Below are 224,758 nucleotides of genomic sequence, written 5' to 3'. Positions count from 1 at the left end.
AGAGCTCCTGATGATGGCGTGGAAACGAAAAAACCCGGGGGACTTCAGGGCTGCACGGTGTCGCGGCACAGCGCCACGAGCGCGTCCGGGTGCAAGGCCCCGAAGTCGGCGATGATACGGTCCGGCTGGCTGTCGGCCACCGGGTGGCCGGCGTTGTAGCCGTAAGGCACACACCACACCGGCACGCCGGCGGCGCGCGCGGTGGCCACGTCGATGGCCGAGTCGCCGACGAACAGCGTGCGCGCGGCCGCCACCGCAAACCGCAACTGGCAGTCGTGCACCGCCAGCGGGTTGGGCTTCTTGACCGGCAACGTATCGCCACTGATGACGCGGTCGAACGCGTCGTCCAGCCCGTGCGCGGCCAGCACACGCGCGGTGTAGGCACCTTCCTTGTTGGTGACGACGGCGAGCCGCACGCCCGCCGCGCGCAACGCCGCGAGCGACTCGCGCACGTGCGGGTACAGGCGCGAGCGGGTGCCACAACGCTGGCCGTAATGCACGCCGAAGCGGGTTTCGATGTGGGCGAAGTCGGGCGACTGCCGCACCGCCTCGGCGCTGGCGCCGCGCCGGTGCGCCAGCGCCTGGATCAGCAGCTCGCGCGTGCCGTGGCCGATCCAGCGCGTCACCTGCGCCTCGTCCACCGGCGCGAACTGCAGCTCGCGCAGCGTGTCGTTGACGGCGTCGGCGATCTCCGGGCCGGTTTCGATCAGCGTGCCGTCGAGGTCGAACAGGATGAGGTCGAACGGCAGCGCCGCCCGCGTGCCCGCCGTCATGCCAGCAGCTCCTGCACCGCGGCGCAGACGTTGTCCACCGTGAACCCGAAGTAGGCGAACAGCGCAGCAGCCGGGGCCGATTCGCCGAAGCGCGCCAGGCCGATGATGCGACCCTCGCGACCCACGTACTTGTACCAGCCGTCCGGGTGCCCGGCCTCGACAGCCACCGCGGGCAGCGCGGGGGGCAGCACCTCGTCGCGGTACGCGCGCGGCTGGCGGTCGAACACGGTGGTGCTGGGCATCGACACGACGCGCACCGGGATGCCGGCTTCGGCCAGCCGCTGCTGCGCCTGCAGCGCGAGCGTCACCTCCGAGCCGGTGGCGATGATGACCGCGCGCGCCCCCGGCGCGTCGCTGAGCACGTAGCCCCCGCGCGCGATGTCGCTGGCGCGGGCCTGGGACGCGACCACCGGCAGGTTCTGGCGGCTGAGCACCAGCGCCGTCGGGCCGTCCGCGCGCTCCACGGCCGCGCACCACGCGACCGCCGTCTCGGCGGTGTCGGCCGGCCGCCACACGTCCAGGTTCGGGATCAGGCGCAGGCTCGCCGTGTGCTCCACCGGCTGGTGGGTGGGTCCATCTTCGCCGAGGCCGATCGAGTCGTGCGTGAAGACGTGCACGACGCGCTGCTTCATCAGCGCGGCCATGCGCACGGCGTTGCGCGAGTAGTCACTGAACGTCAGGAACGTCCCGCCATACGGCAGATAGCCGCCGTGCAGCGCGATGCCGTTCATGATCGCGGCCATGCCGAACTCGCGCACGCCGTAGCTCCAGTGGTTGCCCCAGCGGTCGCGACCGCCCGGCACGCAGCCCTTGAAGTTGGTGAGGTTGGAGCCGGTCAGGTCCGCCGAGCCACCGAGGAATTCCGGCAGCAGCGGCGCCAGCGCGTCGAGCGCGAGCTGGCTGGCCTTGCGGGTGGCCACGGTCTTGGCCTCGGCCGCCAGCTTTTGCAGCACGGCGTCACGCTCGGCGTGGTAGCGCGGCGACAGCTCACCGCGCATGCGGCGCTCGAATTCCGCGGCCAGCTCGGGGTACGCTGCGCGGTACGCGGCAAAGCGCTGCGTCCACTCGGCTTCGGCCTGGGCGCCGCGCGCGCGCGCGTCCCACGCGGCGCGCACGTCGGCCGGCACCTCGAATGGCGCATGGGGCCAGCCCAGCGCCTCGCGCGCGGCGGCGATTTCGGCGTCGCCGAGCGGCGCGCCGTGCACGTCGTGCGTGCCGGCCTTGGACGGCGCGCCCTGGCCGATCACGGTCTTGCAGCAGATCAGCGTCGGCTTGCCGTCCGGCCGCGTGGCCTGGGCCTTCGCAGCGGCAATGGCGGCGCTCACCGCCTCCACGTCGTGTCCGTTGACGTCACGGATCACGTGCCAGCCATAGGCCTCGAAGCGCTTGGGCGTGTCGTCGGCAAACCAGCCCTCGACGTGGCCGTCGATCGAGATGCCGTTGTCGTCGTACAGCGCGATGAGTTTCGACAAGCGCCACGTGCCCGCCAGCGAACACACCTCGTGGCTGATGCCCTCCATCATGCAGCCGTCACCCAGGAACACGTAGGTGTAGTGGTCGACGATGGTGTGGCCGTCGCGGTTGAACTCGGCGGCGAGCAGCTTTTCCGCCATCGCCATGCCGACGGCGTTGGCGATGCCCTGCCCCAGCGGGCCGGTGGTCGTCTCCACGCCCGGCGTCATGCCGACTTCCGGGTGCCCCGGGGTCTTGCTGTGCAGCTGGCGGAACGCCTGCAGCTCCTCGATCGGCAGATCGTAGCCCGTCAGGTGCAGCAGCGCGTAGATGAGCATCGAGCCGTGCCCGTTGGAGAGCACGAAGCGGTCGCGGTCGGGCCACGCCGGGTTGGTGGGGTTGTGCCGCAGGTGCCGGCCCCAGAGGGCGACGGCCATTTCGGCCATGCCCATTGGGGCGCCGGGGTGGCCGCTGTTGGCTTTCTGCACGGCGTCCATGGCCAGGAAGCGGATCGCGTTGGCCATCTGCCGTTCGATGGGGGAAGAGGTCGGCACGGTCGAAAGGGAGGTCATGACGTTGTCGGACGGGTTTGGTCGGGAAAAGGGCTCAGGCCAGCCCCAGTGCACGCTTGCGCCGCTCCATCATGCGCCAGATGAACGGGGTGAAGATGAGCTGCATCGCCAGCTCCATCTTGCCGCCGGGGACGACGATGGTGTTGGCGCGGCTCATCCACGAGCCGTCGATCATCGACAGCAGGTACGGGAAGTCGATGCCCTTGGGCTTGGCGAAGCGGATCACACAGACGCTCTCGTCGGCGGTGGGAATGTCGCGCGCGATGAACGGGTTGGACGTGTCCACCACCGGCACGCGCTGGAAGTTGACGTGGGTGACCGCAAACTGCGGGCAGATGTAGTTGACATAGTCGGGCATGCGACGCAGGATGGTGTCCACCACCGCCTCCTGGCTGTAGCGGCGCTGCGTCTTGTCGCGGATGAGCTTTTGGATCCACTCCAGGTTGATCGACGGGGCGACGCCGATCAGCAGGTCCGGGTATTGTGCAACATTGACCTTGTCGGTCACCACCGCGCCGTGCAGCCCCTCGTAGAACAGCATGTCGGTGTCGGCGGGCAGATCCTCCCACGGGGTGAAGGTCCCGGGCTCCTGGCCATACGGGGCCGCTTCCTCCTCGTTGTGCAGGTATTTGCGGCTGCGCCCGCGTCCGGTCTCGGCATAGGTGCGAAACAGCGCCTCCAGCTCCTCGAACAGGTTGGCCTCCGGCCCGAAGTGGCTGAAGTGCCGGTTGCCGCGCGCCTCCTCCTCGGCCATCTTGACGCGCATCTCCTTGCGGTCGTAGCGGTGGAAGCTGTCGCCTTCGATGATCGCGGCTTTAACGCCTTCGCGCCGGAAGATGTTCTGGAACGTGCGCGTGACGGTCGACGTGCCGGCGCCGGACGACCCGGTGATGGCGATGATGGGGTGCTTCTCAGACATGGAACCTGACTCCTCGGATCAATGCGAATCGGAATGGCAAACCGCGGCGGGTCACCGTCAATCGCGAAACAGCGTGCGTTCGGCAAACAGGGGGATGTCGTCGCGCACCCGCGCGGGCTCGCGGTGGTACTGCTCGATGCGCTCCACCTCCTCGCGCGAGCCGAAGACCAGCCCGATGCGCTGGTGCAACGACGTTGGCTGCACCTGCAGCATCGGCTCGCGCCCCGTGCTGGCGCGCCCGCCCGCCTGTTCCATCAGGTAGCCGATCGGGTTGGCCTCGTACAGCAGGCGCAGCCGCCCCGGCTTGCTCGGGTCCTTGGTGTCGCGCGGATAGAGGAACACCCCGCCGCGCATGAAGATGCGGTGCGCCTCGGCGACCATCGACGCGATCCAGCGCATGTTGAAGTCCTTGCCGCGCGGGCCGGTCTTGCCGGCCAGGCACTCGTCGACGTAGCGCTTGACCGGCGGCTCCCAGAACCGGCTGTTGGAGGCGTTGATCGCGAACTCCTGGGTCTTCTCCGGCACGCGGATATCCGGATGCGACAGGAAAAACTCGCCCAGCTGCGGGTCGAGCGTGAAGCCGTGCACCCCCGTGCCGACGCTGAGCACCAGCATCGTCGACGGGCCGTAGAGTGCATAGCCGGCGGCCACCTGCCGTTCGCCCGGCTGCAGGAAGTCCTGCGCCTGCAGCGGGCGCTCACCGTCGACCACGGCCTGCGGTGCGCGCAGCACCGAAAAGATGCTGCCCACCGATACGTTGACGTCGATGTTGCTGGAGCCGTCCAGCGGGTCGAAGACGAGCAGGTACTTGCCGCGCGGGTAGTGCGGCGGGATCGCATACGGCTCGTCCATCTCCTCGGACGCCATGCCGGCCAGGTGACCGCCCCATTCGCAGGCGCGGATGAACAGCTCGTTGCTAATGACATCGAGCTTCTTCTGCTCCTCGCCCTGGACGTTGATGGAGCCGGCCTGCGCCCCCAGCACGCCCCCCAACGCCCCGTACGCCACGCTGCCCGCGATGGCCTTGCACGCGAGGGCGATGTCCAGGATCAGCGCGTTGAAGTCGCCGCTGGCCTGGGGAAAGCGGCGGCGCTGCTCGATCAGAAACTGCGTGAGCGTCGTGCGTTGCGACAGGGGCATGAAACGATCTCCTCGGGTCTGTTTATCGGGGAAATGGCGCTGGTGCAAAGGCGTCGATGCGTGGGGGCCGCGGGCCACTCAGCCGGCACGCGCGGCTGAAGCCACGCTCACCTCGGCGTGCCACGCGCGCAGCGTGTCGAGCGTGACGCCCTCCAGCGTGGAGAGCACGCGCAGCGCACCGGTGAAGTCGTGGTGGGCCGTGAAATCGTTGGGCGTGACGATGGTGGCGAGCCCCGCGCCGGTGGCCGCCTGCAGGCCGTTGGCCGAGTCCTCGAACGCCAGACACTGTGCTGCCGGCAGCGCGAGCCGCTGCAGCGTCTGCCGATACACCTGCGGGTTCGGCTTCTTGCGTGGGGCGGTGGAGGCGTCTTCGATCACCGCGAAGGCGCGGCGCCAGTCGGGCCCCAGCGCCTGGCGCAGCAGCGCCGCGATGTTGACGGGTGAGGTGGTGGTGGCGATGGCCAGCGTGATGCCGGCGCGGCGGGCCTCGTCGATCAGCTCCAGCACGCCCGGGCGCAGGCGCACCGCACCGTCGAGTACCGCCTGCTCGTAGGCAGCGGTCTTGACCTCGTGCAGGTGGTCGATCAGCACGTCCAGCGCCGTGCCGTCGATGTCGCGCACACCCGCGTTGACGCGCTCCCAGTAGTGGCGGATGCGCTCCTTGCCGCCGGAGATGGTCAGCAGCTCGGTGTAGAGCGGCACGTCCCAGCGCCAGTCCAACCCCTCCGCCGCGAAGGCGGCGTTGAACGCGGCCAGGTGCGCATGTTCGGTGTCGGCGAGCGTCCCGTCGACGTCGAAAATCAGAGCGGACAACATGGGCATCACCTCGTCGGTCGGCGCCGCGGCGGGGGCCGGCAGCGCGTCGAATGCCCACTATAAGTAAGCAATGAAATAAGGTAAATTCACGATTCGTTATCCTTTGATTCAGCCTAAGCTGAACGTTTCGATGCGCAACGCCACCTTTCGCCAGCTCCGGGTCTTCGCTGAGGTCGCCCGCCACCTCAGCTTCGCGCGCGCGGCCGAGGCGCTGCACCTGACGCCGCCGGCGGTGACGATGCAGATCAAGGAACTGGAGGGGCACGTGGGCCTGCCGCTGTTCGAGCGGCAGGGCCGGCGGGTGGCGCTCACCACCGCCGGTGAGTACATGCTCGTCTACGCGCGCAAGGTGCTCGCGACGCTCAAGGACGCCGAGGACACCGCGGCGCGGCTGCAGCGGCTGGAGACGGGCTCGCTCACGATCGGGCTGCTGAGCACGGCGCAGTATTTCGTGCCGGCGCTGTTGGCCGAGTTCACGCGCGAACACACCGGGCTGGACGTACGGCTGGCGATCGGCAACCGCCACCAGCTGGTGCAGATGCTGCACAACAACGAGGTCGACGTGGCCATCATGGGCCGGCCGCCCACCGAGCTCAACGTGCGCGCGGAACCGTTCGGCGCGCACCCGCACGTCTTCGTCGCGCCCGTCGATCACCCGCTGCTGCGCATCGGCCACCCGACGGTGGCGTCGCTACTGCCCTATGCGTTCGTCGTTCGCGAGCACGGCTCGGGCACGCGCGCCGTGTTCGACGACTTTTTTCAGCGCCAGCGCGCCGAGCCTCACCTGGCCATGGAATTGCCCAGCAACGAGGCCGTCAAACAGGCCGTGATGGCCGGGCTGGGGTTGGGGCTGCTGTCGCTGCACACGCTGGGTCTGGAACTCGAGCACGGCCTGATCGCCCGGCTGGACGTCGAGGGCACGCCGATCGTGCGCGCGTGGCACGTCGTGCACACGCTGGCCAAGCTGCTCTCGCCCGCCGCGGAGGCCTTTCGCTACTTCGTGCTGGAGCACGGCGAAGCGTTTCTCGCCAAGCGCTACGGTGCGCTGCTGCCGCTGGCGCCGGCCGGCTGAAGCCGCCCGCGCACCGGCAGCCACCCGCGGCGCCCCCACGCCAGCAGGGCCGGCCCGTACGCGATCAGTGCCAACCCGGCGAGGATCAGCGGCATCGCGACGAATACCCAGCCGGTCAGCCGCTCACCGCCCAGCCCCACGCCCACCGCCAGCGCCACCAGCGGGTTGACAAACGAGTAGCTGCCCGCCAGCGCCACCGACGTGTGCTGCAGCAGCCACAGGTAGCAGTTGAGCGTCACCAGCGTCCCCATCACGACCAGATAGCCCCAGGCCCACCACGATGCGGCGCTGACCGCCGACACGTCCACCGTGCGCGCGCCCGGCTCCACCGACCACGCAACGGCCAGCCCGACGGCACCGCCGATCAGCCACTGTGCACCGGCGGCCATCGCCGGGGCCGGCAGCGCGACGCGGCGCGACGCGTACGACCCGAGGCTCCAGCACAGCGGTGCGGCAAAGGCGCATAACGCGCCGAGCGGCGTGGCGCCGAAATCCCCCTCCAGCGCCAGCAGCGCCGCCCCCGCGGCCCCCAACACCAGCCCGGCCCAGCTCGTCGCGGGCACGCGCTCGCCGCCCAACCGGGTCCACAGCGCCAGCCACATCGGCATCGTGGTGACGACCGTCGCCATCAGACCGGAACCGATGCCCAGCCGCTGCGCAAGCACGACCAGCGCCATCGCGGCGAAGGCCATCAGGGTGCCGATCAGCGCGCACCCCCACCACTCGCGCCGCGTGGGCCACGCCTGGCCACGCCACTGCGCCCACATCAGCATCACCGCCCCGGCAACGAGAAAGCGCACCCCGTTCATCAGCACCGGCGGCAGCGTGCGCATCGCCACGCCGAGCGCGTAGTAGGTCGTGCCCCAGACGACGTAGACGATTGCGAGAGCACCGACGAATCGCCAGCGGGGAACGGCAGCAGTGGAAAAAGTTTGCATGATGAGGGGTCCGATCGGATAATTTCCGGCCATCGGCGGCCTGGCCGTATTTTGACCGAGAACCGCGCCCAATGCAAGCAAATATTCAGCTCGACGAGATTGACATCGGAATTCTTACGGCGCTGAGCGCCGACAGCCGGCGTTCTTACGCCGACGTCGCCAGCGAAGTGGGGCTCTCCACCGCCGCCGTGCACGAGCGCGTGCGCAAGATGGTCGAGCGCGGCGTGATCGAGCGCTTTTCGCTGCGCATCGACCCGCAGCGGCTCGGTCTGCACTTCACCGCCTTCGTCGCGATCCGCAACGACGGCGGCGTGCACTGCCGCGAGGTCGCGCCGCGCCTGCGCGAGATGCCGGAGGTGCTGGAGCTGCACAGCGTCGCCGGCGAATACGACTTCCTGGCCAAGATCCGCACCACCCACGCGCGCGCGCTGGAAGACGTGCTGTACCAGATCAAGGCCATCCCCGGTGTGGCGCGCACGACCAGCACCGTCGTGCTCAACACCGAGTTCGAGGACCGGCCGCTGCGCTGGCCGCCCTCGTCCGGGGCGCGGCCGCCGGACGGTACCGGAAGCTGACGCGGACTACGCGGCCGCGCCCTGCGCCTGCCGCCACGCCGCCACTTGAGCGCTGACGTCGGTGACGCGCGCGAACACCCGCACGCCCGCCGGCGGGTGCCGCAGCGGGCGCTGCGCGCCGGCACCGCCCACCCACAGCGCCACCCGCTCGGGCAGGCGCTGGCGCAGTTGCGTGACGGCGTCGATGACCTCGCGCCGGCGCGCCTGGAGGCTGAAGCTCAGCGCCACCACATCCGCCTGACTGGCGGCGGCCGCTTCCACAATGTCCATCAACGGCGTCGACACCCCAAGCAATACCCGCTCGCACCCCGCCAACGCCAGCATGCATTCGGCCATCAGCAACCCCAGCGCGTGCTGCTCACCGGGCGCGGTGGTCAGGAGCACGCGCGGCGGCCGCATGCCCGCGGCGTGGCCGGCGTCCACCGCCGCGATCGCCTCGCGCAGCACGGCTTGCACGGCCTCGGTGAACAGGTGTTCGTGGTAGACACCGATCTCCCCCCGCATCCACGCGTCCCCCACCGCGACGCACAGCGGCGCAACGGTGCGCTCCAGCACGGCCGCCAACCCATGCACATCGATCGCCGCGCGCAACAACTCCCGCAGCCGCTGCGGTTGCGCCGTGCGGATGGCTGCCCACGCGTCATCCCCGTCGGGCACCTCGGCGAACAAAAGCGCTGGATAGACACTGGCCGCAAGCGCTTCCCGCCTCTGGGGTTGCCGCCGCCGATCCCGAACCGGTGGGGGCAAACCACCGTCGCCAAGCGGCACCACCTGGCCCGGCCGATGGCCTGCATCCAACAGCCGCTTGATCGCGTATAGGCGTTGTAGCTGCGCACCGTCGTACCACCGCTCACCTCGATCGTCGCGACACGGGCGCGGGAAACCGTAGCGCTTCTCCCATATGCGCAGGGTGTCTTTGCCGATCCCTGTTTGACGCTCGACGTCGGCGATATGCCACCACCCGTCTTGCACAAAAACGGCTCGATCGGGTGCAGGTCGCGGCGGTGACACGGGATCGGTTGGCAAGTTGGAAGCTCTTTTTGCCGGTTGAGTGGAACCAAGCATACAATGGTTTTGTCTAGGACAAAACACGTTGCCATGTCGGCACGGGTCCCAGACAGGAGGTCGCACGATGAAAGTCGCCGTCATCGGCTCGGGCATCGCGGGGCTGGCAGCCGCCCACCGCCTGCGCCCACACGCGCACGTCGTCCTGTTCGAGGCGAACGACTATTTCGGCGGCCACACGCACACGGTGGACGTGACGCTGTCGGACGCGAGCGGGCGCCCGGTCACGCACGGCGTCGACACAGGGTTTCTCGTCTTCAACGAACGCACCTACCCGCGGCTGATCGCGCTGTTTGCCGAGCTCGGGGTGCCGACGGCGCCGTCGGACATGTCGTTCTCGGTGCAGGTGCCGGGCGCGGGCGGCAGGGTCGGCCTCGAATGGAGCGGCTCGTCGCTCGGTACGGTGTTCGCGCAACGGCGCAACCTGGCGCGGCCGCGTTTCTGGGGGATGCTGGCCGACCTGCTGCGCTTCAACCGCCTGTGCACGCGCCTGGCGCACGAGGGACGCGAGGCTGCGCTGCAGCAGCCGCTGGGCGATTTTCTCGACGCGCACGGATTCGGGCGCGCGTTTCGCGACTGGTATTTCCTGCCGATGATCGGCAGCATCTGGAGCTGCCCCACCGACCAGATGCTGCGCTTTCCGGTGGCGACGATGATCCGCTTCTGCCACAACCACGGCCTGCTGCAGGTCAACGACCGGCCGCAGTGGTACACGGTGGCCGGTGGTGCGCGGCGATACGTGCAGCGCATCGTCGCCCGGTTGGCAGACGCGCGGCTGCGCACGCCGGTGCGGCGCCTCGAGCGCGACGTCGCCGGCGTCACGGTTTTCACGGACGGCGGTGCCGAGCGTTTCGACGAGGTCGTGCTCGCGACGCACAGCGACCAGGCGCTCGCGCTGCTGGCGCGGCCGACAGAAGCGGAGCAAGCCGTGCTGGGCGCGATCCGCTACCAGCCCAACCGCGCGGTGCTGCACACCGACACCTCGGTGATGCCGCGCCTGCGGCGCGCCTGGGCGGCGTGGAACTACGAGCGCGCCGCCGACGCGGCGCAGGAGTCGGCGCGCGTGTGCCTGCACTACTGGCTCAACGTGCTGCAGCCGCTGCCGTTCGCGCAGCCGGTCATCGAGTCGCTCAACCCCGTGCGGCCGATCGATCCGGCGCGCGTGCTCGGCACGTATGAATACGCCCACCCGGTCTTCGACGCGGCGGCCATCGCCGCCCAGCAGCGGCTGCCGGATCTGCAGGGACGCCAGCACACCTGGTTCTGCGGCGCGTGGGCCGGCTACGGGTTCCACGAGGATGGTCTGACGGCCGGGTACGCCGTGGCCGACGCGCTGGCCGCCCGCTTGCAGCAACGCCGCGCCGCCGCCTGAACCCGCCACCGACGCGATGGACACGCCCCGTCCCGCCCCCCGCGACGCCGTGCTGATCGGCCAAGGGCTGGTGCGCCACCAGCGGCTGCGCCCGCGCGCGCACGCGTTCGCGCATCCGACGTGGTTCCTGCTGCTGCCGATGCACCGTTTGGCCGATGCTGCGGCCGAGGCGGGGCTCGCGCTGAACCGCCCCGGGCTGATCGCGTTTCACGACCGCGACCACGGCGACGGACGCGGGCCCGAGGCGGGCGGGGCGCTGGGCTGGATGCGCGAGTTGCTGCGAGCGCAGGGCATCACGGACGCCGACGGCCCGGTGTGGCTGCACACCTATGCGCGCGTGCTCGGCTACGCGTTCAAACCGGTGAGCTTCTGGTACTGCCACCGGGCGGACGGGTCGCTGCGCGCGATCGTCGCGGAAGTGAACAACACCTTTGGCGAACGCCACTGCTACCTGCTCGACGAGCCGGCCTGGGGCCGGACGCTACAGGCGTGCAAGCGGTTTCACGTGTCGCCGTTCTGCCGCGTCGAGGGCGGCTACCGCTTCCGCTTCCTGCGCACCGCGGGCGACGCCGCATCGCGCACGGTGGTGCGCATCGAGTACGGCGACGCCGCGGGCCCGCTGCTGCTGACCAGCGTCAGCGGCACGCTCTCGCCCGCGACGCCGCGCGACTGGCCGCGCCTGCTGTGGCGCTACCGCTGGCACAGCGCGATGGTGATCGCGCGCATCCATTGGCACGCCTTGCAGCTCTGGCGCAAGGGTGTGGGCTGGTACGCCAAGCCCGCGCCACCCGCCGACCCCGTGACCCCGCAGGAGGCCCCCCGCCCCCCTGCCGCCTGATCGAAAGGAGCGTCTCCCGTGTCGTCCCTCATCGCCCCTCCGCTGCCGCCGCGCGGTTCCGACGGCGCCACGGTCCTGCCGCGGCGCGTGCCGGCGTCCGCGCGTGCCGTGCTGCGCCTGCTGCAGCGGCTGCCGCACGGCCATCTGGAACTCGTCACACCCGATGGGCAAGCGCTGCACTTCGGTGCCGGTACCGCGCCGCACGCCCGGCTGGAACTGCACGACTGGTCCGCCGCCACCGCGGCGCTGCGCAGCGGGGACATCGGCTTTGCCGAGGCGTACCTGGACGGGCTGTGGAGCACGCCGGACCTGCCGGCGTTGCTGCGCCTGATGCTGGCCAACCGTCACGCGCTGGAAGACGTCATCCACGGCTCGTGGGCCGGGCGGCTGCTGTACCGCCTGCGCCACCGGCTGCGGCGCAACACGCGCAGCGGCAGCCGGCGCAACATCCACGCGCACTACGACCTGGGCAACGCGTTTTACCGGCTGTGGCTGGACGAGACGATGACCTACTCGGCCGCGTGGTTCGACGGCGACCCGCAGCGCGATCTGGCCAGCGCGCAGCGCGCCAAGATCGGGCGGGCGCTGCGCATGGCCGGCGTCGGCCCGGATGCCCGCCTGCTCGAAATCGGCTGCGGCTGGGGGGCACTGGCGGAAACGGCGGCGCGCGACTTCGGCGCACGCGTGACGGGCGTCACGCTGTCGACCGAGCAGCTGACGCACGGCTGCGCGCGCATCGCCGCGGCGGGCCTGAGCGACCGCGTGACGCTGCGGCTGCAGGACTACCGCGACATCGCCGACGGGCCGTACGACGCGATCGTCTCGATCGAGATGATCGAGGCCGTCGGCCGCGAATACTGGCCCGACTATTTCGGCGCCGTGCAGCGGTTGCTGCGCCCGGGCGGCCGCGCGTGCATCCAGGCCATCGTCATCCGCGACGCCCTCTTCGAGCGCTACCTGCGCTCGACGGATTTCATCCAGCAATATATCTTTCCCGGCGGATGCCTGCTGAGCCCGTCGGCGTTCCAGCAGCAGGCGCAGCGCGCGGGGTTGCGCATCGTCGACACGCACGCATTCGGCCGTGACTACGCCGAAACGTGCCGGCGCTGGCGGCAGGCCTTCCTCGCCCGCCGCGACGAGGTGCTGGCGCTGGGGTTCGACGAGCGCTTCGTGCGGCTGTGGTCGTTCTACCTGGCGTATTGCGAGGCCGGCTTCGATGCCGGGGATATCGATGTGGTGCAGTACACGCTGCAGCGGCCGTGAGACCGGGCGGAGGTGCGCCGGGTTAGTGCTGCTGACGCTCGCGATCGGCTGGGGGCCTGCCGCGGACGCGCACGCCAACGTCGAGCCGCCACCCCCCGCGGTGGCACCGGCCGACGCGGCCGCCGCCCTGCTGCCCGGGGCGACGATCGTCGGCACGGGCACGCTGCGCTTTCTGGGGATGGCGGTGTACGACGCCCGGCTGCTGGCCGCGCCCGGCTGGCACGCGGGCGCGCTCGGGCGGCAGCCCGTGGTGCTGGAGCTGACCTACCAGCGACGCTTTCGCGGCGCCGACATCGCGCGCCGCTCGCTGTAGGAAATGCGCCGCCCGGGGCCGCTGCCCGCAGCAGCCGAGACCGCCTGGCTGTCGGCGATGCAGCGGCTGTTTCCGGATGTGCAGCCGGGTGACCGCATCGCGGGGCTGTGGCAGCCCGGGGTGGGCGCACGCTTCGTGCTCACGCGTGCCGACGGCCGCGTCCAGCCACTGGGGGCGATCGACGACGCCGCGTTCGCCGAGCGCTTCTTCGGCATCTGGCTGGCACCGACGACCTCCGAACCCGGATTGCGGCAGGCGCTGCTCGGCACCTCGGCCGGGGCGTCGGTGCCATGACCCCGCCCGCCGCCCCGCCCCGATCGGCCTGGCGCTACGGCCTGCCCGGCTTGCCGCTGGCGTTCGCCGCGCTGCCGCTGTACGTGCACCTGCCGCACCATTACGCGACGCTGGGCGTGCCACTGGGCGCGCTGGGCGGGGTGCTGCTGCTCGCGCGGGTGTTCGACGCGCTCACCGACCCGCTGCTCGGGCGCTGGCTGGACGGGGTGTACCGGCGCGGTGCCGAGGCGGTGTGGCGGTGGGCGTGGGTCGCGGCGCTCGTGCTGTGGGTGGGCATGCTCGCGCTGCTGTTTCCGCCGGCCGGCGTCTCGGGCGCGCTGCCCGCGTGGGCACTGGGCGGGCTGGTGGTCACGACGCTCGCGTACAGCGCGCTGGCCATCGCGCACCAGAGCTGGGGCGCGCGGCTGGGCGGTGACGCGCCGACGCAGGCGCGGCTGGTGGCGTGGCGCGAAGGCTGGACGCTCGCCGGCGTGATCACCGCGTCCGTATTGCCGGCGGTGGCGGGCTGGTCGGTGACGCTCGCCGTGCTGGCGGTGGCGCTACCGCTAGCGCTCTTTGCCTGGGGCCGGGGCCCGCACCCGACAGCGGTGGCGAACGCACCCGCCACATCCACACCCGCCACATCCGCGCCTGCCACACCGGTGTCCGCCACCCCCCTCATCCCATCCGATCTGCGGCTGCCGTGGCGACGCCCGGCGTTTCGCCGCCTGATGGCGGTGTTCGTGTTGAGCGGTCTCGCCAGCGCGATCCCGGCGACACTGGTGCTGTTCTTCATCGCCGACCGGCTGCAGGCACCGCAGTGGGAGGCGCTGTTTCTGTCGATCTACTTCCTCGCCGCCGCGGCGGGCATGCCCATGTGGCTGGCAGCGGTGCGGCGCGTCGGCCTCGCCCGGGCGTGGCTGCTCGGCATGGGGCTGTCGATCGCCATGTTCGTCTGGGCGGCAGGGCTGGACGCCGGCGACACCGTGGCGTACGCGCTGGTGTGCGGGCTGTCGGGGCTGGCGTTGGGGGCAGACCTCGCGCTGCCCGCCGCGCTGCTCGCCGGCGTCATCGACGAAACCGGCGACCGCGGCCGCCACGAAGGTGCTTACTTCGGCTGGTGGAACCTCGCGGCCAAGGGCAATCTGGCGCTGGCCGCGGGGCTCGCGCTGCCGGTGCTGGCGCTGCTGGGCTACACCCCCGGCACGCGCGACACCGCCGGGCTGCAGGCCCTCACCGTCGCCTACGCGGTGCTGCCCTGCTTCTTCAAGGCGCTGGCCGCCGCGCTGCTGTGGCACGGCTTCGTGCGCCGCCGGCCCGCGATGCCGCTCACCCAACCCATCGCCGAAAGCATCGTCCCTCCGCGATGACACGCCCCTCCCTGTCCCGAAGCGTTGTCCCCCCGCAATGACGCACCTCCTCCCCGACCCGACTGGAGACCGACCATGGCACTGATCCTGTCCCATCCGCTGCAGCACCGGATCCGGTGGCGGCGGCTGCTGCTCGTCAGCGGTGTGGCGTGGCTGTTAGGGGGCTGCGCGTCGCAGCAGCTCGCCTCCTACGCGGCAGAACGCCCGGCGCTGGACCTCAAAACCTATTTCAACGGTCGCCTGATCGCCCACGGCATGTTCCAGGACCGCAGCGGCCAGGTGGTGCGCCGCTTCGTGGTCGAGATGACCGGCACGTGGAACGGCAACCAGGGGGTGCTCGACGAGCGCTTTACCTACAGCGACGGCAAGACCGAGCGGCGCGTGTGGCGGCTGATCGACGACGGCAACGGCCGCTACCGTGGCACCGCCGACGACGTGGTCGGCGAAGCCAGCGGGCAGGTCAGCGGCAACGCCTTCCAGTGGCGCTACACGCTGCGCCTGCCCGTCGACGGGCGCGTGTACGAGGTGCAGTTCGACGACTGGATGTACCTCATCGACGAGCGCGTGATGCTCAACCGCGCCGAGATGCGCAAATTCGGCATCCGGCTCGGCGAAGTCACCCTGTCGTTCACGAAGCTCGACCGATGAGTGCCAACCCGCCATTTCGCGACTGGCGCGGTAAACGCGCTTGGATCGTTGGTGCCTCCTCGGGCATCGGCCTCGCGGTGGCCGAGGCGCTGCACGCGCGCGGTGCCACCGTCATCGTCTCCGCGCGCAGCGCCGCGCCGCTGCAGGCGTTTGCCGACGCGGCCCCGGGGCGGCTGGCGCTGCCGCTGGATGTGACCGACCGCGCCGCGGTGGCGCGCGCCGCCGCCGAGGCGTTTGCGCACGGGCCGCTGGACCTGATCCTCTTTTGCGCCGGGCACTACCGACCGCAGCGCGCCACCGCCATCGACGCCGAGGAGCTGCTGCGGCACCAGCGCATCAACGTCGAGGGGGCCCTGCACCTCGTGGCCACGTGCGTGCCGCGGCTGCTCGCGCAGCGCAGCGGCCACCTGAGCCTCGTGGCCAGCGTCGCGGGCTACCGCGGCCTGCCGCAGGCGCTGGCGTACGGCCCGACGAAAGCCGCGCTGATCAACCTGGCGGAGACGCTCTACCTCGACCTGCGCCCGCACGGCATCGGGGTGAGCGTCGTGTGCCCCGGCTTCGTGGCCACGCCGCTGACCGCGCAAAACCCCTTCCGCATGCCGGCCCTGATCACCCCCGAGCAGGCGGCGACAGCGATGCTGCGCGGCTGGGCGCGGGGAGTGTTTCACCTGCACTTTCCGCGGCGCTTTACGCTGTGGCTGCGGCTGCTGCGCTGCCTGCCGGATCGCTGGTATTTCGCGCTCGTGCGCCGCGCCACCGGCTTGTGACCCTCCGCAGCACCATGACGCAGCGCACGCCCCATCCTTCCCCGGCCCCTTGGGCCGCCACGCACGACGGAACAGCGTCGCCACCCGCGGCGCGTGCCCACGGCGCACCCACTGCGGCGGCGATCCTCGATGCGCCCCTTGCCAGCTCCGCCGCATCTCCGCTGGAGCGGGTGGTGAACTTTTACGAAACGCTCACCCCCGAGTCCTTGCGTGAGCTCCCGACGGTATACACCGAGGATGCGCGCTTTCGTGACCCGTTCAACGACGTGCAGGGGGTCGAGGCGATCCGCCGCATCTTCGCGCACATGTACCGGCAGCTCGACGACCCGCGCTTTATCGTGCGCGAGCGGCTGGGCGACGCGCAACAGGCCTTTCTGACCTGGGACTTCGTCTTTCGCTTCCGTGGCGAGGCGCGCGAGCGCCGCATCCGCGGCTGCACCCACCTGTGCTTTGCCGCGGACGCTCGCGTGCGCGAGCACCGCGACTACTGGGACGCGGCCGAGGAGCTGTACGCGCAGCTACCGCTGATCGGCGCGCTGATGCGCTGGCTGCAGCGGCGGCTGGCGGCGCGCGATTGAGTCTGTGCGGCGGAATCAACGGAACGGAAGACCTGCCATGCCGGTGCAGCTCGTCTGGTTCAAACGCGACCTGCGCGTGCACGACCATGCACCGCTCGTCGCAGCGGCGCGCGCGGGTGCGGTGCTGCCCGTTTATATCGTCGAACCGAGCCTGTGGCGGCAGCCCGACGCCGCCGCACAGCACTGGGGCTTCATCCGCGAGAGCCTGTGCGAACTCGACGCCGCGCTGCGGGCCGCGGGCGGCCCGCGTGCGGCGCTTCGCGTCATCGTGGGCGAGGCGGTGCCGGTGCTCGCCCTGCTGCATCAGCGGCTGGGACTGGCCGCCATCCACGCACACGAGGAAACCGGCAACGCCCACACCTACGCCCGCGACCAGGCGGTGCGCCGCTGGGCGCGCGCGCACGGCGTCGCGGTACACGAAACCCCGGGCTTTGCCGTCATCCGCGGGCTGCGTGACCGCGACCGGTGGCTCACGGCGCGCGAGCGCTTCGTCGCCGCCCCACCGGCCCCGTGGCCGCCGCCCGTGCTCGTGCCGGCCCCGTGGCCGTGGTCAGCGCCGCCGGGCCTTTCGTCCCCCGCATGGTGGTTGAACGGCGACGAGCTCGCACCCGGCCCATGGCCGGACGCCGCCGCGCTCGGATTGGACCCGGCCGAGCCGCCCGAGCGCCAGCGCGGCGGACGCGCGCGGGGCGAGGTGACCTTGCACGACTTCCTGACCGAGCGGGCCGTGCGCTACCGCGGCGGCATCTCCTCCCCCCTGACCGCCCCCACCGCGTGCTCGCGGCTGTCGCCCTACCTCGCCTACGGGGTGCTGAGCCTGCGCGAAGTGGTGCAGGCCACGCGCGCGCGGCTGGCCGCGCTGGCCGACGCCCCCGCTGCGCCCGCGGACGCGGCACGCTGGCGCGCCGGGTTGCGCGCCTTTGAGAGCCGCCTCTACTGGCACTGCCATTTCATCCAGAAGCTCGAGAGCGAACCCGAGCTCGAGTGGCGCAACCTGCACCGCGGCTACGACGGCCTGCGCGAGGATGACTGGAATCCAGCCCTTTTCGAGGCGTTGCAGCAGGGGCGCACCGGCTGGCCGCTGGTCGACGCCTGCGTCGCGATGCTGCGCGCCACCGGGTGGCTGAACTTTCGCATGCGGGCGATGCTGGTGTCGGTGGCCGCCTACCCCTTGTGGCTGCACTGGCACCCCGTGGGGCAGTGGCTCGCGCGGTGGTTCTTGGACTACGAACCTGGCATCCACTGGCCGCAGATGCAGATGCAGGCTGGCACCACCGGCATCAACGCCACGCGCGTGTACAACCCGCTGAAGCAGGCGCGCGACCACGACCCCCACGGCGTGTTCGTGCGCCGCTGGCTGCCCGCGCTGCGGCGCGTGCCGGACGCCTGGCTGTTCGAGCCGTGGCGCATGCCCGCCGACGTGCAGCGGCGCTGTGGGGTGCGCGTCGGCGACGACATCCCCGTGCCACCGGTCGAGCTGGAGGCCGCGCTGCGCGCGGCCAAAGCGCGGTTGCACGCGCGCCGGCGCGACCCGGCCGTGCAGGCCGCCGCCACCGACGTCGTGCGCCGTCACGGCTCGCGCCGCGGCATGCCGGCGGGCCGCGACGCCACCGGGCGCGAGCCGGTCGCGCGCCGCCGCGTGGCCACGCCGGCCACCCAGCTAACACTCTTTTGACGCCATGCACCGCAAACCCCACCTGCCCACCAAGATCTGCGCCGTCTGCGGCCTGCCTTTCACGTGGCGGCGCAAATGGGCGCGCGATTGGGAACAGGTGCGCTATTGTTCCGAGCGCTGCCGCCGCCAGCGCGGTGACGCCCGCACGGCGACGGACGCGCCCACGCCCGCCGCGCGCCCCACAGGGAGCCGTCGCCGATGAGTCGATCCCTGCCGCTGGGGGCTCCGGTGGTTCACCTGTTCATCGCCGACCTGCGCCTGCACGACCACGCCGCGCTGCACGCGGGCCTGGCGCAGGCGCTGGCGGAGGGGCGCCCGTGGCTGGCGCTGTGGCTGCCACCACCCGCGCAGCCGACGCCGTGGGGCTGGCCGCGCACCGGCGCGCGGCGGCTCGCGTGGTGGCACAGCGCCGCGCACGGCTTGGCGCAGGGGTTGGCGCGCCACGGCCACCCGCTGTGGTGCCTGCCGGATGGCACCACGGCCACGCTGCAGGCGTGGATCAGCGCCTGCTCGCCCGCGGCCGTGCACGTGCTGGAGGTTCCGGCACCGGAAGAGCGGGCCGTCCTGCAGACGCTGGTGGCGTGGGGCATCCCGGTGCACCGGCACGGCATCGGTACCCTGCACGAGGCGGCCGACCTGCCGTTCACGCCGGAGGCGGTGCCCACGGTGTTCACCGCGTTCCGGCAGGCGGTGGAGCGCGCCCACACCCCCGTGCCCGGCCCGCTGCCGGTGCCCACCCGCTGGCCCGCGGCGTGGCAGCCTGCTGAGAACATCGCCGACCGGCTGGGCTGGCGGTGCCTCGACCCCCAGGCGCCCGACGACACCGCGCTGCTGGCAGGGGACGCACGCCACGCGCTGCCGTGGCCGCCCGCCGACGAAGCCCCTTGGGGCGGCGAGGCCGCGGCGCTGCGCCACCTGCAACGCTACCTCGACGGCGGTCATGCGCGGCGCTACAAGGCGACGCGCAACCACCTCGCCGACCCGTGGGGATCGAGCCACTGGTCGCTGTGGCTGGCCACCGGCGCTCTGTCGCCGCGGCAGGCGCTGGCGGCGCTGCGCGCGCACGAAGCGGCGCACGGCGCAACGGACGGCACATACTGGCTGTGGTTCGAGCTGCTGTGGCGCGACCACTTCCGCTGGCTGCACCGCCGCTTTGGTGCCGCGCTGTACCGGGCCCGCGGGCTCGCCCCGCACGCGCCGCCGCGCCCCCTGGATCCACAACGGCTGGCGCGCTGGATGCAGGGTGAAACCGGCTGCGACATCGTCGACGCCGGGATGCGCGAACTCGCCGCCTCCGGCTACCTGAGCAACCGTATGCGCCAGATCGTGGCCAGCTATTGGCTGCACGAGCTGCAGGGCGACTGGCGTGTCGGGGCCGCCTGGTTCGAGGCGCAGTTGCTCGACCACGACCCCTGCAGCAACACCGGCAACTGGCTCTACATCGCGGGGCTGGGCACCGACCCGCGCGGCGGCCGCCGCTTCGACCCCCGCAAACAGGCCGCGCAGCACGACCCCGACGGGGCCTACCGCCGGCGCTGGCTCGCCCCGGACACTCGGCCATGAACACCGCGACCGACGCCCCACCCGCCCGCGACGGCCCGACGCTGCGGCTGCTGCTGGGCGACCAGCTCGACCCGCTGCACCCCTGGTTTGGCGAGCGGCGCGCGGACGTCGTGTACGTGCTGATGGAAGTTCGGCAGGAGACGGACTACGTGCGCCACCACGCGCAAAAGGTGCTCGCCATCTTTGCCGCGATGCGCGCGCTGGCGCAGCAGCTCAGGGCCAATGGCCACCGCGTGCGCTATGTGACCATCGACGACCCGAGCAGCCGCCAGACGCTCACCGGCAACCTCGACGCGCTCACCCGCCACTACCGCGCCGCGGCGGTGGAATACCAACACCCGGACGAATGGCGGCTGGACGCGCTGCTGCGCGAGTGGGGCGCGGACGCGCCGGTGCCGGTGCGGGCGGTGGACAGCGCGCACTTTCTGGCCCCGCGCGACGGCGTGACGCGCGCGCTGGCGGGCCACCGCCAGTGGGTGATGGAGCACTTCTACCGCCGCATGCGGCGGCAGCACCGCGTGCTGATGGACGGCGACGCGCCGGCCGGCGGCCAGTGGAACTTCGACGCCGACAACCGCCAGCCGTGGCGCGGCGAGCCACCGGAACCCCCCGACCCCCGCCCCTGCCACGACCAGCAGGCGCTGTGGCGCACGATCGAAGCGGCGGGCGTGGCCACCATCGGCGACCCACAGGCCGACACGCTGCGCTGGCCGCTGACCCGCGCCGAGGCGCTGGCGCAGCTCGACGCCTTCGTCGCGCACGCCCTGCCCCACTTCGGCCCGTATCAGGATGCGCTGAGCCACACGCACACGCGGCTCTTTCACTCGCAGCTGTCGTTCGCCCTCAACGTCAAGCTGCTGCACCCGCGCGAGGTGATCGCACGCGCCGAGGCCGCGTGGCGCAGCGGGGACGCGCCGCTGGCTTCCGTCGAGGGCTTCGTCCGCCAGATTCTGGGCTGGCGCGAGTATGTGCGCGGCGTCTACTGGGCGCACATGCCCGGTTACACGGCGCGCAACGCGCTGGGGCACCAGCGGCCGCTGCCGCGCTGGTACTGGGACGGCCAAACCCGCATGGCGTGCCTGCGCGCCGCCATCGGCCAGACACTGGCCGGTGCCTACGCCCACCACATCCAGCGGCTGATGGTCACCGGCAACTTTGCGCTGCTGCTCGGCTGCGACCCCGCCGAGGTGCACCGCTGGTACCTGGGCGTCTACATCGACGCCTTCGAGTGGGTCGAGGCCCCCAACACGCTGGGCATGAGCCAGTGGGCCGACGGCGGCCTGATGGCCACCAAACCCTACGTCAGCAGCGCCTCGTACCTGCAGCGCATGGGCGACCACTGCCGCGCCTGCCCCTACGACCCGCGGCAGCGCGTGGGCGAGCGCGCCTGTCCGTTCAACGCGCTGTACTGGGACTTTCTGGCGCGCCAGCGCGAGCGGCTCGCCGCCAATCCCCGCATGGCGATGATGCTGCGCCAGCTCGACCGCATGGAACCGGAAACGCTGGCTGCCACGCGCCAGCACGCCGAAGCGCTGCGGCAGCGGGCGGATGCGCTGTAGCCATCGCCCACTGGGGCAGCGGTGCCGCAACACCCCGCTTTCCATCGAAGCAGTCCATCAACGAGGGACGGGCTTGCGATGTCCCCCATTTCGGGCATGATTGCACCATCGGGACCGACTTTCGATGGGATCACGAGCGCATGGCCACCCTCATTCCGGCATTGAGCAGTTGCGTCGGGCGCATGACCTCTGGCGAACGCCGCACGGCAGAGCGACTGGAAGAAAAGCTCGACGACGATTATCTGTTGTGGTACGACGTCGCCGTCGGGCCCAAAAGCCTTCACCCCGACTTCGTCATTTTGCACCCCCGCCGAGGCATTTTGATCCTCGAGGTCAAAGACTATCGCCTCTCCTCGATCATCCAGGTTGACAAGCAAAACTGGTGCATACACGGGGATTTGGGCCCCAAAACCGTCATCAATCCGCTCGAACAAGCCCGACAATACGCGCACCAGGTGGTGGCCGCACTGGAAAGAGATCCCCATTTGGTGCACTCGGACGGCCCGCAAAAAGGTCGGCTCATTTTTCCCTGGGGATATGGCGTGGTGCTGCCCAACATCTCTCGAGAGCAATTCAACAAAGCAGGGCTGAATCATGCCATCGAACCGCGTCGCGTCATTTGTCAGGACGAAATCGGCAAGGAGGTCGATCCCGAGCGGCTGCAAAGCCAATTGTGGGACATGTTTCCCTACCGAATGAGGGGCGTACTGTCGGTACCGCAAATCGACCGGGTGCGCTGGATCATGTTCCCGGACGTGCGTGTACCCGTCAACGGTCAACTCTTTGACAGCACGGACGAAATGGCCGAGTGGCCCGACATCATGCGCGTGATGGATTTGCAGCAGGAGCAGCTCGCGCGCAGCCTCGGCCAAGGTCACCGTGTCATCCACGGCGTGGCAGGTTCGGGTAAGACGATGCTGCTCGGCTACCGTGCCGAGCATTTGACAAAACTCGAATCAGCAGGCTGCGACAAGCCGATTCTGGTGCTGTGCTACAACGAGCCATTGGCGCGACAACTCGCCTACATCATGTCGGTCAAGGGTATTGCCGACCGTGTGCACGCCGTGCATTTTCACAAGTGGTGCCGTGACCAGCTCGTCATCTACGGACAAGCGCTACCGCCACGACATCTGCCAACGGAAGAATTTCTCGCTGAATTGGTGCAACGCGTTATCAATGGAGTCAACCGCCGACAAATTCCCAGTGGGCAGTACCGCGCCGTTTTGATCGACGAAGGACACGATTTTGCACCCGAGTGGCTCAAGCTCATCGTTCAGATGGTCGACCCGACGACCAATAGCTTGCTCGTGCTTTACGACGATGCGCAAAGCATCTATGAGCGCGCGCGCAAAAGAAACTTCAGCTTCAAGAGCGTCGGCATTCAAGCCCAGGGACGAACCACCATCCTCAAGATCAACTACCGCAATACCAGACAAATCCTGCGCACGGCCAGCTTGCTGGCAGCCGACTTGCTGACCCCGGAAGAACGTGATGAAGATGGTGTACCACTGCTCAAGCCCATCAGCTGCGGAAGGGATGGCGAGGAGCCCGTGATCATCCGCCTGCCGACGCTGGAAGAGGAGGTAAACCACGTGGCCGAACTGCTGGAGCGCGCGCATCGGGAAGGCTACGCCTGGGCCGACATGGCCGTGCTGTGTCCAACCCATCACATCCGCGACCTTTGCGCGAAAACATTGGCGCAACGGCGCCGCCTGCCGGTACAAAACCGCATCCGGGCGGGCGATTATGAACCGCACAGCAACAAAATCACCCTGATGACCCTGCATGCCAGCAAGGGTTTGGAATTCCCGCTCGTGGCGCTCGTGGGGGCAGGACAAATGCCGATGTCCGGTGAGGACGAAAAGGAAGCGGCCAGACTGCTCTACGTCGGGGCCACGCGCGCAAAACAACGCCTCATCATCGGCACCAGTGGCAACGGACCGTTCGCTGCGCGCCTACAGCAATTGTCGGCGACGCCTGACATGGCATAACTGTCGCATCCCGGATGATTGAATAGCGCGCATCGCGCCACGCGTACCTGCTGGCGGTGTGCGTCCTGCGCGAGCTGCCGGGCTGTTGTGCTCGCTCAACCGGCGTCGCCACCTGCGGCGCATACCAATGGCTCGTGGCTCAGCTGCCCGGCTTTGATTCGGGCCAGATAACCCAGAATCAGGTCGCGCGTGCGGAAGGTGCCATACGTTTGCTCGTCCTGCTCGCGCACGATGGGAAAGGTGGAGAGAACATAGTCGGTATCGGCTTCGTCGAGACCGTAGAGGTGGAAAAACAGCGCATCGAGCCGGGCCATGCGCTGCGCCCGGTCGTCCGGGTCCCAGACAAAGGGGGGTTTTACGCTGCCGTCCGGATTCACGTAGCCGAGGTCACGGGCGAAGGGCGCGAGGTCGTGCGCGGTGTAAGAGAGCGCCAGAACCTCCGCGCGGATGAAGTCGGCAACGCGCACCCCGCCGATGGTTTGCTCGTAGGCCGAGGGGGCGATGACGGGGAGTTGCTCGACGATGTACCAGTTGAGGTGCTGGCCCTGCACCTTCTGTCGTGCCAGAAAATCGAACACAAAACTGTTGAGGTTGGCGACCAGCAAGGCGGCGTCGGCCACCGGCATGAGCAGCACCGGCAGCGTATTGCCCAACGCACTGGCGGGTAACAACGCCGCGATCATGGTGCGCGCATTGGTCGGTGCCGTGACATCTTTGAAAGCAAGCACGGTGTCAGGCAAACCAAACGCGGTCACTGCCGCGCGCCTCACCCAAAACTGCGGCTCCGGATACCGGTCCGGTTGCCGCTTCTCGGCATCCGGAATCGCCTGCGGTTGCGCAGCGCGGTGCAGGTTGTAGGGGTTGACCACCACGTCGGCCGCGCGGTGGTCGTACATCTGCACCATCTTGCCTTCGTAGAGCGGCAACGCCACCTCCCCGTCCCGCTCCCACCGGTTGAGCGGGGCCGGCCGCCAGCCCGCTTTTTCCAGCTCGGCGCGGGTGAGAAACTTGTCCGAGTCGTTGGTCATGTCGAACATACGGACATACTTCACCGGCCACGCTCTATGCTCCGTGTCGCCCTCGCGGCGCACGAGCACCGGGTGGACGCGGTAGAGGCGCATCGTGAGGTCGGCGTCCCGCGCCGTCCTGAAAATGGGGGCAGCGCCGGTATTGGGGTTGACGAGGCGGAAGTCAGCGGCGTTGAGCGCGAGCACACGGTCCGGGCTGGCAAGCTCCGCAACATCGTGCAGATAGAAGGCGCAGCGGCTCTGGGCAAAGCGGCGCTGCGGGCCGCCGAAGACAAGGGCGCAGAATTTGAAGCTGGCGTGGATGTCGGGGAAGAAGACCTTCCGGTTTTCAAAGTCGTAGAGCGCCGCGAGCCGCGCGCCGTCTTCGGTGGCCTCGGTCAATGTGCGGAAAAAGGCCGACGCCCCCTTGTCGGCAGCGATGCCGGAGGGGGTGAGCAGGCCGACGATGCCGTCGGGTTTGATGAGGCTTTGCGCGCGCTCGACAAAGAGGCTGTAGAGGTTGACGTCGCCGCCCGAGAGCAGCGGGTAGTCGCCACACTCCCGCGCCACGCGCGCGGTGGTCTCTGCCGCGTCGCGGGCAGCGACGTACTCGCGCCACAACGGGGTATTGCGCGCCTTTTCCTGCGCGATGAGGCGTTTGCGGTCGGCGGCGCGCGCCTGCCGGGCGATTTCGGGCCGGCGTTCGGCAAACCACTCCACCTCCTGCAACTTGATCCGGTCCCACGGCGGGTTGCCGATGACGGCGTCAAAACCGCCCACGCCCTCTTTCCACACGGTGGGAAAGGCGACCTCCCAGTGGAAGAAGTGTTCGCGCCGCGCCAGCGTGCCCAGCGCCGCGAGCAGTTCGTTGGCGGCTTGCACCGCCTCCCCGTGTCCGCCCACGTTCCCCTGAGCCGCAACACCGACCAGGTTATAGCGGTCAGAAAAGAGCTCCGCAAGCGCGCTTCGCAAACGGTCGTCCTGGATCTTGTCGCGCTTGACGGCGGGCCAGCCTGGGACTGTCCAGCGCAACCCCCGCCACAGGTTCAGGAGGGCAATGATCGGGGCCACCTGCTGACGGGCTTCGTCGGCCAGGTGTTTCGATTCGTGCGCCTCGGCGATGCTGGTGTCGGTGAGGTCCGCCACCGCCGCCAGGCTGCGCGCGGCGATGCGCAGCCGGTCCAGTTCTCCTTCCTGGAACAGCGCCCCCATCGCCCGGATGCCGTCGCGCACGGCATCGAGCCGTTCGCCGTGCAGCGAATCGCCGCATTGCAGATGGTGATCGAGGAAGGACAGCGGCGCGCCAACGGTGAACGTATGCAGCCACAGCCCCACTTTGGCGAGCTCGACCGCCATCGGGTTTTTGTCCACACCGAAGACGACGCGCTTGAGGATCATGCGGCGCACGATGTGGCGGTCGTCGAGTTGCCGCTCGTCCACGGCCCAGCCGTGTTCTTTCGCGGCCTTGAGGATGCGGCGGCGGATGTCGGCGATGCGTGCGGCGATCGGCGAGGCCCAGGGGCGGTTCTGTTCCACCAGGTGCGCGGCAAAGGGGCAGTCGTTGACGGCTTCGGCGCTGGTTTGCGCGGCTTCCAGCACGCGGTCTGCCAGCCAGTCCACGAGCGCCACCAGAAAATGGCCGCTGCCCATCGCGGGGTCGCAGATTTTCAGTTCCAGAAACTGGCTCGCCGGATCGGCCCTGTCGAGTGCCTCCCAGTCCGCGGGGTTGAGGTGGGCCTTTTTGCGCCATCGCGCGAGCAGACAATCGAACTTCTGTTGGCGTTGTGCGACCAGCCGGCCGACGGTTTCGTCGAGAATCAGCCGCACCAGCGCATCATGGGTGTAGTAGCTGCCCGACCCCTTGCGCGCAAAACCCGCTTTTTTGACTGCGAGGGTGCCGCCCTCCTCCTCCAGACGGTATTCGAGCAGGCGCTCGTAGATGCTGCCCAGGTGGGCAACGGAGAGGTCACGATAGTTGATGCGGGGCTTGAGGATATCCTCGACCCGGCGCGACAGCGCGTCGATCACCGGGGCGAGCTGGGCATCGGGCACCCGGACGCGCGCCAGCAGCGGCGCGCGGGCACGCTCGAACAGCCCGCCGTTGTAGGCAGGCATCCCGACCGTGTCGTCCCCTTCGGCGATCAGGGTGAAGAGGTTGTCCAGCACCGCCCAGTAGTTGGCCACGCGTCGGGACAGCGCTTTGCCGGCGTCACGGTCGGCAGCCACTTGGTCGCGCAAGGCCGAGAGACTGTAGGGCGCGTAGCGGCTGTCCATCACGGGCAGCAAGCGCCGATCTTCGGCGTAAAACAGGAACAACAGGCGATAGAGCAGCACCAGCGCGGCTTCGCGCAGCTCTTCCAGATAGTCTTCGGTGTACGCCCCCTTGGCGGTCTTGCGGGCTTGCAAGTCGCCTGCCGCCAGCGCTGCACAGAGGCTCGGGAAAACCTCGGCAAATACGCGTTTGCCCAACTGGTCGGAAACGGTTTCTTCGTAGAGCCGCGCCTCGGACAGCGCGATGGCGTGAAAGGTGCGGCGCTGGCTGTCCCACGACTGCGGCAAAAAAGCTGCGCGCCCAAACAGGAGCCAGAACAACTTGATGCCGTGGCGCGGGGCGTAGCCGTCAAACTCCGACTGGCTGCCGGGCACACCCAACAACGCGGCCAAGTCGATTTCGAAAAAATCCTCGGCGCGCGAGCGGGCGTCTTGCCAATACAGCCGCCAGATGGCCCCGTTGGTGAGGATGCCCCACTTGACCGCGCGGTCGCTGATGACGTCGGCACGCGAGAGATATCGCAGCATCTGCGATGACGGCGCACCAAAATCGCGGCGTTTTCGGTTGTTGCCCGCGCCGCTGTCGTCGCTGCGATCGAGCGGCCGCAGCCAGCGCTTGGCCTCCAGCAGCGCCACGCCGTGGCGGGCGCGGCGATCATCTGCGGGTTCCGCCATCGCGCGCTGTTTGGCGGCGGCGTCGGCAAACAGCAAAAAGTCCGGCACGTCTTCGCGCCCGGACTGGGAGAGGTTGACCTGTGAAGTCCAGCAATCCCGCCAGCCCAATAAGTCCAGCACCGGCTCGATCAGTTCGTCTTCGGTCTGGGCTTCGTTGAGGGCGGAGCCGGCGGAAAAGCCGGCGTAGCGCTCCCGCAGTCGGGCTGTAAAGTCATCGAGGTCAGCATCGGAGAGGGCTTTCCACGCCTCGGTGTCCTGGATGCCACGAAGCAGGAAGTCTTGGGAAAAGAGGCGGCCTTGCATGGGGATGGCGGTGAACGCAATCGCACTAGGATACCCGAGCGACTACGCCCCGTCTCAGGCGCACGGCGCCGTGGTCGACGGCCGCACCGGCCCCGCCCGGACCGCTGCCCCTCACCCCGTCAGTTCAACACTTCGACGTCGCTGCGCACGACCAGCAGCCCGTAATCGCGGTCGTAGGGCATCAGCGCCTCGTTGAGCCGGTCGCTGGTGTCCACATCGCACATGACCTCGATGCGCACGTTGGCGCTCATGCGCCAGTTGCCGCTGCGCACGCCGTGCGTGCCACGGCCGCGGCACTCGGTCACCGTGTAGCCGACGATGCCCAGCCGGTCGAACACTTCGATGACCCGCGACTCCAGCACCGCCTCGCAGTAAATGGTGACCAGCTTGAAGGTTTTGGCTGTCATGTCCCGTCCTTCGCGGCTTCAATGCCCGATCCAGCGCTGAGCCATCCACACGTACAGCGGAATGCCCACGAACACGTTGAACGGGAATGTTACGCCAAGCGAGGCGCCGATCGACAGGGCCGGGTTCGCCTGCGGGACGGCGATGCGCATCGCCGCCGGCGCGGCGATGTAGGAAGCGCTGGCGAACAACGTCGCCAGCAGGATGGCGTTACCGAGCGTAAAGCCGAGCCACTGCGCCACCACCAGCCCCCAAGCGGCCGCCGCGACCGGCATCACCACCGCGAAAACCACCAGAAACGCCCCGTAGGTGCGAAACGCCGCCACCCGCGACGCAGCGACCAGCCCCATCTCCAGCAGGAACAGCGCCAGTACCCCCTTGAACAGGTCGCGAAACAGGGGGGCCATCGGCGCGTAGGCGTCCATGCGGCCCGCGACGTAGCCGATGATCAGGCCGCCGATCAGCAGCACGATGCTCTTGCCCGCGAGCACCTCGTGCAGCAGCCGCCCCCAGTCCACCGACGCCAGCCCGCTCTTGCCGTTCTGCGTGGCGTCGCCCAGGCGCGCCAGCACCACGCCCAGCAGCAGCGCGGGAAACTCCAGCAGCGCCAGGAACACCGCCATGTAGCCGTCGTGGTCGATCGCCTGCTGCCCGATCGCCGCCACCGCCACCGAATACGTCACCACGCTGACCGAACCGTAGTGGGCCGCGATCGAGGCCGCATCGGGCTGCGCCATGCGCCCGACGAAGCGCAGGACGGGATAGCCCACGAGCGGGATGGCCATCGCCGCCGCCACCGCGATCATCGCATCGCCCGCGAGGTCCAGCAGTGGGTATTTGGCCAGCTCGACACCCCCTTTGAGGCCGATGGCCAGCAGCAGGTAGATGGACAGCGCTTCGTAAATGGCGGCCGGGATCTTGAGGTCGGACTTGACCAGTCCGGATACGACGCCGAGCAGAAAAAACAGCACGATGGGGTCGAAGGTCATGAATCGGGCTCCTCTCGGATCGGCGGATACGTGGGGTCGGTGATACGCACGGTCCCGGGGCGGGGGGGCGGTCAGGCGCGCCAGCGCCGCAGGTAGTCCTGCAGCGCCTCGCGCACCGCCTGGGCCTTGATCACCAGGCCCAGGTCGATCATTTCGGCACCCGTCGCCTGCAGGCCGGTCGACGCGGGGACTGGCGCGGGCGACAGCTGCAGCGACTCCTCGCGGAAGAATACCGCGGCCACGACCCCCGCCAGCCACAGCCCGCTGCCGTCGGCCGCGCGCACGAAGACGGGCGACCCGCTGGAGCCGGGGTAGACGGCCGCGTCGATGAGAAACTGCGGCTGTCCCTCGAAGTCCACCGCCGGCGGGGTGGCGGTCGTGCCCCGGCGCAGGATGGGCAGCGCGTTGACGCCGTCCCACACGCCGCTGGGGTAGCCGACGAACCACACCTCCTCCAGCGCGTCCAGGCGCGCGAGCGCCGGCGCGTCGGCGATGCGATCGCTGGCGATCGGCTCGACGTAGAGCGTCGCGCCCTGCTGCTGCGCCGCCACCAGCAGCGGCTCGAGCGGCAGCACCGCCAGGTCCACCGTGTCGTCCGGGTGGCGGTGCCACGCATCGCCGAACTCGTCGATGCGCACCTCGAAGCGGCTGCCCAGCACCGGCTGGCCGTCGGCGCCGGCGAGCGGAAAGACCAGCGCCCCCTGCACCACGTCGTCGACGAGGTGGCGGTTGGTCACGACGAAGCGCGTGCGCCCGCGCGCGTGCACGTGCTCGACGACGAATGCGGTGCCGGTGCCCGCGCCGCCATCGGCCATCTGCGTCTCCACCCGCACGGTGTGGAACAGCAGCCGCTTGGCGGGGGTATCGACGGCGAAAGGCGTCGGGTTCATCGCGTCGGGTCTCCTTCGACGGCGCGCGCGCGCCGGTTCAGTTGCGCCACTGCGCGCTCGGCCGCGGCGAGCGCCTCGGCCGCCTCCGCTTCGCTGCCCATCATCATCAGGCGTCCGAAATTGCCAAAGGGCTTGACGTCCACCAGCGTCACGTTGGCGGCCTTCTCGGCCTCGTTGGCGGCGTAGATGGCGTACCCCGCCGGCTCGCACTCGAAGATGAAGAGCGTCTTGCCCGGCAGCAACATCGAGCCGCGGCGCAGTTGGCGGTTGATCAGCGTCGCGTGATCCGGGGTCACGGCGCGGATATTCTCCGCCCACGCGATGCGGCACGGCAGCCGGTCCTCCAGCCGCGCGCCGAGCTGCTCCAGGATGATCTCCCTCGCCGCCAGCACCTCGCTCTGGCTGCGGTAGTGGATCTCCATCGAGCCGAACGCCCGCTCGACCACCTGTTCGCCCATGCGCACGTTGGTGGCCTTGAGCGCGATGTCGGAGAGCCGGTGCACGGCCATGCCGGGCGCCACCTCGATCCACAGGCACGCATCCCCCGGCACCGGCAAAAACCCCTGCGACGACGTCCCGAGGTAGGAGGCGAGCTGCGGCTGCAGCGCGTCGATGAAGACGAAGGTGCGCAACTGCACGCGCGCGCGGTCGGCGAGCCGGCTCATCGCGTCAACCCCAGGTAGAGCGACGGCAACACCTCGGGCAGGCGCTGCACGCGCTCGAGCACCGTGTAGTGGCGCGCGCCGAAGATGCGCTCGACGTAGGCGTCCGCGCGCGGATCGAGCGTCAGGCAGTAGCTGATGATGCCGTCGCACCGCAGCTCCTGCACCGCGTGCTGCGCGTCCACGCGCAAGTATTGCGGGTCGCGCACGTCCACGTCGGCCGGTTCCCCGTCGGTGAGCACGAAGACGATGCGCTTGCGCTGCGGCTGGCGCTTGAGCTCGGCACCGGCGTGGCGCAGTGCCGCGCCGAGCCGCGTGGAAAACGCCCCTTCGAGCCCGGCAAGGCGCGCCTTGGCCGCCTCTCCCCACCCCTGGCGGAAATCCTTGACGCGCAGGTAGTGCACGTCGTGCCGCCCGTCGGAGCGAAAGCCATGGATCGCGAAACGGTCGCCGATGCGTTGCAGTGCCTCGGCCATCAATGCGGCGGCTGCGCGCGTGAGGTCGAGCACCGTCTGGTCGGTGCCGCGCACCGGGTCGTTCGCGGACGCCGACAGGTCGAGCAACAGCAACACCGCCACGTCGCGCGTGTGGATGCGGTGTTGCATCATGATGCGGGTGTCGGGCTGCTGGCCGCTGCGCCAATCGATCCACGCGCGCACCGCCGCGTCCAGGTCGAGTTCGTCGCCGTCCTCGAGCTTGCGGATGCGCTGCACGCCCTGCGGCGCCATCGCCTCGATGAGGTGGCGCAGGCGCTGCACCACCGGCCGCTGTTCAGCCAACAGCGCCTCGATACGCGCCGGGTCCCCGGCCGCGGCGTGGCGCTCCAACACCGTCACCCAGTCCGGGCGGAGGAGCTGGATTTGATAATCCCACTCGGGATAGTGAACGGGGTCGGCCAGCGGCGGACGGCCCAGCAGCGAGTTGATCGTCACCCCCTCCTGATCGAGCCAGAACTCGGTGGGCAGGATCCAGACCTCCTGCGCGTCGTCGCCGGCAAACTCGACGTCGACCTCGTTGACCATCTCGATGACGTTCACTTTGCGCCGCACCTGCTGCTGGCGCTCCCAGGTGGCGATGAGCGCTTCGGTCTCGTCGTAGGTGCCGCTGACCCAGATCGCGCGGTTGTCGTCGCGGTAGATCGCCCGCTGCCCGTCGAGCCGCGCCGAGAAGGCGGGCCACCCTTCTGCGGCGATACGCGCGCGCAGCGACTCCGCCAGCCGCCGCCCCGTCTCGAGGCTCGCCTGCGGATCGTCCCAATCGGTCCACGCGGCGAGCGCCGCCACCCCTTCGCGCACCCAGGGGTCGGGGTCGCGCTCGGCTGCCGCTTCGTCGAGCCAGGCGAGCGCCAAGCGGTTGATCAGATCCCCCGCGCGGGTCGGCGGGTCGACGGGCAGCGGGTGGAGCGCGCGCCACTGCTGCCGCAGGCGCGGAAAGCGCCGGCACGCGAGCGTCTCCACCCGCGCGTCCTCGACCAGCTCGACCACCGCCTTGGTCAGCGCATCCAGCCCTTCGTCCGAGAGCGGCGCGCGCGCGAACATCAGGTGCGCGGCGCAGTGGTTGGCCGCCGCGCGGTACACCTCCAGCGCGGGAACGGGGCCGCCGTCGGGTTCGGTGCCCGGCACATCGTCGTAGGCGTCGGCAATGTGGATCACGTGGCGCTCGATGTAGGGGCGCAAGCCCTCGCGCGATTCGAAGTCCCCTGCGGTTGGCCGCAGGAAAAAATCGCGCCCCCACAGCGCGCGCAGATAGAGGTTGAGCCGCCGCTGCACGTCGACGAACAGCGTGCCGCGCCGCTCCTGCTGCAGCACGGCGAGCGCGTCGGCGCTTTGCAGCCCGAAATAGCGCCGCTGCCCGTCCACGTCGGCCCGGTACGCCTGCGCGCCCCACTGTACCCAGCGCCGCAGACCGCCGAGCGTCAGTTGCGCGAGCAGCCGCTCGAGGTTCTCGAGCATCGGGCGCAGCCCCTGCGGTGCCTGCGCCAGCACCAGCCCCAGCACCGAGAGGTACTGCCGAAACAGCTCGGCGTCGCCCAGCCGCAGCGCCGCGGTCGGTGCCGTCTGCGCCATCAGCGTGAGCACCTGCCCCGAGGTCTTGGACGCCATCGAGAGCAGAAAATTGACCAGGTCCGGCAGCACGTCCTCGCCGATGGCGCGCGCCAGCGCCGGCATCTGCTGCAGAAAGCTGACCACCACCTCCTCGCCGCGGCCCAGGTGGTGCAGCGCCAGCGCACCCTTGAGGTAGTTGTCGAGCCCCCGCGCGGACAACGCCCGCGCCGCCTCCTGCCACGCGCCGCGCAGCACCTCCTGCGCGCCGTGCGGCAGCTCCTGCAACAGCTCGGCGTGGTCGTCCAGGTGGATGCTCATGGCGGGCGCGGGCGGCGGTCGGATCGCTCGGCGGGGTTCAGAAATACGTCGTCACCGCCGCGTCGAGCGCGTCGCGCATGTCGGCGTCGTCGGTGATCGGGCGCACCAGCGCCACGCGGCACGCCGCGAGCGGCGCCACCCCCTGCGCGATCAGGCTCGCCGCGTGGATCAGCATCCGCGTGGACAAGCCTTCGTCCAGCCCGTGGCCCTTGAGGTTGCGCGAACGCTCGGCGATGTGCACGAGCTTCTTCGCGGTCTCGAGGTCGACGCCGGACTCGTGCGCGACGATCTCCGCCTCCACTTCGTGCTCGGGGTAGTCGAAGTCCAGCGCCCCGAAGCGCTGCTTGGTCGATTGCTTCAGGTCCTTCATCAGGCTCTGGTAGCCCGGGTTGAAAGAGATGACGAGCTGGAAGTCCGGGTGGGCCTCGATCACCTCGCCCTTCTTCTCCAGCGGCAGCATGCGCCGCTTGTCGGTCAGCGGGTGGATCACGACGGTCGTGTCCTGCCGCGCCTCCACGACCTCGTCCAGATAACAGATCGCGCCGTAGCGCGCCGCCAGCGCCAGCGGCCCGTCCTGCCAGCGCGTGCCATTGGCGTCCAGCAGAAACCGCCCCACGAGGTCGGAGGCGGTCATGTCCTCGTGGCAGGCCACCGTGATCAGCGGCTTGCCCAGCTTCCACGCCATGTATTCGACGAAGCGCGTCTTGCCGCAGCCCGTGGGGCCCTTGAGCATCATCGGCATGCGCACCGAGTAGGCGGCCTCGTACAGCGCCACCTCGTCCCCCACGGCGCGCCAGTAGGGCTCGCGCGTCACGCGGTACGCCGCCAGCGGGTGTTCACCGGCCGGCGCGGCGGTGGCCGCGGCAGTGGCGGGCGTGGTGGCGGCCGTGGGCATCCGCCCGGTGGTGGCGCCCAGCGGTGCCGCGGCCTGCTGGGCACGGGCCGCGTAGAGTCGTCGGGTCAGGGTGTTCATGGCGTCAGCGTCTTCGGCAGGGCCCCGCACGTCGCGGGGCCCGGTGGATCGGTCGGGCGATCAATCGGGCCAGATACGGCGGGGAAAGCGCTCCCCGGCACTCGACGGCGGCACGCCGCCATCGGTGCGCACCGCTGTCGAGGCGGCGGCACGGTTCGCAGGCACGGATGCCACCTCGGCGACAGCGGCGCTCGCCGCGGGGCCGTCCGCGGCGGCGGCGATCTTCGCGCGCGTGCGCCGGGGCGCGGTCGGGGCCGCGGGCGTGGCAGGGCGCGCGCTGCGCACGCTCGCCGCCAGGCGTTCGGCGGTGGTACGGGTCATGTCTGCATCTCCTCGATCAAGGCCTCGATGTCGGCCACGGCGGGCGCGGCCCGCGCACCCATCTGATAGGCGGTTTTTCCCTGCAACGCCGCGCTGCGATAGATGGCGCGCCGGCGCACCACGGCCCGCAGCGCCGGCAGGCCGAATTCGCGCAGCGCCTCGTGCATCGCGCCGGACAAGACGCTGCCGGGTTCGACCTGGTTGACCACGAGCCAGGCCCGCAAGCCGGGGCGGCGGGCTTGCTCGGCCGCGATTGCCTCCACCAGGCGCCAGCTCGCCCACAGGTCCAGCGGCGACGGCAGCACCGGCACGACGACGATGTCCGCGCGCGCCAGCGCGCGCCGCGCCGCCGGGTGCTCGACGCTGGGCGGACAATCCCACACCAACCGCTGCACGCCCGCCGGCGCCGCCCAGGCGTCCCCATCCGACAGGACGGTCAAGCCCGCGCGCGTCGCCCACTGCGTGGCCGATCCCTGCGGGTCGAGGTCGCCGATCGCGGTCGGCACGCGCCGCGACCAGCCCGCCGCCAGGTGCACCGCCAGCGTCGTCTTGCCGGTGCCCCCTTTGCTGTTGAGCACCACCACGCAGCGCGGCGCGTCGCCCATCATGCGCGGGCTTCCCCGGTGGCCGCCGCGGCGATGCGCCGCGCCAGCTCGCGCTCGCCCTCGCCCAGCGCCCCGTCGCTCGCGGCGATCGTGACGTTGACGTAGGTCGTGCCGAAGCTGATGTTCTGCGGCGCGAGCCCCAACTCGTCCTGCACCTGCGCAAGGCGGTCCAGAAACGCCCGCGTCTGCGCGTAACTGTCAAACGCGAAGCGCCTGAAGAGCGCAGGGGGGCGCGCCTGTTCGCTCCATTCCCCCAGGGCATCGTTGCGTTCCATCGTTCGTCCTCCTTCGCTTCGCTGCAAAAACCGTCATGGCGCGCTGCCCAGCCACTGGCGCAGGTGTTGCGCCTCCTCGGCCGCCAGCTCACGCAGCAGCGCCTCGGTGCCGGTGTCGCGGACGCGCCGCGTGTGGTCGGCGGCATCCTGGTACAGCACCACCGCGTTCTGCTCCAGCTGGCGGTTGAGCGCGCCGAAATCCACCACGCCCCGCCCCAGCCGCGCCGGCGCCAGCGTGCCCGCGTTGGGCGCAACACCCAGCTCGATCAGCCGCGCCATCAGCCGCTCGGCGTGTCCGAGCTCCTCCAGCGCCTCGTCGCGCAGGCGCTGGGCCAGCGCCTCGTCGCCGGTCAGGCGCGCCAGCGTCGCCTGCGCCAGGTACTGCTGCAGCGCCGAGAACTCGTGCTGCAGCGCGCGCGTGAGCCAACCGAGCGTTCGCGTATCGGCCGTCATGGGGTGCTCCCAGTCACCACCGTCAGCTGCGCGTCGAGGTCACTTCCGCGTCGCGCCCGCCGCCGTCCGCGTCCGGACGCGTGGGCAGGATGCCCTCGACCTCGCTGTGCACGCGCGCGATGATGTGCGCCGCCACCAGCCCGTCGCCGACGCGCTCGCAGGCGTCCGCCCCCGCACGCACCGCCGCGTTGACCGCGCCGGTCTCGCCACGCACCATCACCGTCACGTACCCGCCGCCGACGAACTGCCGCCCGATCAGCCGCACCTCCGCCGCTTTGGTCATCGCGTCTGCCGCCTCGATCGCCGGCACCAGCCCGCGCGTCTCGATCATGCCCAGGGCTATGCCCGTCATCGTCGCCATCGCCACACTCCTCGTTCGCTCGTCAGGGGCGCCGCCCGGGGGCGGCGCCGGGTTGCGCGGACCGCGTCAAACGCTCGGCGCCGTGGGCAGGATGCCCTCGACCTCGCTGTGCACGCGCGCGATGATGTGCGCCGCCACCAGCCCGTCGCCGACGCGCTCGCAGGCATCCGCCCCCGCACGCACCGCCGCGTTGACCGCGCCGGTCTCGCCACGCACCATCACCGTCACGTACCCGCCGCCGACGAACTGCCGCCCGATCAGCCGCACCTCCGCCGCCTTGGTCATCGCATCCGCCGCCTCGATCGCCGGCACCAGCCCGCGCGTCTCGATCATGCCCAGGGCGATTCCTGTCGTGTTTGCCATGTTTGCTCTCCTCGTGGTCACCATTGCGTTGAAAACACCTGAGCCGATCGGCTCACCCCTTGCTCACCGCGGCCCCTGCGGCCGCCGTGTGTTGCCCCGATCCACCGCCGTCGCCCGGCGATGGCGTTTCATCCCATTGATCCAGAATCCCGCAGATGGTCAGGTCGGTCAGGCAGCCCTTGTCCGGCATCGCGAGCCGCGCCGCCGTGCCGGTCGTGGCGAACACCCACTTGCCCACGGGCACGCCGACCGGATCGGTCGCCACCGACATCACCCCCTGCGCGCTGCGCACCACACGCAGCGATGCCTGGCCCAGCCCCGGCACGCGGCGCGTGCACACCAGCTCGTCGATCACCCGCACGATGTCCATCGGCCTCACCCCTCGGGATTCCAGTGATCGATGATGCCGACGATGGTCAGGTCGGACGGGAAGTCCTTCGCCCCCGCCGCCTCGCGCGCCGCCGACGAGCCGACACAGATCACCCAGTCGCCCGGCACACAGCCCACGGCGTCCACCGCCACGCTGCGCGCGCCCCCCGGCTTTTCCTGCACGACCAGCAGCGGCCGGTGCCCGAATGCCTCGATGCGATTGGTCGACACCAGCGTCTTTTCGACCCGCATGATCTTCATCGTCGCCTCCTCGCCTCAGTGCCCGGCCGGTGCCGCCACCGCCTCGTCGACGAACGCCACGCGCTCGCGCCCGTAACGGTCGCTGACCGCGACGCGGGCGTGCAGCCGCCCCCGCTCGTCCCAGTGGGCGTAGCGCGCGCGGATCGCCGCCACGACCCGGTGGCCGCGCTCGATGGCGCGCTGGCGCGCCCCCGGCACACGCGACGAGTACGTGAAGTGCACCAGCATCGGCAGCGCGAGCCCCCGCCGCAGGTTGAGCGCCGTGAAGATCTTGACCCCGACGTCGAGGTCGGCCGCGCCCTCCTCAACCGTGTCGAGGTGCGCGTGGTAATACTGGTTGCGCAGCTGCAGCGACGGCAGCGCGTCGCCGACGCAGATGAAATGCTCGTCGTGTCCGATGACGGCGTAGCGGCCGGCGTGGTGCTGGATCACGTATTCGATCTGCGACAGGTTCGCGGTGATCCACCGTTGCGCCAGCCGCGCCAACCCCTCGTCCCCGGGCTGGCGGGTCAGCACGCCGCCCAGGTCCTGCACATGCGCCACGACCGCGGTCTCGATGTGGCGGTGCGCGGCGTCCGCGCTCATGCCGAGCGTTTCGCGGTACAGCGTCGCCGCGTCCAGAAAACGGTCGGCGTGCAGCCGCCCGCAGGCATCCGGCAGGTGCACGCGCAGCGCGTCCAGGTCGGTGTCCACGCCCAGCAGCATCACCAGCGGGGCCGCACCCTCGCCGTAGGTGTTGTTGACCGCCTCGCGCAGCGCGTGCAGCCGCTCGATCGCCGCCACCACCGCCCGCGCGTCGTGGCTGCCGTGCGCGGCGCACCCCTCGTGCTGCGGGTGCGACGAGCTGAAGTGGTACACCGCGACTTTCAAGTAATCGGCTCCCTCGGCGCCCGGGAGGGCGCCACTCAACCGCTCCAGCTCCCGCTGCGTCCACTCGGCGACGTCGAGCTCGACGTCGAACAGCGCACCGGCGTACGCCTTGACCGCCACCGCCTCCGACGGCGCCGTGCGCAGCACGAACGGCAGCAGCCCCTGCAGGCGCCCGTCGGCACACGGGCTCACGTCCAGCGTATGGATACCGCAGGCGCGCAGATCCGCCGCCTGCACCGGCAGGCGGTCCATCCACGGCGCGCGGTCCTGGTCGGCCAGCCGCACGCAGCGCTCGATGGTGGCAAACAGCGCGTGCGCCTGCAGCGCGGCCATGTCGACCCCCGCCACCCACGCGTGCTCCAGCAGCGACAGCGGCCACTCCGTGTCCAGCCGCTGGCGCGCCAGGGCCTGCGCCTGCTCGACGAAGTCGCGGTCGTGCTGGCGTGCCGAGAGGCTGCGCAGCACGTCCTCGATCGCCTCGAACCGCCCGCGCACCGTCTGCTCGTACGCCAGCAGCGCGGCGTTGAGCGCCGCGTCCACCAGCGGGTGCCGGCAGAACTGCCCCGCGCCCGGCACACACGCCGGGTTCGGCGGCGCGGTGCGCGCCTCCAGCGTCGGGCGCGCGCCGACCGCCATGCCATGGCGCGGCAGGTGCGCAAGGGCGCTGCGCTGCAGGGCGAGCTGGCGTTTGCGGGTGTCCATCGTCACGTCTCGGGTCGTCGCTAGCGTCTGCGGGAAAGTGCCCGTGCCGCCGCGTCAGCCGCGCGCTCCGCCGGAGACCGTCACCACCGCGCCGCGCGGCGTGTTGCCGCTGGAGCCGGTGATCGGGCTCATCGGCACGTCGCCGTGCTCGACGGCCTTCAGGTGCCGCGCCGCCGCGCCCATCGGCCGCGGCATGCCGCGCTGCGTCGGGTTGCGCACCATCGCGGACGCACCCTCGGTCCCGGTCACGCGCCGCTCGCTGCCCCAGGCATCGCCGGTGATGCGCACGGCCCGCGGCGTGGCCCCTTCACCGGTCACCCGCTGCGCGGGCGGCTCGGCGGACGTGGCCGGTGCCGGCAGCCACTGGGCCGCGGCCATCCCGCCGTGGCGAAATTCCGGCGTCCCGGTGATCAGGCCCTGCGCCTTCATGCCTGGGCCGGTCACGCGCATCGCCGACCCGTCCCCCTCGGTACCGCCGGTGATGCGGCGGCGCTGCTGCGCCTGCCGCGCGGGCGGCTGGATGCTGAAGTCCTGCGGGGCGGGCGGTGCGTCCGCCTGCGCCAGCTCCGGGTAGCGCGTCAGCCAGCGGCCGCTGAGCGTGCAGCCCCCGTGCAGGTTGTCCGGCCCGACGTACGGCGTGCCCGTCACCGGCTCGCACGCCCCGCGTTCGTCCCCGGTGATGCGCCCGCCGCCTGCGCCGGGGTTGTCGCCGCTGACGGTCGACAACGCAAACCCCGCCGGCATACGGGGCGCCGGCTCTGGCGCGGTGACAGCGGGCTGGACCAGCGCCGCGGGCGCGGCCGCCTCCACCGCCGCAGCGGGCGCGATGCCCACCGGGGCCGGTGCCTCGGCGCGACGCGACGCGGTGCCCGCGCGCACCCCCGCCTGTCCCTGCGCCGACAGCGCGTACTGCGTGCCGGAGATCGGGCGTTGCGCGCCGGCCTCGTTGCCCGTGACCTTCGCGCTGCGCCCGACGGGGGTGCCGGTGACGGCGTTGTCACCGCGCGACGACATCACGCTGACCTTGTGCGGGGCGCGGGACTCGACGCGCTCGCACAGCGCCACGTCCTCCGCCGCCAGATAGCGGGTGCCGGTGATGCCCTTGCACGCGCCGGTCTCGTTGCCGGTGACCTTCGGGTGCAGCCCGGCGGACACGCCGCTCACCGGACGCCCCGCCTCGGTGTGCGTCAGCTCGACCTTCGGGGGCCGCGGCTGCGGCGGGCGGCTCGCGCACCAGGCCTCGAACTGCTCCTGGCCAATGTACTCCGTGCCCGTCACGTGGCGGCACGCACCGGACTCCATCCCCGTGATCTTGGCGGTGTGCTCGACCTGCGTGCCGGTAACGGCTTGACCCGACAGCGTATGCCCTTCGCCCTTGAACGCCGCCTCACGCACCGCGGCGTTCGGCCGCACGCGCCCCGCGGGACGCTTGGCATTGGCGGGCTGGGTCGAATCGACCAGGCCGGCGCGGCCGGTCAGCGCCAGCAGCGTGCGCCGCTGCATCGCGAGCTGGCGGCCGGTCGCGCCCTTTTGCAGCGCCTCGCGCCAGTCGCGGTCGGGCATCGTGGTGGCGAGCCGCGTCGCCTGCGCCACGCGCGTCAGCCCCGCCTTGCCGTCGCGCGCCAGCGCCGCGCGCCGGGCCTGGGCCAGCGCACGGCCGGTGGGCGGGGCCACGCGTGGGCGCTCCGCCTCGGCCAACGCCGGGGCCGCGAGCGTCGCGCCGCCGGCCGCCAGCATCCGCGCCACCCCGTCATCCGCCGTGGCGGCGCCCGCAGCGGCGCGGGACGCGTTGTTCGCGCACCCGCCTTGCCCACCGCAGCCGCATCCACAGCCGGACGACGCCGCCGCGCTGGTGCGCGCCATCGTCGCCTTCAACTGGGCCACACCGGCGCGACCGTGCGACGCCAGGGCCTGCCGGCGCTGGCGCGCCAGTTCCCGACCCGAGAGGGTAGCCTTGACCACTGTCCCGTCCATCAGGGGACTCCTTCCTTGCGCGGTTGGGGGATGAGGGGTGCCGGTGCCGCCGTCTCGCTCAGCGGTACACCACGAACGTCAGCCCTTGGCTCTGGGCGTAGTTGTCGTACGCCACGAAGCGCACCATGTGGTTCGGAAACTCGCGGTGGCAGGCTTCGATTTCCGCCAACACCGCATCCACCGACTGCTCGCCGAACATCGGCAGCTTCCACATGTACCAGTAGCTTTCCTTGGCGGGGGTGCCGCGCTCGGTGTGCTCGACGGCCGGGTTCCAGCCCTGCGCCAGTGCATAGGCGATCTGGCGGCGCACCTGCTCCGGCGTCATCTGCGGCAGGTAAGAAAACGTTTCGTGCTTGAGCGACTGCTTGTAGGCCTGCATGATCGATCTCCTCGGGTGGAACGTGGATTACTTGTGCTGCACGTCGAGCTTGTCGACGACGTCGAATTCGAACTTGATCTCCTTCCACGTCTCCATCGCAATCTTGAGCTCGGGCGAGTGCTGGGCCGCAGCGGTGAGGATCTCCTTGCCTTCCTTCTCGAGGTTGCGGCCCTCGTTGCGCGCCTGCACGCAAGCTTCGAGCGCCACACGGTTGGCGTGGGCGCCGGCCGCGTTGCCCCACGGGTGGCCGAGCGTGCCGCCGCCGAACTGCAACACCGCGTCGTCACCAAAGATCGTCACCAGCGCCGGCATGTGCCAGACGTGGATGCCACCGGACGCGACCGCGAAGGCACCGGGCATCGAGCCCCAGTCCTGGTCGAAGAAGATGCCGCGGCTGCGGTCCTCGGGCACGAAGGACTCGCGCAGCAGATCCACCCAGCCCAGCGTCGCCTGGCGGTCGCCCTCGAGCTTGCCCACCACGGTGCCGGTGTGCAGGTGGTCGCCGCCCATCAGGCGCAGCACCTTGGTCAGCACGCGGAAGTGGATGCCGTGGTAGGGGTTGCGGTCGATCACCGCGTGCATCGCACGGTGCACGTGCAGCAGCACGCCGTTGTCGCGGCACCAGTTGGCCAGCCCCGTGTGCGCACAGAAGCCGCCGGTCAGGTAGTCGTGCATGATGATGGGCGCGCCGATCGATTTGGCGTATTCGGCGCGCTTGTACATTTCCTCGGGCGTCGGCGCGGTGACGTTGAGGTAGTGGCCCTTGCGTTCACCGGTCTCCTGCTCGGCTTTGAGCACCGCCTCCATCACGAAGTCGAAGCGCTGCTTCCAGCGCATGAACGGTTGGCTGTTGACGTTCTCGTCGTCCTTCGTGAAGTCCAGCCCGCCGCGCAGCGCCTCGTACACGGCGCGGCCGTAGTTCTTGGCCGAGAGTCCAAGCTTGGGCTTGATCGTGCAGCCCAGCAGCGGGCGGCCGTATTTGTTCATCAGGTCGCGCTCGACCTGGATGCCGTGCGGCGGACCGCCGCAGGTCTTGACGTAGGCGATCGGGAAGCGCACGTCCTCCAGCCGCAGCGAACGCACCGCCTTGAAGCCGAAGACGTTGCCCACCAGCGAGGTGAAGACATTGACCACCGACCCCTCCTCGAACAGGTCGATCGGGTAGGCGATGAACGCGTAGAACGCGGTGTCGTCACCGGGCACGTCCTCGATGCGGTAGGCCCGCCCCTTGTAGTAGTCCAGGTCCGTCAGCAGGTCGGTCCAGACCGTGGTCCAGGTGCCAGTCGACGATTCGGCCGCGACCGCCGCGGCCGCCTCTTCCCGATCCACGCCGGGCTGCGGCACGATCTTGAACACCGCCAGCAGGTCGGTGTCCAGCGGCGTGTAATCGGGCATCCAGTAGGTCTGGCGGTATTCTTTGACGCCAGCGTTGTAGGTCTTGACGGCCATGCTCACTCCTCGGATCTCGTGGTGGTTGCGCTCACCCGTGTGGCTCGGGGCTGCGCGAATCGTAGGTGGCGCCAACGTTTTTTCAAAGTAAAATTTTCAAACGCTTTTGATTTATTTGGATAAATGTTTTCACCGCGCCACCTCACCCTGCACCAGTTGCGCGTCTTCCACGCCGTCGCCTCGCACGGCAGCTTCGCGCGCGCCGCGGAGGCGCTGCACCTCGCCCCGCCGACGCTGTCGCTGCAGGTCAAACAGCTCGCCGAAACGGTCGGACAGCCCCTCTTCGAGCACATCGGCCGGCGCATCTACCTGACCGCCGCCGGTCGGCTGCTGGCCGAGGCGGCCGGGGACATCGACGAGCGACTGCGGCGCCTGGCGGAAGACGTCGCGGCGCTGCAGGGGATCGAAAAAGGCAGCGTGCGGCTCGCGATCCTGACCACCGTCAAGTACGTCGTGCCCAAGCTGCTCGGGGGCTTCGCGGCCGCGCACCCGGGCATCGACGTCGCGATGGTGGTGGGCAACCGCGACGCGCTGCTGCAGCGCCTGGCCGGCAACCAGGACGACCTCTACATCCTCGGCCAGCCCCCGGAAGGGTGGGACGTGCAATGCGAACCGTTCGCCGACAACCCGCTGGTGCTGGTGGCGCCGCCCGACCACCCGCTGGCACGCGAGCGCGCGATCGACCCGCGGCACCTCGCCGGTGAGCCCTTCATCCTGCGCGAACCGGGCAGCGGCACGCGCGCGACGATGCAGCGCTTCTTCGACGGGCTGGGGATCACGCTGCGCGCGCGGCTGGAGGTCGGCAGCAACGAGGCGATCAAGCAGACCGTGGCCGGCGGGCTGGGGCTGGCGGTGCTGTCGGCCCACACGGTGGTGGCGGAACTGGCGCTCGGCGAGCTGGTGCAGCTCGACGTGCAGGGCTTTCCGCTGCTGCGCCAATGGCACGTCGTGACGCCGCGCGGCAAGCGGCTCTCACCCGCGGCCGCCGCATTCAAGGACTGGCTGTATGCCCATCGGGATCAGGCGCTGGCGCAGGTCCGCCATCCGCCAGTCGCTCGGCGCGCACGCGGTCGATCCGCCGCCCCTGCATCGACACGACCGTAAGGCGCCACCCCGCCACCTCGACCGCATCGCCCACCGCCAGCAGGGTCCCGGCGACGGTCTGCATCAGCCCCGCGAGCGTCGCGTAGAGGTCGCGCTCCTCGTCGGGCAGTTCGGCGATCTCCAGCCGTGCCTTGAACTCGTGCGCCGGCATCGCCCCGTCGAGCAGCCACGAGCCGTCGGGCTGCGGCGTGGCCCACGCGTCGTGCGGCTCCTCGGGCGAGAGCTCCCCGGTGATCGCCTCCAGCAGGTCCAGTGGCGTGAGCAGCCCCTGCACCTCGCCGTACTCGTCGACGACGAAAACCATGCGCATGGCGCGCACGCGAAACTGCTCCAGCAGCTCCAACCCCGAGAGCGTCTCCGGCACGAAGACCGCGGGCTGCGCGTCGCGGTGCCAGTCGTGCTCGCGGCCGCCGGCCTCGTCCAGCGCGATCAGGTGCGACAGGTGCACCACCCCCTGCACGTCGTCCAGCCCCCCGCGGCACACCGGGTACCACGAATGCCCGCCCTCGCGCGCACGCAACAGCACCGCCGACAGGGGCTCGCCCGCGTCGAGCCAGTCGATTTCCGCGCGCGGCACCATCAGGCTGCCCAGCTGCCGCTCATCAAGCGCGAGCACGTTGCGCACCATGCGGTGCTCGTCGTGCTCGATCGTGCCCGAGCGCACCCCGTGGGCCAATTGGGCCTGGATTTCTTCGATCGTCACCTCGTGCCGTGGCAGCGGCGGGATCCCCGCCACGCGCAAAATGGTGTTGGTCGACGCGGCGAGCAGCCACACCGCGGGCTTGGCGGCCGTGGCGAGCACGAGCAGCGGGCGCGCCATCCAGCGCGCGATCGCCTCCGGCGCCGTCTGTCCGATGCGCTTGGCCACCAGCTCGCCGATAACGATCGTCAGATACGTCACCGCGGCCACGACCACGGTCGTTGCCACCGCGTGCGCCGCGCCGTGGGGCAGGCCCGCGTCCTGCAGCGCCGCCGCCAGCCCGTCCCCGAACGCCCCTTCGCCGACGATGCCGTTGAGCAAGGCCACCGTCGTGTTGCCCATCTGAATCGTGGAGAAAAACAGCGTCGGGTTGTCCTGCAGCCGCAACACCGCCTGCGCCCCGCGGTCACCCTCCCCGGCCGCGAGCTCCAGACGCGCGCGTCGGCTGCTGACGACCGCCATCTCCGTCATCGAAAACAGGCCGCTCAGCAGCGCCAGCAGCAGGATCAGCAGTACATCCATAATGTCGGCATGTCACTGTACCTCATCGGCGACGTGCAGGGCTGTGACGACGCCCTGCAGCGGCTGCTCGCCGACATCGGTTTTTCCCCGAGCCGCGACCGGCTCATCCTCCTGGGCGACGTGGTCAACCGCGGACCGGCGTCGCTGGCCACGCTGCGCCGGCTGCGCGCCCTCGACGGCGCGGCAGAGGTGCTGCTGGGCAACCACGACCTGCACCTGCTCGCCGTGGCGCATGGCGTGCGCCCGCCGCACCGCAGCGACACACTCGACGACATCCTCCAAGCCCCCGACCGCGCGGCGCTGCTGGACTGGTTGCGCTGGCGACCGCTCGCCCTGATGGAGCGCGGCTGGCTGCTGGTCCACGCGGGCGTGCTGCCGCAGTGGACGCCGGCGCAGGTGCTGGCGCTGGCGGCGGAAGTCGAGGAGCGGCTGCGCGCCCCGGACGTGGGCGCGTGGCTGCACCGGATGTACGGCAACCACCCGGACCGTTGGGATGACGGACTGATCGGGGCGGATCGCTGGCGCGTCATCGTCAACGCGCTGACGCGGCTGCGCTTTTGCAGCGCCGACGGCGTGATGGAGTTCGCCACCAAAGACAGCGCGGCGCAGGCACCTGCCGGTTTCCTGCCGTGGTTCGACGTGCCGGGACGGCGCAGCGCCGACACGCCGATCGCCTTCGGTCACTGGTCGACCCTCGGGCCGCTGTGCCGGGCCGACCTGCTGGCACTGGACACCGGCTGCGTCTGGGGCGGGCAGCTCAGCGCCGCGCGCTTGCCGGACGGGCTAGAGGCGCCGGACGCGCGTCGGGCCGAGATCATCCGGATACCGTGTCCGCAGGCTCAGCGGCCGGGGCGCTGAGCGGCTGGGGCGCGCGCAACAGCGCCGCCACCTTGCGCTTCGGGCGGATGTAGGCCGACAGGCCTTTCGGCGCCGGCGTCGCGCTGGGCTGCTCCCACGCCGCCTTGGCGTCGGGCGGCAGCGCGGGCTCGTACGGCTGATCGAGCAGCGGATCGGCCGGCGCGCCCGCCGTTCGCCCCCCGCTGCGACCCCGGGCGGTGCGCCCTTCGCCCGCCCGTGCGGCGGCACGGGCTTCGGCGGCCGGCGCGGCGTTAGCATCCGCCTCGGCGACACGCCGTGAACGCGCGCCGTCCTCCCGCTCCGCGCCGCGGACGCGCGGCCGCCGTTCGTCCTCGATCTCCAGCGGCTCCACCTCCGCGCGGCGGCCGATGAGTTTTTCAATCTCGGCCAGCGCCTTCGCGTCGCGGCCGCTAACGAACGAAATCGCCAGCCCCGACGCGCCGGCGCGCCCCGTGCGGCCGATGCGGTGCACGTAGTCCTCGGCGTTGAACGGGATGTCCACGTTGAACACCGCCGGCACGTCCTTGATGTCGAGCCCGCGCGCCGCGACGTCGGTGCACACCAGCAGGTCCACCTGTCCCTGCTTGAAGGCGTCGAGCGCCTTGAGCCGCTCGTCCTGGCTCTTGTCGCCGTGCAGCGCCGCGACGCGAAAACCGTCGCGCTCCAGCGCCCGCGCCAGCCGCGCACAGCCCAGCTTGCTGTTGACGAAGACGAAGGCCTGCTTGACCTGCTGGTCGCGCACGAGCTGCTTGAGCGCCTGACGCTTGTCGTCTTCCTCGACGCGGAAAAAGCGCTGCTCCACGGTCGACGCCGTGGTGTTGGCGCGCGCGACTTCGATGACGACCGGGTCTTGCAGGTAGCTGGCCGCCAGCCGCTTGATCTCCGGCGAGAACGTCGCGGAAAACAGCAGCGTCGTGCGCTGCTTCGGCAGGTACGACAGGATGCGCTGCAGGTCCGGCAAAAAGCCGATGTCGAGCATGCGGTCCGCCTCGTCGAGCACGACGTACTCGACCTGATTCAGCACGGCGGACTTGGCTTCGATGTGGTCGAGCAGCCGCCCGGGCGTGGCCACCAGCACCTCGACCCCCTTGCGCAGCTCCTCGACCTGCGGCTTCATGTCCATGCCGCCGAACACCACCGCGCTGCGCAGCGGCGTGTACTTCGCGTACAGCTTGATCTGCTGCGCGACCTGATCGGCGAGTTCGCGCGTCGGCAGCAGCACCAACGCCCGCACCGGGTGCCGCGCGGGCGAGGTCGAGGTGTTGGCGTGACGCAACAGCCGCTGCAGCAGCGGCAGTGAGAATGCCGCCGTCTTGCCGGTGCCCGTCTGCGCCGCGCCCATCACGTCGCGGCCCTGCAGCACCACCGGAATCGCCTGCGCCTGGATCGGCGTGAGCGTCGTATACCCCATCTCGGCCACCGCCCGCAGCAGCGGCTCGGCGAGGTTCAATTCGGAAAAAGTCTGTGCCATTGGGGGCGTATTGTCGCACCGCAGCACCGGGCACGCCAGCAGCGATAGCGAATAGGGCCCCGCGGGCCCTATTCGCGCCCGTCTGTGTGCGTGTCCGTGCGCTGATCGGGCCGACTGCGACGCCGTGCCGTACGGCCTGACGCCCTCACGCGCGCGCCGGTGCCCGGGTGCCTTCGGCTACTGCCGCGCGCTCAGGCGTACGACGGCGCCGGGTCGCTCGTCGGCCGGCCCTGGAAGTCCGTCCAGCAGCGGCGTGTGAAGTCGTACAGCTTGCAGCGGCGCGCCGTGTCGAAATACCAGCGCCAGCTGAAGCGCTGGATGATGATGCGGCCGGGCAGCATCTCCTCCAGCTTCTTTTGCGCCTGCTTGAGCTTGTACAGCGGCACGCTCATGTCCACGTGGTGCGCGGTGTGCTCCATGATGTGGTGCATCAGCGCGCCGATCTTGAACGGGAACTCCAGGTGCACGGTGGTGGAAACGAACGGTGCCGCCTTGGCCCAGGCGATCTTGTCGTCGTGCCATTGCACCGCCGGGTGCGTGTGGTGCACGTAGACGACGAAACCGATCATCGCGTTCCAGAACACGAACGGCACGACGAAGCCCATCACGACCTGCAGCCACACCGATTGGCCGGTCGCCAGCGCCGCCGCGACCATGCCACCGATCCACAGCAGCGCGACCGCGAGGACGAACACGCCATCCCACACGAACTCCGGCCGGCGCGTGCCCATGTAGGTCTTGCGCGGGAAGAACATGCGCAGCCACCACATCTCGATGAAGTAGTACAGCGCGGGGCCCCAGCCGCTGCGGTAGATGCGCTCGAGCAGCCGGCGGCCGGGCGAGAGCGCATCGAACTCGGCCTTGGTCAGCGGCGCCCAAACGAAATCCACCCCCTTGAGGTTGGTGTACCCATGGTGCACGACGTTGTGACCGACCTCCCACAGGCTGTAGGGCGTCAGTGACGGGATCATCGCAATGCGGCCCAGCACCTTGTTGAGCCCGCGGTGCGGCGTGTAGCTCTGGTGGCAGGCGTCGTGGCCGATGATGAACAGGCGCCCGATCGTGAAGCCCGCGGCCAGCCCGCACAGCAGCTTGGCCCACCATGCCTCGAACACGACCGTACCGGCGATCAGGGCGGCAAAGATCGCCCAGTCGAGCACCAACAGGGCGATCGCGATCGCGGTGCGCCGCTCGGCCAGCGGCGTGATCCAGCCGCGGATCACCTTGCGGTGCGGCAGGGGCTGCCCGGGCGGGATGGGTTGGGCGGTCTCGGGGGACGAGAGGGTTTCGTTGGCGGACATAGAACAAGACGACGGACGGACTCGAACCTCGGCGGCCACCCGGATGGGCCCCAGCCGCCGGCCGCAAGTATGCCCGATGCGGCTTACCCTGGCTTGACACAAGTCAAGCGAAGGCTGGCGCTCGCGTGCCGCTCTTGTGCCACCCGCAAAGCGGCGAGGCGTTTATAATGGCCGACTTTGCTGGCATCATCCCCCAACGTTGACAGGAACACAGACCCATGGCAACCAAATCGAAAAAATCGCCGCGTCTGGCGTCGGGCCGCAAGCGCGCCCGCCAGGACGCCAAGCTGAACGCCCACAACAGCTCGCTGCGTTCGCGCTACCGCACCGCCATCAAGAAGGTGGAAAAGGCCGTCGCCGCCGGTGACAAGGCCCAGGCCACCGCGCTCTTTGCCCAGATGCAGTCGATCGTCGATTCGATCGCGGACAAGGGCATTTTCCACAAGAACAAGGCCGCCCGCGACAAGAGCCGCCTGTCGGCCAAGGTCAAGGCCCTGGCCGCTGCCGCCTGACGCTTCAGGCACCGCCCGGACGCCCCCGATCCGCCGTCGAGCGGCGTCCGCCTTGGAACGGGTGCGCTGCCAGCAAACCCCACACGAGCCGCCGGTGCGCCAGCCCGGCGGCTTTTTCGTTGCAGCCTTCTGATCCGCCGTTGCCGTCGCGTATTGGCGGCCAGGGATCGGACCAGCCGATGCGACACCTGAACCCCGACGACGGCTCGACTTTGCGTAAGCCCGCGTGCCGCGACGCCCGTTTCGACGCCGAAAACGCGCGCAGCTCAGCCCCGCACCGTCGAGGACGGAGCGCCGCCCGGCCCGTCCGGCAACAGACACGCCTCGGTGACGACGAGGTCGTTGTCGCGCGCAAAGCCCATCACGAAATCCCACGCCCGCTCGTCGTAGTCCTTGAGCGCGCGGTCGACGACCACGCACTTGACGCCGTTGACGACGGTGGGGATGACCCACGGCGAATAGCGCAGATGACCACCCGGCCCCTGCACCGCCTGGGGGTGAAACGGACTCATCACGCCCGCCAGGCGTTCGGCCCAGTCACTGGGGCGAAACGTGCGGCCACTGCGCGTGACCCCCTGGATGAAGACTTGCTGGGCGTTGGGCGTGACCATCGCGCGTAGGGCCGCGCCACCGGTGGGCGGCACGGCGACGATAGAGAAGTGGGCGAGCACCCACGGAACACGGGTCGGGCACCCCGGGGATCGCCCGGGTACCATTGAGTATTATATCTTATATAAGACCTGCAATGGCACGCCCCGCCACCCCGTGCCCCTAGAATCGCGTTTTTCCGTCACCCTCCTGGCCGTTTAGACCATGCATGCCGCCACCCCGCCGACCGAGCCCCACGTGATGACCACTTACGGCCGCGTGCCGATCATGCTCACGCACGGTCGGGGCTGCCGCGTGTGGGACGCGGACGGCCGCGAGTATCTCGATGCGCTCGCCGGCATCGCCGTCAACACGCTGGGCCACGCACACCCACGCCTCGTCAAGGCGCTGCAGGAACAGGTCGCGCAGCTGATCCATGTCAGCAACTACTACCACCACCCCTGGACCGAACCGCTGGCCGCCGCGCTGTGCGAACGCTCGGGCCTCGAGAAGGTGTTTTTCTGCTCCAGCGGACTAGAGGCCAACGAGGCGGCGATCAAGCTCGCGCGCAAGTTCGGTCACGACAAGGGCATCGCGCGGCCGCAGATCGTCGTCTACGAAAAGGCCTTCCACGGGCGATCGCTGGCGACGCTGTCGGCCACCGGAAATCCGAAGGTCCAGGCCGGCTTCGAGCCGCTGGTCGAGGGGTTCATTCGCGTGCCGATCAACGACCTCGACGCGCTGCGCGCCGCCACCGTCGGCAACCCCGACGTGGTGGCCGTATTCTTCGAAGCCATCCAGGGCGAAGGCGGCGTCAATCCCCTGTCGCCCGAGTACATCGCCGGCGTGCGCGCGCTGTGCGACGAACACGACTGGCTGCTGATGATCGACGAGGTGCAGTGCGGCATGGGCCGCACCGGCAAGTGGTTCGCGCACCAGTGGGCGGGCGTCAAACCCGACGTGATGCCGCTGGCCAAGGGCCTGGGCTCGGGCGTGCCGGTGGGGGCGGTGGTGGCCGGCCCGCGCGCGGCGTCGATCTTCCAGCCCGGCAACCACGGCACCACCTTCGGCGGCAACCCGCTCGCGATGCGCGCGGGGCTGGAGACCATCCGCATCATGGAAGACGAGGGGCTGCTCGACAACGCGGCCACCGTCGGCACCTACCTGCACACGCAGCTGTGGGCCGAGCTGCACGGGCTGCCTGGCGTGCGCGAGGTGCGCGGCAAGGGCCTGATGATCGGCATCGAGCTGGACCGCCCGTGCGGCGTCCTGGTCAACCGCTGCGCGCAAGCCGGGCTGCTGCTGTCGGTGACGGCCGAGCGCGTCATCCGCCTCGTGCCGCCGCTGATCCTGACGCGCGCCGAGGCCGACGAGATCGTCGCCAAGCTGGTGCCGCAAGTGCGCGCCTTCCTGAACGAGACCGACGCATGAAACATTACCTGCAATTCAAGGACCTGACCGCCGACGAGTACGCCTACCTGTTCGAGCGGGCCGACTTCATCAAGCGCAAGTTCAAGGCGGTCGAGAAATACCAGCCCTTTGCCGACCCGGACCGCACGCTGGCGATGATCTTCGAGAAAGCCAGCACACGCACACGCGTCAGCTTCGAGGCCGGCATGTACCAGATGGGCGGCTCGGTCGTGCACCTGACCACCGGCGACAGCCAGCTCGGCCGCAGCGAGCCGATCGAGGACACCGCGCGCGTCATCAGCCGCATGGTGGACCTGGTGATGATCCGCACCTTCGAGCAGAGCAAGATCGAGCGCTTTGCGGCGCACTCGCGCGTGCCGGTCATCAACGGCCTGACCAACGAGTTCCACCCCTGCCAGATCCTGGCGGACCTGTTCACCTTTCTCGAGTACCGAGGCCGCCGCGCCGACGGTACGCTCGACCCGCAGGCGCTGCGCGGCATCACGGTGGCGTGGGTCGGCGACGGCAACAACATGGCCAACACGTGGCTGCAGGCGGCGCAGATCCTGGGCTTTCGCGTGCACATCAGCACGCCGCGTGGCTACGAGGTCGACCCCGCCGTCGCCGGGGTGCCGCGCGGGGACTTCTGGCGGGTGTTCGACGACCCGATGGAGGCCTGCCGCGGGGCCGATCTCGTCACGACCGACGTCTGGACCAGCATGGGGTACGAGGCGGAAAACGAGGCGCGCAAAAAAGCCTTCGCCGCCTGGTGCGTCACACCGGCGATGATGGCCGTGGCCAAGCCGCAGGCGCTGTTCATGCACTGCCTGCCCGCCCACCGCGGCGAGGAGGTCGCCGCCGAGGTCATCGACGGCCCGCAGTCCGTCGTCTGGGACGAGGCGGAAAACCGCATGCACGTGCAAAAAGCCCTGATGGAGTACCTGCTGCTGGGTCGCGTGGCCTGATCGCTCCCCTCCCCTGCCGGTATGAACGTCTGCCAGCGCTGCGGCGCTTGCTGCGCCCATTTCCGCGTGGACTTCTCCATCTATGAAACCGTCGGCAGCGGCGGCACGGTGCCCGACGGCCTCGTGGTCGAGGTCGCCGGCGCCACCGTGCGCATGCGCGGCACCGACCACTGGCCGCCGCGCTGCGCGGCGCTGACCGGCACCGTCGGCGAGCGCGTCGCCTGCGGTATCTACGAGTGGCGACCCTCGCCGTGCCGCGAGTTCGAGGCGGGCAGCGACGCCTGCCAGCGCGCCCGCGCGCGCCACGGCCTGCCGCCGCTCACGGCCGATGACGGGGCACCGGCCACCGTCGCCACGGGGCGGTGAGCTGGGCCAACGGCACCCCTCCCCGGGCCGTGCTGGACCTCGCGCCGCACCCCACGGCAACGTCGGGGCTGGGAAGGGCAGAGCGCGCGCCACCGCCCGCCCCCCAAGAGGGCCGACCCCTCAATCGCGCGGCCGGCGCGGCGTGTCCAGGGCGCGCTCGATCTCGCGCGCCAGCGTGCGCAGCACCGCGACGCGCGACCACAGCTTGTCGTCCGAGGCGATCAGGTGCCACGGCGCCACACGCGTCGAGGTGCGGTCCACCATGTCCTGCACCGCGCGTTCGTACTGCGGCCACTTTTCGCGGTTGCGCCAGTCTTCCGGCGTGATCTTGAACTGCTTGTGCGGCGTCGTCTCGCGCTCGCGAAAGCGCCGCAGCTGCTCCTGTGGCGTGATGGCGAGCCAGAACTTGACGATGATCACCCCTGCCTCGGTCAGCTCTTCCTCGTAGGCGTTGATCTCGCCGTAGGCGCGCATCCAGTCGGCCTGCGAGCAGAACCCCTCCACCCGCTCGACCAGCACGCGCCCGTACCACGAGCGGTCGAAAATGACCGCGCGCCCGTGCGGCGGGATGTAGCGCCAGAAACGCCACAGGTACGGCTGGGCGCGCTCGTTTTCGTTGGGGGCGGCCACCGGCACCACGCGGTAGAAGCGCGCGTCCCACGCGGGGGTCAGGCGCCGGATCGTGCTGCCCTTGCCGGCAGCGTCCATGCCCTCGAACACCACCACGACCGAGCGGTCGCGCAGCCGGGGATCGCGGCTGAGCGCGTTGAGGCGGCCCTGCCAGCGCTCCAGCAGCCGCTCGTAGCGGTCGCGCGTCAGGCGCCGGCCGTAATCGAGCGAGCGCAGCAGCGTCACCTCGCTGCCCGCCGTCTCGATCACGCTGGACGGCACCGGGGACACTGGCGGCGCGGGCGGCGCCGCGTGACGCAGCGCCGACAGCAGGCGCCGCCCGGCGGTCAGGTGGCGGTAACACTCGTCGCTGCCTTCGATGACGGTCCACGGCGCCTCGCCCAGGCTGGTCTTGCGCAAGGCCTCGTCGCTCGCCTCGATGAAGTCGTCGTAGCGCTTGAGTTGTTTGCGCTGCTGCGGCCCGATGCGCCACGCGGTGCGCGGGTCGCTGGCCAGTGCCTTGAGGCGCGCCTTGGCCGCCGCCTTGGACAGGTGAAACCAGAACTTCACCAGCACCACCCCCTCGGCCACCAGCATGCGCTCGAACTGCCGGATGCGCTCCAGGCGCTGCACGAAATGCCCGTGGCTGTCGCGCCCCTCGACACGGGCGAGGATGGGGTCCGTGTACCACGATCCGAAGAGGATGCCGATGCGGCCCTTGGGCGGCAGCACCTGCCAGAAGCGCCACATCTCCGGCCAACGGCGGTCTTCGTCCGTCATCGCGCCGAACGCCTCGGTGCGGATGTGGCGCGGGTCCATCCACGCGTGCAGCGTGTTGACGGTCTCGCTGCGCCCGGCACCGTCGACCCCATTGATGAGGATCACCACCGCGCGATCGGCGCGGCGCAGCAGCTCGTACTGCGCGTCCAGCAGCGCGGCGCGCAGCGCCGGCACCTCGGCCTTGTACGTGGCGCGGTCGATGCGGTGGCCGATTTGCGCGGACTCGAACATAGCGCCCTTCCTCCGGTAGCGGACCCGGGCCGATGATGACACAAAACCCCACACGCGGAAATGGCTATAATGGCGGTCTTTGCTGGCAAAGCCCCGTCGGCCGTGATCACCTTGAAGACGGGGAAACCCTGCCAGGCCGTCCGGCGTTGGGTCTGATCTTCCCCGCGTGCGGTCCCTGGCGCACATCGGAAACCATTGGCCAATGACCACCATTCGCGTTAAAGACAACGAACCGTTCGACGTCGCCCTGCGCCGCTTCAAGCGCACGATCGAAAAGCTCGGCCTGCTCAATGAGCTGCGCGCGCGCGAGTTCTACGAAAAGCCCACCGCCGAGCGCAAGCGCAAGAAGGCTGCCGCGATCAAGCGCCACCTCAAGCGCGTGCGCTCGCAGCAGCTGCCGCCGCGCCTGTACTGAGCGCCACGCGAGGCCGCTGCGGCGGGCCCCTCGCCCCCCTTCGAGCCCGCCCGAGGACGCTCCGGCGGGCTTCGTCGTTTTTCCGTCTGTACCCCAGAGGCGCCCGATGACCCTCAAAGACCGCATCACCGATGACATGAAGGCCGCCATGCGCGCCAAGGACAGCGCGCGCCTGGGCGCGATCCGCCTGCTGCTGGCGGCGATCAAGCAAAAAGAGGTCGACGAGCGCGTCACGCTCGACGATGCGGGCGTCATCGCCGTGGTGGACAAGCTGCTCAAACAGCGCCGCGATTCGATCGCCGCCTACGAACAGGCCGGCCGCACCGACCTGGTGGACAAGGAACGCGCCGAGGCGCAGGTACTGGAAGCCTACCTGCCGGCGCGCCTGGACGCCGCGGCGATCACCGCCGCCGTGCAGGGCATCGTGGCGCGCGTCGCCGCCGATCTGGGCCGCGCCCCAACGCCCGCCGACATGGGCAAGGTCATGGCCCTGGCCAAGGCCGAGCTGGCCGGACAGGCCGACATGGCGCAGGTCTCCGCCGCCGTCAAGGTGGCGCTGGCCGGCTGACGCGGCGGACGCGCGCTCCATGGGCATGGCCGCACCCGCGGAGCCCGACGCCCCGATCGGGGTGTTCGACTCCGGGGTGGGCGGGCTGTCGGTGCTGCGCGAAGTGCAGCGCGCGCTGCCCCACGAGCGACTCATCTACGCCGCCGATTCGGGGTATGCCCCGTACGGCGACAAGCCGCCCGACGTGGTGCAGGCGCGCGCCGAGCATATTCTCGAACTCTTTCGCCACGCGGGTTGCAAGGCCGCGGTCGTCGCGTGCAACACGGTCACCGGACTGTCGATCCAGGCCCTGCGCGAGCGCCATCCCGACTGGCCGATCGTCGCCATCGAGCCGGCGGTCAAGCCCGCCGCCGCCCTGACGCGCACCGGCGTCGTCGGCGTGCTGGCCACGCGCAACACCGTCGCCAGCCCGGGGCTGGCCCGGCTGATCGCCACCCACGCCGGCGGCGTGCACGTGCTGCCGCAGGCGTGCCCTGGCTGGGTCGAGCGCGTCGAGCGCGGTGAGCTCGACGGCCCCGAGACCGAAGCGGCCGTGGCCGAACGGGTGCGCCCGCTGCTGGCGGCGGGGGCGGACGTGCTCGTGCTCGGCTGCACGCACTACCCATTCCTGCGCCCGGTGATCGAGCGCGTCGCCGGCCCCGCGGTGGCCGTGCTCGATCCGGCCCCGGCGGTGGCGCGCGAGCTGGCGCGCCGCCTGGGCCGCGCGCCCGCCAGCGACCCTGCGCCGTCCGGCGACGTCACGTTCTGGACCAGCGGCGACCCGGCGTCGGTCGGCGCCGTCATGACGCGCCTGTGGGGCCGGCCCGTGCACGCGCGGCCGCTTCCCGATCACCCCCGCTGAGGATGGGTTTTGTCCCTGCGCGCAGCGGGGTTTCCAGGTCACCGTGGCGTGCCTGCCGCCGCCGTCGCGTACGCTGCAGCACCATCCCCACGGTTGGGGCAAGCGCTGATCAGGAGATCGGAAACATGGACAGGAGACGGTTTCTCGGTGCCGGCATCGCCGCCGCTGGCGCCCTCGCGTTGGGCTCGGCGTGGTCGCAGCAGGGCACCCCCAACTTCGGCACCCCCACACTGCCCACCCCCGGGTTTCGCCGCGTCAAGGTGGGGGCATTTGAAATCATCGCGCTCAACGATGGCGCGCTGCGACGCCCGCTGGGCGAGGAATTCGTGCGCAACGCCCCGCTGGAGCAGGTCAAGGCGATGCTCGCGTCGCAGAACCTGCCGACCGAGTACGTGGACATCCCGTTCACGGCCTTCCTCGCGGTGACGCCGGCCGGTCGCTTCCTGTTCGACACGGGGTTTGCCGACAACGGCCCGCCCACCACCGGGCGGCTGCGCGACAACCTGGCCGCCGCGGGCTTCAAGCCCGAGGACATCGACCACGTCGTGATCAGCCACTTCCACGGCGACCACATCAACGGCGTGCGGCTCAAGGACGGCGGCCTGACCTTCCCGCGCGCGAAGATCCACGTGCCGGCGCCCGAGCGGCGTTCTGGCTGGACGACACGCGCGCGGCTGGCGCACCGCAGGCGATGCAGGGCGCTTTCCAGACCGTTCGCCGTGTGTTCGGTGGCCTCGGGCCCGACCGGCTCGTGCCGTTCCAGCCCGGCGCGGAACTCGCCCCGGGCATCCGCGCGGAAGCGGCCTTTGGCCACACACCGGGCATGTGCGTCTTCACCCTGCGCTCGGAAGGGCAAGGCTTCATGTACGTGGCCGACACGTCCAACATCCCGGCGCTGTTCGTGCGCAACCCGGAATGGTCAGTGATGTTCGACATGGACGCCGAGATGGCCCGCCAGACCCGCCGCCGCATCTACGACCAGATCATCCGCGACAAGCTGATGGCCGGGGGCTTCCACTTCCCCTTCCCCGCCTTCGGCACGATCGAGGCGGCTGGCAGCGGTTATCGGTTCCAACCGCTCGCGTGATGGGGCGCACCGGAAGGCGGAAAAGCCCGCATAGCGGCGGGTTTGTTGCACGCAGGGAGATTCGAGCCAGCGGCACCGGCGTGTGTGCTTGCGAAAACTGCCGACACAGTGCCGACATGAGCGCGAACGGCCAAAAACAAAACCCGCTCGAGGCGGGCTAAGTTGTTGTTTTTGCTGGTGGGTCGTGCAGGATTCGAACCTGCGACCAACGGATTAAAAGTCCGCTGCTCTACCGACTGAGCTAACGACCCTTGCCAGTACGCTGCCGTTGACATCGACTGGCGCGAAAGCTGTGATTGTAACAGGAAAACCGCGCCCCCCCGCGTTGCCGGGATGACGCGACATCCACCGCGCCCCGTCAACCGCGGCCTGCCGCGATCGCGTCCATGACCCAGCCCGCCGCGCACAAGCCGAAGGTCGCGGTGACGGCCACGCTGGAACCGTAGCCGTGGCAGTTGAGCGAACCGTCGGGTGCGCCGTCCAACGCGCACGCGGGATCGGGCGGCGCGACCGGCTCCCGGCTGAACACCGCCGTCACGCCGATGCGGCCCTGTCGCGGTGCGCCGTGGTGCTTGCGCAGCCGCTGGCGCAGCTGCGCAAGGAGCGGGTCGTGCGTCGCGTCGGCGATATCCGAGATCTCCACCCGGTCCCCGCGGCGCTTGCCGCCCGCCGCACCGGCGGTGATGAACAACACCCCGCTGCGGCGGGCCCACGCCGCCAAGGCTGTTTTCGCGGCCATCTGGTCGCAGGCGTCGATGACGGCCAGCGGCCCGTCGGCGCCCTGATACGCCTGCGCCTGCTGCCACAGGTGCGGCCAGTCGTCCGCGGTGACGAAGGCGTCGATCGCGCAGACCCGGCAACCCGGGTGGATCGCGCCGATGCGCGCGCGCATCGCCTCGACCTTGGCCTGGCCAAACGTGCCGTCGAGCGCGTGGATCTGGCGATTGGTATTGGACTCGGCGATGTGATCGAGGTCGATCAGCGTCAGCCGTCCGACCCCGCTGCGCGCCAGCGCCTCCGCCGCCCACGACCCGACGCCGCCGATGCCGACGACGAGCACGTGCGCGTCGAACACGCGCTGCGCGCCCATGGGGCCATACAGGCGCCGCAGCCCGCCGAAGCGCCGCTCGAAGTCCGGCGCGTCCGCCGGCCATCCTGTGCCGGCCGTCCCCTCACTCACGTTCGAGCAGCCAGAGCTGGAAGCGGAACCCCAGCCACGCCCCGGCGATGATGGCCGCGAGCGCGATCAGGCTGGTCACGCTCAGCGTCGAGACGCCAGACAGCCCCTGTCCGACCGTGCACCCCATCGCGGTCACGCCCCCGACGCCCATGCAAAGCGCGCCAACGAGGTGCAGCGCCGTATCGCGCGTACCCGCGAACCCTTCCCAGCGGAAGGTGCGGCTCCAGACGGCGTGGACGAACGCCCCGGCGACGACCCCCGCGACCGAGGCGACCCCCAGGGTCATCACCTTGTTGGCGTCGCTGTAGTAAATCAGCCAGTCGAGCGCGTACGCCATCGGCGCGGTGAACGTGAGAGATTCCATGCGACCGCTGTTGGTGGCGAGGAAGACCGGCTCCAGCGTCTCCGGATGCTCGGGCACGAAGCCCAGCCGCCCCGTGACCCACCACATCGCGACGACCGTGGCACCGATCCCGATGCCGGCCAGCCACGCATCCACGGAGCGCCGAACTCCCTCCCCCAGCGCGGCCCAAAGGATCAGCAGCACCCCGATCCCGCCCCCGACGACGAGCGCCGCAGTGGCCGGCTCCCACCCGAGCGCTGCCCCCAGCCATGTCGACACGGGGCTGCCCGGTTGCATCTCGACGGCCACGCGGTCGACCGTGCGGTCGCGCAGGACCGCGGTGATGCCGCGCAGCGTCGCATAAGCCGCAAAGCCCATCACGAAAAATACGACCAGGCTCTTGAGGCTGCCGCCGCCGATGCGCACCAGCGTCTTGCTGCCGCAGCCGGACGCGAGCACCATGCCGAAGCCGAACAGCGCGCCGCCGACCAGGGCCGACAGCCAGATCACCCGCCCGCTGTAGTAGATGGTCTGCGTGGGGTCGATCCACCCGAGCGCGGCCATGCCGTGGAATCCCAGCATCGCCACGCCCATCGCCATCACCCACATGCGCATGCGCGTCCAGTCGCCCATGTTGACGATGTCACTGACCGCGCCCATCGTGCAAAAGTGGGTGCGGTGCGCGATGAATCCGAACACGGCCGAGACGGCGAACGCCGCCCACAGTACCGTGGTGTGCAAAGCGTGCAGGGCTGCGATGTCCATGGTGCAACGGGAAGACGAAGCCGCCATTCTACGGGGCGGCGCACGCCCGCCCCGGCCGCAGAGGCAGGCACCCCGATGCGGCGCTCGCGCTCAGCGCAGGCGCGCGAGGCGCTCGCGCGCCGCGGCGGCGGCTTCGCTATCCGGGTAGCGCTGGACCAGCGCCTGCCACGTGGCGCGGGCGGCCTTGATGTCCTTGAGCTCGACCTGACAGCTGGCGATGGCGAGCATCGCCTCCGGCGCACGCACGTGGCGGGGGTGCTGATCCAGCAGGCGCTGGTAGCTCTCGATCGCCGCACGATAGTTGCGCGCCGCGTAGTGGGCGTTGCCCTGCCAGTAGAGCGCCGCGGGCGTGTAGCCGCTGCCGGGATAACGCGCCAGCAGCTCGCCGTAGAGTTGCGCCGCCCGCGCGAAGTCGGAGGCGCGCAGCGCCGCCATCGCGGCCTCAAAGGCGGCTTTTTCCTCGGGGCGGGCGCTGAACTCGGCACCGTCCAGCGTCACCTTGAGCGGCTCGAGCGCGCGCAGCCGCTCATCGAAGGCCGCGAGGGCGTCGCGCTGCTGGCGCTGTACGTCCGCGACGTCGCGCGCCAAGCGCTCCTGCTGCCCGCGCAGCTCGGCCAGCTCCCGCCGCAGCGCCTCGAGCTGGTTGGCGACATCGAGTACCCCTCGCCGCGCTGCCTCGCCGCCCGTGAGCAGCTCCTGCAGCCGCTGCTCGGCCGCCTCCAGCGCCTGTCGCTGCGCGTCCAGCCGGGCGCGCAGGTCCAGGATCGCACGCCGGGCCTCGTCATCGGCGAACAGCGCGTGCGCGGGGCCTGCCGCGAGGCCCGCACACAGCGCCGCCACGGCCACGGCGCCGACGCGCCAGCCAGCGCCGACGCGGGAATAACGGGAGCGAGCGGGCGTGCGCATCAGCGATACACCAGTTCGACGCGGCGGTTGCGGCTCCACGCCTCTTCACCGCTGCCCTGCACGGCGGGCTTTTCCTTGCCGTAGCTCACCGACTCCATCTGCCCGTCCTGCACCCCCAGCAGCGCCAGGGCGCGGCGCACCGCATCGGCGCGCTTCTGGCCCAGCGCCAGGTTGTACTCGCGGCCGCCGCGCTCGTCGGTGTGGCCTTCGAGCACGACGCGGCGCTGGCGGTCGGCGTTCAGGAAGCGCGCATGCGCCTCCAGCGTCGCCATGAACTCGGGTTTGACGGTGTACGAATCGAAATCGAAGTAAATCACGCGATCGACGCTGGCGGGCGGCTGCGAGGCGTCGGCGGCAGGCGTCTGCACCGGCACGACGGTGCGGCTGTCCACCGCCGCGCTGCCCGCGCCAGCTGCGCCACCCGCCCCGCCAGCCCCCCCGACGGGGGTCGGCGTGCGCTCGGTGACGGGAACGTTGTCATCAAGCTTGACGCTGGAGCAGCCGGCCAGGATGGACAGCGCGAGGGCCGTGACGGCAACGCGCAGGGGTCGGGAATGTGCAGAGGGGTGCGTACGCGTGGTCATGGGAGGATTCCAACGAAAAAGAAAGGGAAACGGTGGTCGACGACGAGACACGGCGGTCAACTCAGGAAGGGGCCCCAGTCCGGCTCGCGCACGCTGCCGGCCGCCGACAGCCGCGTCTTGATGCGCCCGTCCAGCGTCGTGGTCATCAGCGACTCGCGGCCCTGCACCCGGGTGGCGTACACGATCAGGCGGCCGTTGGGCGCGAAACTCGGACTCTCGTCGGCCGTGGTGTCCGTCAGCGACGTGACCGCGCCGGTGCCGAGGTCCATCAGCCGCAGCCGAAAGCCGTCGCCGATGCGCGACACGAAGGCCAGATGCCGCCCATCGGGACTGACGGCGGGGGAGATGTTGTAACTGCCGTCGAACGTCACGCGCGTCACCTCGCCACCGTCCGGCCGCATGCGGTAGATCTGGGGCGAACCGCCGCGGTCGCTGACGAAATACACGGCCTTGCCGTCCGGGGCGAAGGCGGGTTCGGTGTCGATGCCGCCCGTCTGCGTGATGCGCTGCGGCGCGCCCCCGTCGAGGTCCAGCGCGTAGATCTGCGAGCTGCCGGCCAACGTCAGTGTGGCGTACAGGCGCTTGCCGTCCGGCGACCACGCCGGCGCGCTGTTGGAGCCACGAAAGCTCGCCAGCAGCCGTCGCCGGCCCGTGGCGATGTCGTGCGCATAGATGACGGGCTTGAGCGATTCGAACGAGACATACGCCAGCTGCGCGCCGTTGGGTGACCACGCCGGCGAGATGATCGGCTCGCGGCTGGTCAGCGCCGGCTGGGCGTTTTCCCCGTCGGCGTCGGCCACCCAGAGCTGGTAGCGGTCGCCGTTCTTGCTGACGTAGGCGATGCGGGTGGCGAACACCCCGCGCTCGCCGGTGAGTTTTTCGTAGACGTAGTCGGCGATGCGGTGCGCGGCCAGGCGCAGATCGGCCACACTGACCGGGTAGCTCTGCCCGCCGAGGTCTATGCCGCGTACCGCGTCCCAGAGGCGAAAGCGCACGTCAAAACGCCCGTCGGCGAGCCGGTTGACGCTGCCGGTGATCAGCGCGTCGGCCCCCTGCGCCCGCCACGGCGCGAGGTCCGGGCGGCTCATCTCGTCGAGCACCGCCGAGCCGCCCGGCAGCTGGCGCAACTGGCCGCTGCGCACGAGGTCGGCGGCGACGATCGCCGCGACGTCCTGCGGTACCCCGGGCACGACCCGCCACGGCGCGACCGCGAACGGGATCTGCGGCACCCCGACGCCCGTCACCTCGACCCGAAACTGGGCCATCCCCGGCACGGCGACGCCCGCCAGCGCCAGGCCGCCCGCACCCTGGAGCCAGCGGCGGCGGCTGACACCCCAGCCGTGCCGCACATCCTGCCAGCCCGGCTGCGCGTCACGCGAAGTGGGAGATGAGGGAAGGTGATGATCGTCCATCGGCATCGGAGCAAAAAGCTACGCACGGGGGCGTCAACGGACGCACCCAGGGCAGCGGATAATACCGGAAGCGCGTGCCCTTCCCGACACGGGCCGCGCCGCCAAAGTTCCCCTGCCCTGCCACCGCCTTGTCCGCCACCACCCCGCCCGCCCCCGCTGCCCCCTCTGGCGCCGACGGCCACCGGCGCGATGACCGGGCGCTGGCTGCGCGGCTGCGCCGCCTGTGGCCCTACTTCCGGCCGGCGCGCGCGGGCCTCGTGATTGCGGCGTTGGGGGCGCTGCTCGCGGCGCTGACCGAACCGGCGATTCCGGCGCTGCTCAAACTGCTGCTCGACGAGGGGTTCCTCGGCGGGGGGCTGCCGCTGTGGACGGTGCCGGTGGCGCTGATCGGGCTGTTCGCGCTGCGCGGCATGGCGACCTTCATCGCCCACTATGGGTTGGCCTACACGGCCAACGGCGGCATGCTGGCGCTGCGTCGCGCGATGTTTGCGCGGCTGGGCGAGGCGGACCTGCGGCTCTTCGCCGAACAAAACGCGAGCCGCCTGTCCAACACGGTCGTGTACGAGGTGCAAAACGGCGCCGGCCAGCTCGTCGGGGCGTTGCTGACCGGCGTGCGCACGGTGCTGACGATCGTTGCGCTGCTGGCATACCTCCTGTGGCTCAACTGGCAGCTCACGCTGGTGGTGCTGGCGATGTTTCCGCCGCTCTCATGGGGCATGAAGGCGCTGTCGCGGCGCCTCTATGGCGTGACACGGCGCAGCCAGCACGCGACCGACGAGCTGGCCTACGTCGTGGAGGAAAACGTCCTCGCCCACCGGCTGCTGCGGCTGCACGACGCGCAGGCGCAGCAGGCGCAGCGCTTTGCGAAGCTCAGTACCACGCTGCGGGGGCTCGCGCTCAAGAGCACGGTGGCCGCGGCGCTGATGACGCCGCTGTCGCAGATCCTGGCCGCGGCGGCGCTGTCGGCGGTGATCATGATCGCGCTGCACCAGGCCGCCGGTGGCGTCTCGGTGGGCAGCTTCGTCGGCTTCGTCACGGCGATGCTGATGCTGATCACGCCGATCCGGCAACTGGCCGACATTGCCACCCCGATCACGCGCGGGCTGGCGGCGCTGGAACGCGGGCTGGACCTGATCGACACCACGCCGGTGCAGGCGGGCGGCGCCCACGACGGCGGGCGCGCGCGCGGGCACATCGCGTGGCGCGACGTGTGGGTGCACTACGACGCACAGGCGGCGCCCGCGCTGCGCGGGGTGACGCTGACGGTGGAGCCGGGCGAGGTGGTTGCCTTCGTCGGCACCTCGGGCTCCGGCAAAACAACGCTCGTGAGCCTGCTGCCGCGGTTCGTCACGCCCAGCGCCGGCACGGTCGCGCTCGACGGGGTGGACGTGCGCGACTGGGACCTGCGCGCGCTGCGGCGCCAGCTGGCGATGGTGAGCCAGGACGTGGTGATGCTCAACGACACGGTGCTCGCCAACGTCGCGCTGGGCGACGAGCAACCCGACGAGGCGCGCGTGCGCGCGGCGCTGGAAGCGGCCAACCTCGGTGACTGGTGGCCGACGCTGCCCGAGGGGCTGCACACGGTGGTCGGCCACAACGCGGCGCAGCTCTCGGGCGGGCAACGCCAGCGGCTCGCGATCGCGCGCGCGGTCTACAAGGACGCGCCGGTGTTGATTCTCGACGAGGCGACGTCGGCGCTCGACAACGCCTCCGAACGGCTGGTGCAGGAGGCGCTGGCGCGCCTGATGGCCGGACGCACGACGCTGGTCATCGCGCACCGGCTCTCGACCATCGAGCACGCCGATCGCATCGTCGTGCTGGAAGCGGGCCGCGTCGTCGAACAGGGCCGGCACGCCGAATTGCTGGCCGCCGGCGGCGTGTACGCGCGGCTGCACGCGCACGGGCGCGGCGGCTGGCTGGACGACGGCGAGGGCCCCGGCGACGGTGACGGTGACGGTACCGATAACGCCGCGGCAGCCTGACGCCACTCGGAACGCCCCTTCTATCTGGACGCGGAGGTTCCCGACCGGCTCACGCGGCCCCAAGTCCCTCGCGCCTGGGCGTGCAGGTGTTGGCGTGGTTACCCCGGCCCACGCCACGGGGTGGGCGGATCACACCCGGTCACAGCAGCACGATGTCGTACTGCTCCTGCGTCATCGCGTTGTCGCTTTGCAGCGAGATCGGTTTGCCGATGAAGTCCGACAGGCCCGCGAGGTGCGGACTCTCCTCGTCGAGAAAGCGCTCGATCACCTGCGGCGCGGCGATGATGCGAAATTCCCGCGGGTTGAACGCCCGCGCCTCGCGCAGGATCTCGCGCAGGATGTCGTAGCAGACCGTGCGCGTGGTGCGCACGCGCCCGCGCCCGTCGCACGCCGGGCACGGCTCCGTCAACATCTGCGCCAGCGACTCGCGCGTGCGCTTGCGCGTCATCTCCACCAGTCCCAGCGGCGAGAAGCCCCCGATCATCGTCTTGACCCGGTCGCGCGCGAGCTGCTTGCGCAGCTCGGCGAGCACCGCCTCGCGGTGGTCGTCGCGCACCATGTCGATGAAATCGATGATGATGATGCCGCCGAGGTTGCGCAGCCGCAGCTGCCGCGCGATCGCCTGCGCCGCCTCCAAATTGGTGCGAAACACCGTATCGTCGAAATTGCGCGCGCCAACGAACGCCCCGGTGTTGACGTCGATCGTGGTGAGCGCCTCGGTCTGATCGAACACCAGATAGCCGCCGGACTTGAGGTCCACGCGCCGGCCGAGCGCCCGGTCGATCTCCTCGTCCACGCGGTACTGCTCAAAGAGCGGCCGCTCGCCCCGGTACAGCGTCAGCCGCTCGGCCACCTGCGGCGTGTACTCCTGCGCAAACGCCTGCAACACCGCGAACTGCTCGCGCGAGTCGATCTGGATCGAACGCGTCTGCGGCCCGACCAGGTCGCGCAGCACCCGCTGCGGCAGCGCCAGCTCCTCGTACACCAGCGCCGGGGGCGCGACGCGGTTGGCCTGCTCGCGGATGCGCGCCCAGGTCTTGCGCAGGTACGCGATGTCGTCGGCCAGCTCCTCGTCGCTGGCGTCCTCGGCGTTGGTGCGCAAAATGAAGCCCCCGCCACCCTCGCCCACGAGGGCAGCCAGGCGCTGGCGCAACGCATCGCGCTGCGCCGCCGGGATTTTTTGCGACACGCCGATGTGGTTGTCCTGCGGCAAAAAGACGAGCAGCCGCCCGGCGATGCTGATCTGCGCGGTCAGCCGCGCGCCCTTGCTGCCAATCGGGTCCTTGAGCACCTGCACCAGCAGCGACTGTCCTTCGAAGACCTGGCGCTCGATCGGCGGGGGCGGCTCGGGTGCCTCACCTGCGCCGGGTGGGGCGTGGCGCGCGTTGAGGTGCGGCAGCATGTCGGCCACATGCAGGAACGCCGTGCGCTCCAGCCCGATGTCGATGAAGGCCGACTGCATCCCCGGCAGCACCCGCTGCACGCGACCGACGTAGATGTTGCCGACCAGCCCGCGCTCGAGCGAGCGCTCGATCAGCACCTCCTGCACCGCCGCCTGCTCGATGAGGGCGACGCGGGTTTCCTGTGGGGTCCAGTTGATCAGTATGTCGTGCTGCGCCATGGCACCACACAGCTTAGCGCAACGCCAACCCAGCGCGCCGCAACAGCTCGGCCGTCTCGTAAGCGGGCAAGCCGACGACACCGGTGTAGCTGCCACACAGCCGCCGCACCCACAGCCCGGCGTGCCCCTGGATGCCATAGGCGCCGGCCTTGCCGAACGGCTCGCCGCTGGCCACATACGCGGCGATCTCGTCGTCGCCCAAGGGTTTGAACGTCACCTGCGTGCGGCTCAGCGCCAGCCACGTCCGCCCGGCACGCGCCACCGCGACCGCGGTGAGCACCTGATGGCGTCGGCCGGCGAGGCGCTGCAGCATCCGGGTCGCCTCCGCGGCGTCGGCGGGCTTGCCCAGGATCGTCGCGCCATCGGCCACCGTGGTGTCGGCACACAGCACCACGCCATCGGGCCAGCCGCGGCGCCGACGACGCGCCTCGGCCGCGCGCACTTTCAGCCGTGTCACCCGCCGCACATAGGCGGCGGGCGACTCACCGGGCTGGTGCACTTCCAGCGCCTCGGCATCCTCGTCGGGGTCCGGCAGCAGTGGCACACAGGTCACGCCCCATTGCTCGAGCAGCTGGCGGCGGCGCGGGCTTTGCGACGCGAGGTACACCCACGGCCGATCGTCGGTGGGCAGTTCGGGCAGCGGACTCATTCGCGGTGATAGGGATGACCGGTGTTGAGGGACCAGGCGCGGTAGAGCTGCTCGATCAGCAGCACGCGCGCCAGCGCGTGCGGCAGCGTCATGTCCGACAGGCGCAGCCGCCAGTGCGCCGCGTCGCGCAGCGCGGGGTCGAGCCCGTCGGGGCCGCCGATGACGAAGGCGACGTCGATGCCGTCGAGCTGCCACTGGCGCAGCCGCTGCGCCAGCGCCGCGGTGGTGCAGCGGTCGCCGCGCTCATCGAGCACGACGAGGCGCGCGCCTTTGGGCAGCGCCGCCTCCAGCCGCTGCCGCTCGGCGGCCATCAGTGCCTCGACGGGCTTGCCGCTGGAGCGGGGTTCGGCCTTGACGGTGCGCAGGTGTACGCGCGCCTCGGGCGGAAAGCGTTTGGCGTAGTCCTCGTACGCGGCTTCGGCCCAGTCCGGCAGGCGCTGGCCGACGGCCAGCAGGTGCCACTTCATGCGTCGCCGCGAGCCTTACGCTGGCGCCGTGTTCGTGGCTTGGGCGCCGACGTCGCCCCCGCCCCATCCGTTGCGGAGGCTTTGGGGGACGCGCGGCGCGTCCGTGTTGTCGCCGGTTTTTTCGCCGATGGGGCGGTGTCGGCTACCGGGGATGCGGCCCTCGGCGTCGACGTGGCGCGCCTGGTCGTGCCACGCGGTGCGGTCTCACCCGGACCCACCGGGTCGGACGGCCGGGCCGCGGCCGGCGCCGGGGCCTTGCGCAGCCGCACCGGCTTGCCGCCCCAGATCTCCTCCAGCCGGTAGTACTGGCGGATGGCGGGCTGCATCACGTGCACGACGGCCGTGCCGCAGTCGATGATGATCCACTCGCCGTTGTCCTCGCCTTCGGTGCGCGGCTTGGCAAAGCCGGCCTCGACCACCTTGTCGCGCACGCTGGCGGCCAGCGCCTTGGTCTGGCGGTTGGAGGTGCCGCTGGCGATCACCACCCGCTCGAACAGCGGCGTCATCGCGGCGGTGTTGAAGACCTGGATGTCCTGGGCTTTGACGTCTTCCAGACCATCGACGATGGCGCGCTGGAGTCGTTGCAGTTGGCGTTGTGCAGCGGTTTCGCTCATGGATGTTCGGGGTGTGGAGTCGCCGGCCCCGCCGCGGAGGCGTAGAGCCGGTGTTCGGAAATATACCGCGCGACGGCGGGGGACACCAGTGCCCGTACGGCCGGCCCGGCCACGGGGTCCCACCAGCGCTCACGCACGGCGGTGGCACTGACCGCCAGTGGCGGCACCGCCAGGACCACGTGGGGCAGGCCAACACGGCCCAAGTCCGGCAACGCACCGCCGCCGTCCTCCAGCGGGCGATTGGCCACCGCGACGGTCGCCAGGCGCAGGATCTCCGCCCAGCGGTGCCAGGTGCGAAAGGCGAGCCACTGGTCCGCCCCCACGACCAGGAACTGCGCCGCCCCCGACTGCTCGGCGCGCAGCGCGGTAAGCGTATCGACCGTGTAGCTGGGCCCGGCACGCTCGATCTCCCGCGTGTCCACCCGCACGCCCGGCAGGTCCGCGAAGGCGAGCCGGCACATCGCCACCCGTTGGTCGGCGTCGGTGAGCGCGCGCGCCTTGTGCCACGCCTGCCCGGTGGGGACGATGCGCAGCTCGTCGAGCGCGAGCTGGCGCAGCGCCACCTCGGCGAGCGCCCGGTGCGCCACGTGGGGCGGGTCGAACGCCCCGCCAAAGACGCCGACGCGTCGCCCGACCGGGCCGGAGCGGTCCGGCATCACAGCCAGTCCCGGGGCACCAGGAACTCGGTCAGCAGGCGGTGCTCGGGCGTGCCGGGGGCCGGGCGCTCATCGTACGCCCAGCGCACCAGCGGCGGCATCGACAACAGGATCGACTCGGTGCGCCCCCCCGACTGCAGACCGAAGTGCGTGCCCCGGTCCCACACCAGGTTGAACTCGACGTAGCGCCCGCGGCGGTAGAGCTGGAACTGGCGCTCGCGCTCGCCATAGGGCGTGCCGACGCGCCGCTGCACGATCGGCAGGTAGGCGTGCAAGAACGCATCCCCCACCGCGCGCGTCAGCGCAAAGCCGCCCTCGAAGCCCAGCTCCGAGAAGTCGTCGTAAAAAATACCGCCGATGCCGCGCTGCTCACCCCGGTGGCGCAGGCAGAAATACTCGTCACACCACGCCTTGAAGCGGGGGTACTTGTCCTCGCCGAACGGCGCGAGCGCCTGCGCGCAGGTGCGGTGGAAATGCCGCGCGTCCTCCTCGAAGCCGTAGTACGGCGTCAGGTCCATACCGCCGCCAAACCAGCTCACCGGCTCGCCGCCGCCCGGCGGCTGGGCGCTGATCATGCGCACGTTCATGTGCACCGTCGGCACGTACGGGTTGCGCGGGTGAAACACCAGCGATACCCCCAGCGCCTCGAACGGGGCCCCGGTGAGTTCCGGCCGGTGCTGCGTCGCCGACGGCGGCAGCTTGGCGCCGCTGACGTGCGAGAAGCCGCAGCCGGCGCGCTCGAACACCTCGCCACCCTCGAGGATCTGCGTCACGCCGTTGCCCTGCAACGGCTCGCCCGGGGCTTTTTCCCAAGCGTCGGACAGGAACGACTTGCCGTCGATCTCGGAAATGGCGCTGGTGATGCGCTGCTGCAGGCCCAGCAGGTATTCACGCATGCGCGTCACGGGCTCGGTCGCCATCGCTATGCTCCTCGGGTGTGGGGGCGGCACCCCCACGGGTCAGCCGCCGTGCCGCGCCAGCGCCCGGTGGCCGATGTCGCGGCGGTACTGCATACCGTCGAAGGCGGTCGCCTGCACCAGCGCATACGCCCGCTCGCGCGCGGCGGCCACGTCGGTGCCGAGCGCCGTGGCGCACAGCACGCGCCCGCCGTTGGTGAGCAGCCGGCCGTCCTGCAGCGCCGTGCCGGCGTGGAAGACGACCGCGTCCGCCGTGTCCGCGGGCAGCGCCGTGATCGCGTCGCCCTTGCGCGGTGACTGCGGGTACCCCGCCGCCGCCAGCACGACGCCCAGCGCAACCCGCGGGTCCCAGTCGAGCGTGACGGTGTCGAGTCGTCCCTCGGTCGCGGCCCACAGCACCTCGACCAGGTCCGAGCGCAGCCGCATCAGGATCGGCTGCGTCTCCGGGTCGCCCATGCGGCAGTTGAACTCCAGCGTGCGCGGCGTGCCGTCCGGCGCGATCATCAGCCCGGCGTACAGAAACCCGGTGTACGGCGTGCCCTCGGCCGCCATCGCGCGCACGGTCGGCTCGATGATCTCGCGCATCACGCGCGCGTGCACCGCGGGCGTGACCACCGGCGCGGGCGAGTACGCGCCCATGCCACCGGTGTTGGGGCCGGCGTCGCCGTCGAGCAGCCGTTTGTGGTCTTGGCTCGTGGCCAGCGGCAGCACGTTCTCGCCGTCCACGAGCACGATGAAGCTGGCCTCCTCACCCTCCAGGTACGACTCGATCACGACCCGGGCACCATCGGCGTTGTGCTGCACGCCCAGCCGGTTGTCCACCAGCATGTCGTCGATCGCGGCGTGCGCTTCGGCCGCGGTCATCGCGACGACCACGCCCTTGCCCGCGGCGAGGCCGTCGGCCTTGACGACGATGGGCGCGCCGACGCGATCGACGTACGCGTGCGCCGCCGCAGGATCGGCGAACGTCTCGTGCGCGGCGGTCGGGATGCCGTGGCGCTGCATGAAGGCCTTGGCGAAGGCCTTGGAGCTCTCGAGCTGCGCGGCCGCGCGTGTGGGTCCGAAGATGCGCAGCCCCGCGGCGCGGAAGACGTCGACGATGCCCGCCGCCAGCGGGGCTTCGGGGCCGACGACGGTCAGGCCGATGCCATGGGCCAGCGCCCAGTCGCGCAGCGCCACCACGTCGGTGATCGGGACGTTCTCGAGGTCCGGGTCACGCGCCGTGCCTCCGTTGCCCGGGGCGACGTACACCCGCGCGGCACGCGGGGATTGCTTGAGCTTCCAGGCCAGCGCGTGCTCGCGGCCACCGCCGCCGACGACCAGCACCCGTATCGGTTCGTTCATTCCGCCAGTTCCGCGTTGTGGAAAACGTCCTGTACGTCGTCCAGGTCTTCCAGGGCGTCCAGGAGCTTTTGCATGCGCTGCGCATCCTCGCCGGTGAGGGTCACCGTGTTGGTCGGCCGCCACGTGACCTCGGCCATCGCGGGCGTCAGGCCCGCGGCCTGCAGCGCGTCGCGCACCGCCTCGAACTGCGCCGGCGCGGTCAGCACCTCGATCGAGCCGTCCTCCTGCGTGACGACGTCGTCGGCCCCGGCCTCCAGCGCCACTTCCATCACCTTGTCCTCGGACGTGCCGGGCTCGAAGACGATCTGGCCGCAGTGCTGGAACTGGAACGCCACCGAGCCTTCGGTGCCGAGGTTGCCGCCGTGCTTGGAAAAGGCATGCCGCACCTCGGCCACGGTGCGCACGCGGTTGTCGGTCATGCAGTCGACGATGACCGCGGCACCGCCGATGCCATAACCCTCGTAGCGTACCTCCTCGTAGCTGACGCCCTCGAGGTTGCCGGTCGCCTTGTCGATGTTACGCTTGATGGTGTCGGCGGGCATGTTGGCCGCCTTGGCCTTCTCGATCGCCAGGCGCAGGCGCGGGTTGGCCGCTGGATCGCCCCCGCCCTGCCGGGCGGCGATCATGATCTCGCGCACCACGCGCGTCCAGATACGCTGGCGCTTTTCATCCTGCCGGGCCTTGCGGTGTTGGATATTGGCCCACTTGGAATGTCCTGCCATGCAAACCTCGTCGAATCCGTCGCGATAATCGGGATGGGCTGCCCGTCGGGGTAACCCATGATTCTACGCGGCCCGCCGTGCCGCACCGTCCATTCGTCCCTCCACCGACACCAAACGCACCATGTCCGCCTCCATCCTGCTCGCCCGCCGCGACGCCGTCGAATGCCACCTGCTGCTGGACAAGGCGAACCGCCACGGCCTCGTCACCGGTGCCACCGGCACCGGCAAGACCGTCACGTTGCAAACCCTGGCCGAGGGCTTTTCGCGCCACGGGGTACCGGTATTCATGGCCGATGTCAAGGGCGACCTGACCGGCATCGCCCAGCCCGGCCGCATCGAAGGCAAGCTGGCGCAGGTGCTCGCGCAGCGGGGCCTGACGCCGCCGGAGCCGACCGCCTGCCCCGTGACGCTGTGGGACGTGTTCGGCGAACAGGGGCACCCGGTGCGCGCCACGATCTCCGACATGGGGCCGCTGCTGCTCGCGCGCATGCTGGACCTCAACGAGACGCAATCGGGGGTGCTGAATCTCGTGTTCAAGATCGCCGACGACCAGGGCCTGCTGTTGCTGGACCTGAAGGACCTGCGCGCGATGCTGCAGCACGTGGGCGACAACGCGCGCCAGTACACGACACAGTACGGCAACGTCAGCGCCGCCAGCATCGGCGCCATCCAGCGCGGGCTGCTGGCCCTCGAGCAACAAGGGGCCGACCGCTTCTTCGGCGAGCCGATGCTCGACATCGCCGACCTGATGCAGACCGTCGATGGCCGTGGCGTGGTCAACATCCTGGCCGCGGACAAGCTCATGAACGCGCCGCGGCTGTACGGCACGTTTTTGCTGTGGCTGCTGTCGGAGCTGTTCGAAGCGCTGCCCGAGGTCGGCGACGTCGACAAGCCCAAGCTGGTCTTCTTTTTCGACGAGGCACACCTGCTGTTTGCCGACGCACCGAAGGTACTGCTGGAGCGCATCGAGCTCGTCGTGCGGCTGATTCGCTCCAAAGGGGTCGGCGTGTACTTCGTCACGCAAAACCCGCTGGACATCCCGGACAGCGTGCTCGGGCAACTCGGCAACCGCGTGCAGCACGCGCTGCGCGCGTTCACCCCGCGTGACCAGAAAGCCGTCAAGGCCGCGGCGCAGACGATGCGCCCCAAGCCCGGGCTGGACCTGGAGGCGGCGATCACCGAACTGGCGGTCGGCGAGGCGTTGGTGAGCCTGCTCGACGCCAAAGGCCGACCCACCGAGACCGAGCGCGTGTGGGTGTTGCCCCCGGGCAGCCGGCTCGGGCCGGTCACGCCCGAAGAGCGGCTGGCGCTGCTGCGCGGCTCGCTGGTCGCGGGGGTGTACGAGCAGGCGGTGGACCGCGAAAGCGCCTACGAACGCCTGCGCGCGAGTCACGCGGGCAGCGGCACGGCGACCGGCCCGGCCCCCGCGACCGGGGGCGGAACGGCAGCCGGGGGCGGCGGCGGGCTGGGCGCGATGGTCGGCGAGGTCTTGTTCGGCCGCACCGGGCCGCGCGGCGGCCAGCACGACGGTCTCGTGCAGACCGTCGTCAAGACCGCCGTACGCCAGGTGGGGGCGCAACTTGGGCGGCAGCTGGTGCGCGGGCTGCTCGGCGGATTCGTGGGCGGCTCCGGACGACGCCGGTGACGCGCACGCGCCACAGCGCGGGTAAACGCGAGAGAGATACCCGACGAACATCCGATACACTGGGGATCGGTACCCGTCGTTCAAGGAGTCGCATTCGATGACCATATGGCTGGGGATCGTCGGGTGGATCCTCGCCCTCGTTTTTGGAATTGGCTGGTGGCACGCGCATCGGTGTCATCGGCGCATGCGGGCCTTGTTCGAGGCTGAACAGCGCTGGTTTTCCAGCCTGCTAGACCGTCTGGGCATCGCGTATTGGTGCCGCAATCTCGATACCCAGGCGTTGTGGTGGTCGGATGGATTTCGACGCATGCACGGTGTGGCCCCCGAAGAGCCCGTTGGGCGCGAACGGGCACTGCGTCACGTGGTGCCCGAAGACCGCACCCGAGTCAACATGGTGCTCGAGACCGCATACGTGCAGGGCTCGGGTGAAACGAGCTACCGTATCCAACAACCCGACGGCCGCGTCACACATCACGTCCTGCGCATCGCCGTCTCGCGCGAACCCGCCAGCGGGCAGCGTATCGCCTACGGCGTCAGCCTCGACATCACGGATCGCGTCGAGCTGGAAAACGCGTTGCGCGAGCGCACAGCCTACCTGGAGGCTATCGTCGCCCACTTGCCCATGGGGTTGAGCGTCTTTGACTGCGACCTCAAACTGCGTGTCTGGAACGCCGAGTTCGGGCGCATCCTGGAGCTGCCAAGCGAATTGCTCACCGAAGGGCGGGATTTCGACGAACTCATCCGCTTGCCGGCACAACGCGGCGAGTACGGCGACGTGGACGTGGAAGAAGCAGTTGCGCAGCGGCGTGCAATGGCGCTGCGCTTTGAGCCCCACCGGCTGGAGCGCACGCGCCCCAACGGTCGCACCCACTTGGTCATCGGTGAACCCATCCTCCACAACGGGCAAGTGGTGGGCTTCGTCTCCACCTACACCGACATCACCGAGCAAAAGCAAGAGCACGAACGTCTGGCACGTGCCATCGATGTGCTGCGCACGCTGCTGGACAACATCCCCGTGGGGATCACCATGATCGATGCCCAGTTGCGCCTGCAGGTCTGGAACGAGCGCCTGCTGCACGTGCTGGATCTGCCGCGAGAACTGCTGGAGCGCCCCGGCGTCACGCTGCCCGACATCCTGCGCTACAACATCGAGCGCGGCGAGTACGGCCCCACGGACGACGTCGACGCGACGCTCGCAGCCATGCGCGAGCGCGCGCTGCGCTTCGAGCCGCACGACTTCGAGCGCACCCGGCCCAACGGACGCGTGTTACACGTGCGCGGGCAACCCCTGGCCACCGGGGGTTATGTCACGATCTACGAGGACGTCACTCAGCAGCGCACAACGCAAGCCGAAATCGAACAACAAGCCCGCACCGACGCACTGACCGGACTGCTCAACCGCCATGCACTGCCAGCGGTGCTCACCCAAATCATTGCCACTGCCCAACGGGAAGGTCGTCCGGTGGCGGTGCTCTTCATCGACCTGGATCGCTTCAAAGCCATCAACGATTCGCTAGGGCACGAAGTCGGGGACGCCGTGCTGGTCGAGTCCGCGCGGCGGCTGCGCACGCGGCTGCGCAACAGCGACGTGGTGGCCCGCATCGGCGGCGACGAGTTCGTCGTCGTGCTCACCGGTATCACCGATGCCGCCGACGCGGCGCACGTGGCGACCCAGCTCGTGGAAGACCTCTCGCAGCGCATCGCGGCCGCCACTGGCCACCACGACGCCGCGCCCCCACTGCACGTCTCGCCATCGATCGGCATTGCGGTCTTCCCGAAGGACGCCACCCGCCCCTCCGAACTGCTGCGCCTGGCCGACATCGCGATGTATCACGCCAAAGGCGAAGGCGGATCGGGCTGGCGTTTTTATACCCCCGCGATGAACGAGCAGGTACTCCACCGCATCCGGCTGGAGACGCGCCTGCGCGATGCCATCGCGCACGACCAACTCGTTTTGTACTATCAACCCATACACGCGCTGACCGAAGACTTGCCGCTGATTGGATTCGAGGCATTGGTACGCTGGCCACAACCCGACGGCGAAATCTTGCCCCCTGCCGCCTTCATGCCCGTGGCCGAACAATCGGCCGAGCTGATCGAAGCGCTCGGGCGCTGGGTGTGCAAAACGGTTGCCCGCCAGCGCCAGCGCTGGCGCGCACTGCACCCAGGCTGGCCGCCGCTGACCATAGCGATCAACCTCTCCGCCAAACAATTCGATCGCGCGGGCTTGGCCGAGCGCATCCGCCGCGCCTTTGTCGACGCGGAAGGCGCGACGGAGCCCTCCGCACTGCCGCTGTTGGGCATCGAGTTCGAAATTACCGAAAGCGTCATGATGCGCGACCCCATTTCAGCCGAGGAAGAGCTCGAGCGCTTGCGCGAGATGGGCGCGCATATCGCCATCGACGATTTCGGCACCGGCTACTCGTCGCTCGCCTACATCAAACACTTGCCCATCGACCGCATCAAAATCGACCGGGCGTTCGTGCACGATCTGGCGCACGACACCGACGACGCCGCCATCGTCTGCGCAGCGGTGGAAATGGGCCACCGACTGGGTCGCAGCGTCGTGGCCGAAGGCGTGGAGACGGCGGAACAACTGCAGCGGCTGCACGCGATCGGATGTGACGCCGTGCAGGGCTTCGCACTCGCTCGCCCCATGCCCGCACACCAGGTACCGTCGTATGTGCAGCGCGTCAGCCGCGGCGATCATTTGCAACCATGGCTGTTTGGTCCGTTCGCGTCCGTGGGAACGAGTGCCGCCGCATAGTCGCCGAGCGCTGCCAGAATCGTTTGCCCCCGTGTGTCGCCGCGCTCGCGCGCCTCTTCGGCCAATGCGCCAAGACGCTCCCGATATGCGCACAGCGACATGCCGCGCCCGGTGCCGCGCAGCAGACGCTCTTCGCAATGCGCCCGCCAACGCACTTGCTCTTGCGCATCCAACGTCTCGGGATGGTTGCGGGCGCGGAAACGAAACACCAACTCGGGTAAACGCGGATCGTCAAACCCAGTGTGACGCCATGCCGGATCGTCAGGTGGCAGCGCGCGCAATCGGTTCAACCGTCGCCGATCCTCGTCACCGATAAATCCGTCGTAGAGCGCTGCATCGACATCCGTGGGCTCTTCCCGTGAGTGCCGTTCGTAAACGGCTGCCCACAGCGCCCCCAAGTCCGGCAACGCTGCGGCATGGGCTGCGTGCCGCTCGATCTGCCCCAAATCCAGCCCGAACCGCTGCGCTGCCCCGTCGCGCAATATCGACAGACTCGCCACCACCATCGGTGAGCGATTCAAATGCACACTCTTGAGCGGCAGGCGCCGCACGCCCGGCGGCAAATCGGCTTCGCGTGTAAACATCCGCCGCCTGACCTCTTCGGGACGCAGGTCGACCAACTCGCGCGGATCGTATGCCAAATCCCATGCCAACAGCTCGTGGCGATTGTTTGGATGCGTCGCCAGCGGCCACATCACGGCCAGACACCCCCGCTCGGCCGGGAACTGGCCGGAGATGTGCACGAACGGCCGCGCCTGCCCCGCCAGCGCCGGCAGACCCAACACCGCCATGACGCGCTCACGCCGACGCAGTCCCAGCGCGTAGTCGAACAGACGCGGCTGGCGCTGGCGGATCAGCCGCGCCAGCGCCAGCGTCGCGTCGACGTCCGACAGTGCGTCGTGCGCCTGGGCGTGCACGAGGCCGTTGGCCGCGCTCAGGTGTTCCAGCCGAAAACTCGGCTTGCCGTCCGGATGGCGGGGCCACTCGATGCCGTCCGGGCGCAGCGCCCAGGTCATGCGCACCACATCCAGCAGGTCCCAGCGACCGCAGCCGTTGCGCCACTCCCGTGCATACGGATCGAGCAGGTTGCGCCACAGCAGGTGGCGGGTGAACTCGTCGTCGAAGCGGATCGTGTTGTAGCCGACACCGATCGTCCCCGGCCGCTCCAGCTCGCGCAGGATCGATTCGGCAAACACCCGCTCGGGCAGCCCCTGCTCGCGGCAGCGCTGCGGCGTGATGCCGGTGATCAGACAGCTCTCGGGGTCCGGCAGGTAGTCCGGCGCCGGCTGGCAGTACCACACCACCGGCTCGCCGATGGGGTGGAGTTCGGCGTCGGTGCGTCGGCCGGCGAACTGCGCCGGCCGATCCCACCGCGGATCGGGTCCGAACGTCTCGTAGTCATGCCAGAAGAAGGTGTGGGGCTCGGTGTTCACGCCCCACATCGTAGCCGGCCGCGGCCAGCGGCGGGCGCACGGCTCCGGCCGGCCGGTGGGGAACCGGGACGGTTTGGAGTAGCATCGGCCCCCGCCCCCCGGAGATCCACCCATGCCCGCCACCGCCAACGCCCCGTCTGCGCTGCGCTGCGCGTTCGCCCCCACCGATGTGGGCCTGGCGCTGGTCGCCGCGGACGACGCCGGCATCGCCTCGGTCCTGCTCGGCGACGACGCGACGGCGCTGCGCGGGGAGCTGCAACGACGCTTTCCCGCCGCCCATGCGATCGACGATCCCCGCAGCATCGCGGGCTGGGTCGAGGCCGTCGCCGCCTGCCTGGATCACCCGCGGGCGGCGCCATCCCTCCCGCTCGCCCCCCGCGGGACCCCGTTTCAGCAACGGGTCTGGCAGCGGCTGCGCGCCATCCCCGCCGGGCACACGACGACCTACGCCGCACTGGCGCGCGAGCTGGGCACCGCCGCGCGCGCCGTCGGCCAGGCCTGTGGGGCGAACCCGATCGCGGTGCTGATCCCGTGCCACCGCGTGCTGGCGCAGGACGGTGGCCTGGGCGGCTACCGCTGGGGGTTGGCGCGCAAACGCTGGTTGCTCACGCGCGAGGGGGTGGCGCTGCCACCCCCCTGAGTCACCCGGCGGGAACGCCGCCTCAGTCGGCCGTCGCCTCTTCCGGCTCCGCCGGTTCGGCGCGGCGGCCGTCCTTTTTCGGCAACGGCTGGATGTCGAGCTTGACCTGCGGCTCGCTGCCATCCGCGGGCGTGTCGATGTCCACCGTCAAGCGCCCGCCGTCCACCAGCCGGCCGAACAGCAGCTCGTCGGCCAACGCACGGCGGATCGTGTCCTGGATCAGGCGCTGCATTGGCCGTGCGCCCATCAGCGGATCGAACCCCTTCTTCGCCAGGTGCTTGCGCAGCGCGTCGGTGAAGGTGACCTCGACCTTCTTCTCGGCGAGCTGCTGCTCGAGCTGCAGCAGGAACTTGTCGACCACGCGCAGGATGACCTGCTCGTCCAGCGGCTTGAAGCTGACGATGGCGTCGAGCCGGTTGCGGAACTCCGGCGTGAACAGCCGCTTGATATCGGCCATCTCGTCGCCCGCCTGGCGCTGCGTCGTGAAGCCGATGGTCGACTTGTTCATCGTCTCGGCGCCCGCGTTGGTCGTCATGATGATGATGACGTTGCGGAAGTCGGCCTTGCGCCCGTTATTGTCGGTGAGCGTGCCGTGGTCCATCACCTGCAGCAGCACGTTGAAGATGTCCGGGTGCGCCTTCTCGATCTCGTCGAGCAGCAGCACGCAATGCGGCTTCTTGGTGATGGCCTCGGTGAGCAGCCCGCCCTGGTCGAAGCCGACATAGCCCGGCGGCGCGCCGATCAGGCGGCTGACCGCGTGGCGCTCCATGTACTCCGACATGTCGAAGCGCACGAGTTCGATGCCGAGGATATACGCGAGCTGCCGCGCGGCCTCGGTCTTGCCGACACCGGTGGGGCCGCTGAAGAGGAACGCGCCGATCGGCTTGTCGGGCTTGCCCAGCCCCGAGCGCGCCATCTTGACGGATGACGCAAGCAGCTCCAGCGCCTTGTCCTGCCCGAACACCACCGCCTTGAGGTCGCGCTCGAGGTTTTGCAGCTTGGTGCGGTCGTCGCTGGAAACCGACGCCGGCGGGATGCGCGCGATCTTCGCGACGATCTCCTCGATCTCGCTGCGGCCGATGGTCTTCTTGCGCTTGGACGCGGGCACGATGCGCTGGGCGGCACCGGCCTCGTCGATGACGTCGATCGCCTTGTCCGGCAGGTGCCGGTCGGTGATGTACTTGGCGGAGAGCTCGGCCGCCGCCTGCAGCGCCGCCTGCGCGTACTTGACGCCGTGGTGCTCCTCGAAGCGCGACTTCAGGCCCTTGAGGATGTCCACGGTCTGCTCCACCGTCGGCTCGACCACGTCGACCTTCTGGAAGCGCCGCGACAGCGCCGCGTCCTTTTCGAAGATCCCGCGGTATTCGGTGAAGGTCGTCGCGCCGATGCACTTGAGCGCACCGGAACTCAGCGCCGGCTTGAGCAGGTTGGACGCGTCAAGCGTGCCGCCCGACGCCGCGCCGGCGCCGATCAGCGTGTGGATCTCGTCGATGAACAGGATGGCGTTGGGCTTGTCCTTGAGCGACTTGAGCACGCCCTTGAGCCGCTGCTCGAAGTCGCCGCGGTACTTGGTGCCCGCCAGCAGCGCGCCCATATCGAGCGAGTAGACGGTCGCGTCCGCCAGCACCTCGGGCACGTCTTTTTGCACGATGCGCCACGCCAGCCCCTCGGCGATCGCGGTCTTGCCGACCCCGGCCTCGCCCACGAGCAGCGGGTTGTTCTTGCGCCGGCGGCACAGGATCTGGATCACGCGCTCGACCTCGTGCTCGCGGCCGATCAGCGGGTCGATCTTGCCCTCGCGCGCGAGCTGGTTGAGGTTCTGCGTGAACTGCTCCAGCACCGACGCCTTCTCGTTGCCTTTGGCGGCGTCGGCCGACTCTTCGTTTTCGGCGGCACTGCCGTCGCTGGCCTTGGTGGGCTCGGGCGTGTCGCCCTTGCGGATGCCGTGCGCGATATAGTTGACCACGTCCAGCCGCGTGATGCCCTGCTGGTGCAGGTAGTAGACCGCGTGCGAATCCTTCTCGCCGAAGATGGCCACCAGCACGTTGGCACCGGTGACCTCCTTCTTGCCGTTGCCGGTGGACTGCACGTGCATGATGGCGCGCTGGATCACGCGCTGAAAGCCCAGCGTCGGCTGGGTGTCCACTTCATCCGTGCCGGCCACCTGCGGGGTGTTTTCCTTGATGAAGGTGGTCAGCGACTTGCGCAGGTCTTCGATATTGGCGTTGCACGCGCGCAGCACCTCGGCGGCGCTCGGGTTGTCCAACAGCGCCAGCAGCAGGTGCTCGACGGTGATGAATTCGTGCCGCTGCTGCCGGGCCTCGACAAAGGCCATGTGCAAACTGACTTCAAGCTCTTGGGCAATCATGGGGCACTTCCTTCACTCTGGGGCTCTAGCATAGCGCGTCGTCGCGGCCTGCACATCCGGGTATGGGGGCAAAACCCACGCTATTCAATGGGCTCTGCGACGCATTGCAGCGGGTGCCCCGCGGCGCGCGCCTGTTGGGTGACTTGCTCCACCTTGGTGTGGGCGATGTCACGGGTGTAGACACCGCAGACGCCGCGCCCGTGCACATGCACCTTGAGCATGATCTGGGTCGCCGTCTCGCGGTCCTTGTGAAATACTTCCTGCAGCACGTGCACGACGAACTCCATCGGCGTGAAGTCGTCGTTGAGCAGCACGACCTGGTACATCTTCGGCGGCTGCACGCGCTGGCGGCGACGCTCCAACACCACCGCATCGCCGCCGCCGGGCAGGCGCGGGGTCAGGTCGGGTTGTTTCGGTGTCGTGGCCATGCCGGACATTCTGCAACAAATCCCCGGGGGACGCACGGGCGGGGGCGTGGTGGCGCCGCACCGAAACCGCACCCCCAAAGCAACCGACCCCGGCGGGCGGCGGCCATCGCACGGCACCGCGTGCCCGTGCCACGCAAACGGCGTCGGACCGAGAGCGAAAAACGCGAACCGTCAGGCAGGTACCTGATAGTGCTCTTGGGTCATGCGGTCGATGCCGCACTCGAGGTCCTGGATCCAATCCAGAAATGCGTGGACGACCTCGCGCCCCACGAAGTACCGCCCGTGCTGCGGCACCATCACGTCGACGTCCATCCCTCGCACCATGTTGGCCCACAGACGGCACACCTTACGCGACACCATGTAGCGCCGGTGAAACCCTTCCATCCGTGGCAGATGCGCCCGAAGCTCCGCGACCGTCGTGATCGGCTCGCTCACGGCACTGTGATGGACGAGCGAGGCTCCCATGTCCCCGGAAAACAGGATCTTCGAGCGCACATCGTAGAACTGGAAATTGCCCTCCGCGTGCAAAAAATGCGCCGGCAGCGCGACGAGCGTCGTCCCACCCAGATCGAAGCGCCCCCCCGCGTCCGGGATCCCGATGATTCGCCCCTCGCTGCGATTGAGGGTGCAAAAATGGGGCACGAACCGCTCCCACAGCTTCGAGACGTACAACGTGCAGTCGGTGGCCATGAGCCACTTGTTGAGCGAAGCGACGATGTCCGGGTCCTGGTGTGAGGCAAACAAGTATTTGAGGCGCTTGAACGGGAAATACCGACTCATCGCCATGACCAGGGCGTTGTAGGTCATGTTGCCCGCGGGGTCGATGAGCGCGCCCTCGTCGCCGGTCACGATCAAAAACTGGTTGGCCTGTACGGCAGAGCTGGCCTCGTCGTCCACCAACTCGCTAAACATGATGCAGACATGCTGCCCGTCGTTGTAGAGCTCGATCGCCATGCGTACGCCACTCCCTGAAAGTCAACAAAAACTCAACGATCAACGGCACCAACCCACGGTGTCGGCCACCGCGTTGGATCGACACCCACTGTGCAGACCAAAAACGAATGGCACCGCTCATTATGCGGTGCCACCTTGCGCCACCGACACGGCAAGCGTACAGGGCCGCCACCGTGTGCGCGGGCAGCTTGTCACATGTTTTCGATCATCACTTGACCAAAGCCCGAGCACGACACCTGCGTGGCTCCCTCCATCAGGCGGGCGAAGTCGTAGGTGACGTGTTTGCTCAGGATCGCTTTTTCCATCGACGCGATGATGAGGTCGGCGGCTTCCTTCCAGCCCATGTGGCGCAGCATCATCTCGGCCGACAGGATCTCGGAGCCCGGGTTGACGTAGTCCTTGCCGGCATACTTGGGCGCCGTGCCGTGCGTGGCCTCGAAGCACGCGACCGAATCCGACAGGTTTGCGCCCGGCGCGATGCCGATGCCGCCGACCTGCGCCGCCAGCGCGTCGGAGATGTAGTCGCCGTTGAGGTTGAGCGTCGCGATCACCGAGTATTCGGCCGGGCGCAGCAGGATCTGCTGCAGGAACGCGTCGGCGATCGAGTCCTTGATGACGATCTCACGCCCCGTCTTCGGGTTGGTGAACTTGCACCACGGGCCGCCGTCGATGGGCTGCGCGCCGAACTCACGCTGCGCCAGCGCGTAGCCCCAGTCGCGGAACGCCCCTTCGGTGTACTTCATGATGTTGCCCTTGTGCACGAGCGTCACGCTGGGCTTGTCGTTGTCGATCGCGTACTGGATGGCCTTGCGCACGAGGCGCTCCGTGCCCTCCTGCGACACCGGCTTGATGCCGATGCCCGACGATTCCGGAAAGCGGATCTTGGTCACGCCCAGCTCCTCCTGAAGGAACTGGATGAGCTTCTTGGCCTTGTCGCTGCGCGCCGGGTATTCGATGCCGGCGTAGATGTCCTCGGAGTTCTCGCGGAAGATGACCATGTCGGTCTTTTCCGGCTCCTTCAGCGGGCTGGGCACGCCCTTGAAGTAGCGCACCGGCCGCAGGCACACGTAGAGGTCGAGCTCCTGACGCAGCGCGACGTTGAGGCTGCGGATGCCGCCGCCCACCGGCGTCGTCAGCGGCCCCTTGATGGAGACGACGTACTCCTTGAGTGCGTGCAGCGTTTCGTCCGGCAGCCAGACGTCGGGACCGTACACCCGGGTCGATTTCTCGCCCGCGTACACCTCCATCCAGTGGATCTTGCGCTGGCCACCGTAGGCCTTGGCCACCGCGGCGTCCACCACCTTGATCATCACGGGCGTGATGTCGACGCCGGTGCCGTCGCCTTCGATGTAGGGGACGATCGGGTTGTCCGGCACATTGAGCGACATGTCGGGGTTGACGGTGATCTTCTGGCCTTCGGTGGGCACGCGGATGTGTTGGTACATGAGCGGGGTCTCCGTTTGGGGGTGTAATGCCCGCACGCCGGGTAGGCGCGGGGCCCTACAATCAATTCTATCGAGAATCCCTCCGTCAACCTGACATGCGCGCGACCCCTCCCCGCTTGGGATTCCCTGCCAGCCCCTCGGGGCGTGCGCGGGATCGATCGTTCGGCACCCGGCGGTGGTGCCGGGGTGCGGTCACCGCAATGACGGCGATAACGGCCGTGGCGGCGCTGCTCGCGGGCACGGGTGCTGCGGCCCAGCCGTCCGAGCCGCAGCGGGATCTGCCGCGCGTGACGCTGCGCGCTGGTATGCACCGCATCGACGCGCAAGTCGCCGCCACGCCGGCGCAGCGCGCCATCGGCCTGATGTGGCGGCGCGAGCTCGGGCCGAACGAGGGGATGCTGTTCGTGTTCGACGCGCCGGCGGTGCAGTGCTTCTGGATGAAAAATACCTTCATCCCGCTCACCGCGGCGTTCCTCGCCGAGGACGGGCGCATCGTCAACCTGGCCGACATGCGCCCGCACGACGAAACGAACCACTGCTCCGGCGAGCCGGTGCGTTTCGTGCTGGAAATGCCGCGCGGCTGGTTTGCGCAGCGCGGCATCGGGGCTGGGTTCCGCCTCGCAGGCGCGCCGTTTGGCACGCGTTGAGTTGCACACGGGCCATGCCGGGGACGCTCGTCGCCGCGTCCACCAACGCGACGCTGCCAGCCCATACCCGCGGGGCGATTGCCCCCGCGCGGCCGGCCCTGAGGCGCCGGCGCGCGCTGCCGCGCGACGCCGTCGGACGGGCCCGTGCGCGAGCCCGCCGCGCTCGCCGGGCTCAGGCGTAATTGGCCAGGGCGAAGTCCCAGTTGACCAGCTTGTCGAGGAAGGTCTCGACGAACTTCTGGCGCAGGTTGCGGTAATCGATGTAGTAGGCGTGCTCCCACACATCCACCGTCAGCAGCGCCTTGTCGGCGGTGGTCAGCGGCGTGCCTGCGGCACCGGTGTTGACGATATCGACGCTGCCGTCCGGCTTTTTGACCAGCCACGTCCAGCCGGAGCCGAAATTGCCGACCGCGCTCTTGACGAACGCGTCACGGAAGGCGGCGTAGCTGCCCCACTTGGCGTTGATCGCCGCCGCCAGCGCCCCGGTGGGCTCACCGCCGCCGCCCGGCTTCATGCAGTTCCAGAAGAACGTGTGGTTCCACACCTGCGCGGCGTTGTTGTAGATCGGGCCGGGGTTGGGCGCCTTGCGGATGATGTCCTCCAGCGCCATCGACTCGTACTCGGTGCCTTTTTGCAGGTTGTTCAGGTTGACGACGTACGCGTTGTGGTGCTTGCCGTGGTGGTATTCCAGCGTTTCCTTGGAGTAGTACGGCTCCAGGGCATCGATCGCGAACGGCAGGGGGGGCAAAGTGTGTTCCATGGTGTTTCCTCTTCCGAGTCGTTATGGGCGTTCGCATTGTAGGCAAGGTGGACCAAGCACGCGTTGGCCGGTGGCGCTTGTCCCCGCCCGGGATGCGCCTTCAGTGGGGCGGGTCGAGGTGCACGGTCTCGACCCGCGCGTCCAGCCGTCCCGCGGCCAGGGTCACGTGCAGCGCGTCACCGGGCCGGGTCCGGCGGGCGTCGGTGAGGACGTGACCGGCCGCGTCGGTCACGAGCGCGTACCCGCGCTGCACGACGCGTTGCGGATCGAGCAGCGCCAGCTGCGTCTGCGCGCGCGCGAGCCGCTGCCACTGCGTGTCGATCGCGCTGCTCGTCGCCGCCTGCCACGCGTCGGCGAGCCGGGCCAGTCGCTCGCCCCGCCGTTCGGTCTCGCGCTGCGCGGCGGCGCGCCATGCGAACGCAAGCCGCTCGAGCTGCTGACGCACGCGCTCCGTACGCAACGCCGCGGCGCGCTGCATCCGGTGTTCCAGCGTCTGCAGGCGCGCGCGCTCGCGGCCCGTCACCGCCGACGGGCGCCCAAGGCGCTGGGCCACGCGGTCCAACCGCTGCGCCGCCGTGTCCAGTCGCCGCCACAGCGCGGCGGTCGCCCGCTCCTGCCAGCGGGCCAGCGCCGTGCGCAGCGCCTCGGCGGCGGGCGCGCACAGCTCGGCCGCCGCCGTCGGGGTCGGCGCGCGCAGATCGGCGACGAAGTCGGCCAGCGTGAAGTCGGTCTCGTGCCCCACGCCGACGACGACCGGCATCGGCGCGCGCGCGAGCAGGCGCACGAGCGCCGGGTCGTTGAACGCCCACAGGTCTTCGAGCGAGCCGCCACCACGCACGACGAGCAGCACCGACGGCCGCCCGAGCCTGCGGTGATCGTCGTAGGCGCGCTGCAGCGCCGCGCACAGCCGCGCGGGCGCCTCCACCCCCTGCACCGGTGCCGGGTAGAGCCACACCGGCAGGTGCGGCACGCGCCGCGCCAGCGTGGTGGCCACGTCGCGCAACGCCGCCGCTTCCAGCGACGTGACGACCCCGATGCTGGTGGGATATGGCGGCAGCGGGCGCTTGCGGGCGGCGTCGAACAGCCCCTCGGCGGCAAGCTGGGCCTTGAGGCGCAGAAACGCTTCGTACAACGCGCCCTGCCCCGCCAGGCGCACGCGCTCGACGATCAGCTGCAGGTCGCCGCGCGGCGCATAGACGTCCAGCCGGCCGAGCGCCTCGATGCGCAGGCCGTCGCGCAGCGCCACGGGGCTCGCCTCGGCCGCGCGCCGGAACAGCGCGCAGCGCAACTGCCCCTGTTCGTCCTTCAGCGTGAAATACACGTGGCCGCTCGCGGCGCGCTGGCAGCCCGCGACCTCCCCCGCCACGCGCACGGGGTTGAAGCGCGCGCGCAACGCATCCGCCACCGCCGCCACCAGCGCCCCCACCGGCCAGGCCGGGGGGTCATCGGGATCGGCGGCCGCGCCCCCGCGTGGGGCGAACGCCTGCGGGAAGGTCAGCGCCGCGGCGCGGTCGGTCGCGGGCATCGGCGGGGGCGAATCATGGGGCATCGGGACACCGGATCGGAACACGCCGGGCAGCGGCACCCCGGTGCACGTGACCGATAATGCCAACCGTACCGAACTGCATCGCAAGGGAGAGACTGTCTTGTTGTCGATCATACAAGCCGCCGGCTGGCCCATCTGGACCCTGATCGTGTGCTCCGTCGTGGGGCTGGCCCTGATCATCGAGCGCGCCGTCAGTCTGCGCGCGACCAAGGTCGCCCCGCCGACATTGCTCGACGAGGCGATCCAGGCCTCGCGCGCCGGCGTGCCGCCCCCGGCGGTGGTGGAGCAGCTCGCCGAGAACTCGCTGCTCGGCGCCGTGCTGGCCAGTGGCTTTCGCGCGCTGCACGCCAACCCCGGCGTGACCGAGGCGGAGCTGCGGGCCCAGCTCGAATCCGCGGGGCGGCTGGCGGCGGCGCGCCTGCAACGCTACCTCGGCGCGCTCGCGACGGTGGCGTCGGCCGCGCCGCTGCTCGGCCTGCTGGGCACGGTGATCGGCATGATCGAGATCTTCGGCTCCCAGGCGGGCCCCGGGGGCCTACTGCCCGGTGGCGGCAACCCCGCGCAGCTCGCGCACGGGATCTCGGTGGCGCTCTACAACACCGCGTTCGGCCTGATCATCGCGATCCCGGCACTGATCTTCTGGCGCTACTACCGCGCGCGCGCCGACGCGCTGCTGCTGCAGATGGAGGTCGCGGCGGAGCGCTTCGTGCACCACCTGCTAACCCTGCGGCGCTGACGGCCCCCAAGCGAGGAGACGCCCATGAACTTCCGGCACGGCGACCGCGAGGAGCCGGAGATCAATCTGATCCCGTTCATCGACATTCTGCTGGTGGTGCTGATCTTCCTGATGCTGACCACCACGTTCAGCCAGAGCACCGCGCTGCAGGTCAACCTGCCGGTGGCCAACGCGGAACAGCCACCGCAGCCACCGGCGGAAGTGGTGGTCACGGTAGGCGCCGACGGGCGCTACGCGGTCGATGACCGGCTACTGGAACAGCACGGCGTCGAGGCGCTGATGACCGCGCTACGCGGCGCCGCCGCCGCGCGGCGGGACCCGATCCTCGTGATCCAGGCCGACGCCGCCGCCAGCCACCAGTCCGTCATCAACGTGATGGACGCGGCGCGGCAGGCGGGGCTGACGCAGATCACCTTCTCCACACAGCGCGGCGAGGGCCGCTGATGTCCGCGCCGGACCCGGGCCGCCTCTGGCTGGCGCGCGGGCCGCTGGCATGGGCGTTGCGGCCGTTGGCGTGCCTGTACGGCGCCGCGCTCGCCGCCCGCGGCTGGTGGTGGCGCCACCGCAGGCACTCGGCGCAACGCCTGCCGGTGCCGGTGGTGGTGGTCGGCAACGTCGTCGCCGGCGGCGCCGGCAAGACGCCCACCGTGATCGCGCTGCTGCACCACCTGCGCACGCGGGGCTGGATGCCGGGCGTCGTCTCGCGCGGCTACGGGCGCACCGGCGGCGGCCGGGGTGAGCCGCTGGTGCTCGACCCGGGGGCCCTGGCCGACCCCGAGCGCTGCGGCGACGAGCCGGCGCTGATCGCGCGCGAGACCGGTGTGCCGATCGCGGTCGGCGCCGACCGGCCGGCGGCGGCGCGGGCGCTGCTGCGGCGCCACCCGGCGATCGACATCGTCGTCAGCGACGACGGCATGCAGCACTGGGCGCTGGCGCGCGACCTGACGATCGTCGTGTTCGACGAGCGCGACGTGGGCAACGGCAGGCTGCTGCCGGCGGGGCCGCTGCGGCAGCCCTGGCCGGCACCGATCTGGGGCGGCGGGCCGGCGCTCGTGTTGCGGACGGCCCCGCCGCGGGAGGGACCGCGCCCGCACCCCTACCCAGAGTTCCGCTCCGAGCGGGCACTCGCTGACCAGGCGTTCGACCCGGCGGGGCACGCGCGTCCGCTGGCGGACTGGGCGCGCGACGGCACGCCGCTGGGCGCGATCGCCGGCATCGCGCGCCCGGCGGCGTTCTTCGGCATGCTGCGCGCGCGCGGCCTTAACCTGACGCGCACGCTCGCCCGGCCGGACCACGCGTCAGCGGCCGACCTGCTGGCCGCATTGCGCAGCGCCGCTGCGTTGCCGGATGCGCCGCGCGTGTGGCTGTGCACGGACAAGGACGCCGTCAAGCTGCAGCGTGCGCCGTTGCCGGACAGGGTGACCGTGTGGCGCGTACCGCTGCGGCTGGTCATCGAGCCGGCGTGGTACGCCGCCGTCGATCGGGTGCTGGCGCCGCTGCGCCCGCGCCCCGGCGCGCTATGATGGCCGCATGGACAGCAAGCTGCTCGAACTGTTGGTGTGCCCGGTCACGAAAGGGCCGCTCGTCTACGTGCGCGAGACGCAGGAGCTGGTCTCGCGCGGGGCGCGACTGGCCTACCCCATCCGGGACGGCATCCCGATCATGCTCGAAAACGAAGCGCGTGCGCTCGACGAGGCCGAGCTGGACCGGCTGGCACCGCCACGCCCGGCCGCGCCGTGAAGCCGCCGCCTGCAACCACCCTCTGAAGCAGACCGCATGACCGCACCCGCGTTCGACGTCATCATCCCGGCCCGCCGGGCCTCCACCCGGCTGCCGGACAAGCCGCTGGCCGACATCGGTGGGGCGCCGATGGTGGTGCGCGTCGCCGAGCGCGCCCGCGCCAGCGGTGCGCGCTCGTGCACGGTGGCCACCGACGATGCGGCCATCGCCGAGGCCTGCGCCGCCCACGGTGTGGACGCCGTCCTCACAAGGATTGACCACGCCAGCGGCAGTGACCGGCTGGCCGAGGCGGTGGACCGGCTGGCGCTGCCTGACGACGCGATCGTCGTCAACGTCCAGGGCGACGAGCCGCTGATCCCGCCGGCGCTGGTGCGCGAGGTGGCGACAATCCTGCACAGCCGCCCCGACTGCGTCATGGCCACGGCGGCCCATCCGATCGGGTCGGCCGCCGAGCTGTTCAACCCGAACGTCGTCAAGGTCGTGCTGGACCGGCACGGCACCGCACTGCTGTTCAGCCGCGCCCCACTGCCGTGGTGGCGCGACGCGCCGCGCCACGATACGGCACTGGAACTCGTGGCGTGGCCCCCAGGGGCCGCGCCGCTGCGCCATATCGGCCTCTACGCCTACCGGGCCGGGTTTCTGCGGCGCTTCCCCCAACTGACGCCGGCCCCCATCGAGCGCTGCGAGTCGCTGGAACAGCTGCGCGTGCTGTGGCACGGCGAGCGCATCGCGGTCACCGTGACCGCGCACGCCCCGGGCCCCGGCGTCGACACCCCGGCCGACCTGGAACGCGTGCGGGCGCTGTGGGGCCAGGGACCTCGCTGACACCCGGGGCGGTATCCGCCGCTGTCAGTTTGTGTCGGGACAGGCGTGCTATTCTTTTGGCCGCTGGCCTAGCGCCACCCGCTGTGTCACCGACGAGGAGACCCTGCGCAGCGGTCCCCGCAAACCTCTCTGTTCGCGACGAGAAAAGGAAACCCATGAGACTGATCCTGTTGGGCGCTCCGGGCGCTGGCAAGGGCACACAGGCGGCATTCATCTGTCAGAAATACGGCATCCCCCAGATCTCCACCGGTGACATGCTGCGCGCGGCCGTCAAGGCGGGGACCCCGCTGGGACTGGAGGCGAAGAAGGTGATGGACGCCGGCGGACTCGTCAGCGACGCGCTGATCATCGATCTGGTCAAAGACCGTATCGCCCAGCCGGACTGCGCCAACGGGTTTCTGTTCGACGGTTTCCCGCGCACCATTCCCCAGGCCGACGCGATGCGCGAGGCGGGGGTGCGCATCGACTACGTGCTCGAAATCGACGTGCCGTTCGACGCGATCATCGAGCGCATGAGCGGCCGGCGCGTGCACCCGGCGTCCGGGCGCACCTACCACATCAAGTTCAACCCGCCGAAGGTTGAAGGCAAGGACGACGTCACCGGGGAAGACCTGATCCAGCGCGACGACGACAAGGAAGAGACCGTGCGCAAGCGGCTCGACGTCTACGCCGCGCAGACGCGTCCGCTGGTCGACTATTACCGCCAGTGGGCCGAGCGCGAGCCCGGCGTCGCCCCGAAATACCGCGCCATCAGCGGGCTGGGCACGGTGGAGGAAATCACTCAGCGCGTCTTCCAGGCCCTGCAGGACTGACGGGTACCCCTGCCGCGCGCCACAGCAGCTCCAGCGCCAGCGCGATGCGCGCCTTGGCGGGCGGCAGGTCGGTCACGGGCCAGATGTTGCCGCCGCGCCCGCCCTCGCCGACGACCACCCCTTCGGCGCAGCGGGTCGTCACCCGCACGGCAACGCCCTCTCTCGCCGCCTGCGCCAGGGCTTCGGTCAGCGCGGTATGCAGCGAGCCGTTGCCCGTCCCGGCCACCACGAGCCCGGCCAGCGGCGGATCCGCGTCCCCGCCGGCGAGCGCCGCCCGGCGCTGCTGCAACAGCGCACGCACCAGCGCCCCGTCGGCACCGCCGTGGCTGTGGATCCACTCCACCCGCGGCCAGACCGACGCCGCCAGCACCGTGTCGATGCGTGCCGCGCGCGCGGCGTCCGCCGATGCGGCGGGCATCGCAGCGGTGAGCCATCGCACCCGGCCCGCCTCGACCCAAGCGGCCGGCCCCGCGTCCCCGCCTGCGAAGGCATCGAGACGCATCGGGTGCACCTTGCGCACCGTGCGCGCATCGAACACCCGCCCTGCCAGCGTCACCCACACCCCGCCGATACCGCGTTGGGCTGCGTCGGCGGCGAGCGTCAGGGCATCCGCGAGGTTGCCCGGCCCGTCCGGTGCCAGCGCAGAGGCCGGGCGCATCGCCCCCACCAACACCACCGGCCGCTCGGGCTGCAGCACCGCCTGCAGCACCCACGCCGTTTCCTCCAGCGTATCGGTGCCGTGGGTGACCACGAGCGCCCCGACGTCCGACCGCTGCAGGTGCCGGTACGCCGCCGCCAGCAGGTCGCGCCACAACGGGACCCCCATGTCCTTGCTGTCGACGTTGGCGACCTGCTCGCCCTCGGTGCGCCACCCGGCGGGCAGCGGCACCCCTTCCAGCAACGCCGCCACCGGCACCACGCCGGCGCGGTAGCCGACCACGTCGGCAGCCACGGCGGCGCGCCCCGCGATCGTGCCGCCCATGCCCAGCACGACGATCGCCCGCCGCGCCTCGGTTGCCGCTGTGCCTGCCGTCGCTGTCATCGCCGATGCTCCTGAAAAGACGAAATCCCCGCACACCGGCCGGTGTCGGGGACCATGACTGGCGGAGTGAGAGGGATTCGAACCCTCGATACGGGTTTTAGCCCGTATACTCCCTTAGCAGGGGAGCACCTTCGGCCTCTCGGTCATCACTCCGAAGAGTCGCCATTATGCCCGAAGTCGGGGCGCTGGCGACGCTTGGCGCACAAAAAATCAGGCGCCCTGCAGTGTGTCGGTCGGCTGGTCGAGGTCGAACTCGCGGTGCAGCGCGCGCACGGCGAGCTCCATGTACTTCTCGTCGATGACGACCGAGATCTTGATCTCGGAGGTCGAGATCATCTGGATGTTGATGCCCTCGGCTGCGAGGCAGCGGAACATGCGGCTGGCCACGCCGACGTGGCTGCGCATGCCGATGCCCACCACGCTGACCTTGCAGATGCGCGCGTCACCTACCACGTCGGTGGCGCCGAGCGCCGGCACCACCTGGGTCTTGAGCACGTCCAGCGCGCGCGCCAGGTCGTTGCGGTGCACGGTGAAGCTGAAGTCGGTGCGCCCGTCTTTGCCGACGTTCTGGATGATGACATCGACGTCGATGTTGGCGTCGGCCACCGCCCCCAGGATTTGCGCGGCGATGCCGGGCTTGTCGGGCACGCCCAGCACCGAGACCTTGGCCTCGTCACGGTTGAACGCGATGCCGGAGACGACGGCTTGTTCCATGGATTCGCCTTCCTCGAAAGTGATCAGGGTGCCGCTGCGGGCTTCTTCGTCGATCGGGATGTCCCAGGGGGTGAAGCTGGACAGGACGCGGATGGGCACGCGGTACTTGCCCGCGAACTCCACCGAGCGGATTTGCAGCACCTTCGAGCCCATGCTGGCCATTTCCAGCATTTCCTCGAAGCTGATGCGCTCCAGGCGCCGCGCCTCGGGCACGACGCGCGGGTCGGTGGTGTAGACGCCGTCGACGTCGGTGTAGATCAGGCACTCGTCGGCCTTGATCGCCGCGGCCACCGCCACCGCCGAGGTGTCGGAGCCGCCGCGCCCCAGGGTCGTGATGTTGCCGCCGGCGTCCACACCCTGGAAGCCCGTGATGATGACGACCTTGCCGGCGGCCAGATCCGCGCGGATGCGGCGGTCGTCGATCGACTCGATGCGCGCCTTGGTGTAGGCGCTGTTGGTGCGGATCGGCACCTGCCAGCCGCAGTACGAGACGGCGTCGATGCCTTCGGTCTGCAGGGCGATGGCCAGAAGCCCCACCGAGACCTGCTCCCCGGTGGAGGCGAGCTGGTCCAGCTCGCGGTAATAGGCGTCACCGGGCTTGGATGGCGCGAGTTCCTTGGCCAGGCCGAGCAGCCGGTTGGTCTCGCCGCTCATGGCGCTGGGGACGACCACCATCTGGTGGCCGGCCCGCACCCATTTGGCGACGCGCTTGGCGACATTGCGGATGCGCTCGGTCGAGCCCATGCTCGTGCCGCCGTACTTGTGAACGATCAGTGCCATGGGGTATGCTGTTGCGAGGTCGCCCGGCCCAGGTGCGGGCAAACCCTGAGATTATAGGTGGCGATGCAACGGTTTCTGATCACCGCGGGGGTGGTGCTGTTGGTGGCGGGTCTGCTGTGGCCGTGGCTTGCGCGGCTGCCGTGGGGCCGGCTGCCCGGGGACATCGCGATCGAGCGCGAGGGGTTCAGCTTTTACTTTCCGCTGGGCACGAGCGTGGTGGTGTCGGTGCTGTTGAGCCTGCTGCTGTGGTGGTGGCGCCGCTGAGCGCCGGGTCCGGCTCCCAGGTCAGCACGTCCCCGGTTCGCCGGATACGCCCCGGCCCCAGGCGCAGCTCGATGCGGTGGCCGCGCGTGCGCGCGGCATCGATTTGCTGCATCAGCGCCCGCCACTGGGCGTCCGACGCCTGTGCCCCGTGGCGCTCGCGCAGCCAGTGCCGCAGCGCATTGAGCGCCCGCGCGGGCGGCAGCGCGCGCAGGGCCGTCAACCGCGGCGGGTCACCGATCGCATGCCCGTCTTCGCGCGCCAGCGCCGTCAGCAGCGCCTGCGCGCTCGCCGCGTGCCGCGCGCTGCGCGCAAAGGTCTGCGGCGCCTGCGGAAACGCGGCCAGCAGCGCCGGCAACACCGCGTGGCGCAGCCGGTTGCGCACGGGGTGGGGGTCCGCGTTGGTCGGGTCGTCCACCCACAGCACGCCGGCGGCCGCCAGTTGCGCGCGCAGCGCGCGGCCGTCCGCGGCCAGCAGCGGCCGCCCCCACGTCACGCCGTCGCGCTCGGCACGCTCGGGCATCGCGGCCAGCCCGGGCAGCCCCGCGCCGCGCGTGAGCGCCAGCAGCACCGTCTCGATCTGGTCGAGCGCGTGGTGGCCCAGCAAGACCGCGGCCGCGCTGTGGCGGTGCGCAGCGTCACGCAAGGCCGCGTAGCGCGCCGCGCGCGCCGCCTCCTCGGGGCTGCGGCCGGGCGTGCGCGGCACCTGCACGCGCACCGCCTCCAGCGGCGCGCCCCATGCGGCGCAACACGCGCGCACGTGCTGCTCGAAGGCGTCGGCCGCGGCCTGCAGGCCGTGGTGCACGTGCACGGCGCGCACGCGCTGCGGCCAGCGCGCCAGCGCCGCGAGCAGCAGCGCGGTGGAGTCCGCCCCGCCGCTGTAGGCGACGAGCAGCGGGGCGCCCGCCCGGTCCAGGTCGGGATGCCGCTGCGCCCACGCGGCGAGCGCCGCGGCCGCGGCCTCAGGCGCGCTCGGCCTTGGTGTCGGTGAAGCGCCCGTAGGCGTTGAGCCGGGCATGGCGGCGCTCGATCAACGCAGCGGGGTCGAGGTCGGCCACCTGCCGCAGCGACTCGGCCAGCGCGCGCTTGAGCATCGCCGCCATCTGCTGCGGGTCGCGGTGGGCACCGCCCACCGGCTCGTTGACGATCTTGTCGACGAGGCCGAGCGCCTTGAGCCGGTGCGCGGTGATGCCCAGCGCCTCGGCCGCTTCCGGCGCCTTGTCGGCGGTCTTCCACAGGATCGACGCACAGCCCTCCGGGCTGATGACGGAGTACACCGCGTACTGCAGCATCAGCACCTGGTCGGCCACCGCGATCGCGAGCGCCCCGCCCGAGCCGCCTTCGCCGATGATGGTGCTGATGATGGGCACTTCGAGCTGCGCCATCTCGAAGATGTTGCGCCCAATGGCCTCGGACTGGTTGCGCTCCTCCGCGTCGATGCCCGGATAGGCACCGGGCGTGTCGACGAAGGTGAAGATCGGCAGCCGGAACTTCTCCGCCAGCTTCATCACGCGCAGCGCCTTGCGGTAGCCCTCGGGCTTGGTCATGCCGAAGTTGCGCAGCGCCCGCTCCTTGGTATCGCGCCCCTTCTGGTGCCCGATGACGGCGCACGGCTGGCCGTTGAAGCGCGCCAGCCCCGCGACGATGCTCTGGTCGTCGGCGAAGTGGCGGTCGCCGTGCAGCTCGGTCCAGTGCGTGAAGATCTCGCGCACGTAGTCGAGCGTATAGGGGCGGTCGCTGTGGCGGGCGATCTTGGTCACCTGCCACGGCGTGAGCTTGCTGTAGATCTCCTTCGTGAGCTGCTGGCTCTTTTTGCTCAGGCGCTCGATCTCGTCGGAGATGTCGACCGCCGATTCCGTCTGCACGTAGCGCAGCTCTTCGATCTTGGCTTCGAGTTCCGCGATCGGCTGCTCGAAATCCAGAAAGTTGCGTTTGGCCAAGTTGTCACTCCATGGGCCGTCACGGCCCCACGCGGTCGCCGCCGCGGCACACACGGCGTCACGGCGGCAACGATCAGTACGCCACCGGCAACGGGTCCAGCGAGCGCCAAATATACCAAGTCGCCACGCTGCGGTACGGGGCCCACGCGCTGGCGACCTCGCGCGCCTCGCTGCGGCTGACGGGCTCACCGGAGAAATAGCTGACGCTGATGCCCCGGATCAACCCGACGTCGTCCAGCGGCAGCACGTCGGGGCGCATCAGGTGAAAGATCAAAAACATCTCCGCGGTCCAGCGACCGATGCCGCGGATTGCGACGAGCTCGCGGATGATCGCTTCGTCTTCCATCGCGTGCCACGCGGTGGGGTCGAGCCGCCCGTCCGCGAAGTGCCGCGCCAGGTCGGTCACATACTCCACCTTGCGCGCGCTCAGGCCCGCCGCGCGCAGCGCCTCGGGGCCGCAGGCCAACACCGCGTGCGGCGTGCACACGCCAAGCAGCCCTTCCAGCCGGTCCCACACGGCCTGCGCCGCCTTCACCGAGATCTGCTGCCCGACGACGCTGCGCATCAGGGTCAGGAACGGATCGCCGCGGGACACCAGGCAACCGTCCGGGTACTGGGCGATCAGCCGCGCCATCACCCGGTCGCGCGCGCCGAGGTGCGCGCACGCGTCCGCCCAGTAGGGCGGCGTGCACACGGCACCGCGCCCGTGGGCCGCCCGCGCCAGGGTGGGCGATGACCGCACCGCGCTCACGCCCGCTCCCACGTCGTGCCGCCGGGGCCGTCCTTGAGGACGATACCCTGCGCGGCCAGTTCGGCCCGGATGCGGTCGGCGGTGGCGAAATCGCGCGCCGCCTTGGCCGCGGCACGCTCGGCGATGCGTGCGGCAATCGTCGCTTCGTCCAGCCCGGCGCCCGAGCGCAAATAGGCGGAGGGATCCTGCTGCAGCAGGCCCAGCGTCCCCCCGAGCGCCCGCAGCAGGCCGCTCAGGCGCGCGTCGCGCGAGCGGTTGACCTCGCCGGCGAGTTCGAACAGCACCGCCACCGCCTCCGGCGTGCCGAAGTCCTCGTCCATCGCGGCCTTGAAGCGCGCGGCGTGCGGTTCCGCCCAGTCGAGCGCCACCGGCTGCGGCGGCACGGCCTGCAGCGCCGTGTAGAGGCGCTTGAGCGCCGCGCGCGCGTCCTCCAGGTGCTGGTCGCTGTAGTTGAGCGGGCTGCGGTAGTGCGCGCGCACGATGAAAAAGCGCACCGTCTCGGCGTCGAACTTCTGGAGCACCTCGCGGATGGTGAAGAAGTTGCCCAGGCTCTTGGACATCTTCTCGTTGTCCACGCGCACGAAGCCGTTGTGCATCCAGATCTGCGCCAGCGGTCGGCCCGTCGCCCCTTCGCTTTGCGCGATTTCGTTCTCGTGGTGGGGAAACTGCAAATCCGCGCCGCCGCCGTGGATGTCGAAACTCTCGCCCAGCAACGCGCAGCTCATCGCCGAGCACTCGATGTGCCAGCCCGGGCGGCCCGCGCCGTAGGGGCTGTCCCATTTGGCTTCATCGGGCTCTTCCGGCTTGGCCGCTTTCCACAGCACGAAGTCCAGCGGGTCGCGCTTGCCGTCGCCCACCGCCACGCGCTCGCCCGCGCGCAGCTCGTCCAGGCTCTTGCCCGAGAGCTTGCCGTAGCCGGGAAACGCGCGCACCGGGTAATTGACGTCGCCGTTGTCGCTGCGGTAGGCAAGCCCCTTGGCCTCCAGCCGGCCGATCAGGCCGAGCATCTGCGGAACGTACTCGGTGGCGCGCGGCTCGTGGGTCGGCCGCTCGATGCCGAGCGCATCGGCGTCGGCGTGCAGCGCGTCGATCATGCGGTCCGTCAGGTGCCGGATCGTCTCGCCATTCTTGAGCGCCCGCGCGATGATCTTGTCGTCGATGTCGGTGATGTTGCGCACGTAGGTGACGCGGTAGCCGCTGGCCTTGAGCCAGCGCTGCACGACGTCGAACGCCACCATCGAGCGGGCGTGCCCCAGGTGGCACAGGTCGTACACCGTCATGCCGCAGACGTACATGCGGACATGGCCGGGCTCCAGCGGCACGAGCGGGTCCAGCCGGCGCGTGAGCGAGTTGTAGATGCGCAGGGTCATCGGGTGCGGGGCCCGGCGGGGGCGGACCCGCGGGCTACAATCCATTGCAAAGGCGCGTATTGTGCACCGATGCCCGATTTCTCTGCCCCCCTCCTCCACCGCACAGCCGCCCGTCCGTGGCCATTGCGGCGCGCCCTCGCGGCCGCCGCGTGGGCGCTCGGCGTGACGCTGGGCAGCCCGGCGCTGCACGCCCAGCCGGCGACCGCGGCCGCCGCCCCATACGCGGAAGTGCAGCGGCTGCTCGCCGACGGCGACGCGGTGCTCGCCCGCCAGCGCCTGCAGCAGTGGCTGCAGGATCACCCGGACGACGCGCAGGCGCGGCTGCTGCTGGGCGTCGCGCTGGCCGCGGCGGGCGATGCCGCGGGCGCGCAGCGCGAGTACGAAACGCTCACGCAGCGCTACCCGGAACTGCCGGAGCCGTACAACAACCTGGCGGTGCTGCACGCCGCCGCCGGCCGGCTGCAGGAAGCGCGCGCCGCGCTCGAAGCGGCCATCCGCTTTCACCCGGACTACGCCACCGCGCACCGCAACCTCGGCGACGTCTACGCCCAGCTGGCACTCGGACACTGGCAGCGGGCGCTGGCGCTGCAGCCGGACATCCCCGGGCTGGGCCGGCGTGCGGACGCCCTGCGCCAGCTGCTGGCCACCCCGCCGGCGGCGCGGTGACGCCCGCCGCCACCGACACCATTACGGACTTACCGCATGGCCCGCCATCCGACGCCCACGCCCCCTGCGAACCCCACCCCCGAACCGGCACGCCGCCGCGCGATGGCGCAATGGCTCGCCGGTGCCGTGTCCCTGATCGGCTGGCGCGCCGCGCTGGCCCAGCCCCCTGTTTCGCAACCGGCGGCCGCCGCGCGCACCGCCCCAACTGGAGCCCGCTCCGTGAACCCGCAAGTCGAACTGCACATCGCCGGCCACGGCGTCATCACCCTCGAACTCGACGCCGCCAAGGCCCCCAAGACGGTCGAAAACTTCCTCGCCTACGTGCGTGACGGCCACTACGACGGCACGATCTTCCACCGCGTCATCGACGGCTTCATGATCCAGGGCGGCGGCTTCGAGCCCGGCATGAAACAAAAGCCGACGCGCGCCCCGATCGAGAACGAGGCCACCAACGGCCTGAAAAACGACCGCTACACGATCGCGATGGCGCGCACGCAGGCGCCCCACTCGGCCACGGCGCAGTTTTTCATCAACGTCGCCGACAACGGCTTTCTCAACCACACCGCGCCGACGCCGCAGGGCTGGGGCTACGCGGTGTTCGGCAAGGTGATCGCCGGCACCGAGGTGGTGGACGCGATCCGCAAGGTGCCCACCGGGCGGCGCGGCTTTCACGACGATGTGCCGCTGCAGGACGTGGTGATCACCAAGGCGGTGGTGGTCGACCGCTGAGCGGGGCGCCCGACAGCGGAGACGCGCCGATGGCCGACAACGGCGCGATGCTGACGCACGTAAACGCGCCGGCGACGTGGCAGCGCGTGGACTGCGTGTCCGACGTGCACCTGCACGCGCAGGACGCCGCGACCGCGGCGGCGTGGCACGCCTACCTCGACGCGGCACCATTCGACGCCCTGTTCATCCTCGGGGACCTGTTCGAGGTCTGGGTCGGTGACGACGTGCTCGACGCCGATCCGGCCCTGGACCCGGAAATCGCGTTCGTCCAGGCGGCGGTCGGGGTCCTGGCTGGATTGGCACGGCGTCGGCCGGTGTTCGTGATGCACGGCAACCGTGACTTCCTGCTCGGTGCTGGGTTCGCTGCGCGCACCGGGGTGCGGCTGCTGGCCGATCCGGCGCGGCTGACGCTCGGACGGCGCCGCTGGCTGCTCAGCCACGGCGACGCGTGGTGCACCGCGGACCACGACTACCAGGCGTTCCGCTCGCAGGTGCGCGGCGCGGCCTGGCAGGCGGCGTTTCTGGCGCAACCGCTGTCGGAACGGTTGGCGCAGGCGCGGGCGCTGCGCGCGCGCAGCCAGCAGCACCAGGCGGCGCAGCGCCAGGCGGGGGTCGAGCCGGTCGACGTCGACGGCCCCACGGCCGCCGCCGCGCTGCGCGCCGCCGACGCGGACGCGCTGATCCACGGCCACACCCACCGGCCGGGACACGACACGCTGCCCGGCGGGGCGATGCGCGTGGTGCTCAGCGACTGGGACGCCCGCGCCACACCGCCGCGGCTGCAGGTGGTGAGCCTGCACCCCGACGGGCACTGGGCCGTCCATCCCATGGCGGCGGCCCCGACCCCATGAGCCCTCCGCCCCCATCCGGCGCGGCCGCCGGCTGGCGCGGCTGGTGGCGGCAGCTCGCCCGGCGCTGGGCGCGCTGGCGGCGACGCTGGCGCGCGCGGGGCGGTGACGGTGCAGCCATCCCGGAGCGGCTGTGGGCACGGGTGGTCGCCGACCTGCCGCTGCTGCAGGCGCTGGACGACGCCGAGCGCGAGCGGCTGCGCGGCCTGTGCGCCGCGTTTCTGGCGCGCAAGGAGTTCAGCGGCGCGCACGGCCTGGTGGTCGACGACCGCATGGCGCTGCTGGTGGCCGCCCAGGCGTGCCTGCCCCTGCGCTTTCGCGGCTTGCCGGCGCTGGCGTGGTACGACGACTTCGTCGGCATCATCCTGCACCCGGACGAGGTGCGCGCGCCGCGGCGCGTGCGCGACGACGTCGGCGTCGTCCACGAGTACGAGGAGGAATTGGCCGGCGAAGCGATGCAGGGCGGGCCGATCGTCCTCGCCTGGCCGCGCGTGCTGGGCAGCGGCGGCCAAGGCGTCGGTCACAACCTCGTCATCCACGAATTTGCCCACGCGATCGACCTGCACGGCAAGCCGCTGGGGATGGCGGCCGACGGCTGCCCGCGCTTGCCACCGGGCCTGCTGGGGCTGCCGGCGGCGGCGGCGCGTGCCCGCTGGCAGCACGAGCTGGAGGCGGCACTCGCCCTGCACCGGCACCGGGTGGGGTTGCACGAACGCTTTGGCGAGCCCGCGCCGTGGCTCGACGCCTACGCCGCCGAGTCGCCGGCGGAGTTTTTCGCCGTCACCTGCGAAGCGTATTGCGTGGACCGCGAGCGGCTGCACGCCGAACACCCGGCCTGGACCGGACTGCTCGACGCGTTTTTCGGCCACCCAGCGGCGGCGCCGGACCGCCCGCGCGACTGAAGGCGCAACGGACGGCGCAGCGCGCCCCCCCGATCCGTCAGCGCCGCAGCAGCCCTTTTAGCGCGGCCTGCAGGCGGCGCGCGTTTGCCTCGTCATAGGCGGTGGCGAGCACGCGGGCGACGTCCTGCGCCCAGGTCTCGTTCGGCCCGGGCTCGTGGCGGCGCGTCAGCAGCACGAGTTGCAGGCGGCGGCGCACCTCCAGATGCTCGGCCGGTGTCGGCAGATCCGCGGCGATCTCGAGGCGCAACAGCGGCTCGCCCGCGTCGGTGGCGTCGCCCGCGGGCGCGTTGAGCGCCCGCACCCACAGCGGCCGTGCCGCGGCGGCCTCCCGCCCGCCCAGGCGCTGCGCGGCGGGCAGGCGCTGCGGATCGCGCGCCTGCCACGCAGCGAGCAGTTCGGTGAGCGCCTCGCCATGGGCGCGGGCGGCGAGCTGGCGCAGTTTGGCTTCGGCATGCTCCAGGGCCTGCCGCTGCGCCCGGAACGCCGCATCGCCCAGGCGCGGCCGCGGCGCCGCCGGCGCCGGGCGTTCCGGCCGACCACGGGGCACCGCGGGCTTGGCTGCGGCGGGCGCGGCACCGGGCCGGTCATCCCCCGGCGGGCAACCAGCGGGCGGGCGCCGCCCGCTGGCGACGCAGCGGGCGTGGCGGGTGCTTCGGTTGCCACGGGCGGCGCGGCCGGTTCGGTGACGGCCATCCCCTCGCCTTGCGCGGCGGCGCGCAGCGCCGCCATCGCGGCCCGAATGCGCTGTGCGTCGTCGGCCGCGCACGCCTCCTCCAGCGCCCGCGCGGCCTCCAGCACCGCGGCATCGAGCCGGCTCGTCGCCGCCAGCGCCTGCTCGCGCTGCTGCTGCTTACGCGCAAACGCCGCGTCGATCGGCGCGCGGAAGGCTTCCCACAGTTTTTGTTCCTTGCGCCGCTCCAGCGGCACGCGCTGCGCCTCCTGCTGCCAGCGTTGCTGCAGCGCCTTGACCGCGTCCAGCGACAGGCGCGGTTCGGCCGCGAGCGCCTCCGCTTCGGCGATCATCGCCTGCCGCTGCGCGATGCTGTCGGCCTGCGCCGCCTCCAGCCGCGCGTGCGCCGCGGCCATCGCCGCCTTCCACAGCGGCTGCAGCTCGGCAAACACTTTTTCGCTGACGTGCCCGCCGGTGCGCCAACGCTCGGCGAACGCGTGCAGGTCGCGCGCCTGGGCCCGCCAGTCCTCGTCGCTGGCGTGCGCTGCGGTCCATGCGCTCACCTCGTCGATCAGCGCAAGGCGCGCCTGCCGCGCGGCCTCCTGCTGCGCCTTGAACTCGCGCCGCCACGCCTCCACCGCCTGGTAGGCCTGGTTGCACGCCTCGTCGAACCGCTTCCACAGCGCGTGGTTGGAGGTGCCGCCCTGGTCGGCCTGCTTCCACGCCTCGCGCAGCTGACGGATGGTGTCTGCCAGCTGCCGTCCGCTCGGGCGCTCCGACGCCGGCGCCTGGGTCAGCGCCAGCGCCTGGGCCAGCAGCCCTTCGCGGATCTGATCGGCGCGCCAGCGGTGCCAGTCCTCCAGCTCCTTCGCTTTGGCCAGCGCCACCTGGGCGCGGACGTCGAGCTCCGCCCCGGCGTGGCGGCCGTGCAGCTTGTGCAGGTGGCGCAACTCCCCCGCCAGCCGCACCATGGCCTTGGTGTGGCCCTCCGCCAGTTCGCGCTCCAGCGCCTCGACCGCGGGCAACAGTGCCGCCTGCGCCAGGGCCTGCACGGCCTTGGGCGCAGGCGCGGCCGCGGCAGGTGCCTCGGCTGCCGGGGCCTCGCCACGCGCGGCGCGGATTTCGTCGGCCCAGACGGGCACCCCCGGCAGCGGTGCCTGCGGGTCCTGCAGCGCCGCCACGGCCTGCGCGAGCGCGGCTTCGAATGCCTGCCACACGGCGTCGAGCTGCTGCCGCGCCGCGTCGATCTGGCCCGGGTAGCGCGGCTCGAGGTCGTGCCAACCGGGTTGCGACGCCAGCGCGGCCTGGCGCTGCAGCCACTCGGCGACGTCCTGCGCCAGCGCGTCACGGGCGGCCCGGGCGTCGGCGATCGGCTGGGTGGACAGGAGATCGATGCGCTGCACCAGCAACCCGGCCGCTTCGCGCTCCACCTGCACGCGGGTCTGCAGGTCTTCGATCGCCTTCATGCGCTCGGCCAGCCGCTGCCGCAGACCGGCCAGCGGCTCGCGCGACAGCGGTGCCCCGGCTTTGGCGGCGTCACGCTGCCAGGCCATCGCGTCGGCCAGGTGCAGCCGCGGCGCCGCCAGCAGCGCCTCGGCCTTCGCCGCCCATTCGGTGGCCAGCGCCTCTTGCGCCCGGGCGCGGCGCTGCTCGTCCAGCCGCTCGCGCACGAGGCGCGCGGCCCCTTTATCGCGCGGTGCCAGTTCGCGGTACACCTCGGCCAACGCGTCCGCCGACGGATCCGTGTCGAGCCAGGCGCGCAGGCGGGCGGCGCGCTCGCTGGAGGTGGGCGCGCTGAAGGCGCCCCCGGTACGCTGATCGAGTTCGGTCAGAGAGGCTTTCGCGTGGGTGGATTCGGGCGCGTTCACGATGACAGACAGGGCCGCGAGCGGCCAGGCAAAGGGGTGTGGAACGAAAGCGGGCACGCCAGCGGCGTGCCCCGGGCGCTATTGTCGGCGCTATTGTCGCCTACCCGGCCCACAAGTCGAGCGGCGGATCGTGCACGACGGCCTTGAGCACGTCGCTGCGCGAGACGAACCCCACGAGCCCGCCCGCGTCGTCGATCACCGGCATCCCGGGCAGCCCCGTCGTCAGCAGCGCCAGCGCCAGCCGGCGCAACGCCGTATCGGGCGTCACCGCGGGCACCGGCGTCACCATGACCGACGCCAGCGGCTGCGCGAGAAACGCGCGCCACACGAGGGCGCTGTCCTCCGGCCGCGGCAGGCGGTCGATGTGCAGCAATTCCGCCCGCGTCAGCAACCCGACCAGCCGCCCCTGTCCGTCCAGCACCGGTGCCTGGCCCAGCGCGCGCTCCGCGAGGCGGTGCCAGCCCTCGGCCACGGTCATGTCGTCGCGCACGGTCACCGCCTCGGGGGTCATCACGTCGCGCACCCGCTCCAACGGATGGCGTTGGGGGGCGGGGCGCTGCACGCCGCCGTAGGCCTGCACCGCCACCGCGGCGGGCCGCGGCAGCGTCGCCTCGGGGCGCGCCGGCCCCTCGTCGTCGCCGTGGCCCATGAGCCGGAAGGCGCTGTCGGCGAAATCGGGCCGATCGGTCTCGACCGCGAGCGCCCGGGGGCGCGCCGCCCGCAGCGACGGCAAGACCCGCCGCAGGTCCTCGATCGGGCCGCGGTACATCAGGCCCGAGGTGCCATAGATCGCGAGCATGCGCCACCTCCTGTGCACGGGGCCGCCCCGCCCTTCACCGCGGCGCCGCCGGTTGGTCACGGTGGCGCGTCAATCGGGCAGGAACAGCGCCTGCAGGTCGCTGAGCCAGTCGTAGCCGCGCGCGGTCGGTGTCACCCAGCCGTCGTCCCCCACGTCGAGCCACCCCCGATCGCGCGCGCGTTCGATCGTCGCCGATACCGCCATCATCGGCAAGCCGGTGCGCTCGCTAAAGGTTTGCAGGGCAAAACCGTCGCGCAGGCGCAACGCATTGAGCATGAACTCGAACGGCAGGTCGCGCGCGGACACCTCCGTCTCCTGCGCGACCGGCTCGCCCGCGAGCGCCTGCGCGATGTAGCGCGCCGGATCGCGCCAGCGCACCTGGCGCACGATGCGCTCGGCAAAGCTCAGCTTGCCGTGCGCACCCGCGCCGATGCCCAGGTAGTCACCGAACTGCCAGTAATTCAGGTTGTGGCGGCAGCGGTGGCCGCGCCGCGCGTAGGCCGAGACCTCGTAGCGCGCCAACCCCGCCGCCGCGGTGCGTGCGGTGATGTGGTCGAGCATCGCGTACGCCGTGTCGTCGTCCGGCACAGCGGGCGGGTGCTTGGCAAACCAGGTGTTGGGTTCGATCGTCAGGTGGTACACCGACAGGTGCGGTGGTTCGAACACCAGCGCCGCGTCCAGGTCGCGCGCCAGATCCGCCAGCGTCTGCCCCGGCAGCGCGTACATCAGGTCCAGGTTGAAGGTGTCGAAGTGCCGCGCCGCCTCGGCCACCGCCGCGCGCGCCTGCGCCGCGTCGTGCACACGCCCCAGCGCCCGCAGAAAGCGGTCGTCGAAGCTCTGCACCCCGATGCTCAGGCGCGTCACGCCCGCGTCGCGAAACGCCGCGAAGCGCTCGCGCTCGAACGTGCCCGGGTTGGCTTCCAGCGTGATTTCGGCGTCCGGCGCGAGCGGCAGGCGCGCGCGCACGTCCGACAGCAACCGGCCGATCAACTCCGGGTCGAACAGGCTGGGCGTGCCGCCACCGATGAAGACGCTGACCACCGGCCGCCCCCAGACCAGCGGCAGGCTCGCCTCCAGGTCCGCCAGCAGCGCGCGCACGTAATCGTGCTGCGGCAGCGGCCCCTGCTGCCCGGCGGCCGCCCCCCATTCGTGCGAATTGAAATCGCAGTACGGGCACTTGCGCAAACACCACGGCAGGTGGATATAGAGCGCCAGCGGCGGCAGGCCGGACAGCCGGATCTGCCCCGGGCGCTGCCACCGCACCGCCGCCTCGGCGGCCGGCACGCGCGCGCTGCCCGGCGTCATCCCTGCGGCCACCCGCGCTCCTGCATCAGCGCCAGCATCGCGCGCGCCGCGCGCCCCCGGTGGCTGTGCGCGTTTTTGACGTCGGTGGGCAGCTGCGCAAAGGTGCAGCCGAACGCCGGGATGAACATCACCGGGTCGAAGCCGAAACCCCCATCGCCCACCGGCTCGCGGGTGATCAGCCCTTCCACCCGGCCGGTGGCCACCAGCGGCTCCGGGTCGTCCGGATGGCGCACGGCGACCAGGGTGCTGACCATCGCCGCACGGCGGTCCTCCACGTCGCGCATCTGCTCGAGCAGCGCGCGCACGTTGTTGGCGTCGCTCTTGGGATAGCCGAAGCGCGTGCAGTAGTACGCCGTGTCCACGCCCGGCGCGCCGCCGAACGCCACGACGCACAGCCCGGCATCGTCGGCCAGTGCGGGCAGGCCACTGGCGGCCGACGCGTGCCGCGCCTTGGCCAAGGCGTTTTCCAGGAAAGTCCGGTGCGGCTCCGGCGCTTCCGGAATGCCGAGGCTGCCCTGGGTGACGAGCGCGAGGCCCAGCGGCGCAAACATCGCCTGCAGCTCGGCGAGCTTGCCCGCGTTGTTGGAAGCGAGCACGAGCCGGCGCGGCGCGGGGGATGCCGTCATCGCCTCACCCCACCTGGGCACCGGCCAGCGCAGCGCGCTGCAGCGCGATCAGCTGCTGGATGCCGCCGTCGGCCAGCGCGAGCAGGCGCTGCAGATCGTCGCGGCTGAACGGCTCGCCCTCGGCCGTGCCCTGCACCTCGACGTAGTGCCCCGCGCCGGTCATCACGACGTTCATGTCGGTCTCGCAGCCGGAGTCTTCGACGTAGTCGAGATCGAGCACCGGCACCCCGCCGACGATGCCGACCGACACCGCCGCCACGGGATGGCGGATCGGGTTACGCGCGAGCTGGCCCTCCGCCAACAGCTGCGTCACCGCGTCGTGCGCCGCCACGTAGGCGCCGGTGATGGCCGCGGTGCGCGTGCCGCCGTCGGCCTGCAGCACGTCGCAATCCAACGTGAGGGTGCGCTCGCCCAGCGCTGCCAGGTCGAACACCGCGCGCAGCGAGCGGCCGATGAGGCGCTGAATCTCCTGCGTGCGGCCGCTTTGCTTGCCGCGGGCGGCCTCGCGCTCGGTGCGGGTGTGGGTGGAGCGCGGCAGCATCCCGTACTCGGCGGTCACCCAACCCTCGCCGCTGCCTTTTTTATGCGGGGGCACGCGCTCTTCCACCGAGGCGGTGCACAGCACGCGCGTGCGGCCGAATTCGATCAGCACCGAGCCTTCGGCGTGGACGGTGTAGCCGCGGGTGATGCGCACCGGGCGCAGTTCGTCGGGGGCGCGGCCGTCGTGGCGCCGGACGGCGCCCGCGGCCACCAAAGGGTCGTGGGTCATGGGGTCACGTTCATGGGGTTCAGGTGCGCCGGCCCGGGCCGGTCGGGCCCGGCGAGGCGGCGGGAACCCGGCGCGTGCGCCGGATCGCGTCGTTGATTTCCGCAATGGTACGCTCGATTTCGAGGTCATCGAGCTCACTCGCCACCACCCCATCAACGGCATTCACACCGAAATTCGACCGAACCGGCACCGAAGGCGGCTGCTGCGACTCGAGCACTTGCGTGGACGGAAAATTATCATCGGCCTGCCACTCGAGCCCGATCAGGGTCACGTTGTCGCCGTGCCGGCCGCCCAGCCGCAGCGCGGATTCGGACAAGTGCGCAACCGCGTCCGCGAGCGGCTGGCCGTACAGCCCGGCGGCCACGTCGTCGTCGGACATCACCCCCCAGAGGCCGTCGGAACACAGCAGGATGCGGTCGCCGTGCTCCAGCGACAGCGGCCCGAGCAGGTCGAACAGCGGGGGCGTCTCGGAGCCGAGGCAGGTGAACAGCACGCTGCGGTTGAGGTGCGCCGGCAGCTCACCGAACAGGCCCGGCCGATCGTGGTAGCTGTGGTCGCGCGTGCGCGTCAGCAGCCGCCCTCGCCGCACCCAGTACAGGCGCGAGTCGCCGCTGTGTACGGCGGTCAGCCGCCCGTCCTGTACCACCGCCGCCACCGCAGTCGTGCGCGGATGTTCCTTGGCCTGCCGTGCGCGGGCAAAGTCAACGATCGCCTGACTCGCGCGCAGCAGCGTGTCCTCCAAAAACGTTGCCGGGTCCGGCACCTTGGGGCGCGCGACATCGACGAATGCCTGCACGAACGTGCGCACGGCGATCTCCGCCGCCTGATCCCCGTCGGGGTGTCCGCCCATCCCGTCAGCCAGCACCAGCAGCACCGCCTGGCGCGTGTAGGTGTAGCCGAGGCGGTCCTCGTTGCGGGCGCGGCCGCCCGGGTGCGTGGCCTGGAATACCGAAAATTTCATTTCGCTTGCAAGAAACTGGATCGCTCCCCTGGGCGCCGATCAGCGTCCGAGGCGCCATCAGCGGAAGACGTCCCCAGCCTCGAGCGCAGCCGATCCCACCAGCCGGATGGCGCCGCATCGGCATCCGCCCGTTCGTGTGCAAGTTCCCGTTGCAGCGCGAATACCGACTGGGGGCGAGAAAGCGGATCGAGCGCCATGCACCACCGCACGATGTCGATCAGGTGATCCGAGTACGCGCCGCGCAATCGCATCAGCGACTCGTCGAGGCGATCTTTTTCTTGCCGTTGCGTCGCCTCGTGCGGGGGATAACCCCGCATGCACGAGTAGATGCAGGCACCGATCGCGTAAATATCGGTCCATGGGCCGAACCCTTCGCCGCGGGTGCGCCGGTACATTTCGGGCGCGGCAAATCCGGGGGTATACATCGGCCGAACGAACCCCCCTTCCGTGTCCAACACGTTGCGGGCGGCACCAAAATCGATCAACACGACCCGATTATCATCGGTAATGAACAGATTCGACGGCTTGATGTCGAGGTGAAGCATCTTGTGTTGATGCACGATCCGCAATCCGCGCAGCACCTCGTCGAAAAGTGATCGGATGGTCGCTTCGCGCAGCACTTTCTTGCGCTGACGTTCCCGCGCCGTCAAAATGAATGCCTGCAGCGGGTCGCCGCGCAGATACTCCATCACCATGTAAACGGTGTCGTTCTCCCGAAAAAAATTGAGAACACTCACCACCGCCCGGTGCGAAATCTGCGCCAGCGCACGCCCCTCCTCGAAAAACCCGCGCAAACCGAGCCGATACAGCGGGAGTTTGCTGGGGAGGACCGTCGGCGTCAACTCGCCCGGAGCACGCTCCACCAGCGTCGTGGGCAAGTATTCCTTGATGGCCACCTCGCGCCCCTCACCGTCTCGCGCGTGGTAGACGAGACCAAACCCGCCTGCCGCCAACAGACGGGTGATGCGGTAACCACCGATGACCGTACCGGGTGGCAGAGGGGCGGGTTTGCTCTTTGACATAATGCCCGTATGAGAGCATCCTCAGGGACGCGCATGCGCGTCAATGGCCATTCCGTCGACCGCTCGCCGGAACAAGCGGAAATCCCAGTGTACAGCATGACCGGTTACGCGACGGCGCAGTGCGCCGTCGATGCGCCCGACGCCGCCCCGGAAGCGTCCCGCGGGGCCGGCAGCCCGGTACTCGGGATCGAGTTGCGCGCCGTCAACGGCCGCTTTCTGGACCTGGCGCTGCGCCTGCCGGAGGAGCTGCGGGCCGCGGAGCCGGCGCTGCGCGAACGCATCGGCGCCGCCGTGCGGCGCGGCAAGGTGGAGCTGCGTGTCTGGCTCGAACAGCGCGGCGACGCGGGCGTGCGCGCCCCCGCCGTGGCCGAACTACAAAAGCTGCTCGGCGCGCAGGAACAGGTGCTGGCGTGGCTGCCGCGTGCCCAGCCGTTGAGCGTCGCCGAGGTGTTGCAGCTCACGCAGCGCACGCCCCCGCCCGTCGGCGAGGCACTCGCGCCGCTGCTCGCGCTCCTCGACCGGGTGCTGGCGGATTTCAACGCGGCCCGCGCGCGCGAGGGCGAGCGGCTCGCGACGATGCTGCGCGAGCGCGTGGCCCAGTTGCGGGCGCTGGCCGAGCAGGCCGCGCCCCTCGTGCCGCAGGCGGTCGCGCAGCAGCGCGAGCGCTTCCTGCAACGCTTCCAGGAAGCCGTCGGCGCCCTGCCCGTCGATGCCGGCGCGCTGCAGGAGCGCGCGCTGGTGGAAGCCGCCGCGTTCGCACAGCGCGTGGACGTGGCAGAGGAGCTCACCCGGCTGCAGTCGCACCTGACCGAAATCGACCACCTGCTCCAGCGCGGCGGCGAGGTCGGCAAGCGGCTCGACTTTCTGATCCAGGAGCTGCACCGCGAAGCCAACACGCTCGGCTCGAAGTCGTCCAGCCTCGACCTCACGCGCATCTCGGTGGACATGAAAGTGCTGATCGAGCAGATGCGCGAGCAGGTCCAAAACCTCGAATGACCCCCATGGATTACCCCGGCAATTTGTTCGTCGTCGCCGCGCCCAGCGGCACCGGCAAATCGAGCCTCGTCAAGGCCCTGCTCGAAGTCGATTCGCGCATGGAGCTGTCCGTCTCGCACACCACGCGCGCCCCGCGCGGGCAGGAGGTGCACGGGCGCGAGTACTACTTCGTCAGCGACGAGGAGTTCGACCGCATGATCGCCGCCGACGCCTTCGTCGAATGGGCGCAGGTGCACAACCGGCGCTACGGCACCTCGCGCAAGGCCATCGAGGACAAGATCGCCGCCGGCGCCGACATCGTGCTCGAGATCGACTATCAGGGCGCGCTGCAGATCCGGCGTCAGTTCGCCAACGCGGTGCTGATCTTCATCCTGCCGCCGAGTTGGGACGAACTGCGGCGGCGCCTGCAGCGCCGCGGCGAGGACAGCGCGGACGTCATCGAGCTGCGCCTGCGCAACGCGGCCGAGGAGATGGCCCACGTCGACGCATTCGACTACGTTATAATCAACGAGGTATTCGAGCGGGCGCTATTCGATCTGAAAACGATCACCCACTCGCAGCGCCTGCGTGTCGCCGCCCAGCGGCGCGCGCGCGCCGATGTGTTCTCGGCGCTCGGTATCCGCTAACTCCCATCCGCTATCCCAAGGTTGCCATGGCTCGCATCACCGTCGAGGACTGCCTGGAAAAGATCCCCAACCGCTTCCAGCTCGTGCTGGCCGCGACCTATCGCGCGCGCATGCTGCACCAAGGTCACGCGCCCAAGGTCGAGTCGCGCAACAAGCCCGCCGTCACCGCGCTGCGCGAAATCGCCGCCGGCCTGGTCGGCCTGGAGATGCTGCGCAAGGTTCCGGTCTGATTGCCCTCCCCCGGTATACGAAAAGGCGCCCGCACGTGGCGCCTTTTTTGTTTACATTAGCGGGGTGAGCGTCGATGCCATCAGTCCCGCCGAGGCCCAGGCCTTCGGCACGCGTGCGCCCGCCTCGCCGTCTCAGGCCGCGGCCAGCGCGGCGGCGGCCAGCTTTGCCACCCTTGAATCGCGGCTCGACTACCTGACGCCCGCCGAGGTCGACCAGGTCCGACAGGCCTACCGCTTCGCCGATCAGGCGCACCTCGGACAGTTGCGCAAGAGCGGCGAGCCCTACATCACCCACCCGATCGCGGTCGCGCAGATCTGCACCGAGTGGAAGCTCGACACCCAGGCGCTGTGCGCCGCGCTGCTGCACGACGTACTGGAGGACTGCGGCGTTACCAAGGCCGAGCTGACCGAGCGCTTCGGTGCCGCGGTGGCGGAGCTGGTCGACGGCCTGACGAAACTGGACAAGCTCGCTTTCGACAGCCGCGAGCAGGGGCAGGCCGAGTCGTTTCGCAAGATGCTGCTGGCGATGGCGCGCGACGTGCGCGTCATCCTCATCAAACTCGCCGACCGCATGCACAACATGCGCACGATGGGCGACATGCCGCGGCACAAATGGGCCCGCATCGCGCGCGAGACGCTCGACATCTACGCCCCGATCGCACACCGGCTGGGGCTCAACCATTTCTACCGCGAACTGCAGGATCTGGCGTTTCGCTACCTGCACCCGTGGCGCTACCAGGCGCTATCCAAAGCGCTGGCGCGCTCGCGCGCGCGGCGGCGCGACCTCATCGCGCGCGTGCAGGGCGAGGTCGAAGCGGCCTTCGCCGGCAGCGGCCTGTCGGTGCGCATCACCGGCCGCGAAAAGACGCTCTATTCCATCTACCGCAAGATGGACACCAAACACCTGTCGTTCGCGCAGGTGACCGACATCTACGGCTTTCGCGTGATCGTGCCGCAAGTGCTGGACTGCTACACCGCGATGGGGGTGCTGCACCAGCTCTACAAGCCCATGCCGGGCAAGTTCCGCGACTACATCGCCATCCCCAAGATCAACGGCTACCAGTCGCTGCACACGACGCTGATCGGGCCGTTCGGCACGCCGATCGAGTTTCAGCTGCGCACGCCCAGCATGGACATGGTGGCCGAATCCGGCATCGCCGCGCACTGGCTCTACAAGACCGGCGGCACCGGCGACGCGTCGGCCCAGGCGCTCAACGTGCAATGGCTGCAGTCGCTGCTCGACATCCAGCAGGAAACCAAGGACTCGGGCGAGTTCTGGGACCACGTACGCATCGACCTGTTTCCGGATTCGGTGTACGTGTTCACGCCCAAGAGCAAGATCCTGGCGCTGCCGCGCGGTGCGACGGTGGTGGACTTCGCGTACGCGATCCACAGCGACGTGGGCCACCACGCGATCGCCGCGCACGTCAACGGCGAGCCGGTGCCGCTGCGTACCGAGCTGCGCAACGGCGACGTGGTCGAGGTGGTGACCTCACCGCACGCGCGCCCGAACCCGGCGTGGCTGGGCTTCGTCAAGACGGGACGGGCGCGCTCCAAGATCCGACACTACCTCAAGACGCTGGCGCAGGAGGAGTCGCGCGCACTGGGCGAACGGCTGTTGCTGCAGGCGCTGCGCGCCGAAGGCATCGCCCAGCCGCCGGGCGACGACGAGGCCGGCCAGGCGATCTGGGACAAGCTGCTGCGCTTCACCGGCAACCGCACGCGCGACGAGCTGCTCACCGACATCGGACTCGGGCGGCGCATCGCCGGCATGGTCGGCAAAAAGCTCGCCGCGCTGATGGCGGAAGCCGGCGCGCGCCCGGACGTGCTGCTGATCAGCCAGGAGCGCTTCGGTGCGCCGGGCGAGGACCGCCCGACGCAAGGGGTCGTCACGCTGGACGGCAGCGAAGGCGGCTCGGTCGTATACGCCACCTGCTGCCGCCCGATCCCGGGCGACCGCATCGTCGGCTACCTCGGCCGCGGCGAGGGGCTGGCCGTGCACACCGAGGATTGCCCGGTGGTGCAGCGCCTGCTGCACCGGGATCGCGAACGCTTCCTCGAGGTGGAGTGGGCGGAGGAGCCCACCCGGCCGTTCGAGTCCACCGTTGCGGTCACGGTCACCAACGGCAAGGGGGTGCTGGCCAGCGTCGCCGCGGCCATTGCCGCGGCGGAGGCCGACATCACCCACATCCGCATGGGCGACGAGGCCGCACAGACGACCACGGAGCTGCAGTTCACCATTGCCGTGCGCGACCGCGTGCACCTGGCGCAGGTGCTGCGTCGCCTGCGCCGCACGCCACCGGTCGTGCGCGCGCAGCGCCAACGCCCGGCGCGCGCGGTCGACTCCACCGCCTGAAACCGTAGCGCCGTTACGCGGCGCGCTCGGTGGTGGCGCCCGCGTCGCCGGGGGCGGGGTAGCGCACCTGCACGATCTCCAGCGTCTCCACGCCCGCCGGCGTGCGCAGGCGCACCTCGTCGCCCTCGCGCGCCTTCAGCAGGGCCTGCGCCACCGGCGAGATCCAGCTCACCTGCCCGCGCGCGCTGTCGGCCTCGTCGATGCCGAGGATGGTCACCGTCTCCTCGCTGCCGTCGGCGCGCGCAAAGGTCACGGTGGCGCCGAAGAACACCTGGTCCTTGCCGTGGTGCACGCTCGGGTCCACCACCTCTGCGCGCTCGAGCCGCCGCGTCAGAAAACGGATACGGCGGTCGATCTCGCGCAGCCGCTTCTTGCCGTACAGGTAGTCGCCGTTTTCCGAGCGGTCGCCGTTGCTCGCCGCCCAGGCCACCGTCTCCACGACGCGCGGCCGCTCCTCGTCCAGCAGGTGCTTGAGCTCCGCGCGCAAGCGCGCATAGCCCTGCGGCGTCATGTAGTTCTTGCCGCCCGCCGGCAGTCGCGCCTCGGGCAGCTCGTCGTCTTCGTCGGTATCGATCTCTTTCGTGAACGCCTTGCTCATGGATGCGAACCTTACCGCAAACGGGGGAGCGCGTGCCACGCCCGCCTTGCTACGATAGCCCCATGCACACTCAGGCCCCGTCGCCACCGTCCTTTGGAGCAAGCACCGAGCGGACATCCGACCCGAGCGGTCTCGTCGTCGTGCACGGCAACCGCGCCGAGCGGCTGCTGGAGGTGGCCGCCGCGTGGCAACGGCTGCGGCCGACGGCGCCGCTCGAGATGCAGACGTGGATCGTCCCGTCGCAAGGCGTGGCGCAGTGGGTGCGGCAGACGCTCGCCCAAGGGCCGGACGGGATCGCCGCGGGACTCGCGCTGCTGCTGCCCGCGCAGTGGCTGTGGCAGACCTACCGCAGCGTGTTGGGTGCCGCGGCGGTGCCCGACCGCCCCGTGCTGGACGAGGGGCCGCTCGCGTGGCGGCTGTGGCGGCTGTTGCCCACGCTCCACGGAGAACCCTTCGGGCCGCTGCAGGCGTACCTGGCGCTCGATGGCGATGGCACGCGTCGCGCCCAGCTCGCGCAACGGCTGGCCGACCTCTACGACCAGTACCAGGTGTACCGGCCCGACTGGCTGGACGACTGGGCGGCGGGGCGCGACGTGCTGCGCCCCGCGGACGGCCCACCGCAGCCGCTGCCCGCGGCGCAGCGCTGGCAGGCGGCGCTGTGGCGCGCGGTGCAGGCGGATCTGGCCGCGAGTGGGGTCCCGACGGAGGTGGCGAGCCGGCCGGCGCTGCACGCCGCATTCGTCGCAGCCATGCGCCGCCCGGCAGCGGCCCGGCCACCGGGCCTGCCTGCGCGGCTGGTGGTCTTTGGCCTGACCGGGCTGCCGCCCGCGACGCTCGAGGCGCTGGCACTGGTGGCGCGCTGGTGCGAGGTGCTCGTGTGCGTGCTCAACCCTTGCCGCGAATACTGGGCCGACATCGTGCCGGACGCACAGTGGCTGGCGCGCGCGTCGGCGCGCTGGCGTGAGCGGGCCGCCCTGCGGTCGGGGGCGCCAGCGGTGCCCGCGCCGCTCCCGGACGAGAGCCTGGCCAGCGGCCACCCGCTCCTCGCGGCGTGGGGCCGGCAGGGGCGGGATTTCATCGCCCTGCTGCTCGCCCACGAGGAACGCCCGGTGCGCGACCGCCTCGACGCCGCGCTGCAGGCGCTCGGGCGTGGCGTGGACCTGTTCGAGTCGCCGCTGGGCCAGGATGGCACCGCCCCCTTGCTGGCCCAGCTGCAGGACGACATCCTGCACAACCGGCCGCTGGCGGAGATCCGGACGCGACAGCGGGTCGTCGACCCCGCCGCCGACGCATCGCTGCGCTTTCACGTCTGTCACACCGCGCTGCGCGAGGTGGAGGTGCTGCACGACCAGCTCCTGGCGGCGCTGCACCGCGACCCGACGCTGGCACCGCGTGACGTGCTCGTCATGGTGCCGGACGTGGCGACGTATGCGCCGCTGGTGCACGCGGTATTCGGACGCATCGCAGCCGACGACCCGCGGCACGTGCCCTACACGATCAGCGACGCGGCCGACGATGCCGGGCTGCGCGTGTGGACGCTGGTGCGCGATCTGTGCCGCCTGCCGCACAGCCGCCTGACGCTGGCGGAGGTCCTCGGGTGGCTGGACGTGCCGGCGTTCGCGCGCCGCTTCGCGCTGACGCCGCCGGATATCGAGCGCCTGCGCGCGTGGCTGCACGTCGCCGGGGTGCGCTGGGGGCTGGACGCGCGGCACCGGCGCCGGCTCGGCCTCGTGGGGGACGCGCCGGACCCGGGGGCGGACGATGCGTCGGAACCTGCGACCGCGCATCGGCCCGACGACGCGGACCGGTTGACATGGCGCGACGGCCTGCGGCGGCTGTGGGCGGGCTACGCGATGGGGGCGCTGGACGACGAGTGGCAGGGTGTCTTGCCGGCCCCGGGGGTGGCGCCGCTCGAGGCGGCGCTGATCGAGCGGCTCGAGCGACTCGTGGCAACGCTGGAGCGCCACGCCGAGGCACTGGCGCCGCCGGCACCCGCTGCGCAGTGGACACAGCGGCTGCAGGGGCTGCTGGACGACTGCCTGCTCGCCGACGCGCCCGCAGCGGACCGGGCCGAGACGCGCGCGCTGCAGCGGCTGCGCGCGGCGCTGGCCGAATGGGCCGAAGACGCCGCGGCCGCGGGCGACGAGCCGCTGCCCCTGGCGGTGGTGGCCGACGCCTGGCTCGCGCGCGCTAAACCTGAGGCCCCGGGACAACGCTTTCTTGCCGGGAAAGTCACGTTCGCCACGCTGCTGCCGATGCGCGCACTGCCGTTTCGGCGCATTTACCTGCTCGGCATGGGGGACGGCGCCTACCCGCGCCAGCGACCGACCGACGACTTCGACCTGATGGCGCTCCACCCGCGCCCGGGCGACCGCCTGCACCGGCACGAGGACCAGTACCTGTTCCTCGAAGCGCTGCTGTCGGCGCGCGAGCACCTGAGCGTCTCGTGGGTGGGGCGCAGCCCGGTGGACGATGCCGCGCTCGAGCCCTCGGTGCTGGTGCAGCAGCTGCGCGACCACCTCGCCGCCGGCTGGCGGCTCGCCGACGGGGACGGCGACGCGCTGCTGCGGGCGCTGACCACCCACCATCGGTTGCAGCCGTTCGACGCCCAGTACTACCCGCCGTTGCCGCCCGAAGAGTGGGACGCCCCGCCGGAAGGCCCCTGGTTCAGCTACGCGCACGAGTGGCTCGCCGCGCCAGCGGCATCGACCAACGCAGCCCCTTCCGCATCCCGTACCGGATCCCCGGCCGCATCGCCCGCGGCGTCTTCCGCCGCATCGCCGGCCCCGTCTTCCCACGCATCGACACCACCGGCGTGGCAGCCCCCCACGGCCATCGACATCGATGCGCTGATCGGCTTCCTGCGCCATCCGGCGCGCGCGTTTTTCCAGCAACGGCTGCGCGTGCACCTCGGCGACGACGAGGAGCCGGAGGACGAGCGCGAACCCCTGACCGTGGACGGGCTGGACCGCTGGCAGATGGACGACGCGTGGGTCGCCCGTGTCGTGCAGGCCACGCGCGCCGGGGGCACGGCGGACGAGGCGCTGGCACAGGCCGAGGCGGTGTGGCGGCGCGCCGTCCTCGCGGGCCGCTGGCCCGCGGGCCCCTTCGGCGAGGCGATGGCCGGCGACTGGCGCGACGAGGTGCCGCGGCTGTGGCGGGCGGTGCGCGCCTTCGAGCAGCGCTACGCCGAGGGCTCGACCCGACCGCGGTGGCTGCACGCGCCACCGCGCGGCGACGCGATGCCGGTGGCGATCGAAGCCGTGCTGCCCCCGCCCCGGCGGGCGCCGGACGGCGAGCGCGCGCAGCTCCTGTGGCAGGGCAGCGCCCTGATCGAAGACCCGAAGGCCAAGAAACAAGGCGCTGCGGCCATCCGCTACGCCAAACTGGCCAAGGCCTGGGTGTGGCACCTGGCGCAGCACCGCGCCGGCGAGCCGCTCGCCACGTGGGTGCTGAGCCCGCGCGGATCGTTGCTGCTGCCCCCGCTCGAAGCGGAGGCAGCCACCGCCGCATGGGAGGCGCTGCTGCACCACTGGTGGCAGGGGATGCAGCGCCCCTGTCCTTACGTGCCCGAACTGGCGGCGGGCTTTTTGCGCCGGCTCGACGACGATGCGCCCGACCAGGCGTGGTGGGACGCCCGGCGCGCCTACGAGGGCCAGGGCGAACACCGGCAAGGCATCGTCGAACGGGATGCCTACTGGCGGCTGGCGTATCCCGATTTCACCGCGCTGGCCGGCCCGCCCGATCAAGCGGCCGACAGTCCGCTGCGCGCCGCGGCGGAAGCGCTGCTGCGCCCGCTGATGCTGGCCGCTCGCTCCCTCACGAACGAAGACCTCCACGCCGGCGCGGAGGCATCGGCATGAGTACGATCCCGGAACTGACCGTCCCCAACCTGCCGCTGCAGGGACTGCAACTCATCGAAGCCAGCGCCGGCACCGGCAAGACCTGGACCATCGCGATGCTGTACCTGCGGCTGGTGCTGGGCCCGCACCCCGGCGCCACCGCCCCGGCACGGCCGCTGCTGCCGCGCGACATCCTGGTCGTGACCTTCACCGACGCTGCGACGCAGGAACTGCGGGCCCGCATCCGCCAGCGCCTGGCGGAAGGTGCCGAGGTCTTCGCCGACCCCGAGCGGGACGTGCCCGCGTGGGACGAGCGCCGCCAGCCGATCGCCGAACTGCGCGCGCATTACCCGCGCGCACACTGGCCGGCGCTGGCGCAGCGTTTGCGGCTCGCGGCGGATGCGATGGACGACGCGGCCATCTCCACCCTGCACGGCTGGTGCCAGCGCGTGTTGCGTGAGCAGGCCTTCGCCAGCGGCGAGCCGTTCGTGTTGACGCTGCAGCCGGATCGCAGCGACCTCATCGACGAGGCGCTCGCGGACCTATGGCGGTTGCATTATCGAACCCTCCCCCCGGATGCGGCCGCGACGGTCGCCCAGTGGTGGACGGACCCCGAGGCGCTGGGGCACGACGTCCACCGCGCGCTGCGCGGCGCCGACCACTGGCACGCGGTGGATCCGGGGCTCGTCCAGCGCAGCGTCCCCGATCTCCTGGCGGAGGGCGTGGCCGCGCGCCGCGCGGCGCTGGCGGTGTGGAAAGCCCGGCTCGCCCCGGAACTGGCCAGTGCACGGCCGCTGCTCGAGACGCACGGGTTGCTCGCCCACTTCGGGCGGGCGCGCGACGTGCAGCGCTGGCTCGACACGCTGGCGAACTGGGCCGCCGCCCCGGAGGATGATAACCCGCCCCCCTTGTCGAAGACCGCCTGGGAGCGCCTGAACGCGTCCCACCTGCAAGCAAAAGCCGGCGACGCGCTGCCGGCCGCCGTCGAACAGCACCCGCTGTGGGACACGCTGGCACAACTGCCCTCCGCGCTGGCGGCACTGCCGACGCCGCGCGGCCGCCTGCTGCGGCACGCCGCGGTGTGGGTTCAGCGCCGCGTGGCCGACGCGATGGCGCAGCAGCAATGGATCGACTTCGACGGACTGCTGCAGCGCGTGGCCGGTGCGCTGGACGGGCCCACGGGCGCGGCGCTGGCCGAGCGGCTGCGCGCGCGCCATCCGGTCGCGCTGGTGGACGAGTTTCAGGACACCGACCCGGTGCAGCTGCGCATTCTCGAGCGCATTTACGGGCTCGACACGCCGCACCCAGACACGGCGCTGATCCTGATCGGCGACCCCAAGCAGTCGATCTACGCCTTCCGCCACGCCGATATCCACAGCTACCTGCGCGCGCGCCGCGCCCGCGCGGCGACGCTGTGGCGGCTCGGCACCAACCACCGCTCCAGCCACGCACTGGTGGCGGCGGTCAACCACCTGTTCGCGCGTGCGGAGCAGGCCAGCCCCGTCGGCGCGTTTCGCTTCGGCCGCGACGGCGACAACCCGGTGCCGTTCATCGCCGTCGCCGCGCGCGGGCGGGAGGCGTGCTGGTGCGCTGGCCCAGCGCGCGCGGAAGCGCCGGCGCTGACGCTGGCACTGCTGCCGACCCCCGACGGCAAGGCGTGGACACAGGAGGCACTGCGCGACGCGATGGCCGCGGCGTGCGCCGACCGCGTGGTGGGCTGGCTGCGGGGCGGCGCTGAAGGGCCCTACGGCTTCGCCGGCCCCGGGGAGGGAGACTGGCGCCCCGTGCAGCCGCAGGACATCGCGATCCTCGTCAACGACCGGCACGAGGCCGACGCGATCGGGCGCGCGCTGCGCCGGCGCGGCGTGGGCAGCGTGTACCTGTCGGAGCGGCAGTCGGTCTACGCCAGCGGGGAGGCAGCCGACCTGCAGGTGTGGCTCGCGGCGTGCGCCCAGCCGCCGGCGGGCGACGCCGTGCGCGCCGCGCTGGCCACCCGCAGCCTCGGGCTCACCGCCGAGGAGCTGGAGGCGTGGCTGCACGACGACACCCGGTGGGAGGAGGCGCTCGCGCGCTTCGGGCGCTACCACATGCTGTGGCACCGCCACGGGGTGCTGCCCGCGGTGCGCGCGCTGCTGCACGACTTCGACGTTCCGCAACGGCTGCGCCGCGGCGGCGGTGACGCGGAAAACGGCGGCGAGCGGGCGCTGACCAACCTGCTGCACCTCGCGGAACTACTGCAGCAAGCCGGCGCGCAGGACGGCAGCGGGGCGCGCGACCCGGCGCGCGTGCTGCAACACCTGCGGCACGCCCGCGCGCGGGCCGCGCGGGGCGCCCCTGCGGACGGCGGCGACAGCGGCACCCCCGTGCTGCGGCTGGAAAGCGAGCGCCACCGCGTGCGGCTCATCACCGTCCACAAGTCCAAGGGGCTGCAGTACCCGCTCGTGCTGTATCCGTTCGCGATGCACGCCAGGCCGGTCGAAAAGTCGCGCAGCACGCTGCTGACGTGGCACGACGCCGACGGCGCGCTGCACGTCACACTCGACGACGAGGGCGAGCGCTGGCAAGCCGCGCAGGCGGCCGCCGAAGCCGAGCGCTGGGCCGAGGACGTGCGGCGCCTCTACGTCGCGCTGACCCGCGCCGAATACGGGGTGTGGGTGGGCGTGGCCGCGACGCCGCACCTGGCGGTCAGCGCGCTCGGTCACCTGCTGGGCATCGCCGACGTCCCCAAAGAAGGATTAGACGATGCGCTGGCTGCCGCGGTCCAGGCCCTGGCCCAGGGCCAGCCGGCCATCGCGATCGAACGGCTGGCCCCAGACACCGCTGCGGCGACCGCGCCCGCGGGAGTAACGGGTGCCACCGCGCGCTCCGCCGTCGCCGCGCCAGCGGCGCACGCGGGCACCGAAGCGGCGCGCGATACATCCTCCCCCGATACGCCGCCCCTCGCGGGCACCGGCCACGCGCGGCGCATGCCGCCCCGCAACACCCCCTCGTGGTGGATTGCCAGTTACTCCGCGCTCCTGGCGAAGGAGGAGGCACCGGCCGACCCGGAAGCCCCCGCCGGTGCCCCCGAACTGCCGGACAGCGCGCGCGACGACCAGTGGACCGAGGATGCCGTGACCACCGACAGCAGCGAGACCGGTGCGGACGTCGTCGCGACGCTGACCGTGAGCACGGCGACCGCCGCGTGGCACCACTTCCCGCGGGGACCGGCCACGGGCACCGCGCTACACGCGGTGCTCGAGACGTGCGCGCGCACGGGCTGGCCGACCAGCGCAGACGCGTTGCAGGCCGTGGCGCAACGGGCGCTCACCGAACAGGGCTGGGCCTCGGCCCGCCTCGGGGCCGACGCCACCGACCTCGCGACGTGGGTGCAGGCGATTGGCGATGCCCCGCTGCCGCTGGCCGCGAACGGCACCGTCGCCCGAGAAGCACCGTCGGCCGCAATCACCCTCGCCCGCCTGACGGTGGTCCAGCCCGAGTGGGAGTTCTGGCTCAGTAGCGCGGCGCTGGACAGCCGCACGCTGGACGCCTGGGTATGCGACGCGATCGCGCCGGGCGTGCCGCGCCCACCGCTGCGGCCCACGATGCTGCACGGCATGCTCAAGGGCTACATCGACCTCGTGTTCGAACACGGGGGGCGTTACCACGTGCTCGATCACAAATCCAACGCGCTGGGACCGGGGGATGCGGACTACCACGCGGATGCGCTGCAGCGCGCGCTGCTCGCGCACCGCTACGACGTGCAGGGCGTGCTCTACCTGGTAGCGCTGCACCGGCTGCTGCGCCAGCGGCTGCCGGGCTATCGGCCGCACGCGCACCTGGGCGCGCTGCTGCTGGGCTTCTGGCGTGGCGTCGCCAGCCCGACGCGCGGCGTGCTGGCGCTGCCGGCCCCGGTGGCGCTGATCGAGCGGCTCGACGCCGCGCTCGCCGGGTCGTCCGTGTCCGCCGTGGCCGAGGAGCAACGGGTATGACCAACGACGCGCTGGAGGTTTGGCTGGAAAAGGGCGTGCAATGCGGTGAGCTGCGCCCGGTGGACGCGGCTTTCGCCCGCTTCGGCCGCGCGCGCTGCCCGCACGCGCCGCTCGGCGCGCTGCTCGCCACCGCGTGCCTGAGCCGCGCCGTCGGCGACGGCCACACCGCGTGGCGGGTGGACGAGCCGCCGGTGGGGGGATACGCCCCGTGCGCGCGCTGGGTGGCGCAGCGCTGGGCGCAGGATCCCCACGCGCTCGACGCGCCCGGTTGGATCGGCGACGGCACCCAGCCCACCCCCGTCGTGCGCGACGGCAACCGGCTCGCGCTGTGGCGGCACTGGCGCTGTGAGCAGCGGGTGGCCGCGGCGCTGGCCGCGCGCTTGCGCGACGCGCCGCCCGTGCCCGACGCCGCGGTCCTGCGCCCGTGGATCGACGCGCTTTTCGGCCCGGCGGACGGCGGCGCGCCGGGCCCCACGCCCGATCCCGACTGGCAGCGCCTCGCCTGTGCGCTGGCGGCCCGCTCGGGCGTCTTCGTGCTGACCGGCGGCCCCGGCACCGGCAAGACCACCACCGTCGTGCGGCTGCTCACGCTGCTGCAGGGGCTGGCGCTGCAACAGGGCGGCGACCCGCTGCGCATCGCGCTGGCCGCCCCCACCGGCAAAGCGGCGGCGCGGCTCGCGCAGTCGATCGCCGGCGCGGTGGCCCGGCTGCCGTGGGACGCGCTGCCCCTGCCCGCGCCGGCGCGCTCGACGCTGCGCGCGCACCTACCGCTGCAGGGCCAGACGCTGCACCGTTGGATCGGCCGGTACGCGGATGGCAGTGGTGCCCGCCACGATGCACAGCACCCGCTGTGGCTGGACGCACTCGTCATCGACGAGGCGTCGATGGTCGATCTCGAACTGCTCGACGAGACGCTGCAGGCGCTGCCCGCCCACACGCGGCTCGTGCTGATCGGCGACCGCGACCAGCTCGCCTCCGTCGAGGCCGGCGCGGTGCTCGCGCAACTGTGCGAGCGCGCGCACGAGGGGCGCTACCGCGCGGACGTCGCCGACTGGCTGCACGCCGCCACCGGCCAGCGCCCGGCGAGCGGCCCGCACCACCCCGATGGCGACGCGCTGGACCAGGGCGTCGTGATGCTGCGCCACAGCCACCGTTTTGGCGCCGACAGCGGCATCGGCCAGTGGGCGCGGGCCGTCAACGCGGGCGACACAGCGGCCGTCGAGCGGCTGGCGCAAACGCCGCTCGCCGATGTTACCCTCGTGACGACACCCGCGGCGGGCCCGCTCGCCCCGCAGGCGTGGGCGCCCCTGCTCGACACGTGGCGGGCGCTGCTGGCGCACATCCGGCGCGGCCCGGCCGGGGCCGATCCGGACGCCGTGGCCGCGTGGGCGGCCGAGGCGCTGGCGCAGCACACCCGCGCGCAGGTGCTGTGCGCGCTGCGGCGGGGGCCGTGGGGGGTAGAGGGGCTCAACACGCGGCTGATCCGGCTGCTGTGCGCCGAGGCGGGCTTGGGCCCCGCCGCGCTGACGCGGCCCGACGGCTTCTACCCCGGCCGGCCGCTGCTGGTGACGCGCAACGCCCCCGCGATCGGCGTCATGAACGGCGACCTGGGGCTGCTGCTGCCGCTGCCGGACGGGCACGGCGGCGCACCGCGCTGGCGCGTGGCCTTCAGCGCGCCCGACCAGCCCGGCGGTGTGCGCTGGGCGCTGCCGAGCGAGCTGCCGGCGGTGGAGACGGCGTTTGCGCTGACGGTGCACAAATCCCAAGGGTCGGAGTTCGACCATGTGCTGCTCGCGCTGCCGCCGGAGACGGACACCCCGGTGCTGACACGCGAGCTGCTCTATACCGGCATCACGCGCGCGCGGCAGCGGCTGACGCTGCTGCTGCCCGGGGGAACGGCCAGCCTGACGGCAGCCGTCGCGCGCCCGACGCGGCGCGACAGCGCCCTGGCCGAAGCGCTGCGCGCCGCGTTACCATAGCAGCCCCGCACCCGTCGAACGACCGTTCGCCCGCTACACAGCCCATGACTTACTGCGTCGCCGTCAAACTCCAGGCCGGCATGGTCTTTCTGTCGGACTCGCGCACCCACGCCGGGATCGACCAGATCAGCACCTTCCGCAAGATGATCGTCTACGAGAACCCGGGCGACCGCTTCATGGTGCTGCTGTCGGCGGGCAACCTGAGCATCTCGCAGTCGATCCGCGAGCTGCTGCAGACCGAGCAACTGCACGACCCCGAGGGCGGCGAACCGATCACGATCTGGAACGCGCGCAGCATGTTCGACGCCGCGCGTGTGCTCGGCTCGGCCGTGCGCCACGTCTACGAGCGCGACGGCGAGGCGCTGCGCCGCTCCGGCATCGAATTCAACGCCAGCCTCATCTTCGGCGGACAGATCCGCGGCGAGGGCATGCGGCTCTTTCAGGTCTATTCGCCCGGCAACTTCATCGAGGCGACCGCCGAGACGCCGTTTTTTCAGATCGGCGAGAGCAAGTACGGCAAGCCCGTGCTCGACCGCTTGCTTACACCGGAGACGCCGCTGGCCGAGGCCACCAAATGCCTGCTGATCTCGATGGACTCGACGCTGAAGTCCAACCTGTCGGTCGGGCTGCCGCTGGATCTCGCGGTTTACGAGGTGGACCGCTTCAGCAGCGACCAGGTGGTGTGCATCGACGAGCACAACGCGTATTTCCACGCGTTGCGCGGCGCCTGGAGTGCCAAGCTGCGCGAAGCGTTCGACCAGCTCCCCGCGCCGGAGTGGAGCATCGCCGGTGAACTCGCGGCACCCAGCCCCCGACACCGGGCGCTGCGCAAGATCACCCACCCGCGTGACCGCCTGATCTGAACCGATGCGCACATCTTCCACCCAACCGTGCATCGTCTTTTCGCACGGCAACAGCTTTCCGTTGGGCACCTACGGTGTCCTCCTCGACGCGTTGCGCGGGGCCGGCTACCGGGTCATCGGCGTGGACAAGTTCGGCCACGACCCGCGCTACCCGGTCACCAGCAATTGGCCGCACCTGGTGCAGCAGCTCGCCGATTTCGTCTCCTCGCACGTCGGCCCCGAGGACACACCGCTTTTTCTCGTCGGCCATTCGCTCGGCGGGTTCCTGAGCCTCATGTGCGCGGCGCGCCACCCGGTGCTCGCCGGCCAGCCGGTGCGCGGTGTGGTGATGCTCGACTCGCCCGTGCTGGGGGGCTGGAAGGCACGGGCGCTGGCCGCCGCGAAACACACGCGCTTGATCGGCGCCGTCTCGCCCGGCCAGATCAGCCGCAAGCGCCGCAACCGCTGGGCCAGCGCCGCCGAAGCGCTGGAGCATTTCCGCCACAAGCGGGCGTTCGCCCGCTGGGACCCGCGTGTGCTCGCCGACTACATCGCCCACGGCACGCACGACGTCGTCACGCCCGAGGGGGTGCAGCGCGTGCTGACCTTCGACCGCGACATCGAGACCGCGATCTACAACACGCTGCCACACCACCTCGACCGCTTCCTGCGCCGGCACCCGCTGCAGTGCCCGGTCGCGTTCGTCGGCGGCACGCAGTCCGAGGAGATGCGCCGCGTCGGCCTGACGATGACGCACAAACTCTGCGGGCGTGAGCCGTCCCCACGGCTGCAGTTTATCGACGGCACGCACCTGTTCCCGATGGAGCGCCCCGAGGAGACCGCCAACGCCATCGACCGCGCGCTGCGGCACTTCGTGCCACGCCCCTGAGCGGCCCGGGAACTGAGCACGGAGCCGGGGTAGCACGCGCTCGGCGCCCGCACACCCGACCGGCCGGGACGATCACCGTCGCGCGGTGGCTGGCATCACGGCGTCCACTGCACCCAGCCCAACGCCCCGCTCAGGAGCACCAGCCCGCCGAACGCAATGCGATACCACGCAAACGGCACGAACGTGTGCGTCGCGACGTAGCGCAGCAGCCACTTGACACACACCCACGCCGCAACGAACGACGTGACCAACCCCACCGCGAACAGCGGCACGTCGGTGGCCGCGAGCAGCGCGCGGTGCTTGTACAGGTCGTACGCGGCGGCACCGAACAGCATCGGAATCGCCAGAAAAAAACTGAACTCGGTGGCCGCGCGGCGCGACAGCCCCAGCGCCATGCCGCCGATGATCGTCGCACCGGAGCGGCTCACCCCCGGCACCAGCGCCGCGCACTGGATCAGGCCCACGCCCAGCGCGTCGCGCCACGTCAGGTGCTCCACGTCGGCCACGCGCGGCGCACCCCGGCGCGCCCGCCAGGCCTCCACCCACAGCATCAGGACGCCGCCGACGATGAAGCCGGCGGCCACGACCCATGCGTTGAACAGCAGCGCCTTGATCGGCCCGATAAACAAAAAGCCCGCCACCGCCGCCGGCGCAAAGCCCAGCAGCACGTGCGCGGTGAAGCGCTGCGCCGCCGGCTCGCGCGGCAGGCCCTTGAGCGTGCCGATCAACCGCTGCCAGTACAGACCCACGATCGCCAGGATCGCCCCGGTCTGGATCACGACCTCGAACACCTTGATCGTCTCGCCGTGCAACCCCAACAGGGTCGCGGCCAGGATCAGGTGACCGGTGGAGGAAACCGGCAGAAACTCGGTCAGCCCCTCGACCACCCCGAGCAGGGCAGCCTTCAGCAACAGTGTGACATCCATGCGTGGCGCGTCTGGCGGCAAAGGTGCGAGTGTAGCCGCTGCCCGGGCCGGCGCGGCATCGCGTCACCGCGCCGGCGGGGCGCAGCCGAGGTCTTCGGGGTACAGGAGGCACTGAAGGATCACGTCACCACGCACACGGACCGCGGGGCCGCGGCGGTGTTCCCTCCTCCCCAGCCGCCCCGCGGCCGCGGTGCCCCTTTCAGCGCCCGTCGCGCCAGCGGTCGCCACGGTGGCCGTCGTCACGCCAGCCGTGCGCGTGCCAGCCGCCGTGATGGTGCCAGCGGTGCTTGTGGGCGTGGTGGCGGTGGCCTGGCGGGCCGTACACGCCGTACGCGACACCGTACGGCGGCGCGACGATCACGGCCGGCGGCGCCACGTACACCGGCGCCGGCGCCACCACGACGCGCGGGGCCGGCATCACCACCACCGGCACCGTGTTGCCGATGCGCACGCTCACGCCCGGCTGGTGCACGCCGACGGACCAGAACACGTCCGTCGCGTGCGCCACGCCGGCCAGCGCCAGCGACGCCAACGCCGCAGCAGCGGAGCGGATCGCGGGTGTCCGGGAGCGGGGCGATGAATGCAGCATGGAAAGCCTCCTTCGACGGGAATCCAATACCGCCGCATTGAACCACGCGCCGCACGCGCGGGCGGTTGCCGGCTTGTGACGGCTGTAAGCAGTCGTAACCAGGCGCTCCCCCGTCGCCACCGCAGGCAACCCGGCGCATCGGGCGATCGGCCCGCGGGCCGCCACCGGCCATCGCGGGCAGGGTTGGACAGGGGCGCGCCCTACAATCGGCGCCATGAGCGAACACGCCCCGACGCCCCCCGGCGGGACCCACACCGCCAGCCATTTTCTGCGCCAGATCATCGAACGCGACCTGCTGCAGGGCCGCCTGCACGGTCGCCGCTGGGCCGGCACGCCCGGTGACGGCACGCACCACGCCCGCGGCAACCCGGACCCGGCCAAGGTGCGCCTGCGTTTCCCGCCCGAGCCCAATGGTTACCTGCACGTCGGGCACGCCAAGAGCATCTGGATCAACTTCGGCCTCGCGCGGGACTACGGGGGCGTGTGCCACATGCGCTTCGACGACACCAACCCCGAGAAGGAGGAGCAGGAGTACGTCGACGCCATCCTGGACGCGGTGCGCTGGCTGGGCTGGAGCTGGGACGCCTTCGGCACCCGCCACCTGTACTACGCCAGCAACTATTTCGACTTCATGTACCGCGCGGCCGAATACCTGATCGAGACCGGCCACGCGTACGTCGACGAGCAGACGCCTGAGCAGATGCGCGCCAACCGCGGCACGCTCACCGAGCCCGGCGTCGACAGCCCGTTCCGCCACCGGCCGGTCGAAGAGAGCCTGGCGCGCTTTCGTGAAATGCGAGCGGGCCGGCATCCGGACGGCGCGATGGTGCTGCGCGCCAAGATCGACATGGCCTCGCCCAACATCAACCTGCGTGACCCGGCCATCTACCGCATCAAGCACGCCACGCACCACAACACCGGCAACGCTTGGTGCATCTACCCCATGTACACCTTCGCGCACCCGATCGAGGACGCGCTGGAAAATATCACCCACAGCATCTGCACGCTGGAGTTCGAGGACCAGCGGCCGTTCTACGACTGGCTGCTCGAGCGCATCGTGCCCATCCTGCGCGCGCCGCAGTTCGAGCGCGCCAAGCAGCTGATCGAGCGCCTCGAGCAACAGGGCGTCGAAGCGGGCAAGGAGTTCGCCCTGCACTGCCACAACCACGCGCACAAGCTCGGCCCCAACACCGAGCCCGAGCGGCAGATGCGCGCGCTGTTTCAGCGCTGGGAGCACGACCGCGATGCCGTGCTGCACGACCTGCCGGCGTTCTTCGCGCTGCTCAAGGCGAATGCGCACCAGTTCACGCCGCTGCTGGCCGCCAGCCTCGACGCGTACGAGGCCGAGATCTTCCAGCTGCCGCACCAGTACGAGTTCGCGCGCCTGAACCTGACCTACGTCGTCACCAGCAAGCGCAAGCTCAAGCAACTGGTGGACGAAGGGATCGTGCGCGGCTGGGACGACCCGCGCATGCCCACCATCGTCGGCCTGCGCCGCCGCGGCTACACGCCGGAGGCGATCCGGCTGTTCTGCGAGCGCACCGGCGTCAGCAAGGCCAACGGCTGGATCGACTACGGCGTGCTGGAGGGCGCGCTGCGCGACGACCTGGAAGGCAAGGCCGCGCGTGCGATGGCGGTGCTCGACCCCATCAAGCTCAGGCTCACCAACTGGGCCGAGGTGTTCGGCCGCGCCGATCACCGCGAACCCTGCTCCGCCCCGGTGCATCCGCAGCGGCCCGAACTCGGGCAGCGGCGGTTCAGCCTCGGCCCGGAACTGTGGATCGAGCGCGAGGACTTCCAGGAGCAGCCGCCCAAGGGCTACTTCCGGCTCTTCCCCGGCAACAAGGTGCGCCTGAAATACGGCTACGTGATCGAGTGCACCGGGTGCGAGAAAGACGCCGACGGCCGCGTCACCGCGGTGCTGGCCACCGTCGTGCCGGACACCAAGAGCGGCACCCCCGGCGCAGACGCGGTCAAGGTCAAGGGCACGATCACCTGGGTCGGGGTGCACGAGGCCGTCCCGGCCGAAATCCGCCTCTACGACCGGCTGTTTGCCGACGCGCACCCGGACGCGGGCGGCAAGGACTTCAAGGCCGCGCTCAACCCCGACAGCCTGCACACCGTCACCGGCTACGTCGAGCCGTCATTGGCGGGCGTGGCGGCCGACGAGCGCTTCCAGTTCGAGCGCCACGGCTATTTCGTCACCGACCGGCTCGACCACACGACGCAACGCCCGGTGTTCAACCGCATCGTGGGCTTGAAGGATCGCTGGACCAAATGAGCGTGCCCCCGCCCCGGCCGGGCGGTGGGCGGCGACGAACGGTATCCGGGCAGCCTACCGGGCGCCGCGTCCGCGCCCGCTCGTGGGGTACTGCCCCGCTCAGCGCGTCTTGCGCGGCGGGCGGGCCGGTGTGGGGCCGCCCGTGCGCGGCTCCAGGTGGCGGAACGTGATCCGCCCCTTGCTCAAGTCGTAGGGCGACAGCTCCAGCGACACGCGGTCGCCGGCCAGGATGCGGATGTGGTGCTTGCGCATCTTGCCGCCGGTGTAGGCGACGAGCGAGTGACCGTTCTCCAGCGTCACGCGGTAGCGCGAATCGGGCAGGATTTCGTCCACGGTCCCGCGCATTTCGATCAATTCTTCTTTGGCCATGCGATTTCCTCGAGGGGGCGGTCGTCCGCGAGCCGAACGACAGCCTGACTGCCGACGGGCGGTCGGCGTGTGATGGAGGCTTACCGAGAGAGCGCTGAGTCAGTGGACAGGCCGATGCTGCCAATACGCAGCGCTGCCATCGCGGTGCTGGGGCGACCGCCAACCGAAAACAACGACCCACGCGGGGGAAAGCGCCATCGCGGGGTGATGGCACTGTAGCACAGTATCGGCGCCACGCCGGCGGCGGGCACGGTGGCCGCCCCCCCTGCGCCGGCGCGCAGACGGCCGCGGGGCGGCCCAGGTGCCGGGACGACGCCCTGCCCCGCGCGCCGGCGACGCCACTCAGGCCCGCGTCAGCGGCACATAGACCTCGCCGCCAGCCTGCCGGAAGGCGTCGGACTGCGCCTGCATGCCGACCGCGATCGCCTGCTCGGCCGCCAACCCCTGCCGTGCGGCGTAGTCGCGCACCTCCTGCGTGATCTGCATGCTGCAGAACTTCGGCCCGCACATGCTGCAAAAGTGCGCCACCTTGGCCGACGCCTTGGGCAGCGTCTCGTCGTGGAAGGCCCGTGCTTTGTCCGGATCGAGCCCGAGGTTGAACTGGTCCTCCCAGCGGAACTCGAAGCGCGCCTTGGACAGCGCGTTGTCGCGGATCTGCGCGCCCGGGTGCCCCTTGGCCAGATCCGCCGCGTGCGCCGCGAGCTTGTAGGTGATGATCCCCTCTTTCACATCGTCCTTGTTGGGCAGGCCCAGGTGCTCTTTGGGCGTAACGTAGCACAGCATGGCCGTGCCGTACCAGCCGATTTGCGCCGCGCCGATGGCGCTGGTGATGTGGTCGTAGCCGGGGGCGATGTCCGTGGTCAAGGGCCCCAGCGTATAGAACGGGGCCTCGTGGCACCAGTCCAGCTCGTGCCGCATGTTGTCGCGGATGAGCTGCATCGGGACGTGCCCCGGCCCCTCGATCATCACCTGCACATCATGCCGCCACGCGATCTGCGTCAGCTCGCCCAGCGTGCGCAGCTCCGCCAGTTGCGCCGCGTCGTTGGCGTCGTAGATGGAGCCCGGCCGCAGCCCGTCGCCGAGGCTGAACGCCACGTCGTAGGCCTTGAAGATCTCGCAAATCTCCTCGAAATGCGTGTAGAGGAAGTTTTCCTGGTGGTGGGCGAGGCACCACTTGGCCATGATCGAGCCGCCGCGCGAGACGATGCCGGTGAGCCGCTCGGCCGTCAGCGGCACATACGCCAGCCGCACGCCCGCGTGGATGGTCATGTAGTCCACGCCCTGCTCGGCCTGCTCGATGATCGTGTCGCGGAACAGCTCCCACGTCAGCTCCTCGGCCTTGCCGCCGACCTTTTCCAGCGCCTGATAAATCGGCACGGTGCCAATGGGCACGGGCGAATTGCGCACGATCCACTCGCGCGTCTCGTGGATGTGGCGTCCGGTGGAGAGGTCCATCACCGTGTCCGCGCCCCAGCGGATGGCCCAGGTGAGCTTGTCCACCTCGTCCTGGATGGACGAGGCGAGCGCGCTGTTGCCGATGTTGGCGTTGACCTTGGTCAGGAAATGGCGGCCGATGATCATCGGCTCGCTCTCCGGGTGGTTGATGTTCGCCGGCAGGATGGCGCGCCCGCGCGCGATTTCCTGCCGCACGAACTCGGGCGTGATCTCCGGCGGGATCTGCGCGCCGAACGCCTGACCGGGGTGCTGGCGCGCAAGGATGCGCGCCCAGCGCTCGCCCTGCGGACCGGCGGCGCGCAGCGACTCGAGGTAGGCGCGGCGGTTGTTGTTCTCGCGGATGGCGACGAACTCCATCTCCGGCGTGACGATGCCGCGGCGTGCGTAGTGCAGCTGCGTCACGTTGGCCCCGGCTTTGGCACGGCGCGGCTGGCGCTGCAGGCCGGGGAAGCGCAGCGCATCCAGGGCCGGGTCGGCCGCGCGCTGGCGGCCGTAGGCCGACGTGGGCCCTGGCAGCCCCTCGGTGTCGCCGCGCTCGGCGATCCAGCCCGCGCGCAGCGCGGGCAGCCCGGCGCGGATGTCGATGCGCGCCGCCGGGTCGGTGTACGGCCCCGACGTGTCATATACAAAGATCGGCGGATTGGGCTCCGGCCCCTGCGGGGTGGGGGTGTCGTGCTGGCGGATTTCGCGCATCGGCACGCGGATGTCCGGGCGCGAGCCGGTCACATACACCTTGCGCGAGCCCGGCAGCGGGGCGACGGCGGCGGCGTCCACCTGTGCGGCGGCGGCGACGAAAGACGGATCGGGGGCGTTCATGGGCAGGGCTCCTTCGGTCGTGGATGGGTGGCTCCGAAGGCGCCCCTGCCGGGTGGATGCAGTTGTCACCCCGTGGGGCTGGGACCGACAGCATCCCCGCTGCGGTGGACCTGGCTCTTCTTCCGCCGGTGTGAACCGGATCAAGTTCGCGGGTTCGGCCGACGGCCATCTCAGCCCACCACCACGGTGGACACCCCGGAGCGCGTTCACATTCTACGCACGAGCGCCGACATCAGTTGAATCGCGATGGCATTTTTGCCCCGGTCTTTGGCGCGGTACATCAACTGGTCGGCCGCTTGCATCAAACGGTCCGGCTGTTGCGCCCCTCGAAACAATACACCGCCGATGCTCAGTGACACCGTCACCACACCGCCGTGCCACGCGATGGGCTGCGACAGGCGCTCGCGCAACTGGCTGCCGACGCGCTGCACCGTACGACGCGCGGAGTAGAGATCGGTACCCAGATCCGTGAGCAGCGCCAAAAACTCGTCGCCGCCAAGCCGCCCCAACGGATCGCTCGAGCGCACCACCGCGCGCATGCGCTGCGCCAGCTCCTGCAACACCCGATCCCCCGCGGCATGCCCGAGCGTGTCGTTGACGCGCTTGAAGTCATCCACATCGATGAAGAGCAGTGCCGCCCAATCGGGCTCGCGCGCCAGGCGCAGCAACGCCTGTTCCACCCGGTCGAGCAACAGCCGGCGGTTGGGCAACCCCGTCAACGGATCATAAAAGGCCAACGCATTGAGTTCGGTGATGTCGCGCACGACGACGACATACCGGTCACGCCCGGCTTTGCGCGCGACCGACATCTCGAACCAGTGCACGCCGTCGGCCAGCTTGATCCGGTAGCGGTGGCCGCGCGCCGCGCCGTGCTCGCGTGCCTGGTCGAGGGCCTGGTGCGTGATCCGGACGACCTCCGGCGGCAACAGGTCCACGTCCCGGCGGCCGACGATGCGCTCGGCCGGCACGGCCAGCAGCTCCGGCTGGGGCGCGTGCACGCCGTGAAACACCCCGTCGCCGTCGATCTCGAACATCAGGTCCGGCAGCGCGCGCAGCGTCGCGTCCAGCTCGGCGCGCACGTCGCGCAACGACTGTTCGACGCGGCGACGCGCCGTGACGTCCGTTGCCACGCCCACATAGCCGTGAAAATGTCCCTGCTCGTCCAACCGCGGCACGCCGCTGATGCTGAACCAGCGCTGACGCCCGCGGTCCGTCCGCCACGCGAGCTCGACCCCGCGAAACGGCTGACACTGCCACAGCAGCCGCTCGTGGCGGCGCCGACGGCGCTCGTCGAGCACCAGCGCCGGGCACTCCCACGGCCGGTAGCCGATCAGCGCCGGCAAAGGCGGCAGCCGCCGCCCCTCGGCCAAAGGCTCCGCGCGCACGATGCGAAACTCGGCGTCCATCGCCCAGCGCCAGTCGGCCACCTGCGCCAACAATGCTTCGGCCAGCGCGCCGTCGCCGCCCAACCGCTCACCGGCGGCCACCCGCCTTTCCGCGCAAACGCTTTCCATCGTCGCCCCACGCCTTGCCCGCCTTAAACTGATAACGATACTCCACCCAAAAATTCCACACAATCCCCCAAAAAGATGAGCAGCGCCCCGATTGGGGCGCTGCTCAACGGGTTGGGCACGCGACTGACGCGGGCGGGGCCGGAGCCAATCCTGCGCGTCACGCGTCCGGTGTCGGCTGGGGTGGTGCCGGGCTGCTCACGGCCGCAGGTCGTAGCGGTCGGCGTTCATGACCTTGACCCAGGCGGCGACGAAGTCGCGCACGAACTTCTCGCGGTTGTCGTCCTGTGCGTACACCTCGGCGTACGCGCGCAGGATGCTGTTGGAACCGAACACCAAGTCCACGCGGGTCGCGGTCCAGCGCGGGGTGCCGCTGGCGCGCTCGACGATCGCGTAGCGGTTGCGCCCCGTGGGTTGCCACGTGTAGGCCATGTCAGTGAGGTTGACAAAAAAGTCGTTGCTGAGCACCCCGACGCGGTCGGTGAACACCCCGTCGCGCGAGCCGCCGTGGTTGGCCCCGAGCACCCGCAGGCCACCCACCAGCACGGTCATCTCCACGGCGGTCAGACCCAGCAGGTGCGCGCGGTCCAGCAACAGCTCCTCCGGCGCCACCGTCACGCCCGGCGCGAGCCAGTTGCGGAATCCGTCGGCCTTCGGCTCCAGCCAGCGGAAGGAGTCCACGTCGGTCCACGCCTGCGTGGCGTCGCCGCGCCCTGGGGCAAACGGCACGTCGATCGCCACGCCCGCGGCGCGTGCGGCCTCTTCCACCGCCATGCTGCCGGCGAGCACGATGACGTCGGCCACGCTCGCGCCGGTCTGCGCCGCGATGCGCTCGTAGATGGGCAGGATGCGCGCCAGGCGCTCGGGCTCGTTGGCGGGCCAATCCTTTTGCGGCGCGAGGCGGATGCGCGCGCCGTTGGCACCGCCGCGGAAGTCCGTGTGGCGGAAGGTGCGGGCGCTGTCCCACGCGGTGGCCACACGGTCGGCGATGCTCAAGCCCGCCGCGGCAATGGCCGCGCGAACGGCCGCCACGTCATAGTCCGTGCGGCCCGCCGGTACGGGATCCTGCCAAATCAAGTCTTCGGTGGGCGCCTCCGGGCCGATGTAGCGCGTGCGCGGCCCGAGGTCGCGGTGCGTGAGCTTGAACCAGGCGCGCGCAAAGATCTCGGAGAAATACGCGTGGTCTTTCGCAAAGCGCTCGGCAATGGGCCGGTAGATCGGATCGACCTTGAGCGCCATGTCGGCGTCGGTCATGATGATGCGGTGGTCGCGCCGCGTCGGGTCTTCGACATCGGGCGGCGTGTGCTCGGGGCGCAGGCCGATCGGCTCCCACTGCCACGCGCCGGCCGGGCTCTTGCGCAGCTCCCACTCGTAGCCGAACAGCATTTCGAAATAGCCGTTGTCCCAGCGCGTGGGGTTCGATGTCCACGCCCCCTCCAGGCCGCTCGTGACGGTGTCGCGGCCTATGCCGCGCGTCGTGTGGTTCATCCACCCGAGGCCCTGCTCTTCCAGCTCGGCACCTTCCGGCGCCGGGCCGAGGTGGGCCGCGTTGCCATTGCCGTGCGCCTTGCCCACCGTGTGGCCGCCGGCGGTCAGCGCCACCGTCTCCTCATCGTTCATGCCCATGCGGGCAAACGTCTCGCGCATGTGCGCCGCGGTGCGCAGCGGGTCGGGCTGGCCGTTGACGCCCTCCGGGTTCACGTAGATCAACCCCATCTGCACCGCGGCCAGCGGGTTGCGCAGCGTGCTCGCGTCGTCCACACGCTCGTAGCGGGCGTCGCTCGGGGCGAGCCACGTCTGCTCCGGCCCCCAGTCGACATCCTTCTCCGGATGCCAGATGTCCTCACGCCCGAACGAGAAGCCATACGTCTTCAGGCCCATCGACTCGTACGCGACATTGCCAGCGAGGATCATCAGGTCCGCCCAGCTGATCTTGTTGCCGTACTTCTTTTTGATCGGCCACAGCAGCCGCCGCGCCTTGTCGAGGTTGGCGTTGTCGGGCCACGAATTCAGCGGCGCAAAACGCTGGTTGCCGGTGTTGGCCCCGCCGCGCCCGTCCGCCACGCGGTACGAGCCTGCCGCGTGCCATGCCATGCGGATCATCAAACCGCCGTAGTGCCCCCAGTCGGCCGGCCACCACGGCTGGCTGTCGGTCATCAGCGCACGCAGGTCGCGCTTGAGTGCCTCGACGTCCAGCGTCCGCACCGCCTGCCGGTAGTCGAAGCCGGGCAGCGGTTGGGTCTTTGTGTCGTGCTGATGCAGGATGTCAAGGTTGAGCGCCTTGGGCCACCAGACGGGTTGGGCGCCTGCCGTCGTGGCGGCGCCGTGCATCACGGGACAGCGGGCTTCGGGGGTGTGGGGGGCGTTCATTGCGTGACTCCTTTGATAGACATCATTGATCGACGTTGATTCATCGATCGACACAAGTCTAGGGCCGCGCGAACCCGTTTGGGGTCACTTTTGCCAATCGCGGGGATAGGCTATCGCGGCGTTCGCCACCCTCGACACCCTGACCCCGCGAGACGATGGATCCGGCACGAGGAAGTTTTGCGCTGCCCCGCGGCGTTCTATACCTGTGAGGAGTCCGGACGAAATCGCGCCGGCGCGACAGGAGCGCCGCCCAACCACGAGCGCACGCGGCCATGGCGGCACCCGGGCGCCGGGGCCGAAAAACAGGCGCTTGTGCCACCCCTGTCGGTTGGGCCACTTGCCGCTATGATGGCAGCGGGCATCCCCCGGGCCGGATTCCCGCGGCCGGATGGCGCTGGATCATCGCCCGCGGGACTGACGCCGCAACCACCGGAGAATGGCAATGCAGTGGCTGGTGCTGGGTCTGATCGTGTTTCTGGGCGTGCACTCGGTGCGCATCGTGGCCGAGGACTGGCGGCAGCAGACGATCGAGCGCGTCGGCCCGGCGGCATGGAAGGCCGGGGTGTCGCTGCTGTCGGCGCTCGGCCTCGTGCTGATCGTCTGGGGCTATGCGCAAGCGCGGTTGACGCCAGTCGTGCTGTGGACGCCGCCGCTGGGCATGCGGCACGCGGCATCGCTGCTGACGCTGATCGCCTTCGTGTTGCTGGTGGCGGCGTACGTGCCGGGCAACGCGATCAAGGCGCGGCTCGGCCACCCGATGGTGCTGTCCGTCAAGCTGTGGGCGTTCGCGCACCTGCTCGCCAACGGCACGCTGGCGGACGTGCTGCTCTTTGGAGGGTTTCTCGTGTGGGCGGTGTTCGACTACCGCTCCGCGCGGCGCCGGCCGTCACCCACGGCGACCGGGGCGGACGGCGTGGACGAGGCAGACGTCGACGAAGCGGCAACCGAGCCGCGCGCGGGGCGGCTGAGCGCGACCGTGGCGGCGGTGGTGGTGGGCGTGGCCGCCTGGGCGGTGTTTGCGTTCTGGGCGCACGGTGCGTGGATCGGCGTGCGGCCGTTCGGTTAAGCGCCACCGCGGCGGCGCACCATCGTGGCCGCACCGGTGGCGGCCAACGCAGCCCCGGTGGCAGCGACGAAGACCGCCCCCAGCCCCCAGCGGTGGCTGACCCAGCCGCCCAGGGCACCCGCGACCAAACCGGAGCACCCGTAGCCGATCAGCGAGTACAGCGCCTGCCCGCGCGCCCGCAGCCGCCCCGGAAAATGCCGCTGGATCAGCGCAATGCATACCGTGTGGTGGGCGGCGAAGCCGATCGCGTGCACGGCTTGTGCCAGCACCAGCGCCCACAGCCACTGCGCGGCCCAGGCCGTCGCGGCCATGCGCGCCACCGTCAGGGCCGACGCCAGCACCAGCCACTGCCCCAGCGACAGCCGCGGCAGCCAGCGCCCCTGGCCGTAGAACCACACGATTTCCACCACCACGGCGGTGGCCCACAGCGCGCCGATCACGCCCTTGCCATAGCCCAGCGCGTCCAGGTACAGCGAGAAATAGATGTAGAGGAACACGTGCGCCAGCACGTGCCAGAACATCGAGACGAAAAACCACGCCACCACCGGCTGGCGCAGCACCGGGGCGATGCGCGCGGGCCCCTCGTGCGCGGCGTGCGGGGCCTCGCGCCAGCGGGGCATCGCCCACACGGCCCACACGACGAGCACCAGCGTCGCGTTGGCCCAAAACGGAAAACTGCCAAGCCCCGCGCGCTCGAACCACGCACCGGCGGCCAGCACCGTCACCAGGAACCCCAGTGACCCCCACAGGCGCACGCGCCCGTAGCGGCGGGCGTCGAACGTGCCGGCGGCGCCCATCGCGTGCGCGAGCACCGTCTCGGACAGCGGCATCATCGCGCTGGTGTGCGTGAACAACAGGAACAACACCAGCGGCAACCAAACCGCAGCCGGCTGCCACCACAGCCCCAGCGACAGCACCAGCGCCGCCTGCGCGCACACGCGCAGCCAGCGCACCGGGTCACCGGTGCGGTCGCTGAGCCACCCCCACAGGTAGGGGGCGAACACCCGCGTGGCCGACTGCAGCGACGTCAACAGCCCGATGGCCCACACGCCGTAGCCAAGCTCCTGCAGCCACAGTGGCAGGTACGGGTTGAAAAAGCCGATGTGCGCGAAATAGCCCGCCGACAGGGCCGCGAACGGCCACAGCGCGCGCGGCGCATCGGCCGGGGCCGACGCCGTCATGGGGTGTCGTGGCCGCCACCCACCTGGGCTGGCACCGGCCCCGGCGTCACGTGCACGTCCCCGCACTGCGCGCGGTGGCGCAGCGCGTGGTCCATCAGCACGAGCGCGAGCAGCGCTTCCACGATCGGCACGGCGCGGATGCCCACGCACGGGTCGTGCCGCCCTTTGGTGACGACTTCGGTCGGCGCGCCGGCGGTGTCGATGGACGGCCGCGGCACGAGGATGGAACTCGTCGGCTTGATGGCCAGCGTCACCACGATGTCCTGCCCGGTGCTGATGCCGCCCAAGATCCCGCCCGCGTGGTTGGAGAGAAACCCCTGCGGGGTGATCGCGTCGCCGTGCTCGCTGCCGCGCTGCGTCACGCACGCGAAGCCGTCGCCGATCTCGACCCCCTTGACGGCGTTGAGCCCCATCATCGCGTGCGCGATGTCGGCGTCGAGCCGGTCGTAGATCGGCGCGCCCCACCCGACCGGCACGCCCTGCGCGACGACGCGCAGCTTGGCCCCGACCGAGTCACCGGCCTTGCGGATTTCGGTCAGGTACGCCTCCAGCGCCGACACGTCCGCCGTCGGCGCGAAAAACGGGTTGGTATCGACCCAGTCCCACGACTCGAACGGCACGGCCACTGTGCCGATCTGCAGCAGGGCACCGCGCACGACCGTCCCGTGGCGCTCGCGCAGCCATTTGCGCGCCACCGCACCGGCAGCGACGGTGGGTGCGGTCAGGCGCGCCGACGAGCGCCCGCCCCCGCGCGGGTCGCGAATGCCGTATTTGTGCCAGTAGGTGTAGTCCGCGTGCCCGGGGCGGAAGGTCTGCGCAATGTCGCCGTAGTCCTTGCTGCGCTGGTCGGTGTTGGCAATCAGCAGCGCGATCGGCGCGCCGGTGGTGCGGCCCTCGTAGACGCCGCTGAGAATTTGCACCCGGTCGGCCTCCTGCCGCTGGGTGACGAATTTGCTGCTGCCCGGGCGGCGGCGGTCCAGCTCGGGCTGGATGTCGGCCTCGGACAGCGGCAGCCCCGGTGGACAGCCGTCGATCACGCAGCCAATGGCCGGCCCGTGCGACTCGCCAAAGTTGGTGACGCGAAACAGGGTGCCCAGGGTGTTGCCGCTCATGCCCGGCATTATCCCGCAGCGGCCTGCGGCGCCCCGGGTTCGGCGAGACTCGCCAGCAGCGTCGCGCCCTTGGCGATCTGCTGCAGCCCGCGGCGCAGCTCGCTGGCCGCCCGCAGCCAGGCGTCCATCGCCTCCAGCGCCAGCGCGTCCTGCGCCCCCGCGCGCAGCAGCGCGGCCTTGAGCACCGCGTAGGCGTCCTCGGCCTCACGCAACGCCGCCTCCACCAACGGCGGCGCGGGCACGGCGGCCCCATCCCGCCACAGCGCCAGCAGGGCCAGCGCCCCCTCGCCCACGCGTCAGCGCGCCGCCGCGGGCTGCGCCGGATCGTCGGGCCGGGGCTCGGCGGCTTCCTCCTCCGGCCAGTCGCGGATGTAGGCCTTGAGCATCTTGTTCTCGAAGCTCTGCATCTCCACCACCGCCTTGGCCACGTCGTAGAAGCTGATCACACCCATCAGCATGCGGTTGTCCATCACCGGCATGTAGCGCGTGTGGCGCTCGAGCATCATCGGGCGCACCTGGTCGAGCTCGGTCTCCGGCGTGCAGGTCATCGGGTGGTCGTCCATGATGCTGCGCACGGTGGTGTCGCCGACCGTGCCGCCGTTGCGGGCGATGGCACCGATCACCTCGCGGAAGGTGAGCATCCCGACGAGTTCGCCGTGCTCCATCACGGCCAGCGAGCCGATGTCGAACTGCGCCATCGTCTCCACCGCACGCGCCAGCGTTTCGTCCGGCGAGACGGTGTAGAGTGTGCCGCCTTTGACGCGCAAGATGTCACGGACTTTCATGGTGGGCTCCTGTTGTCTCCGGTGATACGGCGGTGGTTCCGCCGTGCAAGCTAATATAGACGACAACACGAGGAGACACCATGCCCGGTTACGCCGACCCCGGCTTCGACACGCTGGCGCTGCACGCCGGCGCGGCCCCCGACCCCGTCACCGGCGCGCGCGCCGTGCCCATCCACCTGACCACGTCGTTCGTTTTCGAGTCGAGCGATCAGGCGGCGGCGCTGTTCAACCTGGAGCGCGCGGGCCACGTCTACAGCCGCATCAGCAACCCCACCAACGCGGTGCTGGAGCAGCGCGTCGCGGCACTGGAAGGCGGCATCGCCGCCATCTCCACCGCCAGCGGTCAGGCCGCGCTGCACTTGGCGATCGTCACGCTCATGGGCGCGGGCGGACACATCGTCGCCTCCAGCGCGCTCTACGGCGGCAGCCACAACCTGCTGCACTACACGCTGCGGCGCTTCGGCATCGAAACCACGTTCGTGCGGCCCGGCAACCTGGACGGCTGGCGCGCGGCAGTTCGCCCCAACACCCGGCTCTTTTTTGGCGAGACGGTCGGTAACCCCGGGCTGGACGTGCTCGACATCCCCGCGGTGGCCGAGATCGCCCACGCCGCGGGCGTGCCGCTGCTGGTCGATTCGACGCTGACCACGCCGTGGCTGATCCAGCCCCTCTCGCTCGGGGCGGACCTGGTCTATCACTCCGCCACCAAGTTCCTGAGCGGCCACGGCACCGTCATCGGCGGCGTGCTGGTCGACGGGGGCAGTTTCGACTGGGAAGCGGCGCATGCGCGCGACGGGCGCTTTGCCGAGCTGACCAAGCCGTACGAGGGCTTTCACGGCATGGTGTTCAGCGAGGAGTCCACGGTCGGGGCCTTCACGCTGCGCGCGCGGCGCGAGGGGCTGCGCGACTTCGGCGCGTGCATGAGCCCGCACACCGCGTGGCTGATCCTGCAGGGCATCGAGACGCTGCCGCTGCGCATGGCGCGCCACGTGAGCAACACGGCCCGCGTGGTCGAGTTCCTGGCCGCGCACCCGATGGTGGCGCGCGTGGGCCACCCGCTGCTGCCGGACCACCCCAGCCACGCGCTGGCCCAGCGCCTGCTGCCGCGCGGGGCGGGCAGCGTGTTCAGTTTCGACCTGAAGGGCGGGCGGGCGCAGGGCCGCGCCTTCATCGAGGCGCTCAAGCTCTTCAGCCACCTGGCCAACGTCGGCGACTGCCGCAGCCTCGTCATCCACCCGGCCAGCACGACGCACTTCCGCATGAGCGACGAGGCGCTGGCCGCCGCCGGCATCGGGCCGGGCACGATCCGCCTCTCGATCGGGCTCGAAGACCCGGACGACCTGATCGACGACCTCAAGCGCGCGCTCAAGGCCGCGGAAAAAGCCGCCTGACCCGAGGGAGCCCCGACCATGCTGATCGACGTCCATGGTGCCCCCCTGTACGCCTACACCGGCGGCAAGCCGTTCGACCCCGCCCGCCCGACCGTGGTCTTCATCCACGGCGTGCTCAACGACCACAGCGTCTGGATCCTGCAGAGCCGCTACCTCGCGCACCACGGCCACAACGTGCTCGCCATCGACCTGCCGGGTCACGGGCGCAGCGGGGGCGAGCCCCCGGCAAGCGTCGAGTCGGCCGCGCGCACCGTCATCGGCCTGCTCGACGCGCTGGGCATTGCGCGCGCGGCGCTGGTCGGGCACAGCTTCGGCTCGCTGATCGCGCTGCAGGCCGCGGCCGATGCACCGGCGCGCGTGTCGCACCTGGTGCTGGTCGGCACCGCCTACCCGATGCGCGTGTCGGCCGCGCTGCTGGACGCCTCGCTGCACGCCCCCGACAAGGCCATCGACATGGTCAACGTCTACAGCCACTCGACGCTGGCACCGCCGCCGTCGGCGCTCGGCCCCGGCACGTGGCTCTACGGCGGCTCGCGCGCGCTGATGCGCCGCGTGCTGGCCAGCAACCCGCGCGTCAACATCTTCCACCGCGGCTTCGTCGCGTGTGACAGCTACCAGGGCGGCGAGGCGGCGGCGCGCGCGCTCGCCTGCCCCGTGCAGTTCATCCTCGGCACGCGCGACCAGATGACACCGCCGAAGGCCGCGCAGCCCCTCATCGACGCTGCGCGCGCGGCGGGGGTGCCGGTGGACGTGGTGCGCCTGAACGCGGGCCACGCGCTGATGACCGAGGCGCCGGACGGCGTGCTCGACGCACTGCAACGTTGGCTGCAACCAGCGTTGGATGCGCCTACCGGCTGACTCCCCCCCCAAGGCGCAGCGCGCACGCGTTCCGACAGACCCACCTGGCATGCCACCGGTGGGCAGCCGCAAAGAGGCCTACGGGGCCCGGCACACGACTTGCTTTACCGGCCCCACCCCGGGTGTGTTCCGCGTTCTGGCGGGTTTCGCCGATGTCTGCGTCCATCGATCTGTTGTGGCTGCTGCTGTGCGCAGGGTTGGTCTTCGTCATGCAGGCCGGCTTTCTGTGCCTGGAGTCGGGATTGACGCGCAGCAAAAACTCGATCAACGTCGCCGCCAAGAACCTGTCGGACTTCGCGGTCGCGGGGCTGTTGTTTTGGCTCGTCGGCTTCGGGCTGATGTTCGGGCCCAGCGTCGGCGGCTGGATCGGCAGCGGCCTCTTCGGGCTGCTGGACCAGCTGCCCACCGAACCGCGCCTGCTCGGCTTCGTGCTATTCCAAATCATGTTTTGCGCCACGGCCGCGACCATCGTCTCCGGCGCAGTGGCCGAGCGCATGCGCTTCGGCGCATACCTTGCGTTGTCCGCGTGGATCTCGCTGGTGGTGTACCCGGTGTTCGGCCACTGGGCGTGGGGCGGCGCGTGGGAGCCGGGCGCGCGCGGCTGGCTGGCGGAGCTCGGCTTCGTCGACTTCGCCGGCTCCACCGTCGTGCACAGCGTCGGGGGCTGGGTGGCGCTGGTGGTGGTGTGGCGGCTGGGGGCGCGCACGGGGCGCTTCCCCACCGACGGGCCGCCGCCGGTCATTCCGGCTGGCAATCTGCCGATGGCGATGCTCGGCGCGCTGCTGTTGTTCTTCGGCTGGCTCGGCTTCAACGGCGGCAGCACGCTCGCTTTCGACGGCCGCGTACCGGGCATCCTGCTGCACACGACGCTGGCGGCCTGCGCTGGCGGGCTGGCCGGATTGGCCGCGGGCCGCCTGCTGCACGGCTACTACGAGGTGCTGTACCTGATCAACGGCCTCATCGCCGGGCTGGTCGCGGTGACGGCGGGCGCCCACGCGCTGTCGCCGTTGGGGTCGTTGCTCACGGGCGCGGTCGGCGCGTGGGTGATGGCCTGGGCCAACGAAGGGCTGCTGCGCTGGCGCATCGACGACGCGGTCGGCGCGATCCCCGCCCACCTCGCCGCGGGCGTGTGGGGCACGCTCGCCGTGGGCTTGTTCGGCGATCCGGTGCTGCTCGGCACGGGCCTGCCGCGGTGGGAACAGGTCGCGGTCCAGGCGCTGGGCATCGTCGTCTGCGGGGTGTGGTGCGTGCTCGCGACGCTGGCCTTCCTGTGGCTGGTGCGCGACCGGGATCTGCGCGTCACGCCAGACGAGGAGCGCGGCGGCCTCAACGTCGCCGAGCACGGCGCGCGCACCGAGCTGATCGACCTGCTCGACGCGATGGAAGCGCAGCGCCGCTCGGGCGACCTGACCCGGCGCGTGCCGGAGGAGGAGTTCACCGAAGTGGGGCAGATCGCCAAGGCGTACAACCGCGTCATCGAAGCGCTGCGCACCGCCACCGACCGCAGCCTCGCGCTGGTGCGGGAGATGCGCGACGGGCTGATCACCTTCCAGCCCGACGGCACGGTGGTCAGCCTCAACCCGGGCGCGGAAAAGCTGCTCGGCGTGGCGGCCGACGCTGCCGTCGGTCAGCCGCTGCCGCAGGTGTTGCGGACGGCGGGGCTCGCGCAACCGCTCGATCCGCAACGGCTGACGCAACGCGGCGCCCGGCTGGAACTGCGCCTGCCTCGTCCTGGGGCGCCGCGCACCCATTTGGAGCTGTCGATCGACGCGGTGCGCGAGGGCGACGCCGACCTGCTGGTGGGGCTGCTGCACGACATCACCGATCGCAAATCGGTGGAACAGCAGCTGCAGCGCGAGCGCGACCTGGCGCGCGTGACGCTGGCCTCCATTGGCGATGGCGTCATCACGACCGACGAGGCCGGCTTGGTGCAATATCTCAACCCGGTGGCGGAGCGGCTGACCGGCTGGCCCTTGCACCACGCGCGCGGGCAGCCGGTGACCACCGTGTACCGGCTGCTGGACGAAAAGACGCAGACCCCGCTGCCCAACCCGGTGCGCGAAGTGCTGCGCGGCTACGCCACGGTGGTGCGACGCGAACACGCCCTGCTGCAATCGCGCGACGGCGAACACGTCCCCGTCATCGACACGGCCACGCCGATCCGCAGCCGCGACGGCTTTTTGATCGGGGCCGTGCTCGTGTTCCACGATGTGACGGTGATGCTCAACCTCGCGCGCGAGCTCAGCCACCAAGCCACGCACGATGCGTTGACCGGTATCCCGAACCGCCGCGAGTTCGAGCGCCGCGTGCAGGAGCTGCTCGCACGCGCCGACAAGCCACCGCACGTGCTGTGCTATCTGGACCTGGATCAGTTCAAGATCGTCAACGACACCTGCGGTCACGTCGCCGGCGACGAACTGCTGCGCCAGGTGAGCCAACTCATCCGCTCGCACCTGCGCGCCTCTGACACGCTCGCACGGCTGGGGGGCGACGAGTTCGGGCTGATCCTGCAAGGCTGCGACATCGAGCACGCGCTGCCGCTGGCCGAGCGCATCCGCGAGGCGATCGCGGACTTCCGCTTCGTCTGGGGGGACCGCTCATTCGCCATCGGCGTGTCGATCGGGCTGGTGCCGATCGGAAGGGAGGCGACGGAACTCGGTCCGCTGCTGGCCGCGGCGGACGCCGCGTGCTACGCGGCCAAGGAAGCCGGCCGCAACCGCATCCACGCCTACCAGCCGGACGACAGCCACCTGCTCGAGCAGCAGGGCCAGATGCGCTGGGTGTCGCGGCTGCAGGCGGCGCTGGACGAGGACCGCCTGCGCCTGTACGTGCAGCCGATCGTGTCGCTGCAACCGGCCGAGGCACAGCGCGCACACTTCGAGATCCTGATCCGGCTGGAGGAGGCCGGCGAGCTGATCCAACCCGGCGCCTTCCTGCCGGCGGCCGAGCGCTATGGCCTGATGCCGCGCATCGACCACTGGGTGGTGCGCCACACGCTCGCGTGGCTGCGCGAGCGGGTGCGGCAGCGCGGGACGCTCGAGGGCATCTACGCGATCAACCTCTCGGGCGCGTCGCTGTCGGACGAGCGCTTTCGGCAGGATCTGCAAACGCTGCTGCAGGACGCGGCGTTGCCGCCCGGTACCCTGTGCTTTGAGATCACCGAGACGGCAGCCGTGGCCAACCTGTCCAAGGTGGTGCACTTCATCGGGGAGGTCAAGCGCCTGGGCTGCCTGTTCGCGCTGGACGACTTCGGCAGCGGGCTGTCGTCGTTCGCCTACCTGAAAAACCTGCCGGTCGATTTTCTGAAGATCGACGGCAGCTTCGTCAAAGACATCGAAACCGACCCGATCGACCTCGCGATGGTGCAGGCCATCAACACCATCGGTCACGTCATGGGGCTGCGCACCATTGCGGAATATGTCTCATCGGAGGCAATATGGCTGCGGCTACAGGAGCTGGGCGTCGACTGCGGTCAGGGTTATTTTCTGGGCCGACCACAGCCGCTGGAAACCTTGGTGGCGCAACACGCGTTGGCAACATGAGTGTCGCTGCACCACCCGCGCCATCGGGCCGAGCAACACCCCGCCGACGCGGCACAACCCCGCGGGTGCCCGCGCGCCTCAGGACTGCGCATCGGCCGCCGCCATTCGCCACGCGCCTTTGCCCGCTGGCCACGGCAGTGCCTCGGCCAAAGACATTGCCTCCCAATCGGTGCGACGCCACAACGCCTCGGTCGCGGGCCCGCGCGCCAACAACAAACGCTGCACAAGCGGTGCCACCGACACCGCGGCAGGATCGACCAACAGCGCCCAGCGCCCGGCGTCGTCATCGAGCCGCTCCACCCACCCGAGCACCCGCAAAGTCTGCAACACCTCTTGCAGCTGCAACGGATCGACGCGCAGCCGCGCGGCCAGCCCCTCGGCCGTCAGGCCCGCATGGGCGCGCCCACGCGTGGCATCCAAAGCGGCCACGACCTCGAGCGTGAGCTGCAACGGCCAACCCGCCCCGTCGCCGCGGCGCGCCACGCCCGCCAGCAAACTGGGCAGGTACGCGACGACGACCGCCCCGAGCAGCACGATCAGCCACAACAGGTACAGCCAGATGAGCAGGATCGGAATGGTCGCAAACGCCCCGTAGACGGCGGAATACGTCGGCACGGTGCGCAAATACCACGCCAGCCCTTGTTGGGCCAGCTCAAACGCCAGCGCGACGAACACCCCGCCGATCAGCGCGTGGCGCGTGCGCACGGGCGCATTGGGGACATAACGGTACAGCGCCGTCACGCCACCGACGACGCACACGAATCCCGCCACGTCCAGCAGCACGCGCGTGCCCTGGTGCAGCGCCGGCAGCCACCCACGCGACACCGACAGGGCATACGAGCTCGCGCTCAGGCCCGCGGCGAGCAGCAGCGGCCCCAGCGTCAGCAGCCCCCAGTACACCAGCACCCGCTGCGCCAGCGGCCGCCGGCGGCGCACACGCCAGATGTCGTTGAGCTGGCGGTCGATGGTCAGCACCAGTGCCAGCGCCGTGATCAGCAGAATCACCGCGCCGCTCCAGCCGATCTGCGCCGCCTTGTTGGAAAACTGCCAGACGTACTGCGACACCTGGCGCGCGATGTGATCCGGCACCAGGCTTTCGATCATCCAGCGCTGCAGCCGCTGCTCGACGCGCGCGAACGCCGGAAACGCCGAAAACACCGCCAGCGCCACCGTCATCAGCGGCACGAGCGAGATCGTGGTCGTGAAGGTCAGGCTGCCCGCGGCGACCGCCAACCGGTCGGCCGCGAAGCGCTCGCGCAGCGTCTGCGCCGTGGAGCGCCACGGAAACGCCTGCGCATCGGCCCACAGGCGCCGCCACGCGGGCGTCGCCGGCGGCGGCGCGTCATCGGTCTCGGCGGACATGGCGGGTTCGTGCATGCCGCTATCATGCCAGCCGATGCGCGATCCCGCCGAACTCCCCCCGCCCCGCCGAGCCTGCCGTCGGACGCCGTGCGGCGCACGCGCGCGCTGGCGGTGAGCTGCCTGCTGGGCCTGATCGTGCTCGGGCTGGCGTGGGAGCTGTGGCTCGCCCCGCTGCGCCCCGGTGGATCGTGGTGGGCGCTGAAAGTGCTGCCGCTGACCCTGCCGTTGCCCGGGCTGCTGAAGCACCGGCTCTACACCTACCGCTGGCTGAGCCTGCTGGTGTGGCTGTATTTCACCGAGGGCATCGTGCGCGCGACGAGCGAGTCCGGGCTATCGGCCGCCCTGGCGTGGGGCCAGGTGGCGCTGTGCCTGGGGCTGTTCGCCGCGTGCGCGCTGCACGTGCGGTTGCGGCTGCGCGCCGCCGCACGAGCGCACACCACGGCACCGGGTTGAACCGGAGGGCATTGAAGCGGCATCGTTCATCCGTCGCACGACCCCAACCCGAGGCAACCGAGACGCGTCCCAGACCCGCGCTGCCCACACCCAACACACGGCCTCTATCTCGATCTCGGCACCATGACCGAAACCCGTCACCCCCTGCTCGGTGCCCTGCGTGACGCCGTTGGCAGCGCGCATGTGCTCACCGCGGCCGACACCGACCTCACCGCCTACGAACAGGACTGGCGCCGCCGCCACCGCGGACGGGCCCTGGCCGTCGTGCGCCCGGGCACGCCGCAGGAGGTCGCCGCCGTGGTGCGCGCCTGCGCCGCGCACGGCACGCCCATCGTGCCGCAGGGGGGCAACACGGGGCTGGTCGTCGGCGGCGTGCCCGACGGCAGCGGCACGCAGGTGGTGCTGAGCCTGCAGCGCCTCAACCGCGTGCGCGCGCTGGACGCCGACAACCTGACGCTGACCCTGGACGCGGGCTGCGTGCTGCAGGTGGCGCAGCAGGCGGCCGAGGCCGCGGGGCTGTGGCTGCCGCTGAGCCTGGCGGCCGAGGGCAGTTGCACCATCGGCGGCAACCTGGCCACCAACGCCGGCGGCACGCAGGTGCTGCGCTTTGGCAACGCGCGCGACCTGTGCCTGGGGCTGGAGGTGGTCACGGCCGACGGGCGGATCTGGAACGGGCTGCGCGGGCTGCGCAAGGACAACACCGGCTACGACCTGCGGCACCTCTTCATCGGCAGCGAGGGGACGCTGGGCATCATCACGGGCGCGGTGCTCAAGCTCTACCCCCACCCGGCGGCGCAGCTCACCGCGTGGGCCAGCGTCCCCGGGCTGGACGCGGCGGTGGCGCTGCTCGCTCTGGCGCAGCGCCACCTGGGACCGGGGTTGACGGGTTTCGAAGTGATGAACCGTTTTGCCCTGAGCCTCGTGCGGCGGCACTTTCCGGCGCTGCACATCCCGCTGGCCGACGAGGCCCCGTACGCGGTGCTGCTGGAGCTCAGCGACAGCGAAGACGAGGCCCACGCCCGCGCGCGGCTGGAGGCGACGCTGGCCGACGCGATCGAGCGCGCCTGCGCCAGCGACGCCGTGGTCGCCGCGAACCTCGCGCAGGCGCGCACGCTGTGGCACATCCGCGAAAGCATCCCGCTGGCGCAGGCCGAGGAGGGCCTCAACGTCAAGCACGACATCAGCCTGCCGGTGTCGCGCATCCCCGCCTTCTGCGCCGAGGCCGAAGCCGCGCTGCAGGCCGCGGTGCCGGGCGTGCGGCTGGTCAACTTCGGGCACCTGGGCGACGGCAACCTGCACTTCAACGTCCAATGCCCGGAAGGCGCCGACGGCCCCGCGTTCCTGCGCCAATACGAGGGCCGGCTCAACGCGCTCGTGTACGACCTGGTGCAGCGCCACGGCGGCTCGATCAGCGCCGAGCACGGCATCGGCAGCCTCAAGGCCGCGACGCTGCCGCGCTACCAGGACCCGGTGGCGCTGGACCTGATGCGCGCGATCAAGCGCGCGCTCGACCCGGCGGGCCTGCTCAACCCCGGGCGGGTGCTGGCGGATAATGCGCTCCCATGACGACGCGCCCCATCCGATCGCAGTACGAAGACTTCATGCGCCACGTCTTCGCGCACGGCACGCCGAAGACCGACCGCACCGGCGTGGGCACGCGCAGCGTATTTGGCTACCAGATGCGCTTCGACCTGTCGGAAGGCTTCCCGCTCGTCACGACGAAGAAGCTGCACGTCAAATCGATCATCTACGAGTTGCTGTGGTTTTTGCGCGGCGAGCGCAACGTCCGCTGGCTGCAGGAGCGCGGCGTGACGATCTGGGACGAGTGGGCGCGCGCCGACGGCGACCTGGGCCCCATCTACGGCGTGCAATGGCGCTCGTGGCCCACGCCGGACGGCGGCCACATCGACCAGATCAGCGAGGTGCTGCGCACCCTGCGCACCAACCCCGACTCGCGGCGCATGGTGGTGAGTGCCTGGAACGTCGCCGACCTGCCGCAGATGGCGCTGGCGCCGTGCCACGCGCTCTTTCAGTTCTACGTGGCCGACGGCAAGCTCTCGTGCCAGCTCTACCAGCGCAGCGCCGACGTCTTCCTGGGCGTCCCATTCAACATCGCCAGCTACGCGCTGCTGACACACATGGTGGCGCAGCAGTGTGACTTGGGCGTGGGGGACTTCATCTGGACCGGTGGCGACTGCCACATCTACCACAACCACGTGGAGCAGGTGCAGTTGCAACTGTCGCGCTCGCCCTACCCCTACCCAACGCTGCGCATCCGCCGCCGCCCGCCGACCCTGTTCGACTACGAATTCGACGACTTCGAATTCCTGGACTACCAGCACCACCCGGCCATCAAGGCGCCCGTGGCGGTGTGAGCCGCCCCTACCCGTGATGCTGTCGCGCGCCCAAGCCCTGGGACTGGTGGCCTTGACGCTGATGTGGGGCGTCAACTGGCCGGTCATGAAACTGTCGCTGCAGGAGCTCTCGCCCCTGTTCTTCCGCGCCGTGACGATGACCGGCGGCGCGCTGTGGCTGTTCGCGTTCTATCGCTGGCGCGGTGTGCGCCTGCCGCCCCGGCGCAGCGAGTGGCGCAGCATCGTCACGCTGGCACTGCCCAACATGCTGGGCTGGCACACGCTGGCCATCTTTGGCGTGGCCGCCCTGGCGTCCGGGCGGGCGGCCATCCTGGGCTTTACCATGCCGGTGTGGACGGTGCTGCTGGGGGCACTGTTCTTCGGCCAGCCGCTGACGCGGCGCACCTCCGTGGCGGCGGTGGCGGTGGTGCGGTAGGCCAGCAGCACGCCGTCTTCCCAGCGCGCGATCTCCCGGCCGCTCATGAAGATGGGCAGGCAGGCCAGCAGCGTGGCCACCCACCATCACCCACAGATCGAAGTTCAGGACAGCTTCGGAAATGGGCAGGCCACGGGGCGCCACCACGCCGGCCAGGCCCAGGCAGACAAGGATGTTGAAGATGTTGCTGCCCACCACGTTGTCCACGGCCAGATCGGTGGTGCCGTTGGCGGCTGCGCCTACCGACACCGCCATCTCCGGCGCACTGGTGCCGAGGGCCACGATGGTCAAGCCTACCACCAGGGGCGAGATCCCCCAGGACAGTGACGACCGCGCGGCGCCGCGCGTGAGGCCCTCAGCCCCTGCCACCAGGACGACCACGCCAACGATGAGCAAAACGATGGACATAGCGTGGACCTCCTTCCCCGGATGCAATGTGGCGCCATAGTGCTATAGAGGCACACCTGACACAGACCGACAGAACGAATCGTTTGTTTGTTATAATGAACTCACACCGATATTTCTCAGGAAAACCTCGTGAGCACCGTCTCAGCCATCGGCAGGAATCTGCTGCGATTTCGGGAACAGCGAGGGCTCACGCTGGCGGGCTTGTCCGAGCGCAGCGGGGTGGCGAAATCGACCTTGTCGCAGCTGGAAAACGGCGATGGCAACCCCACGATCGAGACCCTGTGGGCTGTGGCCAACGCCCTGGGAGTGCCCTTCGGCCAGCTGGTCAACGAGGAACTGAGCGACGGCGGCGAGCTGTTGGACAAGGGGGTGATTGTTCGATTAATCGAAAAATCGACCGACGACCCCGAGATCGAGGTCTATCTGATCGAACTGCTGCCAGGCTGCCGCAAGGACTCCGCCCCGCATCCGGAAGGGGTGAAGGAACGCATCACGGTGCTGTCCGGGGCCATGCTGGTGGGGCAGGCCGACCGGCCGCGCATGGTGAGGGCAGGCGACACTCACGCCTTCGACGCCGATGTGCCGCATGTGTACGCGGCCACCGAGCAAGGCGGCCGGGCCATGGTGGTGATCGTGTATCCGCCCAAGACGTATTCGGCCAGTGCCTCCACGCTCTACCTAGAGTGGCCCCAGACCCCGAGCGCCTGGGAGGGGGTACGCAGCGTGATGGAGCGCGCCCTGCTGGAGGTGTCCAACGGCCTGGGCGCGCGCATCCTGCGACTGCGCGGCGAGCCGCTCAATAGGCGTGACGGCCTGCTCAAGCTGCGCCAGATGCAGCACGAGGCCACCGCCGGTCCCTGGCGCTGGCCGGTGCTGTCGCTGGTGGAAGACGACGCCCAGGGGCCGTATGTCGCCGTGGTGCCCATGCCCCTGACCGGAGCCTTTGCCCAACCCGACCAGGCACCACCCGCCTGGGCCAACGCCGACCTGCCGGCTGCCGCCACCCGCCTAGCCCGGCTGGCGGAATCGCCCTTCATCGAGCTTGGCGCGTCCGAAACGGCTGCGATCCAGGCTTATTTGGAGGGCCACAGCTGGGTGCTCAACAGCCTGGCCGCTGAGGTGCTGCTGCAGCGGGGGCGCATGTGCATGCCGCGGCAGCTGCATCACGTGCGCCCGGCGCCCGCGGCGGCGCAGCGCGGCGGCCGGGACGGGCCGTTCTCCAGCCGCATCGACGTGGAGCAACACGATGCCTTCGAGCTGCTGCACCCCGCCTATGCCCGCCAAGTAGTGGCCGCCGCCCAGGATATCGCAAGCTTCGCCGGACCCCAGCCCGCCTTGCAGGCCATCGACGTGGGCGCAGGGCCGGGTCTGCCGTTGCTGATGCTGCACGAGCTGCATCCGGGTTGCCGTTTCCTGGCCGTCGAACCCGACGAGGCGGCGTTTGTGTGCCTGCAGCGCAATGCCCACGGGGTTGAGGGCATCGAGCTGCATCACGGCGGCTTCCTGGAGCTCGACCTGCCGAGCGGCGAGACACCGCTCATCACCTCTTTCGGCGCCTCGCACCACTTCAACACAGCCTTCATGCTGCAAAAGGCCATGCAGCTGCTGCAGCCCGGCGGGCTGCTGGTGGTGGCCGACGAGTTCCTGCCCGAATTCGCCAGCGTGGATGAACGCAACCTCGCCCTGGTGCGCCACCACAGCGCCTACCTGCTGGCCAGCATGGCCTGGGTGGGCGAGCCGCCGGCCTCCGAAGGGAGGCTGGACCTCAAGCTCTACCGCGACTTGCGCCGCTCCATCATCATGGCCATGGTCGCGGCCACCGAGGGCAAATCGACCCAGGCGGTGAGCCTGTGCCGTAACCTGTATGCGCGCCTGTGCGAGTCCGGTTTGCGCGAGCGCCCTGCACATGAGATCGGGGCCTTCGTGCGCTTCTACTGGCTGGAGCTGCAGGCCATGGTGGCCAGCTTCGACTACGAGGTCGAGCGCAAGACCTTCCCGCGCCGCTTTGTCGGGCTGGCCGCGCTCGCCGGGCTGGAGTTGCGCCGCCACCGCCGGGTGTTTGCCACCACCGGCAGCGACGACTGGGGCGGGGGCACCCATGTCTTCACCTTCAGCAAGCCGGAGGGCGCATGACGCCCCAGGTGCTGCGCGGCCTGGGCGACAGCCTAGCCATTGCAGCGGGCTACGTGCCCGTGGCTTTTTCTTTCGGGCTGGCCGCCGTTCAGATGGGTTTGGGGGCTCCATGGGCTGTGGCCATCTCAGCCGTCGTTTTTGCAGGGGCCAGCCAGTTCGTGCTGGTGTCCCTGCTCGCCGCCGGCGGCGGGCCGCTGACGGTGGTGCCCACCATCTGGCTGCTCAATGCCCGCCATCTGCTCTACGGCCGGGTGGTGGCCGAGCAGCTCGCGCAGGCGCGCCCGGCCCGCGTGCGCCCGGCCCTGGCCTTTGGCCTGACCGACGAAGTCTTCGCCTGCGCGGCCGCGCGTTTGCCCACCCTGGCCCCGGAACAGCGCGCGGGCTGGCTAGCTGGCCTGCAGGCCGGGGCTTATGGCGCGTGGATCGCTGGCACCTGGCTGGGGGCCGAGACCGGCGCCCAGCTGGTCGACCGGATCCCCCTGCTGCAGGAGGCTTTGCAGTTCGTGCTGCCGGCGCTCTTCCTGTCGCTGCTGCTGCAGATGGGGGTGCACGGACGTGGCCGGGCGCTGTGGGGGGCGGCGGGTGTCACGCTTCTGGGCCTGGCCCTGGGCCCGGCCCATCTGGCCATCCCGGCCGGCATGCTGGCCGGTGCGGCCCTGCAGTTGCTGCAGGCACGCGAGGACGAGGACGGCGACGATGACTGAAGCCGGCTGGATACAGCTGCTGACCGTGCTGGCCTGTGGGCTGGGCACCTTCCTGCTGCGCGCCTTGCCCTTCTGGTGGGGGCTGCGTCAAAGTACCGAGCGTTCGCACCTCATCCGCCGCTGGTCCTCGGCCATCGGCCCGGCCGCCATCGCCGCCCTGCTGGTGGCGTCGCTCTTCCCTCTGCTGTGGCCAGCCGCTGGCCCCACTCGCGCCCTGCCCACGGCTGTTGCCCTGGCCGCCGTGATCCTCCTCCAGCGCCTGCGCGGGGGGCTGGCGGCCTCCACGCTGCTGGGCACGGGGGTGTATGCGTTGATGTTGTGGGTAAGCGGGTGACGCCTTGTATCCAGCCACACCCGATTTACTCATAACTATTTGATTTAGCTCTGGATTTCACGCTTTCTCGGCAAAAATATCTCCCACTCTCACATCCTCGTGTGCGCGATTTGCGGGAGTTTTCTGTGAAGTTTGCCCGCCCTGCCACAGACGATTTCTTCCGCTCGCGCATCGATCACATGATCGATCTGCGCCACCCGCTGGCGGTGCTGGCCTCTCGCATGCCCTGACAGCAAATCGGAGGATCGGTGGCGCATCTGTTGTCGCGCAAGGCGCGCTCGGGCATCGCCATGCCCGATCTCGATCTGTTTGGTGAACAGGTGCAGCGCCGCGAACGCTTGAGCCACGCGGGGCGCCCGCGCGTGCCGCTGCGCATCATGATCAGCCTCCTGTATCTCAAGCACGCCCTCAACGAGTTGGACGAAGGGGTGGTCCAGCGCTGGCGCAATGCTGGCGCGACTGTATCAGCAAGGGCAAGGCCCGAACACCCGACGAATTCGGTGTCAAGGTGGGCATTGCCAGCACGCACAAGGGCAACCTGATCGTGGGCGCTCGGGCCTTCCATGGCAACCCCTACGACGGCCACACGCTGGCCGAACAACTGGAGCAGGCCAGTATCCTGATACAGGACCGTGCGGTCGATCCCGCAACGGTGTTCGTCGATCGGGGCTACCGGGGGTGGATGCCGACAACCCGGACGTGCGCATCGTGCACCGAGGCAAGACCCAACGGATCAGCAAGCAGAAGAGCAAGCTGCTCAGGCCATGCAAACATCGAGCCCATCCCTTCTTTTGCGCCTGTTGCAGCAGGCCGAGGCGGGGGCGGGGGCGATATCGCTCAGGCCAGGCTTGATGCACTCGCAACCGGGGATCGGGTGAAGATTTCAGGGACGACTATGTTAATGGTCGGCGACGGTGTGCATGGCGGGTTTTATGTTCGAAGCGCGGCGACGCAGCTCTTCCAGCGCCAGGCACACTTCGCGGTCGTCGATGTCGATGCGGATCATGTGCTATCCTTTCAGTGGCCCAAGCATGGGGGCGTCCGACTCATACCCGGAAGTCGTCAAGGACGTGGAGCTCCCGGGGCGGGCCACTTTCTCATGCTCTTGAGCACGATCATCTTGCGCCCGGTGCGCACTTCCCACACCATCACGTAGCGGATACCGGACTGTGGGTCCGTGTATTCAAGCACGATGGCCGGGCGGCCAATATCCGTCGTCCCATCGAGACGCCACTGTCCGTCTCGCAGCGCGATGGCCGCGAGGCGGAAGTCATCGGCGGTCACGGCTAACTGGCCAAGACGCGCCTCTGTCGCCGGATCGCCATGACGCCGAAAAGCGTGACGGACATCATCGGCGGCGAGCGCCCAGTCATAAAGACCCTCGACGCCAGCCCGTCTCATCTCATCGCTCGTGAGCAATCCCAGCGTCTGATACGGCTCGACGTGCGCGCGCGCTTCAAGATCTACCTGGCCGATGCGGCCATTGCGCCGGCCGTGATGCTCGAGGGCAAGGCCATCCTGGAGGACGCCGCGGCGCTGGGCGTAGCCACCGAGACGGCCGTGTTCAAGCACCTGTTGCCCGCTACTGCGCGCAGACCGTGCGCTTCTCTTACTGGCGTGGCAAAAAAGACTGGGAAGTGGATCTCGTCGCCAAAGTGGGTGGCGAGCTGTTTCCCTTCGAAGTAAAGTATCGCGCCCAGTACACTGGCGTACGAGAACTCAACGGTCTGATCGAGCTGTGCCAAGCCAAGCGCATCGCGCGGGGCCACTGACCTTCCGGAGGGCCCATAACGATGAAACTCAGAGTCTGTGAACGCCAGCGCCCGGTGGGCTTGCCACTTGGGCGCCACAAACTCACTGTCATGACGCGCGTGGCCGACGACAGGTCGCGAGCCGTAAGGAGGGTCTTTTGTCAGCCATCCACGATCTGATTGCCCAGGTCACCGACCCACGTCTGCGCGAGCGGCTGGCCGCAGAGTGGGCCAGCGCCTCGAAAGAAAAGAAATTCGGCCTGGTGTTCGAGGACCACCTGCCCGAACGGTTGCCGCTGCCCAAGACCAGGCCGCGCCGCGGTGACCTGGTCTGCCGGCGCGCAGGCCCGCTCAAGGACGTTTGGCGGGTCTTGCGGGTGCGCGACGGCATCGCGACCTGCATCCGACCCGGCAGCGAACCGCATTCAACGCAGACGAACCCGCCGGCCACCGAGACGGTCGATCTGGCCGTCGATGAACTGCTCGTGGTCCGGGAGTTCGGCGAGCCGATCTTCCCCTCGCTGGTGCCCGTGGACGCGGTGCAAAACGGCGACCCTGCCGGGCCCTGGCATGTGCTGATCGAAGCCGACAACTACCACGCACTGCAACTGCTGGACTACCTCTACGCCGGCCGGGTGGACTGCATCTACATCGACCCGCCCTACAACACCGGCGCGCGCGACTGGAAGTACAACAACGACTACGTGGACGCCAACGACCAGTGGCGGCACAGCAAGTGGCTGGCCTTCATGGAAAAGCGGCTGAAGCTCGCCAAGCGGCTGCTGAAAGCCGACACCGGGGTGCTGATCGTCACCATCGATGAGCATGAAGTTCACCACCTGGGAATGTTGCTGGAGCGGCTGTTTCCCGACTGGGCGCGGCAAACCGTGACCGTCGTCATCAACGCTAAAGGCGTGGCGCAGGGCCGCTTTGCGCGCGCCGAGGAATATGCGCTCTACTGCTTTGCCCCCGGCGCGGGCACCGTTCCCCACCACGACGACCTGCTCAATCCTGAACGCGAAGGCAAGCGGTTCACCACACCGCGCTGGGAGTGGTTGCTGCGCGGCGGCACCAACTCCCGGCGCGAGGATCGGCCCGGGCTGTTCTACCCCATCTTCGTCGAGCCTGAGACGCGCCGCATCACCGGCGTGGGCGAGCCACTGCCGCTGCCGCAGGTGCCGGACCTCACGGCGCACGCGCCGCGCTCTGTGGCCTGGCCCATCCGCACGGATGGGAGTTGGGGCAATTGGCGGGTCGGACCGAACAGTCTGCGCGCTCTGATCGATCAGGGCTTCGTCAAGCTGGGCGGTTATGACGAACAGCGTGGCACGTGGACGGTGCTTTATCTGGGTGAGAAAGCACGCCGACAGATCGAGGAAGGCGCCATCGAGGTCGTGGCCCGCGACGCGGCAACCGGTGCGGTCGAAGTCCGCTACACCGAACGCGAACAGCGTTTTCCCAAAACCGTCTGGCATCGCCCGCTGCACGACTCCGGCATCTACGGCTCTGCCTTGCTGAAGAGCATCCTGGGCGAAGGCGGGCGCTTTTCCTTTCCCAAGTCGCTCTACAGCACGCGCGATGCCGTTGCCGCCGTGGTGCGCGACCGGCCGCAGGCGCTCATCCTCGACTTCTTCGCCGGCAGCGGCACCACGCTGCATGCCGTCAACCTGCTCAACGCCGCCGACGGCGGCCGGCGCCGCTGCATCCTGGTCACCAACAACGAAGTGTCTGCGGAGGAGGCCGAGGCCATGCGCGCGCGCGGCCTGCAACCGGGCGATGACGAATGGGAGGCGCAGGGCATCTGCCGCTCGGTGACCTGGCCGCGCAGCAAGTACACCATCCTCGGCCGACGCGACGACGGTTCCGTCCTGGAGGGCGAATACCTCACCGGCAAGACGGTAGAGCGCGACAAGCCGCGCCGCTTCCGGCACATCGACTTCATCGACCCGGCCGCGCTGACCACGGCCGCCAAGAAGCAGCTCGTGGCGCTGATCGACGGTCTGCCGCAGACCCTGGTGACGGAGCCATGCCCCCACATCGTGTCCGAGGATCACACGGTCAGCGTGCTGTTCGACCCGGCCGCCGCCGACGATTGGCTGCAAGCCCTGGAAGGGCAGGCGCACATCAGTGCTTTGGTCATCGTGGCGCCGACCAAGCGCCAGTTCGATCAGTTGAAGGCACAGGTCAACGAACTGCTCGGGCCGCTGAAGGTGACAGAGGAGGAGAAGCGCCCGATGCGCGAGGGCTTCGCGGCCAACCTCGCCTACTTCAAGCTGGACTTTCTGGACCCCGAGCGCGTGTCGCTGCGCCGCGCCTTCCGCGAGATCCTGCCCTTGCTGTGGCTCAAGGCCGGCGCCGTGGGGCCGCGGCCCGAGCTCAGGCGCAACGAACCGGAGCCCGCACTGTTCGCCCCCGAGGGCAGCAACTTCGTCGTGCTGCTCGACGAGACGCGGATGGGACGGCTGCTCCAGGCCATCAGCGGCCGCACCGGCTTGTCGCATGTGTTCATCGTCACCGACGCGGACGAGTCGTTCAAGACGATGGCGCAAGAGGTTCGCGACGCCGCCGGGAGGGGCAACCCCGGCTTGCAGGTGGTGCAGTTGTACCGGGATTACCTGCTCAACTTTATGATCAACCAAGGAGGTGCGAAATGACGGCGACCGCGAACGAACAACCCAGCGCCAAAGACGTGCTGCGCGCCGTGATCGAGGCGCAGCCCGAGGATGCCAGCTTTGAGGAAATCCTGCGCGAGCTGGCGTTCGAGCGCATGCTCGAACGCGGCCTGGCCGACGCCCGCGCGGGACGCAGCGTGAGCCATGACGAGGCGCTGCGGAGAATCCGTGCATGGCAGAGCTGAGGTGGACGGCCGAGGCACTGGCCTGGCTGGAGGACATTGACCGTTACATCGCCGCGGACAACCCGCCCGCGGCTGCCAAGGTCGTTGACGGCATCGTGGCCAAGGCGGAACTGGCCGCCGAGTTCCCCGACATCGGTACCCGGCTGCGCGTCGTGCCCGAGGGCGAGGTGCGCATGTTGCTGTACGGTCACTACCGTATTGCGTATCTGCGTCGAGGCGATGCAGCCATCGTCGAAATCCTCGGCGTCTTCCATGGCGCGCTCGACATCAACCGGTATCTGCCATGAAGGTCACGCTGTTCGACTTCCAGAAGGATGCGCTGCACCAGCTGCGCGACAAGCTCACGGCCGCGCGCCGCTTCGCCAGCACCGACAACCCGCAGGCCATTGCCTTTTCCGCACCCACCGGCAGCGGCAAGACCATCATCATGACGGCGCTGTTCGAGGCCATCCTGGATCAGCCCGACGATGAGCTCGCGTGGCCGCTGGACTGGACTCCGCAGCGGGATGCCGTGATCCTGTGGGTGTCCGACATGCCGGAGCTCAACGAGCAGACGAAGCTGAAGATCGAGAGCAAGTCCGACAAGGTTTACCGCGTCCATCAGCTCATCACGATCGATGCGCACTTCGATGCGCCGCAGTTGCAGGGCGGCTGCGTGTACTTCATCAACACGCAAAAGCTGGCCGTCAATCAACCGCTGACCAATCGGGGTGACGGACGCCAACACCTCATCTGGGAAACGCTGACCAACACCGCCCGCGCGATACCGGACCGCTTCTATGTGGTGATCGACGAAGCCCACCGGGGCATGGCGTCCGGCCGGGGCGCCAAAGAGGCGCAGACCTTGATGCAGCGCTTTCTCCTGGGGCACCCGGAAGTGGGCCTCGTGAAGATGCCGCTGGTCATCGGTGTGTCCGCCACACCCAAGCGCTTTTTGGACCTGCTGGAACATGCACCGCACACGGTGCACAAGGTCGCCATCTCGGCAGAGGAGGTGCGCGAGTCGGGGCTGCTGAAGGACCGCATCTTGATCCACCACCCCGAGTCGCCGACGACGGCCGAGATGGGCCTGCTAGAGGAAGCCGCGCGCCGCTGGCACCAAATGACGCAGGCGTGGCAGCGCTACTGCCAGGAAGAGCAGGCACCGACGGTCTGGCCCATTCTGGTGGTGCAGGTGGAAAATGGCACCGATCACCAGCTCACCCGCACCGACCTCACGGCCGCGCTGGATGTCATCGAGCGCGTCATCGGACGCCGGTTGAACGAGGGCGAAGTGGCCCACGCCATGCACGATGCCGGTGATTTGGACGTGGGGGGTCGCCGGGTGCGGCGGGTCGAGGCATCCCGCATCGATGCGGACAAGGAGATCGGCGTGGTGTTCTTCAAGACGGGCCTGTCCACAGGCTGGGACTGTCCGCGTGCCGAGGTGATGATGTCTTTCCGTCGCGCGGAAGATCACACCTACATTGCCCAGTTGCTCGGCCGCATGGTGCGCACGCCGCTGGCGCGCCGCATCGAAAAAGATGCCGCGCTCAACGATGTGCATCTGTTCCTGCCCTACTTCGACACGCAGGCGGTGCAAAACGTGGTGGCCGCACTGCACAACCAGGAGGACGTGCCGCCGGCCGAGACGGGCTCCAGTCGCGAGCTGGTGGTGCTCCAGCGCCGGGCGGGCACCGAGGCCCTGTTCGCCGCCTTGGACGGCCTGGTGACTTACCGCGTGGGCGCCGTGCGGGCGCAAAGCCCGCTGCGACGCTACATGGCCATGGCGCGCAGCTTGACGCTCGACGGGATCGACGACGAGGCCTGGGGCCAGGCCAAGGCGCAGATCGTGGCGTGGATGACCGAGTGCGTGGCCACTTTGAAGGCCACCGGGGAATTCGATTCGGCGGCGCGCGCCATCACGCAGGTGGGCCTGCGAACCCTGGCCGTGCATAACGGAACCGGCGTGAGTGAGCCGCAAGCGGACTATCGCATCGAGGCATCCAGCGTTGACATCGACCGCCTGTTTGAGGAGGCAGGCCGCGTATTCAGCCACGGCTTGCAAATGGAGTACTGGCGCGCCCACGCCGAGCGCGACGCGGTAGACGTGAAGGTGGAAGCCATCGTGCTGGCGCGCCATCCCACGCAGATGGGCGAACTGGAAAAGCGCGCCGAGCAGGCCTTCAACGCCTTGTACGACCAGCACAAGAAGGCGATCTACCAGCTCAAGGAGCATCGCCGTGCCAACTACGAGAAGTTGCGGCTCGCCACGGCCGAACCGGCCGAGGTGCCGTGGCACCTGCCCCAGGCGATCGACTTCCGGCGACAACCCACGGATACGCTGTGGGAGCGCCATCTGTACGTGGAGGGCAACGGCCAGTTCCGGGCCCAGCTGGGTACATGGGAAGCGGATGTTCTGAAGGAAGAACTCGCCAACCCGGCGGTGGTGGGCTGGTTGCGCAACCTGGACCGCAAACCCTGGTCGCTGGAGGTGCCCTACATGTCAGGGGGGGAGGTCAGGCCGATGTTCCCCGATCTCGTCATCGTTCGGCAGGTGGAAGGCGGGTATGCGATCGACATCCTGGAGCCCCATCGGCCGGACCTGGACGACAACTTCGAGAAGGCGGTCGGGCTGGCGAAGTTCGCCGAACGACATGGAGCACTCTTTGGGCGCATTCAGCTGATTCGCCAGCAGTCCACCGCCGGCGGTGAGCGCTACATGCGGTTGGAGATCAATCACACCCCCACCATCAAACGGCTGCTGCTGATCACCAGCAATCCGCAGCTCGACGCGGTATTTGCGGAACTTGGCAAGTGAGCAGATAGGGCCTTTGTGAAAGAGATGACTTGACATCCTCCCCGGCCTGAAGTCCGGAGATTCCTTCGGCGCTCAGGCGCGGCCTACCCTGAACGGTGGTGCTTGCCGCGCACTTAGTCGAACGCACGGTAAAGGTGAGCGGTGCATGTCAAGATAGTTGTCGCCTGAATCATGCTGCTAAGGAACCGCTGAATAAACCCCGCCCGTCCGTCTCGAGCGCTGCTGCGCTGGCGGACTGGCCAAAGATGGTGCCGCAGCCCGCACTCAGCGACCCTCGCGGGCCAGATCGGTACCCACGAACCGGCGGATGGCCTAACTGTCGTACAGCGCGTCCTCGAGGCCTTCGTCCGACAGCCCAAAGCCCTTTTGCACGACGTACGCCCTGAGCTCGCGTCGGGTGAGCTTCTTCTTGGAGACGACCTCGAGTTCGGCAAAGCTCGTCTGGATGGGCATGGGGCTGGTCTGTGGGCTGGGTTAGGCAGGGTGTGTCGATATGATGGTGCCAGGTCGTGGGAAGGTTGGGGATTGAATCAGTTGATCCCTAGCCAACGACACGACCGCCGGCTTCACGCCCGCGGCAGCGTCACGCCCCGCTGCCCCTGGTACTTGCCGCCGCGGTCGCGGTACGAGACGTCACAGACCTCGTCGCTCTCGAAAAACAGCACCTGCGCGCAGCCTTCGCCGGCGTAGATTTTCGCCGGCAGCGGAGTGGTGTTGGAAAACTCCAGCGTCACATAGCCTTCCCACTCGGGCTCGAAAGGCGTGACGTTGACGATGATGCCGCAGCGCGCGTAGGTGCTCTTGCCCAGGCAGATGGTCAGCACGTTGCGCGGGATGCGGAAGTACTCGACGGTGCGCGCCAGCGCAAAGCTGTTGGGCGGAATGATGCAGTGGTCGCCGTGGAAGTCGACGAAGCTCTTTTCGTCGAAGTTCTTCGGGTCCACGACCGTGCTGTGGATGTTGGTGAAGACCTTGAATTCCGGCGCGCAGCGGATGTCGTAGCCGTAGCTGCTCGTGCCGTAGCTGATGACCTTGCGGCCATCGACCTCGCGGATCTGGTTCGGCTCGAACGGCTCGATCATGCCGTATTCCTCCGCCATGCGGCGGATCCACTTGTCGCTCTTGATGGTCATGGTGTGTGGCGCGTGACGGGCGTTGCGCGCATTGTATGCACGCCCGCCCGGGCCGCCGGCCGGGCGACCGGGGGGCGGCGCACTCAACAGACGCCGAAGGTGATGCCCTGCTCGCGCAGGTAGCGGCGGTACGCGGCGCTGAGGCGGTCCGCCGCGCACATGCGTTCGCTGCCGTCGAGCGGCAGGCGCTTCGGACTCTGCGACTCCAGGATCGGTCGGTCCTGCGCAAAGATCGTGGACTGGAACGCGCGCAAGACCTCGTCCGGGGTGTCGGTGTCGCTCGTGTACTGCGCAAACCAGACGCGGCAGGCCTCCGGCTGCTGCGGCGAGGCCCACAGGACGTAGGCGTCCGTCGGCCCCTCCCCAGCGGGACGCTTGTGCAGCAGCGCGGCGTAGGGGCTCAGCACTTCGTACCGGTAGCGGACCCAGGCTCCACCGGCCGCGCTCGCGCTGGCGCGCGGTTGCCAGGCCGGGTAGTCCGGCACGACCGGACGGCCGTCGGGCGTGTGGACGAGCGTGTGGTGGGGCACCTCCCCGTGGGCCGGGTCACCGAGCCAGCCCGCGTGAACGAACGCGAAGTGCGCCGTGTCGAGAAAGTTTTCCACCGCGCGCGGCGCGCTCGTGGCCACGTCGAACGGGCCGTGCAGCACGCAGCGTGTCGGCAATGCCGGCAACGGCGGCGGGCCGTCCGTCACCGGTTCGCCCAGGCACACCCACAGCAGGCCGTGCGCCGCGGTGACGGCATACCGCACGGCGCGGTGATCCGCGGGCGGTGTGAAGCCCGGCAGCGCCGGCACCCGCCGGCACTGGCCCTGCCCATCGAAGCGCCAGCCGTGGTACGGGCACTGCAGCTGCCCCTCGACCACCACGCCGAGGGACAGGCGCGCGCCGCGGTGCGGGCAGCGGTCCGCGAACGCCTGCACCGCACCGGCCGCGTCGCGCCACAGCACCAGCGGCTCGCCGAGCAGCGTGACCGGCAACGGCGCCTCGCCGACGTCCGTCGCCAGCGCCACCGGCCACCAGTGCCCGCGCTCGATCATCACTTGCCGGACGGCACCTTGCCCTCGACGCCCTTGACGAAGAAGTTGACCTGGTCCTTCCAGGCCTGGTCGGCCTTGACGCCCTTGGCCAGCACTTCCTTGCCGGTGTTGTCGACGATCGGGCCGGTGAAGACCTCGAACTCACCGCTCTTCAAGCCCGCCTTGACTTCCTCGACCTTCTTCTTCGCCTCCTCCGGCACGACGTCGGCGATCTTGATCAGGTCGTTGAGGCCTTCCTTGACGCCCCAGATCGTGCGCTTCTCACCCTGCCAGGTGCCGTCGAGCACTTCCTGCACGGCCTGGATGTAGTACGGGCCCCAGTTGACGATGGCCGACGCCAGGTGCGCCTTCGGGCCGAAGCTGCTCATGTCGCTGTCCCAGCCGAAGGCGTATTTGCCGTTCTTCTCGGCGGTCTGCAGCACCGCGGTGGAGTCGGTGTTTTGCAGCAGCACGTCGGCGCCCTGGTTGATGAGGCTTTGCGCCGCTTCCGTTTCCTTCGGCGGATCGAACCAGGTGTTGACCCAGACGACCTTGAGCTTGATGTTGGGCTTGACGGTCTGCGCGCCGAGCACGAAGGCGTTGATGTTGCGCAGCACCTCGGGGATCGGGAAGGAGCCGACGAAGCCCAGCGTGTTGGTCTTGGTCATGTGCGCGGCGATGATGCCGGCCATGTAGGTGTCCTGGTAGAAGCTCGCGTCGTACACGCGCATGTTGGGCGCGGTCTTGTAGCCGGTGGCGTGCTCGAACTTCACGTCCGGGAACTCGCTGGCGACCTTGAGCATGGGCTCCATGTAGCCGAACGACGTCGCGAAGATGATCTTGTTGCCCTGTGCGGCGAGGTCGCGGATCACGCGCTCGGCGTCCGCCCCTTCGGGCACGCTCTCGACGAAGGTGGTTTGCACCTTGTCGCCGAAGTGCGCCTCCACCGCCTTGCGGCCCAGGTCGTGCGCGTACGACCAACCGGCATCGCCCACCGGGCCCACGTACACCCAGGCGGCCTTGAGCGGCGCAGGCTTCGGCGCCTCGGTCGCGGGAGCGGGCGCAGGCGCCGGCTCCTCTTTCTTGCCGCAGCCCACCAGGGCACCGCCGGCCACCAGCCCCACCGCCGCCACCGAGGCCGCGGTCTTGAGCCAAGCACGCTTTGCGTTGTCGATCATGAGAAGACTCCTGTGTCGATGAAAAACAGAATGTTACCCCCCGGGCGAGAACGGTTTGCCCAGCGACTGCGGCATCTGGGTGCGAATCCACAGCGGCGAACGGGAAATGAGCACCAGCACGACGATCGTGGCCAGGTACGGCATCATCGTCAGGAACTGGCTCGGCACCTGCACGCCGATGCCCTGCAGGTGGAACTGCAGCATCGTCACCCCCCCGAACAGATATGCCCCGAGCAAAACCCGTGCCGGCCGCCAGGTGGCAAAGGTCGTCAGCGCCAGCGCGATCCAGCCCTTGCCGGCGATCATCCCTTCCACCCACAGCGGGGTGTAGACCGTCGATACATACGCGCCGGCGAGTCCGCACAGCGCACCGCCCACCACCACGGCCGCGAGGCGGATGCGCCGCACCGGGTAGCCGAGCGCATGCGCCGATTCGGGGTTCTCGCCCACCGCGCGCAGCACCAGACCGGTGCGCGTGCGGTCGAACAGCCACATCAGGATCAGCGCCAGCGCCACCGCCGCGTACGCCAGAAAATGCTGGCGAAACAGCGCCGGTCCGAGCCACGGCACATCGCCCAGCAGCGGCACGTGCGGCGTGATGAGCTCCGGCAGCTTGTACTGCGTGTAGGGCTGCCCCGCGAAGGCCGACAACCCCGCCCCGAACAGGCTCAGCGCCAGCCCGGTGGCGTACTGGTTGGTGTGCAGGTAGATCACCAGCCAGCCAAAGACGAGCGACAGCAGCGCCGCCACCGCCATACCGGCCAGAAACCCCAGCGGGTGCACCCCGACGTGCACGACGGTGGCAAAACCGGCCAGCGCCCCGCACAACATCAGGCCCTCGGCGCCCAGGTTGACGACGCCGACCTTCTCGTTGATGAGCAGGCCCAACGCCGCGATGGCCAGCACCGTGCCCGCGTTGAACGTCGCCGCGATCAGCAAAGCCAGCGATTCCATCAGCCCCTCCCCCGCCGCACGCGGTACTGGATCAGCGTGTCGCACGCCAGCAGCGCAAACAGCAGCAAGCCCTGAAATACCCCGGTGATGGACTTGGGCAGGCCCAGGCGCGACTGCGCCAGCTCACCGCCGATGTAGAACATGCTCATCAGGATGGCCGAGCCGATGATGCCCACCGGGTGCAGCCGGCCGACGAAGGCCACGATGATCGCGGCGAATCCGTAGCCCACCGGCACGTGCGGTGTCAGCTGCCCCACGGGCCCCGCCACCTCCAGCGCACCGGCCAGGCCGGCCAGCGCCCCCGTCACGCCGATCGCCGTCCACAGCGCCGCGCGTGACGAAAAACCGGCATAACGCGCCGCCGCCGGCGCCAGCCCACCGACCTGCTGCGCGAAGCCCGCGCGCGTGCGAAACAGGAACGCCCACACCAGCGCCGCCGCGACGAGCGCGAGGACGAGGCCGATGTGCACCCGCAGGCCGTCGAACAGCCGCGGCACGAGCGCCGCTGCGTCGAAGCGCTGCGTCTGCGGGAAGTTGAACCCCATCGGATCCTTCCACGGGCCGTAGACGAGGTAGTTGAGCACCTGCACCGCCACGTACACGAGCATCAGGCTCACCAGAATCTCGTTGGCGTTGAAGCGATCGCGCAGCAGCGCGGTGATGGCGGCCCAGCCGAAGCCACCGACGGCCCCGGCCAGCAGCACGAGCGGCCACACCGGCACGCCCGAGCCCTGCAGCGCCAGCGCCGTGCCGCTCGCGCAGACGGCGCCGAGGATGAACTGCCCCTCCGCGCCGATATTCCACACGTTGGAGCGAAAGCCGATCGCCAACCCGAGGCCGATCAGCAGCAGCGGCGTGACCTTGAGCATCAGCTCGCTCCAGGCGCGCGCGTCGCGGATCGGCTCCCAGAAAAACACCCGCAGCCCCGCGACCGGGTCCTTGTCCAGCGCCGCAAACAGCAGCGCCCCAACCGCCACGGTGATCGCCAGCGCCAGCAGCGGCGACGCATAGCGCCACGCCGCCGACGGTTGCGGTCGTCGCTCAAGCCGCCACATGGTGTGCCTCCTGCGCCCGCGGCCACAGCCCCGACATCCATTCGCCGATGCGCTCGACGTCCGCCTCGGCCACCGGCACCGGCGGCGACAGGCGACCCTTGGCGATCACGTGCAGCCGGTCGCACAGCTCGAACAGCTCGTCGAGCTCCTCGCTGACGACGAGCACCGCGCAGCCCGCCTCGCGCAGCGCGACGATCTCGGTGCGGATCTGCGCCGCCGCGCCCACGTCCACGCCCCAGGTTGGCTGGGCAACGATGAACAGCCGCGGCTGCGCATCGATCTCGCGCCCGACGATAAATTTCTGCAGGTTGCCGCCAGAGAGCGACTGCGCCGGGGCGTCCGGCCCGGCCGCCTTGACGCCGAAGCGTTCGATGATCGCGCGCGCCTGCGCCCGCAATGCCCCCAGGCGCAACCAGCCGCCGGGGCCGACGGCGTCGTCGCGCGTCAGCAGCAGGTTGTGCGCCAGCCCCAGCGACGGCACCGCCCCACGGCCGAGCCGCTCTTCCGGCACGAAGTGCACCCCCTGCGCGCGCCGCTGGCGCGGCCCCTCGCGCGTGATGTCGCGGCCATCCAGCCGGATGCTGTCCGGCGCGGCGCCCAGCGTCTCGCCGGACAGGGCGCCGAGCAGCTCGCGCTGGCCGTTGCCGGAGACACCCGCGATGCCGACGATCTCGCCCGCGCGCACCTGCAGCGTGATGTCGTGCAAATCGGTACCGAACGGCTCGTCACTGCCGAGCGTCAGCCCCCGCACGTCCAGCACCACGTCGCCGCTGGCCGCGCGGTGCGGCGGCAGCGCTGGCGGCTCGCTGCCGATCATCAGGCGCGACAGCTCCGCGTTGCTCGTCTGCCGCGGATCGCACACGCCGGTCACGCGCCCGCCGCGCATCACGGTACAGGCGTCGCACAGTGCGCGGATCTCGTGCAGCTTGTGGCTGATGTAGAGGATGCTGCAGCCCTCGTCGGCAAGTTGCCGCAGAACGCCAAAGAGGCGCTCCACCGCCTGCGGTGTCAGCACCGACGTCGGTTCGTCCAGGATCAGCAGCTGCGGGTGGGTCAGCAGCGCGCGCACGATCTCGACCCGCTGGCGCTCGCCCACCGACAGCGTGTGCACGGGCCGGCGCGGATCGACCGCCAGGCCGTATTCCTGCGCCTTGCACTCGATCGACTCGGACACCTCCCGCAGCGACAGCGTCGCGTCGAGCCCGAGCCAGACGTTTTCCGCGACGGTCAGCGTCTCGAACAGGCTGAAGTGCTGAAACACCATGCTGATACCCAGCGCGCGCGCCTCGCGGGGGCTGCGCACGTGCACGGGGCGCTCGTTGAACAGGATCACGCCGTCGTCGGGCTGCACCGCGCCGTAGATGATCTTCATCAGCGTGGATTTGCCCGCGCCGTTTTCGCCGAGCACGGCGTGGATGCTGCCCGGCTGGACCGCGAGCGACACCGCGTCGTTGGCCACGACGCCGGGGTAGCGTTTCGTGATCTGATGCAACTGCAAGCGATGCGGTGGGCTCATGGCGACAGGATACGGACCTCGGGGACGGCACGTGAACGGCGGGGTGTGGGCGTCGGCAAAGGAGCGGATGTTAACGGGTCGCGGCGGATTCAGTCGAACAGCGTGAGCTGCGCCGCATTGGGTGGGGCCGCACCGCGCCCGCGGCCGCTGGCCTGCGCCGGCGGGCGAAAGCGACCCGTCGCCAGCGGCACGGACTCCCGATGGAGGCCGTGGCGGCGGCACGCCTGCGCAAAGCGCTGCCGCCACAGGTCGGCCCACACGCCGCGCCCCGTCATGCGCTCGCCGAACGCGGCGTCGTACTCGCGCCCGCCGTGCAGGTCGCGCACACGCGCCAGCACGCGCTGTGCGCGCTCGGGGTAGTGCGCGCGCAGCCACTGTGCAAACAGCGTGCGCACCTCCCACGGCAGGCGCAGCACGGTGTAGAACGCCCGCGTCGCGCCGGCCTCGGCCGCGGCCGCCAGCACCTGCTCCAGGTCGTCGTTCAAAAAGGGAATCTGCGGCGCGACGCTCACGCCCACCGGCACCCCCGCGTCGGCCAGGGTGCGGATCGTGCGCAGCCGCCGCCACGGGGCGGCCGCGCGCGGCTCCAGCCGCCGTGCCAGATCGGCGTCCAGCGTCGTGATCGTCACGTACACCGCGCACAGCCCGTCGCGCGCCATCGGGGCGATCAGGTCCAGGTCGCGCTCCACGCCCGACCCCTTGGTCACCAGCACCCACGGATGCGCGGTCTCGTGCAGCACCGTGAGCACCGCGCGCGTCAGGCGCAGCTCCCGCTCCACCGGCTGGTACGCGTCCGTCACGCTGCCAATCGCGACCGGCGCCGGCAAGTAGCCGGGCTTGGCCAGCTCCTCGCGCAGACGCGCATCCAGTCCGCGCCGGGCGATGATGACGGTCTCGAAATCCAGTCCGGGAGAGAGGTCTAGGTAGGCGTGCGTGGGCCGCGCGTAGCAGTACGCGCAGCCGTGCTCGCAGCCGCGGTACGGGTTGAGTGAACGGTCGAAGCCGATGTCGGGCGAATCGTTCCACGACAGCGCGCTGCGCGCCTCCTCCCAGCGCACCTGGGTGCGCGGGGGCAGCGGTGCGTCGGACTCAATGGGCCAGCCGTCGTCGAACGGCTGGCGCACCTCGTGCTGAAAGCGGTGCGCCAGCCGCTCGGCACTGCCACGCCCGCGCAGCGGACCGGGGGTGCTGGCGGGTGGTGGCGTCATCGTGGCCCCCTGGGCGTCGCGCATCCGGTGCCCGCGTCAGTCGCCGCGCAGCAGCAGCGCGCGGAAATCGTTGACGTTGGTGTGCGTCGGCCCGGTCACGAACAGCTCCCCCAGCGCCGCAAAGAAGCCGTAGCTGTCGTGCCGGTCCAAATATGCCCGCGCCGACAGCCCGAGGCGTGCGGCGCGCGCCAGCGTATCCGGGGCCACGAAGGCGCCGGCATTGTCCTCGGTGCCGTCGATGCCGTCGGTGTCCGCCGCCAGCGCCCACACGCCGCCATCACCCTCCAGCGCTTGCGCCAGGGCCAGCGCAAACTCCGCCGCCCGCCCGCCGCGCGGCCGCTGGCCGCTCGGGGCGTGCGGATCGGACCGCACGGTCACCGTCGTCTCCCCGCCGGAGAGGATCACGCACGGCGGCCGAAACGGTCCCCGCCCCTGCCGCGCATAGCGGGCCAGCGCCGCGTGCACCTTGGCGACCTCGCGCGACTCGCCCTCGATCGCGTCGCCCAGCACGTACGCGCGCCAGCCCAGCCGCTCGGCCTCGGCCGCGGCGGCCTGCAGCGCGTCGTGCGGGGCGGCGATCAGCCGCACCGTACACGCCGCCCAGCGCGGGTGGTCGGGCTTGGGCGTCTCGTGCCGCCCGGCCGCGAGGTCCGCGCGCACCGCGGGGGGCAGCGCGATGCCGTAGCGGTCCAACACCGCGAGCGCGTCGGCGTCGGTGCTGGCGTCGGCCACCGTCGGGCCGCTGGCGATCACGGCCGGGTCGTCGCCGGGCACGTCGCTGATCGCCAGTGTCCACACCGGCGCTGGCGCAGCCGCCAGCGCCAGCCGCCCGCCCTGGATGCGCGAGAGGTGCTTGCGCACCACGTTCATCTCGCCGATCGACGCGCCGCTGGCCAGCAGCGCCCGCGTGACCGCCTGCAGGTCCGCCAGCGTCAGCCCCGGCACGGGCAGCGCCAGCAGCGCCGAACCGCCGCCGGAGATGAGCGCAACGACAAGATCGTCTTTCGTCAACCCCTGCACCGACGCGAGCAACCGCGCCGCCGCCGCCTCGCCCGCGGCGTCCGGCACCGGGTGCGCGGCCTCCAGGATGTCCAGGCGCGCTGGCACGCCCGGCGGGCGCGGTGGCGTGTGACCGTAGCGCGTGACGACGCAGCCGGCCAGGGGCGCGTCCGCGGGCCAAGCGGCTTCCAGCGCGTGTGCCATCGCCCCCGCGGCCTTGCCAGCGCCCACCACAATGGTGCGCCCGCGCGGCGGGGGCGGCAGGTGCGCCGCGAGCTGCTGCGCGGGCTGCGCGCGCGCCACCGCGGTGTGATAGAGGTGCGCCAGCACGGCGCGGGGGTCGTCGCGGTCGGAAACCATCATCGCTTGCAACCCTCCCCAGCACCAGCACGCCCGGGGTCGGCCGCACGGTGTAGCCCCAGGCGCTCGATCCAGCCCAATCCACGCTCCGTGCCACCGGAGGCCGCATCCGCCGGAAGATATTCCGCGCCGATCCAACCCGTCCAGCCGGTTTCGCACATCGCGTCGGCAAGCGCGGCAAAGTCGATGGCCCCGGTGAGCGGCTCGTGCCGCCCCGGCGCATCGGCCCACTGCACGTGCCCCACCACGGCGTGATGCCGCCGCCACAGCGCCACCGGGTCGCCGCCCATGCGCGCCACGTGGTAGACGTCGAACTGCAGCTGCAGCGCGGGGTGATCGACCCGGCGCAGCACTTCGAGCGCCACATCCACCGTATCGACCAAAAACCCCGGGATGTCGAGCGAGTTGATCGGCTCCAGCCGCAGCCCGATACCCGCGGCCGCGCACGCCTCGGCCGCGACCCGGAGGTTGTCCACGAGCGTCGCCAGCGCCACGCCGCGCGCCACGCCCGGCGGCACCACGCCCGCAATCACATTCAGCTGCGGCACGGCCAGCGTCGTCGCGTAGTCCAGCGCGCGCGCGATGCCCGCGCGGAATTCGGCCACCCGGTCCGGATGGCAGGCGATGCCCCGCTCCCCCGCGGCCCAGTCGCCGGCTGGCAGGTTGTGCAGCACCAGCCGCACGCCGTGCCGGCGCAGCTCGGCCGCCCACGCCGCGGCCGGCGCCTCATAGGGGAACTGACATTCCACCGCCGTAAAGCCGGCGGCCGCCGCCGCCGCGACGCGCTGCAGCAGCGGCCGATCGGCAAACAACAGGCTCACGTTGGCGGCGAGCCGCAACGCAGCCCGCGCCGTCAGGCAGTCATCGTATCCAGCGGGCATGACGCCAGCACCTCGCGCGTATACGGTGGCAACCCCTGCAACATCCAGCGCCCGTAAGGGGTCGTGGTCAGGCGCGGGTCGTAGCATACGATGCGCGCGCGGTCGTCCTCGGTGCGGATCGCGCGGCCGATCCACTGTGCCAGCCGGATCGCCGCCGCGGGCACGACCAGCTCCATGAACGGGTCGCGCCGCTGCGCGCGCAACCACTCCGCGCGCGCCTCGGCCACGGGATCGTCCGGCGGTGCAAACGGCAGTTTGGTGATGAACAGGTCCTCACACAGCCGTCCGGGCAGATCCAACCCCTCGCCAAAAGACTGCAAGCCGAACAGGATCGACGGCTGCCCCGCCGCCACACGCTCGCGGTGGCGCGCGAGCAGCCGCTGCCGCGGCAGCGTCCCCTGCACCAGCACCCGGTCGCGCCACGCGGCGGGCAGTGCCGCGGCCACCCGTTGCAGGTGCGCGCGCGACGTGAACAGCACCAGCGCCCCGTGCCGCACCGTCGGCAGGTCGCGCAGCAGCGCCGCCTGCACCGCCTGCTGGTACGCCGCCGCGTGGCGCGGATCGACCCCGACGCCTGCCAGCACCAGCCGTCCCTGCGTCGCGTGGTCGAAGGGGCTTGCCGCCTCCAATGTCTGCACGTCGGCATCGTCGGCCAGCCCCACCTCGCGCAAAAAGAAGTCGAACCGCCCACCGCTGGTCAGCGTGGCCGAGGTCAGGATCGCGCCGCGCACACCGCTCCAAAGCTGGCTGCGCAGCAGCCCACCCGGCTGGATGGGGCTGGCGTGCGCCTGCACGCGCACCGTGTCCACCGTGCTGTCCGGTGTACCCGCCCACAGGGTGAACCACTTGGCCAGCGGCGCCTGCCCATCGGCGGGCGTGTGCAGCAGCCAGCGGGCGGTGTCGTGCGCCGCCTCCAGCCGTGGGGCGAGCGTGCCCAGCTGCGCGTAGAGCTGGGACAGGCGCTTGGCCTCGTCCGGCCGCTCGCGCAGCGCGGCCCGCAACGCATCCCCGATCGCGCGCAGCGCCGCCAGAAACGCCCCGCTCGCGTCCACTGCGGCCTGCAGCGGTGCCGCGAACCCGTCGGGCAATACACCGCCGGACAGGCGAATCCGCAGCGGTTCTGCGTCATCAGCCATCTCGCGCAACTGTGCCCCCCATGTCTGGACGACCAGCCGCCCCACCTCCTGCAGCGCGTGGCGCAGCCGCGCCGCCGCCCCCGGCACGTCGGCCACCGCGTCCACTTCGACCTCGGCCGCGGCCTTGAGCGAGCGGCTGGCGAGCTGGTCGATCCACGCCAGCCGTGTCAGCCCCGTGCGCCGCGCAAACTGCTCCAACGCGATCGCGGGCAGGTGGTGCGCCTCGTCCAGCACCAACAGACACTGGTCCAGCTCCGGCAACTGGCGCGATCCGAGCGTGGAGAGCAACAAGTCGTGGTTGACGACGATCACCTGCGCGCCCACGAGGGCCTTGCGCTGCTCGAAATAGACACAACCGCCGTACACCGGGCAGTGCCGCGCGGTGCAGGACGATGCCTCGGCCGCGATCGCCCCCCACCACGCGGCCTGCGGCGGCTCGGGCAGGCTGTCGCGGTCGCCATCCCAGCGCCCGTGCGCGAGATCGTCCGCCCGCGCGCGCAGCCAAGCCAAGCGATCCGCCTGCGCGGCGGCGGCGAACAGATCGTCGTCCTCCTCGACCGGTTCCGTCTCGGCCTGCGGGTCGGTGAGCCAGCGCTCCAGCTTCAGGCGACACACGTACCGGCCGCGCCCCTTGGCCAGTGCAAAGCGAAACGGCACCGGCAACCGCCGCGCCAGCGCGGGCAAGTCCTGGTGCACCAGCTGCTCCTGCAGCGCCACAGTCGCGGTGGACACCACGACCCGCGTCTGCCGCGCCTGGGCGAGCATGATCGCCGGCACCAGATACGCCAGCGACTTGCCCACGCCCGTGCCGGCCTGGATCACGGCGATGCGCCGCGTGATCGCCGCCGCATCCCCCTCGGGTCTGCCCAGGGTCACGGGCGCCAGCGTCTCGGCCACCCGCTGCGCCATCGCGCGCTGGCCCGATCGCGGGCGCAAGGCGCCGCCGTCGATCACCGCATCGAACGCGGCCATCGCCTGCGCGACCCGTTCCTCCGTCTCGTTCATGGGGCCAGAGTGTGACACAGCCATCGGTTACCCCCGATGATCCGGACCAGCGCATTCACGACTGAGCGCCTTTCCCGACATCGCCGTCTGCATTCCGGACCGGCGTCCGCCGTCCGTGCCCCAGGTGGCCGGCCCCGATCCGCCGGGGAACCGGTCTCCTCGCGACCCCCGTGTCCCGGCTTACAATGCGCGCGCAACGGAAGCGTGGCAGAGTGGTCGATTGCACCGGTCTTGAAAGCTGGTGGTCTCTCGACCAGGGATTTGTCGAAAAAGGAATAAAAACAACGTGTTATCGCGTTCTGCTTGTGTTCCAACGAGGTACTGTTTAGCAGATTCTTAGCACTTAACGAAACAAGGTGGGTTGGCCGAGCGGTTGAAGGCACTAGTCTTGAAAACTAGCAAGGGGGCAACCCCTTCCAGGGTTCGAATCCCTGACCCACCGCCATCACTACGGGGCGCAATGCCGCTATAGGGGACTTCATGCAGCCCAAGACCATCGCCGAACAACTTTTCTTCAGCACGGTGAGAATCGACACGGTCACGGCGGATGGCGCGCAAGGTGCAGGCACCGGGTTCTTCTTCGGTCACAAGTTCGGAGGCGACAAGCAGGCGCTGTTCGTCGTCACTAACTGTCACATCCCGGATGATCATATGGCCGTTTTTGGAACAGATGCGGGTGTGACGTGTACCACTGTTTCATGGCCTGCATGGGCGTGAGACCCTTGAGTGCGGCCTGGGGCAGCTGGTGGTTGTAAAGCCAAGCATAGCGCAGCAGGGTCTTCTCGAGATCCTCGCCGCTGATGAAGTGGTGGCTGCGCAGCACCTCCTCGATGCGGCCGTTGAAGCGCTCTACCATCCCGTTGGTCTGGGGGCGTCGCACGCGCGTGGTGCGGTGCTCGATGCCGAGTGCCTCGCACAGGCTCTCGAAGGCGTGGGTGGCACTGGGCTGCCCCAGCAGCCGTGCGGTGAACTCCTTGCCATTGTCTGTGAGGATCTTGTTGATCTTGATCGGGCACGCCGTGAGCAGCGACTTGAGGAAGGCGCGCGCGTTTCTCGCGCTCTTGGAGGCGTACAGGGCAATGAAGACCCAGCGCGTGGCACGGTCGATGGCCACAAAGAGGTAGCGCCGCCGCGTCTCATCGGCCATTTGCGGCAGGTACTTCACGTCGATATGAATGAAGCCCGGCTCGTAAGCGGCAAAGGGCTGATGTGCGGGTTTGGGCACCTGGGGCTTGAGGGATCGCAGCGACCCCACGCCGTGGCGTCGCAAGCAGCGATCCAGTCCCGAGCGCGACACGTCAGGACAGACGAACTCGCGCATGACCGACAGCAGATCATCCAGCGGCAGCAGCAGCGTCTTGCGCAGCTCCACTGCAATGGCCTCCTGCGCCGGGGTCATGGTGGTACGCAGCCGGTGCGGGGTGTGGGAGCGATCCAGAAAATCCTCGCGGCGCTTCCACTTGTACACCGTCATGAGCGAAACGCCGTAACGCTCAGCCAACACCGCAGCCGGCTCATCCGACAGCGCGATCTCGCGCCGTATGGCTGGCGTTGTACGCGCCAGGGCATGCAGCTTGATGTTCATGAGGGCATCTCCCGATGATGGTCGTCAACGCCTTGACCCGCTGCCCAGCAGCTCGCGCAGAACGCTTACCGCCAGCAGGTACGCATGGCGTGATGGCACTATCCAATCATCCGGGATGCGACAACTAACAAACACGTTGTCATGGGCATGCGTGAGGGGCGCTTTTCTTTCTTTAAGCAGAAGGACGGTCAGCCCACGTAAGGAAATGGTTTTACCCTCAAAGTCGGCCCGCAGGACTGGCCGGATATGTGGTTTGGTCATCCTGACCCAAACGTCGATATTGCGATCTGTCCGCTGGCGCCATTGCTCGAATTTGTGAAGCAGCAACACGGCACCAATCTGTTTTTCCGCGCCGTAGAAACGAGCATGATTCCCACCGAGGAGCAGACTCGGGAGTTGGATGCAATCGAGCCGGTGACCTTTATCGGCTACCCGAACGGCGTGTGGGATAGCAAGAACCTGCTGCCGGTAGCCCGACGGGGCACAACCGCCAGTCCAATTGAGGTGGACTTTGAAGGCTCGCCTCGCTTTCTTATTGATGCGTCCGTTTTCGGCGGATAGAGCGGAAGTCCCGTATTCATCCTCAACCAAGGTTCATTCGCAACAAAGAACGGTGGCCTTGTCGTCGGCTCCCGCCTTCACTTCGTTGGTCGTCCCTGAAAAATTCATTTTCACGCCGCCCTTAGCCGCAGCTGGGCAGGGTTGGCGCCACTGGACTCGGTTGGCCGCCGCTGGGCGAGCCACCGGCCGATGAGGCGCACGGCCGCAATGAGGCGCAAAAAAGCTCGCCTCAAGAAGGGCACGCCCTTCTTCGTGATCATGCGCAGCAGCCAGCGGATGTTGTAGCCCGCCGCGCACAGCACCGCGTGCAGCCGGTCACCCTGCTCGCCCTTGAGGTGGCACCTGTCCATGCGGTGATCCTGCTTCAAGTGCCCGATGACCGGCTCGATGGCCTGGCGGCGCTTGAGCAGCTTGCGCTCCTGCTGCGTGAGGCGCTTGATCTTGCCGCGGTGCACCAGGCGCACATCCGCAATGTCGGCTTCCACCCCGCGGTAGCCCAGATCGGCAAACGCTGTGCTGGGCTTGATGCCAGTGTCCTGCATCAGGATCGTGGCCTGCTCCAGCTGCGCTTGCAGCGTGTGCCCGTCGTAGGGGTTGCCATGGAAGGCCCGGGCTGCGACGATGAGGCTGTGCTTCAGGGTGCTGGCAATGCCGACCTTGACGCCGAACTCGTAAGGGCAGCGGGCCTTGCCCTTGTTGATGCACTCCACCTCCGGCGCGTGCCAGGCGTAGAGCTTTCGAGTCCCGTCGGCGGTCTTTCGGTTGGCAGTCTGCGCCACCAGACGCGCCGCCTTGTTGAGGGTGTGGCCAAGAGCACTCTGGATGGCCTGCCCCAGGCGGCTGGCCTTGCGCTCGATCTCGCGCTGCAGCCTGGCCACGATCGTGCGCTGGCGCTTGATGACCCGGCGCATGCGCGCAAACTGCCGCGCGTGCGCATAGCGTCCTGCCTTGCGGGCCAGCTCCTTGCCTTCCTTGGCAAAGGTCTGCTTCAAGGCGATGCCGGCGGCCTTGGCCGCCTCCACCAGCTTGGTGCGTGCCGTCTCCAGCAGCCGGCTGTCGGTGGGGTGCGCCACCGCCTTGGGTTGTACGGTGGTGTCCACCACCACGCGCTTGAGTTCCTGCGGCTTGATGAGTCCGGTTTCCACCGCCACGTTGATGGTCTGCGCCAAGAGTTCTTCCACGCCTTCTTCGCCCAGCAGCCGGCGAAACTTCACCAGCGTCGTGGCGTCGCACGGCCGGCGATGTTCAAAGTACGCCCGCCCCGAGAAGAACTGCCATGTGGGGGTTTCGCCCCAGCGCTCGACCACCCCTTCGTCCGACTCGTTGAAGGCGTGCTTCAGATACAGCAGCGCGATCATCACGCGCAGCGGCACGCGGGGTCGGCCTGCGTTGGACGCCCGAGCTGCGCGCACCGGAGATTCGCCAAAGAGGTCCAGATCGGGCATCGCGACACCTGCGCGCGCTTTGCGCATGAACAGGTGCGACAGCCTTGCTTCCAACTCCTGCCACGGCATGCGTGAGGACAACACCGCCAGCGGATGGCGCAGGTCGATCATCTGATCGAGCCGGGCGCGGAAGAAGTCCTCGGTGGCGGGGCAGGCAAACATCGCAAAACTCCCAGAAAACGGCGCATCAGACCATCAAATCTGGGGGAAATTGTACTCGCAAACAGACAATAACACAAGAAAAATCATGCTGTTATGAATATTTCAGGGGCGACTCGTTGGGGTCATTGCTGCTGTTTTCTTCCGCACGCACCTAAACCAGATTGTCCCTGTGCCAATTCCGACGCAGGTGCAGCCGATGGCGCAACAGCAGGAAATGATTGACCTCGGCATCGTGTTCAAGGCCCGAACTGTAGTCGAGACCATCTAAGCCTTCCTCAAGGCGCACAACGTCGATACGTCCGCACTTGCGTCCACTGCGCAGTAAACAAGCGTTGAAGCCTCTAAACAGTTAAAAATATCAAACACTTGCAGCATTATCGCTGTTGAGCTGTGCCCAAGTAGCGCCTGATTCGTGGAACGCGATCAGGTGAAGCGCCGGAACCGGGACGCCCTAGCTACGTGTCGCATCCCGGATGATTGGATAGTGCCATCACGCCATGCGTACCTGCTGGCGGTAAGCGTTCTGCGCGAGCTGCTGGGCAGCGGGTCAAGGCGTTGACGACCATCATCGGGAGATGCCCTCATGAACATCAAGCTGCATGCCCTGGCGCGTACAACGCCAGCCATACGGCGCGAGATCGCGCTGTCGGATGAGCCGGCTGCGGTGTTGGCTGAGCGTTACGGCGTTTCGCTCATGACGGTGTACAAGTGGAAGCGCCGCGAGGATTTTCTGGATCGCTCCCACACCCCGCACCGGCTGCGTACCACCATGACCCCGGCGCAGGAGGCCATTGCAGTGGAGCTGCGCAAGACGCTGCTGCTGCCGCTGGATGATCTGCTGTCGGTCATGCGCGAGTTCGTCTGTCCTGACGTGTCGCGCTCGGGACTGGATCGCTGCTTGCGACGCCACGGCGTGGGGTCGCTGCGATCCCTCAAGCCCCAGGTGCCCAAACCCGCACATCAGCCCTTTGCCGCTTACGAGCCGGGCTTCATTCATATCGACGTGAAGTACCTGCCGCAAATGGCCGATGAGACGCGGCGGCGCTACCTCTTTGTGGCCATCGACCGTGCCACGCGCTGGGTCTTCATTGCCCTGTACGCCTCCAAGAGCGCGAGAAACGCGCGCGCCTTCCTCAAGTCGCTGCTCACGGCGTGCCCGATCAAGATCAACAAGATCCTCACAGACAATGGCAAGGAGTTCACCGCACGGCTGCTGGGGCAGCCCAGTGCCACCCACGCCTTCGAGAGCCTGTGCGAGGCACTCGGCATCGAGCACCGCACCACGCGCGTGCGACGCCCCCAGACCAACGGGATGGTAGAGCGCTTCAACGGCCGCATCGAGGAGGTGCTGCGCAGCCACCACTTCATCAGCGGCGAGGATCTCGAGAAGACCCTGCTGCGCTATGCTTGGCTTTACAACCACCAGCTGCCCCAGGCCGCACTCAAGGGTCTCACGCCCATGCAGGCCATGAAACAGTGGTACACGTCACACCCGCATCTGTTCCAAAAACGGCCATATGATCATCCGGGATGTGACAGCTACGCCAAACGCGCAACGACGATAAGTCGTCGTCCCTGAAAAATTCATTTTCACGCCGCCCTTAGCCGCAGCTGGGCAGGGTTGGCGCCACTGGACTCGGTTGGCCGCCGCTGGGCGAGCCACCGGCCGATGAGGCGCACGGCCGCAATGAGGCGCAAAAAAGCTCGCCTCAAGAAGGGCACGCCCTTCTTCGTGATCATGCGCAGCAGCCAGCGGATGTTGTAGCCCGCCGCGCACAGCACCGCGTGCAGCCGGTCACCCTGCTCGCCCTTGAGGTGGCACCTGTCCATGCGGTGATCCTGCTTCAAGTGCCCGATGACCGGCTCGATGGCCTGGCGGCGCTTGAGCAGCTTGCGCTCCTGCTGCGTGAGGCGCTTGATCTTGCCGCGGTGCACCAGGCGCACATCCGCAATGTCGGCTTCCACCCCGCGGTAGCCCAGATCGGCAAACGCTGTGCTGGGCTTGATGCCAGTGTCCTGCATCAGGATCGTGGCCTGCTCCAGCTGCGCTTGCAGCGTGTGCCCGTCGTAGGGGTTGCCATGGAAGGCCCGGGCTGCGACGATGAGGCTGTGCTTCAGGGTGCTGGCAATGCCGACCTTGACGCCGAACTCGTAAGGGCAGCGGGCCTTGCCCTTGTTGATGCACTCCACCTCCGGCGCGTGCCAGGCGTAGAGCTTTCGAGTCCCGTCGGCGGTCTTTCGGTTGGCAGTCTGCGCCACCAGACGCGCCGCCTTGTTGAGGGTGTGGCCAAGAGCACTCTGGATGGCCTGCCCCAGGCGGCTGGCCTTGCGCTCGATCTCGCGCTGCAGCCTGGCCACGATCGTGCGCTGGCGCTTGATGACCCGGCGCATGCGCGCAAACTGCCGCGCGTGCGCATAGCGTCCTGCCTTGCGGGCCAGCTCCTTGCCTTCCTTGGCAAAGGTCTGCTTCAAGGCGATGCCGGCGGCCTTGGCCGCCTCCACCAGCTTGGTGCGTGCCGTCTCCAGCAGCCGGCTGTCGGTGGGGTGCGCCACCGCCTTGGGTTGTACGGTGGTGTCCACCACCACGCGCTTGAGTTCCTGCGGCTTGATGAGTCCGGTTTCCACCGCCACGTTGATGGTCTGCGCCAAGAGTTCTTCCACGCCTTCTTCGCCCAGCAGCCGGCGAAACTTCACCAGCGTCGTGGCGTCGCACGGCCGGCGATGTTCAAAGTACGCCCGCCCCGAGAAGAACTGCCATGTGGGGGTTTCGCCCCAGCGCTCGACCACCCCTTCGTCCGACTCGTTGAAGGCGTGCTTCAGATACAGCAGCGCGATCATCACGCGCAGCGGCACGCGGGGTCGGCCTGCGTTGGACGCCCGAGCTGCGCGCACCGGAGATTCGCCAAAGAGGTCCAGATCGGGCATCGCGACACCTGCGCGCGCTTTGCGCATGAACAGGTGCGACAGCCTTGCTTCCAACTCCTGCCACGGCATGCGTGAGGACAACACCGCCAGCGGATGGCGCAGGTCGATCATCTGATCGAGCCGGGCGCGGAAGAAGTCCTCGGTGGCGGGGCAGGCAAACATCGCAAAACTCCCAGAAAACGGCGCATCAGACCATCAAATCTGGGGGAAATTGTACTCGCAAACAGACAATAACACAAGAAAAATCATGCTGTTATGAATATTTCAGGGGCGACTAAGTCGTTGATTCGCAAAGGCTGTTATGGCTAAATAAAGCTGGTTCTAGCTACGCCAAAACGAGCTGGGGTAAACTTGAAAATCGGCAACCCGCGAGGGCTCGAACTGCTTGACCAACACTTGCGCGTTTTTGCTTTTTGCTCTACAATTTTTTGCATGTTCTGCAACGCTTTCCCGCAAACACTGCGGGGCCCAAAAGCGCCATCATGCTGATCGCCCACAAAATCGCGCTCGATCCGAATAACGTGCAGGCGACCTATTTTGCCAAGGCCGCGGGCGTGGCGCGGTTCGCCTACAACTGGGCGCTCGCTGAATGGAAACGCCAGTACGAGGCCTGGAAGGCCGACAACACCCTGCCCAAGCCCTCGCAAGCAGCACTGCGTCGGCAACTCAACGCCATCAAGCGCGAGCGCTTTCCTTGGATGCTCGAGGTCACCAAGTGCGCCCCGCAAATGGCCATCATCCAACTGGGCGAAGCGTTCAAGAACTTCTTCGCCGGGCGCGCACGCTATCCGCAGTTTCGCAAAAAAGGCACGCACGATCGCTTTACGCTTGCCAACGACCAGTTCGACATCGACGGCTGCCGCATACGCATTCCCAATCTCGGCTGGGTGCGTATGCGCGAGGCGTTGCGCTTTGAGGGCCACATCGTCTCGGCCACCATCTCCCGCGAAGCCGGCCGCTGGTTCGCCAGCATTGCGATCGACACCGATTGCCAACCCAAACGCCCCGCCGAAAACCAAGGCGCCGTCGGCGTGGATCTGGGGGTGTCGGCGCTGGCGACGCTCTCCACAGGAGAGAAAATCGAAGGGCCCAAGCCCTTGCAGTCGCTCTTGCGGCGGCTGCGCCAATTGGGCAAGCGCCTGAGCCGCAAGCGCAAAGGCTCGCGCAACTGGGTCAAAGCGAAAGCCAAGCTCGCCCGGTTGCACGCGAGAATCGCCAACATCCGGCGCGACGCGCTGCACAAGCTCACGGCGGAGCTGACTCGGCGGTTTCACACCATCGGCATCGAAGACCTCAGCGTCCGAGGCATGGTGCGCAACCGCCACCTGGCCCGCTCCATTGCCGATATGGGCTTTGGTGAGTTTCGGCGGCAGCTGCAGTAGTCGCCCCTGAAATATTCATAACAGCATGATTTTTCTTGTGTTATTGTCTGTTTGCGAGTACAATTTCCCCCAGATTTGATGGTCTGATGCGCCGTTTTCTGGGAGTTTTGCGATGTTTGCCTGCCCCGCCACCGAGGACTTCTTCCGCGCCCGGCTCGATCAGATGATCGACCTGCGCCATCCGCTGGCGGTGTTGTCCTCACGCATGCCGTGGCAGGAGTTGGAAGCAAGGCTGTCGCACCTGTTCATGCGCAAAGCGCGCGCAGGTGTCGCGATGCCCGATCTGGACCTCTTTGGCGAATCTCCGGTGCGCGCAGCTCGGGCGTCCAACGCAGGCCGACCCCGCGTGCCGCTGCGCGTGATGATCGCGCTGCTGTATCTGAAGCACGCCTTCAACGAGTCGGACGAAGGGGTGGTCGAGCGCTGGGGCGAAACCCCCACATGGCAGTTCTTCTCGGGGCGGGCGTACTTTGAACATCGCCGGCCGTGCGACGCCACGACGCTGGTGAAGTTTCGCCGGCTGCTGGGCGAAGAAGGCGTGGAAGAACTCTTGGCGCAGACCATCAACGTGGCGGTGGAAACCGGACTCATCAAGCCGCAGGAACTCAAGCGCGTGGTGGTGGACACCACCGTACAACCCAAGGCGGTGGCGCACCCCACCGACAGCCGGCTGCTGGAGACGGCACGCACCAAGCTGGTGGAGGCGGCCAAGGCCGCCGGCATCGCCTTGAAGCAGACCTTTGCCAAGGAAGGCAAGGAGCTGGCCCGCAAGGCAGGACGCTATGCGCACGCGCGGCAGTTTGCGCGCATGCGCCGGGTCATCAAGCGCCAGCGCACGATCGTGGCCAGGCTGCAGCGCGAGATCGAGCGCAAGGCCAGCCGCCTGGGGCAGGCCATCCAGAGTGCTCTTGGCCACACCCTCAACAAGGCGGCGCGTCTGGTGGCGCAGACTGCCAACCGAAAGACCGCCGACGGGACTCGAAAGCTCTACGCCTGGCACGCGCCGGAGGTGGAGTGCATCAACAAGGGCAAGGCCCGCTGCCCTTACGAGTTCGGCGTCAAGGTCGGCATTGCCAGCACCCTGAAGCACAGCCTCATCGTCGCAGCCCGGGCCTTCCATGGCAACCCCTACGACGGGCACACGCTGCAAGCGCAGCTGGAGCAGGCCACGATCCTGATGCAGGACACTGGCATCAAGCCCAGCACAGCGTTTGCCGATCTGGGCTACCGCGGGGTGGAAGCCGACATTGCGGATGTGCGCCTGGTGCACCGCGGCAAGATCAAGCGCCTCACGCAGCAGGAGCGCAAGCTGCTCAAGCGCCGCCAGGCCATCGAGCCGGTCATCGGGCACTTGAAGCAGGATCACCGCATGGACAGGTGCCACCTCAAGGGCGAGCAGGGTGACCGGCTGCACGCGGTGCTGTGCGCGGCGGGCTACAACATCCGCTGGCTGCTGCGCATGATCACGAAGAAGGGCGTGCCCTTCTTGAGGCGAGCTTTTTTGCGCCTCATTGCGGCCGTGCGCCTCATCGGCCGGTGGCTCGCCCAGCGGCGGCCAACCGAGTCCAGTGGCGCCAACCCTGCCCAGCTGCGGCTAAGGGCGGCGTGAAAATGAATTTTTCAGGGACGACGCAGTACAAGGCGGCGATGCGCGGCGGCGAAGTGGTGGTGGCGGATCGCTTTTACGCGAGCAGCAAGACCTGTTCGGCGTGCGAGCACAAGCTCGATGTGCTGCCGCTGTCGGTGAGGCGGTGGACGTGCCCGGCGTGCGGCGCAACGCATGATCGCGACATCAATGCGGCGATCAATCTCAAGACCATGGCGCAGAGTTGCGGCGTCATGGGCTCCGTGGCGCAAGCCCGGGGCAGTTATGCCTGTGGAGAGGCTGGCTCTGGCGCACGCCGCAAGGCGGCGTGAAACCGGCCTCAGTGAAGCAGGAAGTCAGCTTCGTTCCTCATTGCGCAGGAATGAGTAAGTCTGACAAAACGGTTCGTGAGTTCGAATCTCACCGCTTCCGCCACTGGCGGCGTGTTCATTCATGCCGCAACGCCTCGATCGGGTCGAGGCGCGCGGCGCGGCGGGCCGGGACATAGCCGAACACCACCCCGATCAGTGCCGAGAAGGCGAACGCCACCGCGTTGATCGCCGGGTCGAACACAAAGGGCACCGCCATCACTTGGCTGATGGCAAGACTCGCGCCGAGCGCGAGGATCAGGCCGATGACGCCGCCGAGGGCGGCCAGCACCACGGCTTCGATCAGAAACTGGCCCATCACCTCGCGCTCCAGCGCCCCGATGGCCAGGCGCAGGCCGATCTCGCGCGTGCGCTCCGTGACGCTGACGAGCATGATATTCATGATGCCGATGCCGCCCACCAGCAGGCTGACCGCCGCCACCGCCCCCAGCAGCATCGTCATCACCCGCGTGGTGCCCGCCATCGTCTCGGCCAGTTGCTGGGTGTCGAGGACGTTGAAGTTGTCCTCCTCGCCCTCGGGGATGCTGCGGCGTTCGCGCAGGATCTCGCGGATGGTCGCCTTGACGGCCGACGCATCGGCGCCGTCGAGCATGGACACGTGCAGCGTGAAAACGCGCGTGTGGCCCACGACCCGGCGGTGCAGCGTGTTGATCGGCATCAGCACGAGGTCGTCCTGATCCTGCCCAAAGGCGCCCTGTCCCTTCGGCGCCAGCACGCCGACGACCTCGCACGGCACCTGGCGTACGCGGATCGTGTCGCCCACCGCTGGGTTAGGCCCGTAGAGCTCGCGCCGAACGGTCTCGCCGATGATGCACACCGCCGCGCCAACGCGGTGCTCGTCGTCGGTGAAGGGTCGGCCGTCGGCCAGCGCCCAGTTGTTGGTCAGCAGCCAATCAGCCGATCCCCCGACGATGCTGCTGGACCAGTTGCGTCCGTTGGCCACGACCGTGCCGCTGCTGCGCGTCTCCGCCGCGACGGCGAGCACACCCGGTGTCTGCGTGGCGATCGCGTGCGCGTCGGTCAATTTGAACGCGGGTGCTCCGGCGCCACCGCCGGGCCCCAACCGCTGCCCGGGGCGTACCTGCAGCAAGTTCGTGCCCAGGCTCGCGATCTGCTGCTGGATCGCGCGCGTGGCGCCGTTGCCGACGGTCACCATCGTCACGACCGCCGCCACCCCGATGACCACCCCGAGCACGGTCAGGAACGACCGCAGCAGGTTGCGGCGGATCGAGCGCAGCGCCAGCACCAGCGTGTTGAGCCACATCGCTACATGGCCTCCGCCGTCGCGCCGGCCGGGGCGTGCGCCCCGTCGTGCGCCACCTGTCCGTCGCGAAAGTGCACCACGCGGCGCGCATAGGCGGCGATATCCGCCTCGTGCGTCACCATCAGCACGGTGATGCCGCGCTCCTCGTTGAGGCGCCGGATCAGCGCCATGATCTCGTGGCTGCGCTGCGAATCGAGGTTGCCGGTGGGCTCGTCGGCCAGCAGCACGCGCGGCTGCGTCACGATCGCGCGGGCAATCGCGACGCGCTGCTGCTGACCGCCGGAGAGCTCGGCCGGCGTGTGGTGCGCCCACCCCTCCAGCCCGACTTCGGCCAGCGCCGCCTGCGCCGCACGGTGGCGCTCGCGCGCGCCCACGCCGCGGTAGATCAGCGGCAGTTCGACGTTCTCCTGCGCCGTGGTGCGCGGCAGCAGATGAAACCCCTGAAAAACGAAACCGAAATAGCGCCGACGCAGCCGCGCGCGCTCGTCGCGCGACAGGGTCTGCACCGGCACCCCGAGCAGCCGGTATTCCCCGCTGGTGGGGGTGTCCAGCAGGCCCAGGATATTCATCGCGGTGGACTTGCCCGAGCCGCTCGGCCCCATGATGGCGACGAAATCGCCCGCGTCGAACGAAAGGTCCACCCCGCGCAGCGCCTGGAACGCGGCCGCGCCCTGTCCGTACGTTTTGGTCACCCCCAGCAGTTGGATGAGCGGCGCAGATGCGTTGATGGGCACTGCCTGGTTCATGGCGCGCGCCCCGCGTTGCGCTGCTCGACGATCACGGGCAGCCCCTCCTCGACCCCTTCGCCGCTGACTTCCGTGAGGCGCCCGTCGCTGATGCCCACCGTCACCGGCAGCGCGACCGGACGCCCCTCGCGCAGCACCCAGATCTGCCGCGGACCGCCGCGGTTGTCGAGCCGTACCGTCTTGCGCCCGACCGACGGGGGTTTCGGCAGCAACAGCCCCGCCAGCCCGCCACCGCTGCTGGCCGCGGGCGCCTCGCTCGGCGTGAAGCGCAGCGCCGTGTTGGGCACCAGCAGCACGTCCTTGCGCTCCACCGCGCGAATGTTGGCGGTGGCGGTCATGCCGGGTCGCAGCGACTGGTCTGCGTTGTCCACGTCCAGGGTCGCCGTGTAGGTCACCACGTTGTCGGTCTTGGTGGCCCCGTACGCGATGCGCCCGACCGTGGCCGGGTAGCGCCGGCGCGGGTAGGCGCTCACGGTAAAGGTAGCGGGCTGCCCCTCGCGCACGTTGCCGACGTCGGCCTCGTCCACGGCCACGTCCAGCTTGAGCTGGCGCAGGTCCTGCGCGATGGTCATCAGCGTCACGGCCTGTAGCGACGCGGCCACCGCGTTGCCCGGCTCCACGTTGCGCGACAACACCACGCCGTCGATCGGCGAGCGGATCGACGCCTTGGCCAGGTTGGTTTCGTTCGTGGACAGCGTCGCGCGCGCCTGCTCGACCGCGGCGCGGGCCGTGCCCTGGGTGGCGCGCGCCCGCTCCAACGCCGCGCGGGCCGCGTCCAGTTCCGCCGCCGACGGCACCTTGCCACCCGACAGGCGCGCCACCTCCTCCAGCCGGGCGAGCTGCGCCGCCGCCTCACGCGCCGAGGCGTCCGCCAGCGCCACCTGGGCCTCGGCCGAAGCGAGCGCCGCCCGCGCGCTGTTGACCTGGTCCTGCAACTTCGCGGTGTCGAGCACGACCAGCACCTGCCCCTTGCGGACGCGGTCGTTGACGTCGACCAGCACCTCACGCACCGTGCCCGAGAGCTCGCTGCCGATGTTGACCGCCCGCACCGGCTGCAGCGTGCCGTTGGCGGAGACGGTCAACGTCAAGTCGCCGCGCTGGATGCGCTCGGTCACGTACACGGGCTGCGCCTGTTGCGCGCTGCGGGTGCGCCACGCCTGCCACCCCGCCACGGCCCCCGCCACCAGCAGCACCAGCACCCACGGCAGCGGCCGGCGCCACCAGCGCGGCGGTCGGTCATCGGCCAGCAGGGCATCGACAGCGGAAGGGGCTGCGGGCGAGCGTCGGAAAGGATTCTTCATGGGCATCCTGGCATCATGGGGTCGCGGTCGTGGTCGCCGCGGCCTCGGTGACTCGTGCGGCGTTTTCCCATCCACCCCCCACCGCTTTGATCAGGCGCACGTGGTCGCTGGCCCACGCGGTTTGGGCCGCGGCGCGGTCCGTCTGCAGCGCCAGCAGCGTGCGCTGCGCATCGAGCAGGGCGCGGTAGTCGATCAGCCCGGCGGCATAGCGTTGCCGGGCAAGCGACTCGGCCTCGGCCGCGGCCGCCACCGCCGCGTCGAGCCGTTGCAACCGTTCCCGGTCGGCGGCGAGCGCCACGAGCGCATTCTCCACGTCGCGCAGCGCGCCGAGCAGCGCGGACGCCAACGCGGCGCGCGCCTGCTCGGCGGCCGCCTGGCGCGCCTGCACCTCGGCGCGGGCGGCCCCGCCGTCGAAGACACTGGCCGCCAGGCTCACGGCCAGCGACCGGGTCAGCGCCGCGACATCGAACAGCTCCGTCACGCGCGGGGCCGACAGCGACAGCGCCCCTTCGAGGCCCAGCGTCGGCCAGCGCGCGGCATCCGCCTGCTGCACCCGGGCATAGGCGGCGCGCAACCGCGCCTCGGCGGCCGCGACGTCCGGCCGCTGGCGCAACACCTGCGCCGGCACGGGCACGGGGGGCACCCGCAGCGCAGGAGGCAGGTCGGGGGCCGGCCCGGGCAACGGGGTGCCCGGGGCTTGCCCGGTCAACACCGCCAGCGCGTGCTGCGCCTGTCGCGCCGTCGCCTCCAGGGCCGGCAGGCTCGCGCGCGTTTGCTCCAACGCCGCGCGGGCGGTCTGCGCATCGAGCACCGACGCCAGCCCCGCCTGGACACGCCAGTCGGTGAGCTGTACGCTCTCCTCCTGCGCGGCGACGCTTTCGCGCGCCAGTCGCAGCCGCTCGCGCGCACCCCACCATTCGAAATAGGTGCTCGCGACCTCGGCTGCCAGCGTCACCCGCGCCCACGCCCATTCGGCTTCACTCGCTGCCGCGTCCGCCTCGCTGGCCTGCAGCGCCGCGGCGCGACGGCCCCAGACATCGACCTCCCACGCCGCATCCAGCCCCAGGCGGAACGTGTTGCCGGGGCTTGCGTCGCCCCGTTGCGCGCGCTGCACGTCCGCGCCCGCCTGCACCGTGGGCCCTAGGCCCGCACGCGCCACCTCCCGCTGCGCGCGTGCCTGCGCCACTGCCGCCAGCGCGCGCGCCACGTCCGGATTGGATTGCAACGCCGACTCGACGAGGCGCGACAGCATTTCGTCGCCCCACGTGGCCCACCAGTGGTTGAGCGGTTCGGTCGCCGTCACGGTCGGCGCGACCACACCGTCGACCGGGTTCGCCCACCCCGCCGGCGCCTTGGGCAACGCGACAGAGGACCCGGCCGGCGGCACCGACGCACAGCCGACCAACCCAGCGGCCAGCAACGCCCACCCCCCTCGGCGCGCGATCCCCTGCAATGGTTTTCCCGACAGCGACATGATGCCCGTCATCGTGCCCGCCCACCATGAAGGTCCGGTGTCGCCTCTGTGAACGCGTGTGAAGCGGGTGCACCAGCGACGACCACTTCCGTCACGGCCCGATCGTCGGCGAGCAGGATCAGCGCGAACAGCCATTCTTCGAGCGACGCCGCCTGCGCGGTGCGGCGCGCCAGCAGCGGCGTCGCCGCCGGGTCGAGGACGACGAAATCCGCCTCACTGCCCGGGGCGAGCGACCCCACCACCCACGCGAGCCCGAGCGCACGCGCCGCCCCCGCCGTGTGCTGCCACCACAGATCGGTGGCCGCGAGGCTCACCCCGCGCTTGGCCGCACCGTCGCCGCGCACGGACGCCCGCCCCACCGTGTACGCCGCGCGCATCGTCGCAAAGGGGCTGAAGCTCATGCCGCCGCCGACATCGCTCGCCAGCCCCAGCGTCACCCCGGCCTCGCGCGCCGCGGCGTAGTCGAAAAACCCACTACCAAGGAACAGATTGCTCGTCGGCGACACCGCCACCGCCGCGCCCGTGCGCGCGAGCAGCGCCCGATCCGCGTCGTCCAGGTAGATCCCGTGCGCATACACCGCGCGCCGCCGCAGCAGGCCGAAGCGCTCGTACACCGCCAGGTAGCTGCGGTCCTGCGGATACAGCGCCCGCACCCAGCGCAGCTCGTCGAGGTTTTCCGCGACGTGCGACTGGATCCACACATCCGAATACCGCGCCGCCAGCGCGCCCGCGCCGTGCAGTTGCGCGTCGCTGCAGCTCGGCGCGAAGCGCGGGGTGATCGCATACCCCAGCCGGTCGCGGCCGTGCCAGCGCGCGATCAACGCCTCGGTGTCGCGCAACGACGCTTCCGTCTCGTCGCGCACGCCATCCGGACTGTGGCGGTCCTGCAGCGACTTGCCCGCGATGCAGCGCAGGCCGCGCGCCTGCGCCTCGCCGAGCAGCGCGTCCACCGACCCCGGGTGTGAGGTGCCGAACGCCAGCACCGTGGTCACCCCGTGGCGCAGCAGCTCGTCAAAGAAAAACCGCGCCACGGACGCGGCATGGCCGGGGTCGGCGAAGCGCGCCTCCTGCGGGAAGGTGTAGCGCTCCAGCCACGGCAACAGCCCGTCGGCGGGCGAGCCGATCACGTCCGTCTGCGGGTAGTGGATGTGCAGGTCGATGAAGCCGGGCGCGATCAACCGCCCGCGCCGGTCGTGCACCGCAACGTCCGAATATCGCGGTCGCAGGGTGTCGTAGGCGCCCACCGCCACCACCCGCTGCACGCCCGCCGCGTCGGCCGCGGTGACGAGCAGTCCATCGGACTCGAAGTGGGGACGCGGCCCGTCGGCCTCCGGATCGAACCACAAAAGGGATGCACGCCAGCTTTGCATGCCCGATAGCTTAGCCGCTGCGCGCGCCACCCCCGGAAGGGCCGGCACGATACCCCACCCCAATGGGTCAACCCTTCAGGTGGCGCTGCGGCACGTGCTGCTGCCGCCACCACCCGAGCGGCCCGGCCACCATCGACACTGCGTACCAAACCCCCAACACCAGCACCACGGTCGGGCTGGTCGGCCAATCGGCAACATACGACACCCACAGCCCGAGCAGCGAGGCCGCCACCGCCGTGACCACCGCGCCGACCAGCAGCGGCTGCAGCCGACGGAACCAGAAGCGCGCGCTGGCGGCGGGCAGCACCATCATCCCCACCGCCATCAGCGTGCCCAGCGCATGAAACGCCGCCACCAGGTTGACCACCACCAGCGCCAGAAACCCTTGGTGCGCCACCGCCCCCCAGCGGCTGACCCCGCGCAAAAAGGCCGGATCGACGCACTCCATCACCAGCGGGCGCCACAGCAGCCGCAAGCCCGCCAGCGTCACCGCGGCCACCCCCGCCAGCAGCGCGAGCACCGACGCCTCCAGCGCGAGCACGGACCCGAACAGCACGTGCAGCAGGTCGACCTGCGTACCGCGCACCGACAGGATCAGCACCCCGAGCGCCAGCGACACCAGGTAAAACACCGCCAGCGACGCATCCTCGCGCATCACCGTGTGGCGCGCCACGACGCCCGCGAGCGCCGCGACGACCAGCCCGCCGACGACGCCGCCCAGCGTCATCGCCGGCAGCGACAGCCCGGCCAGCCAGTACCCGATCGCCGCGCCCGGCAGGATCGCGTGCGACATTGCGTCGCCCATCAGGCTCATGCGCCGCAGCATCAGGAAGACGCCCACCGGCGCGGCCCCCAGCCCAAGCAGGACGCACGCCAGCGCCGCCCGGCGCATGAAGTCGAACTCCCACCCGGTCACCGCCGCGAGCCACGCGGACAGCGCCTCAATGCCGGTGCCCATCGTGCCCCCCCTCGACCGTGGCGACCGACGCGACGTCACACGGCTCGGCCTGTTCGTCGAACGCTTCCTGCAGCCGCCGCGCGCGCAGCAGATTCGCCTCGGTGAGCACCGACGCCGTGGCACCGTGGGCCACCAGCTCGCGCGCCAGCAGCGTCGTCGTCGGAAACACCGCCCGCACCAGCGCCAGGTCGTGCAACACCGCGATCACGGTGCACCCCTGTTCGTGCCAGCGCTGCAACACGCACACGAGATCTTCCAGCGTGCGCGCATCCACGCCCACGAACGGCTCATCGAGCAGCACCACCGGCGCGTCCTGCAGCATCAGGCGCGCAAACAGCGCCCGCTGAAACTGCCCACCTGAGAGGGTGTCGAGCGTGCGCCGCTCGAACCCCTGCAAACCGACCTCGGCGATCGCGGCGTCAACGCGCGCACGCTGCGCGGCCGTCGGGTACCGCAGCGGCCCCAGCTCGTGCCACAGCCCCATCGCGACGAGTTCCGCCACCGTGACCGGAAACGTGCGGTCCACCTCGGTCAGTTGCGGCAGGTAGGCGACGCGGTGCACGTCCACCCCCTGCACCGTGCCGTGCATCGGGCGCTGGCGACCCGCGATGCAGCGCAGCAACGTGGACTTTCCTGCGCCGTTGGGGCCCACCACCGCCGCGAGGTCGCCCGCCGGCCAGCGCAGGCTCACGTGGTGCACCGCCGGGTGCCGCTCGTAGCCGGCGGTCAGGTTGCGCAGTTCGATGTCGTGCGCCTGGAGCATGGGAGCGACGTCGGATCGGGCAAAAAAAAGCCAGTCACGCGGACTGGCTTTTGGTGTTTGGCGCGGCTGGCAGGATTCGAACCCACGACCCCTTGGTTCGTAGCCAAGTACTCTATCCAACTGAGCTACAGCCGCATCGCTGAAGCCGAAAGTATACACGATTTTTTTCGGCTTTCGGCGTGACACGCGGGTGCTACGTGCCACCTGGTAGGGCGTGCTGGACTCGAACCAGCGACCAAGGGATTATGAGTCCCCTGCTCTAACCGACTGAGCTAACGCCCCGACCGTCGGCTATTCTATCGGGCCACACGACTGCGCCCCGAGCCGACCATGACCATCGACCCCGCCATCGCCGCCGCGGTCCTGAGCCTGCTGGCCGTGTTGCTGCTGCTGGCGCTGTGGCTGCGCCTGCGGCAGCCGGCCATGCCGCCGGAACTCGCGGCGCGACTGGCACTGCTGGAGCAGCAGGTCCAGTCGCTGGCGAATGGCGCCGCGCGCACCGAAGCGGGCGTGCAGCGATTGGAAGACGCGCAGCGCGACTTCACACAGGAAGCCACACGACAGAGCGACGCCGCGCGCCAGACGCTGGATGCCCGGCTGGCGCAGATGGTGGACGAATCGCGCCACGGCCGCGCCGAGCTCGCTGCGGCGCTGCAGCAGTTCGCTGCGCGCTTCGAGCAGCGCATCGGCGGGTTCGACACCTCGATGACCGCGCGCTTCGATGCGCTGCAACAGGCCGTGCTGCACACGCTGCGCACACTGGCCGCCGACACGCAGCGGCAGACGGAGCAGATGCGCACCGCGCTCAACGAACGGCTGGCCGCGATCCAGGCCGACAACAACGCACGGCTGGAGGAGATGCGCCGGACCGTGGACGAGAAGCTCCATGCCACGCTGGAGCAGCGCCTGGGCGAGTCGTTCCGATTGGTGAGCGAGCGGCTGGAGCAGGTGCACGCCGGCCTGGGGGAGATGAAGACACTTGCCGGCAGCGTCGGCGACTTGAAGCGTGTGATGACCAACGTGCGCACCCGCGGCACCTGGGGCGAGGTGCAGCTCGGCGCGATCATCGAGAGCCTGCTCACGGCCGATCAGTTCGAGCGCAACGTGCGCACGGTCGAGGGCAGCGACGAGCGGGTCGAGTTCGCGATCAAGATGCCGGGGCGCGTGGACCACGAGGTCGTGTGGCTGCCGATCGACTCGAAGTACCCAGTCGAGGATTACCAGCGCCTGCTCGACGCGCACGACAGCGGCGACAAGGAGCTGGTGCAGCGCGCCACGCAGGCCTTTGCCGCGGCGCTGAAGAACGAGGCGCGCAAGATCCGCGAAAAGTATCTCAGCCCGCCGAAGACGACGGACTTCGCCATCCTGTTCGTGCCGACCGAGGGACTCTTCGCGGAGGTGTGCCGCATCCCCGGCATGGTGGAGGCGCTGCAGAACGAGCACCGCGTCGTCGTCGCCGGGCCGACGACGCTGGCGGCGATGCTCAACAGCCTGCGCCTCGGCTTTCGCACGCTGGCGATCGAGAAGCGCTCTTCCGAGGTGTGGGCGCTGCTGGCCCAGGTCAAGACGGAGTTCCGCAAGTTTGGCGAGACGATCGAGGCCACGCGCCGCTCGATCGACACCGCCGCGCGCAAGTTCAACGACCTGGGCGTGCGCACGCGCGCAATCGAGCGCCGGCTGCGCGGGGTGGAGGAACTGCCCGCGGCCGCCAACGCCGACACCGGCGCGCTTGGGCTGGCCGAAGACGACGACGCGGACGAACCGACCGTGTGAGGACCATGCGACCACACACCGCTTGACGTCGCCTGCCCCCCCACGAACGAGGCAGGGGCCGCCGGGGTGAACGCCGCCCGCCCCAGCGGCAGAGGCACCTCTTCCTGCGAACGAGAAATTGCCAGGCCGCCGCAGGCGGTACCGGGAGAAACCGCCGCGAGGCTCAGTCCGCGCGTGTCTGGCTCAGCGCGTTGCCGACCAGCTTGGCGGTGATGTCGACGATCTGGATCATGCGGTCGTAGGGCATGCGTTGCGGCCCGATGACGCCAAGCGTCCCCACCACCTGCCCGTCGACCTCGAACGGGGCGCTCACCACCGACAGCTCCTCGTACGGGACGACCTGGCTCTCCCCGCCGATGAAAATGCGCACGCCATCGGCCTGGCTGGAGACGTCGAGCAGCCGCATCACCTGGGTCTTTTGCTCGAACAGGTCGAACAGCCGCCGCAGGTTGTCCATGTTGCGGGCAAAGTCGTCGACTTCCAGCAGGTTGCGCTCGCCGGCGATGACCACCTCGTCGTTCTGCGCCGCTTCGCTGCCGGCCTCCACCGCCTTGACCATCAGGCTGGCGATCTCGCCGCGCAGCGCGTCCACCTCGTGCCGCAGCCGCTCGCGCACTTCGTCGAGCGTCAGCCCCGCGTAGTGCGCGTTGAGGAAATTGGCCGCCGTCTGCAGCTGGTCCTGCGTGAATTCGGTGGTCGGATGCAGGATGCGGTTCTGCACATCGCCGTCGGGCGACACCAGGATCACCAGCACGCGCCGCTCTGACAGCCGCACGAACTCGATGTGCCGAAAAACCACCGGCCGCCGCGGCACCCGCACCACGCCGACGAAGTGCGACAACTGCGACAGCAGCTGCGCCGCCTGGCTGATCACCTGTCGCGGCTGCTCCGCCGCCAGCGTTGCCGGGGTCGGCAGCGCCTCGATCGCCGGCAGCTCCGAGCGGCGCACGGTCAGCATCGTGTCCACGAAGTAGCGGTAACCGCGCGGCGTCGGCACACGCCCGGCCGACGTGTGGGGACTCGCGACCAGGCCCAGTTCCTCCAGGTCGCTCATGACGTTGCGGATCGTCGCGGGCGACAGATCCAGCCCCGCGGCTTTCGACAGCGTGCGTGAGCCCACCGGCTGTCCGTCGGCGATGTAGCGCTCGACCAACGCCTTGAGCAGCAATCTGGAACGCTCGTCTAACATCATGGCAGCGTCAACATGGCATGGTGTAATTTGAGCATGAATCGTGCCCCTTTGTCGTCCACCGCCGAAACGGCCGCCGGTGCCGACGCGCTGCGCTACCGGCGGGTGGCCCTGGTGGGCAAGTATCACGCCAGCGGCAGCCGCGACGCGCTGGAGCGCGTGGTGCATTTTTTGCACGACCAGGGGTGCGAGGTGACGCTGGAGCGTGACACCGCGCAGCACATCGGCGCGCTCGGCGATGCAGTGCGCGACGTGCCCGGCATCGGCGCCCATTGCGAGCTGGCGCTGGTCGTCGGGGGCGACGGCACGATGCTGGGCATCGGCCGCCAGCTCGCGCCGTTTGGCGTGCCGCTCATCGGGATCAACCAGGGGCGGCTCGGCTTCATCACGGACATCCCCCTCGACCGCTTTGCAGAAACGCTGCCAGCGATGCTGCGCGGTAACCACGATGAGGAGCGCCGCGCGCTGATGCAGGCCGGCGTCTGGCGCGACGGCCACTGCGTGTTCGAGACCATCGCGATGAACGACGTGGTGGTCAACCGTGGCGGCGCGCCCAGCATGGTGGAGCTGCGGGTCGAGGTCGACGGCCACTTCGTCGCCAACCAGCGTGCCGACGGGTTGATCATCGCGTCGCCCACCGGCTCCACCGCGTACGCGCTTTCGGCCGGTGGCCCCCTGCTGCACCCGTCCATCGCCGGGTGGGTCATGGTGCCGATCGCGCCGCACACGCTGTCCAACCGCCCGATCGTGCTGCCGAGCGACGGCGAGATCGCGATCGAGGTCGTCGCGGGCCGGGACCCGAGCGCACACTTCGACATGCAGACGTTCACCAGCTTGCTGCCCGGCGACCGTATCACGGTGCGCCGCTCCGCGCACACGCTGCGCCTGCTGCACCCCGTCGGCTGGAGCTACTTCGACACGCTGCGGCGCAAGCTGCACTGGAACGAGGGGGTGGTGGCATGAGCTGGCTGCGCCTGGCGGTGCGCGATTTTGTCATCGTGCGCGCGCTGGACCTGACGCTGGCACCGGGCTTCACGGCGCTGACCGGCGAGACCGGTGCGGGCAAATCGATCCTGATCGATGCGCTGCAACTGCTGCTGGGCGGCCGCGCCGACGCCCACGTCGTGCGGGAGGGAGCGGCGCGCGCCGAGGTCGCCGGCGAGTTCGACGTCCCCGCCCCGGCCGCCGCGTGGCTGCAGGACAACGGCTTCGACGTCCCGCCCGACGAGCCGCTGCTGCTGCGCCGCACGGTCGACGTGCAGGGGCGCAGCCGCGGTTGGATCAACGGCAGCCCCGCCACGGCCGCGCAGTTGCGCGCGCTGGGCGAACACCTGGTCGACATCCACGGCCAGCATGCGTGGCAGAGCCTCACCCGGGCCGATGCCGTGCGCGAGCTGCTCGACCGCTACGGCCGCATCGACACGCGGCCGCTGCGCGCGGCGTGGGACGCGTGGCGCAGCGCGCTGGCGACGCTGGAGGCCGCCACCGCCGGGCAGGCCGCGCGCGACGAGGAGCGCGATCGGTTGCAATGGCAAATCGACGAGGTGGCGCGCCTGGCCCCCGGCGACGACGAGTGGGACGAGCTCAACCAGCGGCACGCGCGCCTAACCCACGCCCAGACGCTGATCGACGCGGCACGCGCGGCCCTGGCCGCGCTCGATGACGACGAGGCGGGCGCGACGCGCGCGCTGGCGCAGGCCGTGCACCGGTTGCGCGAGCAGCAGCACATCGACCCGGGGCTGGGCGCGATCGCCGACGTGCTCGAACAGGCCGGGGCGCAGATCGCCGACGCGTGCCGGGATCTGCAACATCACGCGCAGCACACCGAACTCGACCCGGAGGCACTGGCCGCACTGGACGAACGCCTGTCGCGCTGGCTGGCGCTGGCGCGGCGCTACCGCTGCCCACCGCCGGAGCTGCCCGCGCGCTGGCACGCGTGGCAGACGCGCCTGCGCGAGCTGGAGCGCGTGGCCGACCTCGACGCGTTGCAGGCCGAAGTCCGGCGCACCCAACAGGCGTACCAGAGCGCAGCGCAGGACGTCTCCCGGGCGCGCGCGGCCGCGGCGCAGCGCCTCAGGACGGCCATCACCGCGATGCTGCCGACACTGGGGATGGCGGGTGGCCGCGTCGAGGTGCGGCTCGAACCGCTCGCCGAGCCGCAGGCCAGCGGCCTGGAGCGGGTGGAACTGCTCGTCGCCGGCCACGCAGGGGCCACGCCGCGGCCCGTGGCCAAGGTCGCGTCCGGTGGCGAGCTATCGCGCCTCGCACTCGCGATCGCGGTCGAGACCAGCCAGCTGGGCGAAGCGCCGACGCTCATCTTCGACGAAGTCGACAGCGGCATCGGCGGCGCGGTCGCGCACACGGTGGGGCGGCTGATGCGCCGGCTCGGTGACGACCGTCAGGTGCTGGCCGTCACCCACCTCGCGCAGGTCGCGGCGTATGCGCACCACCACCTGCGCGTTACCAAGGTGCACGAGGGCGGCGCGACGCACAGCGACGTCGAGCCGCTGGACGGCGAGGCCCGCGTCGAGGAGCTGGCGCGCATGCTGGGCGGCAGCGGATCGGACGTCTCGTTGGCACACGCACGGGAGCTGCTGCAGGCATGACGTCCCCCCACCTCGCTCCCACGTCACCCGCGCCCGCGCCTGTGAGCGCCGCCGAGGCGCTGCAGGTGGTGCTCATCACCGGCATGTCCGGCTCGGGCAAGTCCGTCGCCCTCCATGCGCTGGAGGACGCCGGCTATTACTGCGTGGACAACCTGCCGCCAGAGCTGCTGGAGGCCTTCATCGAGGTCGAGCGCGGACACGGGGCGGTGCGCGTCGCGGTCGCGATCGACGTGCGCAGCGCGGCTTCGCTGCCCGGGCTGCCGCAGCGCCTCGCCGCGCTGCCGGCACGGGGCGTCGCGCTGACGGTGCTGTTTCTGGACGCCACGGACGACGTCCTGCTGCGGCGTTTTTCCGAGACGCGGCGCCTGCACCCCCTGTCGGCCCACGGCAGCACGGACCAGCGGCGCGCCCTGGTCGATGCGCTGGTGCTGGAGCGCGAGCTGCTGGCCCCGCTGCGCGACGGGGCGCTGGTGATCGACACCAGCCACCTGAAAGCGTCGCAGCTGCGCACGGCGGTCAAGCGGTCGGTGCCGCATACGCCCAACACGCTGACGCTGGTGTTCGAGTCGTTCGCGTTCAAGCGCGGCGTGCCGATCGATGCCGATTTCGTGTTCGACGCGCGCATGCTGCCCAACCCGCACTACGAGCCGGAACTGCGCCCGCTGACCGGCCGGGACGCCCCGGTGGCGGCTTATCTGGCCGCGGAACCGGAAGTCGGTGCGCTGCTCGACCAGATCGCCACCTTTTTGCAGCACTGGTTACCGGCGATGGTGCGCGACCACCGCAGCTACGTGACCGTGGCCATCGGCTGCACCGGCGGGCAGCACCGCTCGGTTTATCTGGTGGAGCGGCTGGCCGAGCGCTTCGCCCGCGACTGGCCCGTGCAGCGCCGTCACCGCGAGCTGGACGCCGCGTCGTCGGAAACCAGCGCCTGGAGCCACGAGCGCACCGGCGCGGGCAGCCCCAGCGCCAACGCCTCGGCCGGCGACCACCACGCCCCCTGATCGGCCACGACGCCCGGGGCCTGGGGCGCCGTCCCCGCCGCGGCGTCTGCCGCCGACAGCGGTAGCCGGCACAGCACCGGCTGCAGCCGCAGATCGCGGTGCGTCAGCGCGTGCGTAAATGCGGCCATCCATTGCGCGGACCGACCGGGTGCGTCCGCCGACCACGCGCGCAACGGGGTTTCGTCCTCCAGCACCGGTGGCGCCCACAGGCCGGCCCAGATCCCGCGCGCCGGTCGGCGCTGCAGCCACCACGCGCCGTCGTCGCGCACATAGAGCGGCAGACACCACGCGATCGTGCGCCGCGGCGCTGTCCGCCCGCGCCGCGGCCACGCGGTCGGCGCGCCCGCCGCGCGGGCCCCGCACCCCGCCGCCACGGGACACGCGTCACAGCGGGGGCGCGTGCGGGTGCACACCGTCGCGCCCAGGTCCATCAGCCCCTGGGTATACGCCGCCATCGCGTCCGCCGTGGCGTCGTCCGGAATCAGCGACTGGGCCGTCGCCCACAACGCGCGCTGCGCCGCCGGGCGCGACAAATCGTCGTCGAGCGCCAGCCAGCGCGCCAGCACGCGCCGCACGTTGCCGTCCAGGATCGAGCGGCGCTCACCGAAACAAAACGCTGCGATCGCCGCCGCGGTCGAGTCGCCGATACCCGGCAGCGTCGCGAGCACCTGCGCGCTTTCAGGGAAGCGCCCGCCGTGCCGCGCGACCACCGCCTGCGCGCAGGCGTGCAGATGCCGCGCGCGGCTGTAGTAGCCAAGCCCGCTCCACAGCGCCAGCACCTCGTCCAGCGACGCCGCCGCCAAGGTCTGCACGTCCGGAAAACGCGCGAGGAAGCGCCCGTAGTAACGCAGCACCGTGGTCACCTGCGTCTGCTGCAGCATCACCTCCGACAGCCAGACCCGGTACGGGTCGCGCGTACCCTGCCACGGCAGCCCGTGGCGGCCATGCACGCGCTGCCACGCCACGACGGCGGAGAAAAAATCCCGAGGCGGCAAAACCGATCCGCTCACACCGCGCTCGACGCCGGTGTCGGTGCCGGCTCGGGAACGATGAGCCCCTCCACCAGCGAACGCAAGGCCTGCATGTCGCTGGCATGGGCCGCCTGCTGCATACGCAAGTCGGCCAATCGCTCTTCCAGCCCCTCCGACGCGCTGGCCAATCGTTGGATCGTCTCCAGACGCTGCGCAAAATGGCGCCGACGCTCGCGCAGTTGGGCGTCGACCTGCGCCGCCGCGGCCTTGTTCCATGTCTCGACATCTTCCAGCGCCTCGTCGAACACCCGCTTGAGTCGCTCCAGGATGGCCTTGGCGACACGCTGTGCGTACGCCGCCTGCGCGAGCCGCCACGCGTTCGTCAGGCTGAGCACGTCGGCATGCGCCACCTCGATTTCGCGCAGCGATGCCGCGTGGGCGGACAGGTCCAGCGTACCCGGCACCTGCAGCGAAAACCCAAACTCAGCGTTGAGGTTGCGAAACGCGCCGCGCAGCATGGCTTGCACCTCGTCCGCCTTGCGCTGGGCCTCGGCGAAACGCGCGTGCAAGCGCGCGAACGTCTCCTGGTACGCACGCCGCACCCCGAGCTTGAGCCCCGATTGATGCAACGCCGACGACAAACCTGCGACCTCGGTCTGCAACGCCTGCGCGCTGAGGCTCCCGAACAATTCACGCAGAAGTTTCATGTGTACGCTGCGCAGTGCCTGTATCCGCATGGCACCCGCGTCGAACTCCTGCTGCTCCTGCTCGATACGGCGGCGCAACTGGGTCATCTGGGCTGCGTTTTTGCCGCGCAAGCCTTCGAGCTCCTCGATCTGCTCGTCACGTACCGCGGCCTCGCGCTGCTCGTGTCGGCCAATCGCCTGTAACACCTCGGTGCGCAACACCTCGAGCTGTGACCCCAGCGCGTCGCGACGGCGCAACAACACCTTGTCAGCCAAGGCCCGCTCGAAGTGAAGCAGCCGGCTGTGTTCCAACAGCGCCTCATCCCCGCGTACCTTCGCGAGCAACCCCTTCTGCGCCGAGACGGCGATGACTTGCTCAGCGGGAAGCCCGAGGACATGCGCCGTTTCCGCACGCTGACGTTCGATCTGAGCCTGCACCGCTTCGGGGGCGCTGAGATCGTCCCACAGCACGTCGACCTTGTTGAGCACGACCAATCGAGCGCCCGCCTCACGCGCGCCGGCGGCGAGGTGTTCCCGCCAAATGGCGAGATCCGACTTGCTGACACCCGCATCGGCCGCCAGCACGAACACCACGCCCTCCGCCATGGGCAGCAGGCTCATGGTCAATTCCGGCTCCGCGCCGATCGCATTGAGCCCCGGCGTATCGAGGACCACCAGTCCCTGCTTCAGCAGGGGATGCGCCATATTGATCATCGCATGGCGCCACCGGGGCACCTCCACCAGCCCGTCATCGTTGAGGGGGGGGTTGTCATCGGGCCGCTCATCGTGCCAAAACCCCAGCGCCCGCGCCGTCTCGACGGGCACCCATTGCACCTCGGACACCGTGTCGATGGCTTGGGCGAGCTGCTCGGCGTCATTGACGTCGAGGTCGATCCGCTTCCATCGCTCCGGGGCGGTTCGCCATTCCATGAGCGATTGCGGTTGCAGCCGCGTTTCGATCGGCAGCAGCCGCAGGCAAGGTGGCAGTTCGGGGTCGTACCCCAACTCCGTCGGGCACATGGTCGTGCGCCCCGCGCTCGCAGGCATGATCCGACGCCCATAACCGGCGAAAAACACCGCATTGATGAGTTCGGACTTACCGCGCGAAAACTCCGCGACGAAGGCCACCATCACCTTGTCCGACAGCAGGTGTCGCTGCAGTCGCTCGATGCGGCTGCGCATGCCGACATCCAGCAGATCCCTCGCCGCCAGGACGTCGATCAAATGCTGCAGCCGTTGCGCCTGTTCGCGCCGCCAGGCGTAATGCGCGTCGAAATCGTTCGCAAACATATCCGGTCCTCCTCTGAGTGGCATCAGCGGTCTTGCCGTTGCGGTGCGTCGCCCGCGACGCAGACTTCATACCGCCATGCTACCGCGCCTGGCAGCGCGGACAGAAATAGGTCGAACGCTGCCCCTGCCGGATGCAGCGGATCGGCGTGCCGCACACCCGGCACGGCTGCCCCGCGCGGTCGTACACCCACGTCTCGAGCTGGAAGCACCCCATGTGCCCGTCGGCGCTGAAGTCACGCAGCGTGCTGCCGCCCACCGCCAGCGCGCGCTGCAGCACCTCGCGCACCGCACCGTGCAGCCGCGCCACGCGCGCGCGGCTGAGTCGCATCGCCGGTGTCGTGGGTCGGATGCGGGCCAGAAAGAGCGACTCGTTGGCGTAGATATTGCCCACGCCAACGACCACGTCGCCCGCCATCAGCACGGTCTTGATCGGCGCGCGCCGGCCGCGCAGCGCCGCGTGGAATTGCTGCGGCTCGAAGGCGTCCTCCAGCGGCTCCACGCCCAGCCCGCCCAGCAGGCGCTGCGCCATGGGGTCGTCCTGCCGATCCGCGTACACCACGGCACCGAAGCGCCGCGGGTCGTGCAGCCGTAGCGTCCCCCGGTCCGTCACGAGGTCGAAGTGGTCGTGCCGCCCGGCGGGTTCGGGCACCGTCAGCCAGCGCAGGCTCCCGGACATCCCCAGGTGCAGCAGCAACAGCCCCTGATCCAGCTCGAACAGCAGGTATTTCCCCCGGCGCCGCACGGCCACCACCCGGCGACCGGTCAGCGCCTGCGGGGCCACGCCCAGCGGCCAGCGCAGGGGCAACCCCATCCGCACCGCCGCGACGCGCGCGCCCTCCAGATGAGGCGCGACGCGCGTGCGGGTCACTTCGACTTCCGGCAACTCGGGCATGGTTTTCGGGCGAGGGGGAGCACGGGTGTGGTCGATTATGATGGAACCGATTTATCGAATGATGCCCTGCCTCCGCTGCCCATGTCGCGACTGCGCCCCCTGATCCTGCTGTGCGGCCTGCTCGGTGCCGGCCTGCACACCCCGCACGGGGTGGCGCAGACCCCCAACGCCACCGAACCCGCGGCCGCGTCGGCCGCTCCGTCGCCCCTAACGGCGGAGCTGTTCTACCAATTGTTGCTGGCCGAACTGCAGCGGCGCAACGATCCGGGTGCCGCATATTCGCTCGTGCTCGACGCCGCCAAGCGTACCCGCCTGCCGGAGCTGTTCCGGCGCGCAATCGAGATCGCGCTGCAGGGCCGCGCCGGCAACGCCGCTCTCGCCGCGGCGCGCGACTGGCGCAGCGCCCTGCCGGACGACGACGACGCACGCCGCGCGGAACTGCAGCTGCTGCTGGGCCTGCAACGCGTGCGCGAGACCGGCCCGGTGCTGCGCGATTGGATCCGCGCCGCCCCGCCGGCGCGGCGGGCGGAGCGCATCGGCCTCGTGCCGGCCGTGTATGCGCGCGTCGCGGACAAGACCGAGGCGGTGGCCGCGGCCCGCGCGGCGCTCGAACCATTCCTGAACGCACCCGACACCGCCGCCGCGGCCTGGGCAGCGCTTGGCCAGGTGCAGCGCATGGCCGGACAGGACACCGACGCGCTGCAGTCCGCACGCCAGGCCATCCAGGCCAACCCCGCCGCCGCGCCGGCGGCGCTGCTCGCACTGGCGTTGTTCGACGCCGACGCAGCCGCTGCCGAACCCCTCGTGCAGCGACACCTGAAGGCCGTACGGCAAAGCGGCGGCAGCCTCGACCCGGACGTCGCGATTGCCTACGCCCAGGCGCTGGGCGAGCGTGGGCGACTCGCGGACGGACTGACCGTGCTGCGCGACACCCGCGGCGACGCGGAGGCGAGCCGGCGCCTGCGCTCGGCCGAGGCGCGGCTGCTGCGCGACCACGACCGGGTCGCCGAGGCCTATGACGTGCTGGCGCAGGCGCTGCGCGAGGCACCGGGCGATACGGACCTGATGTACGAACTCGCGATGGTGGCCGAACGGCTCGGGCGGCTGGACGAGATGGAACGGCTGTTGCGCGACGTGATTGCGCGCAAGCCCGACGACGCGCACGCCTACAACGCGCTGGGCTACGCCCTGGCGGATCGCGGCCTGCGGCTGGACGAGGCGAAGACCCTGATCCAGGAGGCGCTGCGCCGCGCCCCGGACGACGCTTACATCATCGACAGCCTGGGCTGGGTCGAGTACCGGCTCGGCAACCTCGGCGAGGCGCGCCGCCTGCTCGCCGATGCGATGCAGCGCCGCCCGGATGCCGAAATCGCCGCGCACCTGGGCGAAGTGCTGTGGGTGTCGGGCGAGCGCGACGAGGCACTGGCCGTGTGGCGGCGAGGGCTCGCGCTCGACGGCCGCAACCGCACGCTGACCGAGACGCTGCGGCGCCTGGGTGTGCAGCCGTGACCGGGTTGTCCTCCTCGCTCACACGCCGCGGCGCGCTCAGCGCTGCGCTCACCCTCGCCGTCGCCGTGGGTACCTGGGGACTGACCGGCTGCGCGGTCGCCCCGTCCGCGCCGCCCGGCGGATGGAGCGGGCGCATCGCGCTGACGCTGGCGAGCGAGCCGGCGCAGCGCTGGTCCGCCGCTTTCGACCTCGAGGGCAGCCCCACGCAGGGCACGCTGCGGCTGTACACGCCGCTCGGCCAGACGCTCGCCACCGTCGGCTGGACCGCCGACGGGGCCTGGCTGGACCGGGGCGACGGCGCCCCCACCCGCTACCCCGATGTCGCGACGCTCACGGCCGAGCTGACCGGTGCGGCCCTGCCGGTGGCGGCGCTGTTCGACTGGCTCGCGGGCGTCGCACGCGACGTCCCCGGCTGGCGCGTGGACCTGTCGGACCACGCGGCGGGCCGCCTGCGCGCGCAGCGGCTCGCGCCTCCGCCCGCCGCCGACCTGCGCTTGACCTGGCGACCCTGATCGCATGAACGCGCTGCTCGACGTTCCCGCGCCCGCCAAGCTCAACCGCTTCCTGCACGTCACGGGCCGACGCGCGGACGGCTACCACGAATTGCAATCCGTGTTCCAGCTCATCGACTGGTGCGACACGCTGCACTTCGAAACCCGCCGCGACGGGCGGCTGTCGCGCGAGGACCTGCGCGGCGCCGACGGCGACACGCCCCCGCTGCCGGCGGACGACTTGTGCCTGCGCGCCGCGCGCGCGCTGCAGTCGGCCAGCGGCTGCCCGCTGGGCGTGCACATCGTGCTCGACAAGCGCATCCCGCAGCAGGCGGGTCTGGGTGGCGGCTCCAGCGACGCAGCGAGCACGCTCATCGCCCTCAACCGCCTGTGGGGCCTGCACTGGCCACGGTCGGCGCTGATGGCCATCGGCGAGCGGCTCGGCGCAGACGTGCCGTTTTTCCTTGGCGGGCGCAACGCCTGGGTGGAGGGGATCGGCGAGCGGCTCAAGCCGCTCGACCTGCCCCCGGCGCGCTTCCTGGTCGTCAAACCGGCCGCGGGCGTCCCCACCGCGGCGATTTTTCAGGCGCACGACCTCGAACGCGCCACTCCGCCCGCTATAATGGCGGACTTCGTTGCGCACCTTCACGACTGTCCGAGGCAGCCGTGGGGCCGCAACGATTTGCAACCCGTGGCCGTGCGGCTGTGTCCGGATATCGCGCGGGCGCTCGAGCGCCTCGCGGACCGGGGGCTGGCAGCGCGCATGACCGGCTCGGGCAGCGCCGTGTTCGCGGTTCTGCCCGAGAGGTATGCCCCGGAAGATGACCTCTTCCGCGGGTGGCCCGACGGCTGGCAGGTGCGCGTCTGCTGCGGGTTGCCGGAACATCCGCTGATCGGCTGGCAAAAAGACGCTATAATGTAGGTCTTGCTGCTGACGAACAGCAACACTGCAGTCGGTGCACCGCGTCCGTGGTGAGCCGGTGTAGGGGAGTCGCCAAGTTGGTTAAGGCATCGGATTTTGATTCCGACATGCGAGGGTTCGAATCCTTCCTCCCCTGCCAAATTTCTTTCCCAGTGCCGGTACACCATGGAACGCTCGACGCCAGCGCACGCTCCGGATTTCATGCTTTTCACCGGCAATGCCAACCCGGCCCTTGCCGCTGAAATCGCCGCCCATTTGGGCACGACGCTCGGTGCCGCGCACGTCGGCCGCTTTTCCGACGGTGAAGTGACGGTCGAGATCGGCCAAAACGTCCGCGCGCGCGACATTTTCATCATTCAGCCGACCTGCCCGCCGACCAACGAGAACCTGATGGAGCTCGTGATCATGGCCGACGCGCTCAAGCGGGCGTCGGCGGGGCGCATCTCGGCGGTGATCCCGTACTTTGGCTACGCGCGCCAAGACCGGCGCCCGCGCTCGAGCCGCGTGCCCATCAGCGCCAAGGTCGTCGCCAACATGCTGCAGGTCGTCGGCGTCGAGCGCGTGCTGACGATGGACCTGCACGCCGACCAGATCCAAGGCTTTTTCGACATCCCCGTCGACAACATCTACGCGTCCCCGGTGCTGCTGGGCGATCTGCGGCAAAAGAAGTACCCCAACCTGCTCGTCGTCTCGCCGGACGTCGGTGGCGTCGTGCGCGCGCGCGCGCTGGCCAAGCAGCTCGACTGCGACATCGCCATCATCGACAAGCGCCGCCCCAAGGCCAACGTCTCCGAGGTGATGCACGTCATCGGCGACATCGAGGGCCGGCACTGCGTGATCATGGACGACATGGTCGATACCGCCGGCACGCTGGTCAAAGCCGCCGAGGTGCTCAAGGAACGCGGCGCGGAAAAGGTGTTCGCGTACGTGACGCACCCCATCCTCTCCGGCCCCGCCGTCGAACGCGTGACCAAGGGCGCGGCGCTCGACGAGCTGGTCGTGACCAACACCATCCCGCTGAGCGATGCGGCGCGCGCCTGCGGCAAGATCCGCCAGCTCAGCGTCGCGCCACTGATCGGCGAGACCATCGCGCGCATCGCCAGCGGCGACTCCGTGATGGAGTTCCTCGCGCAGATGGAAAACCAGGCATGACGCGGTGACGCGTCGCCGCGGCGGCCGCCCCCCACGGTCGCCGCGCATCGGGCGGCCCCTGCGTGGCCGCCTTTTTGGCAAACGGGGCGCGCTGGTCGCGGCCGCCCCATACGACATGGAGTACTGCAGATGAAATTCGTCGCTTTCGAGCGTCAGTCGCAGGGCACGAGTGCGAGCCGCCGCCTGCGCAACAGCGGGAAGACCCCCGGCATCGTCTACGGCGGCAACGCCGCGCCGCAGCCGATCGAGCTGGACCACAACGCGCTGTGGCAGGCCATCCAGAAGGAAGCCTTCCACACCTCCATCCTCGAGATGGAACTCAACGGCCAGACCACCAAGGTCGTGCTGCGCGACGTGCAATACCACCCGTACAAGCCGCAGGTGCTGCACGTGGACTTCCAGCGCGTCGATGAAAACACCCGTCTGCGCAAGAAGGTGCCGCTGCACTTCGTCAACGCCGACAACGCGCCGGCGGTCAAGGCCGACAAGTGCCTGATCAACCACGTCGTCACCGAACTCGAGATCGAGTGCCTGGCCACGCAACTGCCGGACTTCATCGAAGTCGATCTGGGCAACCTGCACAAGGGCCAGAGCCTGCACGTGAGCGACCTCAAGCTCGCGCCGGGCATCAAGGTCGTCACGCATGGCAAGCCCAACCCCACCATCGCCACCGTCGTCGAGCCGGTGGAAGAGGTGGTGGCGGCCCCGACCGCGGCGGCGGCCGACGACAAGAAGGGCAAGAAGGGCAAGAAGTGATGCCCCGGGGGGGCGCGACGGCGGCCACCCCACCCCTGCACCGCCGGCCCGCCTCGTGCGGGCCGTTTCGTTTGCCCCGCGGGAGGCGATGCCACCCCGTCCGACACTCGCGAGACCATGATCAAGCTGCTGGTGGGACTCGGCAACCCGGGCCCGGAATACGAGGACACGCGCCACAACGCCGGCTGGTGGTGGATCGACCGCGTCGCGCAGGATCTGCGCGCCAACTGGCACCCGGAGCGGGCCTATTTCGGGCTGACCGCGCGTACCACGGTCGATGGTCAACCGCTGTGGCTGCTCAAGCCGACGACGTACATGAACCGCTCCGGCCAGTCGGTGGCGGCGCTGGCGCGCTTTTTCAAGATCGCGCCGACGGAGATCCTGGTCGCGCACGACGAGCTGGACCTGCCCCCCGGTGACGCGCGGCTCAAGCGCGGCGGCGGACACGCCGGGCACAACGGGCTGCGCGACATCCACGCGCAACTCGGCAGCGCCGACTACTGGCGGCTGCGCTTGGGCATCGGCCACCCGGGCGTCAAGGCCGAGGTTGCGAACTGGGTGCTGCGCAAGCCCCCCGCCGCCGAGCGCGATGCGATCGAGCGCGCGATCGACCGCGCCGCGCGGGCGTTGCCGCTGCTGCTGGCGGGCGACGTCGCCCGCGCCACCGCGGCCATCCACACGAACCAGCCGCCGCGGCCAAAACCGCCGCGGCCCGCCCACCCGCCCACGGACGGCACGGACGGCCGCTAAACGCGCGACGATCCGCCGGCTGCAAATGCGGCGGTACGACCGCGCTGCGCAGCGGGCCGCTCTCACTCAGACACTGGCGCGCGGACCGCTTCGGTGGCCGGAACCGCCGGGGCCGCTTTCGCCGCTTGCAGGCGACGGTATTTCTGCCACAGCGTCTCGCGGTCCTCGACGTGCGCCGGGTTGACCGGGATGCAGCTCACCGGACAGACCTGCACGCACTGCGGCTCGCTGAAGTGCCCCACGCACTCAGTGCACCGGCCCGGGTCGATCACGTAGTGGTCCTCGCCCATCGAGATGGCCTGGTTCGGGCACTCGGGCTCGCAGACGTCGCAGTTGATGCACTCATCGGTGATCATCAGGGCCATGGTTCACTCCCCGGTCGCCACGCGCAGGGACGCCGTTCAGCGTTGCGCCGCGGGAAACGCCGCCCGCAGCCGCTGCGCGACGCCCGGGCCGACCATCCCGCCCACGTCGCCGCCCAGCTTGGCGATCTCGCGCACGAGCGTACTGGAAATGCACTGCACCGTCGGCCGCGGCAGCAAAAACAGCGTCTCCACCGTGGGCAAAAGCCGCGCGTTCATCGCCGCCATCTGCGCCTCGTAGTCGAAATCCGTCATGTTGCGGATGCCCCGCACGACGGCCACCGCGCCGTGCGCCCGGCAGAAGTCCATGATCAGGCCCTCGAACGGCAGCACCTGCACCGCCGGGCAGTCGGCGAGTGCCTCGGTCACCATCGCCAGCCGCTCGTCCAGTGAAAACAGCGTCTTTTTGTGGTGCGCGACGGCCACCGCGACGATGAGGCGGTCGAACAGGCCCGCGGCGCGCCGGATCACGTCCTCGTGTCCGAGCGTGATCGGATCGAACGTGCCGCTGTAGACGGCCACACGGGGCGCGCTGGCATTGCTCATGGGGCGTGATTATCGTCGCGGCGCAGCAGATGGGCGTGCACGGCGCCCGCGCGCAGGTGGCGGTGCAGGGTCCACCCGAGCGTCGCCAGCTCTGCCTCGCTCCACGCCCGCGGCGACTCGAGGTACCCCCAGCCGCCGGGACGCAGCAACCGCAGTGCCGCCTGCAGCGCGGCGCGCGTGAGGTGTTCGCCGCCCGCGCGCACGTCGTCGAACGGCGGATCGAGAAACACCACGTCCCACGCCCCCGCAGGCAGCGCCGCCATCGCGACGAGCGCGTCGCCGCCGACGACGCGCAGCACCGGCTGCCCCCCGAGCCGCTCGACGTTGGCGCGCAGCGCCCGCTGCAACGCCGCGTCCCGCTCGATGAGCACGACCTCGGCCGCGCCGCGCGACGCCGCCTCGAACCCCAGCGCGCCGCTGCCCGCAAACGCATCGACGCAGCGACAGCCGCTCAGGTCCTGCCCGAGCCAGTTGAACAGCGTCTCGCGCACGCGGTCCGGCGTCGGCCGTAAACCCGGCGCCGCGCCCACCGGCAGCCGCGAACGGCGCCAGCGCCCGCCGATGATGCGCACCTCCCCCGCCGGCGCGGCACTCGCGCGGACACGCCCGCTCACGGGTTCGGCCCCACCACGACGGTGACCAGCCGGTCGGGGTCGATGACGCGCCGCCACGCGCGCATCACGGTCTCGCGGTCCAGCGCCGCCACGCGCGCGCGCCAGGTTTCGAGCTCGTCGAGCGGCAGATCGGACCACGCGATGGCCGCCACCTGATCCAGGATCTTGCGGTTGCTGTCGAGCCGCAGCGCAAAGCCGTTGATCAACGACGCCTTCGCGGCGGCGATCTCGTCGTCGGTCGGCCCCTCGGCCGTGTAGCGCCGCAGCGCCTCGTGCACCAGTGCGACCGCCTGCGCCGCCTGGTCGGGGCGCGTCTGCAGCCCGATGGTGAAGGCCCCCGCGTGCCGCCCCGCCAGAAAGTAGCTGTAGACACCGTACGTCAGGCCGCGCTGCTCGCGGATCTCGCGCATCAGCCGCGACGTGAAGCCGCCCCCACCGAAGATGTGGTTGGCCAGCTGCAGCGCCAGGTAGTCCGGGTCGTGGCGCGCCACGCCCGGGCGACCGATCAGGATCTGCGCCTGCGCCGCATTCGCAAAAGGCTCCCGCACGGTCACCGATGCCGCGAGCGGCTCGACCTCCGGCACCGGCGGCAGCCGCTCGCAGCCGTGCGCCGCCCAGCCCGCCAGCAGCCGTGCCGCGATCGCGTCGGCCTGCGCGCGGTCGACCGCACCCACCAGCGTGATGCGCGCGTCGCAGACGCGGGCGTGGCGACGGTAGAAATCGCGCATCGCGGCGGGGTCGATCGCCGCCCAGGTGTCGGGCGTCGCCTCGGCGCCGTATGGATGGCCGCGGTAGACCGCCTGCGCAAAGCGCCGCTGCGCCAGCGTGTCGGGCTGGGTCTGCGCCTCGCGCCAGGCGGCCACGAGCCGCTCGCGCTCGCGCGCCCACACCGCGGCGTCGAACGCCGGGGCCGCCAGCTGCCGCGCGAGCAGCGACACCGCGCGATCCAGCACGTCCGGCCGCGTGAGCGTGCGCAGCGAGATGCTGAAGCGGTCTAGCGTCGCGGTGGCCGACCACTGCGCCCCGAGGTCGGCCCACGCCTCGGCCAGCGCGTTCTCGTCGAGCGCCGACTGCCCCCCGTGCGCGGCGACGCCGCTGGCGAGCATGCGCGCGGTCGCCGCGGCCAGCCCCGCGCGCCCCGGCGGGTCGCGCCGGCTGCCCCCGTCGACCTCGAGGCGTACGTCCAGCATCGGCAGCGCATCGCTGCGCACGAGGTACACCCGCGCCCCGTCCGGTCGCACCCAGTGCTCGATCGGCAGCGCCGCCCAAGCCGCTCCCACCAGCGCCCACAAAACGAGGGCCGCGAGCCAACGCTCCCACCGCCCCACGGCGGGCCCCATGCGCCGCTCCATGCGCGGCCTCATACCCCACCCTCCGGCCGCAGCACCCCGACCGTCAACTGCTCGTCGACGAAATACCGCCGCGCCACGCGCTGCACGTCTTCGACACCGATGGTCTGCAAGCGAGCGAGCAGGCGCGCCTCGGCGTCCAGCGGCCACCCCAGCGCCCAGTGCATACCCAGCTCGCGCGCCTGGGCGAAGGGCGAATCACGGTCGAACACGGCGCTGGCCGTCCACTGGTTTTTGACCCGTTGCAATTCGGCGGGATCGAGGCCGTCGCGCGCGATGCGCGCGATCTCGCCTTTCAGCGCGGCTTCGACTGCCTCCACCGCCGTGCCCGCGCGCACCGTGGCGCTGAGCACGAAAAGCTGCGGCCCGCGGCTGGCCAGCCCGTAGGAAGCCCCCACCGCGTCCGCGAGGCGCGTGCCCCCCTGCCCCTGCACCAGCGCGCGCTCGAGCCGCGCGCCGCGGTAGCCGTCCAGCGCACCGGCCATCAGCGCCAGCGCCAGCGCATCGCGCGCCGACTCGTCGTCCGCGTCGGGGTGCGCCAGGCGCGGCACCCGCCAGCCCATCAGCAGCGTGGGCTGCTGCGTACGGCCGCGCCACTCGATGCGGCGCAGGCCGCGCTGCTGCGGCTCCACGTCCGCCAGCCGCGGCGGCAGCGCCCGCGCCGGCAGCGCGCCGAACGTTTCCTCGGCCCAGCGCCGCACCTGTACCGGATCCACATCGCCCACCACCACCAGCGCGGCGTTACCTGGCACGTACCAGCGCTGATGGAAGGCGCGCACCGTGGGCGCATCGAGCGCCTGCAGGTTGCCCATCCAGCCGATCACCGGCCGGCGGTACGGGTGCGCCGTCCACGCCGTGGCGAAAAACTGCTCATAAAGCTGCGCGACCGGTTCGTCCTCGATGCGCTGGCGGCGCTCCTCCTGCACGACCGCCAGTTCGCGCCGCAGCGCGTCGTCGCTCCACGTGTTGTGGGCGAAGCGGTCGGCCTCCAGCCGCAGTGCCTCCAGCAGGTACTCGGCCGGCAGCTGCACGTGGTACGCGGTCACGTCCCGCGACGTAAACGCGTTGTCACGCCCGCCCAGTGCCGCGATGCGGCGCGAGTACTCCCCTTCCGGCACCGTGGGCGTGCCCTTGAACATCATGTGCTCGAGGACGTGCGCCACGCCCGACTCCGGGTCGGTCTCGTCCATCGCCCCCACGCGCAGCCACAACATCTGCACCGCGGTCGGCGCACGGCGATCCGGCTGCACGATCACCGTCAGGCCGTTGGCCAGCGCAAACGTCTGCGCCCGCGCACCCGGCACGGAAGCACCCGGCACGGCGGCATCCGCCGGCTGGACGCCACCCGCGGCCGCGGCGCTGGTCCCCAGCGCGAAAACACCGAGAAGCACGGCGCTCCACACGCGCCACCACCCGCGCGATATCCGCACCGAGCGGCACGCAACACCGCCAAACGAAAGAAGGGCTCTCATAGAATGGCGTCGATTCTAGACAGACGCCCCTTATGTTCGCGTTTTTGAAGAAAAAGTTCTTTGGCGCGCGGGAAGCCGCCGAGCCCGCCCCGGACACCGCCAGGACATCGGACACCACCGCGACGCCGGACACGCCGGCGCCCGGCACGGACTCCCCCGATGGCCGGGACGGACAGGATGCGCGGTCGCAGGCCACGGTCGCTCCTGCAACCGGGGCGGTGGTCCCGGCCGCTCCCCCCGCGGCAACGGCCGACGACTCCGATACGGCCGGGGCAGCGCCCATGGCCATCCACGCCGCGCCGATCACCGGTGCAGGGCCGGCCGCCGTGGCTCTCGCCCCCTCGCCCGCCGCGCCTGCCACGGCCGATCACCCCATCGCGGCCCCCACTGCCCAATCCGCCGAATCCGGCATCGCACCAGCCCCGACCGCCACGCGCCAAGGGTGGCTCGCCCGCCTGAGCGCCGGGCTGCGCAAGACCGGCAGCAGCCTCGCGGCGGTGTTCACCGGCGGCAAGATCGACGAGTCGCTCTACGAGGAGCTGGAAACGGCGCTGCTGATGGCCGACGCTGGCACCCAGGCCACGACCGCGCTGCTGCAGGACCTGCGCCAGCGGGTCAAGGCGGCGCGCGCCACCGAAGCCGAGGAGGTGCGCGCGCTGCTGCGCGACGTGATCGCCGACTGGCTGCAGCCGCTGCAAAAGCCGCTCGCGGTCGGTGCCCAGGCCGACGGGCCAACGGTGTGGATGGTCGCCGGCGTCAACGGCGCCGGCAAGACCACCACGATCGGCAAGCTCACGTGGCACCTGGCCCACCACGGTGCCACGGTCCTGCTGGCGGCGGCGGACACGTTCCGCGCCGCCGCGCGCGAGCAGCTCGGTGTCTGGGCGCAGCGCAACGGCGTCGACATCGTCAGCCAGGAGGGCGGCGACCCCGCGGCGGTGGCGTTCGACGCCGTCTCGGCCGGCCGCGCGCGCGGCAAGGACGTGGTGATCGTCGACACCGCGGGGCGGCTGCCCACGCAGCTGCACCTGATGGAGGAGCTGCGCAAGATCAAGCGCGTGGTACAAAAAGCCGACCCCGGCGCCCCGCACGAGGTGCTGCTCGTCATCGACGGCAACACCGGCCAGAACGCCCTCGCGCAGGTCAAAGCCTTCGACGCCGCGCTGCAACTCACGGGCCTCATCGTCACCAAGCTCGACGGCACCGCCAAGGGCGGGGTGCTCGCCGCCATCGCGATGTGGGCGCGCGAGCAGCGCCGCAGCCTGCCCGTGTATTTCATCGGCGTGGGCGAGAAGCTCGAGGACCTGCAACCCTTCGACGCGCGGGAGTTCGCGACCGCGCTCCTCGGGTGAGCCCCCTGCGAATCCCTACCACCGACACGGATTTCGGGGTTCACCCGATGGCCGGTCGCGACCCGCTGCGGTAAGGTCCGTGTCGGGTCGGTCCCTAGAATTAGCACGGATTGTTTATATCAGAATGTCGTGATACAAACAGTCCGGCTGCGGCGCGGTTGCCGTAACCCCCAGAGGAGATCATCAACGATGAAAACAGCGCGGTATGTATTGGCAGCATGCCTGGCCGGCGCAGCGACGCTGGCCCAGGCGCAGGTGGACCAGGTCAAGGTGTGGGCGGCGGCCTGCGCCAACTGCCACGGCACCGACGGGCGCGCGCAGCCCGGCATGGAGGCCCTCGCCGGCAAGAACAAGGACGAGATGGTGCAGAAACTGCTGGACTTCAAGGCCGGGCGCAAACCGGCCACCATCATGCACCAACTCACCAAAGGCTACAGCGACGACGAGCTCAAGGCCATCGCCGCCTACTTCGCCGCCCAAAAACCCTGACCGCCGGGAGACCCTACCATGACCATGCAACGTCGTCATTTCGTCCAAACCGTCGCGGCGGGCTCGGCGCTGGGCTCGCTCGGTCTGCTCGGTGGCTGCGCCAGCACCACGGCCGGCGGCAGCGGCCCGCACGTCGTCGTCATCGGGGGTGGCTACGCCGGCGCCACGGCGGCCAAGTACACGCGCCTGTTCTCCGAAGGCAAGGTGCGCGTGACGCTGATCGAGCCGAACGCGCAGTTCATCTCCTGCCCGATTTCGAACCTGGTGATCGGCGGCATCAAGCAAATCGCCGACATCACGATTCCGTACGACAACCTGGAAAAGCGCCACGGCGTCAAGATCGTGCGTGACCGCGCCACGGCGATCGACCCCGAGAAGCGCGTCGTCAAGCTCGCCGGCGGCGGTGAGATCGGCTACGACCGCCTGATCGTCTCGCCGGGCATCGACTTCATGTGGGAGACACTGCCCGGCATGGCCAAACCCGGCGCGCAAGACAAGGTGCTGCACGCGTGGAAAGCCGGTCCGCAGACGGTGGCGCTGCGCAAGCAGCTCGAGGACATGCCCGACGGCGGCGTGTACGCGCTGTCCATCCCGCTGGCGCCGTACCGCTGCCCGCCCGGCCCGTACGAGCGTGCCTGCATGGTGGCGCATTACTTCAAGAAAGCCAAGCCGAAGAGCAAAGTCATCATCTTCGACGCCAACGACGACATCCAGTCGAAGAAGGCCTTGTTCCTGAAGGCGTGGGACGAGCACTACAAGGGCATCATCGAGTACCGGCCCAAGCACCGCGTGGTCGACGTGGACGCCGCCACCAACACGCTGAAGTTCGAGTTCAACGATGACTTCAAGGGCGCGGTACTCAACGTCGTGCCCAACATGCGCGCCGGTGACATCGCGGTGCAGGCGGGGCTTGCCACGGCCAACAAGCGCTGGTGCGAAGTGGACTTCCTCACCTTCGAATCGAAGGCGGTGAAGAACGTGCACGTGCTCGGCGACGCGATCCAAATCGCGCCGGCGATGCCCAAGTCCGGTCACATGGCCAACCAGCACGGCAAGACCTGCGCGGCGGCGGTGGTGAGCCTGCTGATGGGCAAGGAGCCGCCGAAGACACCGCTGTACGCCAACACCTGCTACAGCTTCGTCACCGACGAGGACGTGGTGCACGTGGCCAGCGTCCACCGCTACGACCCGGAGAAAAAGACGATGCTGACCGTCCCGGGCTCGGGCGGTGTCTCGGCCCGTGCCAGCGAGCTCGAGGGCCGCTACGCGCTGGCCTGGGCGCGCAACATCTGGGCCGATACGCTGGCATAAAGCCCCTGCGACCCGCCTGTCGTCCCTCGCGTCAGGCGGGTTTTTCATCGGGTCATATATTGGAACATCATTAGTCGCTCATACATACCTCCCCATGAAGCGCATCCGTACCCTCCCCCCCATCCGGCACGGCTGGCGCGCCGTGGTCGTGGCCGGTACCCTGGCGGCCGTCGCCGGCGCGTCGTGGGCCCAGGCCGACGACGCGCGTGCGCGCAAGATCGCCAACGGCGTGTGCGCCATGTGCCACGGTGACCAGGGCGAATCGGCCAGCGAAATCTTCCCTCGCCTGGCCGGGCAGCACGCCGAGTACATCACCAAGCAGCTGCGCGCGTTCAAGAGCGGTGAACGCAAGAGCACCGCGATGGCCGAAATGGTCGCCCGGCTGACCGACGACGAAATGGTGGCGCTCGGGCGCTACTACGAAAAGCTTCCGCCGGTGCGCGACAACGTCAAGGACACGGGGCTCGCGGCGATCGGCGCGTACCTGTACCAGAACGGCAACAAATTCAGCGGCGTGCCGGCGTGCGCCGCCTGCCACGGGCCAGACGGCCACGGTGCGGCCAATCTGCCCCGGCTGGCCGGGCAGTTGTCGGGCTACCTCTTCACCCAGCTCAAGCAGTTCAACCAACGCCAGCGCACCAACGACAATGTCGTGATGCACGCCGTCGCGGAGAAAATGACCGAGCTGGAAATGGCCGCGGTCGCCGAGTACCTGAGCACCAAGTGAGCGGTGCGGTCCGCTCCGGACCGGCACCGTGACGGGTCAGTCGACGTGCAGCTTGGCGTGGATGCGCCGCGTCAGCCGCCACACGCCCCACAGCACCACCGGCATCAGCGCCCCGGCGGTCAGTTCCGGGTGTAACGGTACACCCGCGGACTTCAGCGCCTTGGCACCATAGAGCACCAGGCTGATCACGTAGTACGAGATCGCCGCGATCGACAGGCCCTCGACGGTCGTCTGCAGCCGTAACTGCAGTGCCTGGCCGCGCGTGAGCTTTTCCAACAACTGGCGGTTCTGGTCCTCGCGGGCGATGTCCACCTGCGTGCGAAGCAGCGCGCTGGTGCGCGCGACGCGCTCGGACAGCGCGGCCAGCCGCTGTTCGACCGACGCAACGGTCGCGATCGCCGGCGCCAGGCGCCGCTGCATGAACTCGCTGATCGTCTGCGTCCCCGGGATGGCCCGCTCGCGGAGTTCCGCGATGCGCTGCGCGACGATGCGCTCGTAGGCGCGCGTGGCGAAAAAGCGGTAGCTGTGCTCGGCGATCGCACGCTCCACCGTCGCCGCCAACCCCACGAGCTCGTCCAGCAGCACGTGGTCCGGCGTCGTCTTCGCCTCCATCGCGGCGGCGAGCCGCGCCAGCCGCTGCTCCGCATCGGCCAGCGGTCCACCCAGCGCCTTGGCCACCGGCAGACCGAGCAGCGCCACCATCCGGTAGGTCTCGAGTTCGAGCAGCCGCGCCGAGATCCGCCCGGCGCGCGTCTCGCTGGTCGTCGGCGGTGCGATCACCAGCATGCGCTCGAACCCGTCGTCGCGCAGCCAGAAGTCAGTCACCACCATCGAGTGGGCATCACGCCCCAGCAACGCCGCGACCACCGGCCGCTCGTCGAACCACGCCCGCGCCTGCTCCAGCAGCGTCGGGGGATCGGTCAGATCGCCGGGCACCAGCGCCAGCTCGATCGCGCAGATCGTCCGCCCCGGTATCGCGGCCAGCCAACCCGGCGGCAGCATCGCGTGCGGCTGCAAATCCGGATCGCGCACCCCGAGCCCCGCCCCCGCCGGCAGCGGCTGCACCACCGAGTAGCGCGAGAACTCGGTGTGCCGCTCCCACTTGAGCGTGTAGCCGGGCGCGCATCGCAGGCGCAAAAAGTTGCCCGCCAGGTCCCCTTCGGTCAGGTGCTCTTGCCCGGGGAGCCGGCGCAGGTGCTCCAGCTCCTGCCGGCGGTCGACCCCGTCGTGCATCACCGCAACGTACACGACCAGCGCCGGCAGCCGGATGCGCGCCGGCGGCCGCGCGTGCACCTCGTTGTGCAGCGCGCGGCGGCGCGCGTCGTCGGCGGGCAGGGCACCCACGATACCCCCATCAGGATCCGCAACCTTCATGGGCGCAACCATAGCACACCCGTCACGAACGCCGCATCACAGCAAAACCCCGCACGGGCGCGAGGCCCGGCGGGGTTGGAGACCACGCAGTCTGACGACCGTACCGGCACCTGAGGAGCCGGGGTACAGCCGCCCGCTGCCTGCCGTACTCTGTAACGTCGCCGCGTGGGCACGGCGACCAGCGATTGGCTAGAGGCCGCCCACACGCACCGCACGCGGCGAGTATCGAACGTGGGTACGCCCGATATCTCGCAAGCCTGGACGCGAGCGCCCAGCTCTTGACGAAAGCCCGTCGCTTACGCGCCCAGCTTTTAGCGAAAGCTTGCCACCTGCGCGACGAGCGTTTGGCGGAAGTTGGACGTTTATGCGCCCAACTTCTCTTTGATGCGGGCGGACTTGCCGGTGCGGCCGCGCAGGTAGTACAGCTTGGCGCGGCGCACGTCACCGCGGCGCTTGACCTCGATGCTGGCGATCAGCGGGCTGTACAGCGGAAACGTACGCTCCACACCTTCGCCGTTGGAGATCTTGCGCACGATGAAGCTGGAGTTCAGGCCACGGTTGCGCTTGGCGATGACGACGCCTTCGTAGGCCTGCACGCGCTTCTTGTTGCCTTCGATGACGTTGACGTTGACGACCACCGTGTCGCCGGGCGCGAAGGCCGGGATGGTCTTGTTCAGGCGAGCGATTTCTTCCTGCTCGAGGATCTGGATGAGGTTCATGGCATGCACCGTGATCGTGACCGCGCTGCACTGTGCACGGATCGCCACCCTTGCGACGACCCGCCCGGCGCACATCGGCCCGCCCGCATCGGACGAACCCCCGCACCGAAGCCGGACAGAGGATCAAAGCTTTTCATTATAGCCCGCTTCGCCCAGCCACCGCTCATCCGCGGGGGTCACGACCCCGCGAGCGCGGGCTTCGGCCAGCAGATCCGGACGTGCGCGGGCCGTCGCGAGCAGCCGTTGCGCCCGCCGCCACGACGCGATCTGCCCGTGGTGCCCCGACAGGAGCACCGGCGGCACGCCGGCCGGGCCGTGCGGCCCTTCCCAGACCTCCGGTCGCGTGTAGTGCGGACAGTCGAGCAGCCCGTCCACCGCGGGATTGAAGCTGTCCTGCTCGGCGCTCGCGGCATCGCCCAGCACGCCCGGCTGCAGCCGGGCCACCGCATCCAGCAGCGCGACCGCGGCGATTTCCCCCCCGGAAAGAACGAAGTCGCCCAGGCTGATCTGCGCGTCGACACAGGCGTCGATGAACCGCTGGTCCACCCCTTCGTAGCGCCCGCACACGAGGATCGCGCCGGGCGCATCCGCCGCCGCGTAGCGCGCGACGACCGCGTGCGTCAGGCGCTCACCCGCCGGAGAAAACAGCACCGTCGGCACGTCGACCGGGGCGCCCGGAGCGCGCACGGCGTCGAGCCCGCGGTCCACCCGGATGGCCCGCCAGCAGCGGTACAGCGGCTCGGCCATCATCACCATGCCCGGCCCGCCGCCAAACGGCCGGTCGTCGACGCGGCGGTAGTGACCATCGGCGTGATCGCGCAACGGCCACAGGCGCACCGTCACCGCGCCGCCCGCGAAGGCGCGGCGCGTCACACCGGCCGACAGGTACGGCTCGATGAGCTCGGGAAAGAGGGTGATGATGTCAAATCGCATCGCGCGCGGACGGGAATGGCGGCACGGCAACCGGCGCGCGGAGACGCGCCGGTTCAGTAGTCGGGCTGCCAGTCGACGGTGATGCGCCGCGCCGGCAGGTCGACCGCGTCAACGTACGCCCCGACGAAGGGAATCAGGCGTTCGGTCGCCGCCTCCCCGCTGCCATCACGCACGCACAGGACATCGTGCGGTCCGGTGGAGAGCAGATCGGTGACGACCCCGAGCACGATGCCCTCGCGGTTGACGACGGTGCAGCCGATCAGGTCGACCCAGTAGTACTCGTCAGGCCCCTCGGGCGCGGGAAAGTCGGCGCGCGCGATGGCGATGCGCGCACCGCGCAGCTGTTCGGCGTGCGTACGGTCGTCCAGCCCTTCAAAGCGCGCCACGAGGCCATCGCCGTGCCAGCGCGCTTCGGCGACCGTCACGGCCACCACGCCCTCGAAGGCGTCGAAGGGCTTGGCCCGCGCCCCCCCGGGGGCCGGGGGCTGCAGGTACCAGCGTCGGGCGTGCAGCAGCGCGTCGCCGCCGCGGCTGAGGCTGTGCACCCGCACCCAGCCGCGCACCCCCCAGGCCTGCTGCACGTGACCGACCTCGACCGCATCGGCCGGCAGCGCGGCCACATGCCACGGCACGGGGTCGGTCATGCGCACTCCGGCGATCAGGCGGCCGCGGCCTCGGCGGTGGGCGCGACCTTGGGCGCCTGCTTGATCAGGCGCTGCACGGTGTCGGACGGCTGCGCGCCCACACCCAGCCAGTACGCGAGGCGGTCCTGCGCGATGTTGAGCGGCACGTCGTTGCCGCGCGCGATCGGGTTGTAGAAGCCGATGCGCTCGATAAAGCGGCCGTCACGGCGGCAACGCTTGTCGGCGACGACGATGTGGTAGAACGGGCGGGCCTTCGAGCCGCCACGGGCGAGTCGGATCACGACCATGGTTTATCCTTGCGAACTGTTCGACGAGACGGTGGAGGCAACGCCTTCAGACACGGCTGGCCACCTGGCCAGTAAAACGTTGCAAACCCGCCATTATAGCCCTCGACCCGTGAAATCCCCCCTGATCCGTCCCAGCCGCGACGACGACCTGCCCGCCATCGCCCAGCTCTACGGCCACCACGTGCTGCACGGCACCGGCACGTTCGAGACCACGCCCCCGACCGTCGACGAGATGGCATCGCGCCGCGCGGACGTGCTGGCCAAGGGACTGCCGTGGCTCGTGGCCGAGGTCGATGGCCGCGTCGTCGGCTTTGCCTACGGCAACTGGTTCAAGCCGCGGCCGGCGTACCGTTATTCCGTCGAAGATTCGATCTACGTCGCGCCCGACGCGGCGGGCCGCGGCCTGGGCCGCGCGCTGCTGGCCGAGCTGCTGCTGCAACTGGAGGCGCGCGGGATCCGCAAGGTGATGGCGGTGATCGGCGATTCGGCCAACGCGGGCTCGATCGGGCTGCACACCGCGCTGGGGTTCGAGCGCGTCGGCGTCGTGCGCTCGTGCGGGTGGAAATTCGGCCGCTGGCTCGACATCGTGCTGATGGAAAAGTCCCTGGGTCCGGGCGATACCACCCCACCCGCCGACGCCTGACGCATGGGGCCATCCCCCGCGATGGACACGCGCGTCGGAACCGACAGACGGGTGCTGGCGCGCGGGTGTGCGGAACCGGATTCGCGTCGGAAAACTCCCGGACAGTGTCTGACTCCCCGACAGCGTCTTCCCGGCCAAACGATCACGTCACGCCCATGAACGCCCCCTTGAACGCCTCCACCCCCACCGCACCCGCCCGTCCCCGCAACAAAACCGTGGCCGCGTGGCTCGCCTTCATCGGCGGCGGCCTCGGCTGGCACCGCTTCTACCTGCACGGCTTCGGCGACGTCTGGGGGTGGTTGCACGCCATCCCGACGGCGCTGGGCCTGTGGGGGGTCGATCGCGTGCTGACGTACGGGCAGGACGACAAGCTCTCGTGGGTGCTGCTGCCGTTCCTCGGGCTCGGGCTGGTGGCGGCGTGTCTGTCGGCCATCGTCTATGCGCTGCAGCCACCGGAGCGCTGGAACGCGCGCCACAACCCACACCTGGCGGCGGACGCGCGGCCGGGCGCGACGAACTGGTTGACCGTCCTCGCGGTGGTGCTGTCGCTGATGGTGGGGGCGACCGCCCTGATGGCAGGGCTCGCATTCAGCTTCCAGCGCTATTTCGAATACCAGATCGAGGAGGGCCTGCGCATCAGCCAGTGACGCGGCCCACCCAGCCCATCAGCAGCATCCAGCCGCTGAGCGTCAACAGCGCCAGCGCCGTCGACAGCCCGGTGGCGGCGGTCACCTCGTCCTGCGCGACGCGGTAGCGCTGCGCGAACAAAAAGACGTTGGCCCCGACGGGCACGCCGGCAGCCACCACCAGCACCGTCAGCGGCAGCCCGCGCAATCCCCACAGCCACGCCGACACGGCGACCAGCACCGGCAGCACGACGTTTTTCGCCAGCGCCACCGACCACGCCTCGCCCCAGCGCCCGCGCAGCGGCGTGTGCGCGAGGCTCACCCCCACCAGCACCAGCGCCAGCGGGCCGAACGCCTGCCCGAGGAGCTGCAGCGGCCGGTCCACGACCGCGGGCATCGACCAGCCGGTCGCGCCCCACAGCAGCCCGCACGCGATCGGCAGCGGTATCGGGTGAATCACCGAGCCGCGAATGGCCGATGCGGCCGCGGCCCACAGCCGCGCGCGCGGCCCGCCGTCCGCCGCCTGCCGCGCTCGGGCGCGGGCATCGGCCAGCTCCAGCGTCACCGACGCCGTGGTGAGCAGAATGAGCGCGTGCACCGCGATCAGCGTCAGCAGCGTGACCACGCCGGCCTGTCCGTACGCCAGCCCGACCAGCGCGATGCCGATCATCACCAGGTTGGAAAACGTCCCGCCCAGCGCCAGCACCACCCCGCGCGGGTGGAAACCGCGCCACGCCACCTGCAGCGCGAACCACGGCAACACCGCGCTGAAGTACGCCGCCACGGGGCGCCAGTCCAGCGTCTCCAGGCGCACCTGGCTCATCGTGCGAAACAGCAGCGCCGGGATCAGCAGCAAAAAGACGAGGTTGGACAGGTCCCGCACCGCGGCCGTGCCGACCCAGCCGCGCCGGCCGGCCAGCACGCCAGCGCCGATCAGCAGGAACACCGGGGTCAGGGACTGAAAGACGGGGTGGTCGGCGAGGTTCACGGCACCCGAGTGTACGCACCCGGTCGCCCGCGCCCAGGCACGAACGCGACGCCCCGCCCCCGGCAGCGGTCAGGTGGCGTCGGGCTTCAGGTACTGCGCGAAGACGCGCCGCAGCTTGCCCACCTTGGGCGCCGCGACAGCGAGACAGTAACCGTGGTACGGGTGCCGCGCGTAGAAGTCCTGGTGATAGGCCTCCGCGGGCCAGTAGTGCCGCAGCGGCTCGACCTCGGTGACGATGGGCGCGCCGTAGACCCCGGATGCTTCCAGTTCGGCGATCACGGCGCGCGCGGCCTCGGCCTGCGCGGGCGTCGTCCAGTAGATGCCGCTGCGGTACTGGGTGCCAACGTCCGCGCCCTGGCGGTTGGGCGTCGTCGGGTCGTGCGTCGCGAAGAAGATGTGCAGCAGCGTGCGCACGTCGATCTGCGCCGGGTCGTACACCACCTTGACCACTTCGGCGCAGCCGGTGCGGCCAGTGCAGACCTCCTCGTACGTCGGCTGCTCGGCCTGGCCGTTGCTGTAGCCGGATTCGACGTCGAGCACGCCGCGCACGTGGTCGAACACGGCCTCGGTGCACCAAAAGCACCCGCCGGCCAGCACGAGGGTTTCGGTGGGGGACATCGACTCGCTGGTGGGTGTCATCGGGCCGCTCCTGCCATACACGATCCGCTGTCGGGATCAGACGGATGGTATCCGCGTTGCCCATCCCCTGCCACGACGCGGGTCAACGCCGCCAGTCAGACCGCCGGGGAGGTGACGATCACACGATTGCGCCCCGCGTGCTTGGCCGCATAGAGGGCCTCGTCGGCGTGCCGGTACAGGCTGGCCCAGTCGTCGGTGCCGCCGGGGGCGGTGCGATCGGCGGCGGCGCTGACGCACACCCCGATCGACACCGTCCCCACGGCGTCGTCCGGCAGCGCCACGCCGACCTCGCGGCACGCCCGTTCCAGCCACTGCGACACCTGCTGGTCCAAGGTGCGCCGAAACGCCTCCAGGCGCTCGGTCAGGCGGTCTGCATCGTCGACCGCGGCAACCACCGCGAACTCCTCCCCGCCCGTGCGGAAACACCACTCGTTGCCGCGCCGAAACCACTCGCGCAACAACCCGCCGACGAGCCGCAGCGCCTCATCACCGCGCGGGTGGCCGAGCGCGTCGTTGACCCACTTGAAGTGGTCGAGGTCGAGCAGCGCCAGCGCCAGGGGTTGGCCCTCGCGTACCGCGCGGCGCCACTCGCGGTCGGCGACGGTCTGGAACGCGCGGCGGTTGGCCAGCGACGTCAGCGGGTCGGTCGCGGCCTGCTCCTCCAGCCGCGCGTTGGCGTCTTGCAACGCGCGGGTGCGCTCGCGCACCTCGGATTCCAGACGCGCGCTGTGGGAGCGCTGTTCGTGCAGCAGCGCCTCTTGCGCGCCGCGCGCCTGCGATTTGAGCTCGTGGATGCGCCAGCTCAGCATCATCGCCAGCGTCACCATCTCCAGCATCGAGCCGATGTTGAGCGCGTATTCCACCCACGGCTGCGACGGCAGCCACCCCAGCACGCGCGCGTAGTACACGAGCGCCCCCGTGACCCAAAACGCCCACGCGATCAGGTACAGGCGCGCTTCGATCACCCCGCGCCACGCCAGCCGCGCCGCCACCGCCAGCAGGCTGATGAGGAACAACACCCCGAGCGGGATGAGCGTGCGAAACGTCGCCGCGTACCAGTCCAGCACCGCGGGCACCGCGTGCAGCGCGATCCCCACCATCAGCAGCCGCAGCCAGCGATCCGCCCACGGCGCGAGCGCCGCCGTGCGCAGCCAGACCTGGGTAAACCGCCCCAGCGTCAGATAGATCGCGACGGACGACACGCCGATGATGACGTTGTTGAACACCGGGGCGCTCGGCCACAGGGTGGCGAAACCGAAGCCGGTGAAGCTGTAGTTCCACAGCAGAAAACTGCCGAGGTAGGCCGCGTACCACGCAAAACTCGCCTCGCGGTTCAGCGCCCCGGCGGCGAGCATGTACAGCATCAGGATGCCGATGGCGCCGAAGTAGGCGCCGAGGATCAGCGTCTCGCGAAACCCCTTGTCCGTGAACGCGGGCAGGGTCCACAGGGTCAGCGGCAGCGCGTCGTAGAGTCCGTCGTGGCTGGCGAAGCGCCACCACAGCTCCACGTGTCCGCGGGCCGGCACGCGGACCTTGAAGAGCGGATAGCGGTACGGCACCGGGCGCGACGCGAAGGGGAAACGGTCGCCGGTGCGCCACTGCTGCACGTCGCCGTCGCTGCTGCGCACCGTCAGCAGCACGTCGTCGTGCAGCGGCATCGCCAGCTCGATGGCGCGCTCCTGCGCGGCATCGTCGGGGTTGTCCAGGCGCAGCCGCGCCCACCACGTGCTGTCGGAAAAGCTGAAGTTCAGCACCTGCATGTCGCTGCGCCGCCACGGCAGCCCGGGGTCGGACGACACGCGCTCCCACGACAGCGCCCCGTCGGGGTCCTCGAGCAGCTCCACCGCCGGGCCGAGTGGCCGCCCCTGCGCGTCGGCCGCATCGAGCCCGAGGACCGGCATCGCCGAGGCGCATGCGATCGACCACCACGCAAGGCCCGCGACGAGCCACCGGCGCCACGACATTGGCTGATCTTTCAAGAAGGGAAACCCATCTTAGCCGATCCGTGCCCGATGCGATACGGCCGTCGCGACCGACGGGTATGCGCCGGCGGTGCTGGAGGAGCCCGAGGATCGGTTATGGTACCCACACGATGATGACGATGTCGCTGGACTTCCTCGCGCTGCCGCTGCTGACCGCCTCCGCCCTGGTGCTGCTGAGCCTCGTGGCCGGGTTGTTCTCGGCGCGGCTGGGGTTGTCGTTCCTGCTGGTGTTCCTGGTGGCAGGGATGCTGCTGGGCGAGGACGGTCCGGGCGGCGTGCTGTTCGAGGACTTCCGGCTGGCGTTCTGGGTGGGCAACGTCGCGCTGGCGGTGATCCTGCTCGACGGCGGGCTGCGCACGCAGTACGCCACCTTCCGCACGGGGCTCAGGCCGGCGCTACTGCTGGCCACCGTCGGGGTCGTCGTCAGCGCCGCGCTCACCGGGCTGGGCGCGTGGTGGCTGCTGGGGTGGGACTGGCGGCTCGCGCTGCTGCTCGGCGCCATCGTCGGCTCCACCGACGCGGCGGCGGTCTTTTCGCTGCTGCAGACGTCCGGCGTGCGGCTCAATGAGCGGGTGGCCTCGACGCTGGAAATCGAGTCCGGGCTGAACGACCCGATGGCGGTGTTTCTGACGCTGGCGTTGATCGGGCTGGCCACGGCCGCGGAAACGCCGGCACCGGCCGGCGCGCGGGCGATGCTGCTGGCGCTCGCGCAGCAGTTCGGCTGGGGCCTGCTGCTCGGCACAGGACTCGGCTGGGTGCTGGCCGACGGGCTGCGCTGGTTGACGCGCGTCACCCGGCCGGGCGGCGGCGTGCGGGCGTTGCTGCTGCTGTCGGCGGGGCTGGCGGTATTTGCGCTGACGACGTGGATCGGCGGCTCGGGGTTTCTGGCGGTCTATGTGTTCGGCCTCGTGCTCGGCAACCGCTCGCGCGGCTCGATCGCGCCGGCGCTGCAGGCAATGGACGGCTACGCCTGGATGGCGCAGGCGGGCATGTTCCTGCTGCTGGGGCTGCTGGTCACGCCAACCGAGGCGCTGCGCACGCTGCTGCCGGCGCTCGGGGTGGCGGCGGTGCTGATGGCGGTGGCGCGCCCCGTCGCGGTGTGGCTGTGCCTGGCGCCGCTGCGATTTCCACCACGAGAGATCGTCTTCATCGCCTGGGTGGGCCTGCGCGGTGCCGTGCCGATCGTCCTGGCGGTGTTTCCGCTCATGGCCGGGGTCGAGGGCGCCAAGACCTTCTTCAACATCGCCTTCGTCGTGGTGCTGGCGTCGCTGCTGTTGCAGGGCGCGACGCTGCCTTGGGCGGCGCGCCGCACGGGCGTGGCGCTGCCGGACCGGGACGACCCGGCCGCGGTGCGGCGGGTGTTTGGTGACTTCGAGGTGCCGGCCGACACGCCGATGGCCGCGCTGTGCCAGTTCTACGGCTGGCCGACGGTCGAGGACGAACGCCTCACCGTGGGCGAGTGGTTTCGCCGC

Annotated in this window: 207 protein-coding genes, 6 tRNA genes, 4 pseudogenes and 1 riboswitch (1 of these 218 running past the window's edge); of the genes and pseudogenes, 95 read left to right on the top strand and 122 right to left on the bottom strand. The window is 70.1% G+C overall.

Annotation, left to right across the window (positions count from 1 at the left end; translation table 11 throughout):
• Positions 1-44: 44 nt before the first annotated feature.
• From gph to LCC91_RS02605, 5 genes are all read right to left on the bottom strand, one after another.
• A complete protein-coding gene (gene gph, locus LCC91_RS02625) occupies positions 45-773 on the bottom strand; it encodes a phosphoglycolate phosphatase (RefSeq protein ID WP_058616685.1) in 729 nt (242 codons plus the stop codon).
• On the bottom strand, positions 770-2,797 hold the full coding sequence (tkt, locus tag LCC91_RS02620) for a transketolase (RefSeq protein WP_058616686.1): 2,028 nt from the start codon (positions 2,795-2,797) through the stop codon (positions 770-772). Before tkt ends, gph begins: the two co-directional genes overlap by 4 nt.
• A gap of 34 nt (positions 2,798-2,831) precedes the next feature.
• Positions 2,832-3,716, bottom strand: coding sequence for a phosphoribulokinase (locus tag LCC91_RS02615; RefSeq protein ID WP_043703004.1), 885 nt, complete (start codon positions 3,714-3,716; stop codon positions 2,832-2,834).
• A gap of 57 nt (positions 3,717-3,773) precedes the next feature.
• Positions 3,774-4,856, bottom strand: a complete 1,083-nt coding sequence (locus LCC91_RS02610) for a class 1 fructose-bisphosphatase (RefSeq protein WP_043703002.1) — start codon at positions 4,854-4,856, stop codon at positions 3,774-3,776.
• A gap of 78 nt (positions 4,857-4,934) precedes the next feature.
• A complete protein-coding gene (locus LCC91_RS02605; RefSeq protein WP_390612129.1) occupies positions 4,935-5,669 on the bottom strand; it encodes an HAD-IA family hydrolase in 735 nt (244 codons plus the stop codon).
• A 133-nt stretch (positions 5,670-5,802) separates the two neighbouring features.
• Here LCC91_RS02605 and LCC91_RS02600 point away from each other — a divergent pair, with 133 nt between their 5' ends.
• Complete coding sequence (locus LCC91_RS02600; protein ID WP_058616689.1) at positions 5,803-6,744, top strand: LysR family transcriptional regulator; 942 nt, start codon at positions 5,803-5,805, stop codon at positions 6,742-6,744.
• Here LCC91_RS02600 and LCC91_RS02595 read toward each other — a convergent pair.
• The gene (locus LCC91_RS02595; RefSeq protein WP_058616693.1) at positions 6,708-7,682 is read right to left on the bottom strand and encodes an EamA family transporter; all 975 of its coding nucleotides are present in this window, start codon (positions 7,680-7,682) and stop codon (positions 6,708-6,710) included. The two genes, LCC91_RS02600 and LCC91_RS02595, sit on opposite strands and share 37 nt — an antisense overlap.
• 71 nt (positions 7,683-7,753) lie before the next feature.
• On the opposite strand from LCC91_RS02595, the gene LCC91_RS02590 reads away from it, so the two are divergent.
• The gene (locus LCC91_RS02590; protein ID WP_185974890.1) at positions 7,754-8,257 is read left to right on the top strand and encodes an Lrp/AsnC family transcriptional regulator; all 504 of its coding nucleotides are present in this window, start codon (positions 7,754-7,756) and stop codon (positions 8,255-8,257) included.
• Positions 8,258-8,263: 6 nt separating this feature from the next.
• Here LCC91_RS02590 and LCC91_RS02585 read toward each other — a convergent pair whose 3' ends face one another.
• Both LCC91_RS02585 and LCC91_RS13910 read right to left on the bottom strand, forming a co-directional pair.
• Positions 8,264-8,914, bottom strand: a complete 651-nt coding sequence (locus LCC91_RS02585; protein ID WP_224441057.1) for a cobalamin B12-binding domain-containing protein — start codon at positions 8,912-8,914, stop codon at positions 8,264-8,266.
• A 135-nt stretch (positions 8,915-9,049) separates the two neighbouring features.
• A pseudogene (locus tag LCC91_RS13910) lies at positions 9,050-9,322 on the bottom strand (MerR family transcriptional regulator); the annotation flags it as partial.
• Between the two features lie 67 nt (positions 9,323-9,389).
• Here LCC91_RS13910 and LCC91_RS02575 point away from each other — a divergent pair.
• The 14 genes from LCC91_RS02575 to LCC91_RS02510 all read left to right on the top strand — a co-directional run bounded on the left by LCC91_RS02575 (position 9,390) and on the right by LCC91_RS02510 (position 23,532).
• Positions 9,390-10,694: an NAD(P)/FAD-dependent oxidoreductase gene (locus LCC91_RS02575; protein ID WP_058616691.1), complete on the top strand. Its 1,305-nt coding sequence runs from the start codon at positions 9,390-9,392 to the stop codon at positions 10,692-10,694.
• A 16-nt stretch (positions 10,695-10,710) separates the two neighbouring features.
• Positions 10,711-11,532: a DUF1365 domain-containing protein gene (locus tag LCC91_RS02570; protein WP_224441001.1), complete on the top strand. Its 822-nt coding sequence runs from the start codon at positions 10,711-10,713 to the stop codon at positions 11,530-11,532.
• A gap of 18 nt (positions 11,533-11,550) precedes the next feature.
• Complete coding sequence (locus LCC91_RS02565; RefSeq protein WP_390612137.1) at positions 11,551-12,795, top strand: SAM-dependent methyltransferase; 1,245 nt, start codon at positions 11,551-11,553, stop codon at positions 12,793-12,795.
• A gap of 25 nt (positions 12,796-12,820) precedes the next feature.
• Complete coding sequence (locus LCC91_RS02560; protein ID WP_224441000.1) at positions 12,821-13,108, top strand: hypothetical protein; 288 nt, start codon at positions 12,821-12,823, stop codon at positions 13,106-13,108.
• A 3-nt stretch (positions 13,109-13,111) separates the two neighbouring features.
• Positions 13,112-13,402, top strand: coding sequence for a chalcone isomerase family protein (locus LCC91_RS02555; RefSeq protein WP_224440999.1), 291 nt, complete (start codon positions 13,112-13,114; stop codon positions 13,400-13,402).
• Positions 13,399-14,751 (top strand): MFS transporter, encoded by a 1,353-nt coding sequence (locus LCC91_RS02550; RefSeq protein WP_043702979.1) that lies wholly within the window; start codon positions 13,399-13,401, stop codon positions 14,749-14,751. The genes LCC91_RS02555 and LCC91_RS02550 overlap by 4 nt, the downstream gene beginning before the upstream one ends.
• Before the next feature lie 75 nt (positions 14,752-14,826).
• Positions 14,827-15,399 (top strand): DUF3833 domain-containing protein, encoded by a 573-nt coding sequence (locus LCC91_RS02545; RefSeq protein ID WP_052231727.1) that lies wholly within the window; start codon positions 14,827-14,829, stop codon positions 15,397-15,399.
• Positions 15,396-16,166, top strand: a complete 771-nt coding sequence (locus LCC91_RS02540) for an SDR family NAD(P)-dependent oxidoreductase (protein WP_043702982.1) — start codon at positions 15,396-15,398, stop codon at positions 16,164-16,166. The genes LCC91_RS02545 and LCC91_RS02540 overlap by 4 nt, the downstream gene beginning before the upstream one ends.
• 173 nt (positions 16,167-16,339) lie before the next feature.
• Positions 16,340-16,744, top strand: a complete 405-nt coding sequence (locus LCC91_RS02535; RefSeq protein WP_231572210.1) for a nuclear transport factor 2 family protein — start codon at positions 16,340-16,342, stop codon at positions 16,742-16,744.
• Positions 16,745-16,781: 37 nt separating this feature from the next.
• A complete protein-coding gene (locus LCC91_RS02530) occupies positions 16,782-18,419 on the top strand; it encodes a cryptochrome/deoxyribodipyrimidine photo-lyase family protein (protein ID WP_058616180.1) in 1,638 nt (545 codons plus the stop codon).
• Between the two features lie 4 nt (positions 18,420-18,423).
• Positions 18,424-18,621, top strand: coding sequence for a DUF2256 domain-containing protein (locus tag LCC91_RS02525; RefSeq protein ID WP_052231728.1), 198 nt, complete (start codon positions 18,424-18,426; stop codon positions 18,619-18,621).
• Positions 18,618-19,982: a DASH family cryptochrome gene (locus LCC91_RS02520; RefSeq protein WP_043702988.1), complete on the top strand. Its 1,365-nt coding sequence runs from the start codon at positions 18,618-18,620 to the stop codon at positions 19,980-19,982. The genes LCC91_RS02525 and LCC91_RS02520 overlap by 4 nt, the downstream gene beginning before the upstream one ends.
• Positions 19,979-21,541 carry a cryptochrome/photolyase family protein gene (locus LCC91_RS02515; RefSeq protein WP_052231730.1) on the top strand — a complete coding sequence of 521 codons (1,563 nt, stop codon included), beginning with the start codon at positions 19,979-19,981 and terminating at the stop codon, positions 21,539-21,541. The genes LCC91_RS02520 and LCC91_RS02515 overlap by 4 nt, the downstream gene beginning before the upstream one ends.
• A 140-nt stretch (positions 21,542-21,681) precedes the next feature.
• On the top strand, positions 21,682-23,532 hold the full coding sequence (locus LCC91_RS02510) for a DEAD/DEAH box helicase (protein WP_082668374.1): 1,851 nt from the start codon (positions 21,682-21,684) through the stop codon (positions 23,530-23,532).
• 95 nt (positions 23,533-23,627) lie between these two features.
• On the opposite strand, the gene LCC91_RS02505 is transcribed toward LCC91_RS02510, so the two are convergent.
• The 19 genes from LCC91_RS02505 to LCC91_RS02415 form a co-directional block, all read right to left on the bottom strand.
• Complete coding sequence (locus LCC91_RS02505) at positions 23,628-27,788, bottom strand: Eco57I restriction-modification methylase domain-containing protein (protein WP_143898065.1); 4,161 nt, start codon at positions 27,786-27,788, stop codon at positions 23,628-23,630.
• 119 nt (positions 27,789-27,907) lie between these two features.
• Positions 27,908-28,195 carry a P-II family nitrogen regulator gene (locus tag LCC91_RS02500; RefSeq protein ID WP_058616183.1) on the bottom strand — a complete coding sequence of 96 codons (288 nt, stop codon included), beginning with the start codon at positions 28,193-28,195 and terminating at the stop codon, positions 27,908-27,910.
• Positions 28,196-28,213: 18 nt separating this feature from the next.
• Positions 28,214-29,182 carry a sodium-dependent bicarbonate transport family permease gene (locus tag LCC91_RS02495; RefSeq protein ID WP_058616184.1) on the bottom strand — a complete coding sequence of 323 codons (969 nt, stop codon included), beginning with the start codon at positions 29,180-29,182 and terminating at the stop codon, positions 28,214-28,216.
• A 71-nt stretch (positions 29,183-29,253) separates the two neighbouring features.
• Entirely contained in the window at positions 29,254-30,072 is an 819-nt protein-coding gene (locus LCC91_RS02490; RefSeq protein WP_058616185.1) for a S1 family peptidase, read from the bottom strand.
• The gene (locus LCC91_RS02485) at positions 30,069-30,737 is read right to left on the bottom strand and encodes a BMC domain-containing protein (protein WP_058616186.1); all 669 of its coding nucleotides are present in this window, start codon (positions 30,735-30,737) and stop codon (positions 30,069-30,071) included. The genes LCC91_RS02490 and LCC91_RS02485 overlap by 4 nt, the downstream gene beginning before the upstream one ends.
• Entirely contained in the window at positions 30,734-33,097 is a 2,364-nt protein-coding gene (locus tag LCC91_RS02480; RefSeq protein ID WP_058616187.1) for a nitric oxide reductase activation protein NorD, read from the bottom strand. Before LCC91_RS02480 ends, LCC91_RS02485 begins: the two co-directional genes overlap by 4 nt.
• 37 nt (positions 33,098-33,134) lie before the next feature.
• A complete protein-coding gene (locus tag LCC91_RS02475) occupies positions 33,135-33,992 on the bottom strand; it encodes a CbbQ/NirQ/NorQ/GpvN family protein (RefSeq protein ID WP_082668377.1) in 858 nt (285 codons plus the stop codon).
• Between the two features lie 138 nt (positions 33,993-34,130).
• On the bottom strand, positions 34,131-34,391 hold the full coding sequence (locus LCC91_RS02470) for a hypothetical protein (protein ID WP_058616188.1): 261 nt from the start codon (positions 34,389-34,391) through the stop codon (positions 34,131-34,133).
• On the bottom strand, positions 34,388-34,999 hold the full coding sequence (locus LCC91_RS02465; protein ID WP_224440998.1) for a ParA family protein: 612 nt from the start codon (positions 34,997-34,999) through the stop codon (positions 34,388-34,390). The genes LCC91_RS02470 and LCC91_RS02465 overlap by 4 nt, the downstream gene beginning before the upstream one ends.
• Entirely contained in the window at positions 34,996-35,271 is a 276-nt protein-coding gene (locus LCC91_RS02460; protein WP_058616190.1) for a 4a-hydroxytetrahydrobiopterin dehydratase, read from the bottom strand. Before LCC91_RS02460 ends, LCC91_RS02465 begins: the two co-directional genes overlap by 4 nt.
• Before the next feature lie 33 nt (positions 35,272-35,304).
• Positions 35,305-35,724, bottom strand: a complete 420-nt coding sequence (locus LCC91_RS02455; protein WP_058616191.1) for a ferritin-like domain-containing protein — start codon at positions 35,722-35,724, stop codon at positions 35,305-35,307.
• Between the two features lie 22 nt (positions 35,725-35,746).
• Entirely contained in the window at positions 35,747-36,085 is a 339-nt protein-coding gene (locus LCC91_RS02450; protein WP_082668375.1) for a BMC domain-containing protein, read from the bottom strand.
• A 66-nt stretch (positions 36,086-36,151) separates the two neighbouring features.
• Positions 36,152-36,448, bottom strand: coding sequence for a BMC domain-containing protein (locus LCC91_RS02445; protein ID WP_043701494.1), 297 nt, complete (start codon positions 36,446-36,448; stop codon positions 36,152-36,154).
• A 52-nt stretch (positions 36,449-36,500) separates the two neighbouring features.
• Positions 36,501-36,818 carry a carboxysome peptide B gene (locus tag LCC91_RS02440; RefSeq protein ID WP_082668376.1) on the bottom strand — a complete coding sequence of 106 codons (318 nt, stop codon included), beginning with the start codon at positions 36,816-36,818 and terminating at the stop codon, positions 36,501-36,503.
• A gap of 5 nt (positions 36,819-36,823) precedes the next feature.
• Positions 36,824-37,078, bottom strand: coding sequence for a carboxysome peptide A (locus tag LCC91_RS02435; protein ID WP_043701491.1), 255 nt, complete (start codon positions 37,076-37,078; stop codon positions 36,824-36,826).
• Positions 37,079-37,093: 15 nt separating this feature from the next.
• Complete coding sequence (locus LCC91_RS02430) at positions 37,094-38,650, bottom strand: carboxysome shell carbonic anhydrase (RefSeq protein WP_058616193.1); 1,557 nt, start codon at positions 38,648-38,650, stop codon at positions 37,094-37,096.
• A gap of 54 nt (positions 38,651-38,704) precedes the next feature.
• The gene (locus tag LCC91_RS02425; protein ID WP_143898068.1) at positions 38,705-40,624 is read right to left on the bottom strand and encodes a CsoS2 family carboxysome shell protein; all 1,920 of its coding nucleotides are present in this window, start codon (positions 40,622-40,624) and stop codon (positions 38,705-38,707) included.
• A 58-nt stretch (positions 40,625-40,682) separates the two neighbouring features.
• Complete coding sequence (locus LCC91_RS02420) at positions 40,683-41,003, bottom strand: ribulose bisphosphate carboxylase small subunit (protein ID WP_043701481.1); 321 nt, start codon at positions 41,001-41,003, stop codon at positions 40,683-40,685.
• 27 nt (positions 41,004-41,030) lie between these two features.
• Entirely contained in the window at positions 41,031-42,452 is a 1,422-nt protein-coding gene (locus LCC91_RS02415; protein ID WP_043701478.1) for a form I ribulose bisphosphate carboxylase large subunit, read from the bottom strand.
• Between the two features lie 123 nt (positions 42,453-42,575).
• Between LCC91_RS02415 and LCC91_RS02410 the strand changes: the two genes are divergently transcribed.
• Positions 42,576-43,556, top strand: a complete 981-nt coding sequence (locus tag LCC91_RS02410; RefSeq protein ID WP_143898070.1) for a LysR family transcriptional regulator — start codon at positions 42,576-42,578, stop codon at positions 43,554-43,556.
• Here the strand turns inward: LCC91_RS02410 and LCC91_RS02405 are convergent.
• Positions 43,444-44,778, bottom strand: a complete 1,335-nt coding sequence (locus LCC91_RS02405; RefSeq protein WP_143898071.1) for a hemolysin family protein — start codon at positions 44,776-44,778, stop codon at positions 43,444-43,446. The genes LCC91_RS02410 and LCC91_RS02405 overlap by 113 nt on opposite strands.
• 9 nt (positions 44,779-44,787) lie before the next feature.
• Between LCC91_RS02405 and LCC91_RS02400 the strand changes: the two genes are divergently transcribed.
• Positions 44,788-45,636: a symmetrical bis(5'-nucleosyl)-tetraphosphatase gene (locus LCC91_RS02400; protein WP_143898073.1), complete on the top strand. Its 849-nt coding sequence runs from the start codon at positions 44,788-44,790 to the stop codon at positions 45,634-45,636.
• Here LCC91_RS02400 and LCC91_RS02395 read toward each other — a convergent pair.
• Together LCC91_RS02395 and LCC91_RS02390 are read right to left on the bottom strand one after the other, a co-directional pair.
• Positions 45,593-47,107, bottom strand: a complete 1,515-nt coding sequence (locus LCC91_RS02395) for a DEAD/DEAH box helicase (RefSeq protein ID WP_058616199.1) — start codon at positions 47,105-47,107, stop codon at positions 45,593-45,595. The two genes, LCC91_RS02400 and LCC91_RS02395, sit on opposite strands and share 44 nt — an antisense overlap.
• 191 nt (positions 47,108-47,298) lie before the next feature.
• Entirely contained in the window at positions 47,299-48,408 is a 1,110-nt protein-coding gene (locus LCC91_RS02390; RefSeq protein ID WP_058616200.1) for a fatty acid desaturase, read from the bottom strand.
• A 218-nt stretch (positions 48,409-48,626) separates the two neighbouring features.
• Between LCC91_RS02390 and rpsT the strand changes: the two genes are divergently transcribed.
• A complete protein-coding gene (gene rpsT / locus LCC91_RS02385; protein WP_043701471.1) occupies positions 48,627-48,920 on the top strand; it encodes a 30S ribosomal protein S20 in 294 nt (97 codons plus the stop codon).
• Positions 48,921-49,186: 266 nt separating this feature from the next.
• On the opposite strand, the gene LCC91_RS02380 is transcribed toward rpsT, so the two are convergent.
• Positions 49,187-49,531, bottom strand: coding sequence for a DUF3579 domain-containing protein (locus LCC91_RS02380; RefSeq protein WP_043701467.1), 345 nt, complete (start codon positions 49,529-49,531; stop codon positions 49,187-49,189).
• Between the two features lie 202 nt (positions 49,532-49,733).
• Here LCC91_RS02380 and LCC91_RS02375 point away from each other — a divergent pair, with 202 nt between their 5' ends.
• From LCC91_RS02375 to LCC91_RS02365, 3 genes are read left to right on the top strand one after another with little or no spacing between them, the layout of a single operon-like run.
• Positions 49,734-50,939: an aspartate aminotransferase family protein gene (locus LCC91_RS02375; RefSeq protein WP_058616201.1), complete on the top strand. Its 1,206-nt coding sequence runs from the start codon at positions 49,734-49,736 to the stop codon at positions 50,937-50,939.
• On the top strand, positions 50,936-51,883 hold the full coding sequence (gene argF / locus LCC91_RS02370; RefSeq protein ID WP_058616202.1) for an ornithine carbamoyltransferase: 948 nt from the start codon (positions 50,936-50,938) through the stop codon (positions 51,881-51,883). The genes LCC91_RS02375 and argF overlap by 4 nt, the downstream gene beginning before the upstream one ends.
• Positions 51,884-51,904: 21 nt before the next feature.
• Positions 51,905-52,249, top strand: coding sequence for a YkgJ family cysteine cluster protein (locus LCC91_RS02365; protein WP_043701457.1), 345 nt, complete (start codon positions 51,905-51,907; stop codon positions 52,247-52,249).
• A 120-nt stretch (positions 52,250-52,369) separates the two neighbouring features.
• Here the strand turns inward: LCC91_RS02365 and pap are convergent, their stop codons facing one another.
• Complete coding sequence (gene pap, locus LCC91_RS02360; protein WP_043701454.1) at positions 52,370-53,869, bottom strand: polyphosphate:AMP phosphotransferase; 1,500 nt, start codon at positions 53,867-53,869, stop codon at positions 52,370-52,372.
• A gap of 202 nt (positions 53,870-54,071) precedes the next feature.
• Here pap and rpsU point away from each other — a divergent pair, with 202 nt between their 5' ends.
• From rpsU to LCC91_RS13875, 5 genes are all read left to right on the top strand, one after another.
• On the top strand, positions 54,072-54,284 hold the full coding sequence (rpsU, locus tag LCC91_RS02355) for a 30S ribosomal protein S21 (protein ID WP_043701451.1): 213 nt from the start codon (positions 54,072-54,074) through the stop codon (positions 54,282-54,284).
• 106 nt (positions 54,285-54,390) lie between these two features.
• Complete coding sequence (locus LCC91_RS02350) at positions 54,391-54,852, top strand: GatB/YqeY domain-containing protein (protein WP_043701448.1); 462 nt, start codon at positions 54,391-54,393, stop codon at positions 54,850-54,852.
• 25 nt (positions 54,853-54,877) lie between these two features.
• Positions 54,878-55,693, top strand: coding sequence for a glutamate racemase (gene murI / locus LCC91_RS02345; RefSeq protein WP_043701446.1), 816 nt, complete (start codon positions 54,878-54,880; stop codon positions 55,691-55,693).
• A 125-nt stretch (positions 55,694-55,818) separates the two neighbouring features.
• Positions 55,819-56,619 (top strand): MBL fold metallo-hydrolase, encoded by an 801-nt coding sequence (locus LCC91_RS02340; protein ID WP_313904195.1) that lies wholly within the window; start codon positions 55,819-55,821, stop codon positions 56,617-56,619.
• The gene (locus LCC91_RS13875) at positions 56,619-56,780 is read left to right on the top strand and encodes a hypothetical protein (protein ID WP_313904196.1); all 162 of its coding nucleotides are present in this window, start codon (positions 56,619-56,621) and stop codon (positions 56,778-56,780) included. Before LCC91_RS02340 ends, LCC91_RS13875 begins: the two co-directional genes overlap by 1 nt.
• A 175-nt stretch (positions 56,781-56,955) precedes the next feature.
• On the opposite strand, the gene LCC91_RS02335 is transcribed toward LCC91_RS13875, so the two are convergent.
• The 6 genes from LCC91_RS02335 to tolB form a co-directional block, all read right to left on the bottom strand.
• Positions 56,956-57,031: transfer RNA gene (locus tag LCC91_RS02335), tRNA-Lys, on the bottom strand.
• A gap of 107 nt (positions 57,032-57,138) precedes the next feature.
• Positions 57,139-57,960 (bottom strand): tRNA threonylcarbamoyladenosine dehydratase, encoded by an 822-nt coding sequence (locus LCC91_RS02330; RefSeq protein ID WP_043701443.1) that lies wholly within the window; start codon positions 57,958-57,960, stop codon positions 57,139-57,141.
• A complete protein-coding gene (locus tag LCC91_RS02325; protein WP_043701441.1) occupies positions 57,953-59,068 on the bottom strand; it encodes a YeeE/YedE family protein in 1,116 nt (371 codons plus the stop codon). The genes LCC91_RS02330 and LCC91_RS02325 overlap by 8 nt, the downstream gene beginning before the upstream one ends.
• A gap of 90 nt (positions 59,069-59,158) precedes the next feature.
• Positions 59,159-59,974: a tol-pal system protein YbgF gene (ybgF, locus tag LCC91_RS02320; protein WP_043701438.1), complete on the bottom strand. Its 816-nt coding sequence runs from the start codon at positions 59,972-59,974 to the stop codon at positions 59,159-59,161.
• Positions 59,974-60,558: a peptidoglycan-associated lipoprotein Pal gene (gene pal / locus LCC91_RS02315; RefSeq protein ID WP_143898075.1), complete on the bottom strand. Its 585-nt coding sequence runs from the start codon at positions 60,556-60,558 to the stop codon at positions 59,974-59,976. The genes ybgF and pal overlap by 1 nt, the downstream gene beginning before the upstream one ends.
• 56 nt (positions 60,559-60,614) lie before the next feature.
• Positions 60,615-61,970, bottom strand: coding sequence for a Tol-Pal system beta propeller repeat protein TolB (gene tolB, locus LCC91_RS02310; protein WP_082007603.1), 1,356 nt, complete (start codon positions 61,968-61,970; stop codon positions 60,615-60,617).
• Positions 61,971-62,098: 128 nt separating this feature from the next.
• On the opposite strand from tolB, the gene msbA reads away from it, so the two are divergent.
• On the top strand, positions 62,099-63,952 hold the full coding sequence (gene msbA, locus LCC91_RS02305) for a lipid A export permease/ATP-binding protein MsbA (protein ID WP_156137257.1): 1,854 nt from the start codon (positions 62,099-62,101) through the stop codon (positions 63,950-63,952).
• Positions 63,953-64,091: 139 nt separating this feature from the next.
• Here the strand turns inward: msbA and rng are convergent, their stop codons facing one another.
• The 8 genes from rng to LCC91_RS02265 are packed head-to-tail and all read right to left on the bottom strand — an operon-like array spanning position 64,092 to position 70,942.
• Positions 64,092-65,573 (bottom strand): ribonuclease G, encoded by a 1,482-nt coding sequence (gene rng / locus LCC91_RS02300; protein WP_043701436.1) that lies wholly within the window; start codon positions 65,571-65,573, stop codon positions 64,092-64,094.
• Positions 65,574-65,586: 13 nt separating this feature from the next.
• On the bottom strand, positions 65,587-66,222 hold the full coding sequence (locus LCC91_RS02295) for a Maf family protein (protein WP_052231613.1): 636 nt from the start codon (positions 66,220-66,222) through the stop codon (positions 65,587-65,589).
• On the bottom strand, positions 66,219-66,689 hold the full coding sequence (gene rlmH, locus LCC91_RS02290) for a 23S rRNA (pseudouridine(1915)-N(3))-methyltransferase RlmH (protein WP_043701433.1): 471 nt from the start codon (positions 66,687-66,689) through the stop codon (positions 66,219-66,221). The genes LCC91_RS02295 and rlmH overlap by 4 nt, the downstream gene beginning before the upstream one ends.
• Positions 66,686-67,303 carry a ribosome silencing factor gene (gene rsfS / locus LCC91_RS13905; RefSeq protein ID WP_052231612.1) on the bottom strand — a complete coding sequence of 206 codons (618 nt, stop codon included), beginning with the start codon at positions 67,301-67,303 and terminating at the stop codon, positions 66,686-66,688. Before rsfS ends, rlmH begins: the two co-directional genes overlap by 4 nt.
• Positions 67,300-67,959, bottom strand: coding sequence for a nicotinate (nicotinamide) nucleotide adenylyltransferase (gene nadD, locus LCC91_RS02280; RefSeq protein WP_143897461.1), 660 nt, complete (start codon positions 67,957-67,959; stop codon positions 67,300-67,302). The genes rsfS and nadD overlap by 4 nt, the downstream gene beginning before the upstream one ends.
• Positions 67,959-68,879 carry an oxygen-dependent coproporphyrinogen oxidase gene (gene hemF / locus LCC91_RS02275; protein WP_043701431.1) on the bottom strand — a complete coding sequence of 307 codons (921 nt, stop codon included), beginning with the start codon at positions 68,877-68,879 and terminating at the stop codon, positions 67,959-67,961. Before hemF ends, nadD begins: the two co-directional genes overlap by 1 nt.
• 39 nt (positions 68,880-68,918) lie before the next feature.
• Positions 68,919-70,208, bottom strand: a complete 1,290-nt coding sequence (gene purD / locus LCC91_RS02270) for a phosphoribosylamine--glycine ligase (RefSeq protein ID WP_043701558.1) — start codon at positions 70,206-70,208, stop codon at positions 68,919-68,921.
• Between the two features lie 8 nt (positions 70,209-70,216).
• The gene (locus LCC91_RS02265; RefSeq protein WP_143897462.1) at positions 70,217-70,942 is read right to left on the bottom strand and encodes a YebC/PmpR family DNA-binding transcriptional regulator; all 726 of its coding nucleotides are present in this window, start codon (positions 70,940-70,942) and stop codon (positions 70,217-70,219) included.
• A 121-nt stretch (positions 70,943-71,063) separates the two neighbouring features.
• Here LCC91_RS02265 and LCC91_RS02260 point away from each other — a divergent pair, with 121 nt between their 5' ends.
• Both LCC91_RS02260 and LCC91_RS02255 read left to right on the top strand, forming a co-directional pair.
• On the top strand, positions 71,064-72,587 hold the full coding sequence (locus tag LCC91_RS02260; RefSeq protein ID WP_143897463.1) for a helicase HerA-like domain-containing protein: 1,524 nt from the start codon (positions 71,064-71,066) through the stop codon (positions 72,585-72,587).
• A gap of 184 nt (positions 72,588-72,771) precedes the next feature.
• On the top strand, positions 72,772-75,354 hold the full coding sequence (locus LCC91_RS02255; RefSeq protein WP_185974865.1) for a sensor domain-containing protein: 2,583 nt from the start codon (positions 72,772-72,774) through the stop codon (positions 75,352-75,354).
• On the opposite strand, the gene sbcB is transcribed toward LCC91_RS02255, so the two are convergent.
• Complete coding sequence (gene sbcB / locus LCC91_RS02250) at positions 75,294-76,787, bottom strand: exodeoxyribonuclease I (RefSeq protein ID WP_224440997.1); 1,494 nt, start codon at positions 76,785-76,787, stop codon at positions 75,294-75,296. The two genes, LCC91_RS02255 and sbcB, sit on opposite strands and share 61 nt — an antisense overlap.
• Before the next feature lie 112 nt (positions 76,788-76,899).
• Here sbcB and LCC91_RS02245 point away from each other — a divergent pair, with 112 nt between their 5' ends.
• Entirely contained in the window at positions 76,900-77,427 is a 528-nt protein-coding gene (locus LCC91_RS02245) for a methylated-DNA--[protein]-cysteine S-methyltransferase (protein ID WP_143897466.1), read from the top strand.
• A 22-nt stretch (positions 77,428-77,449) separates the two neighbouring features.
• Here the strand turns inward: LCC91_RS02245 and clpA are convergent, their stop codons facing one another.
• The 4 genes from clpA to icd all read right to left on the bottom strand — a co-directional run bounded on the left by clpA (position 77,450) and on the right by icd (position 82,622).
• A complete protein-coding gene (clpA, locus tag LCC91_RS02240; RefSeq protein ID WP_143897467.1) occupies positions 77,450-79,795 on the bottom strand; it encodes an ATP-dependent Clp protease ATP-binding subunit ClpA in 2,346 nt (781 codons plus the stop codon).
• 80 nt (positions 79,796-79,875) lie between these two features.
• A complete protein-coding gene (clpS, locus tag LCC91_RS02235; RefSeq protein ID WP_043701420.1) occupies positions 79,876-80,232 on the bottom strand; it encodes an ATP-dependent Clp protease adapter ClpS in 357 nt (118 codons plus the stop codon).
• 162 nt (positions 80,233-80,394) lie between these two features.
• Positions 80,395-81,177 (bottom strand): oxygen-binding di-iron domain-containing protein, encoded by a 783-nt coding sequence (locus tag LCC91_RS02230; RefSeq protein ID WP_143897468.1) that lies wholly within the window; start codon positions 81,175-81,177, stop codon positions 80,395-80,397.
• 191 nt (positions 81,178-81,368) lie between these two features.
• The gene (gene icd / locus LCC91_RS02225; protein WP_143897469.1) at positions 81,369-82,622 is read right to left on the bottom strand and encodes an NADP-dependent isocitrate dehydrogenase; all 1,254 of its coding nucleotides are present in this window, start codon (positions 82,620-82,622) and stop codon (positions 81,369-81,371) included.
• A 200-nt stretch (positions 82,623-82,822) separates the two neighbouring features.
• Here icd and LCC91_RS02220 point away from each other — a divergent pair, with 200 nt between their 5' ends.
• The gene (locus tag LCC91_RS02220; RefSeq protein WP_143897470.1) at positions 82,823-83,269 is read left to right on the top strand and encodes a DUF192 domain-containing protein; all 447 of its coding nucleotides are present in this window, start codon (positions 82,823-82,825) and stop codon (positions 83,267-83,269) included.
• Between the two features lie 172 nt (positions 83,270-83,441).
• Here the strand turns inward: LCC91_RS02220 and LCC91_RS02215 are convergent, their stop codons facing one another.
• Entirely contained in the window at positions 83,442-84,029 is a 588-nt protein-coding gene (locus tag LCC91_RS02215) for a superoxide dismutase (RefSeq protein WP_143897471.1), read from the bottom strand.
• Between the two features lie 100 nt (positions 84,030-84,129).
• A complete protein-coding gene (xseA, locus tag LCC91_RS02210; RefSeq protein WP_143897472.1) occupies positions 84,130-85,554 on the bottom strand; it encodes an exodeoxyribonuclease VII large subunit in 1,425 nt (474 codons plus the stop codon).
• A gap of 121 nt (positions 85,555-85,675) precedes the next feature.
• On the opposite strand from xseA, the gene LCC91_RS02205 reads away from it, so the two are divergent.
• The 6 genes from LCC91_RS02205 (at position 85,676) to adk (ending at position 89,688) form a co-directional block, all read left to right on the top strand.
• Complete coding sequence (locus tag LCC91_RS02205) at positions 85,676-86,311, top strand: MotA/TolQ/ExbB proton channel family protein (protein ID WP_143897473.1); 636 nt, start codon at positions 85,676-85,678, stop codon at positions 86,309-86,311.
• Positions 86,312-86,335: 24 nt separating this feature from the next.
• Positions 86,336-86,755 carry an ExbD/TolR family protein gene (locus LCC91_RS02200; protein ID WP_143897475.1) on the top strand — a complete coding sequence of 140 codons (420 nt, stop codon included), beginning with the start codon at positions 86,336-86,338 and terminating at the stop codon, positions 86,753-86,755.
• Positions 86,755-87,834 carry a tetraacyldisaccharide 4'-kinase gene (lpxK, locus tag LCC91_RS02195; RefSeq protein ID WP_143897477.1) on the top strand — a complete coding sequence of 360 codons (1,080 nt, stop codon included), beginning with the start codon at positions 86,755-86,757 and terminating at the stop codon, positions 87,832-87,834. Before LCC91_RS02200 ends, lpxK begins: the two co-directional genes overlap by 1 nt.
• A gap of 7 nt (positions 87,835-87,841) precedes the next feature.
• Positions 87,842-88,051 (top strand): Trm112 family protein, encoded by a 210-nt coding sequence (locus tag LCC91_RS02190; RefSeq protein ID WP_143897479.1) that lies wholly within the window; start codon positions 87,842-87,844, stop codon positions 88,049-88,051.
• A gap of 36 nt (positions 88,052-88,087) precedes the next feature.
• Positions 88,088-88,876 (top strand): 3-deoxy-manno-octulosonate cytidylyltransferase, encoded by a 789-nt coding sequence (gene kdsB, locus LCC91_RS02185; RefSeq protein ID WP_143897481.1) that lies wholly within the window; start codon positions 88,088-88,090, stop codon positions 88,874-88,876.
• Positions 88,877-89,031: 155 nt separating this feature from the next.
• Entirely contained in the window at positions 89,032-89,688 is a 657-nt protein-coding gene (gene adk / locus LCC91_RS02180; RefSeq protein ID WP_043701397.1) for an adenylate kinase, read from the top strand.
• On the opposite strand, the gene LCC91_RS02175 is transcribed toward adk, so the two are convergent.
• From LCC91_RS02175 to LCC91_RS02165, 3 genes are all read right to left on the bottom strand, one after another.
• Positions 89,654-90,730 carry an asparaginase gene (locus LCC91_RS02175; protein WP_052231608.1) on the bottom strand — a complete coding sequence of 359 codons (1,077 nt, stop codon included), beginning with the start codon at positions 90,728-90,730 and terminating at the stop codon, positions 89,654-89,656. The two genes, adk and LCC91_RS02175, sit on opposite strands and share 35 nt — an antisense overlap.
• A gap of 59 nt (positions 90,731-90,789) precedes the next feature.
• Positions 90,790-90,883 (bottom strand) — tRNA-Ser (locus LCC91_RS02170).
• Positions 90,884-90,940: 57 nt separating this feature from the next.
• Positions 90,941-92,224, bottom strand: coding sequence for an aspartate kinase (locus LCC91_RS02165; protein ID WP_043701395.1), 1,284 nt, complete (start codon positions 92,222-92,224; stop codon positions 90,941-90,943).
• A 63-nt stretch (positions 92,225-92,287) separates the two neighbouring features.
• Here LCC91_RS02165 and LCC91_RS02160 point away from each other — a divergent pair, with 63 nt between their 5' ends.
• Positions 92,288-92,488, top strand: coding sequence for a DUF2905 domain-containing protein (locus LCC91_RS02160; protein ID WP_043701392.1), 201 nt, complete (start codon positions 92,288-92,290; stop codon positions 92,486-92,488).
• Here LCC91_RS02160 and tilS read toward each other — a convergent pair.
• The 4 genes from tilS to cysS all read right to left on the bottom strand — a co-directional run bounded on the left by tilS (position 92,409) and on the right by cysS (position 96,546).
• Complete coding sequence (tilS, locus tag LCC91_RS02155) at positions 92,409-93,503, bottom strand: tRNA lysidine(34) synthetase TilS (protein WP_082007598.1); 1,095 nt, start codon at positions 93,501-93,503, stop codon at positions 92,409-92,411. The genes LCC91_RS02160 and tilS overlap by 80 nt on opposite strands.
• Positions 93,448-94,425, bottom strand: coding sequence for an acetyl-CoA carboxylase carboxyltransferase subunit alpha (locus LCC91_RS02150; protein ID WP_043701389.1), 978 nt, complete (start codon positions 94,423-94,425; stop codon positions 93,448-93,450). Before LCC91_RS02150 ends, tilS begins: the two co-directional genes overlap by 56 nt.
• 73 nt (positions 94,426-94,498) lie before the next feature.
• Positions 94,499-95,167: a DNA-3-methyladenine glycosylase family protein gene (locus LCC91_RS02145; RefSeq protein ID WP_224441056.1), complete on the bottom strand. Its 669-nt coding sequence runs from the start codon at positions 95,165-95,167 to the stop codon at positions 94,499-94,501.
• Between the two features lie 5 nt (positions 95,168-95,172).
• Positions 95,173-96,546, bottom strand: coding sequence for a cysteine--tRNA ligase (gene cysS, locus LCC91_RS02140; protein WP_043701386.1), 1,374 nt, complete (start codon positions 96,544-96,546; stop codon positions 95,173-95,175).
• Between the two features lie 69 nt (positions 96,547-96,615).
• On the opposite strand from cysS, the gene LCC91_RS02135 reads away from it, so the two are divergent.
• From LCC91_RS02135 to LCC91_RS02120, 4 genes are all read left to right on the top strand, one after another.
• Positions 96,616-97,212, top strand: coding sequence for a tetratricopeptide repeat protein (locus LCC91_RS02135; protein ID WP_143897483.1), 597 nt, complete (start codon positions 96,616-96,618; stop codon positions 97,210-97,212).
• Positions 97,213-97,314: 102 nt separating this feature from the next.
• Complete coding sequence (locus LCC91_RS02130) at positions 97,315-97,941, top strand: peptidylprolyl isomerase (RefSeq protein ID WP_082007597.1); 627 nt, start codon at positions 97,315-97,317, stop codon at positions 97,939-97,941.
• Between the two features lie 29 nt (positions 97,942-97,970).
• Positions 97,971-98,792, top strand: a complete 822-nt coding sequence (locus LCC91_RS02125) for a UDP-2,3-diacylglucosamine diphosphatase (protein ID WP_043701379.1) — start codon at positions 97,971-97,973, stop codon at positions 98,790-98,792.
• Entirely contained in the window at positions 98,789-99,691 is a 903-nt protein-coding gene (locus tag LCC91_RS02120) for a M90 family metallopeptidase (RefSeq protein WP_043701377.1), read from the top strand. The genes LCC91_RS02125 and LCC91_RS02120 overlap by 4 nt, the downstream gene beginning before the upstream one ends.
• 37 nt (positions 99,692-99,728) lie before the next feature.
• Here the strand turns inward: LCC91_RS02120 and LCC91_RS13900 are convergent, their stop codons facing one another.
• The 8 genes from LCC91_RS13900 to LCC91_RS02085 all read right to left on the bottom strand — a co-directional run bounded on the left by LCC91_RS13900 (position 99,729) and on the right by LCC91_RS02085 (position 107,711).
• Entirely contained in the window at positions 99,729-99,887 is a 159-nt protein-coding gene (locus LCC91_RS13900) for a hypothetical protein (RefSeq protein ID WP_399206158.1), read from the bottom strand.
• Positions 99,857-102,229, bottom strand: a complete 2,373-nt coding sequence (locus LCC91_RS02115; RefSeq protein ID WP_399206156.1) for a DUF349 domain-containing protein — start codon at positions 102,227-102,229, stop codon at positions 99,857-99,859. Before LCC91_RS02115 ends, LCC91_RS13900 begins: the two co-directional genes overlap by 31 nt.
• Before the next feature lie 100 nt (positions 102,230-102,329).
• Positions 102,330-103,028 carry a CBS domain-containing protein gene (locus LCC91_RS02110; RefSeq protein WP_058616124.1) on the bottom strand — a complete coding sequence of 233 codons (699 nt, stop codon included), beginning with the start codon at positions 103,026-103,028 and terminating at the stop codon, positions 102,330-102,332.
• A gap of 69 nt (positions 103,029-103,097) precedes the next feature.
• Entirely contained in the window at positions 103,098-104,333 is a 1,236-nt protein-coding gene (gene hemW / locus LCC91_RS02105) for a radical SAM family heme chaperone HemW (protein WP_058616125.1), read from the bottom strand.
• The gene (gene rdgB, locus LCC91_RS02100) at positions 104,330-104,959 is read right to left on the bottom strand and encodes an RdgB/HAM1 family non-canonical purine NTP pyrophosphatase (protein ID WP_143897485.1); all 630 of its coding nucleotides are present in this window, start codon (positions 104,957-104,959) and stop codon (positions 104,330-104,332) included. The genes hemW and rdgB overlap by 4 nt, the downstream gene beginning before the upstream one ends.
• Positions 104,960-104,963: 4 nt before the next feature.
• The gene (gene rph / locus LCC91_RS02095; protein ID WP_058616126.1) at positions 104,964-105,728 is read right to left on the bottom strand and encodes a ribonuclease PH; all 765 of its coding nucleotides are present in this window, start codon (positions 105,726-105,728) and stop codon (positions 104,964-104,966) included.
• A gap of 19 nt (positions 105,729-105,747) precedes the next feature.
• On the bottom strand, positions 105,748-106,689 hold the full coding sequence (locus LCC91_RS02090) for a PP2C family protein-serine/threonine phosphatase (RefSeq protein ID WP_058616127.1): 942 nt from the start codon (positions 106,687-106,689) through the stop codon (positions 105,748-105,750).
• Positions 106,686-107,711, bottom strand: a complete 1,026-nt coding sequence (locus LCC91_RS02085; RefSeq protein WP_058616128.1) for a serine/threonine protein kinase — start codon at positions 107,709-107,711, stop codon at positions 106,686-106,688. The genes LCC91_RS02090 and LCC91_RS02085 overlap by 4 nt, the downstream gene beginning before the upstream one ends.
• Positions 107,712-107,807: 96 nt before the next feature.
• Between LCC91_RS02085 and LCC91_RS02080 the strand changes: the two genes are divergently transcribed.
• From LCC91_RS02080 to LCC91_RS02065, 4 genes are all read left to right on the top strand, one after another.
• A complete protein-coding gene (locus LCC91_RS02080; protein ID WP_058616142.1) occupies positions 107,808-108,707 on the top strand; it encodes a YicC/YloC family endoribonuclease in 900 nt (299 codons plus the stop codon).
• 5 nt (positions 108,708-108,712) lie between these two features.
• The gene (gmk, locus tag LCC91_RS02075; protein WP_058616129.1) at positions 108,713-109,333 is read left to right on the top strand and encodes a guanylate kinase; all 621 of its coding nucleotides are present in this window, start codon (positions 108,713-108,715) and stop codon (positions 109,331-109,333) included.
• A gap of 26 nt (positions 109,334-109,359) precedes the next feature.
• Positions 109,360-109,563: a DNA-directed RNA polymerase subunit omega gene (rpoZ, locus tag LCC91_RS02070; protein ID WP_043701528.1), complete on the top strand. Its 204-nt coding sequence runs from the start codon at positions 109,360-109,362 to the stop codon at positions 109,561-109,563.
• A 64-nt stretch (positions 109,564-109,627) separates the two neighbouring features.
• Positions 109,628-111,919 carry a RelA/SpoT family protein gene (locus LCC91_RS02065; RefSeq protein ID WP_390612124.1) on the top strand — a complete coding sequence of 764 codons (2,292 nt, stop codon included), beginning with the start codon at positions 109,628-109,630 and terminating at the stop codon, positions 111,917-111,919.
• A gap of 13 nt (positions 111,920-111,932) precedes the next feature.
• On the opposite strand, the gene greB is transcribed toward LCC91_RS02065, so the two are convergent.
• Positions 111,933-112,517, bottom strand: a complete 585-nt coding sequence (gene greB, locus LCC91_RS02060) for a transcription elongation factor GreB (protein WP_043701365.1) — start codon at positions 112,515-112,517, stop codon at positions 111,933-111,935.
• 62 nt (positions 112,518-112,579) lie between these two features.
• On the opposite strand from greB, the gene recC reads away from it, so the two are divergent.
• The 5 genes from recC to LCC91_RS02035 are packed head-to-tail and all read left to right on the top strand — an operon-like array spanning position 112,580 to position 124,040.
• Positions 112,580-116,380, top strand: a complete 3,801-nt coding sequence (gene recC / locus LCC91_RS02055; RefSeq protein ID WP_185974866.1) for an exodeoxyribonuclease V subunit gamma — start codon at positions 112,580-112,582, stop codon at positions 116,378-116,380.
• Positions 116,377-120,330: an exodeoxyribonuclease V subunit beta gene (gene recB / locus LCC91_RS02050; protein ID WP_052231602.1), complete on the top strand. Its 3,954-nt coding sequence runs from the start codon at positions 116,377-116,379 to the stop codon at positions 120,328-120,330. The genes recC and recB overlap by 4 nt, the downstream gene beginning before the upstream one ends.
• Entirely contained in the window at positions 120,327-122,309 is a 1,983-nt protein-coding gene (recD, locus tag LCC91_RS02045) for an exodeoxyribonuclease V subunit alpha (protein ID WP_043701363.1), read from the top strand. Before recB ends, recD begins: the two co-directional genes overlap by 4 nt.
• Before the next feature lie 44 nt (positions 122,310-122,353).
• Positions 122,354-123,172: a proteasome-type protease gene (locus LCC91_RS02040; RefSeq protein WP_043701361.1), complete on the top strand. Its 819-nt coding sequence runs from the start codon at positions 122,354-122,356 to the stop codon at positions 123,170-123,172.
• 4 nt (positions 123,173-123,176) lie between these two features.
• Positions 123,177-124,040: an alpha/beta hydrolase gene (locus tag LCC91_RS02035; protein WP_043701359.1), complete on the top strand. Its 864-nt coding sequence runs from the start codon at positions 123,177-123,179 to the stop codon at positions 124,038-124,040.
• Between the two features lie 95 nt (positions 124,041-124,135).
• On the opposite strand, the gene LCC91_RS02030 is transcribed toward LCC91_RS02035, so the two are convergent.
• Together LCC91_RS02030 and LCC91_RS02025 are read right to left on the bottom strand one after the other, a co-directional pair.
• Positions 124,136-124,966 carry an undecaprenyl-diphosphate phosphatase gene (locus LCC91_RS02030; protein ID WP_043701357.1) on the bottom strand — a complete coding sequence of 277 codons (831 nt, stop codon included), beginning with the start codon at positions 124,964-124,966 and terminating at the stop codon, positions 124,136-124,138.
• 199 nt (positions 124,967-125,165) lie between these two features.
• Positions 125,166-125,555, bottom strand: a complete 390-nt coding sequence (locus LCC91_RS02025) for a hypothetical protein (protein WP_143897487.1) — start codon at positions 125,553-125,555, stop codon at positions 125,166-125,168.
• 214 nt (positions 125,556-125,769) lie between these two features.
• Here LCC91_RS02025 and LCC91_RS02020 point away from each other — a divergent pair, with 214 nt between their 5' ends.
• Entirely contained in the window at positions 125,770-127,836 is a 2,067-nt protein-coding gene (locus LCC91_RS02020) for a glutamine--tRNA ligase (protein WP_143897489.1), read from the top strand.
• Between the two features lie 99 nt (positions 127,837-127,935).
• On the opposite strand, the gene infA is transcribed toward LCC91_RS02020, so the two are convergent.
• The 4 genes from infA to katG all read right to left on the bottom strand — a co-directional run bounded on the left by infA (position 127,936) and on the right by katG (position 134,357).
• Complete coding sequence (gene infA, locus LCC91_RS02015; RefSeq protein ID WP_143897491.1) at positions 127,936-128,205, bottom strand: translation initiation factor IF-1; 270 nt, start codon at positions 128,203-128,205, stop codon at positions 127,936-127,938.
• A gap of 342 nt (positions 128,206-128,547) precedes the next feature.
• A complete protein-coding gene (gene thiC / locus LCC91_RS02010) occupies positions 128,548-130,476 on the bottom strand; it encodes a phosphomethylpyrimidine synthase ThiC (protein ID WP_043701350.1) in 1,929 nt (642 codons plus the stop codon).
• 100 nt (positions 130,477-130,576) lie between these two features.
• A riboswitch (TPP riboswitch) is annotated at positions 130,577-130,684 on the bottom strand.
• Positions 130,683-131,990, bottom strand: a complete 1,308-nt coding sequence (locus LCC91_RS02005; RefSeq protein ID WP_143897492.1) for a diguanylate cyclase domain-containing protein — start codon at positions 131,988-131,990, stop codon at positions 130,683-130,685. It overlaps the preceding riboswitch by 2 nt.
• A 195-nt stretch (positions 131,991-132,185) precedes the next feature.
• Positions 132,186-134,357, bottom strand: coding sequence for a catalase/peroxidase HPI (gene katG, locus LCC91_RS02000; RefSeq protein ID WP_043701347.1), 2,172 nt, complete (start codon positions 134,355-134,357; stop codon positions 132,186-132,188).
• Between the two features lie 442 nt (positions 134,358-134,799).
• Between katG and LCC91_RS01995 the strand changes: the two genes are divergently transcribed.
• Positions 134,800-135,423, top strand: a complete 624-nt coding sequence (locus tag LCC91_RS01995; RefSeq protein WP_043701511.1) for an NnrU family protein — start codon at positions 134,800-134,802, stop codon at positions 135,421-135,423.
• On the opposite strand, the gene LCC91_RS01990 is transcribed toward LCC91_RS01995, so the two are convergent.
• Genes LCC91_RS01990 through LCC91_RS01975 form a run of 4 tightly spaced genes read right to left on the bottom strand, consistent with a single transcriptional unit; the run spans position 135,420 to position 138,501 of the window.
• Positions 135,420-136,604: an MFS transporter gene (locus LCC91_RS01990; RefSeq protein ID WP_043701345.1), complete on the bottom strand. Its 1,185-nt coding sequence runs from the start codon at positions 136,602-136,604 to the stop codon at positions 135,420-135,422. The two genes, LCC91_RS01995 and LCC91_RS01990, sit on opposite strands and share 4 nt — an antisense overlap.
• Positions 136,601-137,716: a chorismate synthase gene (gene aroC, locus LCC91_RS01985; protein ID WP_143897495.1), complete on the bottom strand. Its 1,116-nt coding sequence runs from the start codon at positions 137,714-137,716 to the stop codon at positions 136,601-136,603. The genes LCC91_RS01990 and aroC overlap by 4 nt, the downstream gene beginning before the upstream one ends.
• A gap of 8 nt (positions 137,717-137,724) precedes the next feature.
• Positions 137,725-138,009, bottom strand: coding sequence for a hypothetical protein (locus tag LCC91_RS01980; protein ID WP_143897497.1), 285 nt, complete (start codon positions 138,007-138,009; stop codon positions 137,725-137,727).
• Positions 138,010-138,012: 3 nt separating this feature from the next.
• Entirely contained in the window at positions 138,013-138,501 is a 489-nt protein-coding gene (locus LCC91_RS01975; RefSeq protein ID WP_043701339.1) for a CBS domain-containing protein, read from the bottom strand.
• 80 nt (positions 138,502-138,581) lie between these two features.
• Between LCC91_RS01975 and LCC91_RS01970 the strand changes: the two genes are divergently transcribed.
• The 3 genes from LCC91_RS01970 (at position 138,582) to amt (ending at position 144,292) form a co-directional block, all read left to right on the top strand.
• Positions 138,582-139,892, top strand: a complete 1,311-nt coding sequence (locus LCC91_RS01970) for an O-acetylhomoserine aminocarboxypropyltransferase (RefSeq protein ID WP_143897499.1) — start codon at positions 138,582-138,584, stop codon at positions 139,890-139,892.
• Positions 139,893-139,910: 18 nt separating this feature from the next.
• Positions 139,911-140,750, top strand: coding sequence for an alpha/beta fold hydrolase (locus LCC91_RS01965; protein ID WP_143897500.1), 840 nt, complete (start codon positions 139,911-139,913; stop codon positions 140,748-140,750).
• Between the two features lie 152 nt (positions 140,751-140,902).
• Positions 140,903-144,292, top strand: a complete 3,390-nt coding sequence (gene amt, locus LCC91_RS01960; RefSeq protein ID WP_143897503.1) for an ammonium transporter — start codon at positions 140,903-140,905, stop codon at positions 144,290-144,292.
• Between the two features lie 78 nt (positions 144,293-144,370).
• Here the strand turns inward: amt and LCC91_RS01955 are convergent, their stop codons facing one another.
• A complete protein-coding gene (locus tag LCC91_RS01955; protein WP_224440995.1) occupies positions 144,371-145,669 on the bottom strand; it encodes a YihY family inner membrane protein in 1,299 nt (432 codons plus the stop codon).
• Positions 145,670-145,678: 9 nt separating this feature from the next.
• On the opposite strand from LCC91_RS01955, the gene LCC91_RS01950 reads away from it, so the two are divergent.
• From LCC91_RS01950 to LCC91_RS01935, 4 genes are all read left to right on the top strand, one after another.
• Positions 145,679-146,107 carry a DUF2069 domain-containing protein gene (locus tag LCC91_RS01950; protein ID WP_224440994.1) on the top strand — a complete coding sequence of 143 codons (429 nt, stop codon included), beginning with the start codon at positions 145,679-145,681 and terminating at the stop codon, positions 146,105-146,107.
• 123 nt (positions 146,108-146,230) lie between these two features.
• A complete protein-coding gene (locus LCC91_RS01945; RefSeq protein ID WP_143897505.1) occupies positions 146,231-147,673 on the top strand; it encodes an FAD-binding oxidoreductase in 1,443 nt (480 codons plus the stop codon).
• Positions 147,670-148,482 (top strand): thymidylate synthase, encoded by an 813-nt coding sequence (locus tag LCC91_RS01940; RefSeq protein ID WP_143897507.1) that lies wholly within the window; start codon positions 147,670-147,672, stop codon positions 148,480-148,482. The genes LCC91_RS01945 and LCC91_RS01940 overlap by 4 nt, the downstream gene beginning before the upstream one ends.
• 16 nt (positions 148,483-148,498) lie before the next feature.
• A complete protein-coding gene (locus LCC91_RS01935; protein WP_082668429.1) occupies positions 148,499-148,897 on the top strand; it encodes a DMT family transporter in 399 nt (132 codons plus the stop codon).
• 141 nt (positions 148,898-149,038) lie between these two features.
• On the opposite strand, the pseudogene LCC91_RS01930 reads toward LCC91_RS01935, so the two are convergent.
• Positions 149,039-149,305 (bottom strand): annotated as a pseudogene (locus LCC91_RS01930) (sodium:calcium antiporter); the annotation flags it as partial.
• 129 nt (positions 149,306-149,434) lie between these two features.
• On the opposite strand from LCC91_RS01930, the gene LCC91_RS01925 reads away from it, so the two are divergent.
• From LCC91_RS01925 to LCC91_RS01910, 5 genes and pseudogenes are all read left to right on the top strand, one after another.
• Positions 149,435-151,438, top strand: a complete 2,004-nt coding sequence (locus LCC91_RS01925; protein WP_143897509.1) for a helix-turn-helix domain-containing protein — start codon at positions 149,435-149,437, stop codon at positions 151,436-151,438.
• Positions 151,435-152,142 carry an AzlC family ABC transporter permease gene (locus LCC91_RS01920; protein ID WP_143897511.1) on the top strand — a complete coding sequence of 236 codons (708 nt, stop codon included), beginning with the start codon at positions 151,435-151,437 and terminating at the stop codon, positions 152,140-152,142. The genes LCC91_RS01925 and LCC91_RS01920 overlap by 4 nt, the downstream gene beginning before the upstream one ends.
• Positions 152,135-152,476, top strand: a complete 342-nt coding sequence (locus LCC91_RS01915) for an AzlD domain-containing protein (RefSeq protein ID WP_143897513.1) — start codon at positions 152,135-152,137, stop codon at positions 152,474-152,476. The genes LCC91_RS01920 and LCC91_RS01915 overlap by 8 nt, the downstream gene beginning before the upstream one ends.
• A gap of 248 nt (positions 152,477-152,724) precedes the next feature.
• Positions 152,725-153,018, top strand: coding sequence for a hypothetical protein (locus tag LCC91_RS13895; protein ID WP_390612125.1), 294 nt, complete (start codon positions 152,725-152,727; stop codon positions 153,016-153,018).
• Positions 152,934-153,155: pseudogene (locus tag LCC91_RS01910) on the top strand (IS5/IS1182 family transposase); the annotation flags it as partial. The gene LCC91_RS13895 and the pseudogene LCC91_RS01910, both read left to right, overlap by 85 nt.
• 383 nt (positions 153,156-153,538) lie before the next feature.
• Here the strand turns inward: LCC91_RS01910 and LCC91_RS01905 are convergent.
• Positions 153,539-154,048: a hypothetical protein gene (locus tag LCC91_RS01905; protein ID WP_185974867.1), complete on the bottom strand. Its 510-nt coding sequence runs from the start codon at positions 154,046-154,048 to the stop codon at positions 153,539-153,541.
• Positions 154,049-154,074: 26 nt separating this feature from the next.
• Here LCC91_RS01905 and LCC91_RS01900 point away from each other — a divergent pair, with 26 nt between their 5' ends.
• The 5 genes from LCC91_RS01900 (at position 154,075) to LCC91_RS01880 (ending at position 159,884) form a co-directional block, all read left to right on the top strand.
• Positions 154,075-154,248, top strand: a complete 174-nt coding sequence (locus tag LCC91_RS01900) for a hypothetical protein (protein WP_185974868.1) — start codon at positions 154,075-154,077, stop codon at positions 154,246-154,248.
• 137 nt (positions 154,249-154,385) lie between these two features.
• A complete protein-coding gene (locus LCC91_RS01895) occupies positions 154,386-156,881 on the top strand; it encodes a site-specific DNA-methyltransferase (protein ID WP_143897515.1) in 2,496 nt (831 codons plus the stop codon).
• Positions 156,878-157,084, top strand: coding sequence for a hypothetical protein (locus tag LCC91_RS01890; protein WP_043699415.1), 207 nt, complete (start codon positions 156,878-156,880; stop codon positions 157,082-157,084). The genes LCC91_RS01895 and LCC91_RS01890 overlap by 4 nt, the downstream gene beginning before the upstream one ends.
• A complete protein-coding gene (locus tag LCC91_RS01885; RefSeq protein ID WP_043699412.1) occupies positions 157,072-157,371 on the top strand; it encodes a type II toxin-antitoxin system RelE/ParE family toxin in 300 nt (99 codons plus the stop codon). Before LCC91_RS01890 ends, LCC91_RS01885 begins: the two co-directional genes overlap by 13 nt.
• Entirely contained in the window at positions 157,368-159,884 is a 2,517-nt protein-coding gene (locus tag LCC91_RS01880; RefSeq protein ID WP_143897517.1) for a DEAD/DEAH box helicase, read from the top strand. The genes LCC91_RS01885 and LCC91_RS01880 overlap by 4 nt, the downstream gene beginning before the upstream one ends.
• A 312-nt stretch (positions 159,885-160,196) precedes the next feature.
• Here the strand turns inward: LCC91_RS01880 and LCC91_RS01875 are convergent, their stop codons facing one another.
• From LCC91_RS01875 to dinG, 11 genes are all read right to left on the bottom strand, one after another.
• Positions 160,197-160,337, bottom strand: coding sequence for a hypothetical protein (locus LCC91_RS01875; protein WP_156137228.1), 141 nt, complete (start codon positions 160,335-160,337; stop codon positions 160,197-160,199).
• Between the two features lie 113 nt (positions 160,338-160,450).
• Entirely contained in the window at positions 160,451-161,017 is a 567-nt protein-coding gene (gene dcd / locus LCC91_RS01870) for a dCTP deaminase (protein WP_143897519.1), read from the bottom strand.
• Positions 161,018-161,100: 83 nt separating this feature from the next.
• Positions 161,101-162,057, bottom strand: coding sequence for an aromatic ring-hydroxylating oxygenase subunit alpha (locus tag LCC91_RS01865; RefSeq protein ID WP_143897521.1), 957 nt, complete (start codon positions 162,055-162,057; stop codon positions 161,101-161,103).
• Positions 162,057-163,214 (bottom strand): BMP family ABC transporter substrate-binding protein, encoded by a 1,158-nt coding sequence (locus tag LCC91_RS01860; RefSeq protein ID WP_143897523.1) that lies wholly within the window; start codon positions 163,212-163,214, stop codon positions 162,057-162,059. Before LCC91_RS01860 ends, LCC91_RS01865 begins: the two co-directional genes overlap by 1 nt.
• Before the next feature lie 33 nt (positions 163,215-163,247).
• Positions 163,248-164,168 carry an ABC transporter permease gene (locus LCC91_RS01855; RefSeq protein WP_058616443.1) on the bottom strand — a complete coding sequence of 307 codons (921 nt, stop codon included), beginning with the start codon at positions 164,166-164,168 and terminating at the stop codon, positions 163,248-163,250.
• Entirely contained in the window at positions 164,168-165,223 is a 1,056-nt protein-coding gene (locus LCC91_RS01850) for an ABC transporter permease (RefSeq protein WP_143897525.1), read from the bottom strand. Before LCC91_RS01850 ends, LCC91_RS01855 begins: the two co-directional genes overlap by 1 nt.
• Complete coding sequence (locus LCC91_RS01845) at positions 165,210-166,739, bottom strand: ABC transporter ATP-binding protein (protein ID WP_143897527.1); 1,530 nt, start codon at positions 166,737-166,739, stop codon at positions 165,210-165,212. The genes LCC91_RS01850 and LCC91_RS01845 overlap by 14 nt, the downstream gene beginning before the upstream one ends.
• A gap of 89 nt (positions 166,740-166,828) precedes the next feature.
• Positions 166,829-167,947 (bottom strand): PA0069 family radical SAM protein, encoded by a 1,119-nt coding sequence (locus tag LCC91_RS01840; protein ID WP_143897528.1) that lies wholly within the window; start codon positions 167,945-167,947, stop codon positions 166,829-166,831.
• A 36-nt stretch (positions 167,948-167,983) separates the two neighbouring features.
• Complete coding sequence (locus LCC91_RS01835) at positions 167,984-169,309, bottom strand: glycerate kinase type-2 family protein (RefSeq protein WP_143897530.1); 1,326 nt, start codon at positions 169,307-169,309, stop codon at positions 167,984-167,986.
• On the bottom strand, positions 169,306-170,187 hold the full coding sequence (locus LCC91_RS01830) for a hydroxypyruvate isomerase family protein (protein WP_058616439.1): 882 nt from the start codon (positions 170,185-170,187) through the stop codon (positions 169,306-169,308). Before LCC91_RS01830 ends, LCC91_RS01835 begins: the two co-directional genes overlap by 4 nt.
• Positions 170,160-172,328 carry an ATP-dependent DNA helicase DinG gene (gene dinG, locus LCC91_RS01825; RefSeq protein WP_043699381.1) on the bottom strand — a complete coding sequence of 723 codons (2,169 nt, stop codon included), beginning with the start codon at positions 172,326-172,328 and terminating at the stop codon, positions 170,160-170,162. Before dinG ends, LCC91_RS01830 begins: the two co-directional genes overlap by 28 nt.
• Before the next feature lie 355 nt (positions 172,329-172,683).
• On the opposite strand from dinG, the gene LCC91_RS01820 reads away from it, so the two are divergent.
• A tRNA-Ser gene (locus LCC91_RS01820) sits at positions 172,684-172,773 on the top strand.
• Positions 172,774-172,953: 180 nt separating this feature from the next.
• On the opposite strand, the gene LCC91_RS01815 is transcribed toward LCC91_RS01820, so the two are convergent.
• Positions 172,954-173,913: an IS481 family transposase gene (locus tag LCC91_RS01815; RefSeq protein ID WP_224440890.1), complete on the bottom strand. Its 960-nt coding sequence runs from the start codon at positions 173,911-173,913 to the stop codon at positions 172,954-172,956.
• A 246-nt stretch (positions 173,914-174,159) separates the two neighbouring features.
• Between LCC91_RS01815 and LCC91_RS01810 the strand changes: the two genes are divergently transcribed.
• Positions 174,160-174,474 (top strand): hypothetical protein, encoded by a 315-nt coding sequence (locus LCC91_RS01810; RefSeq protein WP_143898658.1) that lies wholly within the window; start codon positions 174,160-174,162, stop codon positions 174,472-174,474.
• A gap of 110 nt (positions 174,475-174,584) precedes the next feature.
• On the opposite strand, the gene LCC91_RS01805 is transcribed toward LCC91_RS01810, so the two are convergent.
• Positions 174,585-176,081, bottom strand: coding sequence for an IS5 family transposase (locus LCC91_RS01805; RefSeq protein ID WP_224440884.1), 1,497 nt, complete (start codon positions 176,079-176,081; stop codon positions 174,585-174,587).
• 583 nt (positions 176,082-176,664) lie between these two features.
• Between LCC91_RS01805 and LCC91_RS01800 the strand changes: the two genes are divergently transcribed.
• Positions 176,665-177,660 carry an IS481 family transposase gene (locus LCC91_RS01800; protein WP_224440993.1) on the top strand — a complete coding sequence of 332 codons (996 nt, stop codon included), beginning with the start codon at positions 176,665-176,667 and terminating at the stop codon, positions 177,658-177,660.
• 11 nt (positions 177,661-177,671) lie between these two features.
• On the opposite strand, the gene LCC91_RS01795 is transcribed toward LCC91_RS01800, so the two are convergent.
• Positions 177,672-179,168, bottom strand: a complete 1,497-nt coding sequence (locus tag LCC91_RS01795; protein ID WP_224440884.1) for an IS5 family transposase — start codon at positions 179,166-179,168, stop codon at positions 177,672-177,674.
• A 320-nt stretch (positions 179,169-179,488) separates the two neighbouring features.
• Between LCC91_RS01795 and LCC91_RS01790 the strand changes: the two genes are divergently transcribed.
• From LCC91_RS01790 to LCC91_RS01780, 3 genes are all read left to right on the top strand, one after another.
• A complete protein-coding gene (locus LCC91_RS01790; RefSeq protein ID WP_224440992.1) occupies positions 179,489-180,388 on the top strand; it encodes an RNA-guided endonuclease InsQ/TnpB family protein in 900 nt (299 codons plus the stop codon).
• A gap of 112 nt (positions 180,389-180,500) precedes the next feature.
• Positions 180,501-181,997 (top strand): IS5 family transposase, encoded by a 1,497-nt coding sequence (locus LCC91_RS01785; RefSeq protein ID WP_224440884.1) that lies wholly within the window; start codon positions 180,501-180,503, stop codon positions 181,995-181,997.
• A gap of 2 nt (positions 181,998-181,999) precedes the next feature.
• Positions 182,000-182,305, top strand: coding sequence for a zinc ribbon domain-containing protein (locus tag LCC91_RS01780; RefSeq protein WP_224440991.1), 306 nt, complete (start codon positions 182,000-182,002; stop codon positions 182,303-182,305).
• Positions 182,306-182,420: 115 nt separating this feature from the next.
• Here LCC91_RS01780 and LCC91_RS01775 read toward each other — a convergent pair whose 3' ends face one another.
• From LCC91_RS01775 to LCC91_RS01735, 9 genes are all read right to left on the bottom strand, one after another.
• Complete coding sequence (locus tag LCC91_RS01775) at positions 182,421-183,626, bottom strand: ABC transporter permease (RefSeq protein ID WP_043702902.1); 1,206 nt, start codon at positions 183,624-183,626, stop codon at positions 182,421-182,423.
• Between the two features lie 2 nt (positions 183,627-183,628).
• Positions 183,629-184,372 carry an ABC transporter ATP-binding protein gene (locus LCC91_RS01770; protein ID WP_058616598.1) on the bottom strand — a complete coding sequence of 248 codons (744 nt, stop codon included), beginning with the start codon at positions 184,370-184,372 and terminating at the stop codon, positions 183,629-183,631.
• On the bottom strand, positions 184,369-185,673 hold the full coding sequence (locus tag LCC91_RS01765) for an efflux RND transporter periplasmic adaptor subunit (RefSeq protein WP_058616608.1): 1,305 nt from the start codon (positions 185,671-185,673) through the stop codon (positions 184,369-184,371). Before LCC91_RS01765 ends, LCC91_RS01770 begins: the two co-directional genes overlap by 4 nt.
• A 13-nt stretch (positions 185,674-185,686) precedes the next feature.
• Positions 185,687-187,147 (bottom strand): efflux transporter outer membrane subunit, encoded by a 1,461-nt coding sequence (locus LCC91_RS01760; RefSeq protein ID WP_082007691.1) that lies wholly within the window; start codon positions 187,145-187,147, stop codon positions 185,687-185,689.
• A gap of 8 nt (positions 187,148-187,155) precedes the next feature.
• A complete protein-coding gene (gene guaD, locus LCC91_RS01755; RefSeq protein WP_058616599.1) occupies positions 187,156-188,517 on the bottom strand; it encodes a guanine deaminase in 1,362 nt (453 codons plus the stop codon).
• Positions 188,518-188,584: 67 nt separating this feature from the next.
• Entirely contained in the window at positions 188,585-189,475 is an 891-nt protein-coding gene (locus LCC91_RS01750; RefSeq protein ID WP_052231717.1) for a metal ABC transporter permease, read from the bottom strand.
• A complete protein-coding gene (aztA, locus tag LCC91_RS01745; RefSeq protein WP_052231716.1) occupies positions 189,459-190,238 on the bottom strand; it encodes a zinc ABC transporter ATP-binding protein AztA in 780 nt (259 codons plus the stop codon). Before aztA ends, LCC91_RS01750 begins: the two co-directional genes overlap by 17 nt.
• A 58-nt stretch (positions 190,239-190,296) precedes the next feature.
• A tRNA-Arg gene (locus LCC91_RS01740) sits at positions 190,297-190,373 on the bottom strand.
• Positions 190,374-190,443: 70 nt separating this feature from the next.
• Positions 190,444-190,520 (bottom strand) — tRNA-Ile (locus LCC91_RS01735).
• Positions 190,521-190,568: 48 nt separating this feature from the next.
• Here LCC91_RS01735 and rmuC point away from each other — a divergent pair.
• A complete protein-coding gene (gene rmuC, locus LCC91_RS01730) occupies positions 190,569-192,011 on the top strand; it encodes a DNA recombination protein RmuC (RefSeq protein WP_043702899.1) in 1,443 nt (480 codons plus the stop codon).
• Positions 192,012-192,174: 163 nt separating this feature from the next.
• Here the strand turns inward: rmuC and hrcA are convergent, their stop codons facing one another.
• Positions 192,175-193,200, bottom strand: a complete 1,026-nt coding sequence (gene hrcA, locus LCC91_RS01725; protein ID WP_043702955.1) for a heat-inducible transcriptional repressor HrcA — start codon at positions 193,198-193,200, stop codon at positions 192,175-192,177.
• A 36-nt stretch (positions 193,201-193,236) separates the two neighbouring features.
• Between hrcA and LCC91_RS01720 the strand changes: the two genes are divergently transcribed.
• The 3 genes and pseudogenes from LCC91_RS01720 to rapZ form a co-directional block, all read left to right on the top strand.
• Complete coding sequence (locus tag LCC91_RS01720; protein ID WP_052231715.1) at positions 193,237-194,163, top strand: NAD kinase; 927 nt, start codon at positions 193,237-193,239, stop codon at positions 194,161-194,163.
• The gene (gene recN / locus LCC91_RS01715) at positions 194,160-195,806 is read left to right on the top strand and encodes a DNA repair protein RecN (protein ID WP_043702897.1); all 1,647 of its coding nucleotides are present in this window, start codon (positions 194,160-194,162) and stop codon (positions 195,804-195,806) included. Before LCC91_RS01720 ends, recN begins: the two co-directional genes overlap by 4 nt.
• Positions 195,803-196,714: pseudogene (gene rapZ, locus LCC91_RS01710) on the top strand (RNase adapter RapZ); the annotation flags it as partial. The gene recN and the pseudogene rapZ, both read left to right, overlap by 4 nt.
• Here rapZ and mutY read toward each other — a convergent pair.
• The 3 genes from mutY to mutM all read right to left on the bottom strand — a co-directional run bounded on the left by mutY (position 196,699) and on the right by mutM (position 200,649).
• The gene (mutY, locus tag LCC91_RS01705; RefSeq protein WP_224440990.1) at positions 196,699-197,820 is read right to left on the bottom strand and encodes an A/G-specific adenine glycosylase; all 1,122 of its coding nucleotides are present in this window, start codon (positions 197,818-197,820) and stop codon (positions 196,699-196,701) included. The pseudogene rapZ and the gene mutY overlap by 16 nt on opposite strands.
• Complete coding sequence (locus tag LCC91_RS01700; protein WP_143898394.1) at positions 197,817-199,757, bottom strand: dynamin family protein; 1,941 nt, start codon at positions 199,755-199,757, stop codon at positions 197,817-197,819. The genes mutY and LCC91_RS01700 overlap by 4 nt, the downstream gene beginning before the upstream one ends.
• Positions 199,758-199,836: 79 nt before the next feature.
• Positions 199,837-200,649, bottom strand: a complete 813-nt coding sequence (mutM, locus tag LCC91_RS01695) for a bifunctional DNA-formamidopyrimidine glycosylase/DNA-(apurinic or apyrimidinic site) lyase (RefSeq protein WP_143898392.1) — start codon at positions 200,647-200,649, stop codon at positions 199,837-199,839.
• Positions 200,650-200,730: 81 nt separating this feature from the next.
• On the opposite strand from mutM, the gene LCC91_RS01690 reads away from it, so the two are divergent.
• The 7 genes from LCC91_RS01690 (at position 200,731) to pth (ending at position 206,229) form a co-directional block, all read left to right on the top strand.
• Complete coding sequence (locus LCC91_RS01690; protein WP_224440989.1) at positions 200,731-202,158, top strand: tetratricopeptide repeat protein; 1,428 nt, start codon at positions 200,731-200,733, stop codon at positions 202,156-202,158.
• Positions 202,155-202,670: a lipoprotein insertase outer membrane protein LolB gene (locus LCC91_RS01685; protein WP_185974924.1), complete on the top strand. Its 516-nt coding sequence runs from the start codon at positions 202,155-202,157 to the stop codon at positions 202,668-202,670. Before LCC91_RS01690 ends, LCC91_RS01685 begins: the two co-directional genes overlap by 4 nt.
• A 4-nt stretch (positions 202,671-202,674) precedes the next feature.
• Positions 202,675-203,571 carry a 4-(cytidine 5'-diphospho)-2-C-methyl-D-erythritol kinase gene (locus LCC91_RS01680; protein ID WP_143898388.1) on the top strand — a complete coding sequence of 299 codons (897 nt, stop codon included), beginning with the start codon at positions 202,675-202,677 and terminating at the stop codon, positions 203,569-203,571.
• Positions 203,572-203,633: 62 nt separating this feature from the next.
• Positions 203,634-203,710: transfer RNA gene (locus LCC91_RS01675), tRNA-Gln, on the top strand.
• A 26-nt stretch (positions 203,711-203,736) separates the two neighbouring features.
• Positions 203,737-204,723 (top strand): ribose-phosphate pyrophosphokinase, encoded by a 987-nt coding sequence (locus tag LCC91_RS01670; RefSeq protein ID WP_058616605.1) that lies wholly within the window; start codon positions 203,737-203,739, stop codon positions 204,721-204,723.
• Positions 204,724-204,852: 129 nt separating this feature from the next.
• Entirely contained in the window at positions 204,853-205,479 is a 627-nt protein-coding gene (locus LCC91_RS01665) for a 50S ribosomal protein L25/general stress protein Ctc (RefSeq protein WP_058616606.1), read from the top strand.
• Positions 205,480-205,596: 117 nt separating this feature from the next.
• Positions 205,597-206,229, top strand: coding sequence for an aminoacyl-tRNA hydrolase (gene pth, locus LCC91_RS01660; RefSeq protein ID WP_224440988.1), 633 nt, complete (start codon positions 205,597-205,599; stop codon positions 206,227-206,229).
• Between the two features lie 62 nt (positions 206,230-206,291).
• On the opposite strand, the gene LCC91_RS01655 is transcribed toward pth, so the two are convergent.
• Genes LCC91_RS01655 through LCC91_RS01635 form a run of 5 tightly spaced genes read right to left on the bottom strand, consistent with a single transcriptional unit; the run spans position 206,292 to position 210,419 of the window.
• The gene (locus LCC91_RS01655; RefSeq protein WP_043702882.1) at positions 206,292-206,594 is read right to left on the bottom strand and encodes a YfhL family 4Fe-4S dicluster ferredoxin; all 303 of its coding nucleotides are present in this window, start codon (positions 206,592-206,594) and stop codon (positions 206,292-206,294) included.
• 36 nt (positions 206,595-206,630) lie between these two features.
• Positions 206,631-207,137 carry a pantetheine-phosphate adenylyltransferase gene (coaD, locus tag LCC91_RS01650; RefSeq protein WP_043702880.1) on the bottom strand — a complete coding sequence of 169 codons (507 nt, stop codon included), beginning with the start codon at positions 207,135-207,137 and terminating at the stop codon, positions 206,631-206,633.
• Complete coding sequence (gene rsmD / locus LCC91_RS01645; RefSeq protein ID WP_043702878.1) at positions 207,134-207,751, bottom strand: 16S rRNA (guanine(966)-N(2))-methyltransferase RsmD; 618 nt, start codon at positions 207,749-207,751, stop codon at positions 207,134-207,136. Before rsmD ends, coaD begins: the two co-directional genes overlap by 4 nt.
• Complete coding sequence (locus LCC91_RS01640; protein WP_224440987.1) at positions 207,748-209,115, bottom strand: M16 family metallopeptidase; 1,368 nt, start codon at positions 209,113-209,115, stop codon at positions 207,748-207,750. Before LCC91_RS01640 ends, rsmD begins: the two co-directional genes overlap by 4 nt.
• A complete protein-coding gene (locus LCC91_RS01635; RefSeq protein WP_224440986.1) occupies positions 209,112-210,419 on the bottom strand; it encodes a M16 family metallopeptidase in 1,308 nt (435 codons plus the stop codon). Before LCC91_RS01635 ends, LCC91_RS01640 begins: the two co-directional genes overlap by 4 nt.
• A 185-nt stretch (positions 210,420-210,604) precedes the next feature.
• Between LCC91_RS01635 and ftsY the strand changes: the two genes are divergently transcribed.
• From ftsY to LCC91_RS01615, 4 genes are all read left to right on the top strand, one after another.
• On the top strand, positions 210,605-211,924 hold the full coding sequence (gene ftsY, locus LCC91_RS01630) for a signal recognition particle-docking protein FtsY (RefSeq protein WP_058616295.1): 1,320 nt from the start codon (positions 210,605-210,607) through the stop codon (positions 211,922-211,924).
• A 189-nt stretch (positions 211,925-212,113) separates the two neighbouring features.
• Positions 212,114-212,413, top strand: coding sequence for a c-type cytochrome (locus LCC91_RS01625; RefSeq protein ID WP_043702876.1), 300 nt, complete (start codon positions 212,114-212,116; stop codon positions 212,411-212,413).
• A gap of 24 nt (positions 212,414-212,437) precedes the next feature.
• The gene (locus tag LCC91_RS01620; RefSeq protein ID WP_043702938.1) at positions 212,438-213,724 is read left to right on the top strand and encodes an NAD(P)/FAD-dependent oxidoreductase; all 1,287 of its coding nucleotides are present in this window, start codon (positions 212,438-212,440) and stop codon (positions 213,722-213,724) included.
• 94 nt (positions 213,725-213,818) lie between these two features.
• Positions 213,819-214,451, top strand: coding sequence for a c-type cytochrome (locus LCC91_RS01615; protein WP_058616297.1), 633 nt, complete (start codon positions 213,819-213,821; stop codon positions 214,449-214,451).
• Between the two features lie 36 nt (positions 214,452-214,487).
• Here LCC91_RS01615 and LCC91_RS01610 read toward each other — a convergent pair whose 3' ends face one another.
• The 5 genes from LCC91_RS01610 to rpsP form a co-directional block, all read right to left on the bottom strand.
• Complete coding sequence (locus tag LCC91_RS01610; RefSeq protein WP_043702874.1) at positions 214,488-215,825, bottom strand: DUF3422 family protein; 1,338 nt, start codon at positions 215,823-215,825, stop codon at positions 214,488-214,490.
• A gap of 362 nt (positions 215,826-216,187) precedes the next feature.
• Positions 216,188-216,544, bottom strand: coding sequence for a 50S ribosomal protein L19 (rplS, locus tag LCC91_RS01605; protein WP_043702872.1), 357 nt, complete (start codon positions 216,542-216,544; stop codon positions 216,188-216,190).
• Positions 216,545-216,667: 123 nt separating this feature from the next.
• Positions 216,668-217,477: a tRNA (guanosine(37)-N1)-methyltransferase TrmD gene (gene trmD, locus LCC91_RS01600; protein ID WP_043702870.1), complete on the bottom strand. Its 810-nt coding sequence runs from the start codon at positions 217,475-217,477 to the stop codon at positions 216,668-216,670.
• A gap of 53 nt (positions 217,478-217,530) precedes the next feature.
• Complete coding sequence (gene rimM / locus LCC91_RS01595; protein WP_043702868.1) at positions 217,531-218,121, bottom strand: ribosome maturation factor RimM; 591 nt, start codon at positions 218,119-218,121, stop codon at positions 217,531-217,533.
• Positions 218,122-218,135: 14 nt separating this feature from the next.
• Positions 218,136-218,408, bottom strand: coding sequence for a 30S ribosomal protein S16 (gene rpsP / locus LCC91_RS01590; protein WP_043702866.1), 273 nt, complete (start codon positions 218,406-218,408; stop codon positions 218,136-218,138).
• Positions 218,409-218,517: 109 nt separating this feature from the next.
• Between rpsP and LCC91_RS01585 the strand changes: the two genes are divergently transcribed.
• On the top strand, positions 218,518-219,051 hold the full coding sequence (locus tag LCC91_RS01585) for a GNAT family N-acetyltransferase (protein WP_043702864.1): 534 nt from the start codon (positions 218,518-218,520) through the stop codon (positions 219,049-219,051).
• Between the two features lie 155 nt (positions 219,052-219,206).
• Positions 219,207-219,698 carry a TM2 domain-containing protein gene (locus tag LCC91_RS01580; protein ID WP_143898005.1) on the top strand — a complete coding sequence of 164 codons (492 nt, stop codon included), beginning with the start codon at positions 219,207-219,209 and terminating at the stop codon, positions 219,696-219,698.
• Here LCC91_RS01580 and LCC91_RS01575 read toward each other — a convergent pair.
• From LCC91_RS01575 to LCC91_RS01565, 3 genes are all read right to left on the bottom strand, one after another.
• Positions 219,688-220,665, bottom strand: a complete 978-nt coding sequence (locus LCC91_RS01575; RefSeq protein ID WP_043702862.1) for an AEC family transporter — start codon at positions 220,663-220,665, stop codon at positions 219,688-219,690. The two genes, LCC91_RS01580 and LCC91_RS01575, sit on opposite strands and share 11 nt — an antisense overlap.
• 69 nt (positions 220,666-220,734) lie before the next feature.
• Entirely contained in the window at positions 220,735-221,304 is a 570-nt protein-coding gene (gene msrA / locus LCC91_RS01570; protein WP_224440985.1) for a peptide-methionine (S)-S-oxide reductase MsrA, read from the bottom strand.
• 95 nt (positions 221,305-221,399) lie between these two features.
• Positions 221,400-223,205: a sensor domain-containing diguanylate cyclase gene (locus tag LCC91_RS01565; protein WP_221934158.1), complete on the bottom strand. Its 1,806-nt coding sequence runs from the start codon at positions 223,203-223,205 to the stop codon at positions 221,400-221,402.
• Between the two features lie 191 nt (positions 223,206-223,396).
• Between LCC91_RS01565 and LCC91_RS01560 the strand changes: the two genes are divergently transcribed.
• A protein-coding gene (locus LCC91_RS01560; protein ID WP_224440984.1) for a potassium/proton antiporter crosses the window boundary here: on the top strand, positions 223,397-224,758 show its 5' portion. The gene runs 159 nt beyond the window's last position; only the first 1,362 of its 1,521 coding nucleotides appear in the window; the start codon lies at positions 223,397-223,399; its stop codon lies beyond the right edge, outside the window.

It is taken from the genome of Tepidimonas taiwanensis, assembly GCF_020162115.1.
GTDB lineage: Bacteria > Pseudomonadota > Gammaproteobacteria > Burkholderiales > Burkholderiaceae_C > Tepidimonas > Tepidimonas taiwanensis.
The sequence above is the reverse complement of the archived record's forward strand: the minus strand, read 5'-3'. Positions and strand labels throughout refer to the sequence as shown.

Bases quoted from the DNA above. Each gene is read 5' to 3' on its own strand.
- gph (WP_058616685.1), bottom strand. From the start codon at position 773: ATGACGGCGGGCACGCGGGCGGCGCTGCCGTTCGACCTCATCCTGTTC.
- tkt (WP_058616686.1), bottom strand. From the start codon at position 2,797: ATGACCTCCCTTTCGACCGTGCCGACCTCTTCCCCCATCGAACGGCAG.
- LCC91_RS02615 (WP_043703004.1), bottom strand. From the start codon at position 3,716: ATGTCTGAGAAGCACCCCATCATCGCCATCACCGGGTCGTCCGGCGCC.
- LCC91_RS02610 (WP_043703002.1), bottom strand. From the start codon at position 4,856: ATGCCCCTGTCGCAACGCACGACGCTCACGCAGTTTCTGATCGAGCAG.
- LCC91_RS02600 (WP_058616689.1), top strand. From the start codon at position 5,803: ATGCGCAACGCCACCTTTCGCCAGCTCCGGGTCTTCGCTGAGGTCGCC.
- LCC91_RS02595 (WP_058616693.1), bottom strand. From the start codon at position 7,682: ATGCAAACTTTTTCCACTGCTGCCGTTCCCCGCTGGCGATTCGTCGGT.
- LCC91_RS02590 (WP_185974890.1), top strand. From the start codon at position 7,754: ATGCAAGCAAATATTCAGCTCGACGAGATTGACATCGGAATTCTTACG.
- LCC91_RS02575 (WP_058616691.1), top strand. From the start codon at position 9,390: ATGAAAGTCGCCGTCATCGGCTCGGGCATCGCGGGGCTGGCAGCCGCC.
- LCC91_RS02570 (WP_224441001.1), top strand. From the start codon at position 10,711: ATGGACACGCCCCGTCCCGCCCCCCGCGACGCCGTGCTGATCGGCCAA.
- LCC91_RS02555 (WP_224440999.1), top strand. From the start codon at position 13,112: ATGCGCCGCCCGGGGCCGCTGCCCGCAGCAGCCGAGACCGCCTGGCTG.
- LCC91_RS02550 (WP_043702979.1), top strand. From the start codon at position 13,399: ATGACCCCGCCCGCCGCCCCGCCCCGATCGGCCTGGCGCTACGGCCTG.
- LCC91_RS02545 (WP_052231727.1), top strand. From the start codon at position 14,827: ATGGCACTGATCCTGTCCCATCCGCTGCAGCACCGGATCCGGTGGCGG.
- LCC91_RS02540 (WP_043702982.1), top strand. From the start codon at position 15,396: ATGAGTGCCAACCCGCCATTTCGCGACTGGCGCGGTAAACGCGCTTGG.
- LCC91_RS02530 (WP_058616180.1), top strand. From the start codon at position 16,782: ATGCCGGTGCAGCTCGTCTGGTTCAAACGCGACCTGCGCGTGCACGAC.
- LCC91_RS02525 (WP_052231728.1), top strand. From the start codon at position 18,424: ATGCACCGCAAACCCCACCTGCCCACCAAGATCTGCGCCGTCTGCGGC.
- LCC91_RS02520 (WP_043702988.1), top strand. From the start codon at position 18,618: ATGAGTCGATCCCTGCCGCTGGGGGCTCCGGTGGTTCACCTGTTCATC.
- LCC91_RS02515 (WP_052231730.1), top strand. From the start codon at position 19,979: ATGAACACCGCGACCGACGCCCCACCCGCCCGCGACGGCCCGACGCTG.
- LCC91_RS02510 (WP_082668374.1), top strand. From the start codon at position 21,682: ATGGCCACCCTCATTCCGGCATTGAGCAGTTGCGTCGGGCGCATGACC.
- LCC91_RS02505 (WP_143898065.1), bottom strand. From the start codon at position 27,788: ATGCAAGGCCGCCTCTTTTCCCAAGACTTCCTGCTTCGTGGCATCCAG.
- LCC91_RS02500 (WP_058616183.1), bottom strand. From the start codon at position 28,195: ATGACAGCCAAAACCTTCAAGCTGGTCACCATTTACTGCGAGGCGGTG.
- LCC91_RS02495 (WP_058616184.1), bottom strand. From the start codon at position 29,182: ATGACCTTCGACCCCATCGTGCTGTTTTTTCTGCTCGGCGTCGTATCC.
- LCC91_RS02490 (WP_058616185.1), bottom strand. From the start codon at position 30,072: ATGAACCCGACGCCTTTCGCCGTCGATACCCCCGCCAAGCGGCTGCTG.
- LCC91_RS02485 (WP_058616186.1), bottom strand. From the start codon at position 30,737: ATGAGCCGGCTCGCCGACCGCGCGCGCGTGCAGTTGCGCACCTTCGTC.
- LCC91_RS02480 (WP_058616187.1), bottom strand. From the start codon at position 33,097: ATGAGCATCCACCTGGACGACCACGCCGAGCTGTTGCAGGAGCTGCCG.
- LCC91_RS02475 (WP_082668377.1), bottom strand. From the start codon at position 33,992: ATGCCCACGGCCGCCACCACGCCCGCCACTGCCGCGGCCACCGCCGCG.
- LCC91_RS02470 (WP_058616188.1), bottom strand. From the start codon at position 34,391: ATGACCCGTACCACCGCCGAACGCCTGGCGGCGAGCGTGCGCAGCGCG.
- LCC91_RS02465 (WP_224440998.1), bottom strand. From the start codon at position 34,999: ATGATGGGCGACGCGCCGCGCTGCGTGGTGGTGCTCAACAGCAAAGGG.
- LCC91_RS02460 (WP_058616190.1), bottom strand. From the start codon at position 35,271: ATGGAACGCAACGATGCCCTGGGGGAATGGAGCGAACAGGCGCGCCCC.
- LCC91_RS02455 (WP_058616191.1), bottom strand. From the start codon at position 35,724: ATGACGGCCGATACGCGAACGCTCGGTTGGCTCACGCGCGCGCTGCAG.
- LCC91_RS02450 (WP_082668375.1), bottom strand. From the start codon at position 36,085: ATGGCGACGATGACGGGCATAGCCCTGGGCATGATCGAGACGCGCGGG.
- LCC91_RS02445 (WP_043701494.1), bottom strand. From the start codon at position 36,448: ATGGCAAACACGACAGGAATCGCCCTGGGCATGATCGAGACGCGCGGG.
- LCC91_RS02440 (WP_082668376.1), bottom strand. From the start codon at position 36,818: ATGGACATCGTGCGGGTGATCGACGAGCTGGTGTGCACGCGCCGCGTG.
- LCC91_RS02435 (WP_043701491.1), bottom strand. From the start codon at position 37,078: ATGAAGATCATGCGGGTCGAAAAGACGCTGGTGTCGACCAATCGCATC.
- LCC91_RS02430 (WP_058616193.1), bottom strand. From the start codon at position 38,650: ATGGACACCCGCAAACGCCAGCTCGCCCTGCAGCGCAGCGCCCTTGCG.
- LCC91_RS02425 (WP_143898068.1), bottom strand. From the start codon at position 40,624: ATGGACGGGACAGTGGTCAAGGCTACCCTCTCGGGTCGGGAACTGGCG.
- LCC91_RS02420 (WP_043701481.1), bottom strand. From the start codon at position 41,003: ATGCAGGCCTACAAGCAGTCGCTCAAGCACGAAACGTTTTCTTACCTG.
- LCC91_RS02415 (WP_043701478.1), bottom strand. From the start codon at position 42,452: ATGGCCGTCAAGACCTACAACGCTGGCGTCAAAGAATACCGCCAGACC.
- LCC91_RS02410 (WP_143898070.1), top strand. From the start codon at position 42,576: ATGTTTTCACCGCGCCACCTCACCCTGCACCAGTTGCGCGTCTTCCAC.
- LCC91_RS02405 (WP_143898071.1), bottom strand. From the start codon at position 44,778: ATGGATGTACTGCTGATCCTGCTGCTGGCGCTGCTGAGCGGCCTGTTT.
- LCC91_RS02400 (WP_143898073.1), top strand. From the start codon at position 44,788: ATGTCACTGTACCTCATCGGCGACGTGCAGGGCTGTGACGACGCCCTG.
- LCC91_RS02395 (WP_058616199.1), bottom strand. From the start codon at position 47,107: ATGGCACAGACTTTTTCCGAATTGAACCTCGCCGAGCCGCTGCTGCGG.
- LCC91_RS02390 (WP_058616200.1), bottom strand. From the start codon at position 48,408: ATGTCCGCCAACGAAACCCTCTCGTCCCCCGAGACCGCCCAACCCATC.
- rpsT (WP_043701471.1), top strand. From the start codon at position 48,627: ATGGCAACCAAATCGAAAAAATCGCCGCGTCTGGCGTCGGGCCGCAAG.
- LCC91_RS02380 (WP_043701467.1), bottom strand. From the start codon at position 49,531: ATGGTCACGCCCAACGCCCAGCAAGTCTTCATCCAGGGGGTCACGCGC.
- LCC91_RS02375 (WP_058616201.1), top strand. From the start codon at position 49,734: ATGCATGCCGCCACCCCGCCGACCGAGCCCCACGTGATGACCACTTAC.
- argF (WP_058616202.1), top strand. From the start codon at position 50,936: ATGAAACATTACCTGCAATTCAAGGACCTGACCGCCGACGAGTACGCC.
- LCC91_RS02365 (WP_043701457.1), top strand. From the start codon at position 51,905: ATGAACGTCTGCCAGCGCTGCGGCGCTTGCTGCGCCCATTTCCGCGTG.
- pap (WP_043701454.1), bottom strand. From the start codon at position 53,869: ATGTTCGAGTCCGCGCAAATCGGCCACCGCATCGACCGCGCCACGTAC.
- rpsU (WP_043701451.1), top strand. From the start codon at position 54,072: ATGACCACCATTCGCGTTAAAGACAACGAACCGTTCGACGTCGCCCTG.
- LCC91_RS02350 (WP_043701448.1), top strand. From the start codon at position 54,391: ATGACCCTCAAAGACCGCATCACCGATGACATGAAGGCCGCCATGCGC.
- murI (WP_043701446.1), top strand. From the start codon at position 54,878: ATGGCCGCACCCGCGGAGCCCGACGCCCCGATCGGGGTGTTCGACTCC.
- LCC91_RS02340 (WP_313904195.1), top strand. From the start codon at position 55,819: ATGGACAGGAGACGGTTTCTCGGTGCCGGCATCGCCGCCGCTGGCGCC.
- LCC91_RS13875 (WP_313904196.1), top strand. From the start codon at position 56,619: ATGTTCGACATGGACGCCGAGATGGCCCGCCAGACCCGCCGCCGCATC.
- LCC91_RS02325 (WP_043701441.1), bottom strand. From the start codon at position 59,068: ATGGACATCGCAGCCCTGCACGCTTTGCACACCACGGTACTGTGGGCG.
- ybgF (WP_043701438.1), bottom strand. From the start codon at position 59,974: ATGCGCACGCCCGCTCGCTCCCGTTATTCCCGCGTCGGCGCTGGCTGG.
- pal (WP_143898075.1), bottom strand. From the start codon at position 60,558: ATGACCACGCGTACGCACCCCTCTGCACATTCCCGACCCCTGCGCGTT.
- tolB (WP_082007603.1), bottom strand. From the start codon at position 61,970: ATGGACGATCATCACCTTCCCTCATCTCCCACTTCGCGTGACGCGCAG.
- rng (WP_043701436.1), bottom strand. From the start codon at position 65,573: ATGGCGCAGCACGACATACTGATCAACTGGACCCCACAGGAAACCCGC.
- LCC91_RS02295 (WP_052231613.1), bottom strand. From the start codon at position 66,222: ATGAGTCCGCTGCCCGAACTGCCCACCGACGATCGGCCGTGGGTGTAC.
- rlmH (WP_043701433.1), bottom strand. From the start codon at position 66,689: ATGAAGTGGCACCTGCTGGCCGTCGGCCAGCGCCTGCCGGACTGGGCC.
- rsfS (WP_052231612.1), bottom strand. From the start codon at position 67,303: ATGAGCGAAACCGCTGCACAACGCCAACTGCAACGACTCCAGCGCGCC.
- nadD (WP_143897461.1), bottom strand. From the start codon at position 67,959: ATGCCGGACCGCTCCGGCCCGGTCGGGCGACGCGTCGGCGTCTTTGGC.
- hemF (WP_043701431.1), bottom strand. From the start codon at position 68,879: ATGGCGACCGAGCCCGTGACGCGCATGCGTGAATACCTGCTGGGCCTG.
- LCC91_RS02265 (WP_143897462.1), bottom strand. From the start codon at position 70,942: ATGGCAGGACATTCCAAGTGGGCCAATATCCAACACCGCAAGGCCCGG.
- LCC91_RS02260 (WP_143897463.1), top strand. From the start codon at position 71,064: ATGTCCGCCTCCATCCTGCTCGCCCGCCGCGACGCCGTCGAATGCCAC.
- LCC91_RS02255 (WP_185974865.1), top strand. From the start codon at position 72,772: ATGCGGGCCTTGTTCGAGGCTGAACAGCGCTGGTTTTCCAGCCTGCTA.
- LCC91_RS02245 (WP_143897466.1), top strand. From the start codon at position 76,900: ATGCCCGCCACCGCCAACGCCCCGTCTGCGCTGCGCTGCGCGTTCGCC.
- clpA (WP_143897467.1), bottom strand. From the start codon at position 79,795: ATGATTGCCCAAGAGCTTGAAGTCAGTTTGCACATGGCCTTTGTCGAG.
- clpS (WP_043701420.1), bottom strand. From the start codon at position 80,232: ATGTCCGGCATGGCCACGACACCGAAACAACCCGACCTGACCCCGCGC.
- LCC91_RS02230 (WP_143897468.1), bottom strand. From the start codon at position 81,177: ATGGCGATCGAGCTCTACAACGACGGGCAGCATGTCTGCATCATGTTT.
- icd (WP_143897469.1), bottom strand. From the start codon at position 82,622: ATGTACCAACACATCCGCGTGCCCACCGAAGGCCAGAAGATCACCGTC.
- LCC91_RS02220 (WP_143897470.1), top strand. From the start codon at position 82,823: ATGACGGCGATAACGGCCGTGGCGGCGCTGCTCGCGGGCACGGGTGCT.
- LCC91_RS02215 (WP_143897471.1), bottom strand. From the start codon at position 84,029: ATGGAACACACTTTGCCCCCCCTGCCGTTCGCGATCGATGCCCTGGAG.
- xseA (WP_143897472.1), bottom strand. From the start codon at position 85,554: ATGCCCGCGACCGACCGCGCCGCGGCGCTGACCTTCCCGCAGGCGTTC.
- LCC91_RS02200 (WP_143897475.1), top strand. From the start codon at position 86,336: ATGAACTTCCGGCACGGCGACCGCGAGGAGCCGGAGATCAATCTGATC.
- lpxK (WP_143897477.1), top strand. From the start codon at position 86,755: ATGTCCGCGCCGGACCCGGGCCGCCTCTGGCTGGCGCGCGGGCCGCTG.
- LCC91_RS02190 (WP_143897479.1), top strand. From the start codon at position 87,842: ATGGACAGCAAGCTGCTCGAACTGTTGGTGTGCCCGGTCACGAAAGGG.
- kdsB (WP_143897481.1), top strand. From the start codon at position 88,088: ATGACCGCACCCGCGTTCGACGTCATCATCCCGGCCCGCCGGGCCTCC.
- adk (WP_043701397.1), top strand. From the start codon at position 89,032: ATGAGACTGATCCTGTTGGGCGCTCCGGGCGCTGGCAAGGGCACACAG.
- LCC91_RS02175 (WP_052231608.1), bottom strand. From the start codon at position 90,730: ATGACAGCGACGGCAGGCACAGCGGCAACCGAGGCGCGGCGGGCGATC.
- LCC91_RS02165 (WP_043701395.1), bottom strand. From the start codon at position 92,224: ATGGCACTGATCGTTCACAAGTACGGCGGCACGAGCATGGGCTCGACC.
- LCC91_RS02160 (WP_043701392.1), top strand. From the start codon at position 92,288: ATGCAACGGTTTCTGATCACCGCGGGGGTGGTGCTGTTGGTGGCGGGT.
- tilS (WP_082007598.1), bottom strand. From the start codon at position 93,503: ATGCCCGGCTCAACGCCTACGGGCGCTTCACCGACACCAAGGCCGAGC.
- cysS (WP_043701386.1), bottom strand. From the start codon at position 96,546: ATGACCCTGCGCATCTACAACTCGCTCACGCGCCGGCTGGACCCGCTC.
- LCC91_RS02135 (WP_143897483.1), top strand. From the start codon at position 96,616: ATGCCCGATTTCTCTGCCCCCCTCCTCCACCGCACAGCCGCCCGTCCG.
- LCC91_RS02130 (WP_082007597.1), top strand. From the start codon at position 97,315: ATGGCGCAATGGCTCGCCGGTGCCGTGTCCCTGATCGGCTGGCGCGCC.
- LCC91_RS02125 (WP_043701379.1), top strand. From the start codon at position 97,971: ATGGCCGACAACGGCGCGATGCTGACGCACGTAAACGCGCCGGCGACG.
- LCC91_RS02120 (WP_043701377.1), top strand. From the start codon at position 98,789: ATGAGCCCTCCGCCCCCATCCGGCGCGGCCGCCGGCTGGCGCGGCTGG.
- LCC91_RS02110 (WP_058616124.1), bottom strand. From the start codon at position 103,028: ATGCTCGCGATCTATGGCACCTCGGGCCTGATGTACCGCGGCCCGATC.
- hemW (WP_058616125.1), bottom strand. From the start codon at position 104,333: ATGACGCCGGGCAGCGCGCGCGTGCCGGCCGCCGAGGCGGCGGTGCGG.
- rdgB (WP_143897485.1), bottom strand. From the start codon at position 104,959: ATGACGGCATCCCCCGCGCCGCGCCGGCTCGTGCTCGCTTCCAACAAC.
- rph (WP_058616126.1), bottom strand. From the start codon at position 105,728: ATGACCCACGACCCTTTGGTGGCCGCGGGCGCCGTCCGGCGCCACGAC.
- LCC91_RS02090 (WP_058616127.1), bottom strand. From the start codon at position 106,689: ATGAAATTTTCGGTATTCCAGGCCACGCACCCGGGCGGCCGCGCCCGC.
- LCC91_RS02085 (WP_058616128.1), bottom strand. From the start codon at position 107,711: ATGTCAAAGAGCAAACCCGCCCCTCTGCCACCCGGTACGGTCATCGGT.
- LCC91_RS02080 (WP_058616142.1), top strand. From the start codon at position 107,808: ATGACCGGTTACGCGACGGCGCAGTGCGCCGTCGATGCGCCCGACGCC.
- gmk (WP_058616129.1), top strand. From the start codon at position 108,713: ATGGATTACCCCGGCAATTTGTTCGTCGTCGCCGCGCCCAGCGGCACC.
- rpoZ (WP_043701528.1), top strand. From the start codon at position 109,360: ATGGCTCGCATCACCGTCGAGGACTGCCTGGAAAAGATCCCCAACCGC.
- greB (WP_043701365.1), bottom strand. From the start codon at position 112,517: ATGAGCAAGGCGTTCACGAAAGAGATCGATACCGACGAAGACGACGAG.
- recC (WP_185974866.1), top strand. From the start codon at position 112,580: ATGCACACTCAGGCCCCGTCGCCACCGTCCTTTGGAGCAAGCACCGAG.
- recB (WP_052231602.1), top strand. From the start codon at position 116,377: ATGAGTACGATCCCGGAACTGACCGTCCCCAACCTGCCGCTGCAGGGA.
- recD (WP_043701363.1), top strand. From the start codon at position 120,327: ATGACCAACGACGCGCTGGAGGTTTGGCTGGAAAAGGGCGTGCAATGC.
- LCC91_RS02040 (WP_043701361.1), top strand. From the start codon at position 122,354: ATGACTTACTGCGTCGCCGTCAAACTCCAGGCCGGCATGGTCTTTCTG.
- LCC91_RS02035 (WP_043701359.1), top strand. From the start codon at position 123,177: ATGCGCACATCTTCCACCCAACCGTGCATCGTCTTTTCGCACGGCAAC.
- LCC91_RS02030 (WP_043701357.1), bottom strand. From the start codon at position 124,966: ATGGATGTCACACTGTTGCTGAAGGCTGCCCTGCTCGGGGTGGTCGAG.
- LCC91_RS02025 (WP_143897487.1), bottom strand. From the start codon at position 125,555: ATGCTGCATTCATCGCCCCGCTCCCGGACACCCGCGATCCGCTCCGCT.
- LCC91_RS02020 (WP_143897489.1), top strand. From the start codon at position 125,770: ATGAGCGAACACGCCCCGACGCCCCCCGGCGGGACCCACACCGCCAGC.
- infA (WP_143897491.1), bottom strand. From the start codon at position 128,205: ATGGCCAAAGAAGAATTGATCGAAATGCGCGGGACCGTGGACGAAATC.
- thiC (WP_043701350.1), bottom strand. From the start codon at position 130,476: ATGAACGCCCCCGATCCGTCTTTCGTCGCCGCCGCCGCACAGGTGGAC.
- LCC91_RS02005 (WP_143897492.1), bottom strand. From the start codon at position 131,990: ATGGAAAGCGTTTGCGCGGAAAGGCGGGTGGCCGCCGGTGAGCGGTTG.
- katG (WP_043701347.1), bottom strand. From the start codon at position 134,357: ATGAACGCCCCCCACACCCCCGAAGCCCGCTGTCCCGTGATGCACGGC.
- LCC91_RS01995 (WP_043701511.1), top strand. From the start codon at position 134,800: ATGCAGTGGCTGGTGCTGGGTCTGATCGTGTTTCTGGGCGTGCACTCG.
- LCC91_RS01990 (WP_043701345.1), bottom strand. From the start codon at position 136,604: ATGACGGCGTCGGCCCCGGCCGATGCGCCGCGCGCGCTGTGGCCGTTC.
- aroC (WP_143897495.1), bottom strand. From the start codon at position 137,716: ATGAGCGGCAACACCCTGGGCACCCTGTTTCGCGTCACCAACTTTGGC.
- LCC91_RS01975 (WP_043701339.1), bottom strand. From the start codon at position 138,501: ATGAAAGTCCGTGACATCTTGCGCGTCAAAGGCGGCACACTCTACACC.
- LCC91_RS01970 (WP_143897499.1), top strand. From the start codon at position 138,582: ATGCCCGGTTACGCCGACCCCGGCTTCGACACGCTGGCGCTGCACGCC.
- LCC91_RS01965 (WP_143897500.1), top strand. From the start codon at position 139,911: ATGCTGATCGACGTCCATGGTGCCCCCCTGTACGCCTACACCGGCGGC.
- amt (WP_143897503.1), top strand. From the start codon at position 140,903: ATGTCTGCGTCCATCGATCTGTTGTGGCTGCTGCTGTGCGCAGGGTTG.
- LCC91_RS01955 (WP_224440995.1), bottom strand. From the start codon at position 145,669: ATGCACGAACCCGCCATGTCCGCCGAGACCGATGACGCGCCGCCGCCG.
- LCC91_RS01950 (WP_224440994.1), top strand. From the start codon at position 145,679: ATGCCAGCCGATGCGCGATCCCGCCGAACTCCCCCCGCCCCGCCGAGC.
- LCC91_RS01945 (WP_143897505.1), top strand. From the start codon at position 146,231: ATGACCGAAACCCGTCACCCCCTGCTCGGTGCCCTGCGTGACGCCGTT.
- LCC91_RS01940 (WP_143897507.1), top strand. From the start codon at position 147,670: ATGACGACGCGCCCCATCCGATCGCAGTACGAAGACTTCATGCGCCAC.
- LCC91_RS01935 (WP_082668429.1), top strand. From the start codon at position 148,499: ATGCTGTCGCGCGCCCAAGCCCTGGGACTGGTGGCCTTGACGCTGATG.
- LCC91_RS01920 (WP_143897511.1), top strand. From the start codon at position 151,435: ATGACGCCCCAGGTGCTGCGCGGCCTGGGCGACAGCCTAGCCATTGCA.
- LCC91_RS01915 (WP_143897513.1), top strand. From the start codon at position 152,135: ATGACTGAAGCCGGCTGGATACAGCTGCTGACCGTGCTGGCCTGTGGG.
- LCC91_RS01890 (WP_043699415.1), top strand. From the start codon at position 156,878: ATGACGGCGACCGCGAACGAACAACCCAGCGCCAAAGACGTGCTGCGC.
- LCC91_RS01885 (WP_043699412.1), top strand. From the start codon at position 157,072: ATGGCAGAGCTGAGGTGGACGGCCGAGGCACTGGCCTGGCTGGAGGAC.
- LCC91_RS01880 (WP_143897517.1), top strand. From the start codon at position 157,368: ATGAAGGTCACGCTGTTCGACTTCCAGAAGGATGCGCTGCACCAGCTG.
- LCC91_RS01875 (WP_156137228.1), bottom strand. From the start codon at position 160,337: ATGCCCATCCAGACGAGCTTTGCCGAACTCGAGGTCGTCTCCAAGAAG.
- dcd (WP_143897519.1), bottom strand. From the start codon at position 161,017: ATGACCATCAAGAGCGACAAGTGGATCCGCCGCATGGCGGAGGAATAC.
- LCC91_RS01865 (WP_143897521.1), bottom strand. From the start codon at position 162,057: ATGATCGAGCGCGGGCACTGGTGGCCGGTGGCGCTGGCGACGGACGTC.
- LCC91_RS01860 (WP_143897523.1), bottom strand. From the start codon at position 163,214: ATGATCGACAACGCAAAGCGTGCTTGGCTCAAGACCGCGGCCTCGGTG.
- LCC91_RS01855 (WP_058616443.1), bottom strand. From the start codon at position 164,168: ATGGAATCGCTGGCTTTGCTGATCGCGGCGACGTTCAACGCGGGCACG.
- LCC91_RS01850 (WP_143897525.1), bottom strand. From the start codon at position 165,223: ATGTGGCGGCTTGAGCGACGACCGCAACCGTCGGCGGCGTGGCGCTAT.
- LCC91_RS01845 (WP_143897527.1), bottom strand. From the start codon at position 166,739: ATGAGCCCACCGCATCGCTTGCAGTTGCATCAGATCACGAAACGCTAC.
- LCC91_RS01840 (WP_143897528.1), bottom strand. From the start codon at position 167,947: ATGACGCCACCACCCGCCAGCACCCCCGGTCCGCTGCGCGGGCGTGGC.
- LCC91_RS01835 (WP_143897530.1), bottom strand. From the start codon at position 169,309: ATGATGGTTTCCGACCGCGACGACCCCCGCGCCGTGCTGGCGCACCTC.
- LCC91_RS01830 (WP_058616439.1), bottom strand. From the start codon at position 170,187: ATGCCCGCTGGATACGATGACTGCCTGACGGCGCGGGCTGCGTTGCGG.
- dinG (WP_043699381.1), bottom strand. From the start codon at position 172,328: ATGAACGAGACGGAGGAACGGGTCGCGCAGGCGATGGCCGCGTTCGAT.
- LCC91_RS01815 (WP_224440890.1), bottom strand. From the start codon at position 173,913: ATGAACATCAAGCTGCATGCCCTGGCGCGTACAACGCCAGCCATACGG.
- LCC91_RS01810 (WP_143898658.1), top strand. From the start codon at position 174,160: ATGTGGTTTGGTCATCCTGACCCAAACGTCGATATTGCGATCTGTCCG.
- LCC91_RS01805 (WP_224440884.1), bottom strand. From the start codon at position 176,081: ATGTTTGCCTGCCCCGCCACCGAGGACTTCTTCCGCGCCCGGCTCGAT.
- LCC91_RS01800 (WP_224440993.1), top strand. From the start codon at position 176,665: ATGAACATCAAGCTGCATGCCCTGGCGCGTACAACGCCAGCCATACGG.
- LCC91_RS01795 (WP_224440884.1), bottom strand. From the start codon at position 179,168: ATGTTTGCCTGCCCCGCCACCGAGGACTTCTTCCGCGCCCGGCTCGAT.
- LCC91_RS01790 (WP_224440992.1), top strand. From the start codon at position 179,489: ATGCTGATCGCCCACAAAATCGCGCTCGATCCGAATAACGTGCAGGCG.
- LCC91_RS01785 (WP_224440884.1), top strand. From the start codon at position 180,501: ATGTTTGCCTGCCCCGCCACCGAGGACTTCTTCCGCGCCCGGCTCGAT.
- LCC91_RS01780 (WP_224440991.1), top strand. From the start codon at position 182,000: ATGAATTTTTCAGGGACGACGCAGTACAAGGCGGCGATGCGCGGCGGC.
- LCC91_RS01775 (WP_043702902.1), bottom strand. From the start codon at position 183,626: ATGTGGCTCAACACGCTGGTGCTGGCGCTGCGCTCGATCCGCCGCAAC.
- LCC91_RS01770 (WP_058616598.1), bottom strand. From the start codon at position 184,372: ATGAACCAGGCAGTGCCCATCAACGCATCTGCGCCGCTCATCCAACTG.
- LCC91_RS01765 (WP_058616608.1), bottom strand. From the start codon at position 185,673: ATGAAGAATCCTTTCCGACGCTCGCCCGCAGCCCCTTCCGCTGTCGAT.
- LCC91_RS01760 (WP_082007691.1), bottom strand. From the start codon at position 187,147: ATGTCGCTGTCGGGAAAACCATTGCAGGGGATCGCGCGCCGAGGGGGG.
- guaD (WP_058616599.1), bottom strand. From the start codon at position 188,517: ATGCAAAGCTGGCGTGCATCCCTTTTGTGGTTCGATCCGGAGGCCGAC.
- LCC91_RS01750 (WP_052231717.1), bottom strand. From the start codon at position 189,475: ATGGGCACCGGCATTGAGGCGCTGTCCGCGTGGCTCGCGGCGGTGACC.
- aztA (WP_052231716.1), bottom strand. From the start codon at position 190,238: ATGCTCCAGGCGCACGACATCGAACTGCGCAACCTGACCGCCGGCTAC.
- rmuC (WP_043702899.1), top strand. From the start codon at position 190,569: ATGACCATCGACCCCGCCATCGCCGCCGCGGTCCTGAGCCTGCTGGCC.
- hrcA (WP_043702955.1), bottom strand. From the start codon at position 193,200: ATGTTAGACGAGCGTTCCAGATTGCTGCTCAAGGCGTTGGTCGAGCGC.
- LCC91_RS01720 (WP_052231715.1), top strand. From the start codon at position 193,237: ATGAATCGTGCCCCTTTGTCGTCCACCGCCGAAACGGCCGCCGGTGCC.
- recN (WP_043702897.1), top strand. From the start codon at position 194,160: ATGAGCTGGCTGCGCCTGGCGGTGCGCGATTTTGTCATCGTGCGCGCG.
- LCC91_RS01700 (WP_143898394.1), bottom strand. From the start codon at position 199,757: ATGTTTGCGAACGATTTCGACGCGCATTACGCCTGGCGGCGCGAACAG.
- mutM (WP_143898392.1), bottom strand. From the start codon at position 200,649: ATGCCCGAGTTGCCGGAAGTCGAAGTGACCCGCACGCGCGTCGCGCCT.
- LCC91_RS01690 (WP_224440989.1), top strand. From the start codon at position 200,731: ATGTCGCGACTGCGCCCCCTGATCCTGCTGTGCGGCCTGCTCGGTGCC.
- LCC91_RS01680 (WP_143898388.1), top strand. From the start codon at position 202,675: ATGAACGCGCTGCTCGACGTTCCCGCGCCCGCCAAGCTCAACCGCTTC.
- LCC91_RS01670 (WP_058616605.1), top strand. From the start codon at position 203,737: ATGGAACGCTCGACGCCAGCGCACGCTCCGGATTTCATGCTTTTCACC.
- LCC91_RS01665 (WP_058616606.1), top strand. From the start codon at position 204,853: ATGAAATTCGTCGCTTTCGAGCGTCAGTCGCAGGGCACGAGTGCGAGC.
- pth (WP_224440988.1), top strand. From the start codon at position 205,597: ATGATCAAGCTGCTGGTGGGACTCGGCAACCCGGGCCCGGAATACGAG.
- LCC91_RS01655 (WP_043702882.1), bottom strand. From the start codon at position 206,594: ATGGCCCTGATGATCACCGATGAGTGCATCAACTGCGACGTCTGCGAG.
- coaD (WP_043702880.1), bottom strand. From the start codon at position 207,137: ATGAGCAATGCCAGCGCGCCCCGTGTGGCCGTCTACAGCGGCACGTTC.
- LCC91_RS01640 (WP_224440987.1), bottom strand. From the start codon at position 209,115: ATGAGGCCGCGCATGGAGCGGCGCATGGGGCCCGCCGTGGGGCGGTGG.
- ftsY (WP_058616295.1), top strand. From the start codon at position 210,605: ATGTTCGCGTTTTTGAAGAAAAAGTTCTTTGGCGCGCGGGAAGCCGCC.
- LCC91_RS01625 (WP_043702876.1), top strand. From the start codon at position 212,114: ATGAAAACAGCGCGGTATGTATTGGCAGCATGCCTGGCCGGCGCAGCG.
- LCC91_RS01620 (WP_043702938.1), top strand. From the start codon at position 212,438: ATGCAACGTCGTCATTTCGTCCAAACCGTCGCGGCGGGCTCGGCGCTG.
- LCC91_RS01615 (WP_058616297.1), top strand. From the start codon at position 213,819: ATGAAGCGCATCCGTACCCTCCCCCCCATCCGGCACGGCTGGCGCGCC.
- LCC91_RS01610 (WP_043702874.1), bottom strand. From the start codon at position 215,825: ATGAAGGTTGCGGATCCTGATGGGGGTATCGTGGGTGCCCTGCCCGCC.
- rplS (WP_043702872.1), bottom strand. From the start codon at position 216,544: ATGAACCTCATCCAGATCCTCGAGCAGGAAGAAATCGCTCGCCTGAAC.
- trmD (WP_043702870.1), bottom strand. From the start codon at position 217,477: ATGCGATTTGACATCATCACCCTCTTTCCCGAGCTCATCGAGCCGTAC.
- rimM (WP_043702868.1), bottom strand. From the start codon at position 218,121: ATGACCGACCCCGTGCCGTGGCATGTGGCCGCGCTGCCGGCCGATGCG.
- rpsP (WP_043702866.1), bottom strand. From the start codon at position 218,408: ATGGTCGTGATCCGACTCGCCCGTGGCGGCTCGAAGGCCCGCCCGTTC.
- LCC91_RS01580 (WP_143898005.1), top strand. From the start codon at position 219,207: ATGAACGCCCCCTTGAACGCCTCCACCCCCACCGCACCCGCCCGTCCC.
- msrA (WP_224440985.1), bottom strand. From the start codon at position 221,304: ATGACACCCACCAGCGAGTCGATGTCCCCCACCGAAACCCTCGTGCTG.
- LCC91_RS01565 (WP_221934158.1), bottom strand. From the start codon at position 223,205: ATGCCGGTCCTCGGGCTCGATGCGGCCGACGCGCAGGGGCGGCCACTC.